The sequence below is a fragment of the Streptomyces sp. P13-3-3 genome (assembly GCF_050571355.1).
Lineage (GTDB): Bacteria > Actinomycetota > Actinomycetes > Streptomycetales > Streptomycetaceae > Streptomyces > Streptomyces althioticus.
Window position 1 is genome coordinate 166142 of record NZ_CP192229.1, and the last position, 179985, is coordinate 346126.

General features: G+C 73.5%; 167 protein-coding genes and 6 pseudogenes (1 of these 173 running past the window's edge). 70 read left to right on the forward strand and 103 right to left on the reverse strand.

All coding sequences use genetic code 11. The features are described from left to right. Window positions 1-274 carry the start of an enoyl-CoA hydratase/isomerase family protein gene (locus ACQZOG_RS27080; RefSeq protein ID WP_058915562.1) on the reverse strand. Its footprint begins 557 nt before the window's first position, so the window shows 274 of its 831 coding nt (coding positions 1-274); the start codon lies at window positions 272-274; the stop codon falls past the left edge of the window. A 223-nt stretch (window positions 275-497) separates the two neighbouring features. Here ACQZOG_RS27080 and ACQZOG_RS27085 point away from each other — a divergent pair, with 223 nt between their 5' ends. The 4 genes and pseudogenes from ACQZOG_RS27085 (at window position 498) to ACQZOG_RS27100 (ending at window position 3669) form a co-directional block, all read left to right on the forward strand. Then, a complete protein-coding gene (locus ACQZOG_RS27085) occupies window positions 498-1058 on the forward strand; it encodes an NADPH-dependent FMN reductase (protein ID WP_033277097.1) in 561 nt (186 codons plus the stop codon). A gap of 146 nt (window positions 1059-1204) precedes the next feature. Continuing rightward, a pseudogene (locus tag ACQZOG_RS27090) lies at window positions 1205-1472 on the forward strand (GNAT family N-acetyltransferase); the annotation flags it as partial. 43 nt (window positions 1473-1515) lie between these two features. Further along, window positions 1516-2583, forward strand: a complete 1068-nt coding sequence (locus ACQZOG_RS27095; protein WP_037638158.1) for a right-handed parallel beta-helix repeat-containing protein — start codon at window positions 1516-1518, stop codon at window positions 2581-2583. Window positions 2584-2634: 51 nt separating this feature from the next. Then, window positions 2635-3669, forward strand: coding sequence for a methyltransferase (locus ACQZOG_RS27100; RefSeq protein WP_430741910.1), 1035 nt, complete (start codon window positions 2635-2637; stop codon window positions 3667-3669). A 78-nt stretch (window positions 3670-3747) separates the two neighbouring features. On the opposite strand, the gene ACQZOG_RS27105 is transcribed toward ACQZOG_RS27100, so the two are convergent. From ACQZOG_RS27105 to ACQZOG_RS27135, 7 genes are all read right to left on the reverse strand, one after another. After that, complete coding sequence (locus ACQZOG_RS27105; RefSeq protein WP_033277094.1) at window positions 3748-4083, reverse strand: TcmI family type II polyketide cyclase; 336 nt, start codon at window positions 4081-4083, stop codon at window positions 3748-3750. A gap of 34 nt (window positions 4084-4117) precedes the next feature. Then, window positions 4118-4600, reverse strand: coding sequence for an SRPBCC family protein (locus ACQZOG_RS27110; protein ID WP_033277093.1), 483 nt, complete (start codon window positions 4598-4600; stop codon window positions 4118-4120). A gap of 2 nt (window positions 4601-4602) precedes the next feature. Further along, on the reverse strand, window positions 4603-4863 hold the full coding sequence (locus tag ACQZOG_RS27115; protein ID WP_031016652.1) for an acyl carrier protein: 261 nt from the start codon (window positions 4861-4863) through the stop codon (window positions 4603-4605). Between the two features lie 26 nt (window positions 4864-4889). Then, on the reverse strand, window positions 4890-6134 hold the full coding sequence (locus ACQZOG_RS27120) for a ketosynthase chain-length factor (protein WP_033277092.1): 1245 nt from the start codon (window positions 6132-6134) through the stop codon (window positions 4890-4892). Beyond that, on the reverse strand, window positions 6131-7399 hold the full coding sequence (locus ACQZOG_RS27125; protein WP_033277091.1) for a beta-ketoacyl-[acyl-carrier-protein] synthase family protein: 1269 nt from the start codon (window positions 7397-7399) through the stop codon (window positions 6131-6133). Before ACQZOG_RS27125 ends, ACQZOG_RS27120 begins: the two co-directional genes overlap by 4 nt. After that, window positions 7396-7863: a cupin domain-containing protein gene (locus ACQZOG_RS27130; protein ID WP_033277090.1), complete on the reverse strand. Its 468-nt coding sequence runs from the start codon at window positions 7861-7863 to the stop codon at window positions 7396-7398. Before ACQZOG_RS27130 ends, ACQZOG_RS27125 begins: the two co-directional genes overlap by 4 nt. A 69-nt stretch (window positions 7864-7932) precedes the next feature. Next, window positions 7933-9057, reverse strand: coding sequence for a SchA/CurD-like domain-containing protein (locus ACQZOG_RS27135; protein WP_033277089.1), 1125 nt, complete (start codon window positions 9055-9057; stop codon window positions 7933-7935). 275 nt (window positions 9058-9332) lie between these two features. Here ACQZOG_RS27135 and ACQZOG_RS27140 point away from each other — a divergent pair, with 275 nt between their 5' ends. Further along, window positions 9333-10979 carry an FAD-dependent oxidoreductase gene (locus ACQZOG_RS27140; RefSeq protein ID WP_033277088.1) on the forward strand — a complete coding sequence of 549 codons (1647 nt, stop codon included), beginning with the start codon at window positions 9333-9335 and terminating at the stop codon, window positions 10977-10979. A 28-nt stretch (window positions 10980-11007) separates the two neighbouring features. On the opposite strand, the gene ACQZOG_RS27145 is transcribed toward ACQZOG_RS27140, so the two are convergent. Together ACQZOG_RS27145 and ACQZOG_RS27150 are read right to left on the reverse strand one after the other, a co-directional pair. Next, window positions 11008-11973 carry a hypothetical protein gene (locus ACQZOG_RS27145; RefSeq protein WP_033277087.1) on the reverse strand — a complete coding sequence of 322 codons (966 nt, stop codon included), beginning with the start codon at window positions 11971-11973 and terminating at the stop codon, window positions 11008-11010. Between the two features lie 149 nt (window positions 11974-12122). After that, window positions 12123-13568 (reverse strand): glyceraldehyde-3-phosphate dehydrogenase, encoded by a 1446-nt coding sequence (locus tag ACQZOG_RS27150; RefSeq protein ID WP_033277086.1) that lies wholly within the window; start codon window positions 13566-13568, stop codon window positions 12123-12125. Between the two features lie 222 nt (window positions 13569-13790). Between ACQZOG_RS27150 and ACQZOG_RS27155 the strand changes: the two genes are divergently transcribed. Further along, complete coding sequence (locus ACQZOG_RS27155) at window positions 13791-14195, forward strand: SseB family protein (RefSeq protein ID WP_033277085.1); 405 nt, start codon at window positions 13791-13793, stop codon at window positions 14193-14195. Between the two features lie 207 nt (window positions 14196-14402). On the opposite strand, the pseudogene ACQZOG_RS27160 reads toward ACQZOG_RS27155, so the two are convergent. From ACQZOG_RS27160 to ACQZOG_RS27170, 3 genes and pseudogenes are all read right to left on the reverse strand, one after another. After that, window positions 14403-14744: pseudogene (locus ACQZOG_RS27160) on the reverse strand (nuclear transport factor 2 family protein); the annotation flags it as partial. Window positions 14745-14808: 64 nt separating this feature from the next. After that, on the reverse strand, window positions 14809-15198 hold the full coding sequence (locus ACQZOG_RS27165; RefSeq protein ID WP_033277083.1) for a MarR family winged helix-turn-helix transcriptional regulator: 390 nt from the start codon (window positions 15196-15198) through the stop codon (window positions 14809-14811). A 47-nt stretch (window positions 15199-15245) separates the two neighbouring features. Next, window positions 15246-15513: pseudogene (locus ACQZOG_RS27170) on the reverse strand (LacI family transcriptional regulator); the annotation flags it as partial. Between the two features lie 11 nt (window positions 15514-15524). Here ACQZOG_RS27170 and ACQZOG_RS27175 point away from each other — a divergent pair. The 5 genes and pseudogenes from ACQZOG_RS27175 to crcB (ACQZOG_RS27195) form a co-directional block, all read left to right on the forward strand. Next, window positions 15525-15821: pseudogene (locus ACQZOG_RS27175) on the forward strand (hypothetical protein); the annotation flags it as partial. Beyond that, window positions 15815-16072, forward strand: a complete 258-nt coding sequence (locus ACQZOG_RS27180) for a helix-turn-helix domain-containing protein (RefSeq protein ID WP_430741911.1) — start codon at window positions 15815-15817, stop codon at window positions 16070-16072. The pseudogene ACQZOG_RS27175 and the gene ACQZOG_RS27180, both read left to right, overlap by 7 nt. A gap of 47 nt (window positions 16073-16119) precedes the next feature. After that, a complete protein-coding gene (crcB, locus tag ACQZOG_RS27185; protein ID WP_033277081.1) occupies window positions 16120-16563 on the forward strand; it encodes a fluoride efflux transporter CrcB in 444 nt (147 codons plus the stop codon). Next, the gene (locus tag ACQZOG_RS27190; RefSeq protein WP_033277080.1) at window positions 16560-16925 is read left to right on the forward strand and encodes a DUF190 domain-containing protein; all 366 of its coding nucleotides are present in this window, start codon (window positions 16560-16562) and stop codon (window positions 16923-16925) included. The genes crcB (ACQZOG_RS27185) and ACQZOG_RS27190 overlap by 4 nt, the downstream gene beginning before the upstream one ends. Continuing rightward, complete coding sequence (crcB, locus tag ACQZOG_RS27195) at window positions 16922-17296, forward strand: fluoride efflux transporter CrcB (RefSeq protein WP_033277079.1); 375 nt, start codon at window positions 16922-16924, stop codon at window positions 17294-17296. The genes ACQZOG_RS27190 and crcB (ACQZOG_RS27195) overlap by 4 nt, the downstream gene beginning before the upstream one ends. A gap of 2 nt (window positions 17297-17298) precedes the next feature. Here crcB (ACQZOG_RS27195) and ACQZOG_RS27200 read toward each other — a convergent pair whose 3' ends face one another. Continuing rightward, window positions 17299-18405: a fatty acid desaturase family protein gene (locus ACQZOG_RS27200; protein WP_430741912.1), complete on the reverse strand. Its 1107-nt coding sequence runs from the start codon at window positions 18403-18405 to the stop codon at window positions 17299-17301. A 175-nt stretch (window positions 18406-18580) separates the two neighbouring features. On the opposite strand from ACQZOG_RS27200, the gene ACQZOG_RS27205 reads away from it, so the two are divergent. Together ACQZOG_RS27205 and ACQZOG_RS27210 are read left to right on the forward strand one after the other, a co-directional pair. Continuing rightward, window positions 18581-19336, forward strand: a complete 756-nt coding sequence (locus tag ACQZOG_RS27205; protein WP_058915555.1) for a FadR/GntR family transcriptional regulator — start codon at window positions 18581-18583, stop codon at window positions 19334-19336. Then, a complete protein-coding gene (locus ACQZOG_RS27210) occupies window positions 19336-20352 on the forward strand; it encodes an asparaginase (RefSeq protein WP_058915554.1) in 1017 nt (338 codons plus the stop codon). The genes ACQZOG_RS27205 and ACQZOG_RS27210 overlap by 1 nt, the downstream gene beginning before the upstream one ends. Window positions 20353-20725: 373 nt before the next feature. On the opposite strand, the gene ACQZOG_RS27215 is transcribed toward ACQZOG_RS27210, so the two are convergent. Beyond that, a complete protein-coding gene (locus ACQZOG_RS27215) occupies window positions 20726-21907 on the reverse strand; it encodes a D-alanyl-D-alanine carboxypeptidase family protein (protein ID WP_033277076.1) in 1182 nt (393 codons plus the stop codon). A 166-nt stretch (window positions 21908-22073) separates the two neighbouring features. Here ACQZOG_RS27215 and ACQZOG_RS27220 point away from each other — a divergent pair, with 166 nt between their 5' ends. Then, the gene (locus ACQZOG_RS27220; protein WP_051724626.1) at window positions 22074-22841 is read left to right on the forward strand and encodes a class I SAM-dependent methyltransferase; all 768 of its coding nucleotides are present in this window, start codon (window positions 22074-22076) and stop codon (window positions 22839-22841) included. Window positions 22842-22909: 68 nt separating this feature from the next. After that, window positions 22910-23707 (forward strand): acyl-CoA thioesterase, encoded by a 798-nt coding sequence (locus ACQZOG_RS27225; RefSeq protein ID WP_033277075.1) that lies wholly within the window; start codon window positions 22910-22912, stop codon window positions 23705-23707. On the opposite strand, the gene ACQZOG_RS27230 is transcribed toward ACQZOG_RS27225, so the two are convergent. The 5 genes from ACQZOG_RS27230 to ACQZOG_RS27250 all read right to left on the reverse strand — a co-directional run bounded on the left by ACQZOG_RS27230 (window position 23677) and on the right by ACQZOG_RS27250 (window position 27858). Then, window positions 23677-24435 (reverse strand): GntR family transcriptional regulator, encoded by a 759-nt coding sequence (locus tag ACQZOG_RS27230; protein WP_033277074.1) that lies wholly within the window; start codon window positions 24433-24435, stop codon window positions 23677-23679. The genes ACQZOG_RS27225 and ACQZOG_RS27230 overlap by 31 nt on opposite strands. 178 nt (window positions 24436-24613) lie before the next feature. Continuing rightward, the gene (locus ACQZOG_RS27235; protein ID WP_033277073.1) at window positions 24614-25582 is read right to left on the reverse strand and encodes an acetylxylan esterase; all 969 of its coding nucleotides are present in this window, start codon (window positions 25580-25582) and stop codon (window positions 24614-24616) included. Between the two features lie 139 nt (window positions 25583-25721). Beyond that, on the reverse strand, window positions 25722-26303 hold the full coding sequence (locus tag ACQZOG_RS27240; protein WP_033277072.1) for an Rv1733c family protein: 582 nt from the start codon (window positions 26301-26303) through the stop codon (window positions 25722-25724). Between the two features lie 180 nt (window positions 26304-26483). Further along, window positions 26484-27236 (reverse strand): ferredoxin reductase, encoded by a 753-nt coding sequence (locus ACQZOG_RS27245; RefSeq protein ID WP_033277119.1) that lies wholly within the window; start codon window positions 27234-27236, stop codon window positions 26484-26486. Between the two features lie 16 nt (window positions 27237-27252). Further along, entirely contained in the window at window positions 27253-27858 is a 606-nt protein-coding gene (locus ACQZOG_RS27250; RefSeq protein WP_033277071.1) for a sulfite oxidase-like oxidoreductase, read from the reverse strand. A 797-nt stretch (window positions 27859-28655) separates the two neighbouring features. On the opposite strand from ACQZOG_RS27250, the gene ACQZOG_RS27255 reads away from it, so the two are divergent. Next, on the forward strand, window positions 28656-29444 hold the full coding sequence (locus tag ACQZOG_RS27255) for a putative protein N(5)-glutamine methyltransferase (protein ID WP_033277070.1): 789 nt from the start codon (window positions 28656-28658) through the stop codon (window positions 29442-29444). A gap of 302 nt (window positions 29445-29746) precedes the next feature. Here the strand turns inward: ACQZOG_RS27255 and ACQZOG_RS27260 are convergent, their stop codons facing one another. Continuing rightward, on the reverse strand, window positions 29747-31816 hold the full coding sequence (locus ACQZOG_RS27260) for a SpoIIE family protein phosphatase (RefSeq protein ID WP_033277069.1): 2070 nt from the start codon (window positions 31814-31816) through the stop codon (window positions 29747-29749). A gap of 255 nt (window positions 31817-32071) precedes the next feature. Between ACQZOG_RS27260 and ACQZOG_RS27265 the strand changes: the two genes are divergently transcribed. The 3 genes from ACQZOG_RS27265 to ACQZOG_RS27275 all read left to right on the forward strand — a co-directional run bounded on the left by ACQZOG_RS27265 (window position 32072) and on the right by ACQZOG_RS27275 (window position 35163). Continuing rightward, window positions 32072-32443, forward strand: coding sequence for a hypothetical protein (locus tag ACQZOG_RS27265; RefSeq protein ID WP_033277068.1), 372 nt, complete (start codon window positions 32072-32074; stop codon window positions 32441-32443). Window positions 32444-32565: 122 nt separating this feature from the next. Next, window positions 32566-34581: an NADPH-dependent 2,4-dienoyl-CoA reductase gene (locus tag ACQZOG_RS27270; RefSeq protein ID WP_033277067.1), complete on the forward strand. Its 2016-nt coding sequence runs from the start codon at window positions 32566-32568 to the stop codon at window positions 34579-34581. A 30-nt stretch (window positions 34582-34611) separates the two neighbouring features. After that, entirely contained in the window at window positions 34612-35163 is a 552-nt protein-coding gene (locus tag ACQZOG_RS27275; RefSeq protein WP_033277066.1) for a PadR family transcriptional regulator, read from the forward strand. 285 nt (window positions 35164-35448) lie between these two features. Here the strand turns inward: ACQZOG_RS27275 and ACQZOG_RS27280 are convergent, their stop codons facing one another. Together ACQZOG_RS27280 and ACQZOG_RS27285 are read right to left on the reverse strand one after the other, a co-directional pair. Next, the gene (locus tag ACQZOG_RS27280) at window positions 35449-35985 is read right to left on the reverse strand and encodes a hypothetical protein (protein ID WP_033277065.1); all 537 of its coding nucleotides are present in this window, start codon (window positions 35983-35985) and stop codon (window positions 35449-35451) included. Window positions 35986-36141: 156 nt separating this feature from the next. After that, a complete protein-coding gene (locus ACQZOG_RS27285) occupies window positions 36142-37164 on the reverse strand; it encodes a fibronectin type III domain-containing protein (protein ID WP_033277064.1) in 1023 nt (340 codons plus the stop codon). Between the two features lie 617 nt (window positions 37165-37781). Here ACQZOG_RS27285 and ACQZOG_RS27290 point away from each other — a divergent pair. After that, entirely contained in the window at window positions 37782-38564 is a 783-nt protein-coding gene (locus tag ACQZOG_RS27290; RefSeq protein ID WP_372453489.1) for a glycoside hydrolase family 75 protein, read from the forward strand. A gap of 64 nt (window positions 38565-38628) precedes the next feature. Here ACQZOG_RS27290 and ACQZOG_RS27295 read toward each other — a convergent pair whose 3' ends face one another. The 6 genes from ACQZOG_RS27295 to ACQZOG_RS27320 all read right to left on the reverse strand — a co-directional run bounded on the left by ACQZOG_RS27295 (window position 38629) and on the right by ACQZOG_RS27320 (window position 43182). After that, window positions 38629-39039, reverse strand: coding sequence for a PTS-dependent dihydroxyacetone kinase phosphotransferase subunit DhaM (locus tag ACQZOG_RS27295; RefSeq protein WP_033277062.1), 411 nt, complete (start codon window positions 39037-39039; stop codon window positions 38629-38631). Between the two features lies 1 nt (window position 39040). After that, the gene (dhaL, locus tag ACQZOG_RS27300) at window positions 39041-39658 is read right to left on the reverse strand and encodes a dihydroxyacetone kinase subunit DhaL (protein WP_033277061.1); all 618 of its coding nucleotides are present in this window, start codon (window positions 39656-39658) and stop codon (window positions 39041-39043) included. Window positions 39659-39722: 64 nt separating this feature from the next. Further along, a complete protein-coding gene (dhaK, locus tag ACQZOG_RS27305; protein WP_033277060.1) occupies window positions 39723-40715 on the reverse strand; it encodes a dihydroxyacetone kinase subunit DhaK in 993 nt (330 codons plus the stop codon). Window positions 40716-41549: 834 nt separating this feature from the next. Next, on the reverse strand, window positions 41550-42017 hold the full coding sequence (locus ACQZOG_RS27310; RefSeq protein ID WP_430741913.1) for an Hsp20/alpha crystallin family protein: 468 nt from the start codon (window positions 42015-42017) through the stop codon (window positions 41550-41552). 52 nt (window positions 42018-42069) lie between these two features. Further along, window positions 42070-42357, reverse strand: a complete 288-nt coding sequence (locus tag ACQZOG_RS27315; RefSeq protein ID WP_033277058.1) for a DUF1876 domain-containing protein — start codon at window positions 42355-42357, stop codon at window positions 42070-42072. 141 nt (window positions 42358-42498) lie between these two features. Next, window positions 42499-43182, reverse strand: coding sequence for a CBS domain-containing protein (locus tag ACQZOG_RS27320; RefSeq protein ID WP_033277057.1), 684 nt, complete (start codon window positions 43180-43182; stop codon window positions 42499-42501). Between the two features lie 285 nt (window positions 43183-43467). Between ACQZOG_RS27320 and ACQZOG_RS27325 the strand changes: the two genes are divergently transcribed. From ACQZOG_RS27325 to ACQZOG_RS27340, 4 genes are all read left to right on the forward strand, one after another. Continuing rightward, window positions 43468-44346: a universal stress protein gene (locus ACQZOG_RS27325; protein ID WP_430741914.1), complete on the forward strand. Its 879-nt coding sequence runs from the start codon at window positions 43468-43470 to the stop codon at window positions 44344-44346. 131 nt (window positions 44347-44477) lie between these two features. Beyond that, a complete protein-coding gene (locus ACQZOG_RS27330; RefSeq protein ID WP_193455949.1) occupies window positions 44478-45848 on the forward strand; it encodes an MBL fold metallo-hydrolase in 1371 nt (456 codons plus the stop codon). Between the two features lie 31 nt (window positions 45849-45879). Continuing rightward, a complete protein-coding gene (locus ACQZOG_RS27335) occupies window positions 45880-46269 on the forward strand; it encodes a rhodanese-like domain-containing protein (protein ID WP_037638113.1) in 390 nt (129 codons plus the stop codon). After that, complete coding sequence (locus ACQZOG_RS27340) at window positions 46266-47018, forward strand: sulfite exporter TauE/SafE family protein (protein ID WP_033277053.1); 753 nt, start codon at window positions 46266-46268, stop codon at window positions 47016-47018. Before ACQZOG_RS27335 ends, ACQZOG_RS27340 begins: the two co-directional genes overlap by 4 nt. A gap of 604 nt (window positions 47019-47622) precedes the next feature. On the opposite strand, the gene ACQZOG_RS27345 is transcribed toward ACQZOG_RS27340, so the two are convergent. After that, window positions 47623-47919, reverse strand: coding sequence for a metal-sensitive transcriptional regulator (locus tag ACQZOG_RS27345; RefSeq protein WP_033277052.1), 297 nt, complete (start codon window positions 47917-47919; stop codon window positions 47623-47625). 112 nt (window positions 47920-48031) lie between these two features. On the opposite strand from ACQZOG_RS27345, the gene ACQZOG_RS27350 reads away from it, so the two are divergent. After that, window positions 48032-48619 carry a rhodanese-like domain-containing protein gene (locus ACQZOG_RS27350; RefSeq protein ID WP_033277051.1) on the forward strand — a complete coding sequence of 196 codons (588 nt, stop codon included), beginning with the start codon at window positions 48032-48034 and terminating at the stop codon, window positions 48617-48619. A 45-nt stretch (window positions 48620-48664) separates the two neighbouring features. Here the strand turns inward: ACQZOG_RS27350 and ACQZOG_RS27355 are convergent, their stop codons facing one another. After that, the gene (locus ACQZOG_RS27355) at window positions 48665-49540 is read right to left on the reverse strand and encodes a universal stress protein (protein WP_033277050.1); all 876 of its coding nucleotides are present in this window, start codon (window positions 49538-49540) and stop codon (window positions 48665-48667) included. Between the two features lie 255 nt (window positions 49541-49795). On the opposite strand from ACQZOG_RS27355, the gene putP reads away from it, so the two are divergent. From putP to ACQZOG_RS27380, 5 genes are all read left to right on the forward strand, one after another. Next, complete coding sequence (gene putP, locus ACQZOG_RS27360; protein ID WP_058917818.1) at window positions 49796-53353, forward strand: sodium/proline symporter PutP; 3558 nt, start codon at window positions 49796-49798, stop codon at window positions 53351-53353. A 216-nt stretch (window positions 53354-53569) separates the two neighbouring features. Next, window positions 53570-54430: a universal stress protein gene (locus ACQZOG_RS27365; protein ID WP_037638111.1), complete on the forward strand. Its 861-nt coding sequence runs from the start codon at window positions 53570-53572 to the stop codon at window positions 54428-54430. A 282-nt stretch (window positions 54431-54712) separates the two neighbouring features. Then, window positions 54713-57097 carry a phosphoketolase family protein gene (locus ACQZOG_RS27370; RefSeq protein WP_033276479.1) on the forward strand — a complete coding sequence of 795 codons (2385 nt, stop codon included), beginning with the start codon at window positions 54713-54715 and terminating at the stop codon, window positions 57095-57097. Between the two features lie 209 nt (window positions 57098-57306). Beyond that, entirely contained in the window at window positions 57307-58641 is a 1335-nt protein-coding gene (locus ACQZOG_RS27375; RefSeq protein WP_033276478.1) for a hemolysin family protein, read from the forward strand. Next, on the forward strand, window positions 58638-59663 hold the full coding sequence (locus tag ACQZOG_RS27380) for a hemolysin family protein (RefSeq protein ID WP_033276477.1): 1026 nt from the start codon (window positions 58638-58640) through the stop codon (window positions 59661-59663). The genes ACQZOG_RS27375 and ACQZOG_RS27380 overlap by 4 nt, the downstream gene beginning before the upstream one ends. A 73-nt stretch (window positions 59664-59736) precedes the next feature. Here ACQZOG_RS27380 and ACQZOG_RS27385 read toward each other — a convergent pair whose 3' ends face one another. The 5 genes from ACQZOG_RS27385 to ACQZOG_RS27405 form a co-directional block, all read right to left on the reverse strand. Further along, window positions 59737-60018 carry a hypothetical protein gene (locus tag ACQZOG_RS27385; protein ID WP_078492750.1) on the reverse strand — a complete coding sequence of 94 codons (282 nt, stop codon included), beginning with the start codon at window positions 60016-60018 and terminating at the stop codon, window positions 59737-59739. A 168-nt stretch (window positions 60019-60186) separates the two neighbouring features. Next, on the reverse strand, window positions 60187-61452 hold the full coding sequence (locus ACQZOG_RS27390; RefSeq protein ID WP_387759258.1) for a hypothetical protein: 1266 nt from the start codon (window positions 61450-61452) through the stop codon (window positions 60187-60189). Continuing rightward, window positions 61449-62696: a glycosyltransferase gene (locus tag ACQZOG_RS27395; protein WP_359520570.1), complete on the reverse strand. Its 1248-nt coding sequence runs from the start codon at window positions 62694-62696 to the stop codon at window positions 61449-61451. Before ACQZOG_RS27395 ends, ACQZOG_RS27390 begins: the two co-directional genes overlap by 4 nt. A 152-nt stretch (window positions 62697-62848) precedes the next feature. Continuing rightward, on the reverse strand, window positions 62849-63334 hold the full coding sequence (locus ACQZOG_RS27400) for a hypothetical protein (RefSeq protein ID WP_033276473.1): 486 nt from the start codon (window positions 63332-63334) through the stop codon (window positions 62849-62851). An 11-nt stretch (window positions 63335-63345) separates the two neighbouring features. Further along, window positions 63346-63852: a SigE family RNA polymerase sigma factor gene (locus tag ACQZOG_RS27405; RefSeq protein WP_033276472.1), complete on the reverse strand. Its 507-nt coding sequence runs from the start codon at window positions 63850-63852 to the stop codon at window positions 63346-63348. A 143-nt stretch (window positions 63853-63995) separates the two neighbouring features. Here ACQZOG_RS27405 and ACQZOG_RS27410 point away from each other — a divergent pair, with 143 nt between their 5' ends. Next, window positions 63996-64496: an NUDIX domain-containing protein gene (locus ACQZOG_RS27410; RefSeq protein ID WP_033276471.1), complete on the forward strand. Its 501-nt coding sequence runs from the start codon at window positions 63996-63998 to the stop codon at window positions 64494-64496. 86 nt (window positions 64497-64582) lie between these two features. Here ACQZOG_RS27410 and ACQZOG_RS27415 read toward each other — a convergent pair whose 3' ends face one another. Beyond that, window positions 64583-64945 (reverse strand): DUF6479 family protein, encoded by a 363-nt coding sequence (locus ACQZOG_RS27415; RefSeq protein WP_401454241.1) that lies wholly within the window; start codon window positions 64943-64945, stop codon window positions 64583-64585. Between the two features lie 146 nt (window positions 64946-65091). Between ACQZOG_RS27415 and ACQZOG_RS27420 the strand changes: the two genes are divergently transcribed. The 3 genes from ACQZOG_RS27420 to ACQZOG_RS27430 all read left to right on the forward strand — a co-directional run bounded on the left by ACQZOG_RS27420 (window position 65092) and on the right by ACQZOG_RS27430 (window position 69409). Beyond that, on the forward strand, window positions 65092-65463 hold the full coding sequence (locus tag ACQZOG_RS27420; RefSeq protein WP_430741915.1) for a ferredoxin: 372 nt from the start codon (window positions 65092-65094) through the stop codon (window positions 65461-65463). Window positions 65464-65580: 117 nt separating this feature from the next. Continuing rightward, window positions 65581-67761 (forward strand): serine/threonine-protein kinase, encoded by a 2181-nt coding sequence (locus ACQZOG_RS27425; RefSeq protein WP_033276468.1) that lies wholly within the window; start codon window positions 65581-65583, stop codon window positions 67759-67761. A gap of 43 nt (window positions 67762-67804) precedes the next feature. After that, entirely contained in the window at window positions 67805-69409 is a 1605-nt protein-coding gene (locus tag ACQZOG_RS27430) for a phytoene desaturase family protein (protein WP_430741930.1), read from the forward strand. Between the two features lie 26 nt (window positions 69410-69435). On the opposite strand, the gene ACQZOG_RS27435 is transcribed toward ACQZOG_RS27430, so the two are convergent. Together ACQZOG_RS27435 and paaK are read right to left on the reverse strand one after the other, a co-directional pair. Then, window positions 69436-71211: a serine hydrolase domain-containing protein gene (locus ACQZOG_RS27435; RefSeq protein ID WP_351030298.1), complete on the reverse strand. Its 1776-nt coding sequence runs from the start codon at window positions 71209-71211 to the stop codon at window positions 69436-69438. 145 nt (window positions 71212-71356) lie between these two features. Then, window positions 71357-72658, reverse strand: a complete 1302-nt coding sequence (paaK, locus tag ACQZOG_RS27440) for a phenylacetate--CoA ligase PaaK (protein WP_058915532.1) — start codon at window positions 72656-72658, stop codon at window positions 71357-71359. Window positions 72659-72957: 299 nt separating this feature from the next. On the opposite strand from paaK, the gene ACQZOG_RS27445 reads away from it, so the two are divergent. The 3 genes from ACQZOG_RS27445 (at window position 72958) to ACQZOG_RS27455 (ending at window position 74808) form a co-directional block, all read left to right on the forward strand. Next, complete coding sequence (locus ACQZOG_RS27445) at window positions 72958-73200, forward strand: DUF397 domain-containing protein (RefSeq protein WP_033276464.1); 243 nt, start codon at window positions 72958-72960, stop codon at window positions 73198-73200. Between the two features lie 110 nt (window positions 73201-73310). After that, window positions 73311-74219 carry a universal stress protein gene (locus ACQZOG_RS27450; RefSeq protein ID WP_351030293.1) on the forward strand — a complete coding sequence of 303 codons (909 nt, stop codon included), beginning with the start codon at window positions 73311-73313 and terminating at the stop codon, window positions 74217-74219. A 91-nt stretch (window positions 74220-74310) separates the two neighbouring features. Continuing rightward, entirely contained in the window at window positions 74311-74808 is a 498-nt protein-coding gene (locus tag ACQZOG_RS27455; protein WP_033276462.1) for a hypothetical protein, read from the forward strand. Window positions 74809-74886: 78 nt separating this feature from the next. On the opposite strand, the gene ACQZOG_RS27460 is transcribed toward ACQZOG_RS27455, so the two are convergent. Next, window positions 74887-76842 carry an N-acetylmuramoyl-L-alanine amidase gene (locus tag ACQZOG_RS27460; protein WP_430741916.1) on the reverse strand — a complete coding sequence of 652 codons (1956 nt, stop codon included), beginning with the start codon at window positions 76840-76842 and terminating at the stop codon, window positions 74887-74889. Between the two features lie 615 nt (window positions 76843-77457). Next, entirely contained in the window at window positions 77458-78594 is a 1137-nt protein-coding gene (locus tag ACQZOG_RS27465; RefSeq protein WP_351030286.1) for an aminoglycoside phosphotransferase family protein, read from the reverse strand. Window positions 78595-78829: 235 nt separating this feature from the next. On the opposite strand from ACQZOG_RS27465, the gene ACQZOG_RS27470 reads away from it, so the two are divergent. Continuing rightward, window positions 78830-80320: a DNA-binding protein NsdB gene (locus ACQZOG_RS27470; RefSeq protein WP_033276459.1), complete on the forward strand. Its 1491-nt coding sequence runs from the start codon at window positions 78830-78832 to the stop codon at window positions 80318-80320. A gap of 48 nt (window positions 80321-80368) precedes the next feature. Here ACQZOG_RS27470 and ACQZOG_RS27475 read toward each other — a convergent pair whose 3' ends face one another. Both ACQZOG_RS27475 and ACQZOG_RS27480 read right to left on the reverse strand, forming a co-directional pair. After that, on the reverse strand, window positions 80369-81784 hold the full coding sequence (locus ACQZOG_RS27475) for a PP2C family protein-serine/threonine phosphatase (protein ID WP_430741917.1): 1416 nt from the start codon (window positions 81782-81784) through the stop codon (window positions 80369-80371). A 308-nt stretch (window positions 81785-82092) separates the two neighbouring features. After that, window positions 82093-83187 carry a hypothetical protein gene (locus tag ACQZOG_RS27480; RefSeq protein ID WP_037638095.1) on the reverse strand — a complete coding sequence of 365 codons (1095 nt, stop codon included), beginning with the start codon at window positions 83185-83187 and terminating at the stop codon, window positions 82093-82095. 111 nt (window positions 83188-83298) lie between these two features. Between ACQZOG_RS27480 and ACQZOG_RS27485 the strand changes: the two genes are divergently transcribed. After that, complete coding sequence (locus ACQZOG_RS27485; protein ID WP_397666236.1) at window positions 83299-83700, forward strand: hypothetical protein; 402 nt, start codon at window positions 83299-83301, stop codon at window positions 83698-83700. An 18-nt stretch (window positions 83701-83718) separates the two neighbouring features. Here the strand turns inward: ACQZOG_RS27485 and ACQZOG_RS27490 are convergent, their stop codons facing one another. Further along, on the reverse strand, window positions 83719-85362 hold the full coding sequence (locus tag ACQZOG_RS27490) for an alpha/beta hydrolase (protein WP_430741918.1): 1644 nt from the start codon (window positions 85360-85362) through the stop codon (window positions 83719-83721). 273 nt (window positions 85363-85635) lie between these two features. Here ACQZOG_RS27490 and ACQZOG_RS27495 point away from each other — a divergent pair, with 273 nt between their 5' ends. Next, complete coding sequence (locus tag ACQZOG_RS27495) at window positions 85636-86310, forward strand: chaplin (protein ID WP_058915530.1); 675 nt, start codon at window positions 85636-85638, stop codon at window positions 86308-86310. Window positions 86311-86374: 64 nt separating this feature from the next. On the opposite strand, the gene ACQZOG_RS27500 is transcribed toward ACQZOG_RS27495, so the two are convergent. Further along, a complete protein-coding gene (locus tag ACQZOG_RS27500; RefSeq protein ID WP_033276454.1) occupies window positions 86375-86860 on the reverse strand; it encodes a nucleoside deaminase in 486 nt (161 codons plus the stop codon). Window positions 86861-86942: 82 nt separating this feature from the next. On the opposite strand from ACQZOG_RS27500, the gene ACQZOG_RS27505 reads away from it, so the two are divergent. Next, window positions 86943-87740 (forward strand): GNAT family N-acetyltransferase, encoded by a 798-nt coding sequence (locus ACQZOG_RS27505; RefSeq protein ID WP_359671387.1) that lies wholly within the window; start codon window positions 86943-86945, stop codon window positions 87738-87740. A gap of 106 nt (window positions 87741-87846) precedes the next feature. Here the strand turns inward: ACQZOG_RS27505 and ACQZOG_RS27510 are convergent, their stop codons facing one another. Together ACQZOG_RS27510 and ACQZOG_RS27515 are read right to left on the reverse strand one after the other, a co-directional pair. Next, window positions 87847-88110, reverse strand: a complete 264-nt coding sequence (locus ACQZOG_RS27510) for a GlsB/YeaQ/YmgE family stress response membrane protein (RefSeq protein WP_033276452.1) — start codon at window positions 88108-88110, stop codon at window positions 87847-87849. Between the two features lie 121 nt (window positions 88111-88231). Further along, window positions 88232-88675 (reverse strand): SPW repeat protein, encoded by a 444-nt coding sequence (locus ACQZOG_RS27515; protein WP_033276451.1) that lies wholly within the window; start codon window positions 88673-88675, stop codon window positions 88232-88234. Between the two features lie 351 nt (window positions 88676-89026). Here ACQZOG_RS27515 and ACQZOG_RS27520 point away from each other — a divergent pair, with 351 nt between their 5' ends. From ACQZOG_RS27520 to ACQZOG_RS27535, 4 genes are all read left to right on the forward strand, one after another. Beyond that, window positions 89027-89932 carry a glycoside hydrolase family 19 protein gene (locus tag ACQZOG_RS27520; RefSeq protein ID WP_033276450.1) on the forward strand — a complete coding sequence of 302 codons (906 nt, stop codon included), beginning with the start codon at window positions 89027-89029 and terminating at the stop codon, window positions 89930-89932. Between the two features lie 92 nt (window positions 89933-90024). Further along, window positions 90025-91404, forward strand: a complete 1380-nt coding sequence (locus tag ACQZOG_RS27525) for a PI-PLC domain-containing protein (RefSeq protein WP_037638086.1) — start codon at window positions 90025-90027, stop codon at window positions 91402-91404. A 101-nt stretch (window positions 91405-91505) separates the two neighbouring features. Further along, window positions 91506-91898 (forward strand): VOC family protein, encoded by a 393-nt coding sequence (locus ACQZOG_RS27530; protein ID WP_033276448.1) that lies wholly within the window; start codon window positions 91506-91508, stop codon window positions 91896-91898. 48 nt (window positions 91899-91946) lie between these two features. Next, entirely contained in the window at window positions 91947-93026 is a 1080-nt protein-coding gene (locus ACQZOG_RS27535; RefSeq protein ID WP_359595588.1) for an adenosine deaminase, read from the forward strand. Here the strand turns inward: ACQZOG_RS27535 and ACQZOG_RS27540 are convergent. Next, window positions 92986-93522, reverse strand: coding sequence for a mycothiol transferase (locus tag ACQZOG_RS27540; RefSeq protein WP_359595589.1), 537 nt, complete (start codon window positions 93520-93522; stop codon window positions 92986-92988). The two genes, ACQZOG_RS27535 and ACQZOG_RS27540, sit on opposite strands and share 41 nt — an antisense overlap. A 14-nt stretch (window positions 93523-93536) precedes the next feature. Continuing rightward, window positions 93537-94433 (reverse strand): LysR substrate-binding domain-containing protein, encoded by an 897-nt coding sequence (locus tag ACQZOG_RS27545; RefSeq protein ID WP_203551320.1) that lies wholly within the window; start codon window positions 94431-94433, stop codon window positions 93537-93539. Window positions 94434-94572: 139 nt separating this feature from the next. On the opposite strand from ACQZOG_RS27545, the gene mgrA reads away from it, so the two are divergent. Together mgrA and ACQZOG_RS27555 are read left to right on the forward strand one after the other, a co-directional pair. Continuing rightward, a complete protein-coding gene (mgrA, locus tag ACQZOG_RS27550; protein WP_037638081.1) occupies window positions 94573-95565 on the forward strand; it encodes an L-glyceraldehyde 3-phosphate reductase in 993 nt (330 codons plus the stop codon). 296 nt (window positions 95566-95861) lie between these two features. Further along, window positions 95862-96272 (forward strand): hypothetical protein, encoded by a 411-nt coding sequence (locus ACQZOG_RS27555; RefSeq protein WP_033276443.1) that lies wholly within the window; start codon window positions 95862-95864, stop codon window positions 96270-96272. A 13-nt stretch (window positions 96273-96285) separates the two neighbouring features. Here ACQZOG_RS27555 and ACQZOG_RS27560 read toward each other — a convergent pair whose 3' ends face one another. Next, window positions 96286-97545 (reverse strand): streptophobe family protein, encoded by a 1260-nt coding sequence (locus ACQZOG_RS27560; protein ID WP_078492749.1) that lies wholly within the window; start codon window positions 97543-97545, stop codon window positions 96286-96288. A gap of 340 nt (window positions 97546-97885) precedes the next feature. Here ACQZOG_RS27560 and ACQZOG_RS27565 point away from each other — a divergent pair, with 340 nt between their 5' ends. Next, window positions 97886-98341 (forward strand): ATP-binding protein, encoded by a 456-nt coding sequence (locus tag ACQZOG_RS27565; protein WP_033276441.1) that lies wholly within the window; start codon window positions 97886-97888, stop codon window positions 98339-98341. Window positions 98342-98429: 88 nt separating this feature from the next. On the opposite strand, the gene ACQZOG_RS27570 is transcribed toward ACQZOG_RS27565, so the two are convergent. Further along, a complete protein-coding gene (locus tag ACQZOG_RS27570; protein WP_033276440.1) occupies window positions 98430-99317 on the reverse strand; it encodes a SigB/SigF/SigG family RNA polymerase sigma factor in 888 nt (295 codons plus the stop codon). A gap of 278 nt (window positions 99318-99595) precedes the next feature. Here ACQZOG_RS27570 and ACQZOG_RS27575 point away from each other — a divergent pair, with 278 nt between their 5' ends. Next, window positions 99596-100030, forward strand: coding sequence for a helix-turn-helix domain-containing protein (locus ACQZOG_RS27575; protein WP_033276439.1), 435 nt, complete (start codon window positions 99596-99598; stop codon window positions 100028-100030). Window positions 100031-100066: 36 nt separating this feature from the next. On the opposite strand, the gene ACQZOG_RS27580 is transcribed toward ACQZOG_RS27575, so the two are convergent. Both ACQZOG_RS27580 and ACQZOG_RS27585 read right to left on the reverse strand, forming a co-directional pair. Beyond that, a complete protein-coding gene (locus tag ACQZOG_RS27580; protein ID WP_033276438.1) occupies window positions 100067-100669 on the reverse strand; it encodes a ClpP family protease in 603 nt (200 codons plus the stop codon). Continuing rightward, window positions 100669-101322 (reverse strand): ATP-dependent Clp protease proteolytic subunit, encoded by a 654-nt coding sequence (locus tag ACQZOG_RS27585; protein WP_033276437.1) that lies wholly within the window; start codon window positions 101320-101322, stop codon window positions 100669-100671. The genes ACQZOG_RS27580 and ACQZOG_RS27585 overlap by 1 nt, the downstream gene beginning before the upstream one ends. A gap of 238 nt (window positions 101323-101560) precedes the next feature. On the opposite strand from ACQZOG_RS27585, the gene ACQZOG_RS27590 reads away from it, so the two are divergent. The 4 genes and pseudogenes from ACQZOG_RS27590 (at window position 101561) to ACQZOG_RS27605 (ending at window position 104678) form a co-directional block, all read left to right on the forward strand. Continuing rightward, window positions 101561-102049: a VOC family protein gene (locus ACQZOG_RS27590; RefSeq protein WP_033276436.1), complete on the forward strand. Its 489-nt coding sequence runs from the start codon at window positions 101561-101563 to the stop codon at window positions 102047-102049. Window positions 102050-102175: 126 nt separating this feature from the next. After that, a pseudogene (locus ACQZOG_RS27595) lies at window positions 102176-102894 on the forward strand (VOC family protein). Window positions 102895-102924: 30 nt separating this feature from the next. Then, the gene (locus ACQZOG_RS27600; protein ID WP_033276435.1) at window positions 102925-103632 is read left to right on the forward strand and encodes a ribonuclease H family protein; all 708 of its coding nucleotides are present in this window, start codon (window positions 102925-102927) and stop codon (window positions 103630-103632) included. A 62-nt stretch (window positions 103633-103694) separates the two neighbouring features. Further along, window positions 103695-104678, forward strand: a complete 984-nt coding sequence (locus ACQZOG_RS27605; RefSeq protein WP_033276434.1) for an aldo/keto reductase — start codon at window positions 103695-103697, stop codon at window positions 104676-104678. A gap of 12 nt (window positions 104679-104690) precedes the next feature. Here the strand turns inward: ACQZOG_RS27605 and ACQZOG_RS27610 are convergent, their stop codons facing one another. After that, window positions 104691-105032 carry a hypothetical protein gene (locus ACQZOG_RS27610; RefSeq protein ID WP_033276433.1) on the reverse strand — a complete coding sequence of 114 codons (342 nt, stop codon included), beginning with the start codon at window positions 105030-105032 and terminating at the stop codon, window positions 104691-104693. Between the two features lie 138 nt (window positions 105033-105170). Here ACQZOG_RS27610 and ACQZOG_RS27615 point away from each other — a divergent pair, with 138 nt between their 5' ends. Further along, the gene (locus tag ACQZOG_RS27615; RefSeq protein WP_193455928.1) at window positions 105171-105668 is read left to right on the forward strand and encodes a DUF6328 family protein; all 498 of its coding nucleotides are present in this window, start codon (window positions 105171-105173) and stop codon (window positions 105666-105668) included. A 21-nt stretch (window positions 105669-105689) separates the two neighbouring features. Here ACQZOG_RS27615 and ACQZOG_RS27620 read toward each other — a convergent pair whose 3' ends face one another. Then, window positions 105690-106115 (reverse strand): SsgA family sporulation/cell division regulator, encoded by a 426-nt coding sequence (locus ACQZOG_RS27620; protein WP_033276431.1) that lies wholly within the window; start codon window positions 106113-106115, stop codon window positions 105690-105692. A 103-nt stretch (window positions 106116-106218) separates the two neighbouring features. Further along, a complete protein-coding gene (locus tag ACQZOG_RS27625) occupies window positions 106219-107190 on the reverse strand; it encodes an LLM class F420-dependent oxidoreductase (RefSeq protein WP_430741919.1) in 972 nt (323 codons plus the stop codon). Window positions 107191-107262: 72 nt separating this feature from the next. Here ACQZOG_RS27625 and ACQZOG_RS27630 point away from each other — a divergent pair, with 72 nt between their 5' ends. After that, entirely contained in the window at window positions 107263-108699 is a 1437-nt protein-coding gene (locus ACQZOG_RS27630) for a serine hydrolase domain-containing protein (RefSeq protein ID WP_430741920.1), read from the forward strand. 115 nt (window positions 108700-108814) lie between these two features. After that, complete coding sequence (locus ACQZOG_RS27635) at window positions 108815-109180, forward strand: hypothetical protein (protein ID WP_359496998.1); 366 nt, start codon at window positions 108815-108817, stop codon at window positions 109178-109180. Window positions 109181-109366: 186 nt separating this feature from the next. Here the strand turns inward: ACQZOG_RS27635 and ACQZOG_RS27640 are convergent, their stop codons facing one another. The 3 genes from ACQZOG_RS27640 to ACQZOG_RS27650 form a co-directional block, all read right to left on the reverse strand. Continuing rightward, window positions 109367-109786 carry an SRPBCC family protein gene (locus ACQZOG_RS27640; protein ID WP_359497001.1) on the reverse strand — a complete coding sequence of 140 codons (420 nt, stop codon included), beginning with the start codon at window positions 109784-109786 and terminating at the stop codon, window positions 109367-109369. 51 nt (window positions 109787-109837) lie between these two features. Beyond that, the gene (locus ACQZOG_RS27645; protein WP_037638069.1) at window positions 109838-110848 is read right to left on the reverse strand and encodes an aldo/keto reductase; all 1011 of its coding nucleotides are present in this window, start codon (window positions 110846-110848) and stop codon (window positions 109838-109840) included. Between the two features lie 219 nt (window positions 110849-111067). Then, entirely contained in the window at window positions 111068-111349 is a 282-nt protein-coding gene (locus tag ACQZOG_RS27650) for an SDR family oxidoreductase (RefSeq protein WP_430741921.1), read from the reverse strand. Here ACQZOG_RS27650 and ACQZOG_RS27655 point away from each other — a divergent pair. Then, window positions 111264-111452, forward strand: a pseudogene (locus tag ACQZOG_RS27655) (MarR family transcriptional regulator); the annotation flags it as partial. The gene ACQZOG_RS27650 and the pseudogene ACQZOG_RS27655 sit on opposite strands and share 86 nt — an antisense overlap. Here ACQZOG_RS27655 and ACQZOG_RS27660 read toward each other — a convergent pair. From ACQZOG_RS27660 to ACQZOG_RS27690, 7 genes are all read right to left on the reverse strand, one after another. Next, the gene (locus ACQZOG_RS27660; RefSeq protein WP_430741922.1) at window positions 111441-113066 is read right to left on the reverse strand and encodes a serine/threonine protein kinase; all 1626 of its coding nucleotides are present in this window, start codon (window positions 113064-113066) and stop codon (window positions 111441-111443) included. The pseudogene ACQZOG_RS27655 and the gene ACQZOG_RS27660 sit on opposite strands and share 12 nt — an antisense overlap. A gap of 117 nt (window positions 113067-113183) precedes the next feature. After that, entirely contained in the window at window positions 113184-114143 is a 960-nt protein-coding gene (locus tag ACQZOG_RS27665) for a threonine/serine dehydratase (RefSeq protein ID WP_033276424.1), read from the reverse strand. Between the two features lie 80 nt (window positions 114144-114223). Next, window positions 114224-114901 (reverse strand): AIM24 family protein, encoded by a 678-nt coding sequence (locus ACQZOG_RS27670; protein WP_033276423.1) that lies wholly within the window; start codon window positions 114899-114901, stop codon window positions 114224-114226. Window positions 114902-114978: 77 nt separating this feature from the next. Continuing rightward, window positions 114979-116358: a CAP domain-containing protein gene (locus ACQZOG_RS27675; RefSeq protein ID WP_033276482.1), complete on the reverse strand. Its 1380-nt coding sequence runs from the start codon at window positions 116356-116358 to the stop codon at window positions 114979-114981. Between the two features lie 96 nt (window positions 116359-116454). Continuing rightward, the gene (locus tag ACQZOG_RS27680; protein WP_033276422.1) at window positions 116455-116808 is read right to left on the reverse strand and encodes a UBP-type zinc finger domain-containing protein; all 354 of its coding nucleotides are present in this window, start codon (window positions 116806-116808) and stop codon (window positions 116455-116457) included. Then, a complete protein-coding gene (locus tag ACQZOG_RS27685; RefSeq protein ID WP_058915522.1) occupies window positions 116805-118268 on the reverse strand; it encodes an ATP-binding protein in 1464 nt (487 codons plus the stop codon). Before ACQZOG_RS27685 ends, ACQZOG_RS27680 begins: the two co-directional genes overlap by 4 nt. After that, window positions 118265-119941, reverse strand: a complete 1677-nt coding sequence (locus ACQZOG_RS27690) for an FAD-dependent oxidoreductase (protein ID WP_193455923.1) — start codon at window positions 119939-119941, stop codon at window positions 118265-118267. The genes ACQZOG_RS27685 and ACQZOG_RS27690 overlap by 4 nt, the downstream gene beginning before the upstream one ends. 232 nt (window positions 119942-120173) lie before the next feature. Between ACQZOG_RS27690 and ACQZOG_RS27695 the strand changes: the two genes are divergently transcribed. Then, a complete protein-coding gene (locus tag ACQZOG_RS27695) occupies window positions 120174-121046 on the forward strand; it encodes a universal stress protein (RefSeq protein ID WP_033276419.1) in 873 nt (290 codons plus the stop codon). A 17-nt stretch (window positions 121047-121063) separates the two neighbouring features. Here ACQZOG_RS27695 and ACQZOG_RS27700 read toward each other — a convergent pair whose 3' ends face one another. The 4 genes from ACQZOG_RS27700 to ACQZOG_RS27715 form a co-directional block, all read right to left on the reverse strand. Further along, complete coding sequence (locus ACQZOG_RS27700; protein ID WP_193455921.1) at window positions 121064-122296, reverse strand: DUF4032 domain-containing protein; 1233 nt, start codon at window positions 122294-122296, stop codon at window positions 121064-121066. An 86-nt stretch (window positions 122297-122382) separates the two neighbouring features. Then, a complete protein-coding gene (locus tag ACQZOG_RS27705) occupies window positions 122383-123138 on the reverse strand; it encodes an MBL fold metallo-hydrolase (RefSeq protein WP_359671381.1) in 756 nt (251 codons plus the stop codon). Window positions 123139-123191: 53 nt separating this feature from the next. After that, on the reverse strand, window positions 123192-124394 hold the full coding sequence (locus ACQZOG_RS27710) for an acyltransferase family protein (RefSeq protein WP_430741923.1): 1203 nt from the start codon (window positions 124392-124394) through the stop codon (window positions 123192-123194). A gap of 81 nt (window positions 124395-124475) precedes the next feature. Continuing rightward, window positions 124476-125114: an alpha-ketoglutarate-dependent dioxygenase AlkB gene (locus ACQZOG_RS27715; protein WP_033276415.1), complete on the reverse strand. Its 639-nt coding sequence runs from the start codon at window positions 125112-125114 to the stop codon at window positions 124476-124478. A gap of 136 nt (window positions 125115-125250) precedes the next feature. Here ACQZOG_RS27715 and ACQZOG_RS27720 point away from each other — a divergent pair, with 136 nt between their 5' ends. After that, window positions 125251-125856, forward strand: coding sequence for a TetR/AcrR family transcriptional regulator (locus ACQZOG_RS27720; RefSeq protein ID WP_430741924.1), 606 nt, complete (start codon window positions 125251-125253; stop codon window positions 125854-125856). Window positions 125857-125902: 46 nt separating this feature from the next. Beyond that, on the forward strand, window positions 125903-127576 hold the full coding sequence (locus ACQZOG_RS27725; RefSeq protein WP_430741925.1) for an FAD-binding dehydrogenase: 1674 nt from the start codon (window positions 125903-125905) through the stop codon (window positions 127574-127576). Between the two features lie 19 nt (window positions 127577-127595). On the opposite strand, the gene ACQZOG_RS27730 is transcribed toward ACQZOG_RS27725, so the two are convergent. The 3 genes from ACQZOG_RS27730 to ACQZOG_RS27740 all read right to left on the reverse strand — a co-directional run bounded on the left by ACQZOG_RS27730 (window position 127596) and on the right by ACQZOG_RS27740 (window position 129700). Continuing rightward, window positions 127596-127946: a DUF488 domain-containing protein gene (locus ACQZOG_RS27730; protein WP_203551335.1), complete on the reverse strand. Its 351-nt coding sequence runs from the start codon at window positions 127944-127946 to the stop codon at window positions 127596-127598. 168 nt (window positions 127947-128114) lie between these two features. After that, window positions 128115-128372: a WhiB family transcriptional regulator gene (locus ACQZOG_RS27735; RefSeq protein WP_033276411.1), complete on the reverse strand. Its 258-nt coding sequence runs from the start codon at window positions 128370-128372 to the stop codon at window positions 128115-128117. Window positions 128373-128479: 107 nt separating this feature from the next. Continuing rightward, the gene (locus ACQZOG_RS27740) at window positions 128480-129700 is read right to left on the reverse strand and encodes a saccharopine dehydrogenase C-terminal domain-containing protein (RefSeq protein ID WP_058915519.1); all 1221 of its coding nucleotides are present in this window, start codon (window positions 129698-129700) and stop codon (window positions 128480-128482) included. A gap of 140 nt (window positions 129701-129840) precedes the next feature. Between ACQZOG_RS27740 and ACQZOG_RS27745 the strand changes: the two genes are divergently transcribed. Continuing rightward, entirely contained in the window at window positions 129841-130578 is a 738-nt protein-coding gene (locus ACQZOG_RS27745; protein ID WP_033276409.1) for a TetR/AcrR family transcriptional regulator, read from the forward strand. Here ACQZOG_RS27745 and ACQZOG_RS27750 read toward each other — a convergent pair. Continuing rightward, window positions 130544-131440, reverse strand: coding sequence for a LysR family transcriptional regulator ArgP (locus ACQZOG_RS27750; RefSeq protein WP_033276408.1), 897 nt, complete (start codon window positions 131438-131440; stop codon window positions 130544-130546). The two genes, ACQZOG_RS27745 and ACQZOG_RS27750, sit on opposite strands and share 35 nt — an antisense overlap. Before the next feature lie 70 nt (window positions 131441-131510). Between ACQZOG_RS27750 and ACQZOG_RS27755 the strand changes: the two genes are divergently transcribed. Both ACQZOG_RS27755 and ACQZOG_RS27760 read left to right on the forward strand, forming a co-directional pair. Further along, window positions 131511-132131, forward strand: a complete 621-nt coding sequence (locus tag ACQZOG_RS27755; RefSeq protein ID WP_401454289.1) for a LysE/ArgO family amino acid transporter — start codon at window positions 131511-131513, stop codon at window positions 132129-132131. A 71-nt stretch (window positions 132132-132202) separates the two neighbouring features. Beyond that, complete coding sequence (locus tag ACQZOG_RS27760; protein ID WP_191879912.1) at window positions 132203-133501, forward strand: MFS transporter; 1299 nt, start codon at window positions 132203-132205, stop codon at window positions 133499-133501. Window positions 133502-133555: 54 nt separating this feature from the next. Here ACQZOG_RS27760 and ACQZOG_RS27765 read toward each other — a convergent pair whose 3' ends face one another. The 3 genes from ACQZOG_RS27765 to ACQZOG_RS27775 all read right to left on the reverse strand — a co-directional run bounded on the left by ACQZOG_RS27765 (window position 133556) and on the right by ACQZOG_RS27775 (window position 136122). Next, window positions 133556-134011, reverse strand: coding sequence for a cyclic nucleotide-binding domain-containing protein (locus ACQZOG_RS27765; protein ID WP_033276405.1), 456 nt, complete (start codon window positions 134009-134011; stop codon window positions 133556-133558). 356 nt (window positions 134012-134367) lie between these two features. Continuing rightward, window positions 134368-135834, reverse strand: a complete 1467-nt coding sequence (locus tag ACQZOG_RS27770; protein WP_430741926.1) for an aminotransferase class I/II-fold pyridoxal phosphate-dependent enzyme — start codon at window positions 135832-135834, stop codon at window positions 134368-134370. A gap of 57 nt (window positions 135835-135891) precedes the next feature. After that, the gene (locus tag ACQZOG_RS27775; protein WP_033276403.1) at window positions 135892-136122 is read right to left on the reverse strand and encodes a hypothetical protein; all 231 of its coding nucleotides are present in this window, start codon (window positions 136120-136122) and stop codon (window positions 135892-135894) included. 145 nt (window positions 136123-136267) lie between these two features. On the opposite strand from ACQZOG_RS27775, the gene ACQZOG_RS27780 reads away from it, so the two are divergent. The 4 genes from ACQZOG_RS27780 to ACQZOG_RS27795 all read left to right on the forward strand — a co-directional run bounded on the left by ACQZOG_RS27780 (window position 136268) and on the right by ACQZOG_RS27795 (window position 138506). Next, a complete protein-coding gene (locus ACQZOG_RS27780; protein ID WP_033276402.1) occupies window positions 136268-136711 on the forward strand; it encodes an ATP-binding protein in 444 nt (147 codons plus the stop codon). Between the two features lie 218 nt (window positions 136712-136929). Then, window positions 136930-137784 carry a SigB/SigF/SigG family RNA polymerase sigma factor gene (locus tag ACQZOG_RS27785; protein ID WP_033276401.1) on the forward strand — a complete coding sequence of 285 codons (855 nt, stop codon included), beginning with the start codon at window positions 136930-136932 and terminating at the stop codon, window positions 137782-137784. Window positions 137785-137824: 40 nt separating this feature from the next. Continuing rightward, on the forward strand, window positions 137825-138046 hold the full coding sequence (locus ACQZOG_RS27790; protein WP_033276400.1) for a DUF5133 domain-containing protein: 222 nt from the start codon (window positions 137825-137827) through the stop codon (window positions 138044-138046). A gap of 28 nt (window positions 138047-138074) precedes the next feature. After that, window positions 138075-138506 carry a hypothetical protein gene (locus ACQZOG_RS27795; protein ID WP_261674578.1) on the forward strand — a complete coding sequence of 144 codons (432 nt, stop codon included), beginning with the start codon at window positions 138075-138077 and terminating at the stop codon, window positions 138504-138506. Window positions 138507-138989: 483 nt separating this feature from the next. On the opposite strand, the gene ACQZOG_RS27800 is transcribed toward ACQZOG_RS27795, so the two are convergent. The 10 genes from ACQZOG_RS27800 to ACQZOG_RS27845 all read right to left on the reverse strand — a co-directional run bounded on the left by ACQZOG_RS27800 (window position 138990) and on the right by ACQZOG_RS27845 (window position 154316). Continuing rightward, the gene (locus ACQZOG_RS27800) at window positions 138990-141221 is read right to left on the reverse strand and encodes an FUSC family protein (RefSeq protein WP_033276398.1); all 2232 of its coding nucleotides are present in this window, start codon (window positions 141219-141221) and stop codon (window positions 138990-138992) included. Window positions 141222-141282: 61 nt separating this feature from the next. Further along, window positions 141283-142656 (reverse strand): NAD(P)/FAD-dependent oxidoreductase, encoded by a 1374-nt coding sequence (locus ACQZOG_RS27805; RefSeq protein WP_037643599.1) that lies wholly within the window; start codon window positions 142654-142656, stop codon window positions 141283-141285. A 130-nt stretch (window positions 142657-142786) separates the two neighbouring features. Beyond that, on the reverse strand, window positions 142787-144508 hold the full coding sequence (locus ACQZOG_RS27810; protein ID WP_037638031.1) for a PP2C family protein-serine/threonine phosphatase: 1722 nt from the start codon (window positions 144506-144508) through the stop codon (window positions 142787-142789). After that, window positions 144505-145572 carry a SpoIIE family protein phosphatase gene (locus tag ACQZOG_RS27815; RefSeq protein ID WP_033276396.1) on the reverse strand — a complete coding sequence of 356 codons (1068 nt, stop codon included), beginning with the start codon at window positions 145570-145572 and terminating at the stop codon, window positions 144505-144507. The genes ACQZOG_RS27810 and ACQZOG_RS27815 overlap by 4 nt, the downstream gene beginning before the upstream one ends. Beyond that, window positions 145572-146015: an anti-sigma regulatory factor gene (locus tag ACQZOG_RS27820; protein WP_033276395.1), complete on the reverse strand. Its 444-nt coding sequence runs from the start codon at window positions 146013-146015 to the stop codon at window positions 145572-145574. The genes ACQZOG_RS27815 and ACQZOG_RS27820 overlap by 1 nt, the downstream gene beginning before the upstream one ends. Next, window positions 146015-146428 (reverse strand): STAS domain-containing protein, encoded by a 414-nt coding sequence (locus ACQZOG_RS27825; RefSeq protein WP_033276394.1) that lies wholly within the window; start codon window positions 146426-146428, stop codon window positions 146015-146017. Before ACQZOG_RS27825 ends, ACQZOG_RS27820 begins: the two co-directional genes overlap by 1 nt. Then, a complete protein-coding gene (locus ACQZOG_RS27830; protein WP_037638029.1) occupies window positions 146425-147324 on the reverse strand; it encodes an STAS domain-containing protein in 900 nt (299 codons plus the stop codon). Before ACQZOG_RS27830 ends, ACQZOG_RS27825 begins: the two co-directional genes overlap by 4 nt. 72 nt (window positions 147325-147396) lie before the next feature. Next, entirely contained in the window at window positions 147397-147789 is a 393-nt protein-coding gene (locus ACQZOG_RS27835) for an STAS domain-containing protein (RefSeq protein ID WP_033276392.1), read from the reverse strand. Between the two features lie 102 nt (window positions 147790-147891). Beyond that, complete coding sequence (locus ACQZOG_RS27840) at window positions 147892-150288, reverse strand: SpoIIE family protein phosphatase (protein WP_058917816.1); 2397 nt, start codon at window positions 150286-150288, stop codon at window positions 147892-147894. Between the two features lie 23 nt (window positions 150289-150311). Further along, window positions 150312-154316, reverse strand: coding sequence for a HAMP domain-containing protein (locus tag ACQZOG_RS27845; protein WP_106963225.1), 4005 nt, complete (start codon window positions 154314-154316; stop codon window positions 150312-150314). A 355-nt stretch (window positions 154317-154671) separates the two neighbouring features. Here ACQZOG_RS27845 and ACQZOG_RS27850 point away from each other — a divergent pair, with 355 nt between their 5' ends. Next, window positions 154672-155040, forward strand: a complete 369-nt coding sequence (locus ACQZOG_RS27850) for a hypothetical protein (RefSeq protein WP_033276391.1) — start codon at window positions 154672-154674, stop codon at window positions 155038-155040. A 38-nt stretch (window positions 155041-155078) separates the two neighbouring features. Here the strand turns inward: ACQZOG_RS27850 and ACQZOG_RS27855 are convergent, their stop codons facing one another. Further along, complete coding sequence (locus ACQZOG_RS27855; protein WP_430741927.1) at window positions 155079-155513, reverse strand: ATP-binding protein; 435 nt, start codon at window positions 155511-155513, stop codon at window positions 155079-155081. 144 nt (window positions 155514-155657) lie between these two features. Then, on the reverse strand, window positions 155658-157556 hold the full coding sequence (locus ACQZOG_RS27860; protein ID WP_261674577.1) for an AMP-dependent synthetase/ligase: 1899 nt from the start codon (window positions 157554-157556) through the stop codon (window positions 155658-155660). A 128-nt stretch (window positions 157557-157684) separates the two neighbouring features. Between ACQZOG_RS27860 and ACQZOG_RS27865 the strand changes: the two genes are divergently transcribed. Beyond that, entirely contained in the window at window positions 157685-157921 is a 237-nt protein-coding gene (locus ACQZOG_RS27865) for a DUF6480 family protein (RefSeq protein ID WP_033276388.1), read from the forward strand. A gap of 168 nt (window positions 157922-158089) precedes the next feature. Here the strand turns inward: ACQZOG_RS27865 and ACQZOG_RS27870 are convergent, their stop codons facing one another. From ACQZOG_RS27870 to ACQZOG_RS27905, 8 genes are all read right to left on the reverse strand, one after another. Further along, window positions 158090-158413: a putative quinol monooxygenase gene (locus ACQZOG_RS27870; RefSeq protein ID WP_037638019.1), complete on the reverse strand. Its 324-nt coding sequence runs from the start codon at window positions 158411-158413 to the stop codon at window positions 158090-158092. A 56-nt stretch (window positions 158414-158469) separates the two neighbouring features. Beyond that, window positions 158470-159294 carry an alpha/beta fold hydrolase gene (locus tag ACQZOG_RS27875; RefSeq protein WP_193455912.1) on the reverse strand — a complete coding sequence of 275 codons (825 nt, stop codon included), beginning with the start codon at window positions 159292-159294 and terminating at the stop codon, window positions 158470-158472. Between the two features lie 122 nt (window positions 159295-159416). After that, the gene (locus ACQZOG_RS27880) at window positions 159417-159689 is read right to left on the reverse strand and encodes a hypothetical protein (protein ID WP_359497033.1); all 273 of its coding nucleotides are present in this window, start codon (window positions 159687-159689) and stop codon (window positions 159417-159419) included. 63 nt (window positions 159690-159752) lie between these two features. Further along, a complete protein-coding gene (locus ACQZOG_RS27885) occupies window positions 159753-160841 on the reverse strand; it encodes a glutamate--cysteine ligase 2 (RefSeq protein ID WP_359497036.1) in 1089 nt (362 codons plus the stop codon). 130 nt (window positions 160842-160971) lie between these two features. Continuing rightward, entirely contained in the window at window positions 160972-163197 is a 2226-nt protein-coding gene (glgB, locus tag ACQZOG_RS27890; protein ID WP_387693636.1) for a 1,4-alpha-glucan branching enzyme, read from the reverse strand. 4 nt (window positions 163198-163201) lie between these two features. Beyond that, entirely contained in the window at window positions 163202-164560 is a 1359-nt protein-coding gene (locus ACQZOG_RS27895) for a maltokinase N-terminal cap-like domain-containing protein (protein WP_230227035.1), read from the reverse strand. Window positions 164561-164588: 28 nt separating this feature from the next. After that, window positions 164589-166307 carry a maltose alpha-D-glucosyltransferase gene (treS, locus tag ACQZOG_RS27900; protein WP_430741928.1) on the reverse strand — a complete coding sequence of 573 codons (1719 nt, stop codon included), beginning with the start codon at window positions 166305-166307 and terminating at the stop codon, window positions 164589-164591. After that, a complete protein-coding gene (locus ACQZOG_RS27905; protein WP_401457506.1) occupies window positions 166304-168478 on the reverse strand; it encodes an alpha-1,4-glucan--maltose-1-phosphate maltosyltransferase in 2175 nt (724 codons plus the stop codon). The genes treS and ACQZOG_RS27905 overlap by 4 nt, the downstream gene beginning before the upstream one ends. A gap of 760 nt (window positions 168479-169238) precedes the next feature. Here ACQZOG_RS27905 and ACQZOG_RS27910 point away from each other — a divergent pair. Continuing rightward, window positions 169239-171857, forward strand: coding sequence for a glycosyltransferase family 1 protein (locus ACQZOG_RS27910; RefSeq protein WP_058916975.1), 2619 nt, complete (start codon window positions 169239-169241; stop codon window positions 171855-171857). Between the two features lie 344 nt (window positions 171858-172201). Here the strand turns inward: ACQZOG_RS27910 and ACQZOG_RS27915 are convergent, their stop codons facing one another. The 6 genes from ACQZOG_RS27915 to ACQZOG_RS27940 all read right to left on the reverse strand — a co-directional run. Next, on the reverse strand, window positions 172202-172723 hold the full coding sequence (locus tag ACQZOG_RS27915) for a DUF1990 domain-containing protein (RefSeq protein ID WP_033276055.1): 522 nt from the start codon (window positions 172721-172723) through the stop codon (window positions 172202-172204). 91 nt (window positions 172724-172814) lie between these two features. Then, the gene (locus ACQZOG_RS27920; protein WP_430741717.1) at window positions 172815-174467 is read right to left on the reverse strand and encodes a M4 family metallopeptidase; all 1653 of its coding nucleotides are present in this window, start codon (window positions 174465-174467) and stop codon (window positions 172815-172817) included. A 324-nt stretch (window positions 174468-174791) separates the two neighbouring features. Beyond that, window positions 174792-176837 (reverse strand): M4 family metallopeptidase, encoded by a 2046-nt coding sequence (locus tag ACQZOG_RS27925; protein WP_430741718.1) that lies wholly within the window; start codon window positions 176835-176837, stop codon window positions 174792-174794. A 235-nt stretch (window positions 176838-177072) separates the two neighbouring features. After that, window positions 177073-178848: an ABC transporter ATP-binding protein gene (locus ACQZOG_RS27930; RefSeq protein ID WP_037641673.1), complete on the reverse strand. Its 1776-nt coding sequence runs from the start codon at window positions 178846-178848 to the stop codon at window positions 177073-177075. Between the two features lie 118 nt (window positions 178849-178966). Beyond that, window positions 178967-179173: a hypothetical protein gene (locus tag ACQZOG_RS27935; RefSeq protein ID WP_033276051.1), complete on the reverse strand. Its 207-nt coding sequence runs from the start codon at window positions 179171-179173 to the stop codon at window positions 178967-178969. After that, on the reverse strand, window positions 179170-179985 hold an 816-nt coding region (locus ACQZOG_RS27940), incomplete at its 5' end, for an ATP-binding cassette domain-containing protein (protein WP_430741929.1). The genes ACQZOG_RS27940 and ACQZOG_RS27935, both read right to left, overlap by 4 nt.

The following is a 179985-nucleotide window of genomic DNA, read 5'->3' on the forward strand; positions in this document are numbered from 1 at the left end:
TGTCCGCGTAGGGGTGCAGGCCGGAGGGTGCCGGCTTCATGGCGGCCACTCTCGAGCGGTCCGCCAGCATGTCGTAGTGCGCCATGAAGAAGTCCGGGTTGGCGCTGCGGAACACCACCACGGTGAGCTCGGGAGCCCGTTCGATGCGGGTGATCAGCTCTGCCAGCTGTTCGATGGTGTCCGGGTCGATCAGGTTGATCTCCCCGTTGGAGAAGGTGACCCGCCAGTAGGAGGGGCTGATCTCCCGGACGTCGAACTGTGTCTCGCCGCTCATCGGCTGCTCCCGTCTGCGGGGGAGGGGGGACCCGGAGCCCGCTGCCCAATCTAGGCCATTACCGGAAGAATGCCCCGTGCAAGGGCCCCCGGGCGGCAGGCGTCCGCGCCGTCACCGACTTACTTGACTCGGCAAGCATATGGTCGTACCTTCGCAGAGAACTTGCTTGGCGAAGCAACTTCTTCCCCCAGTTCCCACGCTGTTTCCGCACGAAAGGTCGATCATGACCAAGATTGGAATCATCCTCGGCAGCACCCGCCCGGGCCGCAACGGTGAGGCCGTGGCCCGCTGGGTGCACGAGGTCGCCGCCCGGCGCACCGACGCGGAGTTCGAGATCGTCGATCTCCTCGACTACGAGCTCCCGGTCCTGGACGAGCCGTACCCGGCGTCCCTGGGCAACTACACCCGGCCGCACACCGGGCCCTGGGCCGAGAAGATCGCGTCCCTGGACGGGTTCGTCATCGTGACGCCGGAGTACAACCGCTCCGTGCCGGGCGCCCTGAAGAACGCCATCGACTACCTCTACGCCGAGTGGAACAACAAGGCCGTCGGGTTCGTCAGCTACGGATCGGTCGGCGGCACCCGTGCCGTGGAGCACCTGCGCGGCATCGCGGGGGAGCTGCAGCTGGCCGACGTCCGCTCGCAGGTGGCTCTCTCCCTGTTCACGGACTTCGAGAACTTCAGCACCTTCAAGCCCGCGGACATCCAGCACGCCACCCTGACCACCACCCTGGACCAGGTGGTCGCCTGGGCCAAGGCGCTGGAGCCGCTGCGCGCCGCCTGAGTGACGCCCCGGCCTGCCCTGACGGGACGTCGGTGCCGCCCCGGAGAGACCCGGGCCGGCACCGACGGCCGTGTTCCGGCGAGATCTGACGTACGGCCCCCGGGCCGCTGCGTGATGGTGTGTCATCGGGCATGGCGGCCGAGGTGGCCGGGGCGGGACGTCCCGGGTCGCTGGGACCGCTGGGGGTGCACCGGGACCACCGCGGCCAGGGCCACGGCCGCGGTGGTCACCCTCGCCGCGGCGGCCGCGCTCCGGGAGCTGGGCTCGTCCAGCACCGTCGTGTGCCCCCTCAGCTCCCACACGGCCGCCGTCGCCACCTACGCGTCGGCCGGTTTCCGGCGTTTTCCCGAGCTCCGGGACCCGCGCCGGGACGCGGTACCCCACCCCGCCGCGGCACCGCGCCCGGCTGGGTGATCACCGGTGGCGGGCCACCAGGGCCGCTCATAGCTTCGGCCGTATGAACAAACGTCACATCGCGTATGTCGCCTGTACCACCGCCGTCGTGGCGGCGGGGATCGGTGCCGCGCCCTCGACCACGACCCACCAGTCGGCCGTGCACCGCGTCCAGCCCGGGCAGTCCATCCAGAAGGCCGTGGACGCCGCCAAGTCCGGGGACACGGTCATGATCGCCGCCGGCACCTACAAGCAGAGCGTCGACATCACCCGCTCGGGCATCACCCTGCGCGGCGACGCCGCCGGCCGCACCGTACTGGAACCCCCCGCGAGCGCCGGCAAGTCCGCCTGCGCCAAGGCGGGCAACGGCGTCTGCGTCACCGGCACCGACAAGAAGCCGGTGAAGAACGTCTCCGTACGGTCCCTGACGGTGCGCGGATTCGCGAAGAACGGCGTGTGGGCGACCGGCACCGAGAACCTCAAGGTGCGCTACGTGACCTCCGAGAATAACGGCCAGTGGGGCATCGCCACCGAGCGTTCCGCGCGCAGCGTGATCAGCTACAACGTCACCCGCAAGAACGGCGACGCCGGGCTGTTCGTCGCCAACACCGTCGACACCGAGGAAGGCGCGCGCGACGCGAAGAACACGGTCGTCCGCTTCAACGAGACGGCGGAGAACCGGGTCGGCGTCACCGTCCGGCGCCTGCGGAACCTCAGCGTCGACCACAACGAGGCCACCGGCAACTGCGCCGCCGTGTTCGTCGTCGGCGACGAGTCCACGCCCCGCGCCGGACACCTGAGCGTCACCTGGAACCACGTCCACGCCAACAACAAGCACTGCGCCGCGACGCCCCGCCTGCCCTTCCTCCAGGGCTCCGGCATCGTCCTCACCGGCGTGGAGGAGACCCGGGTGGCGTTCAACCGAGTCGAGAACAACAAGGGCACCTCCCCGCTGTCCGGCGGCATCGTGCTGTTCAAGAGCCTCGTCGGCACGCCCAGCGAGCGCAACGACATCCGCGACAACCTGGTGACCGGCAACAGCCCGGCCGACCTCGCCAACCGCGACACCGCGAAGACCAACACCTTCAGCCGCAACACCTGCACGCTCTCCGAACCCACCGGAATGTGCTGACCCGCCCGACCACCCCCCACCCACGGCACAACAGCAGAAGCGAGGCAACGGATGACCACCGTTGATCAGGCTCCCCCGCCGCCCATGCGGCTGAGGGAGCTCGTATTCGGAGCGGCCTGCGCGGCCGCCGTACGCGCCGCCGTCCGTCTGGGCGTGCCCGACGCGCTGGACGACAGCTCCATGACCGTCGACGACCTGGCGACGGCGGTGAAGACCCAGCCGCACACCCTGCGGCGGCTGCTGCGCGCGCTGTCGTGCCAGGGCGTCTTCGCCGAGAACCCCGACGGCACCTTCGAGCACACCGACATGTCCCGGCTGCTGCGCGAGGACGACCCGCACAGCCTGCGCTACATCGCCCTGTGGTGCACCGAGCCCTGGACGTGGAACGTCTGGCCGCGCCTCGACGAGGCGGTGCGCACCGGCGGCAACGTCTTCGAGGAGGTGTACGACGAGGAGTTCTTCACCTACCTCAACGAGTCGGCGCCCGAGTCCGCCCACGTCTTCAACCGGGCCATGACCACCTCCAGCGAGCAGTCCGCCCGGGACGTCGCCAAGCTGCTCGACCTGGACGACGCCGCCTCCGTGGTGGACATCGGCGGCGGCCAGGGACACGTCCTGGCCAGCCTCCTGGAGAAGCACCCCCATCTGCACGGCACACTGCTCGACCTGCCGGGCGTCGTCGAGAACGCCGACCCCCGGCTGCGCGACGGCGGCGCGCTCGCGGACCGCGCCCGCATCGTGGCCGGCGACTGCCGCGAGGACGTGCCCGTCGAGGCCGACGTGTACATCATCAAGAACGTGCTGGAGTGGGACGACGACAGCACCCGCCGGGTGCTCGCCGCCGTCCGCCGCTCGGCGCGCCCCGACGCCCGGGTCGTGGTCATCGAGAACCTCGTCGACGACACCCCGTCGATGCGCTTCACCACCGCCATGGACCTGCTGCTGCTCCTCAACGTCGGGGGCGCCAAGCACACCCGGCAGAGCATGGTGGACCGGCTGACCGACGCGGGCCTCGTCATCGGCGAGATCCGCCCGGTCAACGCGTATCTGCACGCCTTCGAGTGCACCGTCCCCGCCACTCCGTAGGCCGTGAACACCCCGAGGCCGCCGGCTCCGCGACTGACGCGGAACCGGCGGCCTCGGGGTTGTGCCGTGTGCGGCGGCTCAGGAGCCGGCGCCGCGCTCCCAGCGGTAGAAGCACTGCGCCATCGCGTCCTTCGGACCGCGCCAGGTCGCCGGGTCGTACGGGCTGACGTACGCCTCCAGCTCCTGGCTGATGCGCCGGAACTCCGGGTGCGACGCCACCTTCGCGATGGCGGGCGCCGGGTCCTGCTCCGACTCGATGAGATGCATGTACACGTCGTCCCCGAACTGGAAGAGACTGCGCCGGCTGACGCCGACCAGGTGGGGGAGCTCACCCCGGTCCGACGCGGCGAACACGTCGGCGATGTCCGGCGCCGAGCCGGGCTTCATCCGGGCGACGATCAGGGCGTGGTGCATGGCACTCCTTCCGGGTCCCCGACGGGACCGGTGCTCAGCGCGAGGACGCGACGGACGCCGTCTCGTTCTCGCGGGCGGCCTGCTCGATCTTGTCCCGGATGAGCGCCATCTGGGTGCGGGAGTTGCGGTTGATGTTGTCCGTCATCCAGTCGTCGTCGACCGGCGCGTCGGGCTTCATCGCGAAGTCCTGCGTCCAGCGCATCTCGATCCCGCCCGGCACCTCCTCGTACTCCCACAGGATGTCCATGTGGGCGAACGGGCCGGTCTCCACGCGACGGGCGCGCACGCGCCGCCTCGCGCGGTCGGGGGTGCGCTCCGACACCCAGCTCCACACCTTGCCGTTCTCGTCCGGGTGCATGGTCAGCCGGAACGTCGTCGTGTCGCCCTCCCGGGAGAGGATGTCCACCGACGCGTACTCGCTGAACAGCCGCGGCCAGTTCTCGAGGTCGTTCGTCATCTCCCAGACGAGGTCGAAGGGAGCGTCGACGGTGATGCTGTTCTCGGTGTGTCCTGCCACTTTCAGGCTCCAGCCGTGAGGGTGCTGTTGACCAGGTTCAGGAACTCCCGGGGGGTCCTGCAGCGCTCCGAGTCGGGCGGCAGGGACGCGCCGTACCGGTTCTCCAGTTCGCCGACGATGCCGAGCAGGCCGAGCGAGTCGAGACCGAAGGAGTCGAAGGGGGACTCCGCGGCGTCCTTGAGTTCCTTGGGGTCGACGGTGATGCCGGCCGCCTGCTTCATCAGGGCGGCCAGTTCGTCGAAGGTCACTTCGGTGGTGATCATGGGTGACTGCTCCTTCCCCGCCCGGATCACCGGGCGGAATCGTCACCGCGGCGCACGACCAGCGCCGCGTTGGAGCCCATCAGTCCCCGGCTGAGGACGAGGGCGGTGCGCAGCTCGGCGGGGCGAGCGTGCGAGGTCACCAGATCGAGGTCGTGGCAGACGTCGAACACGTTGGGCGTGGGCGGCACCAGGCCGTGCTCCATGGCCAGCAGCGCCGCCACCGTGTCCAGCACGGGCGCACCGCAGTACGCCCGGCCGAAGCCGGTCTTGGGCGCCGTCACCGGCACCCGCCTGCCGTGCGCGCCGAGGGCGTCGGCGATCGCCAGCGCCTCCGCGCGGTCCGCCTCGGGCACGCCCAGGGCGTCGGCGAACACGACGTCGATCTCCTCCGGTGCGACGCCCGCCTCGTCGAGGGCGCCGGTGATCGCGTGGACGAGGCCCTCACGGGACTCCGCCCAGCGGGACGTCCCGGTGAACGTCGCCGCGTGACCGGCCACCACGCCCCGCACGGGGACCCCGCGCTCACGGGCCCGGTCCTCGTCCTCGACGACGAGCAGGGCGCCGCCCTCGGCCGGCACGAACCCGCACGCCTTCTCGGTGAAGGGACGGTAGGCGCGGTCGGGGTCGTCGAGGGTGCTGAGCTCGGGGTAACCGAGCTGGCACACCATCGAGTACGGGGCCAGCGGCGCCTCCGCCGCCCCCACCACCATCACGTCGGTACCGCGCCCCACCGCGCGGGCCGCGTGCGCGAGGGAGTCCAGACCGCCCGCCTCGTCGCTCGCCACCACCCCGCAGGGCCCCTTGAGACCGCCGCGGATGGAGATCTGGCCGGTGCTCGCCGCGTAGAACCAGGCGATCGACTGGTACGGGCCGACGAACTTCGAACCCTGGCCCCACAGTTTCTGGAGCTCCCGCTGGCCGAACTCGCCGCCGCCGGAGCCGGCCGCGGTGACCACGCCGACCGAGTAGGGGTCGGCGGGCTCACCGCCCAGTCCGGCGTCGTCGAGCGCGAGCGCCGCCGCGGCCATCGCGAAATGGCTGAACCGGTCGGTCTGCACCAGGAAGCGGTCCTCGACGAGGGCCGCCGGGTCGAAGGAGCGCACCTCGCCCGCCACCCGCAGCGGCAGATGGTCGCAGCCCTCGCGGGTGATCAGGTCCAGTACGCCGAGACCCTCGCTGACCGACTTCCAGTAGGCGTCGGTGGTCAGTCCGTTGGGCGCGACCACACCGATGCCGGTGACGGCCGCTCGCCCGGAACGCCGCTTGCTCATCGTGTCCTCCCGCCCGTACCGGACAGCAGCACCGCGGACTGGAAACCGCCGAACCCGCTGCCGACGGAGAGCACGTGCTCCAGCTTCCGCGGGCGGGCGGTGCGCGGCACGTAGTCCAGGTCGCACTCCGGGTCGGGGGTCTCGTAGTTCGCCGTCGGCGGCACGACCTGGTGGCGCAGCGCGAGCACGCAGGCGGCCACCTCGATCGCGCCGATGGCGCCGAGCGAGTGCCCCACCATCGACTTGATGGAGCTCATGGGCGTCTCGTACGCGTGCGCGCCGAGCGACCGCTTCACCGCGGCCGTCTCGTGCCGGTCGTTCTGCCGGGTGCCGGAACCGTGCGCGTTGACGTAGTCGATCCGGCTCGGGTCGAGCCGGGCCTGGTCGAGGGTGCTGTCGATGGCGCGGGCCATCTCCAGGCCCTCACTGGTCAGGCCCGTCATGTGGTAGGCGTTGCCGTAGGTGGCGTAGCCGCTGATCTCGCAGAGGATGTCAGCGCCCCGCGCCCTCGCGTGCTCGTAGTCCTCCAGCACCAGCACCGCGGCGCCCTCGCCCATCACGAACCCGTCGCGGCGCGCGTCGAAGGGACGCGAGGCGTGCTCGGGGTCGTCGTTGTTGGGCGACGTCGCCTTGATGGCGTCGAAGCAGGCCATCGTGATCGGGGAGATCGGCGAGTCCGACGCCCCCGCGATGCACACGTCCGCCCGGCCCTCGGCGACGGTGTGGAAGGCGTAGCCGACCGCGTCGAGACCGGAGGTGCAGCCGGTGGACACCGTCTGCACCGGGCCCCGGGCGCCGAACCGCTCGGCCACCGTGGAGGCGAGGGTGCTCGGCGAGAACGCCAGGTGCAGCTTCGGGTCCGCCTTGGTGTGGTCCACGTCCCAGCGCCGGCCGCTCTCGCTGACCAGCACGTAGTCGTGTTCCAGCCGGGTGGTCCCGCCGACCGCGCTGCCCAGCGACACCGCGGTGCGCCACGGGTCCAGGGACCCGGTGTCGAGCCCGGACTGCCGGACCGCCTCCCGGGCCGCCACCACGGCGAACTGGATGTACCGGTCGGCGTGCTGGCACAGGTCCGCGTCCAGGCCGTGCGCGAACGGGTCGAAGTCGCACTCGGCGGCGATGCGGGAGCGCAGGCCCGCCGGGTCGAACAGCGTGATGCCGCGGGTCGCGGTGCGTCCTGCCGCCAGCAGGTCCCAGAACGCCGTCGCCCCGATGCCGCCGGGAGCGACCACACCTATACCGGTGACGGCCACCCGCCGGGTCATTTTATGGCCTCGCTCGGCTCGGCCGGACGGCCCGCCTCCGGCCCGCCCACCGTCAACTGCGGCCCCGACACGTCGCTTTCGGTCTCCTCCGTGTCGACGTGCCCGAGGCTCGGGTGGGGCGCGAGGGGACCCAGGTGGAACACCATGCGGGCCTCCTCGTCACCGACGTTGCGGAAGCGGTGCCGCATGTCGATCGGGATCATCAGGCCCTGCTCGGCGCGGAGCGCGAACGGCTCGCCGTCCAGGTCCACCTCGAGCGCGCCGGCGACGACGTACACGAACTCCTCGGAGTACGGGTGGTAGTGCTCGGCGATCCGCTCACCGGGCTTGATGACGGCCAGCCCCATGAAACCGCTCGTGGAGCCCACGGTGGCCGGGGTGAGCAGGGTCCTGAGGTCACCCCCGCGCCGGCGGTTGGGCTCCGTCTCGCTCAGGTCCACGATGCGTGGATGCTGCTTGGACATGGTTGATACCTCCGGGTGTTCCGGTGACGTCCCCGGCGCGACGGCCGCGGACGCCACCGTGGTCGACCGTCAGGAAGCCGCCGCGCTGCGGTCGGTGACGGGCAGCATGTCGGCGTGCGACAGCAGCCGGTTGAGGGTGCGCTCCGAGTCCAGATCGCCCTCGACGCCGATCGCGGCGCCGTCCAGGAGCCGCCGGAGCTCCGCCGCCTTGCCCGGGCCCTTGATGCCCAGCGCGGCGAGCGGGTCCAGGTCGAGGTCGCCGGTGACGTCGACGAGACGCACCACGATGTCGTCCCGCTGGAACACGGTGCTCGCGTGCACCGGGCTGTCCGGGTCGCCCGCCGCGGCCTCGTCCTGGTGGGCGAGGAACCGGGCCAGGTCCATGCCGCGGCCCTGCACGGCGGGGTAGTACAGCGCGTGCCGCCGCAGCCCCTGGGGCTCCGGCCGGCCGGCCGTCACATGGTGCACGGCGGGCAGCGCGGCCCGGGTGAAGAACAGCCGCGCGGACTCGGGGTCGGTCAGGTCCCGGTCCTGCTCGAGATAGGGGTTGATGGCCTCCTCGACCGCCCGCACCTCCGGCTGGCGCGCCACGTGACGCAGGGCGGCGAGCAGGTCGCCCTCCACCTCCACGGCCCGCACGACCCGGTTGCCGTGCATGAACAGCGAGGTGCGGCGCAGTCGCGTGGTGTCGTCGACCTGGGCCTTGGGCGACTCGTACCCGGCCAGCAGCTCCGCCACCTTGGACTCGGAGCCCGGCTTGACGGTGAAGGTGAGGGCGTGGCGCGCCACGCCGTCGCCGACCCGCACCTCCGACTGGAGGCCCGCGGCGGCGGCGCCGGGGGCCAGGGGCTGCTCGGGGAAGGTCTCGCGCACGACGCTGTAGCGCATCGACCGGGTGTCCCGCACGCAGCTGTGCATCGGCCGGACGGTCTCCACGTGCTCCTCGCTGTTCACCCACGCGAGGAACGGAGGGGCGCTCTCCCACTCGCTGGTGATCAGCCACTGCGAGGGGTTCTCGATCGACTGGCACAGCTGGTCGCTGATGTGACCGGGCACGGACGCGACCGCGTTCCGCATGTGCTCGTAGGCCTCGAGGAACTGCTCCTGCGCCCCCTCGTACAGGTCGAGCAGCAGGATCACCCGCAGCCTGGAGCCGTCGAAGGCCGACTGCGATATGCGTCCCGACATGGTCATCCGGCGCACCTCTCCTCTTGTTGGGGAAACCCCTGCGGCGGGGCTTCTTCCGGAAGCTCTTCACGGAAGGTCAGGAACGACCGCCGTGTCCGATGGGCAGGGGGTCGCCATGTGTCGATGGTCGGGTCGGCCTCCGGAGCGCGCGAGCGACACGGCGCAGGCGGGTGAACCGCGCGCCATCCGGGTGCCGCGCGGACGGGAAGGGCCCCGTACCGGGGATGACATCAGCGTCCCGTTCCTCAACCACGACCCGGGCGAACGCTGGAGGCGTTGCAATGAACCGATCGGGCACGACCGGCGAGGCGGTCCACCGCACGCCCGTCCTCATCGTCGGGGGCTCCCTGGTGGGCTTGTCGATGTCCCTGTTCCTGGGGCGGCTGGGTGTGCCGCACACGCTCGTCGAGCGGCACGCGGGCACCTCGATCCATCCGCGCGGGCGGGGCAACAACGTGCGCACGATGGAGCTGTTCCGCACCGCCGGCGTGCAGGAGCGCATCGTCGAGGCCGCGTCGGTCCTGCAGGACAACCACGGCATCCTCCAGACGCCGAGCCTGGTGGGGGACGCGGGCGAGTGGCTGTTCCGGGAGATCGACCCCGGCGGCGGCCTGGCCCGCTTCAGCCCCGCCGCCTGGTGCCTGTGCAGCCAGAACGACCTGGAGCCGGTGCTGCTGCGCAGCGCCAGCGAGCTGGGCGGCGACCTGCGCTACAACACCGAGATGATGTCGTTCGACCAGGACGGCGACGGGGTGACGGCGCTGGTCAAGAGCCGGGAGACCGGCGAGCACACCACGATCAGGGCGGACTACCTGGTGGCCGCGGACGGCCCGCGCAGCCCCGTCCGGGAGCGGCTCGGCATCGGCCACAACGGCCCCGGCGACCTGTTCCACAACGTGAGCGTCACCTTCTCCTCGCGCCGCCTCGCCGGCGTGGTCGGCGACCGCCGGTTCATCGTCTGCTACCTCACCGACCCCGAGGCCGACGGGGCGCTGCTGCCGGTGGACAACCGCGAGCACTGGGTGTTCCACGCCCCCTGGCACCCCGAACACGGCGAGACGCTCGAGGAGTTCACCGACGAGCGGTGCACCGAGCACATCCGGCGGGCGGTGGGCGTCCCGGACCTGGACGTCACCGTCACCGGCCGGGCCGCCTGGCACGCGGCCGAGCGGGTCGCCGAGCGGTACGCCGACGGGCGGGTGTTCCTGGCCGGCGACTCCGCGCACGAGATGTCGCCCACCGGTGCGTTCGGCTCGAACACCGGCATCCAGGACGCCCACAACCTCGCCTGGAAGCTGGCCGCCGTGCTGGGCGGCTGGGCCGGGCCCGGCCTGCTGAGGAGTTACGACGCCGAGCGCCGGCCCGTCGCCGAGGCCACCAGCGCCCGCGCCTCCTCCCGCTCGGTGGAGCACAGCCACCCCGGCTACACCCCCGACGCCGAGGCCGCGGCGCTCGTCGGCCGCAAACGCGGCATCCTCAACGTGGCCCTCGGCTACCGCTACCCGCGCGGCGCGGTCCTCGGCGCGAACCCCGCGGCCCCGGTGGTGCCGGACGCCCTCACGCTGACCGGCGAGCCCGGCAGCCGCGCACCGCACCTGTGGCTGGACCGGGCCGGCGCCCGCATCTCCACGCTCGACCTGTACGAGCGCTCCCTCGTCCTGCTCGCGTCCCCGCACAGTCCGTGGCTCGCCGCGGCGGCCGAGGCGGCGGCCGCACTTCCGGTGCCGCTGGACGCGTACGGGGTGGGGGAGGGCGCCGACCTGGTGCCGGAGCCCGGCGCCGACTGGGCGGAGGCCCACGGGATCACGCCGGACGGCGCGGTGCTGGTGCGGCCGGACGGCTTCGTCGCCTGGCGCCACGAGGGACGGGCCGCGGACCCGGCCGGCGCCCTGCGGGACGCGGTCACCACGGTGCTGTCCCGCGTCTGAGCGACCGAGGCCGCCGGGGCGCTGCGGGTCACCCGCCGCCGATGCCGCCCTGGCGGCCGCGCTCGGCCTTCGCCATGTGCTGCTCGTACCGCTGGACCGCCGGCCCGTCGACGTCCCAGGGCCACGGGGTGACCGTGCCCTGGAGCGCCTGGAACACCGGGTGGGCGTCCGCCGCGCGGCCGGCCGCGCACAGCGCGTACGCCAGGACGTTGAGGTCGGCGGGCGCCGCCGCGTGCTGGAAGAACCCCGGCTTCGGCCACAGCGCGGCGGCCTGGTGCAGCGCCGCCGCCAGATGTCCGCTCTCGAAGAGCTGGCCCGCGGTCATCGCCCGCATCCCGCCCTGTGCGAGCAGGCCCTGGTACTGCCGTACGGCGGCGGTGAGTTCGACGGCGGCGCACGGGGCGTTGGCCGGGATGCGGGTGCGGACGGCGTCGACGAAGTCCAGCACCGAGGCGCTGGAGCCGCCCTCCTCGGGCGACAGCAGGGCGAGCATCTGCAGGAACGCCTCGCGGTTCCAGGGGTCGCGGTCGGTGGCCTGCCGCCACAGGGCGTCGACGTCCTTGTGGTCGAAGCGGACGACGCGCGCGGTGCCGAGCAGGACCACCCACGGCAGGGGGTCCTCCGGCGACAGTTCGGCGGCCCGGTGGCACCGGGTGATCAGCGTGTCGGTGTCGTCGAGGCGCCGTTCCTCCAGGGCGCGCACCAGGGTGGTCCAGGAGTGGAACACCAGCGCGTCCGCGTCGTCCGGGTCGCGCTCCAGCCAGGTCTCGGCGATGCCGGTGCCGGAGGCGGCCCCGGCCAGCACGGACACCCGGTGTCCGCGGAGGTCCCAGTCGTCCCCGGTCTCGTCCAGCAGTTCGGCGATCAGCTCCGCGTCCGCGGCCTTCCCGCTGCCCCGCTTGCTCAACTTGCCCAGGGCTTTGGCCAGTTGGGTGTCTCCCAGGGAGCGGGACATACGGGGGCGTCGGTTGGGGCGCGTACTGAAGAGGGGCATGTGCGAAGACTAGGAAGCGGATCGGCCCGTTCAACCGGTACGGGGTGATCGTTATCGATCTGGCCCTTACCGCCGGTCAGCCGGGCAGACCGGGGCGGGGCCGGACAACTCGCCGGCCCCGCCCCGCCCGTCGTGGTGCGTGACGTGGCTCAGACCGCGGGGGCCGGGTACGTCGGGTACTCCACGCCGGACACGTACTGGACGACGCGGACGACCTGGCACGAGTAGCCGAACTCGTTGTCGTACCAGAGGTAGAGGATCGCGTTGTCGCCGTCGACCTTCAGGGCGCCGGCGTCGACGATCGAGGCGTGCCGCGATCCGACGAAGTCGCTGGAGACCGCGTCCGGGGCGCTGATGAAGTCGATCTGGCGCTTCAGCGGGGAGGTCAGCGACACGTTGCGCAGGTAGTCGAGGACCTCGTCGCGGTTGGTGGCGCGGCCCAGCTGGAGGTTGAGGATGGCGATCGACACGTCCGGCACCGGCACGCGGATGGAGCTGCCCGTGATCGGGGCCTTCAGGTCGGGCAGCGCCTTCGCGACGGCCGACGCGGCACCCGTCTCGGTGATCACCATGTTGAGCGGCGCGGACCGGCCGCGGCGCTCGGACTTGTGGTAGTTGTCCAGCAGGTTCTGGTCGTTGGTGAACGAGTGGACGGTCTCCACGTGGCCGCGCAGCACGCCGTACTCGTCCGCCATCGCCTTCAGCGGCGGCACGATCGCGTTGGTGGTGCAGGACGCGCAGGACATGATGCGCTCGTCCGGCTTGAGGGTGTCGTGGTTGACCCCGTGCACGATGTTCGGCACGTCGCCCTTGCCGGGCGCGGTCAGCACCACCTTGTCGACGCCGGGACGCAGGTGCTGCGAGAGGCCCTCCCGGTCGCGCCACTTGCCGGTGTTGTCGATCAGGATGGCGTTGTCGATGCCGTACGCGGTGTAGTCGATCTCGGTCGGGTCGTTGGCGTAGATGACCTTGATGACGTTGCCGTTGGCGACGATGGTGCTGTTCGCCTCGTCGACGGTGATCGTGCCTTGGAACTGGCCGTGCACCGAGTCGCGGCGCAGCAGCGAGGCGCGCTTGACGATGTCCTGCTCGCCGCCGCGGCGCACGACGATCGCGCGCAGCCGCAGGCCGTTGCCGGAGCCGGACTTCTCGATCAGCAGACGGGCGAGGAGGCGGCCGATGCGGCCGAAGCCGTAGAGGACGACGTCGCGGGGCTCACGGCGCTCGATCTTGTTCGCGCCGGTGGCGCCGGCGACGGCCTCGGCGGTGAACTCGGCGACGGACTTGCCCTGGTCGTCCGCGCGGTAGGCCTCCGCGAGCAGGCCGATGTCGATCTGCGAGGGGCCGAGGTCCAGCGCGGTGAGCGCCTCGAGGAACGGCAGGGTCTCGGTGACGGAGAGCTCCTCGCCGGCGATCTGCCGGGCGAAGCGGTGCGTCTTGAGGATGCTGACCACCGACTTGTTCACCAGGGAGCGGCTGTGCAGCAGGACGGTGACGTCCCGCTCCCGGTGCAGCTTCCCGATGATCGGGATCATCGACTCCGCGATCTCCTCGCGGTGCTTCCAGTTGGTGAACGAGTCTTCGTTGACAGTCACAGCATCATCTTTCGAGCTAGAGGGTGCTCATATGATAGCCATGCCGCTCGGAGGGGTCGGAGGGGGTCCGCCACCGACGTGCGAAGAGGCTCGGCGGGCCGTGCGGGAGGGCGCGCGGCTCGCAGGGTTGCGCGACATGCGAACGGGTACGCGTCCCCTACTGTGCCCGGGCCCGAGCGGGATCCGGGCGGGCCGACAACCGCCGCTACCAGGGAATTCGTCATGGAAACACCCGCGCACGAGAACAACGCCCCCACGCCCGCGCAGCGGGCCCTGGACGCACTGTCGGAGAACACCGAGGACACGGCGGCTCTGGACGCCCTGGCCGACAGCGACGTCCTGATCCCGGTCCCCGACGACGCGGGCGACGAGGAGGCCGCCGACCCCGGCGCCGTCGCGCTGCCCGTGCTGGAGCAGCCGGGAGGCACCCAGGTGGTGCCCGTGTTCACCTCCGAACTGGAGATGGCCGGGCTGCTCCCGTTCGTCTCCCGCTACCGCCTGGTCCCGCTCGGCGCCCTCGCCGCGCAGTGGCCGGCCGACGACCTGTCCCTCACCATCGACGGCAGCTCCGAGCACCGCCTGACCCTTACCTCGGAGGGGGTCCGCACCCTGCTGGCCCGCCCCTGAGCGCCCCGGCGCCCGGGCCCCGGTCCGTCTCGCTCGCACCGAGCCGGAGGACCGGGGCCTTCGTCGTTCCCAGGCGGCGTGGGCCGGGGCCATGTCGTCCGGCAGGCGCGGAGGGGTGCCCCGGTTCCACACCACCCGCAGGGCCGTCGCGGCGATCCGCCAGCCCTCCGCCGTCCTGACCAGCTCGGTCTCGGTGTGCCCGGCGGAGACGAACACCCCATCCGTGCCGTCCGCGAGCACATGGGTGCTCAGCTGGGCGCCCCGCACGGTGGCCCGGTCGCCGTCGATCTCCACGACGTCGTCGGCGGACAGGTGCACGGTCCGGTCGAACAGCGCCATCCCGCGCCGGACCCGCTCCAGCACCGCGGCGCGCCCGCGGACGGTGCCGATGGGCATCTCCGCGACGACGTCCTCGGTGTGGAAGGCCCGCGCCCACTCCTCGTCGAAGACCGCCTCGTCCAGGGAGCGCAGATAGCGGCTGATCAGGTCGGTCACGGCGGCGCGGTCGCTCAGGACCTGCACCTGCCGTCGCATCTCGTCGGTGTCCATGGCCGCAGGCTGCGTCCTCAAGCGCGCTTGAGGTCAAGCGGCTATGCCGCGGCGAGGGCCCGGCTCAGTCCCCGAGCGCCCGGGCCAGGGCGGCGCGCTGGACGGGGAGGGTCTCGGCGTGCAGCTCGCGGCCGCGGGCGGTGAGCTGCACGTAGACGCCGCGCCGGTCCGTCGGACACGTGCTGCGCTCGACCAGGCCGTTCTTCTCCAGACGGGCGATCAGCCGCGACAGCGCGCTCTGGCTCAGATGCAGCCGGCCGACCAGATTCTGCACCCGGCACTGCTCGCCGCTCGGGGGAGTGGCGGTCGCGAGCAGGTGGAGCACCTCGAAGTCGGAGGCGCCCAGGCCGTAGGGGTGCAGGGCGCGGTCGATCTCGCCCTGGGTGCGGGCGTGCACGGCGAGGATGTCACGCCACCGTTCCTCGAGCCGCGCCTCGTCGGTCGTCCCTGCCATACGGGAACCGTAACATTTGTTCGAAATTCAATGAACTCCTGGCGGGGTCAGGCCGACGCCCGTTTCACCGACTCCGTCGGCAGGATCACCGCCGCCGTCTCCTCCCCGCCGATCTGCGCCGGCAGCACCCGCACCATCGCGGCGCCGATGCGGTCCCAGGGCTGGCGGATCGTGGTCGGCGCGGGGCTCACGCGACGGTCGCGGGGCTGTCGTCTCACCGGAGACGATCCGCCTTCGTCCTTCGCGACGCCAGCCTCCGTATGCACCTCCCGGTAGCCGGCCGCCCCGCCCCGCCCCGCCCGGGGTGTCCAGCGGCTGGGAGGTGCACCTGGACCGCCCGTGACGGCAACGGCAGGGACCCGGCCGACCCGTCCTCCGGCAACGGCTGGGAGAAGCAGGCGCTGTTCGACCACGACGACCGCGCCCTGCCCGCCATGGAGTGGTTCGGCCACCGGGGGGCGGCCCCCGAGCACCGTTTCGCCGTTCAACCGCCTTGCCGCGCAAGGGCGTTGACTCCGGACAAGCTGCCCGCAGTACGGGACACGAGCACCCCGGGCGCGGCACAGTGGGAGGGCGCCGGAGACGAGGAAGCCCGGCGCGGAGGTAGGTGGACGACATGCTGAGGAATCCCGCCGACGGGACACGACTGCGCATCCTCGCCTGGCTGGCCGAACCGGACACCGCCGGACGCGGCCTCACCGCGGACGACGTCGCCGCCCGCCTCGGCGTGCCCCTCCCGGTAGCCCACACCCACCTCCGGCTGCTCACCGCCCTCGGCCTGCTCCGCCCCACCGGCCAGGACGACGGCCTCCGCTACCACCGTGACGAGATCCGCCTCGCCGAGGTGACCCGGCTGTTCGAGAAAGGCTGGTGACCCCGGCCGGACTAAGCTGATCCCGTGCGAACAGGAGAGCTACGGCCATGACGACGGCGCAGACCGGGCGATCCCGGGGCCGCTCCGCCGTTCGGGCCCAGGCACCCGTCGTCGCGGCGGTCGCGGCAGGCGGCGGAGTAGGAGCCGCGGCCCGCTACGCGGCCGTCGTGTGGTGGCCGACGCCGGCCGGTTCCTTCCCGTGGACGATCCTCTGGGTCAACGTTCTCGGCTGTGCCGTGATCGGCGCGTTCATGGTGATCGTCGCCGAGGCGCGCACCGCCCATCGCCTCCTCCGCCCGTTCTTCGGCAGCGGCGTCCTCGGAGGCTTCACCACCTTCTCCACGTACGCGGTGGACGTCCGCGGCCTGTTCGAGGCCGGCCGGCACGGCGCCGCGCTCCTCTACCTGGCCGCCACCCCCGTCGTGGCCCTGACCGCCGTCTGGGCGGCCACCGCGGCCACCCGCCGGGCGCTGAGCAGGAGGCAGCCATGACCACTCCGACCACCGGCGCGCTGCGCCTGACCGTGCTCGTCGGCGAGTGCGACACCTGCCGTCACCGGCCGCTCTACTCGGAGATCGTCCACCGGGCGCACGCGGCGGGCCTTGCCGGAGCCAGCGTGTTCCGCGGCATCGAGGGCTTCGGCGCCTCCTCGCTCGTGCACACCTCCCGGCTGCTGTCGCTGAGCGAGGACATGCCGGTGGCGGTCGTCGTCGTCGACACCGAGGAACGGGTGCGGGCCTTCCTGCCGGAGGTCGACGCGCTCGTTCCCGAGGGACTGGTGTTCCTCGAACGGTGCGAGATCGTCCCCAGGCCCGGGAAGGGCGACGACCCGCTGCGGGAGGGCCGGGGGTGACCTGGCTGTACGTGGTGCTCGGCGCGATGGCGGGGGCGCCGTTGCGGTATCTCACCGACCGGGCCGTGCAGTCACGGACCCGCTCGGGCCTCCCCTGGGGGACGTTCACCGTCAACGTCGCCGGCAGTCTGGTCCTCGGCCTGCTCGCCGGTGCGGCAGCCGCGGGCATCGGGGGGCCCGAGCTGCACCTGCTGCTCGGCACCGGCCTGTGCGGCGCCCTCACCACCTACTCGACCTTCTCCTACGAGACCCTCCGCCTGGCGGAGAGCGGCTCCCTCGGGTACGCGGCGGCCAACGTCCTCGCGAGCACGGCGGCCGGCCTGGGCGCCGCCTTCGCGGGCGCCGCCCTGGCGGGGGCGGTGTGGCCGTAGGGTCAGTGCCCGGCCTCGCGCAGGGGCGCGCCCACCTCCCGCAGATGGCGCAGCGCCGTGCGGTGCGAGGCGACGAGACCCGACCGGCAGTACGGGACGCCCAGCTCGGCGCAGTACCGCTCGGTGATCACCTGAGCCTTCGCCAGGGCCGGCGTCGGCATGCTCGGGAACAGATGGTGCTCGATCTGGTAGTTGAGGCCGCCCATGAACACGTCGGTCAGCGCACCGCCGTCCACGTTGCGGGAGGTCAGGACCTGGCGGCGCAGGAAGTCCAGCTCGGTCCCCTCCTCGACCATCGGCATGCCCTTGTGGTTCGGCGCGAACACCGAACCGAGGTACAGGCCGAACAGCCCCTGATGGACGGCGACGAACGCGAGGGCCTTGCCGGGGGAGAGGAGTGTGAAAATCCCGCCGAAATAGACCGCGAAATGCGCGACGAGGAGAGTGCCCTCCAGTACGGGCCGCTTCATCGACGGGCTCCGCAGCGCCCGGAAACTGCTGAAACTCAGATTGAGGCCCTCGAGGGCCAGCAGTGGGAAGAAAAGCGCCGCCTGATGTTTCCCGATGAATCGGGCAGGGCCCTTGGCCTGCCGTGCCTGACGGCGTGACCAGACGATGATGTCGGGCGCGACGTCCGGGTCCTTGTTCTCGTGATTCGGGTTCGCGTGATGGCGGGTGTGCTTGTTCATCCACCAGCCGTAGCTCATGCCGAGCAGCACGTTCGCCACCACGAGACCGCCGGTCTCGCTGGGACGCCGGCGCGAGAACACCTGGCGGTGCGCCAGGTCGTGCGCGGCAAGACCGAGCTGCCCGAACACGACGGCCAGCGCGGCGGCGACGAAGAGCTGCGACCAGCTGTCGCCGAGCATCAGGAACACGGCGACGCTGCCGGCGAGGGCGAGGCCGACGGCCGTGAAACGCACCGAGTAATACAGCGGACGGCGACGCAGCAGACCCGCATCGGCTATTCGCCGGGACAACTCGGAGAAATCGCTCCCTCTTCCCGAGCTACTCCCTGAGTCCCTTTCTCGTCCGCCCCCCTGAGGTTTTGTCTGCTTTTCGTCCTCGTCCGTGGGGTGGATTCCGGGCAGTGCCGTCGAATGTGCCATGTGCTCAGTATGGGGGGTGATTTCCGCGGCGAAGAATGGCGGTGGCACCCGCATCCGACGGGACGGTCGCCCCCAGGGGGATGGGGGTGTTGTCCTCAGGGGCCGGGGTGTGGCCGACACCACCCCGGGCCGTCCCCGCTTGACAGTACGCGCGGACGGCCCGCACGATCGGCCCGTGAACCTGTCAGACAGCCAGACAGGTGGTGCGGGACCGCGGCGCGTCAGCGCGACGGAGGCGGTGCTGGCCCACCTCCGCGACGCCATCGAGCGCGGCCACTACGCGATCGGCGACAAGCTGCCCTCCGAGGCCGAGCTGTGCCGTGAACTCGCGGTGTCCCGCCCGGTGTTGCGCGAGGCGCTGCGGGCGCTGCAGACCATGGGCCTGACCATGTCCCGCACCGGCAAGGGCACCTTCGTGGTCGCCGACGCCGTGCAGGACCCCACCTTCGGCGACTACACGGCCGGACATCTCATGGAGGTGCGCCGGCACGTCGAGATCCCCGTCGCCGGATACGCCGCCCGCCGCCGCACCCCGGAGGACCTGGACCGGCTGCGGGGCCTGCTGGCGCGGATGGAACGGGAGACCGACACCACCGCCTGGGCGGCCATGGACACCCTGTTCCACCTCGCCGTGGCCGAGGCCGCCCAGAACCCCGTGTTCCGGCGGGTCATCGAGGAGATCCGGGACGCGCTGGCCCGCCAGTCCGCCTTCCTCAACGAGCTCGGCGGCCGCCGCGCCCACTCCGACCGTGAGCACCGGGCCCTCGTCGAGGCCTTGGCCGCCGGCTCCGAACAGGACGCCGTACGGGCCATGACCCACCACCTCGACCGTGTCGAGAGCACCCTCACCGACATCGTGCGCTCCGCGCGCACACCGGGTCCGCGCACCACCCCCGCGCCGGCCCGCCACGACAACCCGCAGGCAGTGTGATGCACAGCATTCTCCCCGCGGCCGCACCCCCGGTCCGCGCACCCCGCCACGCCCCCGTCGCGCACCTCGTACGCGGCGGGGTCGTCGAAGGCGTCCACTACGGCTCCGTCGTCGTCCTCGACGCGGACGGCACGGCCGGCTTCCGGCTCGGCGACCCCGAGGCGGCGTTCTACCCGCGTTCCGCGCTCAAGCCCGTCCAGGCGGTGGCCATGGTCCGCGCCGGCCTCCCGCTCGACGGCGACCTGCTGTCCCTCGCGGCGGCCAGTCACTCCGGCGAGGAACGCCACCTCGACGGCGCGCGACGCATCCTGCAACGGGCCGGCCTCACCGAGGACCACCTGCGCAACGTCCCCGACCTGCCCTTCGACCCCGCCGTGCGGGACACCTGGGTGCGCGCGGGCCGCGGCCCCTCGCGGCTCGCCCAGAACTGCTCGGGGAAGCACGCCGCCATGCTGTACACGGCGAAGCTGAACGGCTGGTCGCTGGACGACTACCTCGACCCCGCCCACCCCCTCCAGCAGGCGGTCGCCGAGACCGTCGAGGATCTCACCGGGCGGCGCGTCGCCACGGTCACCGTCGACGGCTGCGGCGCCCCGCTGTTCGCGGTGTCGCTGGAGGGCCTGGCCCGTGCCGTCGCCCGGATCGCGGCCGGCGCGCCCGGCACGCCCGAGCGCCGGGTCGCCGACGCGATGCGCACCCACGCCGAGATGGCGTCCGGGGCGGGCCGCGACGTGGCCGCGCTGATGCGCGCGGTGCCGGGGCTGCTCGCCAAGGACGGCTTCGAGGGCGTCCAGGTCGCGGCACTGCCCGACGGCCGCGCGGTCGCGGTGAAGATCGCCGACGGCGCCGGCCGCGCCCGCGTCCCGGTCACCGCGGCGGCCCTCACCCACGCGGGCGTCGACCCGTCCCGGCTCACCGCCTTCGCGGGCGAGACGGTCCTGGGCGGCGGCCGCCCGGTCGGCGGGATACGCCCGGTGGCGGGACTGGGGGTGGCGGCGGAGACGGCGTGCGCCTGAGGCCGGGTTACCGGCGCGCCCCTCAGAGCGCGGGGAACTGCGCGACCAGCCCCGTACGACCCGCACCCGGCGATGAGCAGTGCGTGGCACTTCGGTGGCCGGGGGGCGTTGTGCAGCTCGGTGTTGCGAGGTGCCGCCTGCGCCCACCCGTGCCGCCCCAAGCGGCACGACTGCCCGCAGGCGGCTTCAGGGGCGCGGGGAACTGCGCGACCGGCCACGGACGGACCCGCACCCGGCGATGAACGGTGCGTGGCATTTCGGTGGCCGTGGGGGGCGTTGCGCGACTCGGCGTTGCGAGGTGCCGCCTGCGCCCACCCGTGCCGCCCCAAGCGGCACGATTGCCCGCAGGCGGCGGGGGTGGCGCGGGCGCCGTTCAGGAGCGCGGGGAATCCTTCGGCACCGGCCCCCACCTCAGCCGCAGATACACCGCCACCCCCGCCCCACCCAGCAGCCCCGCCCCGGTGATCGTCCACCACACCGGACGTTCGTCGGAGTCGTCCTCGCGGGACGCCGACGCCGACACCGCCACCGCGTCCGCCTCCGGGCCGCCCGGCGGCGCGCTGCGCAGAGCGTCAAGGGAGCCGACCGGGCTGACGCGGCCGGCCGCCTCGAACCCCCAGTCGAGGAGGTCGCGCGCCTCCTCGTAGACCGCGTGCCCCTCGTCCGAGCGGGGGTTCATGACCGTCGCCACCAGGGTCCGGCCGTCACGCCGCGCGGCGGCGACCAGGGTGTTGCCCGCGTGGCTGGTGTAGCCGTTCTTCACCCCGATCAGCCCCCGGTACGGGGCCACCCCGTCCGCCCCGGTGAGCAGCCGGTTGGTGTTGACGATCGGATAGCTGCCGCCGTCGCGGGCCGGGAAGGCCGCCTCCGCCCGCGCGCAGTACTCCGCGAACTCGGGGCTGCGCAGCCCCGCCCGGCCGAACACGGCCAGGTCGAACGCCGACGACACCTGACCGGGCGCGTCGTAGCCGTCCGGCGACTTCACCCGGGTGTCGCGGGCGCCCAGGGCCCGCGCCTTCTCCTCCATCCGCTCGGCGGTGACCCGCCAGCCGCCGTTGAGGGCCGCGAGGACGTGCACGGCGTCGTTGCCGGAGTTGAGGAAGACCCCGTTCCAGAGGTCGGAGACGCGGTACGTCCGGTTCTCGGCGACCCCGACGAGACTGCTCCCGGGCCCGATGCCCTCCAGCTCCTCCGGGTCGACGCGATGCCGGATGCCGGACGGCAAGCCAGGCATCACGGTCAGCGCGAAGAGCGTCTTGAGGGTGCTGGCGGGCGGCAGCCTGCGGTGCGCGTCGTGCGCAGCGAGCACCGCGCCGGTGTCGGCGTCGGCGATCAGCCAGGAGCGGGCGGACAGGTCCGGGACCTCGGGCGCCCCCGCGCGCGGACGGACGTGCGTGCCGGGCCGGTACAGCAGGGACGCGGGCGCGTCCGTCGTCCGCGGCCCGGGATCGACGCCGGGTCCGGTGGTCGCCGCGGCGGGCGCGAGCGCCAGCAGGCCCGCCGCGCAGAGCGCGCACCCCGACACGGCAGCCCGCGAAGCAAATCCGATAGTCATATCGCAAACGTAGGAAGGGGTGTCCCGATCACCGCGCTGCCCCGGCCGGGAGTCGCGCGCGAGCACTCGGATGCCCTGCCCGGCTTGCGGCGGCCCGGCGGACGCGTTCGGCCCCGGCGTGCGAAGTCCCGGGGCGGCCCCGGACGCCGCGCTCTAGGCTGGGCGGATGTTCAGCCCCGAAGGCCCCCGACTGAGCGAACTGGCCGTCCAGGCGCTGTCGTCCGTCGAGCGCGGCTACGACCTCCTCGCCCCGAAGTTCGACCACACCCCCTTCCGCACCCCCGACTCCGTGCTGGACGCCACCGTCGCCGCCCTGCTGGAGTCCGGCCCCTACGGCACCGGGCTCGACCTGTGCTGCGGCACCGGCGCGGGCGTCGACGTGCTGCGTCAGGTGTGCCGGGACGGCGTGACCGGCGTGGACTTCAGCACCGGGATGCTGGAGGTCGCCCGTGCGCGCAGGCGCCCCGAGGGGCCCGACGTGTCCTGGATGCGGGCGGACGCGCGGGCGCTGCCGTTCGGGCCGGAGTTCGACCTCGTGGTCAGCTTCGGGGCACTCGGGCACTTCCTGCCGTCCGAGCTGCCGGGGCTGTTCGCGCAGGTGCACAAGGTGCTGCGGCCCGGCGGCCGCTTCGTCCTCCCGGTCGTCGCTCCGCCCCGGCCCGGCTCCCCGGCCCAGGCGATGCTGCTCGGCTTCGACGCGGTCATGCGGGTGCGCAACGCGGTGTGGCGTCCGCCGTTCGTCATGTACTACCGCGCCGTGCGCTTCGGTGACCTGTGGCGCGGACTGGAGCGTGGGGGATTCCGGGTGAAGTTCTGGGCCCTCCCCGAGTTCGGGCGCAGACGGGACGGCAGCCCGCGGGTGCGGCTGCTCGTGGCGGAGAAGGCGGAGAAGGCAGAAGCGAAGGGGGAGGGGTGGCCGACGGACTCGGTCTGAGTCTGTTTTTCAAACTCACTCGCGGGAATCCGTTGGATTTTCCAACTCACCCACCTAGAGTGGCTCGCGTGACGACGACTGCCTATGACGCGACGCAGATCGACCCCCGTTGGTGGTCCTGGGAGGGCATGCACGGCGGCTGGGTCGCCGGTGCGGCGCTGACCGCCGTACGCGACTCGTTCGCCGGGGGCGACCGCCCGGTGCGCTCGCTGACCACGCACTACCTGGCCCCGGTCGGGACCGGCCCGCTGCGCTTCTCCGGGACCGCGCCCGCGACCGGCCGGCGCACCGCCACCTGCCTCTTCACCGGGCACCAGGACGGCGAGCCGGTCGTCCTCGGCTCCGCGCTGTTCGGGCACGGCCGCGGCGGCCCCGCGCACGCCGGCCTCACCGCGCCCGAGGTGCCGGGGCCGGACGACTGCCTACCCGTCGAACTCCCCGCCGACCTCGCGCGCTTCGCCCGCCAGGTGGAGATACGCCCCGCCACCGCCGATCTCCCGCTGGCCGGCGGACCCCGGGCCGTGCTCGTCGCATGGGTGCGCTTCCGGGACGACCGGCCGGTGGACGCGGCGGCCGTCGCCACGCTCGCGGACGTCCTGCCGCCCGCCCTGTACGCCCGCTGGCGCACCCCGCGCCCGGTCCCGACCGCCGAGATGACGGTGCACTTCACCGACGCCCTCGACGACGGCCCCGCGTACGGCTGGAGCCTGGTCCGCATCCGCACCGACCACGCGGGCGGCGGCTGGGCCGTCGACGACAGCGCCGTGTGGTCGGCGGACCGGCGCCTGCTCGCCGCCGCCCGGCAGGCCCGCGTGGTGCGCGAGCCGCTGACCTCTCAGACCGCCGCCGGCACCATGAACTCGTAGACCAGCACGTCCTGCTGGGCGTCCATCACCAGCTCCGTCAGCTCCAGCGGCCGGGCGTGCTGGTCGTGCACCTGCCGGGTGACCCGCACCGACGGCGTGCCCTCGATGCGGGTGATCGTGTCGCGGTGGTGCAGCGACAGGCCCGCCCGGCGCATCCAGTCGTAGCACCGGCGCAGCTCGGCGGCGCCGGTGCCGTCGGCGCGGTCGCGGTAGCGGGCCAGCTCCGCCACCTCCGCGAGGGCCACCGCGGAAAACGATGTCACCGCCGTACGCTGCTCCCGCCCGCCGGGCGACGCGGACCGGTACCGGTGCACGAGCGTGGGTCGGCCGTGCGCCAGCCCCAGACGCTCGGCGTGGCCGGGCGGCGGGACCTCCCAGGCGACGGTGGCCCGGGCCACCGTGTCCCGCCCCGCCTGCCGTGCGCCGAGCGGGAAACCGGCGGCGGCCGGGGCCTCCGCCGGCACCCCCGGCAGCGCGGCATGACTGCCCCGCCGGTCGGTGGCGACCAGCCCCTCCCGCCGCAGCAGCTCGAGCGCCTGCCGTACGGTCTCCCGGCTGACCCCGAAGTGCTCGGCCAGGTGGCGCTCGCCGGGCAGCCGTTCGCCGGGCGGGACGACGCCGGTGCGCAGTTCGCCGAGCAGCTCGGAGGCGACCCTCCGGTAGAGCGGCTCCCCGTCGGTGAGGGTCCGGCGCGTGTGGACATGCTGGTGCGGGGTGGTGCGGGCCATGCCGCGCCCTCCTGTGGGTGACGTTCCGTGGCCGTGCGGGCTCGTTGAGCCACCACATCTAGCATTGGTCTACACCAACAGGGAAGCCCGGCCCGGCAGTTCGGCCGGAACCATACGGCCCGTCGGGGGCGGCCTGTCGGACGCGGCCCGTCGGAGGCGGCCCGTCGGACGCGGTCCGTCAGACGCGGTCGCGCATCCAGCGCAGCTGCGCCGCCTCCTGGTACGGGCCGCCGCCCTCGTGGTCGTTGAAGTCGTACACCTCGATCGCCTTGTCCTCGTGCGCCCAGGCGTTGAAGGCGGCGAACACCGTGGAGGGCGGGCACGTCTGGTCCTCCAGCGCCGCCGAGAACAGCGCGGGCGCGGTGCCGCGGGCGGCGAAGTGCACGCCGTCGAAGTACGACAGGGTGCGCCGCACGTCCGCCGCGCGGCCGCGGTGCGTCTTGAGGAAGCTGCCGATCTCCCGGTACGGGTTGCGGTCGGTGAGCGTCGTCGCGCGCGGGAAGTCGCAGAGGAACGGCACGTCGGGCGCGACGCCCGCCAGATCCGGCACCAGGCCGCCCACCGCGAGCGAGATGCCGCCGCCCTGGCTGCCGCCCGTGACCACCGTCCGGCTCGCGTCGGTCAGCGGGTGCGACCGCGCCGCCTCCACCGCGCGCACCGCGTCCGTGAACACCCGGCGGTAGTAGTAGTTCTCCGGTGCGTCGATGCCGCGCGTCATGTAGCCGGGGAACGCCGGACCGGACCCCACCGGGTCCTCGGTGCCGCCGCCCCCGCCCCACGCGCTGCCCTGCCCGCGGGTGTCCATCACGAAGTGCGCCCGGCCGGTGGACGCCCACAGCAGGTGCTCGTGCGGCAGCCCGCGCCCGCCGCCGTACCCGACGAACTCCACCACCACCGGCAGCGGTTCACCGGCGCCGGCGGGCAGGGTCAGCCAGCCCTTGACGGGATGGCCGCCGAACCCGGCGAACGTCACGTCGAAGACCTGGACGGTCGTCAGCCCCGTGTCGACCGGCTCGAACCGCGCGTCCAGGTCGAACCGGCGCGCCTCCTCGAGCGTGCCGGACCAGAACGCGTCGAAGTCTTCGGGCTCCGTGGACGCGCTGCGGTACGCGCGCAGCTTGTCGAGGGACAGGTCGAACAGGGCCATCTGGGACCGCCTTCGTGAAGGGACCGTGCGAAGCGAGGACACGGTACGTGGATCATGCGGCGGCCCGCCAGGGTGCGGGGGAGAAGGTACTGGTGAGTGGTGTGGAAAGCGGTTGCTCCGCGGGAGGTTCCGCGAGGGCTCAGACGCCGCGGTGCGTCCACAGCGGGCCGGTACGCGCCCAGTCCCGCTCCCACTCCTCCAGCCGGCGCCGCAGCGCCGCCCGCCGCACCGCGCGGTGCGCGAGCAGCAGCACGGCCGCCGTGCTGCCGGCCGCCAGGGTGCCCATGCCGACCCCGTACTGCCACACCGACGCGTCGTCGACCGGCGGCAGCACCTCGCGGCCCCGGGAGTCCAGCCAGACGTGGACCGGTTCACCGGGGCGGACATGCGCCGGGACCCGTGCCAGGGCTGTGCGGACACCCCCGTCGGGGTCCGTCCAGCGGACGGTCGCCCGGGTGGCGTTACGCCGCTCCGACCCGGACGAGGCCTGTGCCTTCGAGGGGCGCTCCAGGACCTCCGCCCGCACCCGGTGGCGGTCGGCGCGCTGCTCGTCGGCGGCCGCCCGCGCGTCCGCGTACGTCCACCGGGTGGTGAGCACACCCGCCAGCGGCACCGTCAGGCACAGCAGCACGGTCACGGCCACCGCCGTCCACGCCTCGACGACGTCCGACCGGCGGCACAGCGGCCCGCGCCGCCGCCGGGACAGCACCCGCGTTCGCATCCTTCGCCTCCCCTCGCCGTCCACCGCAGCCGCGGGGGTGACGGGCCGGACTGGCGGCGGACCCAGCGGCTCCGGGACGCGTCTCACGTCACGCGCGGAACTGGTCCGGGCCGGGTGCCCCCGCGGCGGGCCCGCGAAACGACGCGGGCCGCGGGTCCCCCGTACGGCGGTGAGGCAGGGTCAGCCGAAGCGCTCGATGCGGATGCGCTCCACCGGCTGACCGGCGGCCACCAGCAACCGGGAGGCGTGCTCGGCGAAGGAGTTGGAGCCGCACACATAGGCCTCCCATCCACCGGGAGGCTGCTCGGCCAGGAGCGGCGCCACATGTGCGGCGGCCATACGTCCGACGGCCGTGCCCTCCGGGGCGCTCCGGGTGAACACCGGTGCGGTCTCCGGACCGTACTCGTCGGCGAAGATCAGGTCCTCGGGGCTCCGCGCCGACACCAGCAGACGCAGGGGGAGGGTCAGGCCGCGGGCGCGGTGGTGGCGCACCATCGACATGAGCGGGACCACGCCCGAGCCGGCGCCCAGCAGCAGCGCGGGCCTGTCGCCCGGCCAGGCGAAGAAGCCGCTGAGCGGGCCGCGCATCTCGATCCGGTCGCCGGGGCGGGCCACCGTGTGGAACCAGCCGGAGACCTCGCCGTCCCGCACATGGTCGAGGGTCAGCTCGATGTGCCCGGAGTCGTCCGGCGCAGAGGCGATCGAGTAGTGGCGCTGGGCCGTGTACCCGTCCTCCGCGACCAGCCGCACCATCAGGTGCTGGCCGGGCACATGCCCCGGCCAGCCCGGCACCGCGAACCGGAAGGTCGACACGCGGGGCGTCTCCCGGCGGATCTCCGTCAGCGTGGCCGTCCGCCACACCGACGCGGTCTGCTCGCTCACGCCGATACGCCCGGGCACGGCGAACCGTGTGGCCGGCGCGGTGGGCCGCATGGGCCGCGTCATCTGCTCAGTCACCGGAGTACCGCTGCTCCTCCCACGGGTTGCCCCGCGCGTGATAGCCGTTGCCCTCCCAGAAGCCCGGCTCGTCGTGGTCCAGCAGCCGCAGCCCGGCGATCCACTTGGCGCTCTTCCAGAAGTACAGGTGCGGCACGATCAGCCGCGCCGGGCCGCCGTGCTCGGCGGGCAGCGGCTCGCCGCCGTACTCCCAGACGATCCAGGCGCGGCCGCCGGTCACGTCGGCGAGGGGGAGGTTCGTGGTGTACCCGGTGTGCGCGTACGCCACCACGTGCGTGGCCGACGGCAGGGGCCGGACCTGGTCCAGGAAGGCGTCCAGCGAGACGCCCCCGAACCGCACGCCGAACTTGGACCAGCCCGTCACGCAGTGGATGTCGCCCTCGTACGCGTCGGCGGGCAGCGTGTGGGCCTGGTCCCAGTCCCAGGTGCGGGGCTCGGCCACCAGGCCGTCGATCCGGAAGGTCCAGTCCTCGGGCGCCAGGTCGGGGGTGACCTCGGCGGACAGGACGGGCCACTCGTCCCGCGCGTCGTACTGACCGGGCGGCAGCCCGGGGTTGTGCACGCGGGGGCGGCCGGTGAAGCCTCGGGTGATGTTCACGTGATCGGGGGTTCCGTTGCGGGTGGTGCGGTGTTTTCCGTGGTCCACGGTACGGGGTGGGCGCGGGGCACGCGGTGTGGGGCGGTGTGGTGCTGTGCACTGACTCCGGGGCCCTGCGCGTGCCGGGGGCGCATCCCCGCCCCGGACGGCGCGTCTGCTCACCGACTGTCTCCGCAGGCGGCGGGGCTGGTCGCCGTGACTACAGTGCCGCGCCGCGGGGGTGCCGCCTGCGCCCACCCGTGCCGCCCCAGCGGCACGACTGCCCGCAGGCGGCGGGGCGGGTGTGCCCCTCGAGGGCGCGGGGAACTGCGCGATCAGCCACGGACTGCCCGCAGGCGGCGGACGGCGTGTCCCGGCAGCCGGGTTGCCGCCAGGGGCGCGGGTCCAAGCGGGGGGCGCGCTGCGGAGGTGCCGCCTGCGCCCACCCGTGCCGCCCCAGCGGCACGACTGCCCGCAGGCTGGGTGGGCAGCGCCCCCGGCCACGGACTGCCCGCAGGCGGCCGGGGCGGATGCGCCCCTCAAGGGGCGCGGGGAAACTGCGCGCTCAGCCCGCCACGGCCCGCAGCCGCCGCTCGACGGCAACGCTGCCGTGAGTCCCCGCGCCCCTGCAGGGCGCCTCAGTGGTGGCGTGATCGTCGGGTAAGGTTGCCGTCCGGCCGCGGACCTGCCCGGCCGTCGGCCAAGGAGGTGAGACCCATTACCGCTTGTCAGGTCGGGTGCTCTCACCTCGGAGCGACACGGTCCACCCACATCGGGTGACCCCGAGAGCGCCCTTCGGACCCCGAAAGGCCAGGCTCTTGCCCCACCGTTCCCTCCCTTCCCGTGACACGATCGCGGCCACGCTGCGCGCGGCGGGCTGCGTCTTCGCCGAGGACGAGGCCGACATGATCCTCGCCGCGGCGGACGGCGACCCCGGCGCCCTCGACGGCATGGTCGCCCGCCGCGCCGCCGGACTGCCCCTCGAACTCGTCGTCGGCTGGGCCGAGTTCGGCGGTCGGCGGATCTACGTCGAACCGGGCGTGTTCGTGCCCCGCCGGCGCACCGAGTTCCTCGTCGAGCAGGCGCTCGCCCTCGCGCCGGACGCCTCCGTCGTGGTGGACCTGTGCTGCGGCTCGGGCGCGGTCGGCGCGGCGCTGACGGCCGCGCTGGCCGTGGCGGACCTGCACGCCGCCGACATCGACCCGGCCGCGGTGCGCTGCGCCCACCGCAATGTCGCGTCCCTCGGCGGCCACGTCCACCAGGGCGACCTCTTCGACGCGCTGCCCGCGCGGCTGCGAGGCCGGGTGGACATCCTCGCCGCCAACGTCCCGTACGTTCCGAGCGACGAGATCGCGCTGCTCCCGGCGGAGGCCCGCGACCACGAGCCCCGCGTCGCCCTCGACGGCGGGGCCGACGGCCTCGACATCCTCCGCCGCGTCGCCGCGGAAGCCCCGGCGTGGCTGGCCCCGGGCGGCCACCTCCTGATCGAGACGAGCCCGCACCAGGCGCCGGATGCCCTGTCCGCCTTCACCGAGTCGCGCCTCGAAGCCCGCCTCGCGGTCTGCGAGGAACGCCCGGCCCGGGTGGTGATCGGCAGACGGCCGTGAGGACGGGCACGCGCCGGCACGCCGGGTCGCCGACCCCGGCACAGACCCGTCGAACAGCGCGGCGCCGCCTCACGTCAAGGGGCGCCCGCGGCGCGGCCTCGGGCGGCCAGGAGGTCGGCGTGCGCATTGCACCGAGTTCCTGACGGTCGGTGCCGGGCGCGCCGGTTCGTGGGTCAACACCCGGGACGTGAATCGATGCCCGTGACCGGAGTGGGTCCCGGGGCTCCTGACAGGGCGCCCCGGGACCCCGTCGTGGGTCGTGGGTGACCCCCGCGGGGCGCGTCGAGTCGCACCCCGCGTTCTCAGTCCCCGGGTGCCGTCACCCGGGCGATCAGCAGCGCGACGTCGTCGAAGTTGTCCGGCTCGTGCAGCGTGCGGAGGAGGAGTTCGCAGACGTCGTCCAGGGAGTGGGACGGGGTGTCGAGGAGGGCGAGGAGGCGGTCCAGGCGGGCGTCCAGGGGGTCGCGGCGGGTCTCCACCAGGCCGTCGGTGTAGAAGACCAGGCGGTCGCCCGGCTCCAGGTCGATCTCGGTCGTGGCGAAGGCGACCCCGCCCACGCCCAGCGGCACCCCCGTCGGCAGGTCCAGCAGCTCGGGCGTTCCTCCGGCGCGGATGCGGGCCGGGGGGAGGTGACCGGCGTTGGCGATGACGCAGCGCCGCGCACGCGGGTCGTGGACGGCGTAGACGCAGGTGGCGATGGCCTCGTCGAGTTCGACGGTGATGCGGTTCAGGTGTTCCAGCAGCACCGCCGGGTCGAGCCCCAGCGACGCCAGCGTGTGGGTGGCGGTCCGCAGCCGGCCCATCGTGGCGGCGGCCGGGATGCCGCTGCCCATCACGTCGCCGACGACGAGCGCCGTACGGTCGTAGTCCAGCGGGATGACGTCGAACCAGTCGCCGCCGACCTCGCTGGTGGCGCCCGCCGGCTGGTAGCGGGAGGCGACCTCCAGTCCGCCCGTCACGGACGGATGGCTGGGCAGCAGGCTGCGCTGGAGCGTGAGCGCGGTGTCGCGGGCGTTCTGGTACCAGCGCGCGTTGTCGATCTGCACGGCCGCCCGCGAGGCCAGCTCCCGGGCGAGCAGCAGGTCGTCCTCGTCGAAGGGCCGGGGGTTGCGCGTCCGGATCAGGTCGATCGCGCCCAGCACCTCGCCGCGCGCGATCAGCGGCACGGCCAGGTACGAGTGGACGCCCGCCCGGGCGAGTATCTCGGCGGCCTCGGGGGAGCGGGCGATCCGCAGCAGATCCTCGTCCTTGGCCTGCGGCACCATCACCGGCAGCCCCGTACGCACGCACTCGGTGATCAGCCGGTCCGGCGCGTACCGGATCACCTCGCCCGGCGGGTCGGCGGCCGGCGCCGCGTCGGACGCGTCGACCCAGCGCACCGCCAGCGCCCGCATCAGCGCCGGCTCGGCCGGGCCGAGGGCGGTGCGCCGTCCCCGTACGACCGCGTCGAGCAGGTCCACCGCGGCCGCGTCGGCCAGTTCGGGGACGGCCACGTCGGCCAGCTCGCCGGACGTGCGGTACAGGTCCAGCGTGGTGCCGATCCGCGCGGAGGCGTCGGCGATCAGCGCGATCCGGCGGCGGGCCGTCTCCGCCTCGGCGTTCGCCCGGTACTGGTCGGTGATGTCCACGACGGACACGGCCACGCCCAGCACCGTGCCGAGGGTGTTCTCCAGCCGGTACAGGGACACCGTCCAGGCGTGGTCGGCGTCCGGGTCGGCCGGGGGGCGGCCGGTCATCGACCGGTCCACCACCGGACGCCCGGTCCGCAGCACCTCCCGGGCCGCCTCCTCGATGTCCGCCGCGTCCACCAGCGGCAGTACCTCCCGCATCGTGCGGCCCAGGTGCTCGTCGGCCGACAGGCCGTTCATCTGCTCCAGCGCGGGGTTCACCGACACGTACCGCAGATCCGCGTCGAGGACGGCGAGGCCGATGGGGGACTGGGCGACGATCCGGGTGGACAGCGCCACGTCCTGCTCCAGCCGCCGCACCGTCGACTGGTCGACCGCGAGACCGAGGGCGTACACCTGCCCCTGGTCGTCCAGCAGCCGCATGTTGCGGAACTCCACGAGCCGGGTCCCGCCGTCCTTGCGCCGGATCGGGAAGGCCCCCGCCCAGCTCCGCCCGGTGCGCATGACCTCGGTGAACAGCTCCCTCACCAGGTCGAGGTGCTCCTCGTGCACCATGATCCGGGCGGCGTACCGGCCCAGCGCCTCCTGGGCGGTGTAGCCGAACAGCTCCTCCGCCTGGGGACTCCACAGCACGATCCGGCCCTCGGCGTCCAGGACGATCGAGGCCACGCGCAGGACGTCGAGCAGCCCGCTGGGACGCGCCGGGCCGTCCCCGCCGGCCGGGAGTGACCTCGCTGCGCTCATCCCACGCCCCGCCTTCACCGAGTCCGCGGCACGCCGTCGCCGCGCCGCCGTCCCTTTGTTGTACCGCGCGCGAGGGCGATTTTCCGCCGCTCCTGTCGTCCCGTTCCTGCTCTCCCCCCATCCTGGCCGTTGACCGCGTCCGCGTCACCGTGAAAGGAGCGCGCGGGGGGGTGCGCGGGTAGTGCGTTCCGTCGTGCGGTGCTTTGCTGAGGGAGGGCGGGGGACGGCGGTGCGACCCCGAGAGGAGCGATCACGATGGTCAGCGAGCCCACGCACCCGGAATCCGTGTCGGTCGAGATCAGCGGATGCAGCAAGGACGACGCCCGGATCGTCTTCGACACCCTGTGCGCCTGCTTCTCGTCGGACCGGTGCGCCGACGACGTGCCCGAGGAACTGCACGAGACCCGGCCCACGGTCTGGCTCGGCACGTTCGACGTGGCCGACGCGCACGAGGGAGAGGCACGTCCCGCGCGGCTGTCCTCCTCGGTCGACGCCGACGTGCACGGCGGCTACTGGGCGATCGACCGGTTCCGCACCACGCTGGACGACCTGTTCCGGGTGAGCGACCTGAGCAAGGTCTCCGGCGACCAGGAGCGCGAACTGCACGTCCGTCTCGAGAGCAGGTGAGTGCCGGCGGATGAGCCGGGCCGGAACGCTGTGCCCTCCGTCACCTCCATTATGCAACTAGTTGCATAAGCCGGTGCGCGTGCCCTACAACTACAGGCACCACACCGCGCACGGAGGGCCAGATGAGCCGTTACCCCCACCTGCTGACCCCCCTGGACCTGGGCTTCACCACGCTGCCCAACCGGGTCCTCATGGGTTCCATGCACGTCGGTCTCGAGGAGGCCGAGGGCGGCTTCTCCCGCATGGCCGAGTTCTACGCCGCGCGCGCCCGCGGCGGCGTCGGCCTCATCGTCACCGGCGGCATCGCCCCCAACGACGAAGGGCGCCCCTACGAGGGCGGCGCCAAGCTCACCTCCGACGAGGAGGCCGAGCAGCACCGGGTCGTCACCGCGGCCGTCCACCGCGAGGGCGGCCGCATCGCCCTGCAGATCCTGCACTTCGGCCGCTACGCCTACCACCAGGACCTCGTCGCCCCCAGCCCGGTGCAGGCGCCCATCAGCCCCTTCGTGCCGCGCGAGCTCACCGACGCCGACGTCGAGCGGACCATCGACGACTACGTCCGCGCCGCCCGCCTCGCCCGGCAGGCCGGCTACGACGGCGTCGAGATCATGGGCTCCGAGGGCTACCTCATCAACGAGTTCATCGCCCGCCAGACCAATCGGCGCACCGACCGCTGGGGCGGCTCCTACGAGAACCGGATGCGCTTCCCGGTCGAGATCGTCCGCCGCGTCCGCGAGGCGGTCGGCGACGACTTCATCCTGATCTACCGGCTCTCCATGCTCGACCTCGTGCCCGGCGGCTCCACCCTCGACGAGGTCGTCACCCTCGCCAAGGCGGTCGAGGCGGCCGGCGCCACGATCATCAACACCGGCATCGGCTGGCACGAGGCCCGCATCCCCACCATCGCCACCTCCGTGCCGCGCGGCGCCTACACCTGGGTCACCAAGCGGCTCATGGGCGAGGTGTCCGTCCCCCTGGTCACCACCAACCGCATCAACACCCCGGAGCTGGCGGAGCGGCTGCTCGCCGACGGCACCGCCGACATGGTGTCCATGGCCCGCCCGATGCTCGCCGACCCCGACTTCGTCGCCAAGGCCGCCGACGGCCGCCCCGAGGCGATCAACACCTGCATCGGCTGCAACCAGGCCTGCCTCGACCACACCTTCAGCGGCCAGATCACCTCCTGCCTGGTCAACCCGCGCGCCTGCCACGAGACCGAGCTGGTGCTCTCCCCGACCCGCCGCCGCAAGCGCGTCGCCGTCGTCGGCGCCGGCCCCGCCGGCCTCGCCTGCGCGGTCTCCGCCGCCGAACGCGGCCACGACGTCACCCTCTTCGACGCCGCGAGCGAGATAGGCGGGCAGCTCAACGTCGCCCGCAAGGTCCCCGGCAAGCAGGAGTTCGACGAGACCCTGCGCTACTTCCGCACCCGCCTCGCCGACCTCGCCGTCGACGTCCGCCTCGACACGCGCGTCACCGCCGACGACGTCACCGGCTACGACGAGGTCGTCGTCGCCACCGGCGTCAGCCCCCGCGTCCCCGACATCCCCGGCGTGGACCACCCGAGCGTCGTCGGTTACCTCGACGTGCTGCGGGACGGCGCGCCCGTCGGCGACCGCGTCGCGATCCTCGGCGCCGGCGGCATCGGCTTCGACGTCGCCGAGTTCCTCACCGACGGCGGCGACAAGGCGCACGAGGACCCCGAGACGTACTTCCGCCAGTGGGGCGTCGACCTCGACTACCGCGCGCCCGGCGGTCTCGCCGCCCCCGAGCGGCCCGCCCCGCCGCGCACCGTCCACCTGCTCCAGCGCAAGACCTCCAAGGTCGGCGCGGGGCTCGGCAAGACCACCGGCTGGATCCACCGCACCGAGCTGCGGCACCGCGGCGTCACCATGGTCCCCGGCGTGCGCTACGACCGGATCGACGACGCCGGACTGCACGTCACCGTCGGCGAGGAGAGCACCGTCCTCGAGGTCGACACCATCGTGCTGTGCACGGGCCAGGAGCCGCGCCGGGACCTCTACGAGGAGCTGGTGGCGGCGGGCAGCCCCGTCCATCTGATCGGCGGCGCCGACGTGGCGGCCGAACTGGACGCCAAGCGCGCGATCAAGCAGGGCACCGAGCTCGCGGCGGCCCTCTAGGCCGGTCCGGCCCGTCCCTAGGATGAGCGCATGTCACTCCCGCACGCGATCCTCACCGCCCTGCTCGAGAAGCCGTCGTCGGGGCTGGAGCTGACCCGCCGCTTCGACCGGTCGATCGGCTACTTCTGGTCGGCGACGCATCAGCAGATCTACCGGGAGCTGGGGAAGCTGGAGGGGGAGGGCCTGATCCGGGCCCTCCCCTCGGAGCAGCCCGCGCGCGGGCAGAAGAAGGCGTACGAGGTGCTGGCGGCGGGGCGGGAGGAGCTGGCCCGGTGGACGGCCGCGTCCCAGGACCCGAAGCCGCAGCGGGACGCGCTGCTGTTGCGGCTGCGGGCCGCCGCCGTGGTGGGGACGGAGGGGCTGGAGGACGATCTCCGGCGTCATCGGGAGCTGCATGCGCGGCAGTTGGAGACGTATCGGGAGATCGAGCGGAGGGATTTCCCTCCCGGGAGGGGTGGGGCGGAGGATCGGTTGCGGCACCTTGTGCTGCGGGCCGGGATCGATCTGGAGACGTTCTGGACGCAGTGGCTGGATCACGCGTTGGCGGAGTTCGCGGAGTTGGATGTGCGGGGGCGGGAGTAGTGCCGCCTGGGTGCGTGGGGGTGCGTGGGGGTTGGTCGCGCAGTTCCTCGCGCCCCTTCGGGGGGTGGTGCGGTTGTTGCGGCGCGTGCGGGCGGGTGGGGGTTGGTCGCGCAGTTCCTCGCGCCCCTTCGGGGGTGGTGCTGTCGTCGCCGCGCGTGCGGGCCGGTGGGGGGGTCGCGCAGTTCCTCGCGCCCCTGACGGTGAGAGCCCTCCGCGGTCTGAGGGCGCGGAGGGCTGTGGCGGCGGCGGCCGGCCGGAGCGCGTCGGACGGGCGCCGACGCCGGTCTAGAGGTGGGTCGGGCGGGCCGTGTTGCGGCGGCGGAGGTAGAGCACGGTGCCGAGGACGCCGGCGCCGACCAGCGCGCCGCCCGCCACCGCCGTGACCGTGCCGTAGTCCTTCGAGCCGCCGCCGACGCCGCCCATCACACCGCGGGACGGCGACGCCGTGGGGGAGACCGAGGGGCTCGGCGCCGGGGAAACGACCACGGACTGGGTGCCCGCGGTGCTGCCGTTGGAGCACACCACGATCACCGTGTACGTGCCCGCGCTGACGTTGGACCAGGCCGCGGACTGGCCCGAGGACGTCCCGGACAGCGCCACCTGGCGGCCCTGCGAGAAGTTGGCCTGACCGCCGCTGAGCAGCGAGGCGGTGCCCCAGTGGCCGTTGACCTGGGTGCACGCGGTGGTGCTCACCGAGACCGTGTTCCCGGTGGTGCTGACGGAGATGCCGTCCGCGGCCGCCGGTCCGGCCGGCATCAGGGCGAGCGCGGCGGCGGCTGCCACGGTCGGTCCGAGGCGGAGCAGAGGCTTCGAGATGCTCATGTGGACTGCCTTCCGGCGGCACGGCCGGCGGTACATCCCTTGCGCCGCCGAGGTCGGGGAGCGCCCGTGCCGCCACGACGATCAGCCAACGGGCAGCCCGCGCGGCGCGCACTCCGGCCGCATCCACGCAGGTGACGGCGTCCTCCGGGCGGCTCATCACGGGCTGTTCCGGTGTCGGCCTGCGGCGCCCGTCGTCACCGTCCGCTCGGCCGAGAAGGCGCCCCACGTGCCGTCCGGCAGCAGCGCCCTGATCCGCACCCGGTGCGTGACTCCCGCCTCCTCGCCCGCGTAGAAGCGGTACGTGGCCCGGTCGCGGGGCGCCTCGCCGCCGTACACCAGCGAGGTGACGGGGCGTCCGTCGAGCCGGACCTCGTACTCGGCGACCGTCCCGTCGACCCGCGGCGGCGTCCAGGAGAGCACGATGTCGTACGCCCCGCCCGACCTCCGGGCCGCCGCGCGGAAGTCGGTGGGCGCGGTGGCCGCGGCGCCGCCGTCCGGGCCCTCGGCGGTGGTGAGACGGACGGCGGGGGCGGGCGGCGAGAGGTTGTCCGCCGCGTCCCGGGCGCGGACGGTGAAGACGTACCGGGTGCCGGGCCGCAGCCCCGTGACCACGGCGGCCGTCTGGTTGCCGCCCACACTGTGGATCTTCGACGCGCCCTGGTAGACGTCGTACGACACCACACCACGGTCGTCCCGCGCCGCGGTCCAGGAGAGCTGGGCCGCCCGGCTGCCGGCCGCGCGTCCCCCGAGGTCCCCGGGGGCGGTGGGCGGTGCGGTGTCCGCCCGGGCCGCCGCGGGGGTCGTGGCCCGCGCCTCACGGCTGGGCGGACCGAGCCGCCCGTCCGCGTCACGGGCGCGCACCGTGAAGACGTAGGTGGTGGCGGGGCGGAGTCTGGTGACGTCCACCATGTGCGTGGAAGCGGGCACCTGCTCGACCTTGGTGTGGCCCCGGTACACCTCGTAGCCGGTCACCTCGGATCCCGCCGGGGCGGTCCGGTTCCACATGACGTGGACGCTGGTGGCGCTGCCCGCCTGGGCGGTGACGCCCGTCGGCGCCCCTGGCGGCCGTTCGCCGTCCGCGTCGTCCTGGCCGCCCCAGCGGCAGGACACGGTCAGCAGCACGACCGCGCAGAGCGCGAACAGGCGGCGCGATGACGCGGTTGGGGTAACGCCACGCACGACTTCGCCTCCTGGGGGTCCACGGAGGACCGGTCCGTCCAAAGGTCCGTACCAATATGGGCGTGGTGACGCGCCCACATCAAGAGGGTGGTGCGGGTCGAATGCGGCGGCGCGTTACGTATCCTGAACCCGGAACGGGCCGAACCGCCCCTGCAGGACGGGGTGTTCGGGCTCGAGGCGCGGACCGCTGTCGTCGCTGATCCCGCGCCGCCACGGGTGGCTGGACGGCCCGGGTCGACGCGCGCCCGGGTCTCCGGCACCCTCCGCCTCCGTCGGCCCTTGGGTGCCCCGTCCGGCCCCTTTCGGGGCGGTCACCCTCCTCACGCCGGGACGAAATGGGGCAAAGTGCCCTGGGTGTGCGTCCCTGTCCCCGACGAGAGGCTCAACTGACCGTGTCCCGTGTCCAGACGCTCACCGTCGCCGTGGCCGGCGTGGCACTGCTGGCCCCCTCGGCGTCCTCCGCCGCGGAGTCGGTCCACCTCCGGCCGTCCAGGACCGAGGCGCGGCGCGTCGCCGCCGGCCCCGCGGCGGGCCCCGCCCTCCCCACCGCCCTGGCGCACGTCGCCGTACCGCACCGGGGCCGCGTCGAGCCCGTCGCCCGGGACGGCACGCGGGAGGTGCTGACGCGGGGCGCGGGCCCCGGCGGTTCCGCGACTCCGGGACCGGCGACACCCGGCCCGGACGGCTCCGGGACCGCGACCCCGGACGCCGCCGCATCCGACGCGGCGACGACCACAGGCTCCGCGACTCCCGCCCCCACGGACGCCGACCCCTCCCCGTCGGGCTCCGGGCCCTCGGCCCCCGCGACTCCGGGGCCTGTCACCGCGGCCGACCTGCTGGCCAGGGTGAGCGGCTGCACCCCCGTCTCCCAGGGCCGCTACCGCAAGGACCGCGGCCGCGCGGCCACCGTCCCGGTGTGCGGCACCCGCGAGGCGGTGTACTGGAAGGCGGACATGGACATCGACTGCGACGGCCGCCCCGGCCGTCACTGCAACGCCGCCACCGACCCGCACTTCTCCTCGTCCACCGCGTTCGCGCAGTCCGACGGCCGCGCGCTCAGCTCCGAGAAGCTGCCCTACGTCGTGGTCCCCGCGCCCAGTTCCCTCTGGGACTACCGCGAGCACGGCGTGCGTGGCGGATCGGTCGCGGCCGTCGTCTACCGCGACCGCGTCAGCTACGCGGTCGTCGGCGACACCGGCCCGGGCGACATCATCGGCGAGGCGTCCTACGCGGCGGCCGAGTCCCTGGGCATCGACCCGGACCCGCGCTCCGGCGGCACCCCCTCGGGGGTGACGTACATCGTGTTCAAGGACAGCCGGGTCACCCCCCTGGAGGACCGGGAGGCGGCGGAGACCCAAGGTGAGAAGCTGGCGCGGGAGTTCGTCGACTCCGCGGACTGACCTCGCCGCCCGGAACCCGCCGCACCGACCCCTCCGGACCCCTCACACCTACCGGTAGCCGTACTCACACCTTCCGGTAGCCGTACGCCTCCGAGGCAGCCGCCGCCACCGCCGCGAGGTCCGCCCCCGTGGAGGCGGTGACCACCGCGGCCACCGCGCCCTCCAGGAACGGCGCGTCCACCAGCTGCGTGTTCTCCGGGAGTTCGTCGCCCTCGGCCAGCAGCGCCTTCACGGTGAGCACCGCGCTGCCCAGGTCGGTGAGCACCGCGACGCCCGCGCCCCGGTCCACGGACGCCGCAGCCGCGGCGATCAGCTCCGCGCTGGTGCCGAGCTCGCCACCGTCGGTGCCGCCCGCCGGGGCGACCGGCACCGACGCGCCCGCGCCGGAGAGCCCCTGCGCCAGCTCCGCCACGGAGGCCGCGACCGCCGCGCTGTGCGACACCAGGACGATCCCGACCAGCTTCTCGTCGCTCATCTCACTCACCGCCGTCCGCGTCGCCGGGCCCGGCCTCCAGCAGGGCCGCGACCAGCAGTGCCGACGAGGTGGCGCCCGGGTCCTGGTGCCCGATGCTGCGGTCGCCGAGATAGCTCGCCCTGCCCTTGCGGGCCCGCATCGGCGTCGTCGCGACCGCGCCCTCCCGCGCCGCGTCCCGCGCCGCCGCGAACGACTCGCCGAGCGCGTCCACCGCGGGGAGCAGCGCGTCGATCATCGTCTTGTCGCCCGGCGCCGCCCCGCCCAGCTTCATCACGGCGTCCACCCCGGCCCGCAGCGCCTCGGCCAGCTGCTGCCGGTCCACCTCGGTGGCCTCGCCCAGCGTCTTGCCTGTGCGGCGCAGCAGCGTCCCGTACAGCGGGCCCGACGCGCCGCCCACCGTGGACACCAGCAGGCGTCCTGCCTGGGTGAGCACCGCGCCGGGCGTGGCGGGCGGCTCCTTGTCCAGCGCGTCCTTCACCGCCCGGAATCCGCGCTGCAGATTGCTGCCGTGATCGGCGTCGCCGATCTCCGAGTCGAGGGCGGTGAGCCGTTCCGCCTCGCTGTCCACGGACGCGGCCGTGACCGTCATCCAACGGCGGAAGAAGTCGGCGTCCAGCACGGGAACTCCTCGCGTGGTAGGTGACCGGGGCGCCGGCCCCGGTGTCGGTCTGTCCCGGAGTGGATCACATACCCCAGCGCAGCCCGGGCGTACTCACCGGCGCGTCGTACAGGCGCAGCAGTTCCTCGTCGACCTGGCAGAGGGTGACGGAGGCGCCCGCCATGTCCAGGGACGTCACGTAGTTGCCGACGAGGACCCGGGCGACCGGGACGCCGCGCTCGGCGAGGACGCGCTGTACCTCGGCGTTGAAGCCGTACAGCTCCAGCAGCGGCGTGGCGCCCATGCCGTTGACCAGCACCAGGACCGGGTTGCGCGGGGTGAGGTCGTCGAGGATCGCGCCGACGGCGAAGTCGGCGATCTCGCCGGACGTCATCATCGGGCGCCGTTCGCGGCCCGGTTCGCCGTGGATGCCGATGCCCAGCTCCAGCTCGCCGGCCGGCAGGTCGAACGTCGGCGAGCCCTTGGCGGGCGTGGTGACCGCGCTGAGCGCCACGCCGAAGCTGCGGGAGTTCTCGTTCACCTGCTTCGCGAGCGCCGCAACCCGCTCCAGCGGCTGGCCCTCGTCGGCCGCCGCGCCCGCGATCTTCTCCACGTACAGCGTCGCCCCGGTGCCCCGGCGTCCCGCCGTGTACAGGCTGTCGGTGACCGCCACGTCGTCGTTGACCAGCACCTTCGCCACCTGGATGCCCTCGTCCTCGGCGAGCTCGGCCGCCATGTCGAAGTTGAGCACGTCCCCGGTGTAGTTCTTCACGATGAACAGCACCCCGGCGCCGCTGTCCACGGCCGCCGCGGCCCGCACCATCTGGTCGGGCACCGGGGAGGTGAACACCTCGCCGGGACAGGCCGCCGACAGCATGCCGGGGCCCACGAACCCGCCGTGCAGAGGCTCGTGCCCCGAACCTCCGCCGGACACCAGTCCCACCTTGCCCGCCACCGGGGCGTCCTTGCGGACCACCACCCGGTTCTCCACGTCCACCGTCAGCTCGGGATGGGCCGCCGCCATACCGCGCAGCGCGTCTGCCACCACGGTCTCCGGAACGTTGATCAGCATCTTCATGGGTACCTCCTGGGGCTGAGCAGGTGGGTCGTCGAACCTGTGGTGCCGGTCGGGCGGCCGGTGAAGGCGTCGCGGAGCTGTCGCAGGGCGACCGTGGAGCCGTAGGAGCCCTACAGGGGCAGTATCGGCCTTGCGCCGTGAGAGGGCACGTGAGACGGCGTCCGGCGAGCCGGACGATCTCGGCGGCCGACACGGCCACAGCTCAGGATCGGCCCTGCGCCGGTACGTTCCAAGGGGGCGTCGCCGTCTTTCGCATGCGGGGTGCCGTCATGGCGGGTGCTCCGGCGAGGCCGTCCGCGGCCGTCGGCAGGAGGCCCGTGCGTACGCCGGCGGGGCCGCGCGGGCGGAGGCCGAACGGGAGCGGAGGCGCGGCGCCGCGTGGAGCAGAAGCGGCTGCGGGTCTCCCGGGAGCCGCACGACGCCGTCGCGCACACCGTGCCGACGATGACCGTGCAGGCGGGCCTGGCGCCGGACGCGTACGCCGCCGGGCCGGAGGTGGCCTGGCGGTGTACACGGCAGGTACGGCTCCCACACACAAAAGGTGCCGCCACCCGCGCTGTTCGGCGTCGCGACGGTGTCCGCCCTCGGGGCATCGGGCGCGGTCGTCGGCACCTGCGTACGCCATCCGGCGGGCGCGGTCACGGTGATCGCCGTCCTGCTCCCGTGCTGCGGAGGCGCGGCGTCGACACGCGCGGCGGCGGGCCGCCCGGGGCCTGCGTTCTGGGTCCTTCTTCCGTCGCTCGCCTCCCGGCGCATTCGGGACGGGAATGTTGCTGCCGGGGCGGCCCGCCGCCCACTGCCGGGGCGGCCCGCCGCCCATGACGGCCCGGACGGTCAGTCCGAGATCTCGATGCGGCGGGGCGTCGCCTGGCTCACCTTCGGGACGCGGACCGTGAGGATGCCGTGGGCCAGGTCCGCGGTGATCTTCTCGGTGTCGGCGTTCCGGGGGAGGGTCGTGCGGTAGCCGAAGCGGCCGATCCGGCGGGTCCGCCGGCGCAGCACGCCCGTCCGCTCCTTGTCCTTCACCTCGCCGTGGATGTCCAGTTCGCCGTCCGTGACCTCCACCGTGACGTCGTTCTTCCTGACGCCGGGGAGTTCCAGCTCCATCACGTACGCGTCCTCGGTGTCCTCCACGTCCGCGAGCGGCGCCCAGGGCTCCTCCCCGATCTCGGAGAGCGGGCGCGCGGGGAAGGGGAACGTGGTCTGCATCAGCTGGTCCATGCGGGCCTGCAGCTCTTCGAATTCACGCAGGGGAGCCCATCCGGAGATCTGACCCCTGTCGCGGCGTACCGGTTGCGTCATCGGTCCTCTCCTTGTCGTGCGGTGAACTGCGTCCGGGGCGGGTGCGGTTCGTCTACAGGGACCAGCCCAGGACCGGGCCGGTCTCCGAGCCGCTCCGCGCGCCCACGCCCTCGACGTCGCGTTCCGCGATGTCGAGGAGCTGTCGGCCCAGGTCACGCAGGGCGCGGCCCGCCGCCAGCTCGTCGCCGATCTCCGGGACGTCCGGGTCCGCCGGGTTCCGGTGGGCGGCACCGTGACCGGTGAGGGTCGCCGTCCCGGTGTCGAGCGTGGCGTGCGCCTTCGTCGTTCCGTCCTCCTCGAAGAGGTGGAGACGGGTCTTCCATTCCAGGGTGTGCGACATGACTGCCTCCTCGGCCGGGGTGGCCCGGACGTGCCGGTCGCCTCGTCTCCACCGTCCGACTCCGGCGGACGCGACGCACGGGGCCGAAGGTCCCGGGAACGTGCCGTGGGACCCGGGTACCCCCGGAACTGCCGGCGCCGGTCACGTCCCGGCGACCGACTCCCCGGCCTCGACGGCCGCCGCCCGCGTCGGACGCGTGTCGTCGACCCGGTACGACAGCTGGTCGACGACCGCGACCACACCGTCGATCCGGCTCGCCGCCCGCACCGCCGCGTCGACGTCGCTGCGCCGCTCCAGCTTGCCCGTGAGGGTCACCACGCCGTCCTCGACGGCCACGGCAAGCGCCCGCGGCGTGAGCCAGAGCGTCGTCCCGAGGACGTCCCTGCGCACCGCGCGCTCGATGTCGCCGTCGGTGCGCAGCACGGCCCGCAGCAGGTCGCCGCGCGTGACGATGCCGACGATCCGCTCCTCCTCGTCCACCACCGGCAGCCGTTCGACACCGTGCCCGGTCATGAGCCAGGACGCCTCGGTGACGGTGGCACGCGCCCCCACGGTGACCGCGGGGGCGGTCATCACGTCGCCCACGGTGCGGGCTCGGCCGAGGCCCGGCATGCCGCTGAACAGGAGGACCCACCAGGGGCGCGGGCGGGGGCGCGTCAGGTCCGAGGTGGAGACCACGCCGATCACCCGGTCCTCGTCGTCCGTCACGGGAAGGCCGCCCACGGGGTGTTCCGCGAGTGCGCGGACCACGTCCTCGAGCGGAGTGCCGTGCGCGACGGTGACCACGTCCGTGGTCATGACGGCGCCGACCTCGGTGGCCTTCATCGCTGAACCTCCTGGCTGAGTCGGGTGCCGCCGGCCGGGACGGGCCCTTGCCGGGAGCGGTTGCCTCCACCCTCCGGCGGCCGCCGCGCGGATCCCAGGGACCCGGGGGCAGGGGAGCAGGGCCGAACGGCCCATATGTCCGGGATGTCGCCCTCTCCGGAGGTCGGTCCCGCCGGTCTGGGTCTCTCGGGCCCGGGTCGGGACCCGGAAGCCCCTGCCCTGCCGGCGCCGCCCCGGCGACGCTGGGCGTCGGCGGGGGAACGCTCCGAGCGAAAGGTGCATGCCATGGAGTCGCCGGTAGTCGTCGGTGTCGACGGTTCCGCCGAGAGCCTCACGGCCGCCGCGTGGGCCGCCCGCGAAGCCGCGCGTCGTGGAGCCGCCCTGCGCTTGCTGCACGTACGGGGCCGGCATCCGCGGCAGGGCGGTACGGACACCGCCCGCTCCGCCGGCCACCGCCTGGCGCGACGGGTCCTGGAGAGAGCGGCCGAGAGGGTCCACGCCGGCCGGCCGGACGTACGGGTGCAGGAGGTCCAGGCCGAGGGGCCTGTCGCGGCCGTCCTCGCGCAGGCCGCGGAGGACGCCGATCCGCTGGTGCTCGGTTCGCGCGGACTCGGCCGGGTCGCCGGTCTGCTCGCCGGTTCCGTCTCGCTCGGCGTCGTCGCACGGGCCACCCGTCCCGTGGTGCTCGTACGGACGGACACGGCGGGGGAGGACACCGCGGCGGATGGTGACGGGCGGCGGGACGTCGTGCTCGGCGTGGACGTCGTCGAACCCTGCGACGAGGTGCTCGCGTACGCCTTCGAGGCGGCCCGACGGGCGCATGCGCGACTGCGTGCCGTACACGCCTGGCGCGCGCCCGACCGGCTCACCCTTGGCGCGGCCGACGGTGGCCCGGCCGCCGGGCAGGAGCGGGCCGAGGAGTGGCTGCGCTTCCTGGCGGCCGTGCTCCAGGTCTGGAGGGACAAGTACCCCGACGTCGAGGTGCTGGAGACGGTGGCCGAGGGCAGGCCCGCGGACGCCCTGCTCAAGGCGGCCTCCGACGCGCAACTGCTGGTTGTCGGGCACCGGCTCCCCGCGCGGCCCGCGCTGCCCCGCACCGGGCCCGTCACCCACGCCGTGATCCAGCAGGCCCGCCGCCCGCTGGCCGTCGTCCCGCACGGATGAGGCCGAGGCTGAGCTCCGGGTTGGTCCGGCCGCGCACCTCCGGCACCCCGGTGGCAGATACCCCCGGGGGTACCTCGTGCTACCGTGAGAACATACCCCAGGGGGTAATTCACCACGGGAAGGAGAGACACGTGTTCTTCGTGGACACCATCGAGGTGCCGGGACTCGGCAACCGCGGCTACCTGGCGGGCGGCACTCGTACGGCCGTGGCCGTCGACCCGCCGCGCGACATCGACCGGGTGATCGCCGCGGCCGCCCGGCGCGGGGTGCGCATCGCGTACGTCGCCGAGACCCACGTGCACAACGACTACGTCACCGGCGGACTCGAACTCGCCCGGCTCACCGGAGCGTCCTACCTGGTCCCCGCCGACGCGCGGGTCTCCTTCCCCTGCGTCCCCGTGCGCGACGGTGACCTCACCGCCGTCGACGAGGACTCCGGCCTGGTGCTGCGCGCGCTCGCCACCCCCGGCCACACCCCGCACCACACCGCGTACGCGCTGGAGGAGAACGGCACCGCCGTCGCGGTGTTCACCGGGGGCTCCCTGCTGATCGGCACCGTCGGACGCCCCGACCTGGTCGAGCCCCGGCTGACCGAGCAGCTCGCCCGCGCCCAGCACGCCTCCGCCCACCGCCTCGCCGGCGAACTCCCCGACGAGGCCGCCGTGCTGCCCACCCACGGCTTCGGCAGCTTCTGCTCGTCCTCCCAGCAGGAGGGCGACAGCACCACGATCGGCAAGGAGAAGACGTCCAACGAGGCGCTCACCGCCCCGGACGCCGACACGTTCGTCGCCGGTCTGCTGGCCGGGCTGGACGACGTCCCCGCCTACTACGCGCACATGGGCCCGCTCAACGCCGCCGGCCCCGCGCCCCTCGACCTCACCCCGCCGGCCGTCGCCGACCCCGACGAGATCGCCGCGCGGCTCGCGGCGGGGGAGTGGGTCGTCGACCTGCGCAACCGCGTCGCCTTCGCCTCCGGACACGTGGCCGGGACCTACAACGTCGAGGCGGAGGGGCAGCTCGCCACCTATCTCGCCTGGCTGATCCCGTGGGGCAAGCCGGTCACCCTGCTCGCCGAGACGCCCGCCCAGCTCGCGGACGCACAGCGGGAACTGGCCCGCGTCGGCATCGACCGGCCCGCCGCCGCGGCCGTCGGCGGCCCCGCCGACTGGCTGCGCCCCGGCGGGACCCCCGCCTCCTTCCCCCGCGCGACCTTCGCCGACCTGGCGCGGCGGTACCCGGCCGAGGGGATCGTCGTGCTCGACGTGCGGCGCGCCTCCGAGCGGGCGCGCGGACAGGTCGACGGGTCCGTCCACATCCCGGTCCACGAACTGCACGGCCGGCTGCGGGAGGTGCCCGACGGGCAGGTGTGGGTGCACTGCGGCAGCGGCCTGCGCGCCGCCGTCGCCGCCTCCCTGCTGGACGCGTCCGGCCGTGACGTCGTCGCGGTGGACGACCCCTTCGACCGGGCCGGCGAGGCAGGACTCACCGTCCGCACGTCCTGAGCGACCGGCGTACGCACGCATGAGAGACGACATGGCCGACGCACCACACCAGAGGTACACCCCCGGACGCGTCGGCGTCCCCGAGGCCGCCGCACGCACCGGACACGGGGCCGCGGCCGGCACGAGCGCCGACGCCGTCCTGCTCGACGTCCGCGAACTCCACGAATGGCAGGCCGGGCACGCCCCCCGGGCCGTCCACCTTCCGCTGTCCGCCCTCGCCGCGGGGGCGCCGCTCCCCGACGCCGCCCAGGGGATGCCCCTGGTCGTCGTCTGCCGGTCGGGCAACCGCTCCCGGCAGGCCGCCGCCCTGCTCGCCGAGCGCGGCGCCGACGCCGTGGACGTGACCGGCGGCATGCGGGACTGGGCGGACGCCGGACTGCCGGTCGTCGACGCGCACGGCGGGGACGGCAGCGTCTCGTGAGCCTGCTCCTCCTCGCCCTGGCCGCCGGGGCGCTGACCGGCCTCGCGCTCGGCGCCCTCGGAGGCGGCGGCAGCATCCTCGCCGTCCCCGCCCTGATCTACCTGCTCGGCCTCTCCCCGGTCGCGGCCACCACCGCGAGCCTGCTGATCGTGGCCGTCACCTCGTTCAGCGCGCTGCTCGCGCACAGCCGCGACGGACACGTACGGCTGCGTACCGGGCTGCTCTTCGCGGCCGCCGGCATCGGCCCCGCCATGCTGGGCGCCGGCCTCTCCGGCCACCTGCCCGCGGCCGCGCTGACGGCCGGCTTCGCCGTCGTGGCTGCCGTCGCCGCACTCCGCATGCTCCGCGGCACCCCGCCCGACGAACCGCCCGCCGGACCCCCGCGGCCGGGAAGGGCGGCCGGCGCGGGAGCGGGGCTCGGCACGGTCACCGGCGTTCTCGGCGTCGGCGGCGGCTTCCTCGCCGTACCGGCCCTGGTGCACGGCGTCGGACTGCGGATGCGCGAGGCGGTCGGCACCAGCCTGCTCGTCATCACCGTCAACGCCCTCGCCGCGCTGCTTCTGCGCGCCGACACGCTGGAGGGGCTCGACTGGAGCGTCGTCGGGCCCTTCACGGGGGCTGCCGTGCTCGGTGCGCTGGACGGCCGACGGCTGTCGGCCAAGCTCTCCGGCAGCGCGCTGCGCCGCACTTTCGCGGTCACGCTGCTGGCGGTGGCCGCGGTCATGCTGATCGACGCGGTGACGTCGTGAGGCGGCCGGGCGGGTGCGGGACGCGGTCCAGCGGGCGTCACGAGATGCGCCGGCGCACTGCGTGGGGTCTTCGCGGTGCCGTCTTCAGACCGCCAGGCGCGGGCGTGGAGCCCTTTCGCAGGCGTCGGCGGACCCGCGGCGGGCCCTTCGGCCTCCGTGCTCGGCGCATGGGGCGACCGGTGGTTGTGGGGGAGGCTCTCGCGCGGCGCGCCGCGCCAGGCCCTCGCGGTGTTGCTTCCGGCCGACGCGGTGTCGTCGAGAGGCCGCCGGGCGTGCGCGCAGAGCGGTCTCGCGGGCGTCGCACGCCGGACGGGGCGGTTGTCGGCCCATCGGTCGCCCTACGCGATGCGCCGGGCAGGCAGCAGTTGTCCGCGCGGCTTCCAAGTGGCACGTTGCGGCCAAGCTCTTACGGTGACGCCGTGGTGTCGCCCACCGTTCGCGTGCGGCGGCCCCGTGGGCGTCAACAGCCCCTCGCGGCACTGCTCCCGCGCGCCGGTGCCAAGTCTCGTACCGTCTGCGGACGGCGGCGAAGCTCTCCGGCAGCCCGCCGTGCCCCGCTGCCGTCGAGGCCGTCCGCCGTGGACGCGCCGCGGGCTCACACGCGTCACGCCAGTGAGAGGAACAGCTTCTCCAGCCGGGCCCGCATCTGCTCCGCGCTCTCGCCGTTCTCCCCGTTCGCGCGGCCGGACTCGATGTCCGCCACGCACTTCTGCAGGCCCGTCGCGATGATCGCGAAACCGGCCCGGTCCAGAGCGCGGGAGGCCGCCGCGAGCTGGGTGATCACGTCCTCGCAGTCGCGCCCCTCCTCGATCATCCGGATCACGCCGGAGATCTGCCCCTGCGCCCGGCGCAGCCTGTTCAGCACGGATTTCAGCTCCGCGCCCGCGAGATCCAAGTCCACGACCACTCCCTGACGAAATACCCCGTGGGGTACTCTACGTCCGCTTCCGCCGTTACGTCGACCGACCGCCACCCCCCACCGATCGCCGACAGAGAAGGATCACACACCCGCCATGACCACCCCCGTCACCCCGGACACCCTCACCGTCGCCCAGGCCGCCGCCCGCCTGGACGGCTTCACCGTCATCGACGTCCGCACCCCCGCCGAGTACGCCACCGGGCACCTGCCCGGCGCGGTGAACGTCCCCCTGGACCAGGTCAAGCGCGCCCTGCCCGAGATCCGGCAGGCCGCCGGGCGCGGCGACCTCCTCGTCGTGTGCGCCTCCGGGGCGCGCTCGGAGAAGGCGTCCGGGACCATCGCCGCCGCCGGCGTGCCCGCCGCCACCCTCGCCGGCGGCACCAACGCCTGGGCGGCCGAGGGCCAGAACCTGGAGCGTCCCGCGGCCTGCGACACCCGCGCGGTGTGGGGCATGGAGCGGCAGGTGCGCTTCACCGCCGGCACCCTGGTGCTGCTCGGTCTGGTGCTCGGCCTGCTGGTGCACCCGGCGTTCCAGCTCCTCTCCGCGGCCATCGCGGGCGGGCTGGTCTTCTCCGCCCTCACCGACACCTGCGGCATGGCCGTGGTCCTCGGCAAGCTGCCCCACAACCGCCCGCGCGGCACGAACCTCGAGGGCGCCCTCGCCGCGCTTCGAGGCAACTGAGGTCTCACAGAGGGACGTCCGGGCCCGGCGCGGGACGCGGAGGGGCTATCCGCCCCGCACCACCGCCACCGGCGACGGCGCGTGGTGCAGCAGCGCCTGGCTGACCGACCCCAGCAGCAGACCCGTGAAGCCGCCGCGCCCCCGCGCGCCGACCACCGTCAGCTGGGCGCCCCGGCCGGCCTCGATGAGAGCCTCGCGGGTGGGGCCGTGGACCACCCTCGGCTCCACCACGACGCCGGGGTGCAGTTCGCGGTGGCCCGCCAGCGCCTCCGCCAGCAGCCGTTCCTCCGCCTCCGCGAGGGCGCCCGGCGGGCTCGCGTACGGCTCCGCGGGGTCCTGAGGCTCCGGCACGGGCGCGTTCCACGCGGTCCAGGCGTGCACCGCCACCAGCGTCGTCCCGCGCGACTCCGCCTCCCGGAAGGCGAAGTCCACCGCCCGCTCGCCGGGGGCGGAGCCGTCGACGCCCACCACCACGGGGCCCTCCGTGCGCACGTCGCCGCGCACCACGAGCACCGGACACCGTCCGTGCGCCGCCAGATGTACGGCCGTGGAGCCCACCATCAGGCCGACGAAACCGCCCATGCCGCGCGACCCGACCACCACCAGCTCGGCGGCCCGGGACTGGGCCTCCAGAACGGTGAGCGCCTCGCCCGTCACCACCGAGCCGGTCACCTCCACCCCGGGCGCGGTGTCCTCGGCGCGCTCCACGGCCTCCGCCAGCAGCCGCTCCACCATGGTCCGCAGGCCGCCCTCGGGCGGGCCGAGCGGCGAGGGATCCAACGGGACGTGCATCGCGGGCCACATGAACGCGTGCACCACCTTCAGCGCCGCGTTCCGCAGCCGCGCCTCCCGCGCCGCCGTCTCCACCGCGGCCAGGGCCGACGCCGACCCGTCCACTCCGACGACCACCACTCCGGCCATCGTGCCTCCACGTGCTCCCGTGCCGTCCCCCGCTGCTTCTCCCGCCACCTTCCCCCGGCCCGGCGCCTCCCGCATGGGTCCTCCGCCGTACGGCCGAGGGGCCGAAGGTCCCCGCCGGCGCACGGCCGGAGGTCCCGGCGCAGGCGTTCCCCTGGTTGGGACGGCCTGACCTGAGTAGATTTGGCGCCGAAGTCATGTTTTGCCCGCCGGACCGAGGGTGTGCCGCGCATCGCGGGACTTCCGGGCGAGGACCACATGTTCCAGCTGAGCGCGCCGATCGTCGCCACGTTCGTCCTGTACGTGCTCGCCCTGATCGGGACGGGGATCCGGGCCTACACGCGCACGCACACCTTCGAGGACTTCGCCCTCGGCGGCCGCCGCTTCGGCCCCTGGGTCGCCGCGCTGTCCGCGGGCGCCAGCGACATGTCCGGCTGGCTGTTCCTGGCGCTGCCCGGCGCCGTCTACGCGGCCGGGCTCGGCTCCGTGTGGCTCCCCGTCGGGCTGGCCGTCGGCACGTACCTCAACTGGCTGTTCGTCGCGCCGCGCCTGCGCACCTACACGGAGCGCGCCGGCAACGCGGTGACCCTGTCCGGGTATCTGGAGGAGCGGTTCGAGGACCGCACCCGCATGCTCCGGCTGGTCTCCGCCGCGGTCACCCTCGTCTTCTTCACCGTGTACGTCGCCAGCGGCCTGGTGGCGGGCGGGCTGCTGTTCGAGACCGTCTTCGACCTGCGCTTCACCGTCGGCGTCACCCTCACCGGGCTGCTGATCGTCATCTATTCGTGCCTGGGCGGCTTCCTCGCGGTGAGCCTCACGCACGTGCTGCAGGCCTCGCTGATGCTGCTCGGCCTGGTCGTGCTGCCCGCCGTCGCGCTCGCGCGCCTCGGCGGCTTCGGCGCCCTCGGGGAGGCCCTCGACGGCAGACAGCCCGCACTGCGCGAGTTCAGCTCCCGCGTCGCGTACTCGGCGGAGTCCTGGACGGCCGAGGGGCCGCTCGGCATGGTGGCGATCATCTCGCTGCTCGCCTGGGGGCTCGGCTACTTCGGCCAGCCGCACATCCTGGCCCGCTTCATGAGCATCCGCAGCACCCGGGACGTCCCCGCCGCCCGCCGCATCGGCACCGCCTGGGTGGTCCTCGTCCTCACCGGCGCCACCCTCGTGGGCCTCGCCGGCATCGGCGAGCTGACCCCGGCGCTGTCCTCCCCGGACACCGTCTACATCGCGCTCAGCCGCCTGCTGCTCGACCCGTGGATCGCCGGGATCGTGCTGATCGCGGTGCTGGCCGCCATCGTGTCCACCGCGGACAGCCAGCTGCTGGTGTCCTCCGTGGCCCTCACCGAGGACTTCTACCGGGCCTTCCTCCACCGCAGGGCCCCCGACCGGGTGCTGGTCTGGGTGGGACGCGCCACCGTCGTCCTGGTCATCGTGGTGGCGTACGTGATCGCCCTCAGAGGCGGCGGGCTGCTGAACATCGTCGCCGAGGCCTGGGCCGGGTTCGGCGCCGCGTTCGGCCCGGTCGTGCTGCTCTCGCTGTACTGGCCCCGGATGACCTCGGCCGGCGCCATGGCCGGCATCGTCGCCGGCGCCGGCACGGTCCTGGCGTGGGACTGGGTCAACCCGCTGCTCGGCCCGCTCGAGACGAGCGTCTACGAGATGGTCCCGGGCGTGATCGCCGCCACGGTCGCCGCGCTCGTCTTCGGCCGGTACGTAGGGCGGCCGCCGAAACGCGCTTTCTGGCGGATGCCCGGCGGCGGCACCAGCTCCGTGGTGCTCACCCCCTTCCTCACCCGCGCGCCCGTCGGCCTGGCCATGCTCGACACGGACCTGCGGTACGTGTGGGTGAACGAACCGCTCGCCCGGCTGATCCCCCTGGAGCGGCGCATCGGCCGGCGCCTCACCGAACTCAAGCCCACCCCGCAGTACCGGCGCTTCGAGGAGCAGATGCGGCGCGTGCTGGAGACCGGCGAGCCCCTCATGGACTGGGAGTTCCGCAGCGAGGAGGAGGAGCCCAAGGACGCCCGCACGGTCTCCGTGTCGTTCTTCGGCGTCACCGACCGGCACGACACCGTCGTCGGTGTCCTGTACATGGTCGTCGACGTCACCGAGCGGCACCGGGCCCAGAGCCGGCTCGCCCTGCTGAACGACGTCGGCGCCCGCATCGGCAGCACCCTCGACGTCCGCCGCACCGCGCAGGAACTCGCCGACGAGGCCGTGCCCACCGTGGCCGACTTCGTCGCCGTGGACCTGCTGGACACCGTGATGCGCGGCGAGGAACCCGCGCCCGGACCCGTCGGCCTGTCGCCGGTCATCCGCCGGGCCGGGCAGGCGTCCGCGCGGGAGGGCGGCCGCGGCGGCAGCCTCGCCCTCGGGGAGGCCGTCCGGCGCGCCCCCTCCTCGCCCGTCACCCGCTGTCTCAGGGAGAGCCGCACCCTCGTCGAACGCACCCTCGACCGCGAGGCCAGCCCGTGGGTCACCGAGGACCCCTCGATCGGTGCGTCCATCCTCAAGTACGGCTACGCCTCCCTGATGGTCGTGCCCGTCCGGGCCCGGGGCGTCACCCTCGGCGTGGCGACCTTCGCCCGCACCGAACGGTCCGGGCCCTTCGGCGACGACGACGTGCGGCTCGCCGAGGAGATCGTCTCCCGCGCCGCGGTGGCCGTCGACAACGCCCGCCGCTACACCCGCGAGCGGACCGCGGCCCGCGCCATGCAGCAGGCGCTGCTGCCCCAGGCGCTCACCGGCGGCTCCGCGGTGGACGTGGCGTCCTGGTACCAGCCGGCCGACGCCCCGAACGGCGTCGGCGGCGACTGGTTCGACGTCATCCCGCTGTCCGGCTCGCGCGTCGCCCTCGTCGTCGGCGACGTCGTCGGACACGGCATGGAGGCCGCCGCGACCATGGGGCGCCTGCGCACGGCCGTGCGCACCCTCGCCAACCTCGACATGCCGCCCGACGAACTCCTCGCCCACCTCGACGACCTGGTCATCGGGCTGATGGGTGCCCACGACGACCACGAGCCCGCCGCCGCGGGGTCCGCGTTCCTCGGCGCGACGTGCCTGTACGCCGTGTACGACCCGGTCAGCGGTCGGTGCTCGATGGCCCGGGCCGGCCATCTCCCGCCCGTCCTCGTCGGCCCGGACGGCACGGTCGAGGTCATGGACCTGCCGGCCGGGCCGCCGCTGGGGCTCGGCTACCTGACCTTCGAGTCGTGCGAGCGGGAACTGGCCGAGGGCAGCCTGGTGGCGTTCTACACCGACGGACTGGTCGAGACCCAGGACCGGGACATCGACGAGGGGATCGCCCGGCTGGGCGCCGCCCTCGCCGTGCCCCGCCCCACCCTGCGGGAGATCGGGCGGGGCGTGGTCGACACCCTGCTCACCGGGCCGCCGCCGGACGACGCGGCGCTGCTGCTCGCCCGCACCCGCGCGCTGCCGGCGGACCGGGTCGCCTCCTGGGACCTGCCCAGCGACCCCGAGGCCGTCGGCACCGCCCGCACGGCCGCCGTACGGCAGCTGACGGAGTGGGGCCTGGACGACCTCGCGTTCACCACGGAACTCATCGTCAGCGAGCTGGTCACCAACGCGATCCGGCACGCCTCCGGGCCGGTCTCCCTACGGCTGATCCGCGACCGGGCCCTGATCTGCGAGGTCACCGACGGCAGCGGGACGTCACCCCGCCCCCGCCACGCCCGCACCACGGACGAGGGCGGCCGCGGCCTGATGATCGTGGCCCAGCTGGCCCACAGGTGGGGGACCCGTCACACGGCGACCGGCAAGATCATCTGGACCGAGCAGCCGTTCGTGGCGGAGACGTGAGGACGGGGCTGGCGCGCCTCTCGGACCGGGTCCCGCCGCACGTCCGTCGGGGCGGAGCCCTGGTGCCCTCGGTGCGCGGTCCGGGCAGGCCCCGGGCGGAGGGTCCAACGGCCCGCGGGCGGGGGACCCGTGGCCTCTGTTGTGAGGGCCGGCGCGGCGGAATCGTGGGCTGCGGAGGGGCCCGACCTGGAGGGCCCCCAACGGGAGGTGGATCCCATGCTCCGCACCGTCACCGTGGGCTACGACGGCTCGTCCGAGAGCCGTGCCGCCGCAGAGTGGGCCGCCCGAGAGGCGCTGCTGCGCGGGCTGCCGCTGCGGCTCGTCAACGTCCGGGAGCCGCTCCCCGGTCCCGTCGCCGAGTCCGCGCTCATGGCCGACGGCACCTTCCGGGAGCGCGCCGAGCGCCTCCCGCGCGAGGCCGGCGCGACGCTGCGGGCGCGCCACCCGGAACTGGAGGTCGTCGCCGAACAGGTTCCCGGCGGCCCCATGGACGTGCTTCCCGAGGTGGCGAAGGACGCCGACCTCCTCGTCCTCGGCTCCCGCGGGCTCAGCGGCATCGGCGGCTTCCTCGTCGGCTCCGTCGGCATGGTGGTGATCGCGCACACCACCACCCCGGTCGTCCTCGTCCGGGCCACCACCTCCACGGAGGCCACCGGGCCCGTGGTGGTGGGCGTCGACACGGACAAGCCGAACGGCACGGTCCTCGCCTTCGCCTTCGAGGAGGCCGCCCGCCGCGGCGCCGTGCTGAGGGCCGTGCACGGCTGGACCGTCCCGCCGTACTACGCCTACGCCCTCCCCGCCTACCCGTCCCTCGCCGCCGAACTGGGCGTGGAGCAGTCCGACGCCCTGGCCGAGGTGCTGCGGCCCTGGCGGGAGAAGTTCCCCGACGTCGAGGTCGCCGAGGAGTCCCGCGCCGGCAGCGCGGCCGTCCGGATCGTCGACGCCGCCTGCGAAGCCTCGCTGGTCGTCGTCGGCCGCCGGACCCGCCGCGGCCCGGTCGGCGCGCACATCGGGCCCGTCACGCACGCGGTGCTGCACCACGCCACCGCCCCCGTCGCCGTCGTCGCGCACGACTGACCGCCGTGCGGAAAGGCCGATGACCGACCTCGACGGCACAGCGGGCGCTGCCGCCCCCGTCGCCGGGGCCGCCTGCCCGGCGCCCGCGGGCGCCTCGCCCGGCCGGCACCCGGCGACGGCCCGCCCCGCCCCGCAACCCCCCGCCCGCCGCACCGCCGCCCCCTCAATGGCCCACGTGGCCCTGTCGGGACACCCCTTCCCCGGGGAAGGTGGGGAGGGTACGCACCTCCACGCACCCCCGCCCGCCCCCACCCCGCACCCCCGACGTGGAAGGACACCACGATGTCCGTCGACACGCACCAGGCCTCCGACCCGCTCGGTGACGACGAGCTGAGGACGCTGGACGCGCACTGGCGCGCCGCGAACTACCTGGCCGTCGGCCAGATCTACCTCATGGCGAACCCCCTGCTCACCGAGCCGCTGCGTCCGGAGCACGTGAAGCCCCGGCTGCTCGGCCACTGGGGCACCTCGCCCGGTCTGAACCTCGTCTACACCCACCTCAACCGGGTGATCCAGGCCCGCGACCTGGACGCCCTCTGCGTGTGGGGGCCCGGGCACGGAGGGCCGGCCGTGGTCGCCGGGTCCTGGCTGGAGGGGTCGTACACCGAGACGTATCCCGACATCACGCGCGACGCGGCGGGGATGGGGCGGCTGTTCAAGCAGTTCTCGTTCCCCGGCGGCGTCCCCAGCCACGTCGCCCCCGAGACCCCCGGCTCCATCCACGAGGGCGGCGAGCTCGGCTACTCCCTGTCGCACGCGTACGGCGCTGCCCTCGACCACCCGGACCTGGTGGTGGCCTGCGTGGTCGGCGACGGCGAGGCGGAGACCGGACCGCTGGCGACCTCCTGGCACTCCAACAAGTTCCTCGACCCCGTCCACGACGGCGCCGTCCTGCCGATCCTCCACCTCAACGGCTACAAGATCGCCAACCCGACCGTGCTGGCCCGCATCCCCGACGACGAACTGGACGCGCTGCTCAGGGGCTACGGCCACGACCCGCTGCACGTGATCGGCGACGACCCGGCCTCCGTGCACCAGTCGATGGCGCGCGCCATGGACGCCGCCCTCGACCGCATCGCCGCCATCCGGCGGGCCGCCCGCGAGGACGGCGCGACCGAACGCCCCCGCTGGCCGATGATCGTGCTGCGCACCCCGAAGGGCTGGACGGGGCCCGCCGAGGTCGACGGGCTGCCCGTGGAGAACACCTGGCGTGCCCACCAGGTGCCGCTGCCCGGAGTCCGCGACAACCCCGACCACTTGCGGCAGCTGGAGGCGTGGCTGCGGTCGTACCGGCCCGAGGAACTGTTCGACGAGGACGGCCGCCCCCGCGCCGACGTCCTGGCCTGCGTCCCCGCCGGCGCCCGCCGCCTCGGCTCCACCCCGTACGCCAACGGCGGGCTGATGCTGCGCGAGCTGCCGATGCCGCCGCTGGAGCGGCACGCCGTGACCGTCGACAAGCCGGGCGCGACGATGCACGAGCCGACCCGTGTCCTCGGCGACCTCCTCCAGGACGTCATGCGGGCCACCGCGGACCGCCGCGACTTCCGGCTGGTCGGCCCCGACGAGACCGCCTCCAACCGCCTCCAGGCCGTGTACGAGGCGAGCGGCAAGGCGTGGCAGGCCCGCACGTACGACGTGGACGAGGATCTCGACCGGCACGGCCGGGTGATGGAGATCCTCTCCGAACACACCTGCCAGGGCTGGCTGGAGGGCTACCTCCTCACCGGCCGGCACGGCCTGTTCTCCTGCTACGAGGCGTTCGTGCACATCGTCGACTCGATGGTCAACCAGCACATCAAGTGGCTGCGCGTCACCCGCCGCCTGCCCTGGCGCGCCCCCATCGCCTCACTGAACTACCTGCTGACCTCGCACGTCTGGCGCCAGGACCACAACGGCTTCTCCCACCAGGACCCCGGCTTCGTCGACCACATCCTCAACAAGAGCCAGGAAGCCGTACGCGTCTACCTGCCGCCGGACGCCAACACCCTGCTGTCGGTGGCCGACCACTGCCTGCGCAGCCGCGACTACGTCAACGTGATCGTGGCCGGCAAGCAGCCCTGCTTCGACTGGCTGTCCATGGAGGACGCGCGGACGCACTGCGCGCGCGGCGCCGGCATCTGGGACTGGGCGGGCACCGAGACCGGCGACCGCGAACCCGACGTGGTGCTGGCCTGCGCGGGCGACGTCCCCACCCAGGAGGTCATGGCGGCCGCGCAGCTGCTGCGCCGGCACCTGCCGGAGCTGGCCGTGCGGGTCGTCAACGTCGTCGACATCGCCCGACTGCTGCCCCGCGCGGAGCACCCGCACGGCATGTCCGACTTCGAGTACGACGGCCTGTTCACCGCGGACAAGCCGGTGATCTTCGCGTACCACGGCTACCCGTGGCTGATCCACCGGCTCGCCTACAGCCGCACCGGGCACCACCACCTGCACGTGCGCGGCTACAAGGAGATCGGCACCACGACCACGCCGTTCGACATGGTGGTCCGCAACGACCTCGACCGCTACCGGCTGGTGATGGACGTCATCGACCGCGTCCCGGGCCTCGCGGTACGGGCCGCCGCGGTACGGCAGCGGATGGAGGACGTCCGCCTGCGCCACCACGACTGGATCCGCGAGCACGGCACCGACCTGCCCGAGGTCGCCGACTGGACCTGGGACGGCTGACCCGGCATCCCCGCGTCGAAGGTCACACACGAGCGGGATGTTTTGCGGGTCCTTTACAGTTGGCGTGGAAGCAGGCCATCCTGTTTCCACACATCTTCGTACTGTTCGAAAAGGAGCGACGGTCCCCCGATGGGTGATCCTCCCAGTAGTAGCCGTGCCACCACCCGCAGTCCGCGTCACGCGGCCGGTCAGGGAGCGGGGGTGGCACGGTGACCGAGATCCTGCTGCTCCTGCTCGCCCTGCTGCTGACGCTGGCCTGCGCGGTGTTCGTCGCGGCCGAGTTCTCCCTCACCACCGTCGAGCGCGCCGAACTCGAGCGCGCAGCGGACGCGGGTGAGCGCGGCGCGGCCGGTGCGCTGGCCGCCGTACGCCGCCTGACGGTCCAGCTGTCAGGCGCCCAGCTCGGCATCACGGTCACCTCCCTGGTGATCGGCATGCTCGCCGAGCCGTCCCTCGCCGCGCTGCTGCGCGGCCCGCTGCGGGCGGCCGGCCTCGGCTCCGCCGCCCCGACCGTGGCGACCCTGCTCGGTGTGGCCCTGTCCACGGTGGTGCTGATGGTGATCGGCGAGCTGGTCCCGAAGAACTGGGCCATCTCGCGCCCCGCGGCGGTCGCCAAGGTCGTCGCCGGACCGCAGCGCGCCTTCACGGCCGCGTTCGGCCCGTTCATCACCCACCTCAACGGCACCGCGAACCGCTTCGTGCGCCGCTTCGGCCTGGAGCCCGCGGAGGAGCTGGCGTCCGCCCGCACCGCCGAGGAGCTGAGCGCGCTCGCCCGGCACTCCGCCGCCGAGGGCGCCCTGGAGGCCGACTCCGCGGAGCTGTTCGTCCGCACGCTGCACCTGAGCGAGCTGACCGCCGAGAACGTGATGACCCCGCGCGTCGACGTCCGCGCCCTGGAGGTGCACGCCACCGCCGCCGACGCCGCCGCGCTCAGCCACGCCACCGGCCTGTCCCGCTTCCCGGTGTACCGCGACAGCCTCGACGAGGTCGTCGGCACCGTCCACATCCGGGACGTGCTCGCCCTGGAGCCGGAGCGGCGCGCCGCCACGTCCGTCACCGAGCTGACCACGCCTCCCCTGCTGGTCCCCGACAGCCTCCCCGCCGACCGGCTGCTGGAGCGCATGCGCGCCCACCGCGCCATGGCCGTCGTCATCGACGAGTACGGCGGCACGGCCGGCGTCGCCACCGTGGAGGACATCGTCGAGGAGGTCGTCGGCGAGGTCCGCGACGAGCACGACCCCGTCGAGGTGCCCGAGCTGGCGCCCGCACCGGCCACCGCCGACGGCCGCGCGGTCTGGGACGCCGACGGCGGCCTCCGGCTCGACCGGCTCACCCGCCTCGGCCTCACCGCCCCGGACGGCCCGTACGAGACGGTCGCCGGACTGATCGCCACCCGCCTCGCCCGGATCCCCGTCGCGGGTGACTCCGTGGACGTGGACGGATGGCGGCTCGACGTGCTCGCGGTCGAGCACCACCGCGCCGACCGCATACGCGTCACCGCCCCGGCCCCCGTGCGGGCCGAGGTCCTGGAGGAAGCCCGATGACCGTCCTGCAGCTCGCCATCGGCGTCCTCACCCTGCTCACCAACGCGTTCTTCGTGGGCGCCGAGTTCGCCCTGATCTCGGTGCGCCGCAGCCAGATCGAGCCGCGCGCCCTCGCGGGCGAGAAGCGCGCGAAGATGACGCTCTGGGCGCTGGAGCACCTGTCCGCGATGATGGCCACCGCCCAGCTCGGCATCACGGTGTCGTCGCTGGTGCTCGGCGCGGTCGCCGAACCGGCCATCGCGCACCTGCTGGAGCCGCCGTTCGAGGCGGTGAACGTCCCGGACGCGCTGGTCCACCCGATCGCCTTCGTGATCGCCCTGACCCTCGCCACGTATCTGCACATGCTGATCGGCGAGATGGTGCCCAAGAACGTCGCGCTCGCCGCGCCCGTGCCCAGCGCGCTGCTGCTGGGCCCGCCGCTGGTGTGGCTGACCCGGGCGCTGCGGCCCTTCGTGTTCGGCATCAACGCGTTCGCCAACGTCCTGCTGCGGCTGCTGCGGGTCGAGCCGAAGGACGAGGTGGAGTCGGTGTTCACCGACGACCAGCTCGCCCGGATGGTCGTCGACTCCAGTGAGGCCGGACTGCTCACCCCGGCGGACGGGGAGCGGCTGCGGGACGCGCTGGAGCTGGGCACCCGCCCGGTCGGCGAGATACTCGTCCCGGCCGGGAAGATGCACACCGTCGACCACACGGTCACCCCGGCGCGGCTGGAGCGGGTGGCCGCCGGGGCGGGCCTGTCCCGCTTCCCGGTCACCGGCCCCGACGGCGCGCTCCTGGGCTACCTGCACATCAAGGACACCCTCGGCGTGACCGAACGGGACCGCCCGTTCCCGCGCACGGCGCTGCACAAGGTCACCCGGGTCCGCATCGACACCCCGCTCGACGACACGCTCACCGCGCTCCGCGCGGAGGGCAGCCACCTCGCCGCGGCCGTCGGCGAGAACGGCAAGGTCATCGGCTTCGTGACGATGGAGGACGTCCTGACCGAACTGGTCGGCCCGGCGGCTCCGGCCCCGGCCTGACCCCGCCCGGCGACACCCCGCGGCCCCGGCCGGACACCTGTCCGGCCGGGGCCGCGGTCATGTGCGCGTGCGGTCATCCGTCCAGGCGCCGCCGCCGCTCGTTGTGCCAGGCGATCGCGCGGCGGATGTCGGGCTCGTCGAGGCCCGTACGGCAGGCCAGCTCCGTCATCGTGAGGACCGGGCGGCCGGACGCCAGCACACGGCCGATCTTGCCCGCCCACAGCTCCTCCTGGACGAAGGGCCGCTCCCGGTAGGCGGCGCGGACCGTCTCGAGGTGGGGCTCGCAGCACGCGGTGACGCGGCGCAGACCGTCGTGCAGCGGGTCGTCGGGGAGCACGGCCGAGGAGTCGGCCACATGCCCGCACACCGCCTCGTCGGCAGGGAACGTTCTCCCGCACAGATCGCACAACTCCGGTGCGGCGGGGGCGGATCGACGGACGTGCTTCCTGCGTTTCCACATGGAAAGCTCCCGGTGGCCGGCTGTGCTCAGCGTACTGCGCGGGGCCGCCACCCACCCGGTGGCCTACGGCACGCCCAGCTCGAACAGGACGTACCCCGCGTACGACCCCGACGCCACCGCCGCCGTGCCCAGCACCGCGGCCAGCACGGGCCCGCTCAGCCGCCGCATGGCCAGGGCGAGCGGCACGAACAGCGGGAACAGCGGCAGCAGATAGCGCGAGACGTTGCCGAAGTACTGCTGCGTGCCCATCACCGTCAGGTACGACAGCACCGTGTACACGACCAGCACGGACGGCGGACGCAGCCGCACCAGCAGCACGGTCAGCACCGGCACCAGCAGCACCACCCCGACGCCGATGACGTCCTCCATCGGCATGGCGAACAGGTAGTCGAAGTGACCCACCGGCACGGAGGTCAGCACGTCGAGGCTGTGCCGGCCCCAGTCGAAGGTGTGCCCCCAGGCGCCCTCCTGGAGCTTGGTGTAGCCGCCCCAGTCGCCCATCCGGTACCCCACCCAGGCCAGGTAGCCGGCCACGCCGAGCGGGGCGATCACCACGGCGGCCAGCGGCTGACGCCAGTCCTCCCGCCGCCGGACCACCGCGACCAGCCCCGCGACGGCCAGCGCCGCGACCAGGGCGACCGCCGTCGGCCGGGTCAGCCCGGCGGCGAGGACCAGCACCCCGGCGGCCGCCCAGCGGCGGGTCACCACGGCCCAGCACGCCCAGGCGGCCAGCGCCGTGTACAGCGACTCGGAGTACACCGCCCACTCCGTGCCCGACCCCGGCCACACCGCCCACAGGCCGACGGCGACCAGCCCGGCCCGGCGCCCGCCGAGCCGGGCGGTCACGGCGTGGACGCCGAGCGCGGCGACGAACGAGCACACCACGGACACGGCCATCCCCGCGCCGTACGGGCCGAGTCCGGTGACCTCCGAGACCAGCCGCATCAGCGCCGGGTACAGCGGGAAGAACGCCGCCGAGTTGCCCTCCAGCGTGATCATCCCGGTCGCGCCGGGGACCGGCTCCAGGGCGGGGTCGTAGCCGTGCAGGGCGATCTGCTGGTACCACCAGCCGTCCCAGCTCCCCAGCACGTCCCACGGGTGCGCCCCGCCGCCGAACCGGGGGTGCTTCTCCCGGAAGTCGCCGGCCGAGTCCAGCAACAGCATGAAGACGGTGAAGCCCGCCAGCTTGAGCACGCCGTACACGGCGAGGACGGGCCCGACGCGGGCGGCGAGACGGCGCAGCCGGTCGTGCGGGCGGCTTGGCGCGGGTCCGGAAGGCGCGGGGGAGGGGGCCGCCGCCGGTCCGGGGTGGGTCGTCGTGGCGCTCATGAGGTGGCCCCTGTTGTGCGGCGGGAGCGGCGGCCGGGGAGGACCCAGGCGCGCAGCAGGTGGAAGCGGAGCAGGGCGGCGGCGAGGTTCGCGGCGGCCAGCACCGGCAGTTCCGCGCCCGGGCCGGCGCCGGGGACGGCGTGGTGGAGGACGGCCAGCGCGGCGCCCGTGACGGCGAGACCGGCCAGCAGGGCCACCAGCCCGCCGAGGTGGTGGGCGGGCAGCCCCGCGCGTCCGCGCACGCCGAAGGTGAAGCGCCGGTTGGCCGCGGTGTTGAGGACGGTGCACAGGAGCAGGGCGAGCGCGTTGCCCGCCTGGGCGCCGGCGGTCGGCCGCAGCAGGACGTACAGGCCCAGGTGCAGCAGTGTGCTTGCGGCGCCCACGGCGGCGAAGCGGAGCAACTGCGCGAGCCGGCCGGGCGGGGTGACCGCGGCGGAGCCGGCCGCCGTCCCGGCGCTGCCCAGCGCCGCCAGCGGCAGCCGCCCGCCCGCCAGCGCCCGCCCCAGCCGGGCCATGCCGCGCAGATCGGCGAGCGCCGTGGGGAGCAGGTCCACCCGGCTGTCGGGGTCGTCCACCCAGTCCACCGGCACCTCGTGGATGCGCAGCCCGGCCCGCTCGGCGATCACCAGCAGCTCCGTGTCGAAGAACCACTCGCGGTCCTCCACCAGCGGCAACAGCCGCTCGGCGACCTCGCGACGGACCGCCTTGAACCCGCACTGCGCGTCGGTGAACCCGACGGAGAGCGTGCCGCGCAGCAGCCCGTTGTAGCAGCGGGAGATGATCTCCCGCTTCGGCCCGCGCACCACCCGGGAGCCCCGGGCGAGACGGGTGCCGATCGCGAGGTCCGAGTGGCCGGAGATCAGCGGGGCGACCAGCGGCAGCAGCGCCGCCAGGTCGGTGGACAGATCCACGTCGAGATACGCCAGCACGGGGGCGGGGGAGCGGGACCAGACGGTGTGCAGGGCGCGTCCGCGTCCCTTCTCCTCCAGCCGCACCCATCGGGTCCCCGGGAGCTCACCGGCCAGACGGGCGGCGATCCACGGGGTCCGGTCGGTGCTGGCGTTGTCGGCGACCGTGATCCGGAACGGGTACGGGAAGGTCTCCGCGAGGTGCGCGTGGAGCCGCCGGACGCACGGTTCGAGGTCGTGCTCCTCGTTGTGCACGGGCACGACCACCTCCAGGACGGGCTCGGGGCGGGGGAGCCCGGGATCGAGGGGCGGTGCGGGCCGCCGGGCGGTTCTCATGAGGCGGGTCCCTTTCCGGCGTACGCCTGGGGTCGAAGGGGGAAACGGGGTCGGCCGAGATTGGTATGGGCATGCCAAGCACGCCCGCCGGGTGGTCCGAGGTGCGGGAAGCGAAGGGAAGCGGAGGCGGGCCCACGGCCGCCTCCGGGACGTCACCCGGTCGGCGGCGGGTAGGTCGGTGTGCCGTTCACGTCGGGTGCCGACGTCCCGGACTCCGTCGTCTCCGGGGACACGGACCCCGAGGCCGTCGAACTGGGGTCCGTCATGGGCGGAACGGTCGTCGTGGAGCCGCCCGGCGTGCCGGACTCCGTGCTCCGGGTCGGCGGCGCCGACGTGCTCGGCTCCGCCGTGCCGGACGCCGTCCCCGTGGGTCCGCCCGAGCGCGGGGGAGCGGTCGACCCGGTCGCGGGCAGCGGCAGGTCGGCCGGCGCGGGCCCGGACCCGAGGTGCGGCAGGAACGCCAGGCCGACACTCAGCCCGGCCACGGCGAGCGCGGAACCGCCCGCCCGCACCAGCACCCGCGTCCGCCGGCGGGCCCGGATGCCGTCGTACAGGCGCGCGCGGCGCCCCGGGTCGAAGGGGGTGTGCGCCCGGCCCTCGCGCATCATGCGTGTCAGCTCACGCTCGAAGTCGTCCATCGCTGCTCCCCTCACTTCACGGGCCGGGCGGAGTCGGACAGGATCTCCCGCAGCCGCGCCACACCGCGGGACGCGTGGGAGCGGGCCGTGCCCACGGGACAGCCGAGGGCCTGCGCCACCTGGCCCTCGGGCAGGTCCTCGTAGTACCGCAGCACCACGGCGGCACGTTGACGGGGCGTCAGCAGGGCCAGCGCCGCCTCCAGGCGCGAGCGCTCGGCGACGGCCGCGGACACGTCGCCCGGTCCCGGCCGGTCGGGGAGTTCGCCCACCGGGCGTTCACCCCACCACCGCCGGCGGGCCGAGCGGGCGGCCAGCCGCACCAGCACCTGACGGACGTACGCCTCCGGCGCCTGCTCGCAGACCTTCGGCCAGGCGAACCACAGCTTCACCAGGGACTCCTGCACCAGGTCCTCCGCGCGCTGGCGGTCGCCGCCGGTGAGCAGACGCGCGACATGCAGCAGCGCCGACCAGCGGGCGGCCACGAACTCGTCGAAGCCGTCGGCCCGAAACCGCTGCATCCCTTACCGCCCCGTGTCCGTACAAGCCCTTGCACCTGGAAGAAGACACTGGGGAGGGAGAAACGATGCAGCAGAGTGCTGTGACCCGCCTCACGTCCGGAAACACGTGTGACAGCGCCCGGAGGCACTGTCAGGCTGATCCGATGCGCACACCCAGAAGAGCAGCACGCGTCGCGGTGCTGGACCCCACGGGATCCGTCTTCCTGTTCCGCTACGACAACCCCGAGGTCGGCGTGCACTGGGCGATGCCCGGCGGCGGCATGGAGCCGGGCGAGTCACCCCTGGAGGCGGCCGAGCGGGAGGTGCGGGAGGAGACCGGATGGAGCGACCTCGTGATCGAGGACGGCGTGCTGTGTCTCTGGGAGCACGACTTCACCCGGGCCGGGGTGCCCGTCCGCCAGCACGAGCACATCTACCTCGCGTACGCCCCGCGCCGGGAGCCGGCCGGGGATCTCACGGCCGCGCACGCGGAGGACAGGATCGAGCGGTGGCGCTGGTGGTCGCCGGCCGAACTCGCGGCCGGACACGAGCCGCTGTGGCCGCCGCAGCTGCCGGAACTGCTGGCCGGGGTGCGGAGGTCGGGCGCCCCGGCCGCTCCGGTCGACCTCGGCTACGTGCCGAACGGGCCGGTCGTCCGGGGCTGAACGCCTTGGGCGGGTCGCCTCGGTGGTACGACAGCCCTGGCGATACGAGAACGGCCCCGGCGTCCGCCGGGGCCGTTCTCGGGGGGTCAGTGGGCGCCGGGCCCGCCGCTGCCGAAGCCGCCGCTGCCACCCTCGTCCCAGCGGGGGCGGCCCTCGGCGGCGCCGGTGCGGGTGCCGGCGTTGCCGTGGCCCTTCAGCTCGTGCGGGGTCAGCCGCTCGTCGGTCCGGGGCATCGCCTCCGGCTCCCTGTGCTCCTGCACCTCGCGGACCGGGCCGCCCTCGGGCATCCGGGGCTGCTCGTCGGGCCGGGGCCGCCGGGAGTCGTTGTCGCGTACCTTGCGGCTGCCGAGCAGGAACATGCCGATCAGCAGGGCCAGGACCACGATCCCCGCCACCACCAGTCCGATGCCGAGGGCACCGCGTCCCGCCGCCAGGTCGGCCGTCTCCATAGCGTTCATCATGTCCTCGCGGGTACCCCGGGACCTCGCCCCGAACCAGCCCGCCCCCGACGGACCCGACCACGGGACACCGCGGAACCCTTGCGGCGACGGGCCGGACCGGGTTTGACGCCCCGCGCGGCGGCAACCCGCGCGGTGTGACGACGACATCGCAGGAGGAGCTGTTCCGGTTCCTGGAGGACCGGTTCGCCTGCGCCCAGGCCTGCACCGAGTGCGCCAGGGCCTGCGCGACCCGGGCCGGCCTCGTGGACCCCGACGGCGCCGAGAACCAGGAACTCGTACGACGCAGGGGCATCATGTGCGCGGAGGTCTGCGACGCGACCTGCCGGGTGCTGTCCGAGCAGAACCAGGCCGACGAGGCCACCATCCGGATGCAGGTCGAGTGGTGCCGACAGGTGTGCCTGGAGAGCGCCCACGTCTTCGACGGACACCTCGGCGCCGAACGCACGGCGGAGGCCTGCCGCGCCTGCGCCAGGGCCTGCACCGAATTCCTCGACACCCTCAACTGACCCGCCGCTCCACCCCGCCCCTGCCGCCCCCGGCCCCGTACAAACTCGGGCGAGTTGTCGCCATACTGGACGAGACAGGGGGAGGTCGGACGGACTACGACGGGGGCGGCGTAGGACATGGGGGACGACACACGGCTGATCGGCGGCCGGTACCGGCTGCTGGACCGCATCGGACGCGGCGGCATGGGGGAGGTCTGGCGGGCGCGCGACGAGTCGCTCGGCCGGCAGGTGGCGGTGAAGTGCCTCGACCCGCTCGGCCCGCAGCGCGACCCGTCGTTCGGGCGGGTGCTGCGCGAGAGGTTCCGCCGCGAGGCGCGGGTGGCGGCCTCGCTCCAGCACCGCGGGATCACCGTGGTGCACGACTTCGGCGAGTCGGACGGCGTGCTCTACCTGGTCATGGAGCTGCTCCAGGGCCGTGACCTCAGCCGGCTCCTCGAGGACAACAAGCACCATCCGCTGCCCGTCGGCGAGGTGCTGGAGGTTGCCGCGCAGGTGGCCGCCGCCCTCGCCTACACGCACGACCAGGGCGTCGTCCACCGCGACCTGAAGCCCGCCAACATCGTGCGGCTCGACGACGGCACGGTGAAGATCTGCGACTTCGGCATCGCCCGCCTCGGGCACGACATCGGCTTCACCTCCCGGCTCACCGGCACCGGCGTCGCCATGGGCACCCCGCACTACATGTCGCCGGAGCAGATCGCCGGGGAGGAGGTCGACCGGCGCAGCGACCTGTACTCCTTCGGATGCGTGCTCTACGAGATCGCCACCGGGGCACCGCCGTTCGACCTGGACGACGCCTGGGCGGTCCTCGTCGGCCACCGCGACACCCCGCCCCGGCCGCCGCGCCGCCACCGCGCGGAACTGCCCGAGCGGCTGGACCGCGTCATCCTCGACCTGCTGGCCAAGGACCCGGCCGACCGGCCGGGCAGCGCGCTCGAACTCGCCGCCCTCGTCGGCGAATTGCGCTCCGCGCCCGGTACGGCCGGACGCCCTGCGCTCCCCGGCCCCGCGGGCGGCCCTTCCGCCGGGCGTACGGCCGGTGCGGCGGAACGCCCCGAGCGGCTGCCGTCCTGGACGCGGGGTGTGAACGCCGTCCGCGCCGCCGGAGCCACGCCGCCCGACTCCGGAGGCGCCGCCCGGCCCAGCCCGTCGCCGACCGCGCTGACCGCCCTCTCCGAGCGCCACCACGCCGCCCTCCGCCTCGGCCGCCTCGGCCGCTGGGAGGAGGCGGGCGAACTGCACGGCGAGGTCGCCGCCGCACGCGAGCGCCTCCTCGGCCCGGACCACCGGGACACCCTCGCCAGCCGCTACGAGGTGGCGTTCACCCTCGGCCGCACCGGCCGGCCCGCCGACGCCCTGCGCGCCTACAAGGACGTCGCCGAGGCCCGGATCCGCGTCCTCGGGCCCGACCACCCCGACACCCTCGCCGCCCGCCAGGAGATGGGCTACGTCCTCGCCCAGCTCGGCCGTCCGGCGGACGCCCACCGCGTGTACCTGTCGGTGCTGGAGGCCCGCGAGCGGACCACGGGCCCCGACCACCCCGACACCCTGCGCTGCCGCCACAACCTCGCCTTCAACCTCAGCAGACTCGGCCGCCTCGAGGACGCCCACACCATGGCGTGCGAGGTGGCCGAGGCGCGCTCCCGGGTGCTCGGACCCGAGCACCCCGACACCCTCGTCACCCGCTGCGAGGTCGCCTACGTCCTCGGGCGCCTGGGCCGCTGGAAGGAAGCCCTGGAGACCTACCGCGACGTGGCCGTGATCCGCACCCGCGTCCTCGGCCCCGACCACGCGGACACCCTCGCCGCCCGGCACGAGGTGGGCGTCGGCCTCGGGCGCCTCGGCCGCGTCGGGCAGGCCCTCGACGTGTACCGCCGCCTGGTCGTCGACCGCACCCGGGTGCACGGCCCCCATCACCCCGAGACGCTGCGCGCCCGGCACGGAGCCGGCGTCGCCCTCGGCCGGCTGGGCCGGTGGACGGACGCCCTCGCCGAGTCCCGCGAGGTGGCCGCCCTGCGGGAACGGGTGCTGGGCGCCGAGCACCCCGACACCCTGGTCAGCCGCCGGGAGGTCGCCGTCGCGCTGGGCTGGCTGGGCGACTGGGCGCACGCGCTCACCGAGTACCGGCGGGTGGCCGACGCCCGGGAGCGCCTCCTCGGCGCGGACCACCCCGACACACTCACCGCCCGCGAGGACGAGGCGCACTGCCTGGAGCGTCTCGGCCACCTCAGGGAGGCGGCGGACCTGTACGGGCGGGTGGCGTCACCGCGGGGACACGGCCTGGCCGGAGGCGCGTAGTCCGGTTCGCCGCCGGTCCTGCCCTTCTCCCCCGTGGTCACCTCTGGCCGCGGCCGATCATCACGTGCTACGAAGAGGCATGACCGCAGCTCAGGAGTCCCGGACGTACGACATCGTCATCGTCGGCGGAGGCCACAACGGCCTCACCGCCGCCGCCTATCTCGCCCGTGCCGGGCGCTCCGTACTGGTGCTGGAGCGGCTGGACCACACCGGCGGCGCGGCGATCTCCACGCGCCCCTTCGCCGGCGTCGACGCGCGCCTGTCCCGGTACTCGTACCTGGTCAGCCTGCTGCCCCGGAAGATCCTCACCGACCTGGGGCTCGACCTCCGCCTCGGCACCCGCACCATCTCCTCCTACACGCCCACCGAGCGCGACGGCCGGCCCACCGGCCTCCTCGTCGGCGGCGGCGAGGAACGCACCCGCGAGGCGTTCGTCCGGCTCACCGGCTCCGACCGCGAGTACCGGGCCTGGCAGAGCTTCTACGACCTGACCGGCCGGGTCGCCCGACGCGTGTTCCCCACCCTCACCGAGCCGCTGCCCACCCGCGAGGAGCTGCGCCGCACGGTGGACGACGAGGAGGCCTGGCGGATCCTCTTCGAGGAGCCCCTGGGCGTCGCCGTCGAGGACCGTTTCTCCGACGACCTGGTGCGCGGCGTCGTCCTCACCGACGCCCTCATCGGCACCTTCGCCGACGCCCACGACCCGTCCCTGAAGCAGAACCGCTGCTTCCTGTACCACGTCATCGGCGGCGGCACCGGCGCCTGGGACGTCCCGGTCGGGGGCATGGGAGCGGTCACCGACGCGCTCGCCGACGCCGCCCGCGAGGCCGGCGCGGTCATCGCCACCGGTCACGAGGCCGTACGCGTCGAGACCGACGGCCGCACCGCCGAGGTCACCCACCGCACGGCCGACGGCGAGGGCGTCGTCACCGCGGGCCACGTCCTCGTCAACGCCTCCCCGGAGGAGCTGGCGCGGCTCACCGGCGACACGCCCCCGCCGCACGCCGAGGGGGCCCAGCTCAAGGTGAACATGCTGCTCAAGCGGCTGCCCCGGCTCCGTGACAGCTCCGTCGACCCGCGCGAGGCGTTCGCCGGCACCTTCCACATCGCCGAGGGCTACCAGCAGCTCGCCACCGCGCACGCCCAGGCCGACGCGGGCCGGCTGCCCGACGCGCCGCCCTCGGAGATCTACTGCCACTCGCTCACCGACCCGTCCATCCTCGGGCCCGAGCTCGCGGCCCAGGGCTACCAGACCCTCACCCTGTTCGGACTGCACACTCCCGCGCGGCTGTTCGAGCGGGACAACGACGCGGTGCGCGAGGAGTTGTTGAAGGCGACGATCGCCCAGCTGGACGCCCATCTGGCCGAGCCGATCGCCGACTGCCTCGCCACGGACGCCGACGGCCGCCCCTGCATCGAGGCCAAGTCGCCCCTGGACCTGGAACGCGACCTGGGGCTGCCCGGCGGCAACATCTTCCACCGCGACCTCTCCTGGCCCCACGCCCAGGACGGCACCGGCCGCTGGGGCGTGGAGACGCCCCACGCCAACGTGCTGCTCTGCGGCGCCGGAGCGGTACGCGGCGGCGGGGTCAGCGGGGTGCCGGGCCACAACGCGGCGATGGCGGTACTGGAGTCCACCCGGACCTGACGACCCGACCCGGCCGGGTGGCCGGCTCAGTCCTCCTCCCGGCTCCAGCCCTCCGCGCGGAGCCGTGTCGCGTCGGCCGGGCGGGATTCGTCGAAGAGACGGCGGTGACCCCTCTCGACCCGCAGCCCGTCGACGTAGGCGCCGCGCCCGACGTACAGCCGGTCCGTGGTGTACCGCCATCGCACGACCAGGCCGGGAGCGGCCGGCAGGTCGGCGGTCAGGTCGTGCCAGACGCGGCCCGACCAGCCGGTGGCCGTGCCCGTCGGATGCGGTTCGGCGGAGCCGCCCCGCCGCCGCGTCGTGAACGGCACCGGCTCCCAGGTCGTGCCGCCGTCCGCCGAGGACTCCAGCACCAGGACGTCGGCCTTCGGCTCGGTGTCCCACCACAGCGCGCAGCTCAGCCGGGCCGCGCCGGACGAGGTGTCCAGCGCCGGCAGCGCCAGGGTCGCCGTGGCCGCGCTCGCCATCCCCGAGAACCATGCCGTGCGCCCCCGGGCCGGGCGGACCGGCACCGCGCGGGCCAGCTGGTTGGCGGCGGCCACCCGGGGCGCCGAACCGGACCGCCAACCGCGCACCGGATGCACCGAGTTGCCGAGGACGACGAGGAACGAGTCGGTGGTCGGGTCGAGCACCAGCGCGGTACCGGTGAACCCGGTGTGCCCGGCCGTGCGCGGGGTGGCCATCGCACCCATGTACCAGTGCTGGTAGAGCTCGAAGCCCAGTCCGTGCTCGTCGCCGGGGAACGCGGTGTTGAAGTCGGTGAACATCAGCTCCACCGACTCCGGCCGCAGGATCCGCCTCCGCCCGCACACACCGCCGTCGAGCAGCGTCCGTGCGAGGACCGCCAGGTCCCACGCGTCGGAGAACACACCCGCGTGCCCCGCGACCCCGCCGAGGCTGTACGCGTTCTCGTCGTGCACCTCGCCCCATACGAGCCCCCGGTCCAGCCCGGACCACGGCTTGCGGGCGTCCTCGGTGGCCGCGATCTTCGGCTTCCAGGACGCCGGAGGGTTGTAGCGGGTGCGGCGCATGCCGAGCGGCTCGGTGATCTCCTCGCGGAGCAGCACGTCCAGCCGTCGCCCGGTGACATGCTCCAGCACCAGCTGGAGCGAGATCAGGTTCAGGTCGGAGTACAGGTACGCGGTGCCCGGAGGGCTCGCGGGCTCCTCGTCGTAGACGCGTTGCACCTTCTCCTCGTACGTCGGCGCCTCGTACAACGGGATCCACGCGGGGAAGCCGGACGTGTGCGTCAGCAGCTGGCGTATCGTCACGTCCTGCTTCCCGGCCCGGCCGAAGTCCGGGAGGTACGAGGCGACCGGCGCCTCCAGCTCGACGCGGCCCCGCTCGATCTGCTGCACGGCGAGGATCGACGTGAACAGCTTCGACACCGACGCCAGGTCGAAGACGGTGTCCTCGGCCATCGGGATCTGCTGGTCCGGCGGGAACTCGACGCCGGTGTCGGTCTCCTCGTCGTACGCCTGGTAGCGCACGGCCATGCCGATGGGCCTGTGCAGCGCCACGGTGCGTCCACGTCCGGCGAGCAGAACCGCCCCCGCGTACCAGGGGTGTTCGGGGGACGGCTGGAGGAACGCCTCGGCGTCGGTCACGAGTTGCTTCAGGGGACCGGGCAGCAGCCCGGCCTCCCGCGCCGACCCGTGCCGCAGCGCGGGACGGCCGCCCCCGAGGGACGGGGCGGCCGCGGCGGCCGGATCGGCGGGCAGCGACGCGAACGCCAGCCCGCCTCCCAGCGCCAGTGCCCCCAGCCCCACTTGACGCCTGCTCATCCCTCTCGCGTCCGCCATCCGTCCACCCTCCCGAGTCCGGTCCCCGAGCCCTTTGAAAGTAACTTCCGGGGATCATCGCGCCGGATGAAACTTTCCTGTCAGGGGTGCCGGATGTCAATGGCTGTGGACAGAGGCGCCCGAGGAGCGGGACCGGCGGGGAGGCTCAGCCGCGCCGCTCCCGAAGGTCCACGATGCGCCGGATCTTGCCCACCGACCGCTCCAGCGACTCGGGGTCGACGATCTCCGCCTCGACCGAGACGCCGATGCCGTCCTTCACCGCCTGCACGATCGACCGGGCCGCCGCCTCACGGGTCGCCGCGTCCGCGTCCGCGCGGGCCTCCGCGCGCACCGTCAGCGCGTCCATGCGGCCGCTCGTCGTCAGCCGCAGCTGGAAGTGCGGCGCCACGCCCGGGGTGCGCAGCACGATCTCCTCGATCTGTGTGGGGAAGAGGTTCACCCCGCGCAGGATCACCATGTCGTCGCTGCGCCCGGTCACCTTTTCCATGCGCCGGAACACCCGCGCCGTGCCCGGCAGCAGCCGCGTCAGGTCCCGCGTCCGGTAACGGACGATCGGCATGGCCTCCTTGGTGAGCGAGGTGAACACCAGCTCGCCCTGCTCGCCCTCCGGCAGCACCTCGCCGGTGATCGGGTCGACGACCTCCGGGAAGAAGTGGTCCTCCCAGACGTGCAGCCCGTCCTTGGTCTCCACGCACTCCTGGGCCACGCCCGGGCCTATCACCTCGGACAGCCCGTAGATGTCCACCGCGTCGATCGCGAACCGCTCCTCGATCTCCCGCCGCATGTCCTGGGTCCACGGCTCGGCGCCGAAGACGCCCACCCGCAGCGACGTGGAGCGCGGGTCGACGCCCTGCCGCTCGAACTCGTCGAGCAGGGTGAGCATGTAGGACGGGGTCACCATGATGACCGACGGCTTCAGGTCCTGGATCAGCGTGACCTGGCGCGACGTCATCCCGCCGGACGCGGGGATCACCGTGCAGCCGAGCCGCTCGGCGCCGTAGTGCGCGCCCAGCCCGCCCGTGAACAGGCCGTACCCGTAGGCGATGTGGGCGATGTCGCCGGGCCTGGCGCCCGCCGCGCGCAGCGACCGCGCGACCATGTCGGCCCACATGGACAGGTCGTTCTCCGTGTAGCCCACGACCGTGGGGCGTCCGGTGGTGCCGCTGGAGGCGTGCAGCCGGCGGATCCGCTCCCGAGGGACGGCGAACATCCCGTACGGGTAGTTCGCCCGCAGGTCCGCCTTGGTGGTGAAGGGGAAGCGGGACAGGTCGGACAGCGAACGGCAGTCGTCCGGGTGGACGCCGGCCTGGTCGAAGGACTCCCGGTAGAACGGCACGTTCTCGTACGCGTGTCGCAAGGAGTTCCGCAGCCGCTCCAGCTGGAGGGCCCGCAACCCGTCGAGGTCGAGCCGCTCCGCCGGGTCCAGCAGGTCCGCCGCCTGAGTCATCAGGACCTTCCCTTCACCATCCCATTCCGGACGACCGATCATTCGGTCGTTTGCGTCGGGCCCCAGTAACGCAGCCGACCACCCTCCGGTGCAAGAGCCGGGCCTGCACTTTCATGTGAAGGCGCGGTGCAAGGTGACGGCGCCTGCGCCCCGTCGGAGGCGCGGGGAACCGCGCGACCGGCCCCCACCGGCCCGCAGCCGTCAGCCGCACGCCTTCCCACATCCCCCTCCCGCGACCTGTCCGCGGGACACACCCCTCGCTAGGCTGGCCGCCGACGGCAACAGGGAGGAGCACGGACGTGGCCGAGAGCACCACCCAGCGGCGCCCGCTCACAGGCTGGGACAAGCCCGAGCTGGACCTCAGCAACGCACAGTGGCAGTCCGGCAGCAACGGTCTGGGCGACGTCCAGATCGCCTTCGTGGAGGGCTTCATCGCCATGCGCAACAGCGGCCGGCCGGAGAGCCCCTCCCTGATCTTCACCCCCGCGGAGTGGGGCGCCTTCGTGTCGGGCGCGCGGGAGGGCGACTTCGACCTGACCTGACCCGCCCGGCGACGTGTGCCGCGCGCTTTTCCGGACACGTGATCAGCAGAGAGCCGCGCCGGACCGCGAGGGACGGCGTGGACCCGATGCCGTATCCGGAGGCGAGGCACATGGACGACCAGCCGGTGGTCGCCGCGGTGGACGGATCCACGGACGGACTGCGCGCCCTGGAGTGGGCCCTGGACGCCGCCCGGCGGCACCGGGCCACCCTGCGCGTCCTGCACGTCCGCGCGGACCCGCTCCGCACCCGGCAGGAATCACAGGACACCGGGCCGCCCGGCGCCGACGAGGACCCGGTGCTCGCGCAGGCACGCGCGCGGGTGGACGAACTGGGCGGCACGCCGTCCGTCGAGTACGTCGTCACCGAGGGCGTGCCCGGCGCGCTGCTGCCCGAGACCGGCTCGGAGGCCCGGCTGCTGGTGCTGGGCTCGCGGGGCCGCGGAGGCTTCACCAGCCTGCTGCTCGGCTCGAACTCCCTGGCCGCCGCCAGGGACGCCGGGTGTCCGGTGGTCGTGGTGCCCCGGCCGGGACGCGGCGGGGAGGAGCGGGAGGAGGCGCCGGTGCGCCGGGACGGCCCCGTGGTCGTCGGGACGAGCGCCGACAGCCCCGACACGGCGACGCTGGACTTCGCCTTCACGGAGGCCGCCCTGCGTCGCACCGGCCTGCGGGTCGTCACCGCCTACCCGTGGCCGCTGCAGACGATGCTGCTGCCCGGAGAGGTCGCGCCCGCGCAGGTCGACCAGGAGGCCGTGGAGCACGAGACGCGTGCCCTCGCCGAGGGCCTGCTCGCCCCCTGCCGGGAGCGGCACCCGGAGGTCGCCGCCGAGGCCGTCGTGGTGCCCGGGGACGCGGCCGGTCACCTGGTCGGCGAGTCCCGGGACGCCGCACTGGTCGTGGTGGGCCGCCACCGCCGCCGGCTGTTCGCGCCCGCCCGGATGATGGGCTCGGTCACCCAGGCGGTCCTGCTGCACGCGCACAGCCCGGTCGCGGTCGTCCCGCCCGCACCCGCCGAGGAGTGACCGGGAGGCCGCCGGGCCGGGCGGGCGGACGGGGGTCGCGGGGCTCCCGTCCGACCGTCCGAACCGCGCCTCGGCCACGTACCATGGCGGCATGTCGTTCCTCCGCCGCCGAAGCGCCACACCCGCCGGGCCCGAATTCGACGTACTGGCCATGGACCCGGGCGACTGGCCCGGCAACCTGGGCGCGGGTCTGCTGCCCGCCCCCGACGGAACCTGCCAGGGCGTCTTCCTGCGGTACGACCTGTTCGGCGGCCGCGGTCCCGCGATGATCATCGGCAACCTTCCCGAGGGGTCCCCGGCGCGTGACGTCCCCGAGGGCGAGGTGCCCTTCGAGGTCGGCCAGCTGCTGCTGGCGCTGGAGAACGACGAGGAGATCACCGTCGTCTCCACGGAGGACGTGCCCGTGATGCAGGGCGACAACCTGCTGATCGTGCGCCGCGTCAAGCTGTCCGAGAGCCGGATCTCCTGCGTGCAGTTCGACCGCAGCGACAACGTCCTGGTGACCATCGCAGCCTGGGACCGCCCGATCACCGACGACCTGTACGCCCTCCTCAAGCCGCTGCCGGCGGAGCTGTTCCAGCAGGGCTGACCCCGCTCACGGACGACGACGGGCGCCCCCGGACCGCACAGGTCCGGGGGCGCCCGTCGTGTGGTGCGCGCTCCCGCGTCACGACGACGCCACCGTCACGTCCGCGGCCCGCACGAAGCCGACGCGGTGGCCGAACTGGATCTCGTAGTACTGGTCCTTGCCGCGCACCACCTGGTGCGAGGCCGGGTCGAAGGTCACCGCGTAGTAGTACTCGCCCGGCACCTTGCCGCCGGTCACGTACTTCTGCCCGGCGAGCACCTTGTACGGCAACGGCGACACCGTCTGCGCCGGCACACCCTCCGGGTAGGCCGCGGCCTCCGGGTACGCGCGGCCGTACACGGGGACGGAGTCCAGGCCCTTGCGCGGGGTGATCACCTGGGCCTTGGCGGGTACGGCGGTGGGGTTCTTCGGCGGGTTGTGGAACCAGGCCTTCTGGCCGAGGTACCAGATCGCCGTCCAGTCGCCCCAGCGGTCCGCCACCGCGTACCGCTGGCCCGTGGACACCCGCGAGGACAGGTCGTTCACCCCGGTGGTGGGTGCGGAGCCGAGGCCGATGTCCGTGATGAGCGGGGAGTTCACGTCGTGGTCCGAGTACAGCCGCACCGCGCTCGACCCGTGCGGGGCGCAGGGCTCCCCGGCGGTCTCGCAGCCGGTGAACACCGGCCGGTGGGTGTCGTAGTCGGGCCGGATCGTGACGGCGCCGGCGCTCTTCGCGCCCGTGGCCTCGAGCGGGGCGCCGAGCAGTGCGAAGTAGTGGCGCCAGTCCCAGTACGGGCCGGGGTCGGTGTGCATGCCCGGGATGGTGGCCGTGGTGGTGCCGGGCACCGTGTCGTGGCCGAGGATGTGCTGCCGGTCGAGCGGGATGCCGTGCCTGTCGGACAGGTACTTCACCAGCCGCGCGGAGGAGCGGTACATGGCCTCCGTGTACCAGGCGTCCGGGTCGGTGAGGAAACCTTCGTGCTCCAGGCCGATCGACGCCGCGTTGACGTACCAGTTGCCCGCGTGCCAGGCGACGTCCTTCGCCTTCACGTGCTGCGCGATGTGACCGTCGGTGGAGCGCAGGCTGTACTGCCACGACACGTAGGTCGGGTCCTGGACCATGTCGAGGACGCCCTCCCAGGCGCCCTCCGTGTCGTGCACGACGATGTACCGGATCCGCTGCGAGGCGGGCCGGTTCCCCAGGTCGTGGTTGCCGTAGTCGCCGTCGCCGAACTCCTCGTACGGCGCCGGGATCCACTCGCAGGACACCGTCCGCGGGCACTCCGTGCCGGCCGCGGATCCCTTGCGCAGTCCGGCGCGCTCCAGCGCCGACGGATCGGGCGCGAGGTCCGGGCTCGCGTCCAGGGCGACCCGCTGGCCGGCGTCCGTGACCCGCTCCTCGCCGTCCCGGATCACCGCGAACACCTCGTTCGCGTACGCGGTCGCCGAGGCGCGGTCGTCGGCGCCGGAGAACAGCGCCACCGCTCCGAACCAGTCGGCCGGGTCGTCGCTGGCCGGCGCGCCCAGCCGGCGCTGCGCCTCGGCCAGCAGGGCGGCGCCGCCCGCCACGTTCGCCGCCGGGTCCTCGCGCAGCCTCTCGGCGTCCAGGCCGGTCAGCCGGGCCGCCCTCGGCAGGGTGGTCAGCCGGTCCGGCAGCTTCGCGGTGTCCAGGCCGAGTTCCGAGGGGCGCAGCGCGGGACGGGCGTCGTCGCCGCGCGGGTCCTCGGCGCCGGTGGAGTGGTGCCCGGCGGAGGCGAGCGCGGTCCGGGCGTCGGTCAGGTGCATCGGCCCGTAGCCACCGGTGACGCTCGGGGCGCCGCCGTGCGCGTCCCAGCGGGACTGCAGATAGGAGACGCCCAGCAGCACGCTCTGCGGGACGTCGTACGCGGCCGCCGCGGAGGCGAACGCCTGTTGCAGCCGGGCGGTGGCCGGCGGGGCCGGGTCGGGCGCCGCGCCCAGCAGGGGCAGCGTCAACGCGGCTGCGGCCAGGGCGCCCCGGACGGCGCGTCGGGACGGCCCGGCCGCACGGCCGGGCTCGGTGGCGAGATCTCGCAATGCAGCCTCCTGGGGACGGTCGTGCGACCCGTCAGTGGTACCGGCAGGCCGATGATCCGTCAATCATGCCCAGGAGGGCGCGAATTCCCTTGTCAATCGGGGTGTGGCGAGATTTCGTGGCGGGCCCCGCCGGACCTGCGGCGCGTCAGCGGTCTACACCGGTGGCACGCCCCCACGGGGCCCGCGCCTGGCCGTATACCGATGCCAGGTTCTCGCCCAGGGCAGCCGCAGCCGGTGCGGAGCCGCTCCGGCACACGCGGGTCGGGGTGGGCGGCCGCCAGGCGGACCGTGTCCTGCCGGACGTCGCGCGGTTCCGGCGGCGCGGTGCCGAATCCGTGGTCGGAGACGGTTCTGCCGCCCGCGGGGGAGGCCACCTGCGGGCAGTCGTTCGAATGCCGCGGGACGGCCCGCCGGCGAGGGCGAGGGCCGGCGCCCGAGGGCGCCGCCGCTTCGGCGGGCCGGCCGCGCGTCCGCCCCCGCGGTCGGTGTCAGGCCGGAAACCGGACGGCTCCGTCGCTGCCGCCCGCGGCAACCGAGGTGCGCGGCCCCCGCCACCGGCCTCGGCCGCCGCGGGGGCGCCAGGGCGAGGGGAGCCGGTGGACGGCGGACGCCGGGTCAGCGGGTGCCGACCGCCGCGCGCACGGCCTTCCGGGCCATCTGGCAGTCGTCGTGCAGCCGGCGCAGCAGCAGCCGCTGCTCCTCACCGGACGGCGTGCCGCCCGGCTGACCCCCCATGGAGGCGGGCGCCGACTCGTGCATCGAACGCTGCACGGCCGTCTCGTAGGTGCGGATCTCCCGGGTCAGCACGAGCATCAGGTTCACCAGGAACGCGTCGCGCGAGGCGGGGCCCGCCGACTGGGCGATCTGGCTGATCTGGCGCCGGGCCGCCGGGGCGTCCCCGAGCACCGACCACAGCGTCGCCAGGTCGTAGCCCGGCAGGTACCAGCCCGCGTGCTCCCAGTCCACCAGCACCGGACCGGCCGGTGAGATCAGGATGTTGGAGAGCAGCGCGTCGCCGTGGCAGAACTGGCCCATGCCCTGCCGCCCCGTCGCCACGGCGATGCCGTGCAGCAGCTTCTGCAGGTCCCCGAGATCCCGGTCGGTGAGCAGACCCAGCTCGTGGTAGCGGTTGATCCGGGCCGCGTAGTCCAGTGGTGCGTCGAACGTCCCGGCGGGCGGCCGCCAGGAGTTGAGCCGGCAGATCGCGCCGAGTGCCGCCCTGATGTCCGCCCGGGGCGGCGCCTCCGCCGGGTGCCGCTGGAGCGCCGCCACCCGTCCGGGCAGACGCTCGATGACCAGCGTGCAGTTGTCCGGGTCCGCTGCGATCAGCCGGGGCGCCCGCACGGGGGGACGCTGCCGGACGAACGAGCGGTATGCCGCTATTTCGTGCCGGATGCGCTCGCTCCACGCGGGGGAGTGGTCCAGTAAGCACTTGGCGACCGCCGTGCTGCGGCCCGTCGTGCCGACCAGGAGGACCGACCGGCCGGTGCGGCGCAGCACCTGGACCGGCGCGAACTCCGGACAGATGCGGTGCACCGACGCGAGCGCCGTGCGCAGTTGCGCGCCCTGTGCGCCGGACAGGTCGAGCCTCCCGCTGAGCGGCTGGGTGCCCGGTCCCGCGAGGCGCCGTGCGTTGCCCGCGCCGAGCACGGGGGTCGCCGGGCGCGCGGGGGCGAGGTAGGGGCCGCTGTCCGACGGACGCGGACGCAGCGGCCGGGGCGGGGCGGACACGGAGGACGATGCTGCGTACATGGGTGATACAGATCCCTTCGTGTGCCTGCGACGTCAGCGCACCACCCAACCCGGCCGCCCGGCCGCACCCTGGGGGAATGCCCCTGCGGCGACGGGGTCGTGGTGGCGCGTTCCTACTCGACACCCGAGGGGCCCTGGCACACCATCTGGCGGACCCTGGCGAACCCTGGCGAATAGTCGCCCGGCACTGCCCACCGGGCTACTGTCAACTCAGCCGAGAACCTGGGGGCTTGACGTGAGCGGACAACCCAACACCCGGCTCTCGGACCTGTTCGGCCTGGCCGGCTGGTCCAAGGGCGAACTCGCGAGGCTGGTGAACCGGCAGGCGGCGGCCATGGGCCATCCGCAGCTGGCGACCGACACCTCCCGGGTGCGGCGGTGGATCGACATGGGAGAGATCCCGCGCGATCCGGTGCCGCGGGTGCTGGCGGCTCTGTTCACCGAGCGTCTCGGCCGTGTCGTGACCATCGAGGATCTCGGTCTGGTCCGGCACGGGCGTACGGGGAAACGGCAACGCGCCGGGAGTGCGGAACATCCCGACGGAATGCCGTGGGCGCCCGAGCGGACGGCCGAGGTCCTCACCGAATTCACGGGAATGGACCTCATGCTCAACCGACGCGGCCTGGTGGGTGCGGGCGCCGCCCTCACCGCGGGCTCCGCACTCAGCAGCGCCATGCACGACTGGCTGCACACCGATCCGGCCCTGACCGCAGACGCCCCCCGCCTGCACGATCCCCTGCACGCCGAACCCGCCGGGTTCGACCGCTACGAGGCCGCCCCCATCGGGTCGCAGGAGATCGAGGAACTGGAGCGCTCCGTGGAGGTGTTCCGCGCCTGGGACGCCGCCCGCGGCGGCGGGCTCCAGCGCAAGGCGGTCGTGGGGCAGCTCAACGAGGTGGGCGGCATGCTCACCTACCACCATCCGCCCCATCTCCAGCGGCGCCTGTGGGGCGTCGCCGCCAACCTGGCGGTCCTCGCCGGCTGGATGTCGCACGACGTCGGCATGGAACCGACGGCGCAGAAGTACTTCGTCATCGCCGCCCACGCGGCACGGGAGGGCGGCGACCGCCCGCGCGCCGGCGAGGCGCTGTCCCGCGCGGCCCGCCAGATGGTGCACCTGGGCAAGCCCGACGAGGCGCTCGACCTGATGAAACTCGCCCAGTCCGGCTCGGGTGAGCAGGTGCTGCCGCGCACCCGCGCCATGTTCCACACCATCGAGGCGTGGGCGCAGGCGTCCATGGGCAAGGGCCAGGCGATGCGCCGCACCCTGGGCCGGGCGGAGGACCTGTTCGTCTCCGACAAGGGGGACGTGCCGCCGCCGAACTGGATGCAGCTGTTCAACGAGGCGGACCTGTACGGCATGCAGGCCCTCGCCTACCGCACGCTCGCGGAGTTCGAACCGGGCGCCGCCGCCCACGCCCAGCACTACGCGGACAAGGCGCTCGCCCTGCGGGTGGACGCCCAGCAGCGGTCGAAGATCTTCGACTTCCTGTCGATGGCCTCCGCGTGCTTCATCGCCGACGACCCCGAGCAGGCCGACCGCTTCGCGCGGCTCGCCCTGGTGTCGATGGGGCAGAACTCCTCACGCCGCACCTGGGACCGGCTGCGCCAGATGTACCGGCTGACCGCCGAGTACTCCTCGTACCCGAGGATCCAGGAGCTGCGGGAGGAGATCGAACTGGCGCTGCCCAAGCCCCGGGGCAAGGGCGGGACCGCGAGGGCCTGAGGGTCACGCGGCCCTTGTCGCGGGTCGGTCGTCACGTGCGATCCCCCGTCAGGAGGCGACGCGCGCCACCAGCACACAGGCGTGCTCCGCACGCTCTCCCTCACCGAACTCCCGTACGACCTCCCGGACGCAGTCCTGGGCGGAACGGCCCCCGGCGAACCGGGGCGCCAGGGCGAGGAGCCGGTGGGCGGCGGCCGTCCCGGTGTGCCCGGGGACCAGGCCGTCGGTGTGCAGCAGAAGCAGGTCGCCGACCTCGAGGGTCTCCTCGGCCTGCTCGTGCGCGGAGCCTGGGGCGGCGCCCAGCAGCGTCCCCCGCGATGCGTCCAGCGCCCGTCCCGCCCGGCCGCGGTAGAGCAGCGGGGCGGGGTGGCCGGCCCGCGCCCATACCGCGGTGCGGGTGTCGTGCCGGTAGCGCAGGCAGACGGCGCCGGCCAGGACCGGCTGGGCGGTGGTGTCGAGCAGCCGGTCGAGGCAGTCGAGGAGGGGGCCGGGCGCGCTGCCGGCCAGCGCCATGCCCCGGACGGCGCCGAGCAGCATGGCCACACCGGACGCGGCGCCCACGCCCTGTCCGGTGAGCTCGCCGACGCCCAGCAGGGTGGCGTCGTCGGACAGTTCGAGGGCGTCGTACCAGCAGCCGCCGACCGACGCGTGCGCGGAGGGCGGCAGATGGGCGGCGGCCACGTCCAGGGCTCGTGGGCCGCGCCGCGGGAACCGCAGGGAGCCGTGCCACGCCGGGAGCACGGCCTCCTGCAGTTCGACCGCGAGCCGGTGCTCGCTGCGCGCCGCGGCGTGCCGGTGCCGGTGCAGCGAGTCACGGGTCTCGCTCACCGCCGTGCGGCAGCGGCGCAGTTCGCTGACGTCGCGCAGGACCGCCCACATGGAGACGGTGCTGCCGTCGGCGCCGAGCACCGGTTCGCCCATCATGTGCACGGTCCGTACGTCGTCGGCCGCGTGCACCACGCGGAACTCCCCGTCGATGGGGCGGCCGTCGACCAGGCAGCCGGTGACCATCCGGGTCAGGCGGGGCCGGTCCTCGTCGCACACGAGGGAGGGCAGTTCGTCGAGGGTAAGCGGGGGAGCGGCCGGGTCGCGGCCGAGGATCCGGTACAGCTCGCCCGACCAGCTCACCTCGTCCGTCAGGAGGTCCCACTCGGCGCTGCCGACCCGGCTGAGCAGGGCGGCGCGGGAGGGGGCCGGCGGCGCGGGTAACTCCTCGGCCGGGGCGGGCGCCGGGTCGTCCCGCAGCTGCGCCAGGTGCTCGTCCAGGTCGTCGAGCTGGTGCATCGCCAGGTCGTACAGCGCGCGGCGCCAGCGCTCCCGGGGGTCCCCCGCGTCGGCCGGGGTGTCACGGCGGACGGCGTCGACCTCGCTTTTGAGCCGCCGGGTCTGCGAGATGAGCGCGTCGACCGGGCCGCCTCCCGGCGGCCGGGCGGCGGGGCGGTCCGCGGAGAGAGGGGACGGCATGACGCACTCCGATGCGGGACGGTACGGCCTTCGGGCGGGCGGAGGGACCGTTACGACTGTTGCACAGGCCGCCACGGCCCGTAAGGGATTTGGCAACACACGATAAGGTGGTGCCCTTGGCATATGCCACCGTCTTCACGGAGCTACCGCGAGGTAGTCACATGGTGCCCGCCGGACGCTCCAACTTCCATGGTACGCAAGTGAACTGACGGGGTGTCAGGCACCCCCGCAGGGCTCAATCAAACGTTCGAGGATCGGGTGTCAGTTCGACGGCGGGGTGCGGTGACCTCTCCGCGCCCCGACGCCCGTCAGTAGCGCAGCACCGCCGCCATGCCCTGCGCGTCCCGCAGCGCGCCGTCCGGCACGAACCGCACGTCGGCTCCGGTCTCCAGGCACTGCTCGACGATCTCGTCCACGATGTCCTCGCGGGCGTCGAGGTCGTCGTCCTCGGCGACGATCAGATGCTCTCCGTCGTCGCGGACCGTGATCCGGTAGTTCTCCTCGACGGCCAGCAGACGGATCCGGCCCTCGCGGGCGCTCTGCCACAGCTCGTCGACACCGGCCGCGAACTCCTTGCGGCTGCGCGCGGACTCCAGCTCCCGCGCCACCTCCTCGGCCCGCTTGCGGTCCTGTTCCTCCAGCACGGGCCGCACCGCCTGCCACACCATCTCCGGCGTCCCGTGCGCCAGTCCGCCCCGCGGCACCTGCACGGCGTCCTTGCAGGCGCCGCCGAACTCGCACAGCAGCGACAGCGCCGCCGGTTCGCCGGTGACGTACAGCGGCCTCGGGTGGGCCCGCACCAGGGACGTCAGCGCCGTGGCCGCCTCCTTCAGGAAGCGACGGGTGTCCTCGTCCCGGTAGTTGCTGGGCTGGTCGCCGACCCGCATCTCCCGCTCGGGGTCGAAGTTGGGCTCCTCGCGGATCAGCGGGAAGCCGCCGGCGCGCTCCTCGACGACCCGGTCCGGACCGCCGCTCCACAGCGAGGCCCGGTCGGCGGCGACGGACAGCACCCAGAACGGGCGCTCCGCCGTCTGCGCGGAGACCAGGTTGCGGGTGAGGAAGGTGTCCGAGAGCACCACGCGCTCCGGGACGCTGCGCGCCAGCGACCACACCTGGTGCTCGCCCGGTGCGGCGAAGATGGCCAGGCCGTCCTCGGCGTGCGCCAGATCGACCTCGGCCAGGGCCCGGTCCAGCTGGGCGGCCACGTCGGCGCGCCGGTCCCGGGGGACCGCGGGATCGGACTCCAGCTTCTTCTTCGCCTCGGCCACGAGCGTGCGCAGCCGCACCGCGTCCTCGGTGCTCAGGGGGTCGCGGCGGTGGGTCGGCGTCAGCACCGACACCGCCGGGTAGGGGCGCGGCCGACGGAGTTCGGCGAGGACGGAGGGACTCAGATCGTGCTCCATGACAGCACCATAGGGCGGAATCCCCGGTAGGGCATTCGGGGCAAAGCGCCCACCGGGCGCGCGGCGGTCCCGCGGGCCGCGGGTGCACGCTGGTGGAGGAGGTGACCGCCGATGGCGCGCTTGGTCGTGGAGCGGGACGCGGACGGGTGGACCGTCGTCGTCCGGCTGGCGTGGTGGGAGGCGCTGCTCGCACGCCGCCGCACGGTACGGGTGCCGCGGGCATGGGTGGCGGCGACGGGGGTGGAGCCCGACTGGTGGCGCGCGATGCGCGGCACGCCGGTGGTCGGACGCTGCCGGCCGGGGCGGTTCTGCGTGGGGGAGCGGGAGCACGTGCTGGGCCGCGACTTCGTCGCCGTACGCGCGGGCGTCCCGGTGGTGGTGCTGGACCTGAGGCCCCCGGCGCCGTTCGTACGGCTCGCGGTGTCCGTGCCGGACGCGAGGGAGGCCGCCCGGTCGCTGCGGCCCGGCGAGGACGCGGACGAGGAGGATGCCCCCGAGGAGGCCTCCGGTTGACGGAGCGGAAAGCCCGCGTCAGATCCGGTCCTCGTCCTCCGCGCCGCAGGAACTGCCGCTTCGCGGGAGGGAACCGTAGAGCAGGAAGTCGTCGACCTTGCGGTGGACGCACGCGGACGAACCGTAGCCCGTGTGGCCCTCGTTGCGGTTGTCCAGCACCACGGCCGACGGGCCCAGCCGCCTCGCCGTCTGCTCCGTCCAGTAGTACGGGGTGGCGGGGTCGCCGCGGGTGCCGACGAGCAGCATCTTCGGGGTGTCCAGGTCCTTGACCTTCTCCCGGATGTAGTCGGTCCCCTTGGGGCGGCCGTGGCACAGCACCACCTGTGCCAGCCGGTACGGCCCGAACACCGGCGAGGCCTTCTCGTACGCGGCGCGCAAGCGGGCCAGTTCCCCGGTGAGCCGCTCCTCGTCAGGACGGTCCGGGTCGTCGGCGCAGTTGACCGCCATCAGCGCTGCGGGGAGGTTGTCCAGCGGGACGTCCTCCTCGTCGGCGAGCGGCTCGTCGTCGCGTGCCGGGGCGGGGGCCGGGGACGGCGCGGGCGGCGGGGCGGGCGCGGGGGCCAGCCCGCCGGACGCGAGGGCCTCCACGCCGCTGGTGTCGCCGTCCTCCATCAGCTGGGCGAGCACCCGCTGGAGCACCGGCCACATCTCCTTGCTGTAGAGGCCCTGCGCGATGGCGCCGGCCAGGTCCTGGCCGGTGAACTCGTAGCCGAAGTCGGTCGGCACGGGGGTGTCGTCGAGGGAGCGCACCAGGTCCACGACGTGCTCGCGGGCGGCGCGCGCGTCCTGCCCGAACGGGCAGGCGAGCTCCTCGGTGCACCAGGTGAGGAAGTTCTCCAGCGCCGTCTGCTGCCCGCGCGCACCGGCGAGACCCTGCTCGGCCAGGGGCTCGGTCAGCGTGTCCACGCCGTCCAGGGCCATCCGGCCCACGTTGTCGGGGAACCGGGCCGCGTACACCGCGCCGAGCCGGGTCCCGTAGGAGAAGCCGAGGTAGTTGAGCTTCCTGTCGCCCAGCGCCTGACGCATCACGTCCAGGTCGCGGGCCACGTCGACGGTGCCCATGTGGGCGAGGACCGGGCCGGATCGCTTCTCGCACTCGGCCGCCACCTCGCGCAACTGCCGCAGCGCGTCGCGCGGATCGCCCGTCCCCTCGCCGTCGGTCGCGGCCAGCGCACGGCTCGTCGCGTCGGCCCCGCAGCTCACGGGGGAGGAACGGCCCACGCCCCGCGGGTCGAACGACACCACGTCGTAGTCGTCGGTCAGACCGAGGAAGTCCTTACGGCCGTACGCCAGGCCCTGCACCCCGGAGCCGCCGGGACCGCCGAAGTTCAGCACGACCGAGCCGCGCGGGTCGTCGGAGGACGCGCGGTAACGGGCGAGCGCCAGCTCCAGGGTGCCCTTGCCGGGGTCGGCGTAGTCGAGCGGCACGGTGAGCGTCCCGCACTGAAGGTCCTTCGGCAGCTCCGTGCCCTCGCAGGCCGCCCACTTGATCTTCTGGTCGTAGAACCGGCCCAGATCGGGTTCGTCGCGCGCGGTGGCCGTCAGGCCCGTCGCCAGCAGGACCAGCCCGACCGCTCCGGCCGCCGCCCCGCGCCGGAAGGAGGGCGGCAGCGCCTTCGCGTGGTGACCGCCCCGGAGTCGCTCGGACAGCTCGCCCAGCATCGAAGCCTCCCAAGGCGCCCGACCGGCGCCCTCGCCCACCATAAGCGGGCCCCGCAGCGCCCGCCCGTCGGCCGCGCGGCGCCGGTGACGGGTCGCGTCCGGGTGTTCGGGCACCGCGAGTTCGAGGGACTTTGCCGGACGTTCGAAAGCCGGGACCCCCTATGGGGTGAACCGGCTGCGGCATACGGAGGAGCCATAACCCGGATGCCACGCCCGCGTTCTATCCGGTGGCGGGCGAACGCCCGCGACCAAGTCTGGAAGGGCAGGGAACCTATGCGAAGGGTGACCCGAAACGGTGTGATCGCCGTCGCCGCCGCGTCCGGCGCGATGGCCGTGGCGATGCCGGCGTACGCCGATTCCGGGGCGGAGGGCGTCGCGGCCGGGTCGCCCGGAGTGGCGTCCGGGAACAGCGTTCAGCTCCCGGTGCACGTCCCGGTGAACGTGTGCGGCAACACGGTGAACGTGGTGGGCCTCCTCAACCCCGCGGCGGGCAACACCTGCGTCAACGAGGACGTGCGGCACGAGGCGGCCGCCGGTTCCTCGAAGGGGGCGTCCGACGCGTCGGACGCGTCCTCCACGTCCGGCGCGTCCGCCGAGGGCGGCGCACACGGTTCGCCGGGCCTGCTGTCCGGCAACGGCGTGCAGCTCCCGGTGCACGTGCCGGTCAACGTGACGGGGAACAGTGTGAACGTGGTCGGCATCGGCAACCCGTCGACGGACAACAGCTCCGTCAACGAGTCCGGGGAGCGCCCCGGGCCCGCGCCCGAGCGGACCGTGCCGGCCCGCACCCTGCCCGCCCCGGTGGCGCAGGAGGCGGCCCCCGCCGAGCAGGTCGCGCTCGCCGAGACCGGCGCCGACCACACGGTCCCGGTGCTCGCCACCGGCGCCGCGATGTTCCTGGGCGGAGTCGCCCTGTACCGCCGCGCCCGGCTCCGCACGGGCGTCTGACCGCCCCCGCGGAAACGCTCCGCCCCCCCCGGGCCCGCCGGCCGGACCCGGGGGACGGGCCGCGTCAGCCGCTCGGGCGATGGAACCGCCGGTGCAAGGCGGCGATGTCGTCGGTCAGTTCCGGCACGGGTCCGTCCACGGTCACGTTCGGGGCGATCGCGGAGACCGGCAGCGGCCGCACGGGCGGCTCGGGCACGCCCCACTCGGCCAGCCAGGAGGTCAGCTGCTCGGACGAGGCCACGTACACGACGCGTCCCAGGCCCACCCAGGCGTGGGCGGCGGCGCACATCGGGCAGTGCTCGCCCGAGGTGTGGACGGTGGCGGCGGCCCGCTCCTGAGGCGTCATGTGCGCGGCCGCCCAGCGCGCCAGCTCGAACTCGGGGTGCCGGGTGCGGTCGCCGGAGGCCACCCGGTTGCGGTCCTCGGCGAGCACGGTGCCGTCCCCGGACACCAGCACGGAGCCGAACGGTTCGTCGCCCGCCTCCAGCGCCTCGGCGGCGAGCTCCACGCAGCGGCGCAGGTGGGGCAGTTCGTCGTCCCGTACGGCCATGGTCCCGTCCTCCCTGGGCGGCTCGATCGTCGGCAACGATAAACCCGTTGCCCGGCCGGAGACCGGATGATGCACTCCCGGCATGCCTGCCACCACCGCACCGGCCGCCCTGCTCGCCCTCTACGACCGTGAGATGCGCCGGGGCGCCCGCCCGGACGGACCCGACGCCGTCGTCGAACGCGTCGGCCGGGTGGTCCGCCGCACGGCCCCCGCCCACGGCTGGAACGGAATCGAGTGGTCCGGCTTCGCCTCGGCGCGGGAGGCGGACGAGGCGATCGCCGGCCAGATCGCGCACTACACGTCCCGGGGCCTCCCCTTCGAGTGGAAGCTGTACGCCCACGACGAACCGGCGGACCTGGGTGAGCGTCTCTTGGCGGCCGGCTTCACCGCCGGGCCGGACGAGACGCTGATGGCGGCGGAGATCGACGCGGTCACCCTGACCGATACGGTCCCCGACGGCATACGGGTCGTCCCGGTCACGGACACGGCCGGCGTCGACCAGGTCGCCGAGGTGCACGAACGCGCCTTCGGTGACGACGCGTCCCGCTTCCGCCGCCGGCTCCTGGACGCCCTGACCACCACCCCGGACACGGTCGCGGCCGTCCTCGCCCTCGCCGGTGACGTCCCGGTCGGCGCGGCTCGCATGGAGCTGACTCCCGGCACGAGCTTCGCGGGCCTGTGGGGCGGCGGCACGGTGCCGGAGTGGCGGGGCCGGGGCGTCTACCGCGCCCTGATCACCCACCGGGCGCGCATCGCGGCGGCCCGCGGACACCGTGTCCTCCACGTGGACGCGTCCCCGCGGAGCCGCCCGATCCTGCGACGCCTGGGCTTCACCCCGCTGACGGTGACGACACCGTACGTGTACGAGCCGCCCCAGTAGGCCGGGACGCGGTCGCTCAGGACGCACGAGAGCGGTGGCCGTCCCACCGGGTGTGAACACTCACCGCCCGTCGGACAGCCACCGCTCCCGTCAGAAGGCCCGCGTCTCAGCGGTTCAGCTTGGCCCGGTCCAGGGCCGCCACGCCCACCGCCGCGAGCGCGATCTGGATCAGCCACTCCACCCAGTCGACGCCCTTGGTGTCCGCCACGCCGAAGGCCGACGCGAGGGCCGAGCCGATGAGGGCGGCTGCGATGCCGACCAGGATCGTCCACAGGATGCCGATGCGCTGACGGCCCGGGACGACCAGGCGGCCCAGGACGCCGATCACGATGCCGATGACCAGGGCGCTGATGATGCCGTCGATCTCCATGTCTCCCCTTTCCCCTTTCCTCCGCTGAGAAGCTTCTGCCCGCCGGCCGCGGCGGCAGTCGCGGAAAGGGGCCAGCCCGCGAGATCACGCGGACCGGCCGGGGGAGGGCGGCGTCGTGCCCCTACCTCGATTTGGATACCGCCCTGGCCGCCGTGGCGGCGCAGGCGGTGCCCAGGATCACGGCGAGAGCGCCGATGACGACGTTGTTCCAGATCACCCCGGCGTCGGGGTTGGTGCCCACGACCCATGGAGAGATGATCATCCAGATGCCGAGCGCGCACATGGCTCCACTGAGGCCGTACATGCGCGAGGGGGCCGCCGTGAACCCGAGGGCCAGCAGACCGATCGCGATGCCGATGATCAGGTTGTGCGTCACGAGCGGCGGCTGACTCGTCGTGTAGTGGAGGATCCACGGTGACACCGCGCAGTAGAGGCCGAGCAGGAACACCGGGCCGTCCACGAAAGCGACGTCACGACTGCCGAGGACGCGTTCGTAGCGTGCCCGCATCTCCGGCGCATCCGGATGGCTGGAGAGATCCCCACGCTGGTGTGAGACGTTGGCCATGGTCGTCTCCTTTGACTAGCAGGCCTGACCGCGTCTGGGTGCGGTATGCGGTAAGCGCCGCGTACGTCCCATTGTGCTCTTATTTCTCCTTTATGTGTAGTCGTGGAGCGAGGTCTTGGAGCCCGTTCGCGGTCGCCGGGGGAAGGGGGTCCCCCCTCAGCGGTGTGTACGCGCCACTGTGACTGGTCCAGACCCTTGACTGGTACAGACCAAAGCGCTTGAGTGTGCTCCACACCCCCCACCACGGCCGCCCCCACGCCGTGACCGGCCCCGCCGGCGCGCGCGGGCGAGGTCTCGCCCCGGCATGTCCTCGTCGCGGGAGCGGCCGTGTTCCGCAAAGGAGTTGATCCCTTGTCGAGACGCCGTATCGCCGCCGTCACCGCCGCCCTCGTCCTCGCCGGAAGCGCCCCGATGCTGCTCCCCGCCGCGGCCACCACCGCCTCGGCCGCCGCCGCGGCCGCGTGTTCGAGCTACCCCGCCTGGGTCGCCGGACAGTGGTACGAGGCCGGTGCGATCGTCCGTTACACCGACGGCAAGGCGTACATCGCCGAGCACGCCAACCCGGGTTACGACCCGACCGTCAGCACCTGGTACTGGGAGCCCTACGCCTGTGACAACGGGCCCGGGACGCCCGTCGGGAACTTCGTCGTGACCGAGGCACAGTTCAACCAGATGTTCCCGAACCGGAACCCCTTCTACACCTACAGCGGCCTCACCGCCGCGCTCAGCGCCTACCCCGGCTTCGCCAACACCGGGAGCGACACGGTGAAGAAGCAGGAGGCCGCCGCCTTCCTCGCCAACGTCAGCCACGAGACCGGCGGTCTGGTCCACGTCGTGGAGCAGAACCAGGCCAACTACCCGCACTACTGCGACTGGGGCCGGCCGTACGGCTGCCCGGCCGGCCAGGCCGCCTACTACGGGCGCGGTCCCATCCAGCTGAGCTGGAACTTCAACTACAAGGCCGCGGGCGACGCGTTGGGCATCGACCTGCTGAACAACCCCTGGCTGGTGCAGAACGACGCGGCCGTCGCCTGGAAGACCGCCCTCTGGTACTGGAACACCCAGACCGGTCCGGGCAGCATGACCGGCCATGCCGCCATGGTGAACGGGGCCGGTTTCGGCCAGACGATCCGCAGCATCAACGGCTCGCTGGAGTGCGACGGCAGGAACCCGGCGCAGGTCCAGAGCCGGGTGACGAAGTACCAGCAGTTCACCCAGATCCTCGGGACGACCCCCGGCGGCAACCTGTACTGCTGACGCGAACGGCGCGGCGTGGTGTCATGCACCTGACCGTGGCTTCGGGGCCGCCCCGGAGCCACGGCCCGCCCCCTCCGGACGAAGGGAACCGCATGCGCACCCCCCACGCCCTGCTCGCCACCGCCGTCACGACCGCCGCGCTCGCCGCGGCGGCCGTGACACCCGCCCCCGCCGCGTCCGTCGACGCCGTGCCGCGGCCCGGCCCGTACTACGTCCAGAGCGCCGTCACCGGCCTCAACGCCGCCGACGCCTCCGGGACGGTCGAACAGCACCGCCCACGCGGCGACGAGGACCGCCAGCAGTGGGCCCTGCGCCCCGACGGCGCCGGCCACCTGCTGGAGAACACCGACACCCCCGGCTCCTGCCTCGGACGCGCCGGCGACCAGGCCCGCACCGTCTCCTGCGCGGCCGTCGAGGCGCGCTGGCAGATCACCCCGCTCGGCGCCGACCGGTACGCGCTCTCCGCCCCCGGCACCGACCGGCGCCTCACCGTCGCACCCAGACCCGCCGGCGCCGTCCACCCCGCCCCGCTGTCCGTCGCCAGTGGCGCCGGCGACCTCGCCGCCTGGTACCTCACCCCCGTCGACGCGCCCGGCGGCCCCGTGCCGCCCAGGGAGGAACGCACCCTCGACCAGGTCACGTTCCTCACCGCCCACAACGCCTACGCGAACGGCGTCGACGGCGGTTTCGCCCCACCCTTCGTCGACCTCTTCCCCAACCAGAGCCGGGGCATCGAACAGCAACTCCGCGACGGCGTCCGCGGGTTCATGCTGGACATCCACCAGACGCCGGACGGCGCCATCCTCTGCCACAACAGCTGCACCCTGGTGCGCAGACCCGTCGCCCTGTGGGTCGACCTCCAGCGGATCACCGACTTCCTGCGCGCCCACCCCGAGGAGTTCGTCACCGTCTTCCTGGAGGACTACGTCGACCCCGGCGTCCTGCGCGCCGAACTGGACCGCGTGCAGGGACTGTCCGACGTGCTCTACCGCCCGGACCGCACCGGGGTGCGCGAGAACGGCTGGCCCACCTTGGGCGAACTGGCCGCCGCGGGACACCGGTTGCTGATCTTCACCGACCACGGCAAGGACGCCGACCGCTCGGCCGGGCTGACCCGGGACACCTTCGGCGTGATGTACCAGCGCGACTGGACCGTGGAGAACCACTGGTCCATGGGCCCGGGCATCGGCTCCTCCGACTGGTCCTGTCACAGCCGCTGGTACGACGCGAACACCACGCTTCCGCTCACCCGCACCGAGCCAGGCTTCCGGCCCCTCTTCGTCATGAACCACTTCCGGGACGCCGCCGTCGCCTCCACCGCCGCCACCGACAACGCCAAGCTCGCCGACCGCGCCCGCCGCTTCTGCCAGCCGGCCGCCCGCAAGAAGCCCACCTACCTCGCCGTCGACCGCTACGAGCTGGGCAGTCCCGCGGCCGCCGTGGACGCGCTGAACACCTACACCTACCCGTAGCGGACCACGCGGTCCCGCCCCGGAACGGCCGCCGGGGCGGGACTGGCGTTTCCCGCAGTTTTACGTATAACCTCTCCGGTCAACCCCTCCGAGAGGTGACGATGAGACGCATTGCCCTGGTCACCCTCGTCGTCCACGACTACGACGAGGCGATCCGCTTCTACACCGAGGCCCTCGGCTTCCGGCTCGCCGAGGACGCGCCCCGGCCGGACGGCGGCCGCTGGGTCGTCGTCGAGCCCGGCGCCGGCCACACCGGCGCGGCCCTGCTGCTGGCCCGCGCCGCGGGGGAGGAGCAGGGCGCCCGGGTGGGCGACCAGACCGGCGGACGCGTGGGCTTCTTCCTGCACACCGACGACTTCGCCCGCGACCACGCCCGCATGACCGCCGCCGGGGTGACCTTCCTGGAGGAGCCGCGCCACGAGCCGTACGGCTCGGTCGCCGTCTTCCAGGACCTCTACGGCAACCGCTGGGACCTGCTCCAGCCCGCCGGCTGATCCACCACGACCCACCACGCCGAACCACACGCCGAGGAACCGCACGCCATGTCATCTACGCGCATAGACGCCGACACGATCCGCCGCCTCCCCAAGGCGGTCCTGCACGACCACCTCGACGGCGGCCTGCGCCCCGCGACGGTCGTGGAACTCGCCGAGGCCGCCGGCCACACCCTGCCCACCACCGACCCGGACGAGCTCGCCGCCTGGTACGTGGAGGCCGCCAACTCCGGCGACCTGGTGCGCTACATCGCCACCTTCGAGCACACCCTGGCCGTGATGCAGACCCGCGAGGGTCTGCTGCGCACCGCCGAGGAGTACGTCCTCGACCTCGCCGCCGACGGCGTCGTCTACGGCGAGGTCCGCTACGCCCCCGAGCTGAACACCCGTGGCGGGCTCACCATGGCCGAGGTCGTGGAGACCGTCCAGGAGGGGCTGGCCGCCGGCATGGCCAAGGCGGCCGCCGCCGGTACGCCCGTCCGGGTCGGCACGCTGCTGTGCGGCATGCGGATGTTCGACCGGGTCCGCGAGGCCGCCGACCTGGCCGTCGCGTTCCGGGACGCGGGCGTCGTCGGCTTCGACATCGCCGGCGCCGAGGACGGCTTCCCGGCTGCCGACCACCTCGCCGCCTTCGAGCACCTGCGCCGCGAGAACGTGCCGTTCACCATCCACGCGGGCGAGGCCCACGGGCTGCCCAGCATCCACCAGGCCGTCCAGGTGTGCGGCGCCCAGCGCATCGGGCACGGTGTGCGCCTCACCGAGGACATCCCGGACCTCCGGGGCGGCAAGCTCGGCCGGCTCGCCTCCTGGGTCCGCGACCGCCGCATCGCCCTGGAGATGTGCCCCACCTCCAACCTCCAGACCGGCGCCGCGACCTCGATCGCCGAGCACCCGATCACCCCGCTGAAGGACCTCGGCTTCCGCGTCACCGTCAACACCGACAACCGTCTGGTCTCCGGCACCACCATGACCCGCGAGATGACCCTGCTGGTGGAGCAGGCCGGCTGGACCGCCGAGGACCTGCGCACGGTCACCCTGAACGCGGTGAAGAGCGCCTTCCTGCCGTACGACGAGCGCGTCGCGCTGATCAGGGACGTCGTCCTGCCGGGTTACGACGCGGCGCTCTGAGCAGTCCCCGGGCGTAGGCGGCCTGTCCGACGTGCTGGAGGTCGTCGGACAGGACGCTGACCAGCCGCACGCCCAGGGTGACCGGCGGGTCCCAGTTCTCGTCGACGACCCGTTCCAGATCCTTCGCGGTGAGCGTCCGCAGCGCGCCGAGGGTCTGCGCGTGGACGGCGTCGTGATAGCCGGTCAGCAGGTCGGGGGAGTCCACGCGCACCTTGGCGACCTGCGCCGGGGTGTGCCCGAACCCGGTCGCGCCGCGCGGCAGGCCGAGCCCGAACCGCTTCTCCCAGCCGTCGGCGAGCCACACCTGGTCCAGGCCGAAGGCGTCCGCGACGTGGTCGTCCTGGACCCGGGTGAGATGCCACACCAGCCACGCGATGCTGTTGGCCTCCGGCGTGGGCCGGGCGGCGAGCTCGTCGGGCCCGAGCCCCCCGACGGCGGCGTGGACCTCTTCCCGGATGCGTCCGTAGCCTTCGATGAGGATGTCCTTGGCATGCATGCCTCCAGACTCGCTCAGCTTCCGGCGTCACGCGCCCCGGTGTCCAGCAGCTCCATGAGCGCCCGGGCCGCCGGACTCGTGGCGCGCGGCGACGGCACCAGCGCCACCGTCTCGTACGCCGCCTCGCCGGTGTCCTTCAGCGGCAGGGCGGTGAGCGAGGGGCGCTTGTGGCGGAAGTGGCGCGGCACCACCGCCACGCCGAGGTTCTCGTCGACCAGGTCGAGGAGGCTGTGCACGTCGTTCACCTCCAGCGCCACCGTGCGCCGTACGCCCGCGACCGCGAACGCCGCGTCGGTGGCGCGGCGCGGGCCCCAGTCGGGGTGGAAGTCGACGAACACCTCGTCGGCCAGGTCCTCCGGGGTGACCGGCGCCCCGGCGCGGGCGAGCCGGTGGTCGGGGTGGCACAGCACCGTCATCGGCTCACCGGTCAGCGGCACGACGCGCAGCTGGTCCGGGTCGGCGTCGACGCGGTAGGCGAAGGCCAGGTCCAGCCGCCCGGCCGCGACCTCCTCGGCGAGCGCGGCCGAGCCCCACTGCCGCAGCCGTATCTCCACGTCCGGGTGGCGGCGGCGGAACGCGGCGAGCAGCTCCGCCACGTGCACCCCGGCGATGCACTGCTCCGTCCCCACCGCGAGGGTGCCGCGCAGCACCCCCTGCACCGCGGCCACCGCCTCGTGCGCGGCCCGCACCTGTGCCAGGATGCGTTCGGCCTCCGCGAGCAGCGCCCGCCCCGCCTCGGTGAGCGTCACCCTGCGGGTGGTCCGCACGAACAGCGGCGTCTGCAGCTCACGCTCCAGCGCCCGGATGGACGCCGACAGGCCCGACTGGGAGACCATCAGCCGTTCCGCCGCACGGGTGAAGTGCTGGTCCTCGGCGACGGCCACGAAGTGCTGGAGATGGCGCAGTTCCATGATTGAGAAGCGTAGCCGCTGAATTCCATCGGATTCTTCTGTTGGACCACTCCCCGCAGGTCACGACAGAGTGGACGGGCGGTCCGACGAACCGCCACGACGAACGTCAAGACGTGTGCCAACCCCCTCTGGAGTCGCGTTGTACACCGCACACCCCGACCGTTACGCGGACATGCCCTACCGGCGCACCGGACGCAGCGGCCTGAAGCTCCCCGCGCTCTCGCTCGGCCTGTGGCACAACTTCGGCCCTGACCGCCCGGCCGAGACCCAGCGGGCCATCCTGCGCCGCGCCTTCGACCTCGGCGTCACCCACTTCGACCTCGCCAACAACTACGGCCCGCCGCCCGGCGCCGCCGAGTCCGCCCTCGGTGAGGCGCTCAAGGCCGACTTCGCGCCGTACCGGGACGAGCTGGTGATCTCCACCAAGGCCGGCTACCTGATGTGGCCGGGCGCGTACGGCGAATGGGGTTCGCGGAAGTACCTGCTGTCCTCGCTGGACCAGAGCCTCAGCCGCATGGGTCTCGACCACGTCGACATCTTCTACTCGCACCGCTTCGACCCGGACACCCCGCTCGAGGAGACGATGGGCGCCCTGCACACGGCGGTGCAGCAGGGCAAGGCGCTCTACGTCGGCGTCTCCAACTACAACGCCGAGCAGACCCGCGAGGCCGCCCGCATCCTCGGCGAGCTGGGCACCCCGCTGCTGATCAACCAGCCGCGCTACTCGATGCTCGACCGCCGCCCGGAGGACGAGGGCCTGATGGACGCCCTCGACGAGCTCCAGGTCGGCTCGATCGCGTACTCCCCGCTGGAGCAGGGCGTGCTGACCTCCCGCTACCTGGACGGCATCCCCGAGGACTCCCGCGCCGCGAGCGACAGCCCCTTCCTGAACACCGACGCCCTCACCGAGGAGCTGGTGGGCCGGCTGCGCGCGCTCGCCGACATCGCCTCCGCCCGCGGTCAGAGCCTGGCGCAGATGGCTCTGTCCTGGGTGCTGCGCGGCGGCCGCCTCACCTCCGCCCTGGTCGGTGCGAGCAGTCCCCGCCAGCTGGAGAACAGCGTCGCCGCCACCCGCAACCTCGACTTCTCCGACGAGGAGCTGACGCGGATCGACGCGATCGTCAAGGCGTAAGCAAATCCCGTCACCGGCCGTCACCCCCGTCCACGGGGGTGGGGGCCGGTGCTGTCGTCCCCCGGCAGGCCGGTCACCTCGGCCGATGCGCCCACCCGTGCCGTTTCGGCCAGGACGGGGCCTGCATATGCCAGGAGACTGGCCGGAAACACATGGTGACAGTGTTTCAGCGGTGAACATACTCGACAACGAGAGCGCTTCACACCGAGCGACGGCGCCCTCACGCACAGCACGCGAGCCACGGAGCGGGCAGCCGGCCCGGAACCGGCGGGCGAGCACGCAGCGGGGGAGGGAACGTGCACGACGAATTCCTGTGCCACGTCACGGCGTACGGGGTCTGCGACGGCCGGCGCATCGGGGTGCCGCTGGGCACCTACCGGGCCCCGACCCTCGCGCTCGCCCTGTGGTGGCTGCGCGACCGCGCCCTGTGGATCGCCGAGCGCCTCGACCCGCAGCCCGAGGCCGAGCACTTACCCCCGGGCGCGCTCGTCCCCGTCGCCGACGACGTGACCGACGTGCCCACCGTGCTCCGCACCTGGTGCGGCGACGTCGACCGGCAGGAGGAAGTGGCCGAGGCGCTCGCCGCCGGACGGATGGTGCGGGTCGCCACCGGCGACGAAACGACGGAGTACGAACTCCTCGCCGAGTCCGTCGACGCCCTGCGGATGCAGCGCGCCGCCCGGGTGCTCGGCGTCCCGGTCGCCTGAGCCCCGGCCGCCCTCAGCGCCTCCACCGCCGCAGACCCCGTACGGCCCACGCGCCCGCGAACCCCGCCACCAGGCCCCACAGCAGGGCCAGGCCCAGCGCGCCCCACAGCTGCGGCTCCAGCAGCACCTGCCCGGTCAGCCCCTCGCCCAGGTCGCCGATGCCGAGCACCGACAGGCCGATCCGCGCGGAGACCCGGGCCGTCGGACCGATCATCAGCGCCGCCAGGGCCAACGCCACGGCCAGCCGCAGGGCGTGCTGCCAGGGCGGCACCCGGGCCGGAGAGGTGGCCGCCATGGCGCAGGCCGCCCCCGCCACCAGCACCGCCGCACCCACCAGCAGCCACCACCACCGGCCGCCGTCGTGGTCGACGAGCGAACCCAGGTTCAGCTCGGAGACGTCCGGGGTGCGCAGCACCTCGTCCAGCACCCGCGGCATGGGCAGCCCGAACGGACCCTCCACCCTGCCCTCCCAGGTCGCCCCGAGCCCCACGGTCAGCCCCAGCCAGGCCACGTTGGGCAGACCCAGCAGGATCACGGCGAACGTCTCGGCGGCGTGCCCCTTCGTGGCGGCCACCACCAGCGCGACGACGAGCGCCACGGCCACGGCGGCCAGCAGCAGCCCGAGCGTCGCGCGAGCCGCGGGCCGTGCGCCCGCCTGGAACCGCATCAGCTCGGGAGGCAGCGGCGCGCCGCGTGACACCAGGGTCGCCACCACCAGCACGCCCGCCAGCCACACCAGTCCGATCAGCACCGTCGGCAGCACGTCCGCCGCGAAGCCGACCGTCGGCCTCACCCCGAACAGCTCTCCCAGATCGCCGAGCAGGTCGTCCCCGAGGGACACCTCGAACGTGCGCCGGGCGGCCAGGGCCAGACCGAGGACGGCGAGCAGCCACAGCACCGCGATCCGCGCCGCCCACCCCGCCAGCCCGGGCGCTCCGACCACCGTCCGGCGGTGCAGCGGCCGCAGGAAGCACCAGCCGAGAAGCAGCGCCCCGGTGAGGGTGACGGTCAACGGGATGGCGGTCAGGCCGCCCTGGGTCCCGGCCAGACCGCCGGCGTCCCCGGAGAGCCGCACCGTCCCGCCGACGGCGAGCACCAGGACGGCGGCGAGCACCGGCCCGAAGGCGCCCTCCGGGAGATCGGCGGCCCCGGCCGCCCAGATCCCCAGCGCCGCCACCACGGCCATCGCGGCCAGCGAGCCGACCACCGCGACCAGCGCGGGAACCCAGCCGTGGAGGGGGGATCGCGGGGGAGAAGGGGAGTGTGCGCTCACGTGAGCACGCTAAGCAGGGTCCGTCCGCCCCGCCCGCCGACGGGGTCCGTCCGCGCGGGCGCCCCCGCCGCCTCGTGAGCGCCGAGCGGCGCGACACGTCGGACGGCTACCGGGCTGCCGGGCGCTGTTCGTCGCCGGGTGCGGGTTGTGCGTTGCTGGTCGCGCAGTTCCCCGCGCCCCTGAGCCGCTGCGCGGGAAAAGGGTCCTGCGCGTCCCGTCAGGCATACCCCCACCCCCTACGGGGAAGCCGATTCCAGATCAGGGGGACTGCCCCGCCCGACTCGGGGTACCAGGACCGGTGCGGATCGTCCGGCCGACCCGGCGTCGCAGAGGGAAACGCATGACCTATCGCTTGGACGGGGTAGTGATACCGACTGGTTTCGACGTGCCCGTGGAACCGCTGCGGCGGGCGGCACACTTCACCGGCGAGCCGGGCTGCATCGCCGAGTCGCGGCATTTCGCGGCGGAGTTCCTCGAGCAGCTGAGGACGGAGTGGTGCGCCACGATAGACGCCAAGGCGGAAGGAGCCGTGCTGCTGGTGGTGAGCGAGCTGGTCACCAACGCCGACCGGCACAGCGACGGTCCGTACATCCTGGAACTGGAGGGTACGGACACCGCTCTCACGGTCGCCGTCTACGACAGCAACGGCACCCTGCCCCGCGTGTTCCCGCGTGACCCGCAGCGGATCGGACGCCACGGCCTGGAGATCGTGCGCGCGCTCGCGCGGGAGGTCGGTGTGGAGCGCGTACCGGTGGGCAAACGCGTCCGCGCGGTGATCGACCTCACCGGCGGCTGAACGACAGTCACGCCCCCGTTTCTCACAGCAGCGCCCCTGAAGCGTCAGGGGCGCCTTCGGTGTGCCGTGGGGGCGGCGGGTGCCGCCGTCAGGCGCAGCCCAGTTCGCCGAGCATGCCCGTCCGCAGCCGGGTGATGATCCGCTTGATGAGCCGGGACACGTGCATCTGCGAGCAGCCCAGCCGCTCGCCGATCTCCGCCTGCGTGGCCTCCTCCACGAACCGCATGTGCAGGATCTCGCGGTCGCGGTCGCTCAGCTCCGCCATCAGCGGGGCCAGTGCGTGGAAGTCCTCCACCAGGGCCAGCCGCTCCTCCTCGACGCCGATGAAGTCGGCGAGGACGGCCTCGCCGTGCTCCGGGCCGTCGCCGGTCAGGGCCGCGTCCAGGGAGGAGGAGTTGTAGCCGTTCGCGGCGATCTGGCCCTCGACGACCTGCTGCTCGCTGATGTTCATCAGGGTCGCCAGCTCGGCGACGGTGGGCTCGCGGTCCAGCCGGCTCGACAGCTCCTCGCGCGCCTTGGCCAGCTCCACGCGCAGCTCCTGGAGCCGTCGCGGCACGTGCACGGCCCAGGTGGTGTCGCGGAAGAAGCGCTTGATCTCGCCGACGATGTACGGCAGCGCGAAGGAGGTGAACTCGACCTCGCGGGCCAGCTCGAACCGGTCGATGGCCTTGATCAGGCCGATCATGCCGGTCTGCACGACGTCGTCCATGTCGTCGCCCCGGCCGCGGAACCGCCCGGCCGCGAAGCGCACGAGGGACATGTTCATCTCGATGAGGGTGTTCCGCGCGTACTGGTACTCGCGGGTGCCTTCCTCCAGCTGCGCGAGGCGGTGGAAGAACTGCCGGGAGAGCTCGCGGGCGTCGTGGGGCGCGACGGCGCGCGGATCGGCGGGATCGCGAAGATCCTCGCTCCCGGCGGCGGCCCTGGTGTGCCCGTCGGCGGTCCGCTCCTGCGACCGGATCACGGCGGTCCTCATTGCCCTCTCCCCACGCACGTCATGGCTGCCACGAGACTGAAGCACCCGGATACCCCGGTTCCGCGGACCTATGCCTGTCGGACTTCTCCGTGACGGAAAGCACAGGGCCGCTCGGGGAGACGCGGTCCGCACCGGCCGTCACGCCTGTCGTCCGATGGTACGGCCGACCGTGCGACACGGCACCATCAGGGCGGAGGAAAGTCGTCCGCTTTTTCGGATTCACTCAGGGCGGAATCCCGCTCCCTTGCCCGCGGGAGCGGGATTCCTAGGCTGAGGACGTGACCGATCACGCGCCGAACGAAGCCCGCGTCATTCCCCTGCGTCCCGGCCCGGCCGCCTCGGGCCCGCCGGCCCCGCCCGCCACCGCGCCCAGAGAGCCGCTGTGGAGGCACCTCGTCGGCGACGTGCTGCGCAAGGAGCGGCAGGCCCAGGAGCGGACCCTCAAGGACGTCGCCGACGCCGCCCGGATCTCCATGCCCTATCTGTCGGAGGTGGAGCGCGGCCGCAAGGAGGCCTCCTCGGAGGTCCTCGCGGCCGCCGCCGGCGCGCTCGGCCTGGGCCTCGGTGACCTGCTCGCCCGGACGCACGCGGAGCTGGTCCGGGTCACCTCGCACCGGTCCGCCGTCCCCGCCCGCTCCGTGCGGAACGGCTCCGTGCGGCATGGCTCCGTGCGAAACCGTGCCGCGCACGGCGGGCTCTGCCTGGCCGCCTGAGAGGGACGCGCCCGCACCGCTCGGCCCGGCGGCCGCTCACACCGGAGCGGGCCGCCGGGTCAGCACCTCGTCGGCCAGGCCGTACGCCACGGCCTCCCGCGCCGTGAACACCTTGTCCCGGTCCATGTCCGCCCGCAGGGTCGCCACGTCGTGGTGCGTGTGGCGGGCCAGCACCTCCTCGACCTGCGCCCGGATCCGGGTCATCTCCTTCGCGCGCAGCGCCAGGTCGGACGCCGTGCCCTGCATGCCGCCGGAGGCCGGCTGGCCGAGCAGCACCCGCGCGTGCTCCAGCACGAAACGGCGCCCCGGGTCCCCGCCGGCCAGCAGCACGGCCGCCGTGGACGCCGCCTGCCCCACGCAGAACGTGGAGATCGGGGCCCGCACGAACGTCATGGTGTCGTAGATCGCCATGAGGGAGGTGTACGAGCCGCCGGGGGAGTTGAGGTACACCGCGATCTCGCTCTCCGGTGACTCCGACTCCAGGTGCAGCAGCTGTGCGACGACCACGTTGGCCACGCCGTCGTCGATCTCCGTGCCCAGGAAGACGATCCGTTCGGCCAGCAGCCGGCTGAACACGTCGTAGGACCGCTCGCCGCGCGCGGTGCGCTCGACGACGTTCGGAATCGTGTAGCTCCCCATCAGCGCAGCCCCATCCTCGGCCGGCCGGCCGCCGGACGGACGTCGTCCAGCGAGTCCAGCACCCGGTCGACCATTCCGTAGGCTCGGGCCTGCTCGGCCGTGAACCAGCGGTCCCGGTCACCGTCCCGGGAGATGGTCTCCGGGGTCTGGCCGGTGTGCTCGGCGGTGATCCGCTCGATGGTCCGCTTGGTGAACTCCAGGTTCTCCGCCTGGATCTCGATGTCGGCGGCGCTGCCGCCGATGCCGCCCGACGGCTGGTGCATCATGATCCGCGCGTTCGGCAGGGCGTAGCGCTTGCCGGGCGTGCCGACACAGAGCAGGAACTGCCCCATGCTGGCCGCGAAGCCCACGGCCAGGGTGGCGACGTCGTTGGGGATCAGCCGCATCGTGTCGTAGATGGCGAGCCCGGCGTGCACCGAGCCTCCGGGGCTGTTGATGTACAGGCTGATGTCGGTGCGCGGGTCCTCGGCGGACAGGAGCAGCAGCTGCGCGCACACCCGGTTCGCGGACACCTCGTCCACCTGGGTGCCGAGCACCACGATCCGCTGCGCGAGCAGCTGGGCGGCGAGGTGGTCGTCGAAGCGGGTCGGCGGGGTGTCGCCGTCCTCCGCCCGCGGCTGGACCGGCCCGGGGCCGGCGGTGAGTGGTGACATGGACGCTCCCGTGGGTCACTGGTCGGAGCACGGCCGGACGGCCGTGTGCGTCCACTGTCGGCGCGCGGGACCCGCCGCCGGGGGAATCTCTGCCCGCGGCAGATTCGCCCAGGGCAGAGCGGATCCCGACGGGCCGTGCGCGGTGGATTGCCGGGCCCACCGATGAGTTCCGCCGTCGCGGCCGGTCTGCACCGGTGACCGCGTCTCCCGCAGGGGGCGCCCCACACGGGAGGTACTCATGGACACCGACGGATTCACCACCTGCCTCTGGTTCGACGGCCAGGCCGAGGAGGCGGCGCGGTTCTACGTCTCCGTCTTCGACGGCTCCAAGCTCGGCGAGGTCGTCCGGAACACGGGCGCCACCCCCGGCGGCGAGGACGGCACCGTGCTCACCGTGGAGTTCACGGCCAACGGACAGAAGTTCGTCGCCCTGAACGGCGGACCGGAGTTCCGGTTCACGGAGGCGATCTCCTTCCAGCTCGACTGCGACGACCAGGCGGAGATCGACCACTACTGGGAGAAACTCGTCGAGGGCGGCGGCGAGCACGGCCCGTGCGGCTGGCTCAAGGACCGCTACGGCGTCTCCTGGCAGGTCAACGCCAAGCGGCTGACGGAGATGATCGGCGACCCGGACCGCGAGAAGGCCGACCGCGCGTTCAAGGCCATGATGACGATGGGCAAGCTGGACATCGCGGAGCTGGAGAGGGCGTACGCGGGCGGGGCGTGACGCCTCGGCCCGCGCGACGGGGGTGCGGTGACGGCGTCCCCAGGGGTTCCTCCGGCGGGCGAGGGCGGGCCGGCGTGGCTAGCGTGAGGGGACGACAGTCCACCCGTGACGCGGAGGGCCGCAGCCATGGCCGTAGCACCTGAAGGAACCCCCTGCTGGGCCGACGCCGTGTTCGACGACCTCGACCAGGCCACGGACTTCTACGGCCACGTCCTCGGCTGGACCTTCGGCGAGACCTCGCCCGACCAGGGCGGCTACACCCAGGCGTACGCCGACGGCAAGGCGGTGGCCGCCGTCGTGCCGCCCATGCCGGGGCAGGAGGGCACCTCCCAGTGGTGCCTCTACCTCGCCGCCCGGGACGCCTCCGCCACCGCCGCCCGCATCCGCGAGCACGGCGGCGAACTGCTGATGGAGCCCGTGCAGGTCGCCGACCACGGCACGATGTGTCTCGCCCGTGACCCCGGCGGGGTCGTCTTCGGGGCGTGGCAGGCCGGCACCTACGAAGGGTTCCAGGCGACCCAGACACCGGGCGCCTTCTGCAGCTCGAGGGCGCCATGGACTTCCGCGTCTTCGACCTGGGGGAGCGCAGCGTCCTCGGCCGGATGCGGATGACCGACGACTTCCCGCCCGAAGTGCCCCCGTACGTCGACGTGTACTTCACGGTCGACGACTGCGACGCCGCCGTGGCCCGGGCGACCGAACGCGGCGGGGTGCTGCGGTTCGGGCCGATGGACTCGCCGTTCGGCCGGTTGGCGACGGTGGGCGACCCGCAGGGCGCCCATTTCTCGGTCATCGGCCTCACGACCACCGAGGGCGAGATGCCGGGCACCGAACCCGTCGGCTGAGCGGAACCGGGACACCCGCCCGGCCATGGCATGATCGGTCGCATGCGTGAACGTGTGGTGGCCGCCTGCGACGGGGCCTCGAAGGGAAACCCCGGACCCGCCGGCTGGGCCTGGGTGATCGCGGACGGCTCCGGGACCCCGGACCGCTGGGAGGCCGGCGCCCTCGGCACCGCCACCAACAACGTCGCCGAACTCACCGCCCTGGAGCGGCTCCTCGCGGCCACCGACCCCGGTGCGCCGCTCGAGGTGCGGATGGACTCGCAGTACGCCATGAAGGCCGTCACGACCTGGCTGCCCGGCTGGAAGCGCAACGGCTGGCGCACCGCGGCCGGGAAGCCCGTCGCCAACCAGGAGCTCGTCGTCCGCATCGACGGTCTGCTCCAGGACCGCTCCGTCGAGTTCCGGTACGTGCCCGCCCACCAGGTCGACGGCGACCGGCTCAACGACTTCGCCGACCGCGCCGCCAGCCAGGCGGCCTCCGCCCAGCAGGACGCGGGCAGCGCACAGGGCTCGCCCGAGCCGCCGCCGTCCGTGCCGCGCCCGTCCTCCGGCGGCTCCTCCCGCCGTCCCTCCGGCGGCGCCAAGTCCGCCCGTAAGCCGGGCGGTTCCTCCCGCACCATCAAGGCCAAGTTCCCCGGCCGCTGCCCGTGCGGACGGCCGTACACGGCCGGCGAGCCCATCGCCAAGAACGACAAGGGCTGGGGCCACCCCGAGTGCCGGACGGCCGTGGGCGCCTGAGCAGCCGCCCCGGCGGGGGAGCCGCCGCTCGCCCGGCCGGGACGGATGACAGACTGACCGGCATGGAAGAGCGCACTTTCGACAGGTCGGGTCAGCACGCCTCCGTGATCGGCCTCGGCACATGGCAGCTCGGCGCCGACTGGGGCGACGTCGACGACAAGGACGCCCTCGCGGTGCTGGAGGCCGCCGCCGAGTCGGGCGTCACCTTCTTCGACACCGCCGACGTCTACGGCGACGGACGCAGCGAGCAGACCATCGCGTCGTTCCTCGCCGGACGGCCCGACCTGCACGTGCTGGTCGCCACCAAGATGGGCCGCCGTGTCGACCAGATCCCAGAGAACTACGTCCTGGACAACTTCCGCGCCTGGAACGACCGCTCCCGGCGCAACCTGGGCGTCGACCGCATCGACCTCGTGCAGCTGCACTGCCCGCCCACCCCCGTCTACTCCAGCGACGAGGTCTTCGACGCCCTCGACACCCTCGTCGAGGAGGAGCGCGTCGCGGCCTACGGCGTGAGCGTGGAGACCTGCGCCGAGGCGCTGACCGCCATCGCCCGGCCGAACGTGGCCAGCGTGCAGATCATCCTCAACCCGTTCCGTATGAAGCCGCTGCTCGAGGTGCTGCCGGCCGCCCGCGAGGCCGGCGTCGGGATCATCGCCCGCGTCCCGCTCGCCTCGGGTCTGCTCTCCGGCAAGTACACCAAGGACACCGTCTTCGCGGAGAACGACCACCGCACCTTCAACCGGCACGGCGAGGCCTTCGACCAGGGCGAGACCTTCTCCGGCGTGGACTACGCGACCGGCGTCGAGGCCGCCGCGGAGTTCGCCGCGCTGGCCCCCGAGGGGTACACCCCGGCCCAGCTCGCGCTGCGCTGGATCGTCCAGCAGCCCGGCGTGACCAGCGTCATCCCCGGCGCCCGCTCGCCCGAACAGGCCCGCGCCAACGCGGCCGCCGCCCGGCTGCCGGAGCTGCCCGACGCCACCCTGTCCGCGATCGCCGACCTGTACGACCGGCGCATCCGCGAGCAGGTGGAGGGCCGCTGGTAGCGGAGGCGGCTCCTAGGACTCCAGCACGAGCTGACGCTCCTGCTCCTGGTCGCCGGCGGCGGCGCCCTCGTCGCGGGCCGTGAAGGACCGCGACAGCGCGTCGCTCGCCCGGCGCACCGCCTCCGGGGTGCCCTGCACGGTGACGGTCACCGGCTCCGACAGGGGCCGGCGGCCGTCGTCCGCCGCGCCCGTGCCTTCGCCCTCGCCGCCGAACGTCGCCATCCGTACGGTCGCGTCCGTGTCCGAGGGCCGCTCCTGCGGCGGACCGAACGTGCCTTCCAGCGCCCCGACGACCGCCCGGGCGTCGTCGGCGTCCCCGCCGCTGAGTGTCACGGTGAGCTGGGTGTCCGACATGTGTCCCACTTTCGTACGGCCTGGTCGTGTCGCCGACCGTGTAACCGTGCCCCGCGCGGCCAAACCGGCGGCGGGAGGGGGCTCTCCTTTCCGGGAAAGCGGGGAAACCGGAGGGGAGACCCGATCGAAGGAGGCACCGTGCCGGACGCGGAGCAGGACGGGAGCAGGCGCCGGGGGCGCAACGAGACCGAGGAGGAGCGGGCGGACCGGATGTGGACCGAGCTCATCCAGGAGGTCCGTGTGGCCCAGATGGGTGTGCAGATCCTGTTCGGTTTCCTGCTGACGGTCGTGTTCACCCCGACCTACGAGGACCTGTCCGGCACCGACAAGACCATCTACATCGTCACGGTGGTGCTGGGCGCCTGCTCGACCGGGGCGCTGATCGGCCCGGTGTCGCTGCACCGGCTCGTCAGCGGACGGCGCATCAAACCGCAGGCGGTGCAGTGGGCGTCACGGCTCACGCTGCTGGGACTGGCGCTGCTGCTGGTGACCACCAGCTCGTCGCTGCTGCTGATCCTGCGCGTGGCCACCCACGACGACTACGTGCCGTACCTGGTGGCCGGGGTGGTGTTCTGGTACCTGCTGTGCTGGTTCGGGCTGCCCATGTGGGCGCGCCACCGCCACACCACGCGCTGACCGGCGAGGGCCCGGGAGAGCTCAGCTGTTGGCCAGGACGTCCGCGAGGAAGTCGTCCACCCGGACCTCCTCGCACCCCGGCGGCACCATCCGGTGGGTCTCGGTCAGGAACTCCCCGACGGCCTCGGCCCAGGCGAACACCACGGCGTGGTGCCGGCCGCCGTCGGCGCGCGCCTCGCCCAGGAACTCCATCCGCAGCTCCCGCCCCACCCCGCGGGCCTGCGGACGCAGCCGCACGTCGCCGATGCCGACCGGGCGGCTCAGTCCCTCGGTGACCATCTCCCGGTCGAGCTGCCAGCGCGCCAGCACCCGGCCGTCCAGGGTGAAGACGACCGTGACGGCGAACGGGTCCGAGGGGTCGTAGCTCAGGTGGGCGAGCACGGGAAAGCGCTCCGTGTCGCCCGCCTGGAGCTCCACCACCAGGGTCTTGTGCACGAACGACTTCACGAGGTGCCTCCGGGACGTACCGACGTAGAGCCCTCTAGTACCCCGGATCCCGGAGAGATGCTCAGCTCTCCGGGTGAATCCGTCACACCTCACGCACGGACGGTCAGCCGAAGGCCTTCCGCAGCGCCGGCAGCAGCGTCCGCTCCGCCCAGTCCAGGAACGCCGGCTGCGACTCCCCGCCGATCTGCACCAGGGCGATCTCCGTGAAACCGGCCTCGGCGTACGGGCGGACCGCCTCGACGAAGTCGTCCGGGTCGTCGCCGCAGGGGATCGAGGAGGCGACGTCGTCGGTCCGTACGAACTGGGTCGCCGACGCGAAGGAGTCCGGGTGCGGCAGCTCGGAGTTCACCTTCCAGCCGTTGCCGAACCAGCGGAACTGGGCGTGCGCCCGTTCCACGGCGGTGTCCCGGTCAGGGTCGTAGCTCACCGGCAGCTGACCCACACGCGGCTTGCCCTCGCCGCCGTGCTCGTCGAACATCTCCAGCAGCTTCGGCTTCGGCTCGGTGGCGATCAGCAGGTCGGCGTGGTGCCCCGCGAGGGCGCACGACCGCTTGCCCGAGACCGCGATCCCGATCGGCGGCGGCTGGTCCGGCAGGTCCCACAGTTTGGCCGACTCCACGTCGAAGTGGTCACCCCGGTAGTTCACGTGCCCGCCCTCGAAGAGCGCCTGGATGATCTCCACCGCCTCCTCGAGCATCTCGTGGCGCACGTCCACCGGCGGCCAGCCGCCGCCCACCACGTGCTCGTTGAGGTTCTCGCCGGACCCCAGCCCCAGACGGAACCGGCCGCCCGACAGCAGCTGCATCGTCGCCGCCTTCTGCGCCACCACCGCCGGGTGGTACCGCTTCGTCGGACAGGTCACGTACGTCATCAGCGAAATCCGTGAGGTGGCCTGCGCGGCCGCGCCCAGCACGCTCCACGCGTACGGCGAGTGACCCTGCTCGGCCAGCCACGGGAAGTAGTGGTCCGAGGTCACCGAGAAGTCGAAGCCCGCGCTCTCGGCGCGCACCACGTGCTCCACCAGCTCACGCGGGCCGGCCTGCTCGGTCATCATCGTGTACCCGATTTGCACCATGGCGTCCGGGTCCCCCGCGGCGACCGGCGAAAACGGTGGATCACCCGCCGGTGCCCCGGGCAGGATGCCCCCATGACCCACCGACCCCTCCCGACCGCAGCCCCCGCGACCCAGGGCGTCGACGCGTCCGGCGTCCACGCCTTCCTCGACGCGATCGAGGCCGACCCGGACATCGAACCGCACGGCGTGACGATCGTGCGCCACGGCAACGTCGTGGCCTCCGGCTCGTGGGCGCCCTGGACCGCCGAACGCCCCCATCTGCTGTACTCGCTCAGCAAGAGCTTCGCCTCGACCGCCGCCGGGCTCGCCGAGGGGGAGGGGCTGATCGACTTCGACGCTCCCGTGCTGTCCTACTTCCCGGAGATCGACGCCGACATCACCGACCCGCGCAGCCGGGCGATGCTGGTGCGCCACGTGGCGTCCATGGCCAGCGGACACGACCACGAGACCGTCGACGAGGCGTTCGGCGCCGACCCGGCCGAACCGGTGCGCGGCTTCCTGCTCCAGCCGCCGCAGCGCGACCCGGGCACCCTGTTCACCTACAACCAGCCCTGCACCTACACGCTCGCCGCGATCGTGCAGCGGGTCACCGGGCAGAGCCTCGTGGAGTATCTGCGGCCGAGGCTGTTCGACCCGCTGGGCATCGACGAGACGCTGTGGTCCCGCGACCGCGCCGGACGCGAGATCGGCTTCGCCGGCCTGCACACCACCACCGACGCGATAGCGAAGTTCGGCCTGCTGTACCTGAACGACGGCGTCTGGCAGGGGGAGCGGCTGCTGCCCGAGGGATGGGTCGAGCGCGCCACCCGCGCCCACATCGACACCGCCGGGGCCATGGGCGGCGGCGACCGCCCCGACTGGGACCAGGGCTACGGCTACCAGTTCTGGCGGGGCCGGCACGGCTACCGCGGGGACGGCGCCTACGGCCAGTTCTGCGTGGTGCTGCCCGAGCACGACGCGGTGATCGCCGCGACGACCGCCACCGTGGAGATGCAGCGCTACCTCGAACTGGTGTGGCGGCACCTGCTGCCCGCCTTCGGCGACGCCCCGCTGACCGGGCGCGACGCCGAGGACGCGGCCCTGCGCGAGCGCCTGGAGCGCCTCGCCCTGCCGGCGACGGACGGCGCCCCCGCGCCGGAGACCGGCGACTGGGCCGGGGCGGCCTTCACCCCGGAGGGCGGGCTCGTCGCCGCGCAGCCGAAGCTGGCCGCCGCGGAGCTCACGGCGGACGACGGCGGCGGCTGGACACTGACCCTGGAGGAGGGCGGCCACCGGCTGGCGGCCCGCTGGACCGGCCTGGACTGGACGGTCACCGAGGGCGCGGTGCCGGTCGCGGTCACCGGCGGCTGGCGCGGTCCCGACACGCTCACCGTCGACATCGCCTTCCTGGAGACCCCGCACCGGCTGCGCGTCACCTGCGCCCTCACCGACCGCACCTTCCGCGCGCACTGGCTCACCACACCGCTGGTCCCCTGGCCCCTGCGCGCACTGCGCGCGCCGCGCGGCTAGGGACTTGGGTCCGGATCAGCCCGGGTGGGAGGCGCGGTGCGTCTTCGGCCGGCCCGAGCGCGCAGGCCCGGCGACGCCGGGATGATCCGGACTGCTCGCCAAGGAGTTGGCGGAGGTGCGGGCCGAGCGGGACGAACTCGCCGTCGCGGAGCGGGTTCTTGAGCGGGTGAGCGAACAGCTCGCCAACGAACGCGCCACGGCTGCGCCTGCGCTCGGGCAGGTGGGCGGACGAGCGGTGATGCTGATCCCGCACCGCGTGCCGGACACGGGGGAAACCTTGCTCCCGCCGGACTGTCAGCGCATCCCGGCCACCGTGCGGCAGGCGGCCGGACCGGTCATGGCCCGGCAGGCCGGCGAGGCCCTGGGAATCGATGTCGGCATGCGGTCCAAGCTGGAGCCGCTGTGCGGGAAGCCGGTCAGACTCGTCGACCGCGGCCGGCTGCGCGAACTGCCCGAGGGTCGGTTCACCACCCGCTTCTGACCTGCTCCGCCGCTAGGGACTGCGCGGCGCGGGCGTAACCACGGCGCCCCCGGTTGCCGTTGGGGTGGTGTGCATGGTCCGGCTCACGGGCGGCTTTGCGTCCGGGCATGCCGCGGCCCGGGTACGCGGGGTGCGTGCCCGGGCCGTGCGGGGACCGGTTCCCTGGGGGTGGGGCCGGTGTCGGTGTCAGGCGGTGAGGGGCTGGTGGAGGGCGTCGAGGCCGTCGGCGTAGATGCCGGTGAACAGGTCGACGACTTCCTGCTCGGTGGCGCCGTCGGGGTTGAAGCGGCCGGACCACTGGACCTCGGTGGCGTTCTCCTGTCCGGGGACGGTGTGGACGCGGATGGTGGAGACGTAGCCGTTCACGGGGAAGGGGGCCTGGAGGATGGCGTAGCTGTAGTGGCGTTCGGTCTCGTTGAAGTCGACGAGGCGTTCGGTGATGACTTCGCCCTCGGTGTTCTTCAGCCGGCGGACCCGGCCGCCTTCGAGCGGGGTGCTCTCGGGGATGTAGGGGAGCCAGTCAGGCAGGGCGTCGAAGCCTCCGACGAGGTTCCAGACCTTTTCGGGCGAGGCGGGGACGATACGGCTGACGGACGTCGAGGCCATGGTGTTTCTCCAGATGGTGGTGCTGGTGGGGGGCCGGGGTGAGGGTGCCGGTCAGGCGCCGTTGGGCAACGGGGCGGCCGGGCTGACCAGACCCGCGGCGCGCAGGTCCGTCCAGAAGGCGGCCGGGATGTTCTCGTTCAGCGCGGCGGTGTCCTCGGCGACGCGGCTCGGCCGCGTCGCGCCGGGGATGACGGCGGCGGCCACCGGGTGGGCCAGGGAGAACTGGAGCGCGGCGGCCTTGATGCTGATGCCGTGCTTGTCGGTGAGGGCCTTGACGCGCTCGACCTTTTCGATGATCTCCGGCGGGGCCTGCTGGTACTCGAAGTTGGTGCCGCCGGCGAGGATGCCGGAGCTGTAGGGGCCACCGACAACCATGTCGACGTTCTGCTCCTGGGCCAGGGGCAGCAGGCGCTGGAGGGCGTGGGCGTGGTCGAGGAGGGTGTAGCGGCCGGCGAGGAGGAATCCGTCGGGCTTGGGCTCGTCCAGGGAGAGGGTCATCTCGATGGGCTCGGTCTTGTTGACGCCCAGGCCCCAGGCCCGGATGACGCCCTCGTCGCGCAGGCGGGACAGGACGCGGAAGGCTCCGGTGCGGGCCTCCTCGAACTTGCTGACCCAGGCGTCACCGTGGAAGTCCTGGGCGATGTCGTGGACCCAGACGATGTCGAGACGGTCGACGCCCATGCGGCGCAGGGTGCCCTCGATGGAGCGCTCGGTGGCGTCGGCGGTCCAGTCGTGGAGGACCTTGTTGGGGTTGCCGTGCTCGAACAGGCCGCCCTTCTCGCCGAAGTCGGGGACGTCGGTCTCGATCTCGTCGAGGATGACGCGGCCGACCTTGCTGGAGAGCACGTAGGAGTCGCGGGGCTTGGTTGAGAGGACCTCGCCCAGGCGCTCCTCGGCGAGGCCGGCGCCGTAGAAGGGGGCGGTGTCGTAGTAGCGGATGCCCTGGTCCCAGGCGGCTTCGACGGTGGCGCGGGCGTCCTCGTCGGGGATCGCGCGGAACATGTTGCCGAGGGGGGCGGTGCCGAAGCCGAGACGGCCGGGAAGGATGTTCTTCAAGGACATGGATGGTGCCTTTTCGATCGGTGCCTCGGTGTGGGGGTGAGGCGTGAAGGAGCGGATGCCCCCGGTGCGGCGGTCCGCCCGAAGGAGGGCCGGGCACTGGGCGGGAGTCACCCGCCGGGGCCGTACGGACGGTCCCGCATTTAATTGCGGTAGCGCCTTATGGGCTAGGACAATAATTGCAGACGCGGGCTAATGTAAGTGGGGGCTGCCGTGTGCCCGTCAGGGGACGATCGTGGGGACCAGGCCGCCGTCCGCGCCGAACGCCCCGCCCGTGGTCGCCGAAGCCTGCTCCGACGCCACGTAAGTGATCATGCTGGCCACCTCATGGGGCCGGATCAGGCGCATGAAGAGGGAAGCTGCCGCACGGTTCTCCGCCAGATGGCGCCGCTCCTGCTCCGCCCGGTCGAGCGGACCCATGACCGCCACGGATCCCGCGTTGACCGCCCTCGCCAACGGATGGGCAGCCCTCTCCCTGCTGCACGGCAGGATCGAGGCGCACATCGAGCGTGCCCTGCAGGCCAGGCATGAGCTGAGCGTGCGGGAGTACTCGCTGCTCGAGCCCCTTGACCTGCGACTTCAAGTTGGCGGGGGCTCACGGCAGGTCCTGAGCCGCCGCACCGGGCCGGAAGGTGCGCAGGACCGTGCGCAGGGTCTGCCGGCTGTCGGTGTCCGTCCAGTCGGCGGCCGGGGTGGTCCAGCGCAGGGAGAAGCCCCGGCCCTCGCCCAGCAGGAGGCCGCGGCCGAAGGTGCGCACCCGGGCGCCGTCGTCCGTGGTGATCCACTGCATGTCGGCGGCCTCCCGGCCCTGGTACGTGGTCGCCTCGATGGCGCCGATCCGCTGATAGGCGCCGGCGCGCGCGAGGCCCGGCTCCACGGTGTCCCGCCACACGGCGACCGGGTCCGGCCCCACGTGCTCGCTGTAGGTGACGTCGAGGGTGCGCGGGTCGTCGTCAGCGCCGAAGGTGACGCGGAAGGACTGCTCTGCGGCGCGGGAGGTCCGCTGTCGCTCCCAGCCCTCGGGCAGCGCGACGGAGAACCCCTCCGGGGCCCGGTAGGTGCGGAAGCCCGCGGGAACGGCGCCGGGGCTGGACGGGGACGGCGAGGCGGATCCGGACGGGGAGGGCGACGGAGGGGGCGAGGGAGCCGCGGACGGCGGAGGGGCGGCGCCGGCCGAGGGCGGGACCCGCGGGGCGGTGTCCGCCGCCCCGGTCCCGCCCGCCGGCGCGGACGCCGACGTGGCGGGGCCGCCGCCGGCCCGGTCGTCGCCGTCGGGCAGCCCGGTCGCCGCCGTGACCACGGCCGCCGTCACCACGAGCACCGCGAGAGGCGTTCCGACGAGCACACCTCTCCGCTTCCACCCCCGCCCTGCCGTCGCGTGCGCCTCGCCCGTCTCGGCACCGCCGCCGGGGGCCTCGCGCAGCACCCGGGTCAGCACGTCCCGCACCGCCTGGCGGCCCGGGCGCTCCCGTGGCTCCTTGCGCAGCAGGCCCGTGACGACCTCCGTGAGCGGCCCGCAGCGCACCGGCGGGCGCAGCGGCAGCCGGTCCACCCCGCGCAGCGTGGCCGCGACCCTGCCCCGGTCCCGGAACGGCGGGCGCCCCTCCAGCATCGTGTACAGGATCGCCCCCAGCGCCCACAGGTCGGCGGCCGGTCCGACCCGCTCGTTCCGCGCCTGTTCCGGCGCCGCGTACGACGGGGCGGTGAGCCGGGGCGCCGACGTCGTGCCGGCCACCCCGTAGCCGGTGACGACCAGCGGGCCGGTCTCACGCAGATGGAGCTGGCCCGGGCTCAGCTCGCCGTGGGTGACGGCCTCCGCGTGCGCCGCGTCCAGCACGTCGAGGAGGTCCAGGGCGACGCGCGCCGCCCGCGCGGGCGAGAACGTGCCCCGCTGGAGCAGGACCTCGTCCAGCGGGGTGCCGTCGATCCAGGCCGTGACCGTCCACAGGCAGCCGCCCTCGCCGACCGCGTCGACGACGTCCGCGATCCGGTCCGGGCAGAGCCGGGCCACGTTCTCGGTGGCCCGCAGGATCCGGGAGGGCGCGCGGCGGACGCCCTCCGCGGCGTCCGCGGGCAGCTCGACGCGGGTGGCCAGACAGGGCCGCCCCGTGCGCAGGTCGTCGGCGTACCAGCTGACCCGGTTGGTCTCGCGGTGCGTGATCTCGACCAGCCGGTAGCGTCCGGCGACCGGCCGGTCGGTGGAGGCGTGCGCCCAGCCCATTGGTGATCCCTCGTCCGGTGATCCCTCGTCGAACCGCTGACTTCCGTCCCCCCTGATACGCAGGAGAGGGGCCGGAGCGTTCAACGGCCGGGCGCGCGCCGTGGGCGACCGCCGGGTTCAGCGCAGGGAGAAGTGGTCCGTCCACGCCATCATGTCGGTGGTGGTGGCGTTCCCGCCGCACACCACGAGACCCAGGCGGGCGTCCTCGCCGACCCGCTCCAGCACCCGGCGGGCGGCCGGGAGCAGACAGCCCGCCGCCGGCTCCGCCCACACCTTGGCGTGGTCCGCCAGGTCCAGCGAGCCCTGCACCGCCTCCCGGTCCGGCACCACCAGCACCTCCGTGACCAGCTCCGCGACATGGTCGTACGTCAGCTGCGACACGGCGGGCGCGCTGAGCGTCGAGACGATCGAGGACAGCGCGACCGGCACCGGGCCGCCCGCCGCCAGCGCCTCGGACATCGCCTGCGCCCCCTCGGTCTCCACGCCCCACACCCGCACCCCGGGCCGCCGGGCGCGCAGCGCCGCCGCGACCCCGGCGATCAGGCCCCCGCCGCCGATGCTCACCAGCACGTCGGTCAGCTCACCGGCGTCCTCCGCGAACTCCAGCCCCACGGTGCCCTGACCGGCGATCACCACCGGGTCGTCGAAGGGGTGCACCAGGGTCAGGCCCTCCTCCCGCAGCTCCGTGGTGAGGGCGAAGGCCCCGGCCATGTCGTCCGTGACCCGCACCGTGGCGCCCGACGCCTGCGCGATCTCCACGGCCCGCACGGGCGCCGAACGCGGCATCACCACGGTCGCCTTCACGTCGAGCGCGGCGGCCGTCACCGCCAGCGCGATGCCGTGGTTGCCGCCGCTCACCGCGACCACCCCGGCGGCCCGCTCCGACTCGCTCAGCGCCAGCAGTTTCGCCGCCGCGCCGCGCACCTTGAACGACCCGGTGTGCTGGAGCAGCTCCAGCTTGGCCGTCACCGGCACCCCGAGCAGTGCCGAAAGGCCGGGGCTCGGCACGGTCGGCGTGCGCACCACGTGCCCGGCGATCCGCTCGGCGGCGGTCTCGATGTCGGCGATCTCGATCACGGCTGTCACCTTTCCGGCGCGGGGGCGTGATCCGCGCCGTGCCCCAGCCTCACCCGGCGGGCGGCCGGGGTCAACGAGGTTCAGCGCTGCTGCGCCTTGTGCGGCGGTGCCTCGCTCGGCCGCACCACGACGTGCCCCTGCCCCTGGAGCACCAGCTGCACCGCCTCGCCGGAGCCGCCGCGCAGCATCGAGCCCAGCGACTGGGAGCGGTGCAGCGAGGTGGACAGACCCGCCGTCCAGCCGACGACCGCGTCGGTGTCCACGTACACCGGGCTCTGCGGCGTCACCGGGATCACCAGCGGGCTGCCCTCGCAGACCAGGCCCAGCTTGCCGTGCCCGGTGAAGACGCTGTTGAACAGACCGCCGCCGGTGACGCCGGCGCCCTTCACGGTGGAAATGCGGTAGGACAGCGTGGCGTCGAAGCACAGCACGTTGCGGCCGTTGACGGTGAACTCGTCGCCGGGATCGACCTCGACGACGAAGCAGTTCTGCGCCTCCTGCGCGAACCAGGCCTCGCCCTGCCCGCGCACGGCCATCAGCGGCAGCCCCTCACCGGTCACTGCGCGCTTCAGCATGCCGCCCACGCCCTGGCCCTTGCGCTCGAACTGGAGGTTGCCGCGGTAGGCGACCATCGCGCCCTGGCGGGCGAGCATCTCGCCGTCGACGGTGTAGCGCAGGCATTTGGCGTTCTCCACCGTCATGCCCGGGGCCGCGGCCGGCTGCACCATGTGCTCACTGGAAAACAGGTCACCCTTCATGGGGGTCATCCTCACCCGGCGCCCGCCGCCTGACCAGAAGCGGACGCGTACGACACGGCGCCGATCCGGCCGCGCGCTCACCCGCCGAACAACTGCGTCCAGTACGTGCCCGCCCGGCCGCCGCCCGCGAAGCCCACGCCGATGTGCGTGAACTCCGGCTTGAGGATGTTCGCCCGGTGCCCCGGGCTGTTCATCCAGCCGCGCACCACCTCGGCGGCGGACCGCTGCCCGCACGCGATGTTCTCGCCGACCGTGCGGCACCGGGAGCCCGCGGCGGCGGCCCGGTCCCAGGGCTTGCTCCCGTCCGGGGCCGTGTGCGCGTAGAAGTCCCGCGCCACCATGTCGGCGCTGTGCGCCCGCGCGGCCGTGGTCAGCAGCGGGTCGCGGGACAGCGGCGGCAGGCCGGCCCGCGCACGCTCCCGGTTGCTCAGCTCGACGACCTCCGCCGCCGTGCGGTCCAGGCCCTCCGGGGTGAGCGGACACGCCCAGAGCGCCGTCCAGTAGGTGTCCCCGCCGCCCTCGCAGGAGGCGACGGCGGCGTGCGTGAACGCCGGGTCGCACACCGTGCGGCGGGCAGCCTCGTGCCGCAGGCAGTGGCCCACGAACCGGTCCACGGACAGCGGCCCGGACACCAGGTGCTCGCCGACGGTGAGGTACGGGTACCCGGCTGCGACCACGCGCCGGTACACCGGCACGCCGTCCGGGCCCTCCACGCCGAGCCGCCCGCCGCGCGCCATCGCCCGCGCGTGCTGCCGGGCCGCCTCGGCCAGCCGCCCGTCGTGCGCCACCGGCGGCGAACCGGCGGCCTGGCGCGCGGAGTTGACCAGCGCCAGGAAGTCGTCCCCGGCGGACGGCGGGGCCGCGGGGCGGGGCGGGGCGGCCGCGTGCGTCCGGGGTGCGGCCTGGACCAGCGTGGCGGGACTGACCGGCGCCCTGCCGGTGACGACCGGGGCGGTACGGGTGGACACCGCTCCCTCGTCGTCCTCCACGTCGACGCCGAAGTCCCGGGCGAGACCGGCCAGTCCGTCCGCGTACCCCTGGCCGAGCGCGCGCAGCTTCCAGCCGTCGCCGCGCCGGTAGACCTCCGCGAGCAGCAGCACCGTCTCCCGGTCGGGGCGCGGCGGCCGGAAGCGGGCCAGGGCGCGCCCTCCGGGGCCGGTGACCTCCAGGACGGGGGCGGGCAGCGCGCTGAGCGGGGTGCCGGGCTCTTCGGGGCTGACGGCGACCGTGACCCGGGTGGCGCCCGTGCGCAGCGCCGCCGGGTCGACGACGAGCGTGTCGCCGCCGAGCCGCGCGCCCGGCGCGGACGGCTGGTTGTAGAACACGAAGTCGGCGTCCCCGGACACCTTCCGGCCGTCGTCCGTGATCAGCGCGGACACGTCGAACGGTCCGGGCACCCGGACGGTCACCGCACCGCCCGGGAGCGGGATGTTGCCGCCGGGGACCAACTCGCTCATGGCACCGCCCTGTTCGCCGTCGTCCGACATGTGTGGGGGTGTCCGGACAACGACGGGCGGGGCCCGAGGGTTCCCGGGCCGGAGGGGCGGAGCGGCTCAGCGGTGCAGGGCCCGCGTCCAGTCGGCGGGCACCCGGTCCGCTGGCCCGGGGGCGGGCTGCCCGGCCGGGTGGCTCACCGGCGGCGCCAGCGACGGACCCGACTCGTACAGCTCGTTGGTGGCGTAGTTCCAGAACCAGTCCTCGCCCGGTTCGTAACTGCTCACCACCGGGTGCCCGGTGGCCCGGAAGTGGGCGGTGGCGTGCTGCCCCGGTGAGCTGTCGCAGCAGCCGACGTGGCCGCACTGCGCGCACCGGCGCAGATGGAACCACCAGCCGCCCGAGGCGTCGCAGTCGGCGCAGCCCGCGCCCGAGGGCGGCACGCTGGGGTCGATGGCGTGTTCGGTGGTCATACGGATTCCTCCTGTGCAGGGTCGTCGGAGGCGGGGGCGGTGAGCGGCAGGAGCACCTGGAAGCGGGTGTCGCCCGGCTCGGACTCGAACCGGATGCTGCCGTGGTGCTTGTTGACCACGATCCGCCAGGAGATGTCCAGGCCCAGCCCGGTGCCCTCGCCCACGGGCTTGGTGGTGAAGAACGGGTCGAACACCCGGTCGCGGATCTCCGCCGGGATACCGGGGCCGGTGTCGCCGAACTCCACCAGCAGCCGGTCGTCCTCCCGCGCCGTGCGCACCGTCAGCGTGCCCTCCCCGCCCGCCTCGCGCATCGCCGCGACCGCGTTGTCCACGAGGTTGGTCCACACCTGGTTCAGCTCCGCCGGGTAGGCCGGGACGCGGGGCAGGGTGCGGTCGTACTCCTTGACGACCCGGATGCCCTTGCCCAGCTTCCCGGACAGCATCAGCAGCGTGCTGTCGAGGAGTTCGTGGACGTCGGCGACCTGGAAGGGGGCGCGGTCGAGCTGCGAGTACTGTTTGGCGGCGTCGACCAGGTGGGAGATGCGGGCCGCGCTGTCCTGGATCTCGTCCATGAGCAGCTCGGTCTCCACGGTGTAGTTGAGCCACCCGACCGCGCTCGGCAACGTCTCCTCGTCCACGGCCGCGGCCACCTGCTCCAGCCAGTCCGTGTCCAGTCCCGCCTGCACGAACGTGGGGGCGAGCCGCCAGCCCTCGGTCACGCCGTGGTCGTCCAGCCAGTCGGACAGGAGGTCCTCCCGGTCGGACGCCTCCAGCGGGCTGAGCACCGGCGCCTTGGCGACGCGCTCCGCCGTGCGCTCCTGGATCTCGATCAGCCCCGCCAGCGTCTCCCGGTCGTAGGCACCCTCGGAGATCACGCGCAGTTTGCGGCGCATCTTCCCCACCCGCTCGCGCAGCGACGCCGTCGCCCGCACGGCCGCCGCGGCCGGGTTGTTCAGCTCGTGCGTGAGCCCCGCGGACAGCGACCCGAGGGCCAGCAGCCGCTCCCGCTGGCCGACCGCCTGCTGGGTGCTCTTCACCCCGAAGAACAGCCCCTCCAGCAGATGCACCGCCATCGGGAACCAGTCCAGCATGATGTCCGCGAACGCGTCCGCGGGCAGCACGAAGAACCGCGTCGGCTCCGTCACCCGCAGCGAGTTGTTGTAGACCTGCGGCACCCGGTCGCCGAGGTACGCCTGCATCGCCCCCGCGTACACCCCGCGCTGCGAGGTGCGGGTGACCTCCACCTCGTCCCCGCCGACCCGCCGGGACAGCACGACCGTGCCCTCCACCATCACGTAGAAGCAGGTGGCCGGGTCGCCCTCGGCGTAGACGGTGCCCGGCTCGTACCGCTCGACCCGGCCGGCCTCGCACAGCCGCCCGAGCTGCTCGGGCGTGAGCTTCTCGAACAGGAACAGGGAGCCGATCTCGTCGGGCAGGCACTCCATCGGCCGCGCGCTCACGACTGCTCCAGGTATCGGTGGACGAGCATCACGGCCATGGCTCCCTCTCCGACGGCGGAGGCGACCCGCTTGGCCGACTCCGCGCGCGCGTCGCCCGCGACGAACACGCCGGGGACGTTGGTCTCCAGGTGGTACGGCGGCCGGTCCAGCTCCCAGCCGGCCGGGGGGCGTCCGTCGGCGGTCAGGTCGGGCCCGGCCAGGATGAAGCCGCGCCCGTCGCGCAGCACGGTGCCGTCCAGCCAGTCGGTCAGCGGGGCGGCGCCGATGAACACGAACAGCCACTGCGCGTCCACCACGTCGGTCCGGCCGCTGTCCGTGTCGCGCAGCGTCAGCCGCTCCAGATGGCCGTCGCCGTGCGCCTCCTCGACGACCGTGGAGCACCGCACCGCGATGTTCGGGACCCGGCCGATCTGCTCGATCAGGTAGTACGACATCGACGCGGACAGGTCCGGGCCGCGCACCAGCAGCGTCACCTGCTTGGCGAACCGGGACAGGTACATCGCCGCCTGCCCGGCCGAGTTGGCGCCGCCCACGATGTACACGTCCTGGTCCTGGCAGGCGGGCGCCTCGGTCAGCGAGGAGCCGTAGTAGACGCCGCAGCCGCCCAGTTCGTCACAGCCCGGCGCCGCGAGCCGCCGGTAGGACACCCCGGTCGCGAGGATCACGCTGTGCGCGGCGACCTGCGACCCGTCGGAGAACCGCACCACCCGGGCCGCGCCGCCCACGTCCAGGCCGGTCACCTCGCGGGCGGTGAGGATCTCCGCGCCGAACCGGGTGGCCTGCCGCCGCGCCCGTTCGGTGAGCTGTGCCCCCGACACCCCGTCGGGGAAGCCCAGGTAGTTCTCGATCCGCGAGCTCTGCCCCGCCTGCCCGCCGGTCGCCGACCGCTCCACCAGCACCGTGCGCAGCCCCTCCGACGCCCCGTACACGGCCGCGCCGAGCCCCGCCGGGCCGCCGCCGATCACGACCAGGTCGTAGAAGTCGGCCGCCGGCGTGGTGGCGAGACCCACGTGCGCGGCGAGGTCGGCGGGGTCCGGGTCCACCAGCGGCGTCCCGTCCGGGGTGACCACCAGCGGCAGCCGCATCCCGTCCTCGTCCGCCGCCGCCAGCAGCCGCCGCCCCTCGGGCTCGTCGCACGAGTACCAGCGGTAGGGCACCTGGTTGCGGGCGAGGAACTCCCGCACGTCGGAGGAGCGCGCCGACCAGCGGTGCCCGACCACCTTGGTGCTGGGCACCGGCCGGTGGTCGCTGTGCCTCCACGCCTCCAGCAGGTCGTCCACCACCGGGTACAGCTTCTCCTCCGGCGGGTCCCACGGCTTGAGGAGGTAGTGGTCGAGGTCGACGACGTTGATCGCGTCGATGGCGGCGCCGGTGTCCGCGTACGCGGTGAGCAGCACCCGGCGGGCCGCCGGGTGCACGTCCATGGCGCGCTCCAGGAACTCGATGCCGTTCATCCGCGGCATCCGGTAGTCGGCGAGGATCACCGCCACCAGGTCGCCGCGCAGCTTCAGTTCGCGCAGCGCCTCAAGGGCGGACTCGCCGGACTCGGCGCGCACGATCCGGTACGAGGCCCCGTAGCGCCGCCTGAGGTCCCGGGCCACGGCGCGGGAGACACCCGGGTCGTCGTCCACGGTCATGATGACGGTCCGGGCGGCGTCGGCGGGCTGTGCCATGCGTCCCCCACAGCGTGGTCGGATCCCCGGCGCGGCGGGCCGAGACCTCGTCGCGGCCTCCGCACCGGCCCGAGCCCATCGTATGTGCGGTCGCCGCCGGGCGCGCGGGCGTGCGCGGGACCCGCGCGGGAAGGCGGGCGGGCGGGGCGTCGTACGAGGTGACCGCGGTGCGGGGGCGGCGGCCCGGTAGGGAAGACTGGTCGCTCAGGAACACGACTCCGGGAGGAACGGCATGACGCGCCCGATCACGGCAGGCATCGACGGCACAGAGGAGAGCCTCGCGGCGCTGGCCTGGGCGGCCAGGGAGGCGGTCCGCCGGGACCTGCCGCTCAGGGTGGTGCACGCCTGGCGGTTCGAGGCGCACGACGCGGTGGAGACCGGGGACAGGGCCGCCCAGGAGCGGTGGGTGCGGGAGGCCGCCGAGAAGGCGGTGCGCGACGTCCGGGAACACCACGGCGGCCTGGACGTCACCACGGACGTGCTGGAGGGCGACGCCGTGGAGACGCTGACCGCCGCCGCGGCCGACGCGGAGATGCTGGTGCTCGGCTCGCGCGGGCACGGACGGATCGTTGGCTTCCTGGTGGGCTCCGTCGGTCAGCAGGTGATCGTGGACGCCGCGTGCCCGGTGGTGTTCGTCCGGGCCGGCGACAAGGCCTCGGACGAGGTGGCCGGGCACGAGATCGTGGTCGGCCAGGAGGGCGACCCGGAGGACGGCGCCGCCGCGCTCGGCTTCGCCTTCGAGACCGCCGCCCGGCGCGGCGCGACCGTGCGGGCCGTGCGCGCCTGGACGCTGCCGCCGGTGTTCGCCTACAGCCCCGCCTCCCTCCAGCTCCTCGACGAGGCCGGCGGCATCGAGCCGTTCGAGCGGAAGAAGCTGGCGGCCGCCCTCGCGCCCTGGCGGGAGCGCTACCCGGACGTGCACGTCGTGGAGCACGTGGAGATGGGAAGCGCCGGGCAGGTGCTGCTGTCGGTGTCGGGCACGGCCCAGCTGATGGTCGTCGGGCGCCGCGCCCGCCGCTCCGCCGTGGGCGCCCGCATCGGCTCCGTCGCGGGCGGCGTGCTGCACCACGCGGACTGCCCGGTCGCGGTCGTCCCGCCCGCCTGACCCGTGGCGGGGCCCGGCTACTCCTCGGTGGGCCGCAGCGGCTCCCGCCGCTTCGGCAGCACCCGCCGGATGTAGTCCACGACGGCGGTCTCCAGACCGATGTCGTGCTGGGCCCGCTCGGACAGGTACCAGCGGTGCTCCAGCAGCTCGTGGTAGATCTGCGCGGGATCCATCTGCCCGCGCAGTTCGGGCGGCACGGACCGCACCGTGGGCCGGAACACCTCGCGCACCCAGCGGTGGGCGAGGACTTCCGGACGCGCGCCGAGGGGGTCGCCGGGGGCGTAGTCCTCCTGGGTGGCCATCCAGCTCTCCAGGTCGTTCAGCAGCCGCCTGGCCTGGTTCTCCTCGGTGTCCAGACCGGTCAGCCGCAGCAGCTGGCGCTGGTGGTGCCCGGCGTCCACGACCTTCGGCACGAAGGTCACCGAGTCGCCGTTGGAGGCGTGCTCGATCTGCATCTCGGCCACGTCGAAGCCGAGCTCGTTCAGGCGGCGGATGCGGCGCTCGATGTAGTGGTGCTTGCCGGCCGGGTACACCGAGGTGCGGGTCAGCTCCTTCCACAGCTCCTGGTACCGGGCGCAGATCTCGGTGCCGAAGTCGATCGGGTCGACGGAGGGGTGCAGCGCGCCGGACGCCTCCAGGTCGAGCAGCTCGCCGCTGATGTTGACCCGCGCGAGGTCCAGGTCGTACTCCCGCTGGCCGCGCGTCAGTTCGGGGTGCAGGTCGCCGGTCTCGGCGTCCACCAGGTAGGCGGCGAAGGCGCCCGCGTCGCGCCGGAACAGCGTGTTGGACAGCGAGCAGTCGCCCCAGGCGAAGCCGGCCAGGTGGAGCCGCACCAGCAGCACGGCGAGCGCGTCCATCAGCCGGTGCATGGTGGCAGGCCGCATCGTCGTCTCGAACATCGACCGGTACGGCATGGAACCGCCGAGGTGCCGGGTGATCAGCACGCACTCCAGCGGCTCCCCCTCCGGGTCGGTGCGACCGGTCACCACGGCGAGCGGGTCCACGGCGGGGATGCCGAGCCGGTCCAGGTCGCGCAGCAGCTCGTACTCGCGCAGCGCGGGTCGCTGGGCGAGCTCCTTCACCGCGACCACCTCGTCACCGGCGCGGGCGTAGCGCACGACGTGCCGGGAGATGCCGCGCGGCAGCGGCACCAGGTACTTGTCGGGCCACTCCTCCAGCGGCAGGTGCCACGGCAGTTCCAACAGGAGCGCGGGGTGCTCCGGGTTGGTGGCGTTGATCTGCAGTGCCATGGCGGCGGTGTCCTCGTCTCGAAGGTGAACGTCCGTGAGGTCATCGTCCTGGACGTGACCGTCCTGGAAGTGACCGTCACCTCAGCCTATTGCGCGCGTTCCCGGGCGAGCAGGGCGGCGTCGCGCACAGGTCCCCGGTGGAGCGGGCCGTGCCCGGGCAGCAGCAGGTCGCCGTCCAGCTCCGCCAGCACGTCCAGCGACCGCACGGCGCGGGCGCGCTCATGGTGGAACATGTCGGTCAGCATCTGCGGGCCCCGGAGGCGGGAGACGGGGTGCCCGCTGACCAGGGCGTCCCCGGACACCACCGCCCCGACGTGCGGCAGGTGGAAGGCGGAGTGCCCGCCGGTGTGGCCGGGCGTGTGCACGGGCACGGGCCGGCCCGGCAGGTCCAGCGGCTCACCGTCGCCGGACACCGGGAACGGCTGGGGCGAGGTGACCGCCACGTTCGCCGTGCCGCCGGCGCGCAGGGCGTGCGCCGCCCACGGCAGCACGCCGGGACGCCAGCCGTTGCGCAGCACCCGCGCCACGGTCACCTGGTGCAGGAAGTCCCGGCGGGCGTGCGGCACTTCCTCCTTGTGCGTGTGCACAGGAGTGCCGTAGGCCGTGCTCAGGAACTCCGCCGAGCCCAGGTGGTCGGTGTGCGCGTGCGTGATCAGCACGGCCGCCACCGCCTCCGGCGCGGCACCCACCTCCGCGAGCGAGCCGAGCAGCCCTGCACGGTCGCCGGGGTAGCCGGTGTCGATCAGGGTGACGGCGTCCCCTTCGGTGAGGATCACCCAGTTCGTGCTCGTGCCGTGCACCAGAAAGGTGCCGTCCGCCACCTGCCGCACCGTCGCCTTCATGGCCGCCTCGCGTGTCGTGCCCCGTACCGGTCGAACGAGCACAGGAAAGCAGATCAGAGGGCGGGCGGTGGCGGTCGTCCGTCCTCCGGGCGTGCCGGGCGCATCCCGAACAGCCACCGCGTCACCGCCCACCGCCGCACCGCGAGTTCGTACAGCAGCACCAGTGTCACCAGCGAGGCCGTCACGATCACCGCGTACTTCACGGCCGCGGGAGCGGACCGGCCGACGACCCCGTAGGCGAAGGCGACGACCACCGGCTGGTGCAGGACGTACAACGGGAGGGCGGCCACGGCCAGATACGCCAGGACCGGCGGCATCCCTTGCCGGAAGCGGGGGCGACGGTCCAGCAGGCCGAGGATCGCCAGCACCCAGCACCACCCCGCGGCCCCGAACAGCGCGCGGGTGGCCAGCGCGGCCGGGGTCCACGCGGTGAACGGGTCGTCGCCCGCGACGAAGCCGGGCGCGGTCCCGGCGAACAGCACCACCCCGGCCACGCCCACCCGCACGGCCGCCCGCCGCGTCGGCACGCGCACCCGCTCGTCGCCGGCGAGGAGGAAGCCGTACGCGAAGAAGAGCAGATACGCCCAGCGGTTCCAGCCCGCGTAGTTCTCCTCCATGCCGAGCAACGCGTTCACGGCGGCGAGCAGCGGCGCGGGCGACAGAAGCAGCGCGGGGCGCCCCCGGACCGCCTCGGCCGCGCGGTCGGCCCACCCTGTCAGGACCGTGGCGAACGGCGCGAGCAGCAGGCAGAAGGCGAGCAGCAGCACGACGAACCACAGGTGCCCGGTCTCGAAGTGCTCGCCCTCCAGGACGAACGGGAAGTCCGCCGGATCGGGCCGCACGGAGAGGAACCGCCCCCAGAAGGTCAGGTACGGCTCGTCGTACGCGGGGTCGGCGGCGCGCAGCCGCAGCCACTGGGGGAGCGGGCACAGCACGACCGTGCCGAACACCAGCGGGACGCCCAGGCGCAGCAGCCGCTCCCGGGCGAACCGGGCGGGACCCCGGCGGCGGAGCGAGTGGCGGGCGCCGAGCCCGGCGACGAGGAACAGCATGGGCATGGCCCACACCACGCCGAACCCGGCGAGCACGGTGACGGCGCCGGTCGTCGTCGTGTTCTTCACGTAGAAGTCGTCGTCGGGCGAGAACACCAGGGCGCTGTGGAAGAAGACCAGCCCGACCACGACGAGGGCGCGCAGCACGTCCAGTTCGCCGCGCCGGCCGGCCCCCGCGCCCGGTGGTTCCGTGTCCGCGCCCATCGCTCCTCCCCGCCCGGGTGGACCCAGTGTCGGGGACGTCCGGCGGGGGAGGACAGGCTTCCGCCACGGTTCGGGACGGGGTCAGTTCACCCCGCGCGGGCGGAACTGGATGCTGATGCGCGGTCCCGCGGCCCTGGTGCTCTTCGGTACGCAGTGCTCCCAGGTGCGCTGGCAGGAGCCGCCCATGACGACCAGGTCGCCGTGGCCCAGCGGGCGGCGCACGGTCTCGCCGCCGCCGACGGGGCGCAGCAGCAGGTCACGGGGCGAGCCCACGGACAGGATGGCGACCATGGTGTCCTCGCGGGAGCCCCGGCCGATCCGGTCACCGTGCCAGGCCACGCTGTCCCGGCCGTCCCGGTAGTAGCAGAGCCCGGCCGTGGCGAACGGCTCGCCCAGCTCCTGCGCGTAGTGGGCGCTGAGCGCGTCGCGGGCCTCGGTGAGGACCGGGTGGGGGAGCGGGGCGCCGACGCCGTAGTACGCCAGGAGCCGGGGCACGGAGACGACCTGGTCGTACATCTGGCGCCGCTCGGCCCGCCAGGGCGCCTCGGCGGCCAGGTGGTCGAAGAGCGCGTCGGAGCCGTGCAGCCAGCCGGGTAGGAGGTCGATCCAGGCGCCCCGGCCGAGCTCGGTGCGGCGCACCCCGTCGAGCGTGCCGAGCCGCAGCTCGTCGTCCTGGTCGAAGAGCGAGCCCTGGAGCGCCGGGAGGTGGTGCGTGCTCATGGGACCAGCGTACCCCCTAATCGAAAATACGTTCTAAAGTGATCTCCGTTCCGCGACCGCCCTGCTCCAGGGGCTGTTCGATACACCGGTGTATCGGATACGTTCCCGTATCGGACGGCGGGGAGGGGAGTACGGCATGGCGGACACGGGGACCGGGCGCGTCACCGCGCGCCGGCTGCGCACCCGCGCCCACCTGCTGGACGCGGCCTTCACCGTCTTCGCGGCCAAGGGCTTCGGCCGCGTCTCCATCGAGGAGATCTGCGAGGCCGCCGGCTACACCCGCGGCGCCTTCTACTCCAACTTCGCCGGCCTGGACGAGCTGTTCTTCGCGCTCTACGCCCAGCGCGCCGACCTGATCGCCGAGCAGGTGGCCGGCGCCCTCGCCGCGGACGGCCCCGACCTCGACGTGGCCGCCGCCGTGGACCGCGTCTCCGAGGTGCTGCTGCTGGACCGCGACTGGCTGCTGGTGAAGACCGACTTCCTGGTGCACGCCGCCCGCGACCCTCGCGTCGCGGACACGCTGCTGGACCACCGGGCCCGGCTGCGGGGGGCCGTCGCCGCCCGGCTGGAGCGGGCCCGCGGCCACACCGCGCTGCCCCCGGTCCTCGGCGACGCCGAGGGCGCCGCGCGCGCCGTGGTCGCCGCCTACGACGGCGTCACCACCCAACTGCTGCTGGACTGGGACGTCGAACGCGCCCGGGTCTGGCTGAGACAACTGCTCACCGCGCTGCTCACCGGGTGAAGCCCCGGACGCAGCCTCCGGACGCCAGAAGGAAGGGACGGTCGCCATGGATGCCGACGTCATCGTCGTCGGAGCGGGCCTCGCGGGCCTCGTCGCGGCCCACGAACTGACCAGCCAGGGACGCAGGGTCGCCCTCGTCGACCAGGAGAACGCCGCCAACCTCGGCGGCCAGGCCTACTGGTCGTTCGGCGGGCTGTTCCTGGTGGGGTCGCCCGAACAGCGCCGCCTCGGCGTCAAGGACTCCTTCGAGCTGGCCTGGAACGACTGGCAGGGCAGCGCCGCCTTCGACCGGACCGACGACGAGGACTCCTGGGCGGTGCGCTGGGCGCGCGCCTACGTCGAGTGGGCGGCGGGGGAGAAGCGCTCCTGGCTGGACGGCCACGGCATCACCTTCCTGCCCACCGTCGGCTGGGCCGAGCGCGGCGACCTGCGCGCCGGCGGCCACGGCAACTCCGTGCCCCGCTTCCACATCGCCTGGGGCACCGGCACCGGCGTCGTCGCCCCCTTCACGCGCTACGCCCGCGAGGCCGCGCGCGACGGACTGCTCACCTTCCACCACCGCCACCGCGTCGACGAACTGGTCCTGGACAACGGCGCCGCCCGCGGGGTGCGCGGCACCGTGCTGGCCGAGGACAACTCACCGCGCGGCGTCGCCTCCAGCCGCGAGGCGATCGGCGAGTTCGAGCTGACCGCCCAGGCCGTGATCGTCACCAGCGGCGGCATCGGCGCCGACCACGACATCGTCCGGAAGTACTGGCCCGAGCGGCTGGGCACCCCGCCGCGCGAGATGGTCACCGGCGTCCCCGCCTACGTCGACGGGCGGATGCTGGACATCAGCGCCCGCGCGGGCGTCCGGCTGGTCAACCGCGACCGCATGTGGCACTACACCGAGGGCATCCAGAACTGGGACCCGGTCTGGCCGGGCCACGGCATCCGCATCCTGCCGGGGCCGTCGTCCCTGTGGTTCGACGCGCTCGGCAGGCGACTGCCCGAGCCCTGCCTGCCCGGCTACGACACCCTCGGCACGCTGAAGCATCTGCGCACCACCGAGGACATCGCCCCGCACGACCACTCGTGGTTCGTCCTCACCCAGAAGATCGTCGAGAAGGAGTTCGCGCTCTCCGGCTCCGAGCAGAACCCGGACATCACCGCCAAGGACCGCGCCGGCTTCCTGCGCGAACGCGTCCTCGGCAAGGGCGCCCCCGGCCCGGTGGACGCCTTCCTGCGCAACGGCGCCGATTTCGTCACCGCCGACACCGTCGAGGAACTCGTCGACAAGATGAACGCCCTCACCGACGAGCCGCTGCTCGACGCCGCCCTCGTGCGGCGCCAGATCGAGGCGCGCGACCTGCAGCTCGCCAACGCCTACAGCAAGGACGCCCAGGTGCAGGGCATCCGCAACGCGCGCCGCTACATCGGCGACCGGCTCGGCCGGGTCGCCACCCCGCACCGCATCCTCGACCCGGCGGCGGGCCCGCTGATCGGCGTCAAGCTGCACATCCTCACCCGCAAGACGCTCGGCGGCATCCAGACCGACCTGGACTCCCGCGCGCTGGGCGCCGACGGCAGCCCGGTCGACGGGCTGTACGCGGCGGGCGAGGTCGCCGGCTTCGGCGGCGGAGGCGTCCACGGCTACAACGCGCTCGAGGGCACCTTCCTCGGCGGCTGCCTCTTCTCGGGCCGCGCGGCGGGCCGGGCGGCGGCCGCGCAGACGGCGTGACGCCGGCCGGAACGCCGCCTCATTCCGAGAGCAGCCGGGCCAGCACCTCAGCGTGACTGCGTTCCGGCTGCTTGGAGGCGGTCAGCAGGGTCACCGTGCCCTTCCCGGCCAGCTCCCGCACCCGCTCCAGCTGCTCCGCCGCCTCCGGGCCGGCCAGCTCCGCCTCGTAGCGCTCGCGGAACTCCTCGAAGTCGCCCTCGCCGGCGTGGTACCAGCGGCGCAGCTCCGTGGACGGGGTCAGCACCTTCGGCCACTCGTCGACATGGGCCGCGTCCTTCGCCAGACCGCGCGGCCACAGCCGGTCCACGAGGACCCGCACCCCGTCGTCGGGCTCGGGCGGTTCGTAGACGCGCCGCACGCGCACGCTCATGGAGGCCCCTTCCGCCTGGGTCGCTGCGAGCCTACTGCCGTGCCCGGGCGCGGGCACGGCGAGCGGGGCGCCCCGCGTCGTCCCCGGACGGGCGCACACGGAAGTGGCCCCCGGGAGAATCCCCGGGGGCCACTCGCGCCGTCACTCCCGCACCGCCCGCCTCGTCCGTCAGGCCCTGCCCGACGAACGGCGGGCCGCGATGCGCCGCTTGAGCGCGCGGCGTTCCGTCTCGCTCGTGCCGCCCCACACGCCGATGGACTGCCCCGTCTCCAGGGCCCACTCCAGGCACTGCTCCTGCACGGGGCAGCCGCGGCAGACCGCCTTGGCCTGCTCGGTCTGCAGCAGGGCCGGCCCGGACGTGCCGATCGGGAAGAACAGCTCGGGGTCCTCGGTCCGGCAGGCCGCGTCGTGCCGCCAGTTGTCCATCGAAAGTCACCTGCGTCCGAAGTCGGTGCGCACCCTTTCGGATGCCTTGCTTCCTTTCGGGTGACCTGTCAAGTCGCGGTGAAACAGCGCGATCCGCGTGGAAACGGTCACTGCTCGCGCAGCCCCCACGGCGAGCCGTACTCGGTGAGGAGGTCAAGGAAGGGCCCGGCCGGGAACGCCTCGGGGCCGAGCACGCCCGCCCCCGACCAGGCGCCGGTCGCCAGCAGCTCCAGCGCGACGACCGGGTTGACGGCCGTCTGCCACACCACCGCCTGGCAGCCGTACTCGGCCATCGACCACTGGTTGTCGACCACGTGGTACAGGTACACCTCGCGCGGCGCCCCGTCCTTGGTGCCGCGTACCCAGGTGCCCGCGCAGGTCTTGCCGTGCATGCGGTCGCCGAGGGTCGCCGGGTCCGGCAGGCAGGCCGCGACGACGTCGCGCGGGGAGACCTTCACGGGCCCGTCCGGGCCGGGCACGGTCACCGGCTCGGTGCGGTCCAGGCCCAGCAGGTGCAGCGTGCGCAGGGTGTCGGTGAACTCGCGCCCCAGGCCGTACTTGAAGGTGACCCGGCGGGCGTCCACCCAGCGGGGGACCAGCAGCACCTCCTCGTGCTCCACGTTCACGCACTCCACCGGGCCGATGCCCTCGGGGAAGTCGAACACCTCGGGCTCGCTGAAGGGCTCGGTGGTGTACCAGCCGCGGTCCTTCTCGTAGACCACGGGCGGGTTGAGGCACTCCTCGATGGTGGTCCAGATGCTGAACGACGGAGCGAAGTCGTAGCCGTCCACCGTGAGGTTCGCGCCGTCGCGGACGCCGATCTCCTCGATCTCGTCGAAGAGTTCGTCGGCCGCGTACCGGGCGAACACGTCCGACAGGCCCGGCTCCACGCCCATCCCGACCAGCGCCAGCAGCCCGGCCTCCTCCCAGTCGGCGGCCCGCGCGAACTGCTCGTCGCCCAGCTTCACCCCGCACTCCTCGTACGGCCGCTCGCCGTGCGGGCGGGACAGCGACATCGCCATGTCGAGGTAGGCGGCGCCGCCCGCCCGCGCCGCGCCGAACAGCGGCATCACGAAACGGGGGTCGGTGGCGTTCAGCAGCACGTCGCAGCCGTGCCGCTCCAGCAGCGCCGTCACCTGCGCCTCGTCGCCGGCGTCGACCCGCTCGGCCCGGAACCGGCCGCCGTCCGCGCCGAGCGCCGCCACCGCCGCCTCGGCCCTGGCCGGGTCGTGGTCGGCCACCACCATCAGCTCGAAGAACGGCCGCCGGGCCGCGATCCGGGTGACGGCGGTGCCCACACCGCCCGCTCCCACCAGCAGTACGCGCATGACGGAGCACTCCCTTTCGTCCTCATGGACCCAGGTGGATCCGGAATGTTCTGCGGGGCCCCTGACGTGATGAAACGCCGGGGCGGGACGTAAGGTCAATGGCGTTGGCATAAGGGTCGCAGGGACGGGAAGGCGGGGACATGGCCAAGCGTGTGGTGCCCGAGGAGCGGCGGAGGCGTCGCAGGCCGACCAGGAGCGGGGTCGTGCTGTCGGAACGGCTGATCGTGGAGACGGCGCTGCGGCTGCTCCGGGAGCACGGCAGCGAGGGCCTCACCGCCCGCCGCCTGGGACTCGCCCTCGACTGCGACCCGAGCACGCTCTACCGCTACTTCCGCGGCATGGACGACCTGACCCTCGCCATCGGCGACGCGCTGATCGGCCAGGCGCTGGACGGCTGGCACCGCACCGGACGGTGGCGCCACGACCTGCGCGCCCTCGGCCTGCGCATCCACGCCGCCTACGTCTCCCACCCGCAGGCGGCCGTCCTCACCGCGAGCCGGGTCTCCGGCCGGGCCAACGAACTGGCCGCCGACGAGGCGGTGCTGGACGTCCTGCGCACCGCGGGCTTCCCGCCCGCCGGCACCGTCCGCGTCTACCAGGCGTTCATCGACACCACGCTGGCGTTCGCCGCCCTCGACGCCGCCTCCCTCGCGCTGCCCGACGCGGCACGACGCGCCGACGAGGACATGTGGCGCTCGACCTACGCCCGGCTGCCCGCCGCCACCCACCCGCGCATCGCCGAGACCGCCCCGCTGCTCGCCGCCCGCATGGTGGAGAGCGCCTACCCGACGGCGCTGGACATGCTGCTGGCGAGCGCGGAACGAGAGCTGGCCGGCCTCGCGGTCACGGGTGCAGAGCCCGGGCCGCCGTCTCCGTGACCGCGTCGGCGACCGCCGCGAGGGCGGGGGAGTTCAGCTTCCACTGCTGCCAGTACAGGGGCGCGTCGGCCTCCCGGCCCGGCGCGAACACCACGACCCGGCCGGCCTCCAGCAGCGGCACCGCCTGCGCCTGAGGCACCATGCCCCAGCCCAGTCCCGCCGCCACCGCCTCGGCGAACCCCTCCGACGTCGGCACGTGATGGCGCAGGAGGCTCGCCCCCGTGCGGCCCCCGGTCAGCCGGCGCACGAACCCGTCCTGGAAGTCGTCCCGCCGGTCGAAGACCACCACCGGGGCCGCCGCCACCGACTCCTCCAGCGGCTCCGTCAGCAGTTCGGCGGCGAACTCCGGGTGCGCCACCGGCAGATAGCGCATCGTCCCCAGGCGCCGCACCGAGCAGCCCGGCACCGGGTCGGGGGAGGAGGTCACCGCGGCCATCACCGTGCCCTCGCGGAGCAGCGCCGCCGTGTGCGACTCGTCCTCCCGGCGCAGCTCGAAGCAGAGCCGGGACCGGGCGGGCAGCCGGACCAGGGCGTCCAGGAACCAGGTGGCGAGCGAGTCCGCGTTGACCGCGACCGACACCCGCGTCGGCTCCCCGGCGCCGCTCAGTCCCAGCTCCGCGTACGCGTCCCGCTCCAGCCGGGCCACCTGCCGGGCAAGGCGCACGAGCACCTCACCGGACTCGGTGGGCCGCACCGGGCGGGTGCGCAGCAGCAGCACCCTTCCCGTGCGCTGCTCCAGCGCCTTCACCCGCTGGCTGACCGCCGAGGGCGTCACGTGCAGCGCGGCGGCCGCCGCGTCGAACGTCCCCTCGTCGACCACCGCGAGCAGCGTCCGTACCTGGTCCAGCGGAAGGTCCTCCATCACACCGGCTAAGGGTACGTAAGAACCATTAGCTGTACTGAACCGCTCTGTCCGGCCTACCGTCGACGCCATGACCAGCGCTTTCGCCCCCGCCTTCGCCGGTTTCGGCACCGGAATGTCCCTCATCGTCGCCATCGGCGCGCAGAACGCCTTCGTGCTGCGCCAGGGGATCCGCAGGGACGCCGTGCTCGCCGTCGTCGGCATCTGCGCCCTGTCCGACGCCGTCCTCATCGCGCTCGGCGTCGGCGGCGTCGGGGCGGTCGTGGTGGCCTGGCCCGCGGCGCTGACGGTGGTGGCCTGGATCGGCGGCGTCTTCCTCCTCGGCTACGGCGCCCTGGCCGCCCGCAGGGTGGTGCGCCCGGCCTCCACGGGTCTCGAGGCGGAGAGCGTGGCGGCGGCCGGGTCGCGGCGCCGGGCGGTACTGACCTGTCTCGCCCTGACCTGGCTGAACCCGCACGTCTACCTGGACACGGTGTTCCTCGTCGGCTCGGTCGCCGCCGACCACGGGCCGGCGCGCTGGACGTTCGGCGTGGGGGCCGCGCTGGCCAGCCTCTGCTGGTTCGCCGCGCTCGGCTTCGGCGCGCGGCTGCTCGGCCGGTTCCTGGCCCGGCCGGCCGCCTGGCGGGTGCTGGACGCCCTGGTGGCCGCCACCATGATCGTCCTCGGCGTGACGCTCCTCGCGGGAGCCTGAGGACGCGCCGCACGGGCGGCCTGCCATAGTGAGTCCCGGCCAAGTGGATGTAAGCACCAACCAGGACGGTCGTGGACACCAGCGAGAGCAGTACCGAACCCCGGACACCGAAGGCGGAACAGGAGGACGGCGGGCCGCGCGGATGGCGCCGGTTCGCCATGGACACCCGTCCGCTGCGCCGCCCCGCCTACCGCCGTCTGTGGGCCTCCACCGTGGTCACCGCGGTCGGCAGCCAGCTCACCGCCGTCGCGGTGCCCAAGCAGATCTACGACATCACCGGCTCCTCCGCCTGGGTCGGCGCCGCGAGCCTCGCCGGACTGCTGCCACTGATCGTGTTCGCCCTGTGGGGCGGCGCGATCGCCGACAGCATGGACCGCCGCAGACTGCTGCTGCTCACCAACACCGGCATCGCGGTCACCTCGCTGCTGTTCTGGGTCCAGGCCTTCGTCGGCCTGGAGTCCGTGTGGACGCTGATGCTGCTGCTCGCGCTCCAGCAGGCCTTCTGGGGACTGAACGCGCCCGCCCGCAGCGCCTCGATCGCCCGCCTGGTCCCCGCGGACGAACTGCCCGCCGCCAACGCGCTCGGCTCCACCGTGATGCAGACCGGCCAGATCGCCGGGCCCCTCCTCGCCGGCGCCCTGATCCCCGTCATCGGGCTGGCCGAGCTGTACCTGATCGACGCCCTCGCGCTGTGCGTCACCGTATGGGCCGTGTACCGCCTGCCCGCCCTGCCGCCGCTCACCGCCGCGAAGGCCGGGAGCGCCGGACTGCGGGGCGTCCTGGAGGGCTTCCGCTACATCTCCGGGCACGCGGTCCTGCTGCTGTCGTTCCTCGCCGACATCGTCGCCATGGTCCTCGGCATGCCCCGGGCCCTGTTCCCGCAGCTCGCCTCCGAGACCTACGCCCCGTACGGGGAGGGCTTCGCGCTGGGCCTGCTGTTCGCCGCGATCCCGCTCGGCGCGGTGCTGGGCGGGCTGTTCTCCGGCACGTTCTCCCGGGCGCGGCGGCACGGCTGGATGGTGATCGGCTCGGTCGTGGTGTGGGGGCTGGCCGTCGCCGGGTTCGGACTCAGCGGCAGCCTGTGGCTCGCGGTCGCCTTCCTCGCCCTCGCCGGGGTCGCGGACATGGTGTCCATGGTGTTCCGCGGGGCGATCCTGCTGTCCGCCGCGACCGACGAGATGCGCGGCCGCATGCAGGGCGTCTTCACCGTCGTCGTGGCCGGAGGCCCCCGTCTCGCGGACGTGCTGCACGGCACCGCCGGGTCCGCCTTCGGCCCTCGTACGGCCGTCGCGGGCGGCGGGGTCCTGGTCGTCGTGGTGATGCTGGCGCTGGCCGCGGCCATGCCGGCGCTGCGCCGTTACCGGGTCTGACCACGGTCCGCGGCGCGAGGCCGTGTCGTTCCACCGCGCGAGGGGCGTGTCGTTCTACAGCACGAACCCTCGTCGTATCGCGTACTGCTCCATCAGCTGGCCGCGGGTCATCTCCAGCCGGTGCGCGAGGACCTCGGCGACACAGCGGACCAGCGACAGCCCGAGGGCGGTGTCCGCCTCGCACACCTTCAGCACGGTCGCCGCGTCGAACTCGTACGCCCGGACCGGGGTGAACGCCAGCGCCCCGAAGTCCCACTCGTACGGGGGGAACAGCCAGGACCAGCCCAGCAGGTCGCCCGCGCCGAGCCCGGCGACGGTGATCCGCTGCACCTCGTTCAGCCGCTGGTCCAGGGAGACGGCGCCGGACCGTACGACCCAGAAGCGGTCGGCGTGCCCTCCGGATTCGAAGATGCGGGTGTCCTCCGGGAAGTACACCTCGCGGGCCAGCGTCATCAGGCGCTCGCGCTGGTGGTGGGGGAGGGCGGTCAGGAGTTTGATCGCTTTGGTCATGGGACGGGGCTCCTCGCCGGGGTGCGGTCCGGGTGCTTTCCCTCCCTACTCATTTCAGCCGCTGCCGCCGTTCGGGGCACCTCGGCGGACGGACCCGGTCCGAAATCCGCGGCCGGGCCGTGTCCGGGCATGAAAAAGCCCTGGCTGGACGGGGGAAGCCAGCCAGGGCCGTAAGCGGTGGTGTCCGGAGGAGTCTGGTCGACTCCGTCACCACGTATGTGTGAACGATAAACCATTCACCAGAGGTTCGCGTAATCGGGGATCTGTGCGACCGCTCACACGGTCCCGACGCCACGACCCGCACCTGCCCTACGCCACGACCCGCACCTGCCCTACGGCCACGACCCGCGCCTGCTCTACGCGACGACCCGCACCGTCTCCAGGTCCGGGTCCGTCGGGTCCGGGAGGTACATCCCCGCCTCCAGGCCGGTCCGCAGATACCGCAGCACCGGTTCGGTCAGCCGCTCGCCGGGCAGCACCGCGGGGATCCCCGGCGGGTACGGCGTGATCATCTCCGCCGCGACCCGCCCGGCGGCCTTCTCCGCCGGCACGTCCTCGGCCGGGCCGAAGAACGCGTCCCGCGGCAGCATCGCCTGCTCCATCCGCAGCTCGCCCGGCTCCGGCACGGCGACCCGCGGACCCCCGCGCAGCCCGGGCGCCGCCCGCCCCAGCTCGCGCAGCGCCGAGAGCAGTTCGCCGGTGGTCTCCCGGTCGTCGCCGTGCGTGATCTGCGCGCCGATGCGCCGGTGGTCGACCAGGTGGGCGTCGACCGCCCGGTGCTCGCGCAGCCAGTCCGCCGCCCGGTAGCCCGTGATGCCCAGCTCCTGGATGTCGATCACACACGGCAGCGGGTCGAAGTCGTCCGCGAGACCCGGCCCGCAGTAGTCGTCCCGGCCGTCCACGTGCATACCGTCGATGTCCTCGATCGCCGCCCTGACCTCACCGGCCAGCGCCAGCGCCGACCCCATCAGCTCCTCGCCGCGCAGCGCCATCTGCCGCCGCCAGCCGTCCAGACCCGCGAAGATCAGCACCGAGGGGCTGGTGGTGCCGAGCAGATCGGCACGCGTGCCCAGCAGCGCCGGCGGGACCAGATCCCCCTGGAGGTGGAACACCGAGCCCTGTTCGAGTCCGCTGCCCATCTTGTGGATGCTCGTCACGCAGATGTCCGCGCCCGCGTCCATCGCCCACGACGGCAACTCCGTATGGAAGGGCAGGTGCGCGCCCCACGCCTCGTCCACGATCAGCGGGCGCCCGCGCCGATGGCACACCTCGGCGATGTCCCGCAGCGCCGCCGTCGCGCCGTACGGCGTCGGACTGGTCACCAGGGCCCCGCGCGCGTCCGGATGCGCCTCGAACGCCGCCTCGAACTCCGCGGCCGACGGCGGATGCGCCAGATGCCGCTCGGCGTCCCACCGCGGCTCCACCCACACCGGCTCCACGCCGGACAGGATCAGCCCCGACACCACCGACTTGTGGGCGTCCCGCCCGATCAGCAGCTTCTCGTGCGGGCCCGCCACCGTCAGCATCGCCGCCTTCACCGACAGGGCACTGCCGCACGTGCTGAAGAAGGTGTGCTCGGCGTGCACCGCGTCGGCCATCAGCTCCTGCGCCGACTGGAGCACGCGGCCCCGGGTCAGCCGGTCGTCCAGCCCGCCCGTCGCCAGCACGTCGCCCAGGAAGACCGCGTCCCCCAGCAGCTCGCGCACCGCCGGATCCGCTCCCCGCGCCTGCTTGTGACCCGGGGGCGTGAACCCCAGCCGTCCGCTGCGGTGGTACTCCTCCAGCGCTTCCAGAACCGGTGCCCGGTGGTGTTCGGCAGTCATGCGTCGCCGGGTTCCCGGCCCCTCATGCGCCAATCCGGCCGGCCCCTCGCCGCCGTGTCAGCCGGGCGTCCCGTGCCTGCCCGGCGTCAGGATCTCGTCCAGCACCCGGAGCACCACCCCGTAGGCCACCGTGCGGATCTCGGCGTCCCGCTCCTCGGCGGCGTCCCCCGGATCCTCCCGGCCCAGCCGCTCGCCCCGGGACCGCCAGGCCCGCTCCTCCTGGGCCGCGCAGGCCCGTGCCCGCTGGATGCGCCGCAGCAGTTCGTCCGAGTCCACCACATCGGTCATGCGGATCGGGTACCCGCGGTGGGCGTGCGGTCACGGGGCAGGCGGGAAACGGGCCGAGAGGTTTGCCCGAACCGTGACAGGTGAGCCGAAAAGGGAGGTCCGAGGCAAAACGCCTCCTGTTGACACCGACCCAGGGAGTCGCCCCATGAGCGAGGAGCACCTCGTCGAACCCGTTGTCCGACTGCCCGGCGACCGGCCCGCCGGGCAACCGTGCCCGTCCCGGCCCGCCGAGGTGCGCGAGGCAGTGCTGCGGGCGGTGGCCGAACGCTGTCTGGCCACCCGTACCCCCTGCGACACCGAGGCGCTGTCCGACGCCCTGCTCGTCGCCTCCGAGCTCACCACCAACGCCATTCTGCACGGCGGGGGAGTCACCGGCTTCGAGGTCGACGTCGACGGTCCCGGGGTCCTGCTGTCCGTCAGCGACCGCAGCGACGCCCTTCCCGTCGCCGTGCCGCCCGTCGACGGGGAGGGCCGGCGCCGCCCCGGCGGCCACGGCTGGCCCATCGTGTGCCGCCTGGCCCGCGACGTCCAGGTGTCCGACCTGCCCACGGGCGGCAAGCGGATCACCGCCCTCGTCTCCCTGGTCTGAGGCGGTTCCGGCGCCCTTCAGGCCCCCGGCGAAGACCTGCGGCAATTTCCGCGAAGAAGTGGAGTTTGTTCTACCGGACCGGGGGCAATCGGAGGTTCGTGCTTCGGACCGGAGGCGCGCCGGCGGGAGTGGTACGACCGCACCGGGACCCCTCCGTGCGTCCCGCGACGACCACCCCGCGGTAGATCCCTGAAACCACCGTTCGGGAGCTGAACCGCATGCTCATTGACACGTCCGCACCCCGTCCCGGCTCCTCCGGAACGACCCCCGCCGCCACCCGCCGGCGGCACGACGACGCCCCCGACACCACGACGCTCTTCTCCCGCCTGGCGACCCTCGAGGACGGACCCGAGCGGGAAGCCGTCCGCGACGAGCTCGTCACCGCCTGGCTGCCCATGGCCCACCGGATCGCCGGCCGCTTCCGCGACCGCGGCGAGTCCATCGAGGACCTGCGCCAGGTCGCCGCCCTCGGCCTGGTCAAGGCCATCGACCGGTTCGACCCGAGCCGCGGGGCCTTCGAGAGCTACGCCGTCCCCACCATCACCGGCGAGGTCAAGCGCCACTTCCGGGACCGCATGTGGGCGCTGCGCGTGCCCCGCCGGATCCAGGAACTGCGCAACAAGGTGCGCGTCGCCCGCCGCGAGCTCACCCAGAACCCCGGCAGCCCCGAGCCGTCCGTGGCGGACATCGCCGCCCACACCGGGCTGACCGAGGAGGAGGTGTCCGCCGGCATGGAGGCGCTGGAGAGCTTCAGCACCCTGTCCCTGGACGCCGAACTCTCCACCGACGACGACGGCTACAGCCTCGCCGACACCCTCGGCGCCTCCGACTCCTCCTACGACGTGGTGGTCGACCGCGAGTCGGCCAAGGAGGGGCTGCGGCGCCTGCCGGAGCGGGAGCGCGCCATCCTCTACATGCGCTTCTTCGAGGACATGACCCAGAGCCGGATCGCCGACCGGCTGGGCATCTCCCAGATGCACGTCTCCCGCCTGATCAGCCGCAGCTGCGCCCGCGTGCGCGCCGACGTGCTGGGGCAGCGCGCCGCCCGGGGCGGCGGCCGGCCCACCGCCTGACCCTCTCCACCCGCACCGTCCGCCCGAGAAAGCGAGTCCCATGCTCAAGCCCCACCCCACCGTGCTGCGCCGTCTGGTCGAGGAGTACGAGACCCTGACGACGGCCCCGGCGACCGCTCCCGAGTCGCGGATCGCCGACCTGGCCTACACCCTGTGCGTGTCGACCGGTACCCGGGACGTGGGCATGGCGCTCGCCAGGGCCCGCGCCTGGCTGACGCCGGACGGACGCGACACCGCCACGGCGGCGCCTGCCGCCGTGTGACCCGACGCAGGAAGGGAACCCGAGGCCCATGAGCGAATCCGAGTTCACCCCGGAGGACCGCCCCGTGGACGTGTATCTCGACCTGCTGCGGGTGCGGATGGACACGGAGGACTACCGGCTTCTGCTCCGACTGGTGGAGCCGGTCCTCGAGGCCATCGACGAGCACCGCCTGTCGGGCCTCGACCTCGCGCTGGACGGCGGGGACGAGGAGCTTACCCAGGAGGTCCGCGACGAAGCTGCCCTGGTCATCGCCACGGCGGTCACCGGACGCCTGGACAACGAGGTGGTCGAGCTCGACGTCGACGACGACGGCGGGCCGGTGCGGGTGGTCACCGACGCGGAGACCGCGGCGGATCCCTCCCGGCTGGGTGAGATCGCCGGCATCATCCGCGACCGCCACCGCCAGAACGAGGAGCTGCGAGGCATCGCCGAGGCCAGCGGCCTCCCCACGGACTTCTGAACCACCTCCCTCCCCCCTCACCGCCGGGGCCCTGATCCACGGACCAGGACCGCGGCGCCCGTCTGCGCCCCCCAGGGGCGCGAGGAACTGCGCGAACACCCCCCACCGGGCCGCACCCGCTTCGACGGCCCAGCCCTCCCAGGGGCGCGGGGAACTGCGCGATCAACCCCCACCGGGCCGCACCCGCTTCGACGGCCCAGCCCTCCCAGGGGCGCGGGGAACTGCGCGATCAACCCCCACCGGGCCGCACCCGCTTCGACGGCCCAGCCCTCCCAGGGGCGCGGGGAACTGCGCGATCACCCCCCACCGGGCCGCACCCGCTTCGACGGCCCAGCCCTCCCAGGGGCGCGGGGAGCTGCGCGATCACCCCCCACCCCGCCGCACCCGCCTGACTGCGGCAAGTCCTGAGCTGTGAGGCGGGCCCGCGGCCCCAACACGCGGCCGCGGCCGCAACACGAAGCCTCCCCGCCGCCGACGGCGCACTCAGCGCTCGGGGGCCCTCACCGGAACGTCCAGCGGACGAGCCAACCCCACCACCGCCTCGTCCAGCCGCTCCAGATGGCGGAGGACCCGCCCGGTGATGCGGCCGTACCGTGCCGCGTCGTCGTCGGCGAGAAGCGACGCGATGCTCGGACCCGTCTCGACGGGATCGGTGACCTCGTCGTCGGCCACGCGGGTGGCGATCGTGCGGATGTTCCGGACCGTGCGGCCCGCCGCGCCCCGCAGGCGGGGGTCCGCCGCGATGGACGGGTGGGTCGGCAGCAGCTCGGCCGTCGCGGCCAGCGAACGCGCGTGGTACGCGCACGTCTCCAGCAGGGCCACCACGTACCGCGCGGTGGTGCGCCGGGCCCGCAGCGGGGTGACCGGATGGGTCAGCGGCTTGGTGGCCGACCGCAGGTCGCCCAGCGCCTGGTCCAGCTCCCGCGCCTTGTCGAGCAGCTCCTCCGCGGGTCCGCCGCTGAGCTGCGTCACGGCGGCCTCGCTGACGTCCGACAACCGCTCCAGGACCGTGACCAGCAGCTCGTTGGTACGCCGGTCCGTCCGCACCGGCAGCACCAGCGCCGCCGCCACCACCCCGCACACCGCTCCCAGCGCCGTCTCCTCCACCCGCAGCACCAGCACCTCCCAGCTGTAGGTGTGCAGCAGGGTGTACAGCAGCCCCAGCATCGCCGTGACGAAGAACGACATCAGGGTGTACGACAACGGCGCCGTGTAGAACATGGCGAAGATCAGCAGCAGCACCAGCACGAACGCCAGCACCGTGTTCCCGCCGACCAGCCCGGCCAGCAGGATCCCGGCGACCACGCCGAACACCGTGCCGAGGAGCCGCCGGTAGCCCTTGACCAGGATCTCCCCGGTGGACGCGGTGTTGATGAAGACGATCCAGCAGGTCAGCACCGCCCAGTACCAGCGGTCCGTGGACAGCAGCTCCCCGCCGACGATGGCCAGCGTCGAGCCGACGGACACCTGCACGGCCGCCCGCGTGGTGGGCCGCTGCAACCCCTTCGGCTCCTCGGTCTCCTCCGCCTCCTCGGCGTCGATGGCGGCGTCCTCGGCGTCCAGCTCCTCCCGGGACCTGGCCGTCGCCGGACTGTCGTCCGACTCGTCCTGCGGCCCGTCCAGGGCGATCCGCAGTCCCATCACCGCACGGGCCGCCTCCCCGATGCCGCGGAAGACGTCCCGCACCGGCGGGGAGGCGGCCGGGAGGTTCTCCTCGTCGCGGTAGCCGAGCAGCCGGTTGCGCAGCTGCGCGACGCCCGCCCCCGCCGTCCCGGTCCGCAGCACCAGCGCGCGCAGCGCCCGCAGGTCACGGCGGAGCAGCGCGGTCGCCTCCTCGGGGCCCGGCAGCCGCCCCACCTCCGGCGCGGGGGCGCCCGGCAGGTGCAGCGTCAGGGTGTCCGCCCGCTCCGCGCTGCGGGCGGACAGCAGCAGCAGCCCCAGACGCTCGGCGGCGATCTCCGCGTCGGCGACGCGCCGCTGCACCAGCCGCGCCGTCGGCTCGTCGGGGGTGCCCTCCTCCAGCCGGCTCTGGATCATCAGCGCCGTCTCGTGCAGCCGCGCGGTCCGCTCGCGCAGTTCCTCCAGCGCCTTGTCGGCCTCGTCGGGCCCCGCGTCCAGCAGCGCGATCTGCGCGGACACCAGCCGCGCCAGCCGTACCCGGAACGCCTGCCGCAGCCGCGCCAGCAGCCCGGTCGGCGTCACCGGCACGACGGCGAACCGCACCAGGGCGCTGCTCGCGAACCCGACCGCCATGACCGCCCACAGCGCGGGGAGCTGTTCGGGCGTCGCGCCCACGAACAGCGACACGAAGTACATCTGGAAGCCGACCAGCCCCAGCGTCATCCCGCGGTCGCCGAACCGGCGGCCGTACACCGCGCAGAAGATCAGGGCGACGGCGAAGACGTCGCCCACCACCACCCGCTGGCTGAGCAGCGCGCCCAGCGACACCGACGCCACCGCCACCGGCAGCCCCAGCGCCAGCGTGACCGCCTGGGCCCCGCGCCGCCGCTCCCGGATCGAGAAGGTGGCGGCCATCGACGTCATCGCGCCCGCCACCAGATGGGTCATGTCCGCGCCGACCGGGGCGAGCACGGCCAGGGTGACGGCGATGGCGCCCACCGTGCGCAGCCCGGCGGTCAGCCGCAGCAATCCGGGATCGGACGCCGCCAGGTGGTCGCGCAGCCCTGTGCCCGACCGGCGTCCTGCCACCTTCACGCCCGCGCACGCTCCCCCGTCGTCACCGCTCCGTCCGTCGCCCCGGCCTCCGTGCGCCGGGTCACCGAGCCGCCCGGCCCGCTTCCTCGACGTGCGCCCGCACCTGCTCCGGTGTCAGGTAGGCGTCCAGGTACTCGAAGTCGCGCAGGCTGCCCGGCCGGTGCATCTGGAAACCGGTGCGCACGAAGTCGTCGCCGGCGACCGCGTTCAGCAGCCAGTTGGTCATCACCCGGGTCTTGGCCACCCCGGTGCGCAGCGCCGACCAGTGGTAGCCGCGGGCCACCGCCTGGGCGGGCAGGCCGTGCAGCTCGTAGCCGAGCGGCTTGGACACCGCGTCGGTGCCGCCGAGGTCCACCACGAGCCCCAGGTCCTGGTGCATGTACGGCCGGGTCGACCGGCCCCGCAGGACGGCGATGACGTTCTCCGCGACGTGCCGACCCTGCCGCAGCGCGTGCTGCGCGGTCGGCGGGCACACCGCGTCGTCGCCCTTGGCCAGGTCCGGCACCGCGGCCGAGTCGCCGAGCGCGAACACCCCGTCGTGCCCGGGCAGCCGCATGTCCGCGTTCACCGCGAGCCGGCCCCGTACGGTCTCGGCGTCGAGCGTGCCGATCAGCGGGCTGGCCACCACGCCGGCGGTCCAGATCAGCGTGCGGGTGGGCACCACCCGGCCGTCGGTGAAGGTGACCTCCTCGGCGCCCGCCTTGGCGATGGACACGCCCAGCGAGATCTCGATGCCGCGCCGGGTGAGGATCTCGTGGGCGCTGCGCCCCAGCTTCTCGCCCAGCTCGGGCATCAGCTTGGGCGCGATGTCGATCAGATGCCACTTGATCAGACCCGGGTCCAGGCGCGGGTAGCGCTTGACGGCGGCGTGCGTCAGACGCTGCAGGCAGGCCGCCGTCTCGGTGCCGGCGTAGCCGCCGCCGACCACCACGAACTGCAGCCGCGAGGCGCGTTCCGCCGGGTCGGTGCAGGCGTCCGCCAGGTCCAGCTGCGAGATCACGTGGTCGCGCAGGTAGGCGGCCTCGGCCAGCGACTTCAGCCCGAAGGCGTGGTCGGTGAGGCCCGGGATGTCGAAGGTGCGGGTGACGCTGCCGGGCGCCAGCACGATGTAGTCGTACGGCTCGTCGACGACGTCCCCGGCGATGGTCCGGATCACGCACACCTTGGCCCGCAGGTCCACGCCGATCGCGCCGCCCGGGATGATCCGGGTCCGGTACTTCTCGCTGCGCCGCAGGGAGATCGCGATCGACTGGGGCGTCAGCACCCCGGAGGCGACCTGGGGGAGCAGCGGCAGGTACAGCTGGTAGGACATCGGCGTCACCAGCGTCAGCTCCGCCTCGCCCGGAGTGAGCCTGCGCTCCAGCCGCCGCACGCACTCCACACCGGCGAAACCGGCGCCTACCACGAGGATCCTGGGTCGTGTCACGATGTCCATCCCTTCGTGCGGCTTCAGGCGGTCCGCCTCGAACGTCGATGCCTGACGCGTGCCCCTGTTCAGCTCCACGATGCCCGCCCCGGCCCCGGACCGCACCGGGAACCGTCAGGGCGGGGGACCCGGCGCGGCCTCAGCCGCGCAGGTGGCAGAGCAGCAGGCACACGTCGTCGTCGCGCTCGGAGTCGCTGAGAAGGGGCCGCAGAACGCGGTCCGCCGCGTCCTCCAGGTCGGTGTCCAGTTCCGCGCGGTCGAAGGAGGCGAGCGCCGAGCCGAGCCGCTCGATGCCCGGGTCGATGCCCTGGGCGCGCCGCTCGACCAGACCGTCGGTGTAGAGGGCCAGCGTCGAGCCGGGCGCCAGCCGCTCGGTGTGGTCGGGGATGTCCTGGCTGAGCGGGATGCCCAGCATCGCGCCCGGCTTGGCGTCCAGCGTGCGCACCCCGCCGTCGGGCAGCCGCAGCACCGGCGGTGGATGGCCGGCCGCGGCCCAAGTGAGCGTCCGGTCGTCCGGGTGGAAGCGGGCGATGACGGCCGTCGCGAACAGGTCCGGCTGGAGATGGCGCAGATAGCCGTGCAGCCGGGTGAGCAGCCGCCCCGGGCTGTCGCCGTCCACGGCGTAGGCGCGCAGCGCGGTGCGCAGCTGGCTCATCATCACCGCCGCGTGCAGCCCGTGCCCGGTCACGTCCCCGATGACGGTGACCAGGCTGCCGTCCCGCTGCCGGAACGCGTCGTACCAGTCACCGCCGATGTTCAGGCCGTGCGTGGCGGGCAGGTAGCGCGCGGCCAGCCCCACGCCGGGGGCGGACGGCAGCTCCGTCAGCAGGGCGCGCTGCAGCGTCTCCGCGATGTCCCGGTTGTGTTCGAACCGGCGCGCGTTGTCCAGGGCGATCCCGGCCCGCCGGGCCAGTTCGATCAGCATCACCGCGTCGTCCGGGTCCCACCGTTCGCCCTGCGGCGACAGCGTCAGCACGCCCAGCGGCGCCCGGCGCGGCGTCAGCAGCGGGACGCACAGCAGCGGCCGGTGGGGGGCCAGCGCCGACGGCGGCCGGTCCTCCACTCCCGGCAGGTTGCCGGGGTGGTCGGCGGCGTACTGCGGGCGCCCGGTGCGGGCCGCCTGCACCGCGGCGCCCGGATGGTCGGCGGGCAGCGGCCGGCCGTCCTCGGGGTCGAACAGCCAGACGTCGACGCCGTCGGCGTACCGCGGCACCAGCAGCTCCGGCAGCCGGCGCAGGATCTCGTCGTGGTTCAGCGACGCGGTCAGCTCGGCGCTGGCGTCCGCGAGGAACGTGAGCCGCCGCCGCGCGTTCTCCGCCTCGGTGCGCGCCCGCCGCTCGGCGGCGAACGCCTCCCGCTGCGCCCTGCCCGCCGCGTCCAGCTCGGCGTGCAGCGCGAGGACGCCCTGATTGGTCTGGTGCAGCTCCTCCCGGTGGAAGGCGACCAGACCCTCCTGCTCCGTCAGCTCCTCCAGCACCACCGAGGTGTCCTCGTCGGCACCGAGCAGCCCCTCGGACAACGCGGCCGCCTCCTCCGGCACCGGGCACGGATCGGACAGCCGGCCCGGATAGGGGCAGGGCACGCCCGTCGTCCACGGGGTGCGCTCCCCGGCGTCGCCGTCCGGGGCGGGGACGACCACCACGTGCAGCTCGCCGGGACCGCCGTCCGCGCCCTCGGCGCTCTCCACCGTCAGCAGCCAGGTGCCGCCCTTGGTGAGGCACTGCCGCAGCTGCCCGCTGAGGGACACGGCCAGCCGGGTCCGCTCGACGGTGGGCACCCCGCACGCGGCGGCCAGCCGCGCCACGGAGACGCGGGCGCGGGCCGCGTCGGTGACGGTCGCGATGCGCCAGGCACGCGTCATGAGGAAGCCTCCGGGATGTTGGCGAGCACGGCCACGGCGGTGTCGTCCCGCACCGGACGTGCCGCGCTGCCCGCGTCACGGACCGCCACGGCCGCCGTCACGGCCGGGTCGGCCGGGGGCACGCCGGTGCCCGCGGGCGGTGTCCAGCGCGACGACAGCCCGTCCGTGTGCAGGATCAGCAGGCTCCCGGGGGTCCAGTCCGCCTCGTCCTCGCGCACCGTGCGCGGCCGGTGCGCGCCGACGATTCCGGGCCGGGACAACAGCGTCCGCCAGCGCCCGCCGTCCCGCAGCCGCGCGGTCACGTTGCCGATGCCCGCGAAGCGCAGCCGCCCGGTCCAGGTGTCGAGCTGGGCCGCGGCGACCGCCGCGCCCCGGGTCCCGGACAGCGCGGTGTGCAGCCGCTGGAGCAGCTCGGCGGGCGGCAGCCGGGCGCAGTGGCGCAGCTCCTCGACGGCGGTGTCGGAGGCGCGGGCGGCCTCGGCGCCGTGGCCGAGCCCGTCCGCCAGCATCAGCGTCACCCGGTCGCCGGACCGCACCCACGACCAGGCGTCCCCGGACTGCTCCGCGCCCGCGAACGGCACGTTGACGCCGCCCGCGTGCACACCGAGGGAGCGCGCCGGGGCCTCCGCAGGGACGAGCCCGACGGTGGCGGGGCCGACCCGGGCCACCGCGACCGTGCCCCGTCCCACCTCGCTGTGCAGGCCGAACGCGTCGGCGATCCGCCGGCACGTCCCCAGACCCGCGCCGAGCGAGCCGCCGGTGGTGAACCCGTCCTCGAACGCGCCGGCCACGTCGGCGATGCCCGGCCCGTGGTCGAGGGCGGTGATCTGCACGGCCCGTCCCGGCCGCCCCTCCGGCAGCACGGCGGGGTCGACGACGTCCACGACCACCTCGCCGGCCTTCGCGTGGTTCACCAGATTGGTCGCCAGCTCGGTCGCCACGAGCGCGCACGCCGCGCGGCGCTGCTCGTCCAGCCCGGCGCGGGCCGCGGCCTCCTCCGCCGCCACCCTGACGTCGCGCACCCGGGTCGCGTCGTGCACCGGCACATGCCACACACGCGGCATCACCCACCTCCGCGCGGCCGGACCGGCCGGGACACCCAGGAGGTCACCCGCACCGTGGTGCCCGCCCCCGGGGTGCTGTCCACCTCGAAGTCGTGCACCAGGCGCCGCGACCCGCCCAGCCCCATGCCCAGTCCGTCGCCCGAGGTGTAGCCGTCGCTGAGGGCCCGCTCGAGGTCCGGGATCCCGGGGCCCTCGTCGGAGAAGGTCAGCCGCAGCCCGGCCGTGCCGTCGGCGGCGGTGACCCGCGTCGTCTCCAGCACACCGCCCCCGCCGTGCACCAGCGTGTTGCGGGCCAGCTCGCTGGCGGCCGTCACCAGCTTCGTCTGGTCCACCAGACCGAAGCCGACCCGGGTGGCGGCCTGCCGCACGTGCTGACGCACCCACGCGAGGTCCATGTCCGACCGGATGGGCAGCCGCGCCTCCACGTCCGCGGCGGTGTCCATCACGGTCTCCCCTCGCCGCCGGACCGGTTCGCCACGACGGGCTGCGCCAGCATCGCCAGAGCCGCCTCCGTGTTCAGCGCCGTACGCAGCTCGGGGAACGTCAGGCCCAGCTCCACCAGCGTGATGGCGACCGCGGGCCGCATGCCCGCCACCACGGTCCGCGCGGCCAGCAGCTCGGTCTGCGCCGCCGTCTCGGCGAGCACCCGGCCGAGGAAGGAGTCGACGATCTCCACCCCGGAGATGTCGATCACCACCCCGGTGACCCGGCTGGCCACGATCGTCTCTGCCAGGTCCTGCTGGAGCTGGGACGCCATACCGTCGTGCAGGTCCCCCTGCAGGGTGACCAGCAGCACGTCACCGAGCCGCAGCACCGGCACATGGCCCGCGACCGGGCGGGCGAAGTGTTCGCTCACCGCCGGACCGCACCCTCGGCCGGGGCGTTCACGATGTTCGCGCCCAGCTCGTTCAGGCAGTACCCGAGCGCGTCGGCGAGGCTCGCGCGGGTCTTGACCGTGCCGAGGTCGAGGCCGAGGTGGACGATGGTCTGCGCGATCGCCGGGCGGATGCCGGAGACGACGCACTCGGCGCCCATCAGCCGGGCCGCGGCGACCGTCTTCATCAGGTGCTGCGCGACCAGCGAGTCGACCGTCGGCACACCGGTGATGTCGAGGATCGCGAACCGGGCGTGCTGGTCGACCACCGCGTCCAGCAGCGTCTCCATCACCACCTGGCTGCGGGCGCTGTCCAGCGTCCCGATCAGCGGGACCGCCACGATCCCGTCCCAGAGCTTGATCACCGGTGTCGCCACCTCCAGCAGCTGCAGCCGCTGCCGGTCGATCAGGGCCTGGTTCTCGCTGAGCGCGGTCTGCATGGTGACCAGCCGCAGCGTGCCCATCAGCACGCTCAGCGCGATGGCGCACTCCCGGCGCCGCTCGGAGTCCTCCTGCTCCAGATCGGCCACCAGGAGGTTCTCCACCGGCGGCAGCAGCGCGGCCAGCTCGCTGGAGACCTGCGTGGTGGACAGACCCGCGCGGGAGCGGGCCGCCCCCATCCGGGCGAGCTGCTCGCGGACCCCGGTGAACCCCGCGGCGTCCGGGTCCTCGATCCGCTGCGCGTCGGCCACCTGGGCCAGCGCGTCCACGATCACCCGGCCCGCGTCCACCGCCTCGTCGCGCGACACGGTGAACACCGTGCGGAACAGGGGCTCGTCCGCCCATCGCTGGGCTATCTGCTCCCGTCGCCGCCGCAGGAAGTCCCCGACCTCTCTTGCGGGGGTCGAGTGGGTCGTGTCCGCTTCGTGCTCCGGCACCTGTCTGTTCTCCTCCTCGTCGTGACAAAGCGCCCGGACCCGTGACGGGGCCGGGCGGCGGGGCGGTCCCGCTCAGACCTCGGGCTCGGCCGGGGCCGCCTGGGGACGGTCGACGCGCTCCAGCGCCTCGTCGACGCTCTCCGACACGGGCACGGTGATGCTGACGCCCGTCAGGTCGAGGATCCGGCGCACCGCGGGGGTGGGCGAGATGATGTGGACGCTCCCCGGCAGCTCCCGCGCCTCCTGGTAGACGCGCAGGATGATGTTCATGCCGGACGAGTCCATGAACGGCACCGCGGACAGGTCCAGCAGGAAGTGCCGGCGGCCGTGGTGCAGCTGGTTCGCCAGATGGTGCTGGAACTCGGTCGCGGTGTCGACGTCCAAGTAGCCCTCGACGGTCACGAGGGCCACGTCCTCACGAGGAAGTGTCACCTCGACGGACAACGGGTCCTGGGCAATGGGCACGAGTACCTCCAACAAGGTGATCAAGCTCTTCGTCGCGCAGCCGCGCGTACCCCCGAATCGCCCCCTCATGCCTCCGCCCGCCCGATCGGCCGTCGGGGTGACCTACCCCACTCTGATTCCCACGATGCAGGTGTCGTCGTCGGTGTCCGACCGGCTGTACGTGAGCAGGCGGTCGAGCCGCTGGTCGAGCGTGCCCGGGACCGTGGCCGCGGTGGTGAGGAGGTGCGTCAGCGACTCCTCCACCGAGCGGTCCCGGCGTTCGATCAGCCCGTCCGTGTACATCAGCAGGTTGTCGTCCGCGGCGAGCTGCACCTCGCCCTCCTCGTAACGCGCCTCGGGGAGGGCGCCCAGCAGCAGACCGCTCACCGGGGGCAGCGGGGACGCCTCGGAGCCGCGCACCAGCACCGGCGGCAGATGGCCCGCCCGTGCCCACCGCAGGGTGCGGGTGGCCGGGTCGTACAGGCCGCAGACCGCCGTGGCCGTGACCCCGCCGGTCAGATGGTGCGTCACCATGTTCAGCCACGACAGCAGCTGCCCGGGGCCCGCGCCCGTGACGGCCAGCCCGCGCAGCGCGTTGCGCAGCACGACCATGCTGGTCGCCGCCTCGATGCCGTGACCGGCGACGTCACCCACGCACAGCAGCACCAGACGCGACGGCAGCACCACCGCGTCGTACCAGTCGCCGCCCACCAGCTGCTCCGCCTCGGCCGGCCGGTAGCGCACGGCCACGTCCAGGTCGGGCATCTGCAGCGGCGCCTGCGTCGGCGGCATGATCGCCCGCTGGAGCTGCAGCGCCAGCCGGTCCCGCTCGCTGGCCTGCTGCTCGGTGTGCGCGAGCTGGTCACGGGTCGCCGCCAGCGCCACCTCGGTCCAGTGCTGCGACGAGATGTCCTGGTAGGCGCCCCGTACCGTGAGCAGCCGCCCGTCGGTGTCCAGCACCGGTTCGGCGACCACCCGGATGTGCCGGGTCACGCCGTCCGGCCGCTGCAGCCGGAACGCGGCCGAGGCCGGGCGCCGGTGGTGCAGCAGCGTGCGCAGGAAACGGCCGATGGCCACCGCGTCGTCCGGGTGGGCGTGCGCCGGCAGGTCCTCCAGCGGCACCGGGGAACTGGTCTCCGGCCGCCCGTACAGGTCGAACAGCTGGTCGTTCCAGGTGATCTCACCGGTCAGCAGGTTCTCCTCGAACCCGCCGATCCGGCCGAGCCGCTGCGCGTGCTGCAACAGGCTCGCCAGCCGCGCCGTCTCGTCCTCGATCCGCCAGATGAAGAGGATCCCCGCGCCGTGCCGGCTGACGCTGATGTCCGCGACCGCCGACAACGGCACCTGGTCCACCAGCGCGGTCAGATGCATGCGCCGGGCGCGGAAGGGCTCACCCGTGGCGTACACCCGCTCGATCCGCTGGAACAGCTCGCTCTCCCCGGCGGCCATCGGGTACGCCTCCAGCAGCAGAGCCCCGCCGACCATGCCGCGCGGCCGGCCCGCCGGGTCCAGGAAGCGGCTGTTGACGTGCTGGATGCGGAAGTCGAGCAGGTTCCCCGACTCGTCCAGGTGCGGCACCAGCACCAGGGCCGGGTCGTACAGCCCGTCGGCCAGGTCCATCAGTTCGGCCGCGTCCGGCAGCACCCGCTGCGGACGGGCGGGCCCGCCGGGCGGCGTGTACGTCTCCAGCGTGTGCGCGCACAGCTCCGCCAGGGCCTCCACCTGGCGCACGATCTGCGGCCGCTGCGGGGGCAGCGGAACGGGCCAGACGATCTCCAGCACGCCGTACACCCGCCCGCCGGTGCCGGCGGGCACGGCCGCACGGCCGCCGTCCGGGTGGTGGTGCCGGCCCACGCTGGGAAGCCCCCGCTCGGCCAGCGACTCGATCCACAGCCCCTCGCGCTCGGCCAGACCGCACCGCGCGACCGTCGCCACGTCCGGCGGCACGTAGTACCAGCGCGCCGCCTCGGCGGGGGAGAAGCCCGCACTGCCGGCCAGGGTCAGCGACCCGTCCGCGCCGGCCGCCCAGATCGCCACGGCCACCGCGCCCAGCGGACGCAGCGCCTGCTCCAGCAGCGACTCGGCCACCGCCTGGGTGTCGTCGGCGGCCAGCGCCCCGCTCTCCGCCGCCCGCAGCCGGACCGCCGCAGGGTCCGCCTCCGCCTCGCCGGCCGCCCGGGTGGCGGCCAGGAAGGCGTGCGTCACCTCGGACATCCGGTCCCGGGCGGCCTGGTTGATCACCTCGACGGCGAACTCCAGCTGGGTCGTCCCCGCCTGCTCGGTCAGCTCGGCGAGCTGCCGGGCCGCCTGCGCGGGACCGCACCCGAGGCGCTCCACCAGGATGCCCTTGGCGAGCTCGATCAGCGCCCGCCCCTCGGCCTCCGCCTGGGCGGCCCGTACCTCACGGCTCAGCCGGTCCACCGTCGCCGCGAGCCGGCCGACGGGGGAGTCCGTGGCCACCCCGGCGGGTCCGGCCGGGGGACGCCGCAGCTCCATCTCCTCGGGCGTCGGCTCGCCCATGTGCTCCCGGTCCTCCTGGACGCTCATGCCGGCAGCCAGCGGCGGACGCAGGCGATCAGCTCACGGCTGTCGACCGGCTTGGTGACGTAGTCGCTGGCGCCCGAGGCGAGGCTCTTCTCCCGGTCCCCGGGCATGGCCTTCGCCGTCACCGCGATGATCGGCAGGTCCGCGTAGCGCGGCATCGAGCGGATCTCGGCCGTGGCGGCGTACCCGTCCAGCTCGGGCATCATCACGTCCATCAGGACCAGCGCCACGTCCGGGTTGTCCACCAGTCTCTCGATGCCCTTGCGGCCGTCCTCGGCGTGCAGCACCCGGAATCCGTGCAGCTCCAGGATGCCGCTGAGCGCGAAGAGGTTCCGCGCGTCGTCGTCGACGACCAGCACCGTCCGGCCCGCGAACGAACCGTCCACCACGGCCTCGGGCGCGGTCCGCTGCGCCTCGTCCGGGCGCACCAGCGACAGCACGTCGCCGGGCTCCTCCGCCGACAGGTGCAGCGCGATCCGCTCCCGCAGCTCGTCCAGGCTGGACAGGAACTCCAGCGCCGTGCCCGAGGCGCGGTCCCGCAGGTTCGCCTCCACCCCGGCGTCGGCGCGGTGCCCGCTGTGCACCAGGACGGGCACGCTCGCCAGGGCGGAGTCGCCGCGCAGCGCCTCCAGGAAGCGCGTCACCTCCGCCTCCGCCATGCCCAGCTCCAGCACGACGCAGTGGCAGGGGTCGGCGGCCAGCGCTCCGGCCGCCTCCTGCGCGCCGACGGCGGTGATGATGTCGACCGACGGGCGCGAGCCGCCGCCCGTGTGGGCGACGTCCTGCACCACGCTCTCCGCGACCAGCGTGAGCAGCCCACGGGGCCGCTCCTCCACCACCAGCAGCCGGCGTGGACGCTGCCCCTGCGGGGCGGGCGCCGCCTCGATCGCGGGCGTCCGCGGGGACGCCGCCTCCGGCAGTTCCTGCCCGGCCGGCTCGCCCTCCACGGCCGGCGCGGGCCGCAGCTGCTGCTCGAAGTCGGGGCGCGCCACCGGCAGGAACAGCGTGAACGTCGAGCCCTGGCCCGCGACGCTGTCCACGGTGACCGCGCCGCCCAGCAGGTGCGCGATCTCCCGGGTGATGGAAAGCCCCAGGCCCGTCCCGCCGTACTTGCGGCTGGTGGTGCCGTCGGCCTGCTGGAACGCGCCGAAGATCGACTCCAGGTGCTGCTCCGGGATGCCGACGCCGGTGTCCCGCACCCGGAAGGCCACCACGGGGCCGCCGCGCAGCACCTCCTGGGGCACCTCGTCGTCCGGGGCCGGCTCGATGCGCAGCTCCACCTGGCCGCGCTCGGTGAACTTCACCGCGTTGGACAGCAGGTTGCGCAGCACCTGGCGCAGCCGCGAGTCGTCGGTGAGCAGGTCCGCGGGCGCGCCCGGCGCGGTGGTGATCGTGAAGTCCAGGCTCTTCTGCATGGTCATCGGCCGGAACGTCGCCTCGACGTACTCGACGAGACGGCGCAGCTCCACCCGCTCCGGGCTGACGTCCATCTTGCCCGCCTCGACCTTCGACAGGTCGAGGATGTCGTTGATGAGCTGGAGCAGGTCCGAACCCGCCGAGTGGATGATCTGCGCGTACTCGACCTGCTTGGGGGAGAGGTTGCGCGAGGGGTTCTGCGCGAGCAACTGGGCCAGGATCAGCAGGCTGTTGAGCGGGGTGCGCAGTTCGTGGCTCATGTTCGCCAGGAACTCCGACTTGTACTTCGAGGCGAGCGACAACTGCTGCGCCCGCGCCTCCAGTTCCTGCCGGGCCTGCTCGATCTGCAGGTTCTTCGCCTCGATGTCCCGGTTCTGCGAGGCCAGCAGCGCCGCCTTGTCCTCCAGTTCGGCGTTGGAGCGCTGCAGTTCCTCCTGCTGGGTCTGCAACTCCGCGGACCGCTCCTGGAGTTCGGCGGTGAGCCGCTGCGACTCCACCAGCAGCTCGTCGGTGCGGGCGTTCGCCACGATGGTGTTGACGTTGACGCCGATGGTCTCCATCAGCTGTTCCAGGAAGTCCTGGTGGGTCTGGGTGAACGGCGTCACCGACGCCAGCTCGATCACACCGAGCACCTGGCCCTCGACCACGATCGGCAGCAGCACCAGGGCCGTCGGCACCACCTGACCGAGCCCGGAGGAGATGGTCACGTAGTCCGGCGGCAGCTGGTCCACCAGGATGGTGCGTCTGCTGCGCGCGGCCTGCCCGACGAGGGTCTTGCCGAAGGCGATGCGCGTCGGCCGGCCGCTGTCGTCCGGGTAGCCGTAGGAGCCGACGAGACGCAGCTCGGGGCCGCCGTCGCCGTCCTCCGCGAGGTAGAACGCGCCGTACTGCGCGGACACCAGCGGCACCAGCTCGTCCATGATCAGCTCCGCGACCACGGGCAGGTCGCGGTGGCCCTGCATCAGCCCGGACACCCGGGCCAGGTTGGTCTTGAGCCAGTCCTGCTCCTGGTTGGCCCGGGTGGTCTCGCGCAGGGACTCCACCATCGCGTTGATGTTGTCCTTGAGCTCGGCGACCTCCCCGGACGCCTCCACGTTCACCGAGCGGGTCAGGTCGCCCTCGGCGACCGCGCTGGTCACCTCGGCGATCGCGCGGACCTGCCGGGTGAGGTTCCCGGCCAGCTCGTTGACGTTCTCGGTGAGCCGCTTCCAGGTGCCGGAGACGCCCTCGACCTCCGCCTGCCCGCCGAGCCGGCCCTCGGTGCCGACCTCGCGGGCGACGCGGGTGACCTCCTGGGCGAACGCGGAGAGCTGGTCGACCATCGTGTTGATGGTCGTCTTCAGCTCGAGGATCTCGCCGCGCGCGTCGACGTCGATCTTCTTCGACAGGTCGCCCTTCGCGACGGCGGTCGTCACCAGCGCGATGTTGCGCACCTGGCCGGTGAGGTTGTTGGCCATCGAGTTGACGTTGTCGGTGAGGTCCTTCCAGGTGCCGGCGACACCCGGCACGTGCGCCTGGCCGCCGAGGCGTCCCTCGGTGCCGACCTCGCGGGCGACGCGGGTGACCTCGTCGGCGAACGCGGACAGCGTGTCCACCATCGTGTTGATGACGTCCGCGAGCGCCGCGACCTCGCCCGCCGCCTCGACGCGGATCCGCTGCGACAGGTCGCCCCGGCCCACGGCGGACGCCACCTGGGCGATGGAGCGCACCTGGCTCGTCAGGTTGGACGCCATCACGTTGACGTTGTCGGTGAGGTCCTTCCAGGTGCCCGACACCCCCCGCACCTGCGCCTGCCCGCCGAGGCGTCCCTCGGTGCCGACCTCGCGGGCGACGCGGGTGACCTCGTCGGCGAAGGCGGAGAGCTGGTCGACCATCGTGTTGATGGTGTTCTTGAGCTCGAGGATCTCGCCGCGCGCGTCGACGGTGATCTTCTGCGAGAGATCGCCCTGCGCGACCGCCGTCGCCACCAGCGCGATGTTGCGCACCTGGCCGGTGAGGTTGCCGGCCATGAAGTTCACCGAGTCGGTCAGGTCACGCCAGGTGCCCCTGACCCCCTGCACGTCCGCCTGGCCGCCGAGGCGTCCCTCGGTGCCGACCTCGCGGGCGACGCGGGTGACCTCGTCGGCGAAGGCGGAGAGCTGGTCGACCATCGTGTTGATGGTGTTCTTGAGCTCGAGGATCTCGCCGCGCGCGTCGACGGTGATCTTCTGCGACAGGTCGCCCTTCGCCACCGCCGTCGTCACCTGGGCGACGTTGCGGACCTGTGCCGTGAGGTTGCCCGCCATGGCGTTCACCGAGTCGGTGAGGTCCGCCCAGGTGCCCGACACCCCCGGCACCTGCGCCTGCCCGCCGAGCGTCCCCTCCGTGCCCACCTCGCGGGCGACACGCGTGACTTCGGACGTGAACAGCGACAGCTGGTCCACCATCCCGTTGAAGACCTTGGCGATGTCCCCCATGAGCCCGTCGGCGTCACCGGGCAGCCGGGTCCCGAAGTCCCCGTCCCGTACGGCCGTCAGCCCCGCGAGGAGCTGCCTCAGCTCCTTGTCCCCCGGCACCGTGTCGGTCCCCTCGGTGCTTCCCCTGGTCATGCGCACCCTCGTTCCGGCCCCATTCAGTGCGCATTTCCGCAGATCAGCGGAGTCGCGCGGCGAGAAATACGCCGAAGATTAACCCACCTCGCGGGCACGCGACAAAGCGGGTGGCGGGCTTCCCGGACCGGTCGAGAATCACGTTCTCCGGCGTGCATGTTCCCGCGGAAGCGGGGTACCTGATGCGATTTCACCTCCGTCCGGCCGGACCGGCCGCATTCGACGGGCGCCGTTCGAATGTGTGCCCGCCGGACGGGTATCTGCTCGGGTGGAGAGGGCCGGAGTGTCCGGCCCCGCTCCTGTGAAGGGGGAGCAGTTCATGGGGAGCAGTCGTACCTCGGGGAGGCCGGAAGCAGTGCCCACCGACAGCATCTGGTCGTACGCGCCGGGCCTGGACCACGCCCGCGGCGCGGACCTCACGGGCTACACCGTCGTCGCGCGCGACGGAACCGCCGGCCACGTCGACCGACGGGCCGACCACCACGGCATGCCGCACCTCGTCGTGGACACCGGCGTGTGGGTGTTCGGCCGCAGCCTGCTGGTCCCCGTCGGGGTGATCACCTCCGTCGACGCCGCGGAGCGGAAACTGACGGTGTCCTGCACCCGGGCCGAGCTGAAGGCCGCGCCGCGCTTCCGCACCGACAGCGAGACCATGGACGCCGTCTATCTCACCGCCGTCGGCCTCTACTACAGCGAGCTGCCCCGCGAGGAGCGGCCCGCCTGACGGGCAGGCGCCCCGGCGGCTCCGCGCCTCCGGGGCGCTCACCACGGCAGGAAGACGTGGATGTCCTTCCCCTGCTCGTGCGTGACGACGCTCACCTGGTCGCAGAGCGTGTGGATCAGATGCCACCCGATGCCGCCCCCGCCGCTGTGCGGGTGGAACGGGCGCGGGGCCGGTTCGGTGGTGTTCGTGTCGTGCATCACCACGTGCACCCCGTCGAACGTGCGGCGCAGCCGCAGCTCGAACGGTCCGGGGGCGTACTGCACCGCGTTCGCGGCCAGTTCCGTCACCACCAGGAGTATGTCGTCCCAGTGCTCCGGCGCCGTCGGCGCCGACGCACGGGCCAGGTCGAAGAGGAATGCCTCCGCGACCAGACGTGCGTCCGTCACATCGTGCAGCTCCCCCGGGAAGCTGGCGATGCGGCTCGTGATCTCCTCGCCGGCCAGTGTCCTGTCCCTACGCGACTCGGGTGCCATGTCGCCTTCCAGGCCCCGGTCGCTGCCGGGGCGGTCGTCGCTGCTGTTGCGTTCCCCGATCTGTGGGTTCCCGTGCGGGCGGAGCCTACGCGCCCGCCTGCCCGACGGTGCGGGGTGACAAACCCCGCACCCGGCGCGGAATGATCAGCGGAACACGCTGTCCTCGTCCCACACCGACGCGTCGGCCGGCTCCGGGGGGCGCGCCGGGCGCGTACGGGACTGGTACATCGCGTCGATCTCCAGCGCGTAGCGGCGCACGATCTCGTCCCGGCGCAGCTTCATCGACGGCGTCAGCAGGCCGTTGGACACGTCGAACGGCTCCGGCAGCACCCGGAACACCCGGATCGACTCCGAGCGGGACACGCTGCTGTTGGCCGCGGCGACGGCCCGCCCGATCTCCTCCCGCAGCGCGTTCTCCTCCCGCGCCTCGCGCGCCGGGGCGTCGCCCTGCAGCGACAGCGCCGCACGCCAGTCCGCCAGGAAGTCCGGGTCCAGCGTGATCAGGGCGCCCACGCACGGCCGGTTGTCACCCACCACCACGGCCTGGTGCACGAGGGGGTGCATCCGCAGCCGCTGCTCCAGGGCGGCCGGGGCGACGCTCTTGCCGCTGCTGGTGATGATGATGTCCTTCTTGCGGCCGGTGATCGTGAGGTAGCCCTCGCCGTCCAGCCGGCCCAGGTCGCCGGTGGCCAGCCAGCCGTCCCGCAGGGCGGCCCGGGTGGCGGCCGGGTCGCCGATGTACCCCTGGAACACCGACGGCCCGCGCACCAGGATCTCCCCGTCCTCGGCCACCGTGACCGCGGTGCCCGGCAGCGGCTGCCCGACCGTCCCCGACTTCTCCCGGCCGTACGGCTGCATGGTGACGCCGCCGCTGGTCTCGGTGAGGCCGTAGCCGTCGTGCACGTAGATGCCGATGCCCTCGTAGAAGAGGGACAGGTCGCGGGAGAGCGGCGAGCCGCCGGACGTGGCCCGCAGCACGCGGCCGCCGAGCGTCGCCCGCAGCCTGCGGTACACGGTCCGCTCGTACAGGGCGTGCTGCATGCGCAGGTCGAGACCGGGGCCCGAGCCGCGCCCGAGGCGCTGCCGCTCCGTCGCCGCCGCGAAGTCCCGCGCGGTGCCCGCGGCCCGCTCGAACAGCGCCCCGCGCCCCGAGAGCTGCGAGGCGCGCAGGAAGTTCTTGTAGATCTTCTCCAGCAGGGACGGCACCGCGTACAGATACGTGGGCCGGAACGAGCGCAGCGACGTGGACAGCGCGTCCGCGCCGAGGTCCGGCTCGTGCCCCATCAGCAGGCCGCCGCGGATGCACAGGCTCTGGATCATCAGCCCGTACACGTGCGAGAACGGCAGGAACGCCAGCACGGACCCCTGCTCGCCGGGCGGCGCCGCGACATGTCCCCAGCCCGCCAGCAGCGTGTCGCAGATGAACGCGAGCCCGCGGTGGCTGATGGCACAGCCCATGGCGTGCCCCGAGGTGCCGGAGGTGTACGCCACCACGGCCGTGGCGTCCGGCAGCACGATCCGCCGCAGCGAGTCGACCGTCGCCGCCGGAATGGCCTCGCCGCGCGCCACCAGCTGGTCCAGCGCGCCCGCGTCGAGCTGCCACACGTGCCGCAGCCGGGGCAGCTGGGCGCACACCGAGCCCACGGTCATCACGCTCTGCTCGTCCTCGACCAGCACGGCCACACAGCCGGCGTCGCGCAGGATCCACTCGACCTGCTCCCGCGACGAGGTGGGGTAGATCGGCACGACCTCGGCGCCCACCGTCCACAGGGCGTGACACAGGACGGTCCACTCGTAGCGGGTACGCGCCATGATCGCGACGCGGGTGCCCGGCGAGATGCCGGAGGCGATCAGACCCTTGGCCAGATCCACGACCTCGTCGCGGAACTCGACGGCGCTGACCTCCTCCCAGAGGGCGGAGGCCCCGGTGCGGCGGGCCAGCACCGGCATGGTGGGGCTCTCGGCCGCCCTCGCGAACAGGCTGTCGGCGAGGCCGCCGGTCAGGGGCGGGGCGGACGGCGGAGCGAGAGCGAGGTCGCGCATGCACTGCTCCTCACGGTGACGGGGGGTGGCGGTGCCTGAATGTAGTCCAGCGGGCCGTGCCCTGGGCCGGGATCACGTCAAGTGTGTCCGCACTGATGATCCGGCCGCTTTCTGGGGACCCGGTGTCCATGACCTACGTCAATCCCGATCCCGATCCGGACCGCACCACCGGCCTCGAGGCGGGTGGCGGCGTCCCACCGGGCGAGACCCCGCCCGCGGAGAGCAGCATGCCGGAGGCGGGCCCGTACGAGCTGGACCACAACCCCGCCAAGGGCTGGGCGAAGGGCCCCCTGACCGCGATCCTCGCCGTGGTCGCCTTCATCGCGGCGTTCTTCCTGGTCTACGCGATCATCCTGCTCCTCTGACGGGCCCGGCCACCCCGGCCACCGGCCCCGCGGGCCGGCGGCGGGCCCCGTGCGGCCCCGCACCCCGAACGGGGCGCGGGGAACTGGCGCGATCAGCCGGGGCGCGCACCCGCACGAGCGCCGTCGGCGCTGCGCCTCCGCACGGACGCACTCCGCGCGGCCCGCGCCTCAGTGAGCGGGGCGGAACGGGCGCAGCAGGCGGATGCCGTCCTCGATCGATCCCTCGATCAGTTCGAGCATCTGCGGGACGAGTTCCCGCATCCGGGGCGCTGCGAGGTGCGCGTCGAGGTGGGCGCGGCTCTCCCAGCGTTCGTAAATGAGGAACTCGCCGGGCCTGCCCTCGACTTCGTGGGCCTCGTAGTCGATGTTGCCGGGGTCGTTGCGCGAGGGGGTGACGGCGGCGGTGATGAACGCCTTCAGGTCGGCCTCCCGGCCCGCTTTCGCCCTCGCGTCCCAGACAACGGTCACGTAACCGGTGGGTGTTGCGGTCATGGTGTGTTCTCTCTCTGTTCCGTGCCGGCCGGCGGTGTGCCGGCATCGAACCGGTGTCAGCTCTCGATGAAGTCGAGCAGGTCGGCGTTGACGGTGTCGGCGTTCACGGTGCACATGCCGTGCGACAGCCCCGGGTAGACCTTCAGGCGCGCGTCTGCGATCAACGTGGCCGCCTTCTCCGAGGAGTTGGCGATCGGGACGATCTGGTCGTCGTCGCCGTGCATGATCAGCGTGGGCACGTCCATCGCCCGGAGGTCGTCGGTGAAGTCGGTCTCCGAGAACGCGGCGATCCCCTCGTGGTGCGCCTGCGCGCTGCCGGTCATCGCCTGACGCCACCAGTTCTGTATGACGCCCTGGGAGACGTCCGCGCCCGGGCGGTTGAACCCGTAGAACGGCCCGGAGGCGAGGTCGAGGTAGAACTGGGAGCGGTGGGTGGCCACGGCCTCGCGGAAGCCGTCGAAGACCTCGATCGGCAGACCTGCCGGGTTCGATTCGGTCTGCACCATGAGCGGCGGGACCGCTCCGACGAGGACGGCCTTGGCGACCCGCCCCGCACCGTGCCTGGCGACGTACCGGGCGACCTCTCCACCACCGGTGGAGTGGCCGACGTGGACGACGTCGCGCAGGCCGAGGTGCGCCACCACGGCGGCGGCGTCCGCGGCGTAGTGGTCCATGTCGTGACCGTGGCCGACCTGGGCGGAGCGCCCGTGACCTCGGCGGTCGTGGGCGATGACGCGGTAGCCCCGCCGGACGAGGAACAGCATCTGGGCGTCCCAGTCGTCCGAGCTCAGCGGCCAGCCGTGGTGGAACATGACCGGCCGGCCCGTGCCCCAGTCCTTGTAGAAGATCTCGGTTCCGTCGCCGGCGGTGACGAACGGCATGGTGTGCTCCTCGTGGTCTCGCCCGGGTACCGGGCGGTTTCGATGTCTCCACGAGAGTGGCTCGGCCACCGTGCCGACAGCCTCCGTCAGCTGACTGACATCCGGCCGACGGTCCGCTTGCGTCAGTGAGGAGTGGTCCGCCGCGCCGGGGCGGCCTGGCCGCGGGCCCGCTTCTCCAGTTCCTCCACGTAGTTGTACGCCGCGGCGCTGCCCTGCCTGCCGGGAGACAGCTTCACGATCGCCTCGTGCGCGTCCGGGTCGCCGAGGCGCGCCTCGGCGAGGACGTAGGGCAGGCCGCTGACGCGGAACTCGATGCTGCCGTCCGGATACGCGATGACCTGGACTCGCCGGTCACCCGGCAACTCGATCAGTTCTGTGGGGTGCTGGTCGTCCATGCGGACCTCCGGCATCCGGGCCCTGCGCGGGCGTGGAAGGTGCCGGCAGCGTACCCCCGCCGGCTACGCCTGCGTATGGCGGACGCACTCCGTGACGACGTCGCGCAGACTGTCCGTGCGTTCCAGGAGGGCCCGCTGGATCATCGCGCCGTTGCCGTCGCGGAGCAGCCGCTCGCAGCCCTCGCGGGCGCGGTCCAGGTCACCGTGGTCGGAGAGGGCGTCCGCAGTGTGGTCGAGGAGCGCGCGGACGACCGCCTCGGCGGGCATCCTCCGCATCGTCTCCGGGTGCAGCAGCTCGCCGGTGAGGCCGGAGCGGGCCGCCTGCCAGGCGGACAGCCGCAGCAGGGAGACCCCCGGGTCGACCGGTTCTCGGCCCTCCCGCCACTCCCGCGCCGCCGTCTCCACCAGCCCCCGGGTCAGCGTGGCCACCAGCCCCGCCGTCTCCGCGTGCAGCGCGACGTCCGAGACCCGTACCTCCACCGTCGGGTACCGCTCGGACAGCCGGGCGTCGAAGTAGATCATCCCCTCGTCGAGAATCGTGCCGGTCGCCACCATCTCGGCGACCCGCCGGTGGTAGCGCTCCGGCGACCCGAACAGCTCGGTCGGCCCCGCCGACGGCCACCGCTGCCACACCCGGCTGCGGTAGCTGGCGTACCCCGAGTCCTTGCCCTGCCAGAACGGCGAGTTCGCGCTCAGCGCGGTCAGCACCGACAGCCACGGCCGCAGCCGGTCCAGGACGGCGACGCCCTCCTCGTCGGACTCCACCGACACATGCACGTGACAGCCCATGACGAGCTGCTCACGGGTGGCGATGCCGTACTGCTGCTCCATCCACCGGTACCGCTCGTTCATCCCGACCGCCGGGCTGACCGGCAGCGGCGACGTGGCCAGCGCGGCGACCGTGCAGCCGATCTCCTCGGCGTGGCCGGCGGCCTCCTTGCGGCAGCGGGCGATCTCCGCGTGCAGGCTCTCCATGGACGACTGCGGATGGGTGGCGAACTCCACCATCTGCTCGTGCAGTTCCTTCTCGAAGACGTCCTGCCCCGCGTCCTCCCGCTCGGCCCGGGCGAGCACCGCCGCGGACATCGCCCGCGGTTCACCCGTCTCCGGATCGACCAGGAGGAGCTCCTCCTCCACTCCCACGGTGCGCACCTGATGCCTCGCCCTTCTGCCTGCCGCGTCGACGCCGAGCAGCCCTCGGCCGTACGACCCGCATGCCCCGCGCGGGGCGCGGAACACCTGGTGTCGTCGGCCGAGGGCCGCCGGGCGCCGGAGCGCGGTCTCACAGCGGCGTGGGCGCCAGCCAGACCGTCGCGAGCGGGGGAAGGGTGAGCCGGACGTGCCCGTCCTCGGGCTTGACCGGGTCGGGGTTCACCACGTCGCCGCCGCCGTAGCGGGCCGCGTCGGTGTTGAGGATCTCCTCCCAGGCGACCACGTCGTCGCCGACGGCGAGCCGGTAGTCGTGCCGGACCACGGGGGAGAAGTTCGACACCGCGAGCAGCGGCCGGCCCTCCGCGTCGTACCGCAGGAAGGCGAAGACGTTGTCGTCGGCCGAGTCCACCGCGACCCAGCGGAAGCCGGACGGGTCGGTGTCGCGCTGCCACAGCGACGGAAGCCGCCGGTAGTGCGCGTTGAGGTCGCGCACCAGGTCCTGCACCCCGCGGTGGTCACCCGCCGAGTGGTAGTCCTCGTCCAGCAGCCACCACTCGGGGCCCGCCTTCTCCGACCACTCCGCGCCCTGCGCGAACTCCTGACCCATGAACAGCAGTTGCTTGCCGGGGTGGGCCCACATGAAGCCGAGGTAGGCGCGGACGTTCGCCCGCCGCTGCCACCAGTCGCCCGGCATCTTCGACACCAGGGCCTGCTTGCCGTGCACCACCTCGTCGTGCGAGATCGGCAGCACGTAGTTCTCGCTGTAGGCGTACACCATCGCGAAGGTCATCTCGTGGTGGTGGTACTTGCGGTGCACCGGCTCGTGCGAGACGTACTCCAGCGAGTCGTGCATCCAGCCCATGTTCCACTTGAGTCCGAACCCGAGCCCGCCGGTGTCGGTGGGCCGGGTCACCCCGCCCCACGCCGTGGACTCCTCGGCGATGGTCACCACGCCGGGGCACCGCCGGTACACGGTGGCGTTCATCTCCTGGAGGAACGCCATCGCCGCCAGGTCCTCCCGGCCGCCGTAGGCGTTGGGCTCCCAGCCGCCGTCCTCGCGCGAGTAGTCGAGGTAGAGCATGGAGGCGACCGCGTCGACCCGCAGCCCGTCGATGTGGAACTCCTGGCACCAGTAGACGGCGTTCGCGACCAGGAAGTTGCGCACCTCGGTGCGGGCGTAGTCGAAGGTGAACGTCCCCCAGTCGGGGTGGTCGGCGCGCCGCGAGTCACCGGGCTCGTACAGCGGTTCCCCGTCGAACCGGGCCAGCGCCCAGTCGTCCTTCGGGAAGTGCGCGGGCACCCAGTCCATGATCACGCCGATGCCGGCCCGGTGCAGGGCGTCGACCAGGTACTTGAAGTCGTCCGGGGTGCCGAGCCGGGCGGTCGGCGCGTAGAAGCCGGTGACCTGGTAGCCCCAGGACGGCCCGTACGGGTGCTCGGCGACCGGCATCAGCTCGACGTGCGTGAACCCCATGTCCTTCACGTACGCGGGCAGCACCTCCGCCAGCTCGCGGTAGGTGAGACCGGGCCGCCAGGACGGCAGGTGCACCTCGTACACCGAGAACGGCGCCTCGTGCACCGGCGTGTCCCCGCGCCGCGCCATCCACTCCGTGTCGCCCCACTCGTAGTGCGAGGCGGCGACCACCGACGCGGTGTTCGGCGGCGCCTCGGTGCGGCGGGCCATCGGGTCCGCCTTGAGGAACCGGTGGCCGTGGCGCGAGTGGATCTCGAACTTGTAGCGCGTGCCCTCGCCGACGCCCGGCAGGAACAGCTCCCACACGCCGGACGAGCCCAGCGACCGCATCGGGAACGCCGTCCCGTCCCAGTACGTGAAGTCCGCGGCGAGCCGCACCCCGAGCGCGTTGGGCGCCCACACCGTGAAGCGGGTGCCGGCCACGCCCTGGTGGGTCATGGGGTGCGCGCCGAGCGCCGTCCACAGCTCCTCGTGCCGGCCCTCGTGGATCAGGTGCAGGTCGAAGTCGCCGAGCGCGGGCAGGAAGCGGTACGGGTCGTGCGTCTCCACCGGCTCGTCGTCCCCGTACGCCACCGCGAGGGTGTACGCGGGGACCTCGTCCAGCGGCAGCACGGCGGAGAACAGCCCGTCGCCCTCGGACACCAGCGGGGTGCGGGCGCCGTCGACGACGACGCTCACCTCGCGGGCGAAGGGGCGCAGCGTCCGGAAGGCGATCCCGCCGGGCACCGGGTGGGCGCCCAGCAGGGCGTGCGGGTCGTGGTGGGCGCCCGCCAGCAGGCGGCCCCGGTCGTGCGGGTCCAGGGCGGGTGCGGCCGCCCCGTCGGCGGCGGCGGACGGGGCTGACCCGCCCGATCCGGGCAGCGGCGTTTCGTGCAGGGCCACGGCTTCAGTCTCCTCTCACGGCGAGGCGCTCGATCGCCGCCATGGGTACGGGCAGCCAGTCGGGTCGGTGCCGGGCCTCGTACAGCACCTCGTACACGGCCCGGTCCGTCTCGTAGGCGCGGAGCAGGCCGTGCTTCTTGCGCGGGTCCCAGCCCGCACGGGCCGCGTAGCCCGCGCAGTAGGCCTCGCGGCAGCGCCGCGCCCACTCCGGGCGCCAGGGGCGGCGCTGCCGGGCGGCATAGTCGAAGGAGCGCAGCATCCCGGCGATGTCCCGCACGGGGGAGTGGGCGCTGCGCCGTTCGGAGAGCGGCCGGGACGGCTCGCCCTCGAAGTCGATCACGAACCACTCGCGTCCCGCCCGCAGCACCTGGCCGAGGTGCAGGTCGCCGTGGATGCGCTGGGCGGGCGGCCCCGCGTCGCAGGTGGCGAGCGCGGCGAAGGCGCTCCGCAGCCCCGGCACGTACGGCTGGAGCGCGGGCACGGCGTGCGCGGCCGCGGTCAGCCGCTCGGTCATCGCCGCCGCCGTCCGCCCGTTCTCGCCGGGCGCGCCGACCGGGAACGCGGAGGACAGCGCCAGGTGCACGTCGGCCGTGGCGCGGCCGAGGGCGTGCGCCTGCGTGGTGAAGTCGTCGCCGGCGGCGAGCGCGTCCAGCGCGAGCGTCCAGCCGTCGGCCGCGTTGCGCAGATACGGCTGGAGCACGCCGAGCGTCGCCTTGAACGGGTGCGTGGTGCGCAGCCAGGCCACCGGCGCCGGCACCCGGTGGCAGCCCTGCCGGGCCAACGCCCCGGGTACCTCCAGGTCCGGGTTGACGCCGGGCTGGATGCGCCGGAACACCTTCAGGATGTACTCGTCGCCGTACACCAGCGAGGAGTTGGACTGCTCGGCGTTGAGCACCCGCGGCACCAGTCCCGCGGGGACCTCCTGGGCGGGGTCGCCCTCGAAGTGCAGCGGGCCCGCGGTACCCGGACGGCGCAGCCGCTCCAGCAGCAACTGGGCGGCGCGCGGGTCCTGGAGGGCGTCGTACACCGTCAGCCCGGCCAGCAGGCCGTCCCGCACGGTCCCGATGAGCGCCTTGCCCAGGCGGGGCGAGGGCCGCTCACGCACCCCGAGCAGCAGCTGGTAGCAGTCGCCGGCGGGGGTGGCGCCCCCGGGCGCGGGCACCCCGCCGTGCGCGGCGTGCACCAGCACGTGCAGACAGCCCGGGAACAGCTCGGTCGTGGACAGCACGCCGAGATCGGTGACGGGACGGTCCTTGCCCGCGAACCAGCGCTGCAACGGCAGCCACTCGCGCAGCAGCCCGGCGAGCGACTCCAGGGACTCGGCGGGCGCGCTCCGCGGGCGCAGGAATGCGGTCTTCGTCATCGTGACGCCTCCTCTCGCCGGCACACGCTCACAGTCGTCGGCCGATGCGGGATGCGACTCGGGTGAGCCGGAACCAGTAGAAGCCGTGGCCCCCGAGGGTCAGCAGGTAGGGCAGTTCGCCGATGGCCGGGAAGCGCACCCCGCCGAACAGCTCCACCGGATGCCGGCCGTCGAACTCGCGCAGGTCGAGCTCGGTGGGCTGGGAGAAGCGGGAGAAGTTGTTGACGCAGAGGACGAGGTCGTCCTCGTACTCGCGGAGGAAGGCGAGGACGGCGGGGTTGGAGGAGGGCAGCTCGGTGTAGGAGCCGAGGCCGAAGGCGGGGTTCTGCTTGCGGATCTCGATCATGCGCCGGGTCCAGTGGAGCAGCGACGAGGGTGAGGCCATGGAGGCTTCGACGTTGGTGACCTGGTAGCCGTAGACCGGGTCCATGATCGTGGGGAGGTAGAGGCGGCCGGGGTCGGAGGAGGAGAAGCCGGCGTTGCGGTCGGGGGTCCACTGCATGGGGGTGCGCACCGCGTCGCGGTCGCCGAGCCAGATGTTGTCGCCCATGCCGATCTCGTCGCCGTAGTAGATGATCGGCGAGCCGGGCAGGGACAGCAGCAGGGCGTTGAAGAGTTCGATCTGGTTGCGGTCGTTGTCGAGGAGGGGTGCGAGGCGGCGGCGGATGCCGATGTTGGCGCGCATGCGGGGGTCCTTGGCGTACTCGGCCCACATGTAGTCGCGTTCCTCGTCGGTGACCATCTCCAGGGTCAGCTCGTCGTGGTTGCGCAGGAAGATGCCCCACTGGCAGCCCGACGGGATGGCGGGGGTCTTGGCGAGGATCTCGGAGACCGGGTAGCGGGACTCCCGTCGTACCGCCATGAAGATGCGGGGCATGACGGGGAAGTGGAACGCCATGTGGCATTCGTCGCCGCCGGCGGCGTAGTCGCCGAAGTAGTCGACGACGTCCTCGGGCCACTGGTTCGCCTCCGCCAGCACCACCGTGTCCGGGTACTGCGTGTCGATCTCCTTGCGGACCCGCTTCAGGAACGCGTGGGTCTCCGGGAGGTTTTCGCAGTTCGTCCCTTCCCGCTGGTACAGATACGGCACCGCGTCGAGCCGGAACCCGTCGATGCCGAGGTCCAGCCAGAACTTCAGCGCCGAGATCATCTCCTCCTGCACGGCCGGGTTCTCGTAGTTCAGGTCCGGCTGGTGCGAGAAGAAGCGGTGCCAGTAGTACTGCTTGCGTACGGGGTCGTACGTCCAGTTCGACGCCTCGGTGTCGACGAAGATGATGCGCGCGTCCTGGAACTGCTTGTCGTCGTCGGCCCACACGTAGTAGTCGCCGTACGGACCGTCGGGGTCGCGCCTGGACTCCTGGAACCACGGGTGCTGGTCGCTGGTGTGGTTCATGACGAAGTCGATGATCACGCGCATGCCGCGCTGATGGGCCGAGTCGACGAACTCCACGAAGTCGGCGAGGTCACCGAACTCCGGCAGGACGGCGGTGTAGTCGGCCACGTCGTACCCGCCGTCGCGCAGCGGCGACTTGAAGAACGGCGGCAGCCACAGGCAGTCGACGCCCAGCCACTGCAGGTAGTCCAGCTTGGCGGTCAGACCCTTCAGGTCACCGATGCCGTCCCCGTTGCTGTCCTGGAAGGAGCGGACGAGGACCTCGTAGAAGACGGCGCGTTTGAACCAGTCGGGGTCCCGGTCCTTGGCGGGGGTGTCTTCGAAGGTGTCCGGGACGGGTTCGTTGACGCTCATGTGGCGGATGACCCTCCGATCTGCGGGGTGGACGGTCGCAGAACCGTGCTGTGCGGCCCGGAAGGCCCGTTCCCGGACCCTCCGCCGACGACGAGTACATGTGCCCCGCCCGGACCGAGACGCACATAGTTGGCGCTGCCCCATTGATAGGTCTCACCGGTGAGCTCGTCGCGCACCGGCACCGACTCGTGCCAGTCCAGGCCGAGTTGCGGCATGTCCAACGAGACCGTCGCCTCCTGGGTGTGCCGGGTGTCGAGATTGGCGACCACGAGCACCGTGTTGCCGTCCCGCCGCTTCGAGTAGGCGATGACCTCCTCCTTGTCCGACCGGTGGAAGTGGAGGTCGCGGAGCTGCCGCAGGGCCGGGTTCTCGCGCCGGATGGTGTTGAGGCGGGTGATCAGGGGTGCGATGGTGCGGCCCTCGCGGGCGGCGGCTTCCCAGTCGCGGGGTTTGAGCTGGTACTTCTCGCTGTCGAGGTACTCCTCGCTGCCCTCGCGCAGCGGGGTGTTCTCGCACAGTTCGTAGCCGCTGTAGATGCCCCAGGCGGGGGAGAGGGTGGCGGCGAGGACGGCGCGGACCTCGAAGGCGGGCCGGCCGCCGTGCTGGAGGTAGGCGTGCAGGATGTCGGGGGTGTTGGCGAAGAAGTTGGGCCGCATGTAGGAGGCGGCCTCCCCCGACAGTTCGGTGAGGTACTCCGTCAGTTCCTGTTTGGTGGTGCGCCAGGTGAAGTACGTGTAGGACTGCTGGAAGCCGATCTGGGCCAGGGTGTGCATCATCGCCGGGCGGGTGAAGGCCTCCGCCAGGAAGATGACGTCCGGGTCGCTGCCGTTGATCTCCCCGATGACGCGTTCCCAGAAGACGACGGGTTTGGTGTGCGGGTTGTCCACGCGGAAGATCCGCACCCCGGCGTCCATCCAGTGCCGCAGGACCCGGCAGGTCTCGGCGACCAGGCCGTCCATGTCGGCGTCGAAGGCGATCGGGTAGATGTCCTGGTACTTCTTCGGCGGGTTCTCGGCGTAGGCGATGGAGCCGTCGGGGCGGTGGTGGAACCACTCGGGGTGCTTGTGCACCCAGGGGTGGTCGGGGGAGCACTGCAGGGCGAAGTCGAGGGCGACCTCCATGCCCAGGTCCCGGGCGCGGTCCACGAACCGGGTGAAGTCCTCCAGCGTGCCCAGCTGGGGGTGGACGGCGTCGTGGCCGCCCTCGGGGGAGCCGATCGCCCACGGCACACCCACATCGTCCGGGCCGGCGTCCAGGCTGTTGTTGGGGCCCTTGCGGAAGGTGGTGCCGATCGGGTGGATCGGGGGCAGGTAGACGACGTCGAAGCCCATCGCCGCAATCGCCGGGAGCCGGCGCGCGGCCGTGTCGAAGGTGCCGTGCGGCTGCTCGGGCGTGCCCTCGGAGCGGGGGAAGAACTCGTACCAGGACCCGAACAGCGCCCGTTCCCGCTCCACCAGCAGGGGCAGCGGCTCGCTGCTGGTGACCAGCTCCCGCAGCGGATGCCGCGCCAGCACCGCGTCCACCTCCGGCGTCAACGCCGCCGCCAGCCGGGCCGCCGCCGGGCGTTCCGTGTCGCGCAGCGCCGCCACGGCCGCGCGCAGCACCTCCCGGTCGCCGGACCCGGGCACCTGTTCCGCCGCCCGCTCGTGCAGCCGGGCGCCCTCCTCCAGCACCAGCTCGGTGTCGATGCCCGCCGGGACCTTGATCTGCGCGTGGTGCCGCCAGGTGGTGACCGGGTCGCCCCACGCCTCCACCGCGTACGTCCACAGACCCGTGCGGGTCGGGGTGACGGTCGCCCCCCACCGGTCCGTGCCCGGCGCCAGCTCCCGCATCGGCGTGAACGGACCCGGACGCCCCTCCGGATCCCTCAGCACCACGTCGGCCGCCACCGCGTCGTGCCCCTCACGGAACACCGTCGCCGTCACCTCGAACGCCTCGCCCACCACGGCCTTCGCGGGCCGGCGGCCCTGCCGCACCAGCGGCCGGACGTCCAGCACGGGGATGCGTCCCACGGAGGTCCCGGGGGCCGCCGGGGGAGTGGTGCCGCGTGCGACGGCCGGGGCGGGACCGGTGCGGGGCGGGCGGCCGCGCGCGGGCGCTGTGCCGCTGCGGGCGGCGGACGCCTCGGTGCCGGACGGCGAGGGGGATGACGAGTGGTGCTTGGCGGGCATGACCGCTCCTGTCCGCGTCAACGAAGGGTGGGCGGATGACTGTGGGGAGGTGGGTCCTGCGGGGTCCCCGTGGGGTGTACCCGCAGGAGCCTTCCCACACCGTTCGGGTGGGCAATCCGGCCCTTTGTTAACTACTCACGCGTATGTCGACACACAAGACCGGCCGGTGCCCCTCGGCGCCCCAGGGTCCGGAGCGCACCCGTGCTGGGTTCGTTCCCACCGGCGGCGGGCGCTTCGAAGCGTGCGCGGCCCCCCGGCGCACGCGGGCGCCGCGGCGGACCGGGACACGCGCCGCGAGTGCGTCACCCGCCCCGCCCGGTGACCAGCGGCTTCCCCGAACGCGCCGTCCGCCACCCGTCCGGGGCGGGTCGGCACGCCCACGCCGTGCGTCGGCGGGGGCCCGTGACCGGTGGGACGGGCGGGGCGCAAGGGGCGCGCGAGGCGAGAACACCGCAGGTGACGTGGGGGCGAACCCGTCGGCGGGCGGAAACGGCCGGTTTCTTGCCCTGCCCGGCGACCGGCCCGGGGCGTGCGGTGCGACACGGGTCGCGGAGCGGCGGCGCGACGCGCGGGGTGAAGTGTGACAAGGCCGTACATGGGGCCGGAATCGGCCATGTCCACTGTGCGGTGAATCGTTTGGACGGGGCAGGCGAGGTACCCGTGTCCCCCGGCCTCCCCCGCGGACGGTGTCCGCGCCGGTACTGTCGGCTGCGATACCCGGACGCACACCGCGTCTCTCACGAACGCGCCGAGGTGGCTTGTGAAGGCTATCCGTCGATTCACCGTCCGACCCGTGCTCCCCGAACCCCTCCGGCCGCTGAGCGACCTGGCCCGCAATCTGCGCTGGTCCTGGCACACCGGAACCCGTGACCTCTTCCGCTCCGTCGACCCCGAACGCTGGGCCGCGGCCGGCGGCGACCCCATGCGCCTGCTGGGCAGCGTCCCCACCGAGCGGCTCACCGAGCTGGCCGGCGATCGCGACTTCCTCGACCGGCTCGCCGCGGTCGCGGACGACCTGGACACCTACATGACCGGCGACCGCTGGTACCAGCGGCAGAGCGGCCGGCTGCCCGCCGCCGTCGCCTACTTCTCCCCCGAGTTCGGCATCACCGCCGCCCTGCCCCAGTACTCGGGCGGGCTCGGCATCCTGGCCGGCGACCACCTCAAGGCCGCCAGCGACCTCGGCGCCCCGCTGATCGGCGTCGGCCTGCTCTACCGGCACGGCTACTTCCGCCAGTCGCTGTCCCGCGACGGCTGGCAGCAGGAGCACTACCCCGTCCTCGACCCGCACGAGCTGCCCCTGGACCAGCTCAAGGAGGCCGACGGCGCCCCCGCCCGGATCACCCTCGCCCTGCCCGGCGACCGCTCCCTGCGCGCCCGCGTCTGGGTCGCCCAGGTGGGCAGGATCCCGCTGCTCCTGCTCGACTCCGACATCGAGGAGAACGACCTCATCGAGCGCGGGGTGACCGACCGGCTCTACGGCGGCGGCAGCGAGCACCGGCTCCTCCAGGAGATGCTCCTCGGCATAGGAGGTGTCCGCGCCGTCCGCACGTACTGCAGGCTCACCGGGCACGCGGCGCCGGAGGTGTTCCACACCAACGAGGGGCACGCCGGGTTCCTCGGCCTGGAGCGGATGGCGGAGCTGCGCGCCGGAGGACTCGACTTCGACGCCGCCCTGGAGGCGGTCCGCGCCGGGACGGTGTTCACCACGCACACGCCCGTGCCGGCCGGCATCGACCGCTTCGACCGCGAACTGGTCGCCCGGCACTTCGGCCCGCACGCGGAGCTGCCGAACCTGGAGGTCGACCGCATCCTGCGGCTCGGCATGGAGACCTACCCCGGCGGCGAGCCCAACCTGTTCAACATGGCCGTGATGGGCCTGCGCCTCGCCCAGCGGGCCAACGGCGTCTCCCTGCTGCACGGCCAGGTCAGCCGGGAGATGTTCGCCGGACTGTGGCCCGGGTTCGATCCCGAGGAGGTGCCCATCACCTCCGTCACCAACGGGGTGCACGCGCCCACCTGGGTCGCCCCCGAGGTGTACCGGCTCGGCGCCCGGCAGATCGGCACCCAGCGCGCGGAGGAGGCGCTCAGCATCGGCGACTCCGACCGCTGGGACTCCGTCGCCGACATCCCCGACCAGGACATCTGGGACCTGCGCCGGTCGCTGCGCGAGCTGCTGGTGCTGGAGGTACGGGAACGGCTGCGCGCCTCCTGGCGGCAGCGCGGCGCCGGAACCGCCGAACTGGGCTGGATCGACGGCGTCCTCGACCCGGACGTGCTCACCATCGGCTTCGCCCGGCGCGTCCCGTCGTACAAGCGGCTGACGCTGATGCTGCGCGACCGGGACCGGCTGATGGACCTGCTGCTGCACCCCGAGCGGCCCGTGCAGATCGTGGTCGCGGGCAAGGCCCACCCGGCGGACGACGGGGGCAAGCGGCTCATCCAGGAGCTGGTCCGCTTCGCCGACGACCCGCGGGTGCGGCACCGGATCGTGTTCCTGCCCGACTACGGCATGGCGATGGCGCAGAAGCTGTACCCCGGCTGCGACATCTGGCTGAACAACCCGCTGCGGCCGCTGGAGGCGTGCGGCACCAGCGGGATGAAGGCCGCGCTCAACGGCGGGCTCAACCTGTCCGTGCTGGACGGCTGGTGGGACGAGTGGTTCCAGCCCGACTTCGGCTGGTCCATCCCCACGGCGGACGGCGCGGGGACCGACCCGGACCGGCGCGACGACATAGAGGCCGCGGCGCTGTACGACCTGCTGGAGCAGCGGGTGACCCGCACCTTCTACGAGCGCGGGCGCAGCGGGCTGCCGGACCGGTGGATCGAGATGGTCCGGCGGACGCTGAGCCTGCTCGGGCCGAAGGTGCTGGCCGGGCGCATGGTGCGGGAGTACGTGGACCGGCTGTACACGCCGGCCGCGCACGCGCACCGGGCGATGGACGCGGACGCGGCCCGGGAGCTCGCCGAGTGGAAGGCGGCGGTGCGGGGGGCGTGGCACGGGGTGACCGTCGACCACGTCGAGACGTCCGTGGCCTCCGCCACCGCCGAGCTGGGCAGCACGCTGGCCCTCCGGGTGCGGGTGGGGCTGGGGAGCCTGCGGCCGGAGGACGTGGAGGTGCAGGCCGTCGCGGGGCGGGTGGACGAGGAGGATCGCATCACGGACGCGGTCGCCGTGCCGCTGAAGCCGGTGGGTGTTCCCGGGGCGGGGGGCGAGTGGGTCTACGAGGGCCCGCTGGCCCTCGACCGGACGGGGCCGTTCGGGTACACGGTGCGGGTTCTTCCCAGCCATCGGCTGTTGGCGTCCGGGGCGGAGCTGGGTCTGGTGGCGGTGCCACCGGAGGATGTCGCCGAGGCGGCGGGCTTACTGATGCGGTGAGATGACGCCCTTCAGGGGCGCGGGGAACTGCGCGACCAGCCCCCGACGGCCGGCACCCGAGTACCCGTCGGGGGCGTTACGCTGCGAGGCGCCTTAGGGGCGCGGGGAACTGCGCGATCAGCCACGGATGGCCCGCGCCCGGCGGTGAACAGTGCCTGGCACTCTCGTGGCCGTGGGGGCGTTGCACACCTCGGTGCTGCGAGGTGCCGCCTGCGCCCACCCGTGCCGCCCCAAGCGGCACGACTGCCCGCAGGCGGAGGCGCCTTAGGGGCGCGGGGAACTGCGCGATCAGGCCCCGACAGCCCGCACCCGGCGATGGACAAGGCCCCGCACCCCCGTAACCCTCAGGCGTCCTCCACGCCTCGGGTCGCCAGGCGGCGGAGGGTCTTGCCGGCGCGGCGGGCGTACGCGTGCTGGAGGGACCGGGTAGCCGCGCCACCCGCTCGGGCGTACCAGCGGGCCGGGCGGCTGAACGCCGAGACCGTGAGCCACACCGTGCCGTCACCCGTACGGTGCACCACGAACGCCTCCTCCCCGCTCTCCGGATGCCCCGCCAGCGTCCCGTACGCCCACCCCGCCTCGCGGTACTCTTCCGCCGCCCACACGACCCGGCAGGGCGCCTTCACCAGCCCCGCCAGGGTGACGGTGACGTCGACGCCGGCCGCGGCCCGGTCCGCCGAGGCGTCGATGCCGACCCCCATCTCCCGGTGCATCTCGAAACCGAACAGCGCGTCCACCGCCTGGTGGAACACCTTCTCCCCCTCGCCGAGCCGCGTGCGCTCCCTCAAGTGGTGAAATCCCGGAGGGCAGAACTCGGGATCCCGGCTCGCGCCGACGTGGTCGTAGGTGAAGTCCGCCGAAGACATAGGACCCAAGCCTAGGCGGTGGCCCCGAACGCACCGGCGGCACCCGGAGCGAAGTGCTCCGGGTGCCGCGCGGCACGGGCGGGAACCGGCCTCAGCTGACGTTGACCGCCTTCCAGGCCGCGTTGACCGCCTTGTACTCCGTGCTGTTCGCGCCGTACAGCGCCGACGCCGCGTTCAGGGTGCCCGTGCGGGCCGCCTTGTAGTTGGTCGTCGAGGTGAAGTACGTGGTCAGCGCCTTGTACCAGATCTGCAGCGCCTTGGCGCGGCCGATGCCGGTGACGGTGGAGCCGTCGTACGTCGGCGAGTTGTAGCTCACGCCGTTGATCGTCTTCGAGCCGCTGCCCTCGGCGAGCAGGAAGAAGAAGTGGTTCGCCGGGCCCGAGGAGTAGTGCACGTCGACCGAGCCGAGGCTGGAGGACCAGTAGTCCTTGGACGCGCCGTCCTTGCTCGGCTTGTCCATGTACCGCAGCGGCGTGCCGTCGCCGTTGATGTCGATCTTCTCGCCGATGAGGTAGTCACCGGAGTCGGCGGAGTTGTTCGCATAGAACTCCGCCCCGGCGCCGAAGATGTCGCTGGTCGCCTCGTTCAGGCCGCCGGACTCGCCGCTGTAGCGCAGGCCCGCGGTGACCGAGGTGACGCCGTGGCTCATCTCGTGGCCGGCGACGTCCAGCGAGGTCAGCGGGTGGGTGTTGCCCGTGCCGTCGCCGTAGGTCATGCAGAAGCAGCTGTCCTGCCAGAAGGCGTTGACGTAGTTGCTGCCGTAGTGGACGCGGGAGTAGGCGGCCTTGCCGTCGTTCCTGATGCCGCTGCGCCCGAAGGTGTTCTTGTAGAAGTCCCAGGTGATCTGGGCGCCGTAGGCGGCGTCCACGGCCGCGGTCTGGTCGCTGGAGGAGCTGGAGGCGGTGCCGGTGCCCCAGGTGTCGTCCGCGTCGGTGAACAGGGTGCCGGTGCCGGAGGTGCCGCGCGCCAGGTTGTAGGTCTTGTGACCGCCGCGCGCGGTGTCGTACAGCTGGTACGTCGAGCCGGACTTGTAGGTGCCGAGGGTGACCGTGCCGGAGTAGAGGCTCTTGCCGGTGCCGGTGTGGACGGCCTGCCACTCGTGCAGCTTCTCGCCCGTGGTGGCGTCCGTGATCACGTGCAGCTCGTTCGGGGTGCCGTCCTCCTGGAGGCCGCCGACGACGGTCTCGTAGGCGAGGACGGGCGTGCCCTCGGCGGCCCAGATCACCTTGCGGGGCGCCGAGTCGGCCTCGGTGCGCGCGGAACCGGCCTTCTCGGCGGCGGCGAGCGCCTGCGTCTCCGCCTTGCCCGCGGCGACCTTCGGCGTCACGGAGGCGACGGCGACAGAGGTCTTCACGGCCTTGGTGACGGTTCTGGCGCCGCCCGCCGGCTCGTGCACGACGAGGTCGCCGCCGAGCACGGGCAGCCCGTCGTAGGTGCGCTCGTAGCGGGTGTGGACCGTGCCGTCGACGTCCTTGACGACATCCTTGACGATCAGCTTCTCCTTGGCGCCGAGGCCTATCGCGTCGGCGGTCCCGGAGGCCGTGGACTGCTGCTCCTGGATGAGGGAGGTGCGCGCGGAGGCGGACAGCAGCACGGGGGCGCTGCCCAGGACCGGCTTGCCGGCCGGGGCGGAGTCGGCGGTCGCGGTACCGGTGGCCAGGCCGGTGGTGAGCAGGGCGCCGGCCGCGACGGCGGTGGCGGCGGCCAGGGCGGTACGGCGACGACGCGCGTAGAGGGGAGTCACTCGAAGCTCCTCGGGGGGTGAGTGGGGGTGCCGGACGGTTGGGGGGCCGTCCGGGTGGTGCACCGAGCGAGGGAAGAGTGACACCCGCGACGCGTACATGTCATGAGGGTCGAATGATGTTGGCCGAAAGTAGCCGTCGGGCCGTGTGTTGCGGGTGTGTAAAACCGTGTGACCTCGGCAAAGGCGCAACCCTCGGTGCGTATGGGGTCGGCAAAAAGCGGCGCCGTCCCGGGCGGTCGGAACCACCCGGGACGGCGTCGCGACAGGGTCCGTACGACGACGGGATCCGTACGACGACGGAATCCGTACGACGACGGGGTCCGCCTACGGGAAGGTCAGGCTCCAGCCGTTGATGTAGCCGGTGTCGTAGCGGGCCGTGTCCTGGACCCGAAGCCGCCAGGTGCCGTTGGCCGTCTCCGACGAGGCGTTGACCGTGTACGTCTCGTTGATGTTGTCCGCCGAACCGCCGGTGCGGTTGCGGAGGCGGTACGAGGTGCCGTCCGGGGCCACCAGGTCGACGACCAGGTCACCGCTCCACGTGTGCACGATGTCCACCGCGACCTGGAGGTTGGCCGGCGCGTTGCCGGTGCGGCCGGTGACGGTGATCGCGGACGTCACCGCGGCGCCGGCGTCCGGGATCGCCACGTCGGTGGTCGACTCGAAGGTGGTGCCGCCGCCCCCGGGACCGCCGGAGCGGGTGCCGACGTTGACGGCCGCCCAGGCGTCCTGCACCGCCTTGTACTCGGCGCTGTCCGTGCCGTACAGCTCACCGGTCGCCGCCAGGGTGCCGGTGCGGGCCGCCGCGTAGTTCGTGGTGGAGGTGAACTTCGTGGTGAGCGCGCGGAACCAGATCTTCTCCGCCTTGGCGCGGCCGATGCCGGTGACCGGCAGGCCGTCGGAGGTGGGGGAGTCGTAGGTGACCCCGTTGATGGTCTTCGTACCGCTGCCCTCGCTCAGCAGGTAGAAGAAGTGGTTCGCCACGCCCGACGAGTAGTGGACGTCGATCGAGCCGATGCCGGAGTACCAGGAGTCCTTGGACCGGCCGTCCTTGCTCGGCTTGTCCATGTACCGCAGCGGGGTGCCGTTCCCGTTGATGTCGATCTCCTCGCCGATGAGGTAGTCACCCACGTCGGAGGAGTTGTTGGCGTAGAACTCGACGGTCGAGCCGAAGATGTCGCTCGTCGCCTCGTTGAGGCCGCCGGACTCGCCGCTGTAGACCAGGCCCGCGGTGGCCGAGGTGAGGCCGTGCGACATCTCGTGCGCGGCCACGTCGATCGAGGTGAGCGGGTTGGCGTTGCCGGAGCCGTCGCCGTAGGTCATGCAGAAGCAGCTGTCCGACCAGAAGGCGTTGACGTAGTTGTTGCCGTAGTGGACCCGGGAGTACGCGCCGACGCCGTCCCCGCGGATGCCGGTGCGGCCGTGCACGTTCTTGTAGTAGTCCCAGGTCAGCGCCGCCCCGTAGTGGGCGTCCGCGCCGGCCGACTCCGCGTTGGAGGGACTGCCGTTGCCCCAGACGTCGTCGGAGCCGGAGAACAGCGTCCCGGTGCCGGAGGTGCCGCGGTTGAGGTTGTACGTCTTGTGTCCGCCGCGCGCGCCGTCGGTGAGGTTGTACGTCGAGCCCGACTGGGTGGTCGTCAGGTCGACGGTGCCGCTGTAGACCGTGTGGCCGGTGCCGTTCTGCACGGCCTGCCACTCGTACAGCTTCTCGCCCGTGGTGGCGTCGGTGACGACGTGCAGCTCCTGCGGGGTGCCGTCGTGCTGGAGGCCGCCGACCACCGTCTCGTACGCGACGACCGGCTTGCCGTCCGCCGCCCAGATCACCTTGCGCGGGGCCCGGTCGACGTCCGCGCCCTCGGCCTTCTCGGCCTGCGCGGCGGACAGGGCCTGCGCCTCGGCCTTCGCGGCCGGCACCTTCGCGGCGGTGGTGGCGGGCTTCACCGCGGCGCGGGTCGCCTTGACGACCCTGTCCGCCTCGCCGGCCGAGTCACCCTGGACGATCAGGTCGCCGCCGAGGACGGGCAGCCCGTCGTAGGTGCGCTCGTAGCGGACGTGCACGGTGCCGTCGCGGTCCTTGAGGACGTCGCGGACGACGAGCTTCTCCTTCGCGCCCAGACCGAGGTCCTTCGCGGTCTCGGCCTTGACGGAGTCCGCCTGGCGCATCAGCGCGGCACGCTGGGCGGGGGTGAGCTTGACCGGCTCCGAGCCGGGCGCGGCGGCGCTCGCGGTCCGGGGCGCCGTGCCGGGGGCGGCGGTGGCGGCGCCGGACTGGACGGCCGTGGCGATCAGCGCGGCCACGCCGGCCAGGGCGACGGCGGCGACGCGGCGCTGCGCGGTGCGGGGGGTGCGTCTGTGGGACGTCCTGCTTCTCAACGCTGACTCCTTCTGCGGGGCCGCGGGGGTACGCGGCCTGGGGAGACCGGCCGGCGGGTCAGCCGGCCGGGCAGAACGGAAGTGCTCCGAGCAGTGACCGCCGCACAACGGGCAGCCGAAGCTGTGGGGTTGCTGTGAAGCGGCCGTGGGAAGAGTGGCAGGGGATCGCGGTTTCTGTCAGGAGCGCGTCAGGAAGTTGGCCGGATTCCGTTCGGTCTCCGGAAGGGGGCGTCCGTTATACGGACGACGGCGGGACGCCGCCCGTCCCGTCCCCGTGCCACGAGCGCCACAACGCCGCGTACACCCCGTCCTCCGCCACCAGGGTGTCGTGCGTGCCCAGTTCGGAGAGGCGGCCGTCCTCCATCACGGCCACCCGGTCCGCGTCGTGCGCGGTGTGCAGCCGGTGCGCGACGGCGACGACCGTACGGCCCTCCAGCACGGCGGCCAGCGCGCGCTCCGCGTGCCGGGCGGTCGCCGGGTCGAGCAGGGCCGTCGCCTCGTCCAGTACCAGCGTGTGCGGGTCGGCCAGCACCACGCGGGCCAGGGCGAGTTGCTGCGCCTGGGGTCCGTCGGTGGCGTGGCCGCCCTCGCCCAGCTCGGTGTCCAGCCCGCACGGCAGCTCACGTACCCAGCCGTCCGCGCCCACCACGGCCAGCGCCGCCCACAGCTCCCCGTCCCCGGCGTCCGGCGCGGCGATCCGCAGATTGTCCCGGACCGACCCCAGGAAGACATGGTGCTCCTGGGTCACCAGCACCACCTGCCGCCGCAGCCGCTCGGGGTCCAGCGCCGCCACCGGCACCCCGCCCACGGTCACGCTCCCGGCGGCCGGCGCGTCCACCCCCGCCAGCAGCCGGCTCAGCGTGGTCTTGCCCGCGCCCGACGGCCCGACCACCGCCAGCCGTTCGCCCGGCGTCAGCGTCAGGTCCACCCCCCGCAGCACCTCACCGCCCCCGTCGTACGCGTAGCGCACACCGGTCACGTCGATGCGGTCGTCCGCCGGGTCGGGAGCGTCGCTGCGCCCGGCCGCGCGCGGCGCCTGGGCCAGGCCCTCCACCCTGGCGAACGAGGCCCCGCTGGACTGGAGCTGCTCCAGCCGCATCAGCACCTCGTCCAGCGGGCCGCTCAACTGCAGCAGGTACAGCGACGTCGCCACGACCGCGCCCAGGCTCACCGCGTCCCGCGCGAGCAGCCATCCGCCGCACAGCAGCACCCCCGCCACCGGCACGATGTACGACAGCTCGACCACCGGGAAGAACACCGACCGCAGGAACAGCGTGCGCATACGGGCGCGGCGGGACGTCTCCAGCGCCTCCCGGCTCGCCCGGATCCGCCGCTCCTCCATCCGGAACGCCTCCACCGTGCGGGCGCCCGCCGCCGTCGACGCGACCACCTCCGCGACGTCCGAGTTGGCCGCGCCCTCGGCGAGGTACGCGTCCCTGGCCCGCCGCAGGTACCAGCGCAGCACCAGCCAGATCGGGGTGAGGCACAGCAGCCCCAGCGCGCCCAGCAGCGGGTCCACGACCAGGATCGCGACCATCACGAACAGCGACTGCACCAGGTTGACCAGCAGTGAGGGTCCGGCGTCGCGCAGCGTGGTGCCGACGGCGGTCACGTCCGCCGTGCCCCGCGTCGTCAGATCGCCGGTGCCGGCCCGCTCCACGACGGCGGACGGCAGCGCCAGCGCCCGGTCCACGAACCGCTCACGCACCCGCGCCAGCGTCCGCTCCCCGAACCGGTGGCCCACGTAACGGGCCCACCGGGACAGCAGCAGCTGCGCCACCGCGCACGCCAGGATGACCGGGGCCAGCCGGTCCACCACGGCGGTGCCGCCGCCCGCCCGCACCTCGTCGACGATCCGCCCGAGCAGCCACGGCCCGGCCAGCCCGGCGAGGGCGGCCGCGCCGTTCAGCGCCAGCACACCCGCGAACGCCCGCCCGTCGGCCCGCACCAGCTCCCCGGCGGCCCGCCGCACATCACCCGGCTCCGCCACCGGCAGTCGTTCCGCGCTCATCGGGGGACCTCCTGGGTGACGTTCCGTTCGGCGTCCCGGACCGCCGCGTTGGTCTCTGCCAGCTCCCCAAGCGTCCCCGGCACATCGCCCGGCTCCGCCACTGGCAGTCGTTCCGCGCTCATCGGGGGACCTCCTGGTGGGTGTCCTGTCCGGCGTCGTGGGCGACCTTGTGGCCGTGTTCCGGCTCTTCGGGCAGCCGGTGGTGGGCGCCGCTCGCCGACGCCTTGGCGGCGGTCGGGGGACGCCGACGGTCGGCCGGCGCGCGCTCCCCGGCGGCCCGCCGCACATCACCCGGTTCCGCCACAGGCAGTCGTTCCGCGCTCATCGGGCCACCTCCTCGGTGGCGTCCTGCTCCGCGTCCCTGGCCACCAGGCGTCGGTACTCCGGCTCACCTTCCAGCAGTTCACGATGCGAGCCGCTCGCCGTCACCTTGCCGTCGGACAGGAACAGCACCCGGTCGGCCCGGTCGAGGACCAGCGGTGAGGTGGTGACCAGCACCGTGGTCCGGCCCTCGCGCTCCGTGCGCAGCCGGTCGGCGACCAGCGCCTCGGTGTGCGCATCGAGCGCCGAGGTCGGCTCCACCGCCAGCAGCACCTCCGGGTCGGCGAGCAGCGCCCGCGCCAGCCGGACCCGCTGCCGCTGACCGCCGGACAGGCTGCGGCCCTGCGCGGACACCACCGAGTCGAGGCCGTCCGGCAGCCCGCGCACCACGTCGTCGGCCGCCGCCGCGTGCAGTGCGCCCAGCACCCGCGCGTCGGACGCCCCGCCCCGGCCCGCGACCACCTCGCGCAGCGGGCCCGCGAAGAGCGCGGCCTCCGGTTCGGCGACCAGGATCCGCTCCCGCACCCGGGCGAGCGCCACCTCGTCCAGCCGGACCCCGCCCCACATGACGTCGGACGGCGTGTACCGGCCCAGCCGGTCCACCACGGCCACCGCGTCCGCCGGCCGGGCACAGACCAGCGCGGTCAGCCGCCCCGGCAGCACCCGCACCCCGGACTGCGGGTCCTCCAGCGTGGACGGTTCGGCCGGCGGTTCGGCGGTGGCCGCGTCCGGCGGCGGCTGGATCCGCAGCAGCGCCGCCACCCGGCCGGCCGCGACCACGCCCCGGCTGAGGTAGTAGCCGCACTCGATCAGGAA

What these genes read in the sequence shown, in the direction of transcription:
- ACQZOG_RS27695 (WP_033276419.1), top strand. Translation starts at nt 120,174, where the DNA reads ATGACGCGCCCGATCACGGCAGGCATCGACGGCACAGAGGAGAGCCTC.
- ACQZOG_RS27935 (WP_033276051.1), bottom strand. Translation starts at nt 179,173, where the DNA reads ATGAGCGCGGAACGACTGCCTGTGGCGGAACCGGGTGATGTGCGGCGG.
- ACQZOG_RS27750 (WP_033276408.1), bottom strand. Translation starts at nt 131,440, where the DNA reads ATGGAGGACCTTCCGCTGGACCAGGTACGGACGCTGCTCGCGGTGGTC.
- ACQZOG_RS27135 (WP_033277089.1), bottom strand. Translation starts at nt 9,057, where the DNA reads ATGACCATGTCGGGACGCATATCGCAGTCGGCCTTCGACGGCTCCAGG.
- ACQZOG_RS27315 (WP_033277058.1), bottom strand. Translation starts at nt 42,357, where the DNA reads ATGTCGCACACCCTGGAATGGAAGACCCGTCTCCACCTCTTCGAGGAG.
- ACQZOG_RS27415 (WP_401454241.1), bottom strand. Translation starts at nt 64,945, where the DNA reads ATGGAGACGGCCGACCTGGCGGCGGGACGCGGTGCCCTCGGCATCGGA.
- ACQZOG_RS27115 (WP_031016652.1), bottom strand. Translation starts at nt 4,863, where the DNA reads ATGATCACCACCGAAGTGACCTTCGACGAACTGGCCGCCCTGATGAAG.
- ACQZOG_RS27730 (WP_203551335.1), bottom strand. Translation starts at nt 127,946, where the DNA reads ATGAGCGTGCGCGTGCGGCGCGTCTACGAACCGCCCGAGCCCGACGAC.
- ACQZOG_RS27915 (WP_033276055.1), bottom strand. Translation starts at nt 172,723, where the DNA reads ATGTCTTCGGCGGACTTCACCTACGACCACGTCGGCGCGAGCCGGGAT.
- ACQZOG_RS27565 (WP_033276441.1), top strand. Translation starts at nt 97,886, where the DNA reads ATGACCTATCGCTTGGACGGGGTAGTGATACCGACTGGTTTCGACGTG.
- ACQZOG_RS27790 (WP_033276400.1), top strand. Translation starts at nt 137,825, where the DNA reads ATGCTCAAGCCCCACCCCACCGTGCTGCGCCGTCTGGTCGAGGAGTAC.
- ACQZOG_RS27230 (WP_033277074.1), bottom strand. Translation starts at nt 24,435, where the DNA reads ATGGCCCGCACCACCCCGCACCAGCATGTCCACACGCGCCGGACCCTC.
- ACQZOG_RS27855 (WP_430741927.1), bottom strand. Translation starts at nt 155,513, where the DNA reads ATGGCACCCGAGTCGCGTAGGGACAGGACACTGGCCGGCGAGGAGATC.
- ACQZOG_RS27805 (WP_037643599.1), bottom strand. Translation starts at nt 142,656, where the DNA reads ATGGACATCGTGACACGACCCAGGATCCTCGTGGTAGGCGCCGGTTTC.
- ACQZOG_RS27280 (WP_033277065.1), bottom strand. Translation starts at nt 35,985, where the DNA reads ATGAGCATCTCGAAGCCTCTGCTCCGCCTCGGACCGACCGTGGCAGCC.
- ACQZOG_RS27860 (WP_261674577.1), bottom strand. Translation starts at nt 157,556, where the DNA reads ATGCGCGACCTCGCTCTCGCTCCGCCGTCCGCCCCGCCCCTGACCGGC.
- treS (WP_430741928.1), bottom strand. Translation starts at nt 166,307, where the DNA reads ATGAGCGTCAACGAACCCGTCCCGGACACCTTCGAAGACACCCCCGCC.
- ACQZOG_RS27485 (WP_397666236.1), top strand. Translation starts at nt 83,299, where the DNA reads ATGGCGCGCTTGGTCGTGGAGCGGGACGCGGACGGGTGGACCGTCGTC.
- ACQZOG_RS27475 (WP_430741917.1), bottom strand. Translation starts at nt 81,784, where the DNA reads ATGCCGTCCCCTCTCTCCGCGGACCGCCCCGCCGCCCGGCCGCCGGGA.
- ACQZOG_RS27675 (WP_033276482.1), bottom strand. Translation starts at nt 116,358, where the DNA reads ATGAGCGAGTTGGTCCCCGGCGGCAACATCCCGCTCCCGGGCGGTGCG.
- ACQZOG_RS27210 (WP_058915554.1), top strand. Translation starts at nt 19,336, where the DNA reads ATGCACAGCATTCTCCCCGCGGCCGCACCCCCGGTCCGCGCACCCCGC.
- ACQZOG_RS27525 (WP_037638086.1), top strand. Translation starts at nt 90,025, where the DNA reads ATGCGCACCCCCCACGCCCTGCTCGCCACCGCCGTCACGACCGCCGCG.
- ACQZOG_RS27515 (WP_033276451.1), bottom strand. Translation starts at nt 88,675, where the DNA reads ATGGCCAACGTCTCACACCAGCGTGGGGATCTCTCCAGCCATCCGGAT.
- ACQZOG_RS27380 (WP_033276477.1), top strand. Translation starts at nt 58,638, where the DNA reads ATGACCGTCCTGCAGCTCGCCATCGGCGTCCTCACCCTGCTCACCAAC.
- ACQZOG_RS27370 (WP_033276479.1), top strand. Translation starts at nt 54,713, where the DNA reads ATGTCCGTCGACACGCACCAGGCCTCCGACCCGCTCGGTGACGACGAG.
- ACQZOG_RS27190 (WP_033277080.1), top strand. Translation starts at nt 16,560, where the DNA reads ATGACCACTCCGACCACCGGCGCGCTGCGCCTGACCGTGCTCGTCGGC.
- ACQZOG_RS27320 (WP_033277057.1), bottom strand. Translation starts at nt 43,182, where the DNA reads ATGAAGGCCACCGAGGTCGGCGCCGTCATGACCACGGACGTGGTCACC.
- ACQZOG_RS27365 (WP_037638111.1), top strand. Translation starts at nt 53,570, where the DNA reads ATGCTCCGCACCGTCACCGTGGGCTACGACGGCTCGTCCGAGAGCCGT.
- ACQZOG_RS27120 (WP_033277092.1), bottom strand. Translation starts at nt 6,134, where the DNA reads ATGAGCAAGCGGCGTTCCGGGCGAGCGGCCGTCACCGGCATCGGTGTG.
- ACQZOG_RS27645 (WP_037638069.1), bottom strand. Translation starts at nt 110,848, where the DNA reads ATGTCCTTGAAGAACATCCTTCCCGGCCGTCTCGGCTTCGGCACCGCC.
- ACQZOG_RS27215 (WP_033277076.1), bottom strand. Translation starts at nt 21,907, where the DNA reads ATGACTATCGGATTTGCTTCGCGGGCTGCCGTGTCGGGGTGCGCGCTC.
- ACQZOG_RS27745 (WP_033276409.1), top strand. Translation starts at nt 129,841, where the DNA reads ATGGCCAAGCGTGTGGTGCCCGAGGAGCGGCGGAGGCGTCGCAGGCCG.
- ACQZOG_RS27795 (WP_261674578.1), top strand. Translation starts at nt 138,075, where the DNA reads ATGAGCGAATCCGAGTTCACCCCGGAGGACCGCCCCGTGGACGTGTAT.
- ACQZOG_RS27705 (WP_359671381.1), bottom strand. Translation starts at nt 123,138, where the DNA reads ATGAAGGCGACGGTGCGGCAGGTGGCGGACGGCACCTTTCTGGTGCAC.
- ACQZOG_RS27530 (WP_033276448.1), top strand. Translation starts at nt 91,506, where the DNA reads ATGAGACGCATTGCCCTGGTCACCCTCGTCGTCCACGACTACGACGAG.
- ACQZOG_RS27610 (WP_033276433.1), bottom strand. Translation starts at nt 105,032, where the DNA reads ATGTCGGACACCCAGCTCACCGTGACACTCAGCGGCGGGGACGCCGAC.
- crcB (WP_033277081.1), top strand. Translation starts at nt 16,120, where the DNA reads ATGACGACGGCGCAGACCGGGCGATCCCGGGGCCGCTCCGCCGTTCGG.
- ACQZOG_RS27180 (WP_430741911.1), top strand. Translation starts at nt 15,815, where the DNA reads ATGCTGAGGAATCCCGCCGACGGGACACGACTGCGCATCCTCGCCTGG.
- ACQZOG_RS27165 (WP_033277083.1), bottom strand. Translation starts at nt 15,198, where the DNA reads ATGGCAGGGACGACCGACGAGGCGCGGCTCGAGGAACGGTGGCGTGAC.
- ACQZOG_RS27450 (WP_351030293.1), top strand. Translation starts at nt 73,311, where the DNA reads ATGGACGACCAGCCGGTGGTCGCCGCGGTGGACGGATCCACGGACGGA.
- ACQZOG_RS27435 (WP_351030298.1), bottom strand. Translation starts at nt 71,211, where the DNA reads ATGGCGGACGCGAGAGGGATGAGCAGGCGTCAAGTGGGGCTGGGGGCA.
- ACQZOG_RS27720 (WP_430741924.1), top strand. Translation starts at nt 125,251, where the DNA reads ATGGCGGACACGGGGACCGGGCGCGTCACCGCGCGCCGGCTGCGCACC.
- ACQZOG_RS27640 (WP_359497001.1), bottom strand. Translation starts at nt 109,786, where the DNA reads ATGGCCTCGACGTCCGTCAGCCGTATCGTCCCCGCCTCGCCCGAAAAG.
- ACQZOG_RS27535 (WP_359595588.1), top strand. Translation starts at nt 91,947, where the DNA reads ATGTCATCTACGCGCATAGACGCCGACACGATCCGCCGCCTCCCCAAG.
- ACQZOG_RS27630 (WP_430741920.1), top strand. Translation starts at nt 107,263, where the DNA reads ATGACCCACCGACCCCTCCCGACCGCAGCCCCCGCGACCCAGGGCGTC.
- ACQZOG_RS27880 (WP_359497033.1), bottom strand. Translation starts at nt 159,689, where the DNA reads ATGGACGACCAGCACCCCACAGAACTGATCGAGTTGCCGGGTGACCGG.
- ACQZOG_RS27540 (WP_359595589.1), bottom strand. Translation starts at nt 93,522, where the DNA reads ATGCATGCCAAGGACATCCTCATCGAAGGCTACGGACGCATCCGGGAA.
- ACQZOG_RS27155 (WP_033277085.1), top strand. Translation starts at nt 13,791, where the DNA reads ATGGAAACACCCGCGCACGAGAACAACGCCCCCACGCCCGCGCAGCGG.
- ACQZOG_RS27905 (WP_401457506.1), bottom strand. Translation starts at nt 168,478, where the DNA reads ATGCCCGCCAAGCACCACTCGTCATCCCCCTCGCCGTCCGGCACCGAG.
- ACQZOG_RS27125 (WP_033277091.1), bottom strand. Translation starts at nt 7,399, where the DNA reads ATGACCCGGCGGGTGGCCGTCACCGGTATAGGTGTGGTCGCTCCCGGC.
- ACQZOG_RS27410 (WP_033276471.1), top strand. Translation starts at nt 63,996, where the DNA reads ATGCGCACACCCAGAAGAGCAGCACGCGTCGCGGTGCTGGACCCCACG.
- ACQZOG_RS27245 (WP_033277119.1), bottom strand. Translation starts at nt 27,236, where the DNA reads ATGCGGCCCACCGCGCCGGCCACACGGTTCGCCGTGCCCGGGCGTATC.
- ACQZOG_RS27335 (WP_037638113.1), top strand. Translation starts at nt 45,880, where the DNA reads ATGGCCGACGCACCACACCAGAGGTACACCCCCGGACGCGTCGGCGTC.
- ACQZOG_RS27845 (WP_106963225.1), bottom strand. Translation starts at nt 154,316, where the DNA reads ATGACCAGGGGAAGCACCGAGGGGACCGACACGGTGCCGGGGGACAAG.
- ACQZOG_RS27275 (WP_033277066.1), top strand. Translation starts at nt 34,612, where the DNA reads ATGTCACTCCCGCACGCGATCCTCACCGCCCTGCTCGAGAAGCCGTCG.
- ACQZOG_RS27770 (WP_430741926.1), bottom strand. Translation starts at nt 135,834, where the DNA reads ATGACTGCCGAACACCACCGGGCACCGGTTCTGGAAGCGCTGGAGGAG.
- ACQZOG_RS27870 (WP_037638019.1), bottom strand. Translation starts at nt 158,413, where the DNA reads ATGACCGCAACACCCACCGGTTACGTGACCGTTGTCTGGGACGCGAGG.
- ACQZOG_RS27715 (WP_033276415.1), bottom strand. Translation starts at nt 125,114, where the DNA reads ATGAGCACGCACCACCTCCCGGCGCTCCAGGGCTCGCTCTTCGACCAG.
- ACQZOG_RS27660 (WP_430741922.1), bottom strand. Translation starts at nt 113,066, where the DNA reads ATGGGCTGGGCGCACGCCTCCACCGACCGGCCGGTCGCCGGACGCTAC.
- paaK (WP_058915532.1), bottom strand. Translation starts at nt 72,658, where the DNA reads ATGACTCAGGCGGCGGACCTGCTGGACCCGGCGGAGCGGCTCGACCTC.
- ACQZOG_RS27810 (WP_037638031.1), bottom strand. Translation starts at nt 144,508, where the DNA reads ATGACGCGTGCCTGGCGCATCGCGACCGTCACCGACGCGGCCCGCGCC.
- ACQZOG_RS27200 (WP_430741912.1), bottom strand. Translation starts at nt 18,405, where the DNA reads ATGGCACATTCGACGGCACTGCCCGGAATCCACCCCACGGACGAGGAC.
- ACQZOG_RS27105 (WP_033277094.1), bottom strand. Translation starts at nt 4,083, where the DNA reads ATGCACCACGCCCTGATCGTCGCCCGGATGAAGCCCGGCTCGGCGCCG.
- ACQZOG_RS27295 (WP_033277062.1), bottom strand. Translation starts at nt 39,039, where the DNA reads ATGAGCGACGAGAAGCTGGTCGGGATCGTCCTGGTGTCGCACAGCGCG.
- ACQZOG_RS27680 (WP_033276422.1), bottom strand. Translation starts at nt 116,808, where the DNA reads ATGACCACCGAACACGCCATCGACCCCAGCGTGCCGCCCTCGGGCGCG.
- ACQZOG_RS27400 (WP_033276473.1), bottom strand. Translation starts at nt 63,334, where the DNA reads ATGGACGACTTCGAGCGTGAGCTGACACGCATGATGCGCGAGGGCCGG.
- ACQZOG_RS27785 (WP_033276401.1), top strand. Translation starts at nt 136,930, where the DNA reads ATGCTCATTGACACGTCCGCACCCCGTCCCGGCTCCTCCGGAACGACC.
- ACQZOG_RS27590 (WP_033276436.1), top strand. Translation starts at nt 101,561, where the DNA reads ATGGACACCGACGGATTCACCACCTGCCTCTGGTTCGACGGCCAGGCC.
- ACQZOG_RS27815 (WP_033276396.1), bottom strand. Translation starts at nt 145,572, where the DNA reads ATGCCGCGTGTGTGGCATGTGCCGGTGCACGACGCGACCCGGGTGCGC.
- ACQZOG_RS27260 (WP_033277069.1), bottom strand. Translation starts at nt 31,816, where the DNA reads ATGAGCGCAGCGAGGTCACTCCCGGCCGGCGGGGACGGCCCGGCGCGT.
- ACQZOG_RS27780 (WP_033276402.1), top strand. Translation starts at nt 136,268, where the DNA reads ATGAGCGAGGAGCACCTCGTCGAACCCGTTGTCCGACTGCCCGGCGAC.
- ACQZOG_RS27425 (WP_033276468.1), top strand. Translation starts at nt 65,581, where the DNA reads ATGGGGGACGACACACGGCTGATCGGCGGCCGGTACCGGCTGCTGGAC.
- ACQZOG_RS27355 (WP_033277050.1), bottom strand. Translation starts at nt 49,540, where the DNA reads ATGGCCGGAGTGGTGGTCGTCGGAGTGGACGGGTCGGCGTCGGCCCTG.
- ACQZOG_RS27270 (WP_033277067.1), top strand. Translation starts at nt 32,566, where the DNA reads ATGAGCCGTTACCCCCACCTGCTGACCCCCCTGGACCTGGGCTTCACC.
- ACQZOG_RS27325 (WP_430741914.1), top strand. Translation starts at nt 43,468, where the DNA reads ATGGAGTCGCCGGTAGTCGTCGGTGTCGACGGTTCCGCCGAGAGCCTC.
- ACQZOG_RS27455 (WP_033276462.1), top strand. Translation starts at nt 74,311, where the DNA reads ATGTCGTTCCTCCGCCGCCGAAGCGCCACACCCGCCGGGCCCGAATTC.
- putP (WP_058917818.1), top strand. Translation starts at nt 49,796, where the DNA reads ATGTTCCAGCTGAGCGCGCCGATCGTCGCCACGTTCGTCCTGTACGTG.
- ACQZOG_RS27500 (WP_033276454.1), bottom strand. Translation starts at nt 86,860, where the DNA reads ATGGCCGTACGGGACGACGAACTGCCCCACCTGCGCCGCTGCGTGGAG.
- ACQZOG_RS27495 (WP_058915530.1), top strand. Translation starts at nt 85,636, where the DNA reads ATGCGAAGGGTGACCCGAAACGGTGTGATCGCCGTCGCCGCCGCGTCC.
- ACQZOG_RS27735 (WP_033276411.1), bottom strand. Translation starts at nt 128,372, where the DNA reads ATGGACAACTGGCGGCACGACGCGGCCTGCCGGACCGAGGACCCCGAG.
- ACQZOG_RS27895 (WP_230227035.1), bottom strand. Translation starts at nt 164,560, where the DNA reads ATGACGAAGACCGCATTCCTGCGCCCGCGGAGCGCGCCCGCCGAGTCC.
- ACQZOG_RS27100 (WP_430741910.1), top strand. Translation starts at nt 2,635, where the DNA reads ATGACCACCGTTGATCAGGCTCCCCCGCCGCCCATGCGGCTGAGGGAG.
- ACQZOG_RS27465 (WP_351030286.1), bottom strand. Translation starts at nt 78,594, where the DNA reads ATGTACGCAGCATCGTCCTCCGTGTCCGCCCCGCCCCGGCCGCTGCGT.
- ACQZOG_RS27510 (WP_033276452.1), bottom strand. Translation starts at nt 88,110, where the DNA reads ATGGAGATCGACGGCATCATCAGCGCCCTGGTCATCGGCATCGTGATC.
- ACQZOG_RS27220 (WP_051724626.1), top strand. Translation starts at nt 22,074, where the DNA reads ATGTTCAGCCCCGAAGGCCCCCGACTGAGCGAACTGGCCGTCCAGGCG.
- ACQZOG_RS27395 (WP_359520570.1), bottom strand. Translation starts at nt 62,696, where the DNA reads ATGAGAACCGCCCGGCGGCCCGCACCGCCCCTCGATCCCGGGCTCCCC.
- ACQZOG_RS27095 (WP_037638158.1), top strand. Translation starts at nt 1,516, where the DNA reads ATGAACAAACGTCACATCGCGTATGTCGCCTGTACCACCGCCGTCGTG.
- ACQZOG_RS27310 (WP_430741913.1), bottom strand. Translation starts at nt 42,017, where the DNA reads ATGACGCAACCGGTACGCCGCGACAGGGGTCAGATCTCCGGATGGGCT.
- ACQZOG_RS27765 (WP_033276405.1), bottom strand. Translation starts at nt 134,011, where the DNA reads ATGACCAAAGCGATCAAACTCCTGACCGCCCTCCCCCACCACCAGCGC.
- ACQZOG_RS27775 (WP_033276403.1), bottom strand. Translation starts at nt 136,122, where the DNA reads ATGACCGATGTGGTGGACTCGGACGAACTGCTGCGGCGCATCCAGCGG.
- ACQZOG_RS27390 (WP_387759258.1), bottom strand. Translation starts at nt 61,452, where the DNA reads ATGAGCGCCACGACGACCCACCCCGGACCGGCGGCGGCCCCCTCCCCC.
- ACQZOG_RS27875 (WP_193455912.1), bottom strand. Translation starts at nt 159,294, where the DNA reads ATGCCGTTCGTCACCGCCGGCGACGGAACCGAGATCTTCTACAAGGAC.
- ACQZOG_RS27700 (WP_193455921.1), bottom strand. Translation starts at nt 122,296, where the DNA reads ATGGCACTGCAGATCAACGCCACCAACCCGGAGCACCCCGCGCTCCTG.
- ACQZOG_RS27490 (WP_430741918.1), bottom strand. Translation starts at nt 85,362, where the DNA reads ATGCTGGGCGAGCTGTCCGAGCGACTCCGGGGCGGTCACCACGCGAAG.
- ACQZOG_RS27570 (WP_033276440.1), bottom strand. Translation starts at nt 99,317, where the DNA reads ATGAGGACCGCCGTGATCCGGTCGCAGGAGCGGACCGCCGACGGGCAC.
- ACQZOG_RS27600 (WP_033276435.1), top strand. Translation starts at nt 102,925, where the DNA reads ATGATCGGTCGCATGCGTGAACGTGTGGTGGCCGCCTGCGACGGGGCC.
- ACQZOG_RS27085 (WP_033277097.1), top strand. Translation starts at nt 498, where the DNA reads ATGACCAAGATTGGAATCATCCTCGGCAGCACCCGCCCGGGCCGCAAC.
- ACQZOG_RS27755 (WP_401454289.1), top strand. Translation starts at nt 131,511, where the DNA reads ATGACCAGCGCTTTCGCCCCCGCCTTCGCCGGTTTCGGCACCGGAATG.
- ACQZOG_RS27235 (WP_033277073.1), bottom strand. Translation starts at nt 25,582, where the DNA reads ATGGCCCTGTTCGACCTGTCCCTCGACAAGCTGCGCGCGTACCGCAGC.
- ACQZOG_RS27140 (WP_033277088.1), top strand. Translation starts at nt 9,333, where the DNA reads ATGAACCGATCGGGCACGACCGGCGAGGCGGTCCACCGCACGCCCGTC.
- ACQZOG_RS27130 (WP_033277090.1), bottom strand. Translation starts at nt 7,863, where the DNA reads ATGTCCAAGCAGCATCCACGCATCGTGGACCTGAGCGAGACGGAGCCC.
- ACQZOG_RS27265 (WP_033277068.1), top strand. Translation starts at nt 32,072, where the DNA reads ATGGTCAGCGAGCCCACGCACCCGGAATCCGTGTCGGTCGAGATCAGC.
- ACQZOG_RS27710 (WP_430741923.1), bottom strand. Translation starts at nt 124,394, where the DNA reads ATGGGCGCGGACACGGAACCACCGGGCGCGGGGGCCGGCCGGCGCGGC.
- ACQZOG_RS27690 (WP_193455923.1), bottom strand. Translation starts at nt 119,941, where the DNA reads ATGGCACAGCCCGCCGACGCCGCCCGGACCGTCATCATGACCGTGGAC.
- ACQZOG_RS27650 (WP_430741921.1), bottom strand. Translation starts at nt 111,349, where the DNA reads ATGTGCGCCTCGATCCTGCCGTGCAGCAGGGAGAGGGCTGCCCATCCG.
- ACQZOG_RS27505 (WP_359671387.1), top strand. Translation starts at nt 86,943, where the DNA reads ATGCCTGCCACCACCGCACCGGCCGCCCTGCTCGCCCTCTACGACCGT.
- ACQZOG_RS27930 (WP_037641673.1), bottom strand. Translation starts at nt 178,848, where the DNA reads ATGAGCGCGGAACGACTGCCGGTGGCGGAGCCGGGTGATGTGCGGCGG.
- ACQZOG_RS27840 (WP_058917816.1), bottom strand. Translation starts at nt 150,288, where the DNA reads ATGGGCGAGCCGACGCCCGAGGAGATGGAGCTGCGGCGTCCCCCGGCC.
- dhaK (WP_033277060.1), bottom strand. Translation starts at nt 40,715, where the DNA reads ATGAAGATGCTGATCAACGTTCCGGAGACCGTGGTGGCAGACGCGCTG.
- ACQZOG_RS27865 (WP_033276388.1), top strand. Translation starts at nt 157,685, where the DNA reads ATGACCTACGTCAATCCCGATCCCGATCCGGACCGCACCACCGGCCTC.
- ACQZOG_RS27625 (WP_430741919.1), bottom strand. Translation starts at nt 107,190, where the DNA reads ATGGTGCAAATCGGGTACACGATGATGACCGAGCAGGCCGGCCCGCGT.
- ACQZOG_RS27480 (WP_037638095.1), bottom strand. Translation starts at nt 83,187, where the DNA reads ATGGAGCACGATCTGAGTCCCTCCGTCCTCGCCGAACTCCGTCGGCCG.
- ACQZOG_RS27240 (WP_033277072.1), bottom strand. Translation starts at nt 26,303, where the DNA reads ATGCGAACGCGGGTGCTGTCCCGGCGGCGGCGCGGGCCGCTGTGCCGC.
- ACQZOG_RS27725 (WP_430741925.1), top strand. Translation starts at nt 125,903, where the DNA reads ATGGATGCCGACGTCATCGTCGTCGGAGCGGGCCTCGCGGGCCTCGTC.
- ACQZOG_RS27545 (WP_203551320.1), bottom strand. Translation starts at nt 94,433, where the DNA reads ATGGAACTGCGCCATCTCCAGCACTTCGTGGCCGTCGCCGAGGACCAG.
- ACQZOG_RS27145 (WP_033277087.1), bottom strand. Translation starts at nt 11,973, where the DNA reads ATGCCCCTCTTCAGTACGCGCCCCAACCGACGCCCCCGTATGTCCCGC.
- ACQZOG_RS27405 (WP_033276472.1), bottom strand. Translation starts at nt 63,852, where the DNA reads ATGCAGCGGTTTCGGGCCGACGGCTTCGACGAGTTCGTGGCCGCCCGC.
- ACQZOG_RS27740 (WP_058915519.1), bottom strand. Translation starts at nt 129,700, where the DNA reads ATGCGCGTACTGCTGGTGGGAGCGGGCGGTGTGGGCACCGCCGTCACC.
- ACQZOG_RS27605 (WP_033276434.1), top strand. Translation starts at nt 103,695, where the DNA reads ATGGAAGAGCGCACTTTCGACAGGTCGGGTCAGCACGCCTCCGTGATC.
- ACQZOG_RS27820 (WP_033276395.1), bottom strand. Translation starts at nt 146,015, where the DNA reads ATGGACACCGCCGCGGACGTGGAGGCGCGGCTGCCCATCCGGTCGGAC.
- ACQZOG_RS27350 (WP_033277051.1), top strand. Translation starts at nt 48,032, where the DNA reads ATGACCACCCCCGTCACCCCGGACACCCTCACCGTCGCCCAGGCCGCC.
- ACQZOG_RS27580 (WP_033276438.1), bottom strand. Translation starts at nt 100,669, where the DNA reads ATGGGGAGCTACACGATTCCGAACGTCGTCGAGCGCACCGCGCGCGGC.
- ACQZOG_RS27585 (WP_033276437.1), bottom strand. Translation starts at nt 101,322, where the DNA reads ATGTCACCACTCACCGCCGGCCCCGGGCCGGTCCAGCCGCGGGCGGAG.
- ACQZOG_RS27670 (WP_033276423.1), bottom strand. Translation starts at nt 114,901, where the DNA reads ATGAAGGGTGACCTGTTTTCCAGTGAGCACATGGTGCAGCCGGCCGCG.